The organism is Marinomonas sp. S3726, assembly GCF_000967665.1.
Classification (GTDB): domain Bacteria; phylum Pseudomonadota; class Gammaproteobacteria; order Pseudomonadales; family Marinomonadaceae; genus Marinomonas.
In genome coordinates this window covers 1-230,686 of record NZ_JXYC01000009.1, presented here as the reverse complement: position 1 = coordinate 230,686, position 230,686 = coordinate 1, and the positions used below count along the sequence as shown (strand labels likewise).

The window sequence follows — 230,686 nt, the reverse complement described above, 5'->3', positions numbered from 1 at the left end:
AGTAAGTAAAAAGGCTTCGATACGCTTTAAGAAAGGGTGGTCCGTAAAAAAGATTTCGACTACACCAATTGCTAAATCTTCATGGGTGAAATCGATCGTTAAACTATCACTATGATCAGGTTGAAAGTCCGGTTGAAGTTCAACTAAAGAGCCATCTTTTGCTTTTAAGATACCGACATAAAGGTTGCCTTGGTCTTTAGCGCTAATTGCGACTATGTATTCGTTTTGCATATTCGACTTGATAACCGCATTAATATATTTGCTATCAAGTTGCCAAAAGCCATTTAACAAGGATATTTCGAGCTGTTTTTGAAGTGAGATAATACTTTTTTGATAATGTTCGTATTCCTGCTCTTTTTTCTCTTTGTATAAGAAGAAGCTTGAAGTAGAAAGAATGACGAATAATGTTCCAGTAATCCAAATAATGAGCTTAAAACGAATACTGTTTTTCATAAACTTTTTACTCTTCTTCGCTTTTTCTCATCCACTCTTCAAGCTGTTTTAGCGATAGTGGCTGAGATAAAAAATAGCCTTGATATTCATTACAGCCGTAACTACTCAACTTTTTATGCTGTTCTAGGGTTTCAATGCCCTCAGCTAATACCTGCATCCCCAAATGACTGCCCAGATCTATGATCATCTTGATGATGCTTTTGCCTGATTTTGTGTCTATTTTATTAACAAAAGATCTATCGATTTTTAAACAGTCTGCGTTGAGGTTATCGATAGAAGAGAGATTGGAATAACCTGTGCCAAAATCATCGATGGAAATTGTGATACCTAACATTCTTAGTTTTTGCAATTTGGCTTTAATTTCTTCACTGTCTATCACGCCAACGGATTCAGTGATCTCAATATTGAGATTTTTACCCTCAACACCTTGCTCTTTTAGTGCTGATTCGACAATCTCAATAAAGTTGTCTTGCTCAAATTGGATAGGTGAAACATTAACTCCAACTCTGAAGTGCGGATGTTCTTGGAAGAATTGTTTGGTTTCATTAAGCGCTTTTCTTAGAATCCACTCACCTAGTTTAATGATTAGTCCTGAGTTCTCGGCTAGTTCGATAAAAACTTCGGGAGAAATCATATGACCTGAAGGGTCTTGCCAGCGAATGAGTGACTCCACGCCTATCATGTTGTGTGTATTGATATCCACCTGAGGCTGATAAACAAGAAACAGTTTGTCTTTGAGGAAATCCTGCTGCAAAGATGTAAGCATTTCAGAGCGCTCATGAAGGGCCTTGAGCATGATCTCGCTAAAGGCAACAGCTTCATACGAGTTTGAATCTTTGGCTTTTTTCAAAGCAATTGTTGAGTGGGTAAGGTGCTCAAGGGATGAGGCCCTTGGATTCCAACTAGAGTAACCCGCATGAAACTGGATTTGATGTGCAGTACCATTTACTTCAAGTTCACATTTGAGTTCAACTAGCTTCTCTAATAGCTTTTCTTCTGTAATTTCAAGGAAAAGGGCAAATTGGTCTGCTCCAAGTCTTGCGAGCGAAATAATGGTTAAATTTTCTTTTAATAAAAATGAGAAATTGATAAGAAAGTCGTCGCCATGTTTAGTACCAAAGTGGTCATTGAGTAGGGCGAATTGGTCTATGTTAATTAAAACTAAATAGTTAGATTTTTCGCTATTTATTTCATGCTGATCTATGGATTTTAGAAAACCGTTTCTATTGTAGAGCTTGGTAAGTTCATCGTGAAATGCTAACTTTTCTAGTTTCTCAAGCTGATGATGACTTCTTAGGGCTGTCATGAGACAGCCATAAAGTCTTTCTCTGGTAAGTTCTGTTTTTACCCTGTAATCATTAATATCATACTGTTCTATGGTTTCTAGTTCGGGAGCGTATCCTGCTTGTCCTGTGCGCAGAATAATTCTTACTTTATCAAAAAAGAGCTCATTACGTATTTTTCGGACTAGTTCTAAACCAGCAAACTCACTTTCCATGACCACATCGAGTAAAATGACAGCAATATCACTTTGCTCTTGTAGTGTTTTATAGGCCTCTATTCCTGAGTAGGCGTGAATAACTTCTAAGTGATATTTTTCAAATGATAGGCCCTTTAGAGCCAATTTTGTCATGGCATGTATGCCGTCATCATCATCAACAATCAGCACTTTTCGTTTTGTTTTTTCTATATGGGGTACAAACTCTCCATGGTCTTCTTCCATAAAAACGAGTAAATCATCTGACATGGTATTTTCCTGATGAGAAAGTCAATTTATTCATCTTTAGTTTAGATGAGATGTGGCTTTTTTATGGGTTTGATAGTTTGAGTTTGTTTACGTTTTGTTGGCTTATGTGTTTTTAAACAATGTCTAAGTTAGGTGTGTTTTCTACTTAAAGTAGCTGTTAAGAGGCTAGCTAATTGATCTAAATAGGCTTTGTGAAATGGTAAGGTGAGTGTGTCAGCGTCTTGTGTTGTTCTTATGTATCTTCATTTTCAATAGTATTAAAAATTAAATGCTTGATAACTAAGTGTTTTGTTTTCTTGTTGTTAGCTTAGGAGCGGCTTGATTGAACTAGATAATTTAAAAGTGAGTGGATAGTTAAAAAAATATTTATGATAATGATTCTCATTTGTGTTTTAGTTTGATATTATCTCCAACATCAACTCATTAGTAATGGTTAAAGAGAAACATGTCTAATTACGCCGCCTCTATTCCTGAGAACAAGTTAGCTTTACGCTCATGTTTGTTGTCTTTGCTGCAGGGCGTAAATGATCTCGATGAGCAAGAGAATCTGGTTTATTACGGTTTGGGCTCTTTGCAAATTATGAATTTAAGTATCTATTGGCGAAATGCAGGCTTAGCCGTTAATTTCATCGATTTAGTGAAAACGCCCACATTAGCTGCTTGGTGGCAATTGATCGAAGAAAAGCATTAACCCAATTTTGTTTTTGTCAGGCCCCCTGTGTTCTATCTGCCGATAGGGGGGCGTGGCACTTTTAATGATATTTCCAATAGCGTTTTAATCTTCTGTCTTTTATCTCTTTATCTTAGATCTTGCTTTTAAATCCTTGCTTGGATTGTGTATCTGCTCAAGATCAGCGAAAATAGCGCCCATTCAAATTTAATGCTCAGAAGGCTTACTTAATCCAGCCTTCTTGAAACCAAAGAAGATACTTATTCATGTCTAATGCCGAGTTTATAAAGGAAGTCGATCAAAGACGTACCTTTGCGATTATTTCTCACCCTGATGCGGGTAAAACCACCATTACTGAAAAGCTGTTGTTACTGGGTCAATTGATTCAAACAGCAGGTAGTGTGAAAGGCCGTAAGGGCGATAAACATGCAACCTCAGACTGGATGACAATGGAGCAACAGCGTGGTATTTCAATTACCTCATCTGTGATGCAGTTCCCTTATCGTGATCGCATGGTTAACCTTTTGGATACCCCTGGACACGAAGATTTCTCGGAAGATACGTATCGTACTTTGACTGCTGTTGACTCGGTATTGATGGTGATTGACGGCGCGAAAGGTGTCGAGGATCGTACCATCAAGTTAATGGAAGTGTGTCGTTTACGTGATACACCAATTCTAACTTTCATCAACAAAATGGACCGAGATATCCGTGATCCAATTGAGCTTTTGGATGAAGTGGAAGAAGTGCTAAAAATTAAGGCTGCACCTGTTACTTGGCCAATTGGTATGAGTACCTTCTTTAAAGGGGTTTATAATTTATATACTGACACCATTCATGTATATGAAGGTGGTCGTGGCCATAAATTAACGGATGATGTACAAATTCAAGGTATCGAGTCTGATGAAGCGAAAGCACATCTAGGTGATTTGTATGATGACTTCTTAGATGAAATTGAACTGGTTCGTGGTGCGAGCCATGAATTTGATCATGATGAATACCTTGCTGGCCGTATTACTCCTGTTTTCTTTGGTACTGCATTGTCTAACTTTGGTGTACGCGAAATGCTGGATGGCTTTGTTAAATGGGCGCCAGCGCCTAGCCATCGTGCCGCTAAAACACGTGATGTCGATGCTCGTGAAGAGAAATTCTCTGGTTTTGTCTTTAAGATTCAAGCGAATATGGACCCGAAACACAGAGACCGTGTTGCCTTTATGCGTATCTGTTCTGGTACCTATAATCGTGGCATGAAGATGAAGCACTGTCGTTTAGGGAAAGATGTTAAGGTAACGGATGCCGTATCTTTCACAGCTGGCGATAGGGAAGGGGTAGAAGAAGCTTTCTCGGGCGATATTATCGGTTTACATAACCATGGTACGATTCAGATAGGTGATACCTTTACTTCGGGTGAAGAGCTTAAGTTTACGGGCATTCCTCATTTTGCCCCTGAACTATTTCGCCGAGTGCGTTTGAAAGACCCTCTTAAGATGAAGGCCTTGCAAAAAGGTTTGCAGCAGTTATCAGAAGAAGGTTCAACCCAGTTATTTATGCCGCAAATGAATAATGACCTTATTGTTGGTGCCGTGGGTCAGTTACAGTATGAAGTTGTTGCTTACCGTCTTAAAGATGAGTACAAGGTAGAGTGTTTGTACGAACCTGTAAATGTGGCAACAGCCCGTTGGGTTGACTGTGAAGATGATAAGATCTTTGAAGAGTTTAAACGCAAAAATGTGGCTAACCTAGCGATTGATGGTGGCGGGCATTTAACTTATATTGCACCTACTAGAGTTAATCTTATGATGGCCGAAGAGAAATGGCCTGACGTGCGTTTTAGATCGACACGTGAACATTAAATGAAGTGATTAGTCTAGTTGGCTAATTGAAGCGCTTCACTGGAGTAGTAATGACAGTACAATCTGTAGAACCCTTTGAGTTTACTCATGCAGCAGCAAGTAAACTTAAAAACCTAATTGAAGAAGAAGAGAATAATCGTTTGATGTTACGTGTTTATGTAACGGGTGGTGGCTGTTCTGGATTTCAGTATGGTTTTACCTTTGATGAAGAGTTTCAAGAAGATGATACGACTGTTGAGCGTGAAGGCGTAAAAATGGTGGTTGACCCTTTAAGTTTCCAATACCTTGTTGGTTCTGAAGTGGATTATCAAGAAGGGCTTGAAGGGTCTCGCTTCACGGTGAAAAATCCGAATGCTAGCTCAACTTGTGGTTGTGGTTCGTCTTTTAGTATTTAGCTTAATAGACCGAAATTGTGACCTAGAAAAGCCGTATTTTATGACGGCTTTTTTTGTTTTTAAACCTGTAAAAAAGGCTGTTTAGGGAGGGTGAGATGAATGTTGGAGAAAGGCTTTATCAGCTAAGAAAAAATAAAAAAATATCTCAGCGTGAACTCGCTAAACGAGCAGGCATGACTAATAGTGCCATCTCTATGATAGAGACGAATAAAGTGAGTCCGAGTATTAGTTCTCTTGAAAAGGTATTAGCGGCATTAGCCGTGCCTTTATCCAGCTTTTTTGATACTTCACAAGCGGACGAGTTAGATTATCAGGTGGTATATAAAGAAGATGATTTGCTAGATGTCAGCCATGATCAAGTGAGTAAACAGCTTGTAGGTAAACACTTCATAAAAGAACGGGCTATGTGTGCGACAGTCCAGCGTTATCCTGCTGGTGCTATCAGCGATGTGGAAGAAAACGCCAAGTTAGCAGAAAAGACAGGCTACCTGATAAAGGGTAAATTGGTTTTAGATATAAAAGGAAAAAAGCACTCACTGGAGGTGGGCGATAGTTTTTATTTTGAGTCTCACTTGCCCCACAAAATTATTAATCATACTTATACAGAAGCTTTAATGTTTTGTGTGGCTGCAACTGCAAAAAGCTAACGTTACTTTCTAGTTAAAGCAATATTAGTTTTACGTTTTGATATTGGCGATATAGACAGCGCCTAGACCGGCTTCGCCTAATAGAATTATTTTGATTAAGTCATTGTTGCAGCGCCAAACCCTTAAACCACTAAAAAAGTGATTTTCTGGTAAGTTCTTAAATTTAGTTTTATCCCGCATGTTATTTAAAATTGGTAGAGTTTGATTCTCGTCCCCATCTTGATCAAGAAAATAATGGTTATCAGTATTGACGCTCTCTAGGAAGCGACCATTGTATGGGCTAGGAATAACCTCTAGCTGAATGGGTTCTATCTCAGGTAAAGGCCAATGGTTGGCTGCTTGGGTAAACCTAGCCACTCTTAACTCCAAGTAAAACTTAAATTGTCTTCCTGCTGTGCTGGTAACAGGCATGACAAACTTATAGTTAAGTATGTCTGTAGGGCAGGGTTTTACGCCAAGTCCATAGTGGTTTTTGTGGCGTGGAACTGTGTTTGGCGGTTGCTGTAGTGCTAAATGCCACTTGTTGTGGCCAAGATCTAATTCATCGAGCGAATAAATCGGCACTAGAGTTTTATTTAGGTGTTGGATTGCTGCTTGTAACAAGCTGGCTTCAATGCTCATGTTAGCATCAAGCTTAGTGTAAGCCTCGCTTGTAAGATTAACTTCAACAGCATGGTTTGCTGCGTCACTTAAAAAAACGCTATCAGCATCTGGTTTTGTGGCATGCTGGTTTGAACGGGCTCTAATTTTAACCTTGTCATTTGCTTTTGCATGCATTTTTTCAAGGGCTTGAATAAATATCACGACATTAATCCTAATAAAAAGCTAATGGGTAATATTGTTATCGGCACTTGTTGATTAAAGTTTAATCAGTCGGTATGGGGTAGGAGAAGAAGACTGGTGAAGGTATCACCAGTCTTACTAAAAACTAGCGTAGTAGATTTGAAAGCTTAGGGTTTGGTTCTAATGCTTTGCGGTAAAAAAGGGCTACTTTACCAATAGTTTGTACAACTTCACATTTCATGATTTTGCTTGTTTCTGCAATAAGATCACTGCGAACTTCACGGTCCATGATGCTAAAACGTACTTTAATGAGTTCGTGATCTTCAAGAGCGCGATCAACTTCAGTTAATACGGCTTCTGTTAAACCATTACCTGCAATCATAACAACAGGGTTTAATGCGTGACCAATAAGTCTATATTGCTTTTTTTGAACGTTGGATATGCTCATATTTTAATTTTCTCATGTTTAGTTACTCCTCTTTGATGGAGGCTTTAGAGGTTAAGATATATTATAACGGAATATTGTTGAATTTAGGTATGAAGAAACCGTGGCAAGATCAAAAAGTAGTGAAAGCTGGATGAAAGAGCATTTTGATGACGTTTATGTAAGGCGTTCTCAGCAAGATGGCTATCGTTCACGTGCTAGTTATAAATTAATTGAGATAAATGATAAGGATAAGTTGCTTAAATCTGGCATGAAGGTGGTAGATTTAGGTGCAGCGCCAGGTGGTTGGTCTCAAATCGCGGGGAGATTGATTGGAGACAAGGGTAAAGTTGTTGCGTCAGATATTTTAGAAATGGCACCTTTGCCAGGTGTAACCTTTGTTCAAGGGGACTTCACAGAGGATGATGTTTATCAAGAAATCCTAAAAGCGATAGGAGATGAGCATGCAGATCTTGTAATTTCAGATATGGCCCCCAATATGAGTGGTAATAGCGCTGTTGATCAGCCGCAATCCATGTATTTGGTGGAATTGGCTTTAGATATGGCCTCACAAGTTTTACGACCTGGCGGAAATTTTTTAGTAAAAGTTTTCCAAGGAGAGGGCTTTGATGAGTATTTAAAGGCAATGCGCGGCATGTTTGCTAGTGTTGTAACACGTAAACCTGATGCTTCTCGTGCGAGAAGTAGAGAAGTTTATTTGTTAGGTAGACAATTTAAAGGGTAAATTAGGGATGGGCTTAGAGCTGGTATATACTTGCTGAAGGTCATTTATTCAAACGTTAAGAGGTGTGCTCTTGAACGATATGCTTAAAAATATTCTGTTGTGGTTAGTAATCGCAGCCGTTTTATTAACTGTATTCAAAAATTTTAATACCACGACTGAAACAAGCCGTATGACTTATTCGTCATTCGTAAACTCAGTGCAGGACGGCAATATTGCGCGTGTTGTAATTGATGGTTATACCATCAGTGGTTCCGACAAAAATGGTGTGCCGTTTGAAACTGTACGCCCAGCAGCAGCTGATCCAAAAATTATGGATGATCTGTTGAGTAATAATGTGGTTGTTGAAGGGCGTATGCCTGAGCAGCAAAGCATTTGGACTCAACTGCTTGTTGCGAGTTTCCCTATTTTGCTTATTTTGGCCATTTTTATGTTCTTCATGCGCCAAATGCAAGGTGGCGGTGGCGGCAAAGGCGGCCCTATGGCATTTGGTAAGTCTAAGGCGAGATTGTTGCCTGAAGATCAGATCAAAACCACCTTTGCTGATGTTGCTGGTTGTGATGAAGCAAAAGAAGATACTAAAGAGTTGGTCGACTTCTTGCGCGAGCCAAGCAAATTCCAACGCCTTGGCGGTAAAATTCCTCGTGGTATCTTGATGTGTGGACCGCCAGGTACAGGTAAAACCTTGCTAGCGAAAGCGATTGCAGGTGAAGCCAAAGTGCCTTTCTTTACCATTTCCGGTTCAGACTTTGTTGAAATGTTTGTTGGTGTCGGTGCTTCTCGTGTTCGTGATATGTTCGAACAAGCTAAGAAACACGCTCCTTGCATTATCTTTATTGATGAAATTGATGCTGTTGGCCGTAACCGTGGCTCAGGCATGGGTGGCGGTAATGATGAACGTGAACAAACATTGAACCAATTATTGGTTGAAATGGATGGCTTTGAAGGTAACGAAGGTATTATCGTTATTGCTGCTACTAACCGTCCTGATGTATTGGACCCTGCTTTGTTACGTCCTGGTCGTTTTGACCGTCAAGTTCAGGTTGGTCTGCCAGATATTCGTGGCCGTGAACAGATTCTTAAAGTGCATTTGCGTAAAGTGCCTTGTGATGAAGATGTGAATCCAAAAAATATTGCTCGTGGTACACCAGGTTTCTCTGGTGCTGATCTTGCGAACTTGGTTAACGAAGCGGCACTGTTTGCTGCACGATCTAACCGTCGTTTGGTTAATATGGAGCAGTTAGAACTAGCTAAAGATAAAATCCTCATGGGTGCTGAACGTAAGACCATGGTGATGAAAGAAGATGAGAAGCTAAACACGGCTTATCATGAAGCTGGTCACGCTATCATTGGTTATTTGATGCCTGAGCACGATCCTGTGTATAAGGTAACGATTATTCCTCGTGGACGTGCTTTAGGTGTGACCATGTATCTTCCAGAAGAAGATAAGTACAGCATCAGTAAACGTGGTTTAGAATCACAAATTTGTAGCTTGTATGGTGGACGAATTGCCGAAGAAATGATTCACGGGTTTGATGGTGTATCAACAGGTGCCTCTAATGATATTGAGCGAGCAACAAGTATTGCCCGTAATATGGTTACTAAGTGGGGTTTATCTGCTGAACTGGGTCCATTTGCTTATGAAGAAGATGATAATAACGGTGGTTTTATCGCAACTTCAACTGGCAGTAAAGCTAACTACTTCTCACCTGAAACAGGTATGCGCATTGATGCAGAAGTAAAAGATATTATTAGTACTTGCTACCAGAAAGCGACACAAATCCTAGAGGACAACCGTTCTAAGCTGGATGTGATGGCTGATGCTTTGATGCAATATGAAACTATTGATGCTAAGCAAATTAAAGAGATTATGGATGGTAATAAGCCATCTGCGCCAGAAGGTTGGTCTGACTCTAATGGTGATGAGCCAACTGCTGGCGGTAATGCACCAAAAGAGACTGTTGATCTAAATACTGGTGAAATTAAAGATGAAAATGGTTTTACGGATGCGCCTGATGCGGCAAATCCTAAAACTAGCGGAGAGAGCTAAGCGCTCTCTTTGCTTATCTGTTTAAACTGGTTTTTATTTAAGAGAGATAGGGAGCCTGATGGCTGTTACTATTTTTGGGGATAAGTCACTCGACTTATCCCGTCCTCAGATCATGGGTATCTTAAATGTTACCCCTGATTCCTTTTCCGATGGCGGATCATTCTCCAACCTTGATGATGCTCTTTTTCAGACCCAGAAAATGCTGTCTGAAGGTGCCTCAATTATTGATGTTGGTGGTGAGTCGACAAGACCTGGCGCATCTCCTGTTTCATTAGAAGAAGAGTTGGGCCGGGTAATACCTGTTGTTGCAGCTATTAAATCTCGCTTTGATGTTGTTGTATCTGTAGATACTAGCTCAGCTCAGGTAATGACTGAGGGTGCAAAGCAAGGAGCTGGACTAATTAATGATGTACGTGCTTTAACGCGTGATGGTGCATTGGACGCTGCTGTGGAGACAGGTTTGCCCGTATGTTTAATGCATATGCAAGGTAGCCCTGAATCAATGCAGATGAATCCAAACTATTCTGCAGTTTATAACGAAGTTATTAGCTTCTTGTTAGAGAGGGCGAGGGTTTGTCAGGCATTAGGAATGAAGCCTGAGCAGATACTGTTGGATCCAGGTATCGGTTTTGGTAAAACCTTAGAGCATAATCTTGAGCTGTTAAATAATATCGACCAAATTTTAAGTCATGATTTTGATGTGCTGATTGGTGCTTCACGAAAAAGCATGATAGGTCAGGTGTTGAATGCAGACGTTCAAGATAGATTGTTTGGCACTTTAGGTGCCCATGCTGCGGCTTTTTCAAAGGGCGCAAGTATTTTTAGGGTGCATGATGTGAAACCTCACCATGACATGCTAGAACTCATGTATCGAATTAAGAGAGAAGAATAAATGCGTAAATATTTTGGCACAGATGGTATTCGCGGCAGAGTCGGTGAAGGTGCGATTACTCCTGAATTTATGTTGAAACTTGGCTGGGCAGCAGGGCAAGTATTTAAAGAGTATGGTAAAAAAGTTGTAATCGGTAAGGATACTCGTATTTCTGGTTATATGTTTGAGTCTGCTTTAGAGGCTGGTTTGGTTGCAGCTGGTGTTGATGTGCGTTTAGTTGGACCTATGCCGACACCTGCTATTGCTTATCTTACACGTACTTTTCGTGCAAGTGCGGGTATTGTAATTAGCGCATCTCACAACCCTTATACAGATAATGGTATTAAGTTCTTTTCTGCTGAAGGCACAAAATTGTCTGATGAGATAGAAGAGAAGATAGAATATTACGTGGATCAGCCTTTAGTTGTTGTGCCATCTGATCAGATAGGGCGTGCTAAGCGTATTGATGATGCAGCTGGTCGTTATATTGAATATTGTAAAGGTACTTTCCCAATTGGGTTGCAGCTTAATGGTCTTAAAATAGTGGTTGATTGCGCTGATGGTGCAACTTATCACATTGCGCCGAGAGTGTTTACTGAGCTTGGTGCTGATGTCATTGTTCTTGGTGATAAGCCTGACGGTCTAAATATTAATGAGAATAGTGGTGCAACCAAGCCGGAGTTAATGCGTGAGAAGGTATTAGAGGAAAAAGCTGATATTGGGATTGCGTTAGATGGCGATGGCGATCGTTTGATCATGGTTGATGCCGATGGTGAAGTGCGTGACGGTGATGATGTACTGTACGTTATTGCAAACCATTTAAGAAATATTGGTAAGTTCAGTGGTGGCGTAGTTGGTACTCTGATGAGTAATTTTGGTCTGGAGCTAGCTTTTTCAGAACAGGGGATAGGTTTTGGGCGTGCTTCTGTTGGCGATAGGTTTGTGAATGAAAAATTAACTCAGCTTGGCTGGGTGTTGGGTGGTGAACCTTCTGGCCACATTGTCTGTCGTTCAATTACAACTACTGGTGACGGTATAGTTGCTGCTCTGCAAGTTTTGCAAGCAATGGTTGAAGAAGAGAAAACTTTGACAGAGCTCTTGCAAGGCTTTAGTAAATTCCCTCAAAGGCTAAAGAATATCCGTGTAAAAACACGCTTTTCACCTGCAGAAGTGCCTCAATTGCAGCAAGCAATTGCTCTGGCCAATGAAAAGTTAAATGGTTCGGGAAGAGTCTTGTTGAGGGCTTCAGGAACCGAACCTTTGGTTCGCGTTATGGTTGAAGGTGATGATTCAGCCTTGGTTGATGAGTTGGTTGAATCTTTAGCGAATGAAGTAGAGGCGTACTCAAAAGCGCTTTAATTTCTTAATTTGCTGAGACTTCTTGGTTAAAAAATAAATCATATTAAACAAATACTTGAAAACAAGGCGGCATTTCATTAGAATTGCCGCCTCAAAATAAGAGGTGCAAGAATGGCTCGCCAAAAAATTGTTGCAGGAAATTGGAAGATGAATGGTTCTTCGGAATCAATTAATCAGCTTGTTGTTGGCTTAAACGCTGCAATAGAAAATGCTCCTGTGGAAGTTGTGGTTGCTCCATCTTTCCCTTATTTAGCGCAAGTGGATAACTTGTTAGAGAAAAGCTCTATCAAAATGGCTTCTCAAAACGTATCCGAGCAAGGCTCTGGTGCATTTACTGGTGAAGTAAGTATCTCAATGTTGCAAGATTTTGCAGTAGATTATGTTTTGATTGGGCATTCTGAGCGTCGCTCGATTTATGGTGAAACAGATCAGGTGATTGCTGAAAAAGCGAAAGCGCTTTTAGCAACTGAGCTGACTCCAGTTCTCTGTATTGGAGAAAGCCTTGAGCAGCGTGAGCAAAACATTACTTTAGATGTGTGTTTTTCTCAAATTGACGCTGTGCTAAACCTTGTTGGTGTTAATGCGTTTGAACAAGTCGTCATTGCATATGAGCCAGTTTGGGCAATAGGTACAGGACTTTCTGCTTCTGCTGAGCAGGCTCAAGAAGTGCATAAAGCAATTCGTGAGCACATTGCTAAATCTGATGAAGTAGTTAGCGAAAAAGTAAGAATTATTTATGGTGGTAGCGTAAAAGCGAGCTCAAGCTCTGACTTGTTCGCTATGCCAGATATAGATGGAGCCCTTGTTGGGGGTGCATCTTTAAAAGTTGAAGAATTTATTGGTATTGTGAAATCTGCAGGTTAAATGATGGAAGCTTTGGTTTTAGTTGTACACGTGTTAGCTGCTATTGCGATTATTGGTTTGGTGTTACTGCAGCAAGGTAAAGGTGCTGATGCCGGAGCTTCTTTCGGTGGTGGTGCTTCGCAAACTGTGTTTGGTAGTCAAGGTGGCGGTAGCTTCTTTGGTAAGCTGACAGCTTTATTTGCATTAGTATTTTTCTTAACAAGTTTTGGTCTTGCTTATGTGGCAAGTCAGCAAGCTAAGCAAGTTTCTGGTCAATTAGACTTTGTGCCTGCTGTTGAAGAAATTCAAGATACAGTAACTGTTCCTGATTTGGCTGAGCCTCAAGCTGGCAATTCAGATGTTCCTGTAGTTGAGTAAACTTACCTTTTAATAGGTTAAGTTTTGGTATGCCGATGTGGTGGAATTGGTAGACACGCCACCTTGAGGGGGTGGTGGCCTAAGGCTGTGCCGGTTCGAGTCCGGCCATCGGTACCAATGTTGATTTGTAGTGATTATGTGTGTATGATGTGCACACTTTGACGCGGGGTGGAGCAGTTTGGTAGCTCGTCGGGCTCATAACCCGAAGGCCGTAGGTTCGAATCCTGCCCCCGCAACCATTGTGTATTGATCTTTCTAAAGGGGTCTGTTTACACAAAAGAATTCCAACTTGCTTGATGCTAAATCTCAAGTAAGACAATGAGTTAGATTATTCTGATTCATTTGAAGAACCCCTTTATGGGGTTTTTTGTTATCTGGATATAATAAAATGGGCCTAGAGCCCGTTTTTTGTTTCTGAACTTTGACATTTGTTAAATCGGAGAAAGTGATTGTCTAGCAAAGATACTATATTAGAGGGCTTTATTCGTCCTGTAGTAGAAGGACTTGGCTACCGTTTTTGGGGGTTGGAATATATCTCTCAAGGTAAAGATTCGGTGTTAAGAGTGTTTATAGAGAGTGACTCTGAAAATGGCACTGATATCGAGGATTGTGCCAAAGTTAGTCGACAAGTGAGTTCTATCTTGGATGTTGAGGACCCAATTACTGGTGAGTATAGCCTTGAGGTTTCATCACCTGGTCTTGATCGTCCATTATTTGATTTGACTCAATTTGAGGAATACATCGGAGCGATAGTGTCGCTGCGTTTACGTGTGCCATTTGATGGGCGACGTAAGTTCAAAGGTCAGTTGACAGCCGTTGAAGGGGAAGACGTTGTATTGCGTGTAGATCAAGAAGAGTACCTGTTACCAATTGATCTAATTGATAAAGCCAACGTTGTTCCAGTATTTTAATTTACCCTTTAAAGAGAGGCTAAAAGGATGAGCAAAGATATTCTTTTGGTAGTGGAAGCAGTTTCCAACGAAAAAGACGTACCAAAACAAGTTATTTTTGAAGCAGTTGAAATTGCTTTAGCAAGTGCCGCTAAACGCCGTTTTGAAGAAGAAGCAAAAATTCGAGTTGCAATTGACCAGCGTACAGGTGATTACACCACGTACCGTCAGTGGGATATTGTTGCAGACGAAGATTATGCTCAACCTGCCCATGAACTTACCATCGATGACTCAGTAGAGCAGAACCTAGGTTTGGCTATTGGTGAAATCTTCGAAGAAGAAGTTGAATCAGAAGCATTTGGTCGTATTGCAGCGCAAACGGCTAAGCAAGTGATTGTACAAAAAGTTCGTGAAGCTGAACGTGCAAAAGTTGTTGCTCGCTATAGCGAAAAAGTTGGCAAGCCGGTTCACGGTCAAGTTAAAAAAGTAACACGTGATAGCTTAATCGTAGATTTAGGTGAGAATGCAGAAGCTGTATTGCCAAAAGATCAGCTGATTTCACGCGAAACTTTCCGCATGAACGATAGAATTCGTGCTTTGTTGCTTGAAATTCGTGATGACAGTCGTGGCGCTCAATTAATTCTATCTCGTAACGATCCTGCTTTCATGGTTGAACTTTTCCGCCTTGAAGTGCCAGAAATTGCTGAAGAGATGATTGAAATTCGTGGTGCTGCTCGTGACCCAGGTCTACGTGCAAAAATTGCGGTTAAAACAAATGATCGTCGTATTGACCCTATTGGTGCTTGTGTTGGTATGCGTGGTGCACGTGTACAAGCTGTTTCTAATGAATTAAACGGTGAGCGTGTTGATATTGTGCTTTGGGATGATAATCCAGCTCAGTTAGTTATCAATGCAATGTCGCCTGCTGAAGTTGATTCGATTGTTATTGATGAAGACACTCACTCAATGCAAGTGGCTGTTAGTGCCGATAACCTAGCTCAAGCAATTGGTCGTAACGGTCAGAATGTTCGTTTGGCTTCTAACCTAACAGGTTGGCAGTTAAATGTAATGACAAGCGATGATGCTGTCGCAAAACAGCAAGAAGAATCCGATAAGCTTATTAATCTTTTTGTGAATAACCTTGATATTGATGATGACCTAGCTGGTCAGCTTGTCGATGAAGGCTTTGCCACATTAGAAGAAATTGCTTATGTGCCAATGGAAGAAATGCTTGATATCGATGATTTTGATGAAGATCTGGTTAACGAACTTCGTTCAAGAGCAAAAGAAGCCTTATTAAACTTAGCGCTACAAGCTGAAGAGCAGTTGGAAGAGGCTGCACCGGCTGAAGATTTGCTGACAATGGAAGGTATGGATAACCATCTGGCATTGGTATTAGCGTCTAAAGGCATCTGTACAATGGAAGATTTGGCTGAGCAGTCTGTTGATGACTTAGTTGATATTGAAGAAATCAATGAAGAACGCGCAGCGTCACTAATCATGACAGCCCGTGCACCTTGGTTCGCTGAATCTGAATAAATCTGAGTAGAATAAAGGGGGAACTTAATGACAGTTCAAACCGTAAAAACACTATCCGAGCTGGTGAATACACCAGTAGAGAAGCTGCTGACTCAGATGAAGGAAGCAGGGTTGCCACAATCAAGTGAAAGCCAAGAAGTTTCAGACGCAGAGAAACAAGTGCTATTGAAACACCTTCAACGTGCGCATGGTGGTGATGAGTCTGGTGATAAATCGTCTCAACGTATTACTTTGCAACGCAAAAAAACCTCTACCTTGAAAGGTGGCGATAATAAAACGGTAAACGTAGAAGTGCGCAAAAAACGCACCTATGTGAAGCGTAATGATATTGAAGATGAGGCTGCTAAGCAGCAAGAGCTGTTGGCGCAGCGTCAAGCTGAAGAGCTGGCAAAGCAAGCTGCTGAAGAAAAAGCTAAGTTAGCAGCAGAAGAAAAAGCACGCCAAGAAGCAGAAAGAAAAGTAGCAGAAGAAAAAGCGGCTGCTGAAGCTGCTGAGGCTGAGCTAAAAGCGAAACAAGAAGCTCAAGCTGCTGCTAAGAACTCATCGGACGGTAAGAATTCCAACGTAGGAGCGAAAGAGTCCTTGGAACCTGTAAAACAAGCTAAACCAGCACCGAAGAAAAACCATCATATGACTGCTGATAAAGAACCTTCAAAAGGTAAAAAAGCAGCGCCGCAAAAACAAGACGGTAAAGGTAAAAACCGTTTCGGTGCTGATAAAAAGCGTGGTAATAAAAATATCATGGGTGACGATGAGTTCGGTCGTCGCAATAAGCTTGGTAAGAAAAACCGTAAAGCGGCTCCTCAAGAGCACGGTTTCCAAAAACCAACTGCACCAATTGTGCATGAAGTTGCCTTGCCAGAAAGCATTACTGTTGCTGACTTAGCTGAGAAAATGTCAGTTAAAGCAGCTGCTGTTATCAAAATTATGTTCAAAATGGGTGCTATGGCGACCATTAATGAAGTAATTGACCGTGATACAGCAACCTTGGTTGTCGAAGAGATGGGTCACACTGTTAAGTTCCTTGATGAGAACGCAGTAGAGAATGACATCATCGAAGCGATTGACTACAAAGGTGAAGAAATTAAGCGTGCACCAGTTGTAACTGTAATGGGTCACGTTGACCATGGTAAAACATCGCTACTTGACTACATTCGTACGACACGAGTAGCAGCGGGTGAGTCTGGTGGTATTACACAGCACATTGGTGCTTACCATGTAGAAACGCCTCATGGCATGATCAGCTTCTTGGATACTCCTGGACACGCGGCGTTTACTTCTATGCGTGCTCGTGGTGCGAAAGCGACAGATATCGTTATCCTAGTATGTGCTGCGGATGATGGTGTGATGCCACAAACAATTGAAGCAATTCAACATGCTCGTGCTGCTGAAGTGCCTATGGTTGTTGCTATTACTAAGATTGATAAAGACGGTGCAGACCTTGATCGTGTTAAAAACGAGCTAGTTGCACAAGAAGTTGTACCTGAAGAATGGGGTGGCGATGTTCAGTTCGTTGGTGTATCTGCTAAGTCTGGTGAAGGTATTGAAGAGCTTCTAGAGGCGCTATTGCTTCAGTCTGAAGTACTAGAGCTAACGGCTGTACCAAGTGCTCCTGGTAAAGGTGTTGTGGTTGAAGCGCGTCTAGATCGTGGTCGTGGTTCAGTTGCTACCTTGCTTGTACAAAATGGTACCTTGAAGAAAGGTGACATTGTATTGGCGGGTCTTCAAATGGGTCGTGTACGTGCTCTTCTGGATGAAAATGGTAAGCCAATTGAAAGTGCTGGCCCTTCTATTCCAGTTGAGATCTTGGGTCTTGATGGTACACCTGATGCTGGTGAAGAGTTCTTGGTTGTATCTGACGAGCGCAAAGCACGTGAAGTTGCTAACTTCCGTCAAGGTAAATACCGTGAAGTACGCTTTGCTCGTCAATACTCAGCTAAGCTAGAAAACCTATTCTCTGAAATGGGTAAAGACGAAGTTCGTACATTGAACGTTGTTTTAAAAGCTGATGTTCGTGGTTCTCTTGAAGCCTTGAATAAGTCTTTACTTGACCTAAACACTGATGAAGTACGTGTAAATATTATTTCAAGCGGTGTAGGTGGTATCACTGAAACAGACGCAACACTAGCTTTGGCTTCTGATGCGGTAATCTTTGGTTTCAACGTACGTGCTGATGCATCAGCTAAAATCTTCATCGAACGTGAGTCAGTTGATCTAAGATACTACAGCGTAATCTATAACATCATTGATGATGTTAAGCAGGCGCTATCTGGTATGTTGTCTCCTGATCTTCGTGAAGATATTAAGGGTACTGCTGAAGTTCGTGACATCTTCCGTTCACCTAAATTCGGTCTTATTGCCGGTTGTATGGTTGTTGAAGGGACGGTTTACCGTAACAAGCAAATCCGTGTATTGCGTGATGATGTTGTTATTTATGAAGGCGAACTTGAGTCACTACGTCGCTTCAAAGATGCAACTAATGAGGTTAGCAAAGGCATGGAATGTGGTATCGGTGTGAAGAACTATACCGATGTTAAAGTTGGCGATAAGATCGAAGTCTTTGAGACTGTCGAAGTCGCTCGTTCTTTGTAAGAGGCTAAAATGGCAAGCGAATTTAGTCGTACTAGTCGCATAGGAGACCAGCTTCAAAAAGAGCTGGCTTCTATTATACAGTTTGAAGTGAAAGATCCTCGTTTAGGGATAATCACTATTAATGAAGTCAGAGTAGCTAAGGATCTTGGTTACGCTGACATTTATTACACTGTGTTAGGAATGGATGATAAGCCAGAAAAGCTGGCAGACAGCCAAACCGCACTAGACAGTGCTAGTAATTTTTTACGCCGCCGTGCATCACAGGAAATTAAACTTCGTGTGATGCCTCAGTTACGTTTTCATTATGATGATAGCGTAGTGAATGGTGCAAAAATGTCTGCCTTAATTGATGAAGCAATTAAAGCAGATGCTAAGCATAATCCAGAAAATGACAGTGAATAAACTGCTTAAGATCTAGGTTAGAAGTAAAATGGTAAAACGTACATGGCGACCAGTACATGGGGTCGTCTTACTGAATAAACCTTTAGGCTTAAGCTCAAATCAGGCTTTGCAAAAAGTTAGACGTTTATTTCAAGCTGAGAAAGCGGGGCACACTGGAGCCCTTGACCCTTTGGCAACAGGTATGTTGCCATTGTGTTTTGGTGAAGCCACTAAATTTTCTCAGTTCTTATTAGATGCTGATAAACGTTATATTACTAAGGTGTCGCTTGGGGTAAGAACAACCACAGGTGATGCTGAAGGTGATGTGTTAACAACAGAGCCTGTGCCTGATTTAACGGATGAAGCATTGGAAACCATACTAGATCGTTTTCGTGGCGATATAGAGCAGATTCCTCCTATGTATTCAGCGTTAAAGCATGAAGGTAAACCTCTTTATGAGTATGCTCGACAAGGTATTGTTATTGAGCGTAAACGTAGAGCGGTTACTATTTCTGATCTTACTGTTTTAGAAAGGTCGGAAAATAGTTTAACCCTAGATATTTCTTGCTCGAAAGGAACCTATATTCGCACTATTGGTGAGGATGTGGGTGAAGCATTAGGTTGTGGTGCACATTTATCAGCATTACACCGAGTTTCATCAGCAGGTTATGATCCACAAGATATGCTTACCTTGGAAGAGTTTGAGGCAATGGCTGAAGCTGGTTATCCTGAATTGGATAAACATTTATTGCCAATGGACTCTGCCGTTATGCATCTTAATAGGGTAGAATTGTCCGCGGCTGATGCTAGGGACATTCTTTTTGGTCGTGCATTGGCCAATGACACTGAGTTTGAAGAAGAAAGTTTAGTGCGTTTATTCGCGCAAGCTGATCAAAGGTTCTTTGGCTTAGGGCAAATTCGAGGTGAATTTATTAAACCTCACAGATTAATAAATACGAGTGAAGAACAGGGCTAATTCCGTTTTTTACTGTATCTAGGGTGCCTGAAAATATGCTCGGCCATCCTATATTTTTAATAGCATATTATATCGGAGATAAGATAATGGCATTAACTGCAGAATCAAAAGCAGCATTGGTAAAAGAGTTTCAAGTAGCTGAAGGCGATACAGGTTCACCTGAAGTTCAAGTTGCTTTGTTGACTAAGAATATCGAAGGTCTACAAGGTCACTTTAAAGCTCATATCCATGACCATCATTCTCGTCGCGGTCTTATTCGCATGGTAAACCAACGTCGTAAGTTGTTGGACTACCTTAAGCGTAAAGACGCAGCACGTTACACTGGCTTGATCAAAAAGCTAGGTCTACGTCGCTAAGACTGAAGAAAGGCCATAGTTTACTATGGCCTTTTTTTTAGCCTAAATTAGATAGTTTCATCCCCAAGGGACAGCCTGTACTTCAAATTATTTTTTGCAAAAATTAAATTTAACCCTAGATTTGATTGAGAAATAATCTGAGTACTGGCTCTAAAAGAATGTCTTTGGGTGAAAACAGTTTTTAAATTTAATAAGGAATACTTGTGAGTATTACGACTAAAACTTTTCAGTTCGGTAAAGATACCGTAACACTAGAAACAGGCCGCGTTGCACGTCAAGCAACAGGTTCTGTACTTTGTACAATTGGTGATGTGCAAGTTCTTGCGACCGTTGTAGGTGCTAAAAGTGCACAAGCTGGTCAAAGCTTCTTCCCACTTTCAGTTCATTACCAAGAGCGTGCTTACGCTGTTGGTAAAATTCCTGGTGGCTTTCTTAAGCGTGAAGGTCGTCCATCAGAAAAAGAAACACTAACTTCTCGTCTTATTGACCGTCCTATTCGTCCTTTGTTCCCTAAAGGGTTCATGAACGAAGTGCAGGTTGTTATTACTGTTATGTCTACAAACACAGACACTGACGCTGATATTGCTGGCATGCTAGCGACTTCTGCAGCGCTTTCAGTTTCTGGTATTCCATTCAATGGTCCTATCGGTGCTGCTCGTGTTGGATTCAATGATGATGATGGCTATGTACTAAACCCTTCTTACTCAGAGCTAGATGGTTCTTTGTTGGACATGGTTGTTGCTGGTACTAAAGACGCAGTTCTAATGGTTGAGTCTGAAGCACAAGAGTTGACAGAAGACGAAATGCTTGGTGCTGTATTGTTCGCACATAAAGAATTGCAAGCAGCTGTTACTGCTATCACCGAGTTTGCTGCTGAAGCTGGCAAGCCTCGTTGGGAGTGGTCTGCTGAACCAGAAAACGAAACACTTAAAGCGGCTATCACTGAAGGTTTTGCTGATCAAGTTGAAGCAGCATACGGCATTAGTGAAAAAATGGCACGTTACAGCAAGCTAGACGAAGTTCGTACAGCGGCAGTTGAAGCGCTAGTTTCTGAAGAAGCTGGTGTTGAAGAAGTTGATGTAACGAAAGCATTCGCGAAACTTGAGAAAAACACAGTTCGTCGTCGTGTAATCGAAAGCAAGCCTCGTATTGATGGTCGTGACAACAAAACAGTTCGTCCAATCGAAGTTGAAGTTGGTCTTCTAAGCAAAACTCACGGTTCTTCTTTGTTTACACGTGGTGAAACTCAAGCAATTGCAACTTGTACATTAGGCACTAGCCGTGATGCACAGATGAGCGATGGCCTTGCTGGTGAAAATAAAGATAGCTTCATGCTGCACTATAACTTCCCTCCTTACTCTGTAGGTGAATGTGGTCGTATGGGTGGTGTTGGTCGTCGTGAGATTGGTCATGGTCGTTTAGCGCGTCGTGGTGTTCAAGCGGTATTGCCTTCAGAAGAGGAATTCCCATACACAATCCGTATCGTATCTGAGATCACTGAATCTAACGGTTCAAGCTCAATGGCTTCTGTATGTGGTGCTAGCTTGTCTATGATGGATGCTGGTGTTCCTCTTAAAGCACCTGTTGCTGGTATTGCAATGGGTCTTGTGAAAGAAGATGACGGTTTTGCCGTTCTTACTGACATCTTGGGTGACGAAGATCACCTAGGTGATATGGACTTTAAAGTAGCGGGTACTGAAGAAGGTATTACTGCTCTTCAAATGGATATCAAAATTGAAGGTATCAACGAAGAGATCATGGATATCGCTTTGAGCCAAGCGCTTGAAGCTCGTACTCATATCCTACGTGAAATGTCTAAAGTGATTGGTTATGCTCGTCCTGAAGTATCACCAAATGCACCTTCTATGGCTTCTATCAAAATTGATCCTGAGAAGATTCGTGACGTTATCGGTAAAGGTGGTGCAACTATCCGCTCAATTACTGAACAAACAGGTGCTTCTATCGATCTTGATGATGATGGTACTGTTCGTATCTACGCTGCAGATAAGGCGTCATCTGATGCTGCTTTGGTTCGTATCTATGAAATCACTGCTGAAGCTGAAGTAGACAAGATCTATAAAGGTACTGTAGCTCGTCTAGCTGAGTTTGGTGCATTTGTTACTATCTTGCCTGGTAAAGATGGTCTAGTTCACATTTCTCAGATTGCTGAAGAGCGTATCCGTGCTGTATCTGACTTCCTAGAAGAAGGCCAAGAAGTTTTGGTTAAGGTACTAGATGTTGATGCTCGTGGTCGTATCAAGCTTTCTATGAAAGATGTATCAGAAGAAGAAAAAGCGGCTTTTACTGAATAAGTAAAGACTCAGCTTCTGATATAAAAAAAGGGAGAGCATATGCTCTCCCTTTTTTGTTCTTGCCTGATAGCTTTATTACTTTTAATATTCGGTAAGACTAAACTAATTATTTGAGCTATAAAATATATATAAGGTCAGTGCTGACGCTTATTAATAGGGAGATCTTATGAAATATCGCTTACTTGGAACCTTAATGGCTTCCGCATTTCTAGTTGCTTGTGGTTCATCACCTGAAAAGACAGAAACTCAAGCTGTTGCAGCTCCAGTTGCTTCTTGCTTGTTTGCTGATGGCTCTGGTGGCGCTGCCCCTGATTGGGTTTGTGGTGCACCTATGCCTGGTTATGATTTGTCTGCTGTAGGTTATAGTGATAAGTCTGGTGCTGGTCCTAACTTTATGAAGCAGATGGCTGCAACGGCTGCTCGTGTAGAATTAGCTCAAGTGCTTAGTCTAGATATTCAGAATATGATTAAGCAATATGCTGAAACAACAGGTGCAGGTGATGCTGAAACCGTTGATCGTGTAAATACATCTGTGACTAAGCAGATTACAGATCAAACTCTAGTGGGCTCTAAGATTATTCGCCAAATGCCAACGCCAACAGGCGGTATTGTTGTGCTAGTTGCTTTAGATCCTTCTGGTGTTGAGCAGGTCACTAAAGATTTATTGAAAACATCAATGAATAATGACCAAGCTTTATATCAACAGTTTAAAGCGGGTAAAAGCTTTGATGAGTTAGCAGAAGAAATTGCTAAGTCTCGTAAGTAGTATCCCCTGTAAATAGAGAAGCGAGCCCTTGGGTTCGCTTTTTTTATGCTTAAATTAAGCTGTTCGCTTTGTTAGAGAGTTAAGAATGAAGCGACTAAGCTTATAAAGTTTTGTTAAAGTGGGTTGGGAAGTGGTCTTGACGTTTTTCTATTTCAGGAAGTTGAAAGTAAGTTGGTTAGTGATCACAGCTTGTTGCCTCTCCTTGGTTGGGTGTCAGGGATCAAGTGACATTTCTGATAGCCTTAAAGCCTATGTAAAGGATTTAAATCGTTACGAACAACTAACTATCGAAGAGCCGGCTAAAAGGTTTCCTGCTTATTCTTTACCGTCATACAAGCTTAAACAGCAGAGTCTAACTCAGTTTGATATTGGGCTTATTGATTTTTTGTCGCTACAGCATTGTGATTTAGGGTTTTTAGTTGGGGAGAAAAACAGTGTTTTAGGTAAGGTTATGCCTAATAGTCAGCAGCTACTGTATGAAGTGAGGGTGATTAAAGCGTTAAATGAGTGTGATGCTGCTTCGTCATCGCTGCAAGATAAACTTAGTTTGGTTGCTAGAGTAAAACGGCAAGAGCTAAATAAGGTGTATGCAAACGCTGTTTTTAACTCTAAAGAAACTGATGTGTTCTATAGTTTTTCCAATGGTTACCTACCGCTTTCTGAGAACCAATCCAGCTTTCAGGCTTTACGAATTTCGTTAGATAAATTGGCGAGATTAGGGGAGATGATTGAGGCAGAACAAAGTGCAGAGTCAATTTTAAAGTCTGGTTTATTGGATGACTTTGAAAGTCACTTTAAAGTTATTCATGATAGTGAATACGCGGGGAGACTCATACTAAGCTTGCTTCTATTGACGGATTACTTGGCAAAAGTAGCAGACCATCTATCTGTATTAGAGACTGATTCTGCTTTTTGTCGAGGGCCAATGGTATTTTTAAAACAGCAATTCAAAACACATTATTTGGAGCGCATCCAGCCCTATATGGCTCGTATAAATCGTACCGCTTATGAGGTTCTGACAAGCTTGTCTGTCATTGAGCTTAATGCTGCACCTTCTGGTGCTGAATTAGCTTCATTTCTTCAGCAGTTTTCTATGAAAAATGAATCTGAAATATGGCGTCTTTATCAAATGAGTACGCAGCAACATGCTACTCAATGGAATCGCTTATTAAGAGGTTGTCACCTGTTTTAATTAAGCGCTAGCAATGAGTGTGCTGACACTTTCAAGGGCGTCGTAAGGGGTAGAGTTGGCTTCGATTAGAGGTTCTGACCCTAATGCTTTTAATAATGCGATATTTGCTTGAGGATTAGTGTGTATGGCCTGCTTAAAGCTAATAGGGCGGTTAACTGCATGGTAGCTGTGTTGATTCAGACTATCCTCATCGTTATAGATAGCCGGTCCTGGTTGAGTAAATAAACTCATTAAAAGCGCAAACTGAGCGTTATTAGAGACACTGCTGCCTGCATGTGTACGCTGGGTAATCTGGCTTTCAACAATATTGATTATATTCATCTAGACACAACTTTTTATCTTTCCTTAACTATCGAACAAATAACAGAAAGCTTTAACTTTTTTGTCATATCTTTATCGCATAAATTGTATTTATTTACTTTAAAGACAAGTATTTGCAGAAAGTAAGTTTATTAATTTTAGGCTAGATATATACTAGGGTGATAAGGGATCTTGTTTTCAATTGAGATATTAGTTAACAAGAGTTTGCCTATGAGGGAATGAATCCCGTTTGATAAATGATTCAAGGTAATCTTTATAGTGTTTTGAAGTGGCGTGATTAATTACTGGTAGCCTATATGCATGATATTAACCAACTGATAGAAAATGTAAGAGAAAACGAGCAAATAGCTCGTAAGTTCTTTGAAATAGAGCGCTGCATTCTATCGATTGGCCGTTGTGACCAGTTTGTTTCGACATTAACTAAAGAGGTGCAGAAACAGTTTAATGTGCCTTATGTGTGGGTTAACCTGATTAATGAAGCGCCGCTTTCCCATCTTATGGAAAGCTTAGAAAAAACGCCTAATTTACGTGATAGAGTGATGTTTTCACGCCGTAGCCATATGGTTGATGTTATTAAATCATCGGCCAAAACTATCTTGGTAAATGATGATGTTGCTAAATGCCAAGCTATCATTCCTACTGTGTATCAAGGGGTGGTGCACTCTCTTGCTATTTCTCCTTTAACAATTGATGGTGCTCTTGTGGGGTTGTTTTGTCAGGCCGATGCAACTCAGGAGCGTTATGACCCTAGGTTAAAAGACACATTTCTGTTAGATCAGCTAGCCATTAAAATCTCCATTTGCCTGAGTAATGTGACGGCTCGTGAAAAACTTGAATACCTAGCAACTAGAGATTCGTTGACTGGATTATTAAATCGTCGTCAGTTGGAATTAATGCTAGATAGAGAGTTTCAGAGAGCTAAGCATGAGCAGAGAGATTTAACGGTCGCCTTTTTGGATTGTGATGCGTTTAAATCAATTAATGATACCTTGGGACACAACTGTGGTGATGAGGTGCTCGAATATATTGCTAAGCGGCTTTTAAAGCATGTGCATAAGCAGGGGCTTGCCTTTCGATTTGCTGGTGATGAGTTTGTTTTTGTTTTACCTGGTAAGTCTTTGGATCATGGTCTGCAGATTGCTGAGTCTTTACATGAATACTTGCAATCGAACCCTTTGCATTACAAATCCAATCTTGTACCTATTACGATTAGCTATGGTGGTGCGAGCGTTGAGACTGATAGGGTAGGCAACTATAAACAACTGTTAAAATTGGCGGATGAGCGTCTGTACGATTATAAAAATAATCGTAAGCGATCTGTACCAACTAAAGTCTTTAAGTTTTTAAATCGTTTGAAATAATTGTAATTTTATTACAATAATCTTGTTTGAAATCCACTTTCCGTATGTTTTTTAGTGAAATTATGTAGTAAAATTTCATTAAATTTAGATCGAGTCTAGTTATGTCCTATGCACTTATTGCTGATTTGGGTGGCACAAATGCGCGTTTTGCATTGTCTCCAATTGGCAGCACTCAAGTCCAAGAAATTAAAGTGCTACCTTGTGAAGAGTTCGATACTCTTTTTTTAGCGCTAAACGAATACCTTTCCCAATCCAGTGTTTCAATTGAGTCTATTTCTGCTGTCGTATTAGCGATTGCAGGGCCTATTAATCAGCCTTTGATTCGTTTCTCAAATAATAATTGGCAGTTTACTCGTGATGATCTAGTTGCTTACTTTGGTCCAGAGAAAAAACTCGCTTTGTTGAATGACTTTGATGCGATTGGCCACTCACTAGATGTACTTGAAGAAAAAGATCTTGTAGCCGTTGGTGATGGCACGGTTGATTCATCTCAACCTGCATGGGTTGTGGGGCCTGGAACAGGTTTAGGTGTTGCTTGCGTTATCCCTCAGGCAGATATCGGTTATGTATTGCCCGGAGAAGGTGGTCACGTAGATTTAACAAGCTGTACCGAGCAAGAGGACTATATTTTATCTTACTTGCGTGAGCGGCATCACAGAGTCTCTGCTGAACGTGTGCTTTCTGGGATGGGGATGGAAAATATTTATGCTGCACTGGCTCATAAGCAAGGCTTGGATCAAAGTTTAACTGCGCCAGAAATAGGCAAGGCTTTCAAAGAAAATGACCCTTTAGCTGTCGCTTGTATGTCACAGTTCTTTGTTTATTTAGGGCGTGTCATTGGTGATTTAATTTTAAATGTTGAAGCTCGAGGTGGTGTTTATATCGCAGGCGGCATAGTGCCTAGATATTTAACTGAATTTATTGAAAGTGGCTTTAGGCAAGCATTAGAAGAAAAAGGGCGTATGCGACATTTAGTGAGTGCTATCCCTACTTTTGTTGTAACGGCAGAGCACCCAGGTTTAATTGGTTGTGCTAAATATGCTTCATATCTAGTAAAAGCGTCAAATAATGGAGAGAGTAATGAGTAATTCCCGTTTAAAAGATTGTGATGTTGTAATTTTCGGCGGAGGTGGTGACCTTGCCATGCGTAAATTACTACCCGCTCTCTATCACTTAGATATGGATGGTCTATTAACCTCAACAACTCGTGTTATTGGTGCGTCTCGCCGAGATATGACGGCACAGGAGTATCAGGCTAAGGTCAGAGAAGCCTTAGATGAGTTTGTGCCTTCAAGTATTGACGATAATGAAACTTGGCCTAGATTTAAAGAGCGTTTAAGTTATGTGTCTGTTAACGCCCAAGAGCCTGCTGATTTTTCTCGCTTTAATGAGCACGGTGTAGGTGAAAACAATAAAGATGTTGTTTTCTATCTGGCAACGTCTCCTGATTTATTTGGCCCTATATCTTCTTCTTTGGCTGCTGTAGGTTTGAGTGAAGATCGTATGCGAGTGGTGCTAGAAAAGCCGCTTGGGCGTGATCTTGTTTCCTCAAGAGCAATTAATACTGAGGTGAAATTAAACTTCAATGAAAGCCAAGTCTTCCGTATTGATCACTACCTAGGGAAAGAGACTGTTCAAAACCTGCTAGCGATTCGTTTTGGTAATACTTTGTTTGAGCCGCTTTGGAATAGTGCGCACATAGACAATGTGCAAATTACTGTGTCTGAAACGGTAGGTGTTGAGGGGCGTTGGGGCTATTACGATAAGGCCGGTGCGCTGCGCGATATGGTACAAAACCACCTGGTTCAGCTTTTGTGTCTAGTGGCTATGGAGCCGCCAGGCAGAATGGATGCAAGCTCTGTACGGGATGAAAAAATTAAAGTGCTTAAAGCGTTACGCCCAATTACTGGTGCTAATGCTTATACCAAAACAGTGCGCGGGCAATATGCAAAAGGTGTGGTAAATGGCAATTCTGTACAAGGGTATTTTGATGAGGAAGGTAGTAACCCTGACTCTCGAACTGAAACCTTTGTGTCTCTAAGGGCTGATATTGATAACTGGCGTTGGGCTGGTGTTCCTTTCTACCTTCGTACGGGTAAGCGTTTAGGTGAGCGTTACTCTGAAATTGTCATCCAATATAAAGCGGTTCCTCATAGTATTTTTAGTGATGAAAGCAATCGCCAAATGCAGCGTAACCAGCTCATTATTCGTCTTCAGCCAGAAGAGAAGATTTCTTTGACTGTAATGAATAAAGTGCCTGGAGCAAGCGAAGGTATGAACCTTCAGCCCGTTGATCTTAACTTGAGTTTAACTGAAGCTTTCCATAATAAGCGTAGCCCAGAAGCTTATGAGCGTTTATTGCTTGATGTTATGCGCAATGATGCAACCTTATTCATGCGCTACGACGAGGTTGAAGCGGCTTGGAAGTGGGTTGATGGTATTATGGAGGCCTGGAGCCAGACAAGTGAGCGACCAAAAGAATATGCGTCAGGTTCTTGGGGGCCTGCTGCATCTATGGCACTGCCTATTCGTGATGGCCGTAATTGGCACGACTACTAATCCTTGTTGTAAACAACGACTTTTGATTTTTTAACAAACAAATTTATAGAGGATAGGAATAATGGCGAGTCAATTAACAGCTAGAGAAGTGATGACTTCAACACCAGTTGTGCCTGTAATTGTGGTTGAGAATGTTGAGCAAGCAATTAACTTAGGTAAAGCACTTGTTGCTGGCGGTGTACCTGTACTTGAAGTGACTTTAAGAACTGAGGCTGCATTGGATGCCATTGCAGCATTGAGAGAGCAGGTCCCAGAAGCGATTGTGGGTGCAGGTACAGTTTGTACGCGTGAGCAATATGTGAAAGCGGTTGAGGCTGGTTCTCAGTTTATTATTAGTCCAGGTATGACACCAGATCTATTGGCGGTAGGTAAAGAATATGATGTGCCTTACCTGCCTGCTGTAGCAACTATTTCTGATATTCTTTTGGGTATGGAATATGGCTACGATCATTTCAAATTCTTTCCTGCAGAAGTGAATGGTGGTGTGAAGGCGCTAAAAGCTTTCGCGGGTCCATTGGCAGATATTAATTTTTGTCCAACAGGTGGTGTGAGCCCTGCTAACTATAAAGACTATTTGGCTTTGCCAAATGTGCTTTGTGTTGGTGGATCTTGGATAGTGCCTAAAGATCTGATTGAAGCGGGTAAGTGGGATGAGATTACTGCATTGGCTAAACAGCTCTAGTGTTAGTTGATGCACTAAAAAAGGGAAGCCATTGATTGGCTTCCCTTTTTTGTTTTAAGCGTTTATTAAAGTTAGTTAAAGGTTCTCTTCTGCAAACTCTGCTAGTCGGCTTCTTTCTATGCCGTTTACATGCATTACGCTGGCATAGTTAAAGTGTTTACACTTTTCTACTAGGTAAGTTAAGCCTGAAGTAAGTGGAGTAATGTATTTATTATCAATTTGTGCCAAGTTGCCAAGGACAATGATGCGTGAATTGCTACCAATACGAGTCACAATGGATTTTAGTTGGAATTGAGTGAGTCCCTGTGCTTCATCTACTATGATAAGTGCGTTATTGAAGGATCTACCACGCATAAAGTTAAGAGATTTGAATTGTATGTTTGCCTTCTGTTTAACATAGTCAATACTACTGATGGAGTGTTCATCAGCCCCGTGTAATATTTCTAAATTATCATCAAATGCGGCTAGCCAAGGAGCCATTTTCTCTTCTTCTGTGCCGGGTAAAAAACCTATGTCTTCTGCCATAGGTGGGGTTGAGCGGGCTACAATAATTTTGTTGAAACGTTTTTCTTCCATACTTACTTGTAGTGCATAAGCGAGAGCGAGTAAGGTTTTGCCTGAGCCAGCTGGTCCTGTCATTATCATGAGATCTGAGTTTTCATGGCGTAATAAGTAAAAAGCCATGGCTTGCTCTAAGTTTCTTGGGTTTATACCCCAGAAGCTCTGATGCATTAAAGCTGCTCGATTTAAATCAAGTAGGTAAATGTAGTTGTCGTCTAGGTTGCAAACAAAGCCAACGAATTCTGAATCGTCTGTGATAAACATGTTAGTAAAAGCTTGTTCGATAGCATCTCTTGGTAGGAGGTGCACAGTATGCCTGCCGTGATTTTCTGTTTTGACTTTATCTATGGTGTCCCAAAATTGTCCTTCATAATGGACATAGCCTTTACTTAATAAATCTACATCATCAAGTACTTTGTCTTTTTTATAATCCTCAACTCTTTCAAGACCCGAACCTTTGGCCTTGATGCGCATATTAATGTCTTTGGTAACAAGGCAGACTCTGTCTCTTGGGTTGGTGGCTTGAAGGCTAAGGGCGACATTGATAATGCGATTATCGTTGGCGTGAGCGTGATTACCGTTTAAAAATGGAATGTTATCTTGTTGTTTGATTTGTTGGTCTGGAAAAATGGCTAAACAACCAGAAAACTTTGAATTGTCGGCGGAAGTGGTTTGAATGGATACGCCAGCTTGTAGCTCTTTAGGTGAGGCGTCACCTACGATTTTGTCAATTGTATTTATAGCCAGTCTGGCTTCTCGGCTGACGTCTTTGTCGCGCCTATCTTTAATGATGTCCAGTTCTTCAAGAACTGTCATGGGGATAACTACCTTGTGCTCTGCAAAGGCGTATATTGCGAGTGGATCATGGAGTAGAACGTTAGTGTCTAAGACAAATACTTTTTCCATATGCATGACTCCTGTTGGATCATTATTTAAAGATATCGATTTTGTTAACGCTTCCTTGGGATTAAGTTTGTGTTTCAATTAACGTATGACTAAATTATTTCTCTACACTTAAAAGCTTATATGGTCTTGATATTAAAGACTAATTCACTTTGTGCATAATTATGTTTTAGCGTTAATCCTAATTCATTATGTTTTAAGTTTAAGACAAAATTGTGACAAATGCCCAGCTTTATATGCTAAAAATTAGATATAAAAAACCGCAGACAAGCTGCGGTTTTTTTTAAACAATAGAAAAATCTATTCGTCTAGGAAGCTGCGCAAATGTTCTGAGCGGCTTGGGTGACGTAGTTTTCTAAGGGCTTTCGCTTCAATCTGACGAATACGCTCACGTGTTACATCAAACTGTTTACCCACTTCTTCAAGTGTGTGGTCAGTGTTCATATCAATACCAAAACGCATACGTAAAACTTTTGCTTCACGTGCTGTTAGGCCAGATAAAACACTTGTTGTTGCTTCTCTTAAACCTTCGATTGTTGCTGTATCAATAGGTGATTCAGCGCCATCATCTTCAATAAAGTCTCCAAGATGAGAGTCTTCATCATCACCAATTGGCGTTTCCATAGAGATAGGTTCTTTCGCAATTTTAAGTACTTTGCGGATCTTGTCTTCAGGCATATCCATGCGAACAGCAAGTTCTTCTGGTGTTGCTTCACGACCCATTTCTTGTAGCATTTGGCGAGAAATACGGTTCAGTTTGTTGATTGTTTCAATCATGTGTACTGGAATACGTATTGTTCTTGCTTGGTCTGCAATAGAGCGGGTAATTGCCTGTCTAATCCACCAAGTAGCATAAGTAGAGAACTTATAACCACGACGATATTCAAACTTATCAACCGCTTTCATTAGGCCAATATTACCTTCTTGGATAAGGTCCAAGAATTGTAGGCCGCGGTTTGTGTATTTTTTCGCAATAGAGATTACAAGACGTAAGTTTGCTTCAACCATTTCTTTCTTGGCGCGACGAGCGCGTGTTTCACCAATTGAAATGCGGCGGTTGATCTCTTTAAGTTCAACAATGCTAAGACCAGTATCTTTCGAAATATTACGAAGTTTACGTTGGCTACGCATAAATTCAGCTTCATTTTCTTGTAATGCTGCTGCATATCCTGCGCCTGATGCAACTTGATCAGGGAACCACTGGATATTGGTTTCATTATTCGGGAAACGTTTTAAGAACTCTGTACGTGGCATGCCAGCTTTGCGAACACAAACTTGCATTATAATACGTTCTTGTTCGCGTACTTTGTCCATACGACTACGAACGCGATCAACTAGGTCGTCAAAAATCTTTGGAACCAGTTTAATCGGTGCAAAGCAAACGCTAAGTTCTTCTTGTTTTTCTTTAACAATAGAATCTTGGCGTGAGTGTGTTTCAAGTAATTTCAATAACTCTGTGTGATGACGCTCAATTTCACCGAAACGACGGGCAGTTTCTTCTGGATCTGGGCCGTTATCTGTTTCTTCTTCGTCTTCGTCGTCGTCACTTTCTTCGGTTGATTCATCAAGCTCTTCTTCAGAAATCTCTTCAACTAAAGGGGCGTCTTCGAAAACAGGCTCTTCGCCGTCACCATCAATAAAGCCGCTAAAGATATCGCTTAAGCGACCTTCTTCTTCTTTCGTTTTTTCGTATGCGTCAAGTAGTGTTTGTACTGCACCAGGATAGTAAGATACAGCGGCCATTACTTCGCGAGTACCTTCTTCAATGCGTTTAGCGATAGCAATCTCGCCAGCACGAGTAAGTAGCTCTACGGTACCCATTTCACGCATATACATGCGGACAGGGTCAGTAGTACGAGCAACATCGCCTTCAACGGCAGCTAGGGCTGCGGCAGCTTCTTCAGCAGCAGCTTCATCAGTAGAGTCGCCTTCTTCCATGAGAAGGTTTTCTTTATCTGGAGCATACTCACCAACCACTATCCCCATGTCGTTAATCATGGCGATGATTTGTTCGACCTGTTCTGGATCTGAAAGGTCATCAGGGAGGTGGTCGTTAACTTCGGCAAAGGTCAAATAACCTTGCTCTTTACCTTTTGCGATCAGCTCTTTGAGGCGTGATTGTTGATTGTCTGACATTAGACGACCTATGTTAGAATGCGTTAGAGAGAATTAGCCGTAAAGTTTAGCAAAATCAATGAGATTTATCTAGATTTATAGTGCTTTTGGCGAGGAAAAGTTAAGCTTAGCCTACTTCTTCTTGCGAATTTGCTCCATAAGTCTTCTTAATTCTTCACGGCTGTTATTATCCTTTATGGTTTCATTACCCTTACTTTTCAAGCGTGTAATTGCGTTATTTAATCCTAAGCTTTCTTCCTTGCTTGTGATCATGTCCTTAACCTCTTGTTTTGCATCGACTAATTTGGATTTAGTGTGGGCGTCTTGATGATTCAAAAGATGATAAATTTTTTCTGTTTGTTCTGTATTGTGCCAAGAACCGAGTAAATGTCCCAAGTTTTTGTCTGGGTGTTTACAGAAATAGCGCCAGACCTTGCTGAAAATCTGTGTGTCTAAATCTGGTTGTCTAAGCAGGGGGTCGCTCACTTCTATCTCGTTAGCGATATGTGGATGTAGTAACAGGCATAAAATGGCATGTTCTGTTTGATTAAGTGCTATTGCCATTGGAGGAGGGAGTTCTTCCTCATCTTGCCATTTACCTTTACCAAACTGTTTTTTGTTGAATGGTTTTTTGCTTTTCTTTTTTGGACCTGGGTAGCCTTGTTCAACTGGTGCGCCAGAATCTGAGTAAGCATAGTGTGAGTCGTCGTGATCATAGGCTAGGTGATCAGGTAGAGGGATGTCGTCATACTCAGCGTATTGGGCGCTTTCATAATCTTGTGTTTGAGTGTTGGGCTCGGGGCTTCTTTGATATTTAGGTTTTTGTGCAGATAGTTTGCTGGTATCAATGCCAGCTTGCTCTTCCAGTTGTTTGAGTAAAACAGATTTATAGGTGATGTCTGGCAAGGCTTGAATCTGAGACATGACATTCTGGGCGAACTGAGCCTCACCTTCTTCATCGGCAAGGGTAACTTGATTGCGTGCATGTTCAAAAAGGACATGAGACAGTGAGCTGGAGTCTTCTAATTGGTTTTCAAACCCTTCTTTGCCTATCTCTCTTACTAGTGAATCAGGGTCTTCACCTTCTGGTAAAAATAAGAAGCGAACTTGCTTTCCGTCTTGCATCACAGGTAATGTTGCTTCTAGACCGCGAATGGCTGCGGCGCGGCCAGCTCTGTCGCCATCAAAGCACAAGGTAACTTTGCTAACGAGTTTAAATAATTTACGAATATGATTGCTATTAACAGAGGTTCCGAGAGTAGCTACAGCATTTGTAATGCCGTATTGTGCGAGTACTATAACGTCCATGTAGCCTTCAACAATGAGGATGTGATCTAACTGTTGAGTGTTTTGTTTGGCTTCATATAAGCCGTATAATTCTTGGCTTTTCTGAAAGACTGGGGTTTCTGGTGAGTTTAGGTATTTAGGCTTTTCGTCGCCAAAAGCTCGACCCCCAAAGGCAATGACTCGTCCACGAGAGTCCCGAATAGGGAACATGATGCGGTCACGAAACCTGTCATAATAGTGACCTTCTTGATCTTTCTTTTCGATCAGCATGCCAGCTAATAAAAGTTGCTCTTTTTGCTCTATTTTTTTGCCGAGTGACTGTAGTAGGTTATCCCAACCAGGAGGAGCAAACCCTAGTCCGAATACCTTGGCAATTTGTCCTGAAAGTCCGCGCTCTTGTGCTAGATATTGGGTAGCTTTAGACTTTTGTTCATGCTCAATTAGCTGTCTTTGATAGAAGGTAGCGCTTTGAGTAAGTTGATTAAGGAGGTCTGCGTTTTGCTCGTATCTATCTGGCGCTCCCTGTTCTCTAGGGACTTCCATGCCTGCATCTTTAGCCAGTAATTCAATTGCTTCAACAAAATCAAGGTGATCATTCTCCATTACAAATGAAATGGCATTTCCACCTGCACCACAACCAAAGCAGTAATAAAATTGTTTGGCGGGATTGACGCTAAAAGAAGGGCTCTTTTCGTTGTGAAAAGGGCAAAGAGCAGTGTAGTTTTGACCTGTTTTTTTCAGAGTGAGGCGTGATGCGACAATATCTGTGATATCAACACGAGCGAGTAGCTCATCAATAAACTGATCTGGAATACGTCCTGCCATAAAACAAAGCTCACTCTAAGTTGCTGACCCCAAAATAGTATAAATCAAACTAATTTGGGGTGAAGGCTTAAGGGGTGGATTATCCTAAAATGGATTTAACTAGTTTGCTAGCTTGGCCCATGTCACCACGACCTTGAACCTGAGGTTTTACGATAGCCATGACGCTACCCATTTCTTGCATTGAGCTTGCGCCTGTTTCGGCAACCGCTTTCTCAATAATGTCTTTGATTTCGTCTTCTGTAAGTGGTTGTGGCAGAAACTCTTGAATGACACTGATTTCAGCCGTTTCAACATCGGCAAGGTCTTGACGACCACCGTCAGTGAACTGTTTAACTGAGTCTTTACGCTGCTTAACCATCTTATCAAGAATTGCCAGTACTCGTGCATCATCAAGCTCAATGCGCTCATCAACTTCAACTTTTTTACATTCAGCTAGCATGGTGCGAATTAAGGTGACGCGAGCTTTTTCTTTAGCGCGCATTGCAACTTTAAGTTGAGCTGAAATTTCTTGTTTAAGTGCTGACATTGTTTGGCTCCATAAGGTGTCTATAAATAAAATGGAAAAAAAAACGGCTAGTATGAACTAGCCGTTTTCTTGCTATAAGTAGAAACAAGTTCTTCTTATAGATCAACATTTGTTTTGTAAGTAAGACTTACAAATAAGGCAAAGGCCTAGTACAAACGTTGGAATTTTTTCTGCTCACGAGAAACTTTTTTCGCGTGACGCTTAACTGCAGCAGCAGCAGCACGTTTGCGAAGAGTTGTTGGTTTTTCGTAGCATTCACGACGACGAACTTCTGCAAGAACACCTGCTTTTTCACAAGAGCGTTTGAAGCGACGTAGAGCGATGTCAAATGGTTCGTTATCTTTTACTTTTACAGCTGGCATGTATTTACCTATATTAAAAATGTTTTAAATTTGTTCACAAAAAACGCGCAGATAATACTCTCATTTTTGTAAGCTTTCAAAAAAAAGAATGCTTAATCTTTAAAAGAGTATAAAACTCATTAAAAACGTTCTGTGAAGACATAATGATTGGTCTCTATCTTAATAGTTAGACCTAACTTCATCTCTTTTATCTACCTGTTAAGGTATAGCACTAATTCAAAGCGCTTATATAAAATATTTGACCTAATAAAGAGTGCTTGGCTAAGCCAAAGCGAAGAAAATCACCTGCCTTTTAATTTAATCTATTTAAAACGGAGCGCATTTTAGGCGCTTTGATGTTCAAAGTCCAGTTGTTATGGGGTTAACAAACTAATTTGACTGGATAAAGTGAAATTTTGTCTTGCACTAACCTTTCTACCTGTATGAGATCAGGTACAATGCTTGGCAAATCTATATCGAATTTATAAAGAGAATAAGCCGTAATGAAAGTGCTAGGTCTTGAAACCTCTTGTGATGAAACGGGTATTGCTATTTATGATACTCAAGCTGGCTTGCTAGCGCATAAAATTTATTCACAAATTGAACAGCATGCTGAGTATGGTGGTGTAGTGCCTGAATTGGCATCTAGAGACCATGTACGTAAAACTATTCCTCTGATTGAAGAGGTGTTAGCGGAAGCTGGTTTGAATAAAAAGCAGTTAGATGGCATTGCTTTTACTACAGGGCCGGGCCTTGCGGGCGCTTTAATGGCAGGAGCAACTATTGGCCGTGCATTAGGGTTTGCGTTAGATATACCAGCCATAGGTGTACACCATATGGAAGGGCATTTACTGGCACCTATGCTTGAAGAAAAACAGCCTAAAATGCCATTTGTGGCTTTATTGGTTTCGGGTGGTCATACCCAATTGGTAAGAGTTGATGGTATTGGGGAATACAAGTTGCTAGGCCAGTCTCTTGATGATGCTGCTGGTGAAGCGTTCGATAAGGCTGCAAAAATGATTGCTCTACCTTATCCCGGCGGTCCACAGATAGCAGCGCTAGCGGCAAAAGGTAAGGCAAGAGATGGTCTGAAATTTCCTCGTCCTATGACTGATAGACCCGGATTAGATTTTAGCTTTAGTGGTTTAAAGACAGCCTTTTTAACATCTGTTCATAAAGCCATGGATGAAGGTGAAATGAATGATGAGTTTAAAGCTGATGTTGCGTTAGCTTTTGAAGAGGCTGTGGTGGATACTCTCGTGATTAAGTGTAAGCGAGCACTAGAGCAAGAGGGTTTGAAGCAGCTCGTTATTGCCGGTGGGGTAAGTGCTAATAAAAGGCTTCAAGCTAGTCTTCAGGCTAAGCTAGCTAAAATACGCGCTAGCGTATTCAATGCCAGACCAGAATTTTGTACTGATAATGGTGCCATGATTGCCTATGCAGGTGCTCAGCGATTATTGGATGGTCAGGAATCAGGTTTGTCCCTGGATATTAGGGCAAGGTGGCCTTTGGCTGATCTGCCGGCATTAACGACGAAAAGAAATTAAAGGTTAAATATGACAGATACTGTTTTCATTGAAGGTCTTCAAACAGAGGCCGTCATAGGGGTTTATGATTGGGAAAAAAAGATCAAGCAAGAGCTGATCTTTGATCTAGTGATGAGTCATGACAACCGTGTGCCAGCTGCCACTGACGACCTATCTAAAACATTGGATTATGAAGCTATTTCAAACTACATAACGGCTTATTGCCAAGAGCATGTGTTTGAATTAATTGAAACACTGGCTGAGCGTTTACTTGAATCCTTGATGGTGAAGTTTGCCCTAACTGAGGTTGAGTTAACACTGAGAAAGCCAGGAGCAGTGCCTACAGCAAGAACGGTTGGTGTAAAAATTAAACGTAGTCTTAATTAAATAGCTGCTTAGTTAAGATCAAAAAAATGCCCAAGTTTTACTTGGGCATTTTTGTTTGTGTTAGTTTATTTTAACTGCTTTTACTAAAGGGTTAAGGCTGTTTTCAAGTTTTGTTATTCGTGCCTGTTTGATGGCTTGCCCTAACTCTGCCCCTTTATGTCCCTGTTTCATCATATCTTTTGCGCTAATGCTGGCGATACGTGACCTAAGGTCATACCAGTCATTTTTGTCGGTATTTGTTAGTAGGCTTAAAAGTTTGGCAAACTCATTAAACACCTGAGGCTTTTTTATCGCCGTAAATGATGTTAACCATTGATCCCATTCTTCCGCTTTCATAGGTAGTTTTGCGTTATGCATAAACTCGCTAACAAGGTTGGCATAATGCTTAAATTGATTGGGGCAGGTTAATTTATCAAGTGCGGGTGCCAAATTATTTGGTAGGGTTTTATGGCAAATATAGGCCCATACTAAATGTTTGTTATCAAGAGAAGATAATAAATTTTGATCTGCTTGCTTTAGTAGGGTAGCAATCGCAGACCACTCAAAATCTGCTAAAACATGATCAAGCGCTTGGCAGCTATCTAATACGTTAAAGAAACTTTCAGGATTTGGGTAGCTAAGAGATTTCTCTAGCTCGCGCCAAATACGCTCCTGGTTTAGGCTTTCTAACTCGCCTGATAGGCTTATCTGAGTCATTAGTGCCAATGTTTCTGGAGCTATGCTAAACCCAAACTGTTCAAAGCGAGCGCTAAAGCGAGCGACTCGTATGACTCTTAAGGGATCCTCAATAAAGGCGTCGGAAACATGGCGAAAAATGCGTTTATCTAAATCTTTTTTACCTTGATAAGGGTCGATGAGCGTACCGTCTTTATCCTTAGCAATCGCATTGATGGTAAGGTCTCGACGAGCTAAATCTTCTTCAAGACTTATAGTGGGTGAAAAATCACAAATAAACCCAGTATAGCCTTGTCCTTTTTTAACTTCAGTTCGAGCTAAAGCATACTCTTCTTTTGTTTTTGGGTGCAAAAATACAGGGAATAATTTACCTACTTGTTGGAAACTGTGGGAGAGTAGGTCATCAGGTGTTGCACCCGTAACGACCCAATCTCTATCCTTAATAGGCAAATTTAATAACTCATCTCTCACAGCGCCACCCACTAAATAGTGGGTAAAAGGAAGGTCTGTTTTAGTCATTTAGGATTCAGACTCACAGCGCTCTGGGTGTAGCGCTTGCCACTGGGTAAAGCCACCATTAAGTGAATATACGTCTTTAAAGCCTTGGGCAGCTAGGTATTCTGCCGCGCCTTTACTGCTATTGCCATGGTAGCAACAGACAATTAGAGGTGTTTCAAAGTCATTGTTGTTCACAAAAGCTTCAAGGTTATCATTGCTTAGATGAACTGCATTTTGCATGTGACCGTTTTGAAAGCTTATTAGGTCGCGTATATCTGCAATGTTAGCTTTTATATCGATAATAGGTAGGGCGTCTTGTATGTCTATGCATTTAAATGTCATGTTATTGGCCTAATCATGGGGCATGGGGTGCTATGGGTCTGCCAATCATCTAGACATAAGGCAGTTAAGCTGCCTCCCCAAACACATCCTGTATCGAGTGCATGCACTCGCTTCTTTTTAACTTTGCCTTCAAGTGATGCCCAATGTCCAAATATAATTTGGCAATCCTTGGGAAGCTGAGAAGGAAATTTGAACCACTTTTTAAAGTCTTTATTGCCTGACTTGTTAGTGGCTTCTTTTGATTTAAGGTCTAGTTTGCCCTTTTTATCGCAAAAGCGCATGCGGGTAAGATAATTGATAATGGCTCTAATTCGATCAAAGCCAATAAGTTCTGGGTCCCACTTGTTAGGCTTGTTGCCATACATGACGTTAAAGAAGTCGTTAGCATACTCAGATTGCAATAAGTTGCTTGCCTCTTGAGCATAAGAAAGCGTTTCTTCTAGGTTCCAGCAAGGAGGGACTCCAGCATGGGACATAATCGCATTAAGTTCAGGATCGTAATGACACAATGGTTGAGCTTGGAGCCAATCAAGTAAAGTGTCTCTATCCGGAGCGTTTAGTATTTCTGTCAGGGTGTCGCTGCGTTTCAGGTTAGCTTGGCCTCTTGCTATAGCCAATAAGTGTAGATCATGGTTACCCAGTACAACTTTAATATTATCTTTAATAGAGTAAAGATACCTCAAGGTTTCTAGGCTCTCTGGACCGCGGTTAACTAAGTCTCCCGCTATCCATAGGGTGTCTTTTTTAGGATCAAATGATATCTGTTTTAACAGACTAAGCAGTGGCTGAAGGCAGCCTTGAATATCGCCTATTGCGTAGGTTGCCATAGCTTTTCCTAGTGAACCATATTTGGCACAGCAAGTTTAAAAATAGGTATTTCTACATCAAAATGCTCGCCATTTTCACCTAGCATTTGATAGCTGCCTTGCATCACACCTACTTGGGTATCTAAGACGGCACCACTTGAATATTCAAAGTGACTACCGCTTTCAATTTGTGGCTGTAAACCAATAACTCCCGCGCCTTTTACTTCCTGTACATTGTCATTCCCATCAGTAATTATCCAATGACGAGAGATAAGCTGAGCTTTACTTTTCCCCTCATTAATAATTTTAACATGATAAGCAAAAACAAATCGTGAAGCTTCTGGAGTTGACTGGTCAGCAAGGTAGTCAGTACTTACTTCTATTCTAATGTCTTGGTTAGGCACTAGTGGCTTCCTTGTTATCAAGGTAATTTGCTATCTTGACGTAATCTGGCACATCAAGTCTTTCTGGTCTTAAACCAGGGTCTATTTCGAGCGCTTCAAAATCTTCATTGTTTAGGATGCCCTTATAGTTGTTTCGCAACGTCTTGCGTCTTTGCTGAAAACCTAGTCGTACAGTACGCTCTAGGGTTTCCAGGCTATTGGCAAAATGTGGCTTCTCTCTATAAGGCGTCATACGAACTATTGCTGAATCTACCTTTGGTGCTGGGTCAAAAGATTCTGGACCAACAACAAATAAAGATTCTACCTGACAGTAGTATTGAGTCATGACGCTTAGGCGACCATAAAGATTGTCTCCAGGTCTTGCTGCTAAGCGGTCAACAACTTCTTTTTGTAACATGAAATGCATGTTATCTATGATGTCAGCTTGGCTTAGTAGGTGAAAAATAAGTGGTGTCGAAATGTTATAAGGCAAGTTGCCAACAACACGAATGTTTCCTTCTGTTGCAAGTTGCGAAAAATCAAATTTCATCGCATCAGCTTCATGGATTCTAAGATCAGGGTAGCGGAAAAGATTTACTTTTAGGATAGGGATTAAGTCTCTATCTAGCTCTACAACATCCATGGACTCTGTTGCAGCAATAATGCCTTGAGTTAAAGCGCCTTTACCCGGGCCAATCTCAACAATACGTTGACCTTTTTTCGGGGCAATACAGGCAACGATATTTCGGATTACGCCATGATCATGAAGGAAGTTTTGTCCAAAGCGTTTTCTCGCCTTGTGGGGTTGTGTTTTGCTCATTTAGGAAACTTTTTTCGCATTATTAGCCATTTCAATGGCGTGGTTGATCGCAATTATTAAACTGCCCTCGTTGGCTTCGCCTGTACCTGCAAGTTCAAGTGCTGTGCCGTGATCAACTGAGGTTCTTATAATAGGTAAACCAAGAGTGATGTTTACGGCATTGCCAAAGCCTTTGTATTTTAACACAGGTAAACCTTGATCGTGATACATAGCAAGAACACAGTCGCAGTTTTCTAAATTTTTCGGAGAAAAAAGTGTATCAGCAGGTAATGGGCCAATTAGTGACATGCCTTTTGCGTTTAACGTCTTTAAAACAGGAATGATGGTATCTATTTCTTCCATACCAAGGTGGCCATCTTCTCCGGCATGGGGGTTTAAACCACAAACGAGAATTCTTGGTCGCTCAAGGCCAAAACGAGTAATTAAGTCTTGATTTAAGGCTTCAATTACTTGGGTCAGAGACTCTTTAGTAATAGCGTCACTGATATCTTTCAAGGGGAGGTGAGTTGTTGCCAGAGCGACTTTTAAGCCTTCTGTTGCCAACATCATAACAACTTGATCAGAATGGCATCTTTGTTGGAAGTATTCTGTATGGCCGCTAAAGTGATTGCCTGTATCGCATAATATGCCTTTATGAACAGGTGGCGTAACTATGGCGTCAAATTCATTGTTAAGGCAGCCATCAGCAGCAAGTTCTAAAGACTTAATAACAAATTCAGCGTTACTAACATCTAGTTTACCTGGCGTGACCTCGCATGTCTGTGGGATGTTGATTACATCAAGTTGACCTGCTGAGTGAGTCAGAACACTTTCACTGGATTGATGATTTTTTATCTTAACATCAATGCCTAACTGCTTTGCTCTTTGCTCCAGAATAGTTGAAGAGCTTAATACAAGAATTTTTGCGTTAAACGGCTGCTGTAGCGCTTTTAAAATGATATCTGGTGCAATACCTGCTGGCTCGCCACTGGTAATACAAATAGTTGGTACGGATGATGTATTCACTGATCTACTACCTAAATTTATGTGCTGTCTAAATTAAAGAGCTAGCTAAATAAAGAGTGCCTACGAAGAGTAGGCACTTGATTCGGGTATAACTAAATTGATCAGACCTATTTAAGAGTCTGTCTTAATATCAATAAAGGCTTTGCTCTTAAGTTCGTCAAGCCATTGGCTTAAAACTAAATCTTGTTTTTGAGCGATAAGGGCTTGTTTGGCATTCGCTTCTTTTATCTTATCGCTAATATCTTGGCTACGACGTCCCTCTACTTTAAGTACATGCCAGCCATATTGAGACTTAAATGGCTTACTGACGCCGCCGACACTTGTTTCGTTCATTACGGCTTCAAATTCAGGTACCATGGTGCCCTGTACTGTCCAGTCTAAATCACCGCCTTTAAGAGCAGAGCCCTTGTCTTCACTAAACTCTTTCGCAAGGCTAGCAAAGTCTTCACCTTTTAGAATTCGCTGGTAAATAGCTTCCAGGGCTTCTTGTGTTTGCTTTTGGTTTCTAATGGCATTGGCTGAAAGCAAAATATGGCGAGCTTTAGTCTGCTGTTGAAGAGCTGTTTGTGATGATTTCTTATCAATTAACCATAATAAATGTTGCCCTGCGCTACTTTCAATTGGTCCGTAAAGTGGCCCTTTGCCGGAGTTCAAAGATTTAATGAAAAGTAGTGGAAGTTGGTTCATTGGGCGCCAACCTAGATTACCACCCTCTAATGCAGCTTGGCCGCTTGAGTGTGAAATAGCTTGATCGGCGAAGTCTTGCTCTGTTTGTATTTTATCTTTGATCAGCATGACTTGCTCTAAACTTGTGCTTTCAGCTTTATCTCGAACCAGAATATGTCTTAAGTGAACTTGATCTTTGTTGTTAGATAGAGCTTCGTCAGAGTTTAAAAAATCATTGATTTCTTGTTCACTGATAATGATGCGTTGGCGAATAACTTGGCTTTTCACCTTGCCTAATAAAATCTCATTTTTAATCTGGTTTCTATAAATTGTATAGTCAATATCTTGCTGTGCTAAAGATCGCTTTAAACCATTGAGGTCTAGCTTCATTTTTGCTGCCACATTTAAGATGGCTTGGTTGACTTCTTGATCACTAATACGAATGCCAAGTCGATTAGCATAGTTGGCTTGCAATGTTTCATTGATCATCTGAGAGAGTATTTGGCGACGGATATTATCTGTCATTTGCCCATTTGGTACTCTGTCTTTAATGATGTTGAAGCGAGTTGAAATATCGCTTTCTAAAATGGCTTTAGAATCCACAATGGCTGAAATACCATCAATTTTTGTTGCTGCAAAACTGAAACTGCTTGCCATGACTAGGCTAGTGCAAATTAAAGTAACTAGTTTGTTCATTATTCGTATCCAACTTTTCCTGAGTTCCAGTATGTATCGCCTATGCTGCTAACACCATTGTCTTGGCCAATGGTGCTTAAGCTGCGTAAAATAAATTTAAGGTAGATTCCTTTTTGAAATACCTCATCATCATCGCGCCAATGTTGATAACTTAATTGCGCTTTTACACAGCAATTTTCATATCCAACAGCCGCTGTTCTTTTGCTTCTAATGTGATCAATGTAGTCATAGTCTTCCTGGTACATGAAAGTCCAGTTTTGATTAAGAGGTACTATGGTACCAAAGGTGCTTTGCTTGGTATCTGTCACTCTTGTATCTTCATCTATGCTATATAGATAACTTGCATTTAGCCTGATGCCGTTATTTGGAGCAAAGCTGGTAGATATTTTACCAAGTTCTAAATCGTCATCTGAGGTGTCATAATTAAGAGCTAAGGAAGCATGAAAAAGTTCACTATGCTTATAGCTAATTTCACTCAAAAGCGGACTCTCTTTAGATCTATCTGTGCTAATTTCATAGCTATCGTCAGAGTCGTTACTTGTAACACCAGGGTTGATGTCGATTTTTCTATCAGACAGATAAAAAATTTGACCTAATTTGAAGGCCCAACGCTCATTGTTATTTGGGTCATATAAACGACTTTCAACACCTAAAGTGACTTGTTCTGTATCACCAATCCAATCATTGCCACTAAATCGAGTGTGGCTAAAAGCTTGTGAATAGGTCAGAGACTTCTCGCTCGTATCAAAATAAGGGATATCACTTTGATCTTTAAACGGCGAGTTCAGGTAGCTGACTTTAGGTTCGAGTGTTTGTCGCCAAGCTTGTGAGTTTATGTTTAACGTTCTTTCAAACTCGATACTTGAATCCAGGTAGTAGCTAACGTGATTTATGCTTGCGTTATAGTTTGAGTTATTTGTATAACTATGAAGATCGTACTCTCTGTACTGATGCAATATGCCTGGTGTGATAGAGCCCCAACTATTTGCTATATCAAAGTTGATGTCTTGGTTTACCACTGTACGGCTACCGTCTGTTACTTCTTCGTCAGGGTCTTCAAAGTTTGTTAATTGAAGCTCTGGGCGATAATTTAGCCAATCATTGTAATAAAAGTAAGATGCATCGAACCTAGGGTTCCATTCAAACGGGCTATCGTTTGTGCTAAGTGGTGTTTGGTAGCGTTTTATTGCTGCTGAAGAGGATAGATTGCCTTCTTGATAGTTAAAGGTGAGACTTCGCTCGTAACTATCTTCTTCTTTTAAGCTAATTGAATTAACTTCAGGGACTTTATTGGCCGTTGGATTGTCTTCAAACAATGCATGAGCACTAATGTTTTCTGTAATTGTTTGCTTAGATTCTAACTTTCTGAGTGTTTGTTGCTTCTCTGTATCATGGTAAAAGCTTGATTCTTCAAAAGTAGTTAGCCCTCTTTCATTTAAGTATCTCATTTCAAAATCATAGCCAATACCTTGATGCTCAACGAAGTTTGGTGTGATCGTCGCATCAAGTTGTGGTGCAAGGTTGAGATAAAAGGGGGTTGATAGGCTGACACCATCATCGCTTGAGTAACCAAATGAAGGAAATAGAAAGCCTGTTTTGCGGCGTTGATCTAATGGAAAAGAAATCCAAGGGAAGTAAAAAACGGGGAAGCCTGCCACTCTAATTTGAATGTGTTTTGCGGTGCCAAAGCCTATGTTTGGGTCTAAGACAATTGAGCTGCCGTACATCTGCCAGCCGCCAGAGCCGGGTTCACAAGTTGTATAGAAGCCTTCTTCGATGAAAACAACACCGTTTTTTGCTTTGCCAATGGACCCTGCTTCGCCTCTTATACCTGTATCATGGAAGACAAATTGAGCGTCTTCAAAGAGAACTTCACTGCCTTCTTCAGAATTACTTACTTCAGCGTTAGAGGCTTTAATTAGTTGTCCTTGTCTGCGACTGACGACATTGCCTGAAAGTTGAAGATGTTTATCTAATTCACCATTAATTTCATCTGCAGCGAAAGACTGAGTTGGTTGGAGAATTTCAGCGCCACCTTGAAGTCGCATTTTGCCTTCATTAGTGCGAACAATGACATCAGCTAAAACTCGGGTATTTGGATCTGTGCTGGCTTGCCATTGGTCTAGGTAAGCGCCTTGGCAGAACTGCCTAACCGAAGATAGCTGCTCTTGGGTCAAAGCTTCTTTCGGATACCAGTCTAATTCTGCAGCTGAAACAGTGGAAATAAAGAAAATACTGTGTAAAAAAATGAACTTGATACGAATCTTGTTGGTCATGCGATGTATACTGGTTGCTTTAAACAAATTGTGCATAGCAAGGTAGAAATCCCTGTTAGGGTAATAAGTTGGGCTAGATGATAATCTAACCTGTGCTATTTGGGCTACTGATTCTGGAGAAAAGTTCACATGTGGAAGCTGGTTGCGGCTGTTTTGGGTTATTTGCTAATGGGCCCATTGGGTATTTTGCTCGGTTTGGTTGTTGGTCACATTATTGATGCTGGGAAGGCGAACTTAGCTGGCCTCAATATTAAGCGTGGATCAGTACGTCAACAACAAGCTGCTTTCTTTCAAACCTTGTTCCTTTTGATGGGGCGTTTGGCAAAAGCGGATGGTGTTGTATCAACCGAAGAAATTAAACTTGCCTCAGATGTTATGGATCGAATGGGGCTTAAAGGTGATGCAAAAAAACAAGCAATAGAGCTTTTTAACCAAGGTAAAGCGGCTTCTTTTGATTTGGCTGAAGTCTTGGCTAATTTTCAAAGTGTGGTCGGTGAAAGAAGTATTCTTACTCGTACTTTAATTGAAATTTTATTGGTATCAGCCTACGCCGATGGTGATTTCAGTCTGCAAGAAAAGTCTTTAGTTTCACAAGTGTGTGCTCATTTGGGAATCAGTGTTGCGGAATTTGAACAGCTGCATTTACAAATTAAGCAACAGGCTCAATTTAGACAAAATGGTGGCGCGGCTAATCACTTAAATGATAAAGAAATGTTGCAAGCTGCCTATGATGCAATCGGTGTTAATGCATCTATGACAGATGCAGAGATCAAAAAAGCTTACCGTAAGCTGATGAGTCAAAATCACCCTGATAAGATGATGGCGAAAGGGTTACCAGAAGAGATGGTATTAATCGCCAAAGAGCGGACGCAAGAAATTCAATCCGCTTATGACCTGATTAAGAAAACGCGTAAAGCCTCTGCTTAAGGTGATTGATAAAACAGTGATTTACTGAACTCAGGGAGCGTTTTTAATTGTTCCCTTTGCTGAGTGTTTTGTTTTAAAAAGCCTCTAATACGTTGTACTAGCTGTTTTTGGTCGATCGAAAACTGACTGTTACTGGTTACTTTGATTTGCGTATAGTTTGGTGTTTGACTTTCTCTTTGTAGCATAGCGATACGGCGAGCTTGAGCATAGTGTTTATCAAATTGGTTTGGGCGGATGTAATAGTCAAGTACAGGTTGTGCGCTTCCCTTTAGTAGCTCGGCAAAAGGGAAGTAAGCTAGCTGATTTGGCACGCTCGCGGAAATTAAAATAAGAGCGCCTGTATTTAGTTGCTTGCTAGCACTGTATTTAAGTGCGTAGGTCGCACTTGTACCGTAGCCTAATAAACTAATATTAGAAATTCCTTTCTCATTCGCAAAATCAATGCTGGCATCTATTCGGCCAAAAACCACTTCTTCGTGTGTTAAGAGGGTCTTGTCCTCTGTTTGTTCACTTTCTTCTTGGGGAGTAAAGCTAAGAGCTTCTTTTTTTAGGCTATCCGGCACCTCAATAGATATTGTGCACCAACTGCTTTTAGTAAGTTCTGATCTAACTGGACTGATGACATTCGGCCAATCAGGGTGTTCATTGTTACCATGAAGCAAAATGATGCATCCCTGGGGATCGTTGGTTTGTGCAGCCTTATGCAAGACTAAAAATGGGTCACCTTGAAAGCTTAAATTTTCTATTTCATTAGCGGCATTCATTTCGAGTTGGTGGGTTAATGCTTCTATGCGTTTTACTTGCGATGGTGTGAAGCTTCTTTCCTGAAGTGGTTTGCTGGCAGTTTTATTATCTGTCTCGATTGCGTCTTCATTAGTCTGTGTTTCATCACCTGTCGCCTCATCCGCTGCGAATGCAGAAAAAGAGAAGAGAAATAGAAGAAGGATGAATCCCTTTATCTTATTTTTATGTCTCATAAATACTTATCTTTCAAGCCTTGTTAGAATAAGCCAAATTTTACTCTGGAATTAGCGATATGAATGATTTTGTAATAGCTCCATCAATTCTTGCAGCCGACTTTGCGCGTTTAGGTGAAGAGGTCGACTCTGTTCTTAATGCTGGTGCAGATATTATTCACTTTGATGTAATGGATAATCATTATGTGCCTAATCTAACGATAGGGCCAATGGTATGTAAAGCTTTGCGTGATTATGGCGTTACGGCTGAAATTGATGTGCACCTTATGGTTAAACCTGTTGATAGTATGATAGAGGACTTCCTAAAAGCGGGAGCTAGTTATATTACTTTTCACCCAGAGGCAACTGAGCATATTGATCGTTCATTGCAAATGATTAAAGAGGCTGGCTGTAAAGCTGGCTTAGTATTTAATCCTGCTACGCCTTTACATCATATGAAACATGTTATGGATAAATTGGACATGGTTATGTTGATGTCTGTTAACCCAGGATTTGGCGGCCAAAAGTTTATTCCTGCAACTTTAGACAAACTGAGAGAGGCGAGAGCCTTGATTGATGCTAGTGGCTACAATATTCGTCTTGAAGTTGACGGTGGTGTTAGCGAAAAAAATATCGCTGAAATAGCTGCTGCAGGGGCTGATACCTTTGTTGCAGGCTCGGCAATTTTTGGTAAGCAAGACTATAAAGCTGCGATTGATGCAATGCGATCAGAGCTGGCGAAAGTGGAGCGCTAATGAGAACTCCTAAGCATTTTAAAAAATGGTTCGAAGCTTGGCCTCAGTTAGTGTGCTTTGATTTAGATGGTACCTTGGTTGATAGTGTGCCTGATATTGCTTTAGCGGTGGACAGCTTTCTTGTTGAGCAAGGTCAGGCGCCGGTAGGTGAAGATCAGGTGCGTCAATGGGTAGGGCAAGGTGCTTCGAGTCTTGTAAAAAAAGCAATGTCAGATGCGGGTCTTGATGACGCACTTTATGAAGATTGCTACCGTAGTTTTTTACTTGCTTATAAAAGTAACTTGACGCAAAAAACACGTCTGTATGCAAATGTTCTGGACTTACTGAAAGCATTAAAAGCGAATCATGTGCCTATGGCTTTGATTACCAATAAGCCAAGTGCGTTTGTTAAGCCAATACTTGATCACTTTGAGATCAGTGACTACTTTTCTTGGATCTTAGGCGCGGACACCTTGGAAGAGAAGAAGCCTTCTCCTTTGCCTTTGTTGTTCTGTGCTGAAGCTATTGAAGCACAGAAGGATCAATGTGTCATGATAGGCGATTCTCAGACAGACAGTCGAGCGGCTATTTCAGCAGGTTTTAAAAATGTTTTGGTGACTTATGGTTATCATCAGAATGTTGATTTGAAATCTTTAGAAGCGGATTTACTCATAGATGATCTAGTTGAGTTGCTTCTTTAAAGTAAGTGTTTTGTCTTTAAAAGGCCGCCAAATTTTGTTTGGCGGCCTTTTTTATGGCTCTGGTTGAATGTTTTGCTCTGTTTGGATTTTCAACGTTTGAGTAGGGAAAGCCAGCTCTGCGTTATGGTGAGCAATGATGTCGATAATTTTGAGTAAAATGTCTTGTTTTACTTCATGAAAACGAATCCAGTTTGTCGTTTTAGTAAATGTGTAGACGAAAAAGTCTAAGGATGAAGGGCCAAATTCATTGAAATTAACTATCATTGTTTGGCTGCTATCTATGTCTTGGTGCGTTTTAAGCATGGCTTTAATATCATCCATTATGCTTGCTAAAGCATCAACATCATCGTATCGAATGCCTATTTTTTCATAGATTCTACGATGTGACATACGAGAAGGGTTTTCCACAGAAATAAGTGAAAAAGTGGCATTTGGTACATATAAAGGGCGTTTGTCAAAAGTTCTTATCCGAGTTTGACGCCAGCCTATGTGTTCTACAGTTCCTTCGATTTCTTTGTCAGGAGATCTAACCCAATCACCTACTGAAAAAGGGCGATCGAGGTAAATCATCAAGCCACCAAAAAAGTTTGCAAGTAAATCTTTTGCGGCAAAACCTACCGCAATACCACCGATACCACCAAAGGCCAATATCCCTGAAATACTAACCCCTATGGTTTGTAGGACTACGAGTGCTGAGATAATAAGTAGGCTTGCTTTAATGAGCTTACCAACGGCAGATACCGTCGTTAAGTCCATCGGGTGTTTCATTTTTACTGGGGAAATGAGTATTTGTTCACAGCGTTTTACTAAACGTGAAATAAACCATGTAATGAGAGCAATAAGGCCTATTTTACGAAGTGCATCTATGCTGGTTTGAGAGAATGCGCCTGTTTCATTGTTTGAGGTTTGAGAAATGATTAATAACCCTAGGCCCCAAATAAAGTACTTAATAGGTTGTCTTGCTGCTATTAGAAGTGCTTTGTCCCAAGGGTTTTTGGTGACTTTTAGTTGTAACAGTATGCGAGAAATAAGTTTGGAAATAATGAGATGAATAAAGAGGGTTATGATTAATATAAACGCAATTTTAACTAGCCAATGCATTTGAGGCTGTCCAAGCCCCACATAGTTAATTAAGGTATCCCAATTCATTGTGTCTTTCTCGTCTTATGCTTAGATAAAGTGTGTGCGAATATTTCTTAATAGTATGAATGCTGAATAAGTGTCATGTCATTTTAATTAGCTTTCAGGAATAAATATCTAAATTCTTATTTTCTGCAAATAAATGTCCTCTAATTGGCATTATGTGAAATATACCTGCTTAATGTCACGTTTTTTTAAGAAACTATGATTAAATAGCTCTTTTACGAATTTTTTTTTGAATTACACGCTTTCTACACAATGATTCAATAAGATAAAAAGTATCTAATTAATCCAATTTTAATATAAGTAATTGGTTTGAATATCGGTATTTTTTGTTTTATGTGTGCTCGATAGATTGATCTATCCTTGATAAGAGACGAAATTGCTAGTGGGTTTGTTTATCGATTATGCATGGAGATAATTGAATAATGAAAATTTTTATTGAGATTCACCTCAGGTTTGTAGCAACTGTTTGGCTGATTCTTATGGCTGTTTTGAGCCTACTTTACCTCATTAACTACATGAAATTTGATAGCTTGATGTCCAGTGTTGTTTCATCAAAGTTAGAGGTGATTTCCTCGTCATTAGAGTCCTCCATCTTAAAGGCGGAGCGCTTAGGTATACATCTTAAATCAGCAAATAACCTACCAGACTTAATGGAGAGGGCGAAATCTAGAGACGTTAATGTGAAGTTAATACACATTATTGGCGATGATGGGGTCATCATTTTCTCGACTGACTCTCAGCTTGTAGGGCAGGCCGTTGAAGAAAGCTTAAGTAAAAGAGCGCTTCGCTCTACCGAGGCTAATTGGATGTTGGCAACAGATAAGGATCTTTATAGCGGTTTGCAATTAAAAGACAGCTTCGATGAGCTAATAGGCAGTGTCGTAATCCAGTACGACAAGTCCTCTTTTTCAGGAACTTATGCCCAAGTTAGGTTGCATTTGCTCGAAATGACAGTGGGTATTTTCTTAATATTTTCATTGATTGTCTTCTTGGTCATTAGGTTGTGCTTTGGTGATATTAGTGGGGTTATTCACCTGATTGAGCAATATACGGGCGGAGAGAAAGTGACTAAAACATTTGACGCACCAGAAGGCTCGCTAGCGTTTAAATTAGCAGAGCAAATGAAACAGGGTGAGCAAATGAAAGCTCAAGTAACGAGTGAGTTGGATGCCATTCAAACTCTTAAGGAACAACAAAAGACTGAGGGTTTGTCTAAATGAATGAAGTGAAGAGTATGTCCGGCTTTATTAATAGCCGCTTAATCTTAGTAACGGTATTAAGTGCATTATTTGCCTCAGTCTTGAGTACTTTATATACCTTGATTGAATTTGATTTTGCGCTTGAACCCGAGCTTCTTAAGAAGGCTAACGCTGTTGCAGAGGTTATTCATGATGATGTGCAATTAGCAACAAGTGTTGGGATTCCTTTTGATCAAATTGAAGGCATGGATTCATATCTCTCAGACACACTTTATAAGTACCCTGAGCTAACGTTTGTTGCCATAGTATCTGAGAAAAACAGCCTACTTTACAGTGCTGGTACAACACCTAATTTGAGCCGAATTAAGCCTGAATCATTTAATATTGAGCACCCGAACTTTTTACAAGAAAACATTGTTGAGCGTTTAATCCAGGGGTCGAAAGAGTTATATGGGATCTTCTTTGGTGATGCCTCTGCCAATCATGATAGAGATCTTTTTAAATTGGAAATGACCCTTGAAGATGAAACGCTTGGGTATGTACTTGTTGGATTGGATTCTGGTTTTATTCAATCTCAGCTAACCGACGTGTTTTTTGATGTTGTGATCGTTTTGGTTGCTGTATTACTTGTTTGTTTTGAAGTTGTCATGGTTGTGGTGATGTTTTATGTATCAGAACCACTTAAAGAGTCCGAAAGTTTATTGCAACGACAAGCAGAAGGTGACTTTTCGGTTAATGAAAAGGTCATTACAAAAGGGGTTTTTGGAAACTTTATCGGAAAACTCAATCAAGATTCCAAGGATTTACAGGCACAATTTCAATCGGCAGTACAAATTGTTGAGCAAGAAAATGTGCAAAAAGCCGAAGTGTCGGCTAAATCTCATTTGCAAAAAATTGCTGAGAAGTTTCGTCTACAAAATGTACTTAATGTAAAAAGTGGCGATATTGTAGACGCGCGTATTCCTTTATTTGTTTTCTCGTTAGCAGAAGAATTACAGAAATCCTTTATGCCTTTATTTGTGGCCGAGCTCTATGAAGCTGATTCTTGGATCTCGAAAGATGTGATGCTGGGCTTGCCGATTTCTATTTTCATGCTTGTCATTGCATTAGCTACGCCATTTGCTGCTGGTTGGGTGGATAGATGGGGGCAGAAACCATTGTTTTTAATTGGTTTAATACCTGCCATTCTAGGATATTTAGGCTGCTATTTTGCACAAGATGCCATGGATATCGTGATTGCTCGTGGGGTGACTGCGTTAGGATATGCTGTCATCACGATCAGCTGTCAGAGCTATATTGCAGCGGTTGTTTCGTCAGAAAACAGAGCTAAAGGTATGGCGATATTTGTTGGTGTTCTAATGACTGCGACCATGTGTGGTACAGCTTTAGGAGCGATTATCGCCGATAGAATTGGTTATCAACCAGTGTTCTTGCTTTCAGCAATTTTATCGAGTTTCGCTGGCGTGTTAGCTTGGAGAATGTTCTCAGGTAAGGTGAGCACAGCATCATCTGCGGCAAGTCAAAAAGCTAAGGGCGGCCTTCTGTTATTAGCTCGTAATGTTAAATTTGTCTGCATTATTATCTTTTGTGCGATTCCGACTAAGATTATTTTGACTGGCTTCTTGTACTTTATGGTGCCTCTATATTTGGTATCACTCGATGCAAGTCAATCAGAAATTGGCCGTGTCATGATGGTTTATTCTTTAATTATTATTCCTTTGAGTCCATTAGCGTCTGGTATTGCAGATAAATCAGGCAAGATGAAAGAGCTAGTATTGCTGGGTACAGTCTTATCTGGCGGCATTTTGATTTCTCTTTATGGTGAAGCTTCCTTCTATAAACTTTTGCTGGCAGTTGCTTTGATGGGTGTTGCTCACTCTATTTTAAAGGCGCCACTTATTGCTTCTGCACTTGAAGCCGCTGAGGCTACGCCTGAAGTTGGGCGAACTAAGGTGTTAGGTATTTTAAGAACAGCAGAGCGTATTGGTAGTGTATTAGGTCCTGTATTGGTAGCGACTCTTCTCACTCTATATGATTTTGGTGAAGCCATGGCCATTGTAGGTACAGGTGTCTTGGTATCGGCCCTATGTATGTTTATTTTCCTTCGTGTGCCAGATGCAAAGCAGGATGCAGGAGCTGAATCATGAAACTCTTTATCACACTAATACTCTTGTTCACTCCATTTGTAGTGTCTGCGGCTAAAGTTTTTGATGCCGCTAATCCTGCCACAATTTATATGGTGGTTTGGCGTGGCTGTGAGGATGCTTGTCTAGGGTTTAAGAGTTATCTCAAAAATAATGATTTACCTGTTAATTTAATTGTGCGAGATGTGGCAAGAGATAAAACACGTATTGCTGAGTATCTTGCTGAAGCAAAAGAATTAAAGCCTGACCTTGTAGTGACTTGGGGAACGAGTGTATCAAAGGGCATGATAGGTACTATGGGGGAGTATGGATCTCTGACCAAGCTTGGGGATATTCCTGTCATGTTTATGATAGTTGCTGATCCTTTAGGAGCAGGGATTATCTCGTCTTATAAAGAAAGTGGACGTACTAACGTGACCGGTATTCGTAATCGTATTTCGGAAGATGTGCAAATTAGAGCAATGAGAGAATACTTTCCCTTAACTCGTATGGGGGTTATTTACTCTGAAGGTGAGCTTAACTCGGTATTAAATACCAAGAAATTACATGCTTTATCTATCGATATGGGGTTTGATTTAATCGAAAAAACTTATCAATTAGATGATAACAACACGCCTTTGCCGGGCCAGTTCGATCAAGTTATGGCTGACATGGCAAAGGAGAATGTCGATGTTGTTTATGTTGGTTCAAGTTCATACAACTTAGAGAATAAAGATGAGTTTACGCGAGCTGCAGTAAAGTATTCCTTGCCTGTTGCCAGTGCTTACGATGTGATGGTTACTGAATCTAATGGTTTAATTGCTGTTGCTAACAAATATTATAATGTTGGGCGTTTGGCTGGGAATCAGGCAAATAAAGTCTTGTTTGAACAGTCAACTCCGGGCGCTTTGCCTATTGCCGAACTGAGTCGCTTCTCTATGTTTATCAACATGGATGTGGCGCGAAACTTATCCTTGTATCCCCCTATTCAGTTATTACGATTTGCTGAATTGATTAATCCTGACTCACATATTGAAGATTAGACTATGGATGAATTATTAGAACCGCAAAGTAGTAATTTGGTAATTGCCAATAGCAGTGGTGATGAATTTGTTGTGACTAGTATGTCAGTAACAGAAGGGCTATCAGAGCTTTCTGTGATAGAGGTTGACGTGCTTTGTCAGGATGTTTCTCCTGAGGACTGGGTAGGTGATCAAGTTACCTGCTCACTTTATTCTGCTCCTGGTGATAGCCGTAGCTCAGTACGAGAGTACTCTGGTTATGTTGTTGCCGTAAATGGCCTGACACAGAGTGTGCAATCTCGTAGTCGTGGTATGCGACTGACAATCAAGCCTTGGTTGGCATTGCTAGCCTATAGCGGCAGTTGTCGTGTATTCCAAGAGGTTTCAACACAAGATATTGTGACTTCTATCTTTGATGAGCTTGGTTTTAGCGGCTGTTATACAGTAAATAGTATGCCGTCGACAACGAGAGCTTATTGTTTGCAGTATAACGAATCGGATTTAGATTTTGTAACTCGCTTGCTGGCAGAAGAAGGTGTTCATTTTTACTTTGATGCTGATGCTAATTCGGCCAAGATGATACTTCAAGATGCTTCAAAGCCCTTCTCTAAAGATGGTAAGGCTACCTTGGATCATGTGGCAAAGCCGAGTGGCGAGAATGATCTAGCGACACTTTGGGAACCACAAAACCAAATGCACAGCGCTAGTATTGAATTAGCTTCTTATGACTATAACCAGTCCAAATTGATTACTAGTAAAGCGCAATCGTCTAAATACAGCTTGTCTGGGAATACAAAGTTAACTCAATATCGTTATCCCGCTTCTAGTATAACGGGGTTAATGGATGACTATTCTAGCCCTTTAGCTGTGACAGAAAGAGCCCAGCTTGATTCACACTACACCAGTATTAAAGCCAGAACAGATACTATTTCTATTTCAGCTGGACGTTATCTTGATATGAACTCGCACCCAAGTAGTGATCAAGAAGGTAGTTATTTGGTCACCCGTTCTGCTTATCAATTTGATGCAAATGGAAGCTCGGCATTTGATAAAGAAGCTGAATTTATTTGCGTGCCTGAAGATCATTTATATTATCCGGATATCGTTGAAAAGCCTGTTATTCATGGTTTACAGACGGCTGTAGTCGCTGGAACTACAGATGATGAACCTGCAGCAGATGAGCTGGGCCGAGTACGCATTAAATTTCACTGGGATTCAGAGACGGGTGACAAGACAAGTTGTTGGGTGCGTGTTGCTCAACCCATGGCTGGCAATGGTTATGGCTTTCAGTTTTTGCCAAGGGCGGGTCATGAGGTCTTGGTAAGCTTTATTAATGGCGATCCAGATCAGCCTGTGGTGGTTTCTAGTGTTTATAACAGTACTCATAAGCCGCCTTATCCAACGCTAAACACCACTGAATCAGGGATTAAAACTCAGCAGAAGGGTGAATCGAACGAAATTCGCTTTGACGATAAGGCTGATGAAGAGGCTTTTTATACCCATGCAGCGAAAGATTATACCAATGAAGTTGTGAATGATTCATTTGAAATTGTGGGTAATGAAAAGTCCGTGGCTGTGACGCAAAGTATTACCCAAACGGCAGATGTGAACTTTTCTGTGACTGCGAAAGAGAATATCGCTCTAGCGGCTGAAAAAGCTTATACCTTGAGTGCAACAGATTCTATTTCAGAAGACAGTAAAGAGATCACCTTGACTGCATCTGACACCCTTAAGTTAGTTGTTGGAGACAGTGAAATTGTAATGTCGAGCTCATCAATTGATATCAGTAGTGGTAGCGTAACGATTTCAGGCAGTTCAAGTATTTCGATAGAAGGAGGAAGTTTGTCCCAATCAGGTACCTCTGTCTCCATTGACTCGGATGCTTCTATGGATTTAAGTGCGGGAGCTAGCCTGACAGCCAAAGCTACGGCAACTCTAACTGCTCAAGGGTTGAATGCTACTTTGCAAGGTGATGTTGGTGCGACTGTAACAGGTAGTGCGACAGCCGAAATTTCGGCAGATGGTATGACAACCGTTAAAGGCGGTATAGTGATGGTGAATTAGATGCTAAAGAAAATACCCTTAACATCATGTGAAAAAGTGTGGGAAAGGTTTAAATCTTCAGATGAAGCAAATGAGATAGTCGATCTAAGTTCTGAACCGAGAGTTATTATTGACAGTCTACTTGAGGCTGGCTTATATCAAGATTTGGTGCATTTCTATTGTCATGCTTTGCCAATGCGAGAAACTATTTGGTGGAGTATCTGTGTGCTTGAGTTAAGGCAGGACGTGCTAACAAAAGCTGAGCAATCTTTATTTAATGCTTGTAAGGATTGGGTGAGAGAGCCGCAAGAACCAAAACGGCGTTATATTGAGAAGCAAATGCAGCAACTTAAGAATGAGAGTTTTATTCGATGGTTGGCCCAAGGGGTTTTTTGGAATGGTAGCGGCAGTATTGCTGAAATTAGTTTGCCAGTTGTTATGCCTGCCGAATTTTTATACTCCAAAGCCATTGCGGGGGCGATTAATACCGCAGCTGTTTTGCCTGAGTGGAAAGGACGAGATAAATTCTATAAACAAGCTTTTGCCAGTGCGTTTGATATCGCACAAGGTGGCAAAGGGCTGATTGAATAGGAGGTTAGTATGGGGTTAGCTGCAAGGTTAACAGATACACATGTGTGCCCTATGGTGACAGGTGTAGTTCCTCATGTCGGTGGAATAATTTCAGGCCCAGGGCAACCCACGGTTTTAATAGGAAGTTTGCCTGCTGTGTGTTTAGGAGATATGGCAATTTGTGTTGGACCACCGGATACCATAGTTATGGGCAGTGCCACTGTTCTTATTGGCAGTGTTCCTGCTGCTAGAATGGGAGATACAACATCCCATGGTGGCTCTATCGTTCTTGGTTGTGCCACCGTTATGATTGGTGGGTAAAGTGAGCCCGTGCGCTCCTAGAAATGAATAATAATTAAATATAATTGAGATGATATTTTATGGCGCAATTATTGGAAGCAATTTCTGCGGATGCACCTTGTGGTGAATATTTAAAAGATAATCGCACCCTGTTTCGAGGTTTGCGAAACTACTTTAACCAAGCTCAATCCTCTTATCGTCAGCTAATGGAATCTCCCGATGCCATGCATGATGAAGAGTTACTGACACAGAATGCAGCAAATTGGAATGAACTCTCTAATCAGTGTGAAAAAACCATTGAGACAGTCTCTAAAGATGTTGAGGTTATGTGTTGGTTGAGCGCTGCTCAGCCTTTTTCGCATCAGCCCTTGGAAAATTTAGCCAGTGTATTGACAAGTTTTACACAACTGATTGATACCTATTGGGATGACTTACACCCAAAGCCGCCAATCAAAAAACTGAAATCTGAAGATGATGCTGGTAGAGCTCGCGAGTGGGCTGAATTTAGAGTTAAGCCATTTTTGCAGTTGGTAGGAGAAAGGGATGGCACTGGTCTTTTATCTATGCCATTACAGAGTATAGGTCTGATTGGTGCTATTGATTATAGTCGTTACTATTCGGCCGAAAGAGATGGGCAGTTAGATGCATTAAAAGCGGAAGCATCTCAGTATATTTCAAGTAATAAAGAGCAAGTAAAAGAAACCATTTTATCCCTTGGGGCGATTAAGCAACAGTTACTTGCACTTGAAGCTAGTGTCGTTGAAAAATGCCGTGGTGTTGGTGCTCAGCCTGTCAGCTTCCGATTTATTAACCAAACCGTTGATCGACTCATTAATGCTAGTCATTATTTGGTGGGTAACCTCATTGTGCCCTGGCCTTTGGATGCTCAAGAGCCTGAACCAACTGATGTATCTAATGCAGATGAATCTGTCCCTGTCATGAGCGAAACACCTACACAAGCCCCTATAGCTGGAGAGATGACTATGTCTAATAAAGTGACTAATGAGGTTGTTTCCTTACAAGGTAAAGCGGGTGAGGAAATTTATACTCGTGACCAGGCTTTCCAGCAGCTTAGACATATTTCCGATTACTTTAGTCGTACTGAACCGCACAGCCCTGTTTACATGTTGTTAGAAAGGGCGATTAGGTGGGGTTATATGTCTTTGCCGGATCTTTTAAATGAGATGGTGGGGGAAGATGACAAGATGATGGGGCGTATGTATCAATTGGCGGGCTTAGAAAGTGTTGATAAAACCGTGATTCCTGACCCAACAATATCTGCTGCAGAGTTATCTCATAAGCAACAAGCTGCACCAGTTAAATATAATGCGCCACCTGTATCTGTTCCAAAAAATGAAAAAGTGGAGCCCGCAGCGGCGACAGAGCCAGTCAAAAAAGAAGAAACTGTGCAGGATAATTCAGCAAGCTCAGGAAATTTATCTTCATTTGAATGGTAGAGTTGTTTTTCTAATTAATTGTTTTTTAAGAAAAATACTGTAGTGTTTAAATCGTGGCTTTAGACTGTAAGTTATTTTCTTCTGTCTAGTTTAGTATCAAGAATAAATGAAATATGAAGAAGTGGTGGATCTTTAGTCGCTTAAATTTACAGTTAATGGATATAGCAGTAATCTATTTATCAACAGAGTAAATATTACGAAAGAAGAACGAGAAACTATTTTAGTATCAATTAAATACTTGCTAGTTGATCTACAACTTTCATTGAATTGTCGCGAGACAGGTCTATTGTTAATTGCTTAGTAATTATTGGAATGAGTGATAGAGAATTGAACGACTCATTTACAGGCTAGGTTATCGTTTGAATAAAATTGAAAAAACAAAATTTAAATAGAGGAAATAAAACATGGCTACTATTTACATGCGTATTGACGGTGTTGACACAATCAATGGTGCTGCGACTATTGGTGAAGTTGGTGGTAAGAAAGGATTCTTCGCAATTGACTCTCTATCATGGGGTGCTGTGCGCGGTGTTACTGTTGATGTGGGTAATGCAAACAACGCTGACCAAGGTATGGTTGGTTTAGGTGAATTGAGTATTTCTCGTCAATCTGATGGCGCAAGCCCATTGCTAACAACTTTCTTATTCTCACCAGGTGCTGAAGGTAAAACATGTGAAATCATGATTACTAAACCATCTCGTGAAGGTAACGGTGCTGATCCATACCTAGTCATCACAGTTGAAAAATCTCGTATTGCTAGCTACAACGTAGGTTGTGGTGACGGCTCTTTGCCAAGCGAATCTTTTGCACTAGCTTATGCAACTATGAGCTTAACTTACTACTATGAAGATGACGCTGGCAAAATCCAGAAAGGTGATGTTATTAAATATGACGTACCTACAGCGACATTAGCTTCTAAAGCGGCTTTATAAGCGGCTTATAAAATAGAGTTAATCATTAAGCTTGTTGACCCAGTGTTTGCAAGCTTAATTGCTGTTAACTCAATATCAGATTTGTTTGTTGTTACTTGAAGGTTTGGCTATTAAAACAATTGGTTAGTAACATTAAGGCAAGCGTTTTGATTGTATTCAAATTGTAATGACTAACTTAGTAATGCTAATTACTAGTGTGTACAAATAACGGAGAAAGATTATGGCGTTAAACTCGCAGCATAAACGGGTCAGTAAAAACCGTGTCAGCATTACTTATGATGTTGAGACGAATGGCGCGGTAGAAAACAAAGAACTGCCATTTGTTATTGGCGTAATCGGTGATTTTTCAGCACATAATGATGACAGAGAAGATTTAGAAGATCGCACTTTCTATCAAATTGATAAAGACAATTTTGATACTGTAATGAAGCGTGTTGGCCCAGAATTAAAACTTAAAGTTGATAACACACTTTCTGATGATGATAGTCAGTTTGAAGCTGAGCTTAAGTTTAATTCAATGAAAGACTTCGAACCAGATTCTTTAATTGAACAAGTAGAGCCGCTTAGTAAATTAGCTGAAACAAGACAGCAGCTTAAAACCTTATTATCTAAAGCCGATCGCTCTAGAGACTTAGAGAAGCTATTAAAAGAAGTGCTTCAAAGTGCAGATACAATTAACGCTCTATCAAGCGAATTAGGTATTGAACCGAATGGGGGAGAAGAATGAGTACTGAATTAGAAAATCAAGCTGGTGCTGAAGGCGCTGAAGGCTCTTTAAGCTTTCTTGATCGTGCTATTGCTGCAACCACTCAGACCCCAGAAGATACAACAAAAGAGCTTTTCTCTGTTTTAGCTGAACAAGCATTAGACGGTACTGTTGTTTGGGATAAAAACTTAACAAAGACAATCGAGAATGCGATTGCTGAAATTGATAAGCAAATGTCTCGTCAGTTATCAGAAATCATGCAACAAGATGACTTTCAGCGTTTAGAGGGTTCTTGGCGTGGTCTAGGCAAACTGGTTCGTGAAAGTGAAACAGGTCAAAGCCTAAAAATTAAACTAGTTGATTTCCAAAAAGACGAATTGTTAGAGCAATTTGAAGATGCGCCAGCGGTAGATCGTAGCCCGTTATTTGATGCTCTATACCAAAAAGAATTTGGTACAGCTGGTGGTGAACCTTACGGTTTATTACTTGGTGATTTTAACTTCTCTCATAAAGATGAAGATGTTTCTCTATTGCGTTATATGGGTGAAACGGCGGCGGCAAGTCATGCACCATTTATCGCTGCAGCTAACCCTGAAATGTTTGAAATTGATTCATTCACAACCTTCGATGAAGGTAAGCCGGTTGCCGCTGGATTCGATTCCCCAACCTATGCTGCGTGGAACGCCTTTAGAGAAAGTGATGATGCACGTTATGTAAGCTTAACTCTGCCACAAACTTTGGCTCGTCTTCCATATGGTGAGAAAGGTTTGTCTACAGATTCATTTAATTATGAAGAGCTAGGAACAGATGCAGAAGGTAACCCTTTACCAAAAGATAACGATCAACTTGTTTGGTCTAATGCTGCTTTTGAACTAGGTCTGAAAATGAGTCAATCTCATACGGCGTTTGGCTGGTGTACAGCGATTCGTGGATTAGAGAATGGCGGTAAAGTTGAAAACTTACCTAACCTAACTTATCTGTCTGATGCGGGTGATATCCAGCAGCAGTGTCCGATTGAAGTGAACTTAACGGATGAGCGTGAGAAAGAGCTAAGTGATCTTGGTTTCTTACCACTTGTTCATTATAAAAATACTAACTTTGGTGTTTTCATTGGTGGTCAAACAACACAAAAACCAAAAGTGTTTGTTGATCCTGATGCAACAAGTAATGCTGCAATCTCTGCGCGCCTTCCTTACATCATGGCAAGTAGTCGTATTGCGCACTATCTGAAAGTGATGGGTCGTGACATGTTGGGTTCTAACTTAGAAGCTTCTGACATTCAGAAAGATCTACAAACTTGGATTGACCAGTATACAAACTCTGGTGCAGTGGGTAATGAAGAAAGATCTAAGACACCTTTGTGTGAGTCTCGTATCCAAGTGGTAGAGCAGCCTGGTCGTCCTGGTTCTTATTCTGCAGTCGCTCACTTACGTCCTTGGTTACAACTAGAAGAGCTTACTACGTCTGTTCGAATGGTAACTAAAATACCTGGTTAAGCTTTTTAAGTGGTAGTCGATGATGTTGCAGAATGATTTTCAGGATGATTTGAATCGACTTGATGCAAAGGACGATGATTTTTTAAGGGAAGCGTTAGCTTTACTTGTTCAACTAGATGAACAAATCTTATCGAATCCTAGTGTGTTAAGAGCGACAATTCAGCGCCTTATTACTGAAATTGACGCTAAGTTGTCCGAACAACTTTCTGCCATTATGCACCATGAAGATTTTAAGCAATTAGAGTCTTCATGGCGCAGCATTGACTCCCTTGTTCAGTTGCCAATTAATAAGCAAAAAACAAAAGTCAGAATTATTGATATTTCATGGAATGAGCTATCTCATGATGTGAATTCATCTGTCTCATTAAAACGCAGTCACCTATATAACTTGTTAGGGAACAAAGAGCTTAATACCTCTGGTGGTCAGCCGTTTGGCATGATAGTCGTTGATCATTTTGTGTCGATTGATTTTGACCAAGATTATGATGATGTATACACCTTAGAGTTACTGGCCAGTTTAGGTGAGTCATGTTTATGTCCTTTTGTTTTATCACCTTCAGATAACTTTTTTGGCGGTGGTGATGCTGATTGGCTATCAGACACGGATCGAATTGAAAAAATTCTATATGGTCCTGAGTTTGATGCTTGGCAAAGGCTGAGGAAAATACCAGCCTCTCGCTTTTTAGGTTTGGCTATGCCTAAAGTTAAGCTAAGAAATAGCTATCAAAACTTTTGCTCTAACTTTGTTTTTAACGAAACCTACCAAAAAGAAAATGGCCTATGGGGCAGTGCCGCTTTTATGTTGGCGTCGGTAGCAATGCGTGAATTTAACCGCATTAGCTGGTTTGGTTTTATGAAGTCCCGTTGGCAAGATCAGTATTATGGTGCACTTGTTAATGTTCCTCCCACTGGTGCAGGTTCTTTTTGTACTAAAAAGCCAATTACTCAAGTGAATGTTATTACGGGTATGGGGGCTTTTTATGCAGATCAAGGTTTTGTCCCGATTTGTCATAGTTTAATGACTGATAAGTATTATTTACGTGGTAATAATTCTATTTGGGACAGTGGTACCAATGAAACAGATAAGGTAATGGGGCAGTTACAAACTACTTTGATGGTGTGCCGTATTTCCCATTATTTGAAAGTACAAATTCGTAGCATGATAGGTAACTTTCAAACTGCACAAGAGTGTGAAGTTTATCTAAATAACTGGCTCGATAAATATTCAAGTAACCTTTTTAATGCAGATGAAAAAACCTTAGCCAAATTTCCATTAAGTAAAGGCAAGGTGACAGTCCGTGAAGTTGCTGGCCACCAAGGTCGATATGTATGTGATGTTTTAGTTCAACCTCAATACCAATTCGATCATGTATGTGGGGAAGTTCTATTGTCGACCGATATAGGGCCAGAAGATGTATCTTCTAGAGGAGTTTTATCATGATTTTTTGGAAAACCTTTTTGCAAGAAGATGGCATATCACATCACGATGAAACCCTAGAGGCGATTCGTTATCAGCTGACAGTGTTATTAAACTCAGAAGCCCCAATGTTGAGTTTACCAAAAAACTTAAAGCAGGTAGAAAAGTCTACTGTTAGGTTTGGATTAGACAGTATTTATAGTATTAGCAGTCAAATGGATAATGATCAGTTTTCTCGCTCAATGGAAGGTTGGATTAGAGATTTCGAGCCAAGACTAACCGATGTTCATGTTGAGATTGAAGAAGCGGAAACCCATAAGAATATTATTAGCTTTTCTTTAATGGCTCGAGTAACAACCGAAACTGGCAACCATGCCTTAATGTTTGATTCTAATATTTGTTTAGCCAATCAAACAGTTAGTTTAGAGGGGCAGGAAGTTGTCTGATCAATTAATGCGTTATTACGAACGTGAGCTCGCTTATGTTCGAAAATCCTTAGATGAATTTGTTAATCAATTTCCAGAACAAGCAGGTACGCTAAGGCTTAACCAAAGTGCTAATGAAGACCCTAATATCAGTCGCTTGATTGATGCAATGGCACTATTAACAGCAAAAACTGAAAAGCGTATAGATGAGCAATTTCCTGAGTTAGTACAAGGGTTATTCTCCTTGCTTTACCCAGGTTATCTACAAGTCTCACCTAGTTATACTGTGCTGGAGTTAGAAGCTGACCCAGACAAATTAAGTGATATTGTCTTTTTACCAAATGGCAGTCCTTTAACTTTACCTGTTAAGTCGGGCCACGAGTGTGAATTCACCACGGTAAGTGATTTACAGATCCTGCCTTTAGAAATCACCCAAGTAAAAGCGCAAGCAGCACCTTTTAACTTTATTACCCCATCTCAACTCAAGCACTCTGATTCTGTCATACAAATCGAGCTTTCAGCGCTTGAGAATATGTTTAGTCAAATTGCTTTTAATGATTTTAATTTTTATATCCGAGGCTTTGAGAACAACTCTGCCAGCGTGATTGACCTTTTGTTACTGCAAACAGAAGTGATTAGTGTATTTCATGGAGATCAACAAAAAGTCATTGAAGTTGATCGTTTAGTCTCTCGTATTGCTGATGAGGATTTTCAGTGGTTACCAAAATACGCAAGCCACTTTAAAGGTTATGACTTACTGAGAGATTATTTTACCTATCCTGATAAATCCGCCTTTTTTAGTATTAAGAGCCTAGGACGAGAGTTATCAGAGTTCTCTACTGATAAAGTCACCATCAACTTCTTTGTTAAGCAGTTACCTGCTGAGTTTTTACGCCTTTTTGATAAGAGCGTATTTGCCTTAAATGCTGTACCTAGTATCAATTTGTTTGAAACGAGAGGCGAGCCTCTCAATTACGATTTTTCTAAGTTAGCTTTGCCTGTTGTTGCTGATGTGAATGCAGGAGAGCAACTGGAAATCGTTTCAGTTGAAAGTGTTAGTGAAGTTTTACCGACGGGTGAAATAGCCCTAAGCCCTGTGTATGAATCTGGTTACTGGCATGATGATAAGTCTCCTCAGTGGCAGGCCAAGCAATATTGGAATGAACAGGGTAAACGACATATAGATTTATCCATCAGCTATCCATATAGCCAACCAAGTGACTCAATCGTCTTGTCTATGATGTTGAAGGTTTGTAATGGCCGTACCCCATGTTTAGTGCCAGCGGGAACAGAAGCAGACTCTCTAGCCGCAATTGACTTACCTGGTGTTTTAAAAACTTTATCAGCACCGACAGCACCTCATTACCCAGATTTAGATAATCGTATGAATTGGCGTTTTATCGCCCTATTAAATTCAAACTTTTCATCTTTGCTGCAAGCTGATGACCCTGTGAAAGCCTTGCAACACGCATTACGCTTATGTTGTCCACAAACTTTATGTCCTCAGGCAGATGCGATTAAAAATGTTGAATATCAGCATCTAGTGTCACCTATGACCATTATGCAGCAAACCATTTTTGCTTCAGGTACTGAGGTCACTATTACATTAGATGATGAGCTAATTGCCAATCAGGTGGCAGTTTTTGCCCATGTGCTAAACCATTTTTATCAACAGTTTTGTAGTTTTGATCGTTTCATACAATTAAAAATTAAACGCTTTGGTAACAGCCAATCGAGTATTGATTTCCCTAAAGTACATGGGAGTCAGGTGTGTCTTTAGTCACCTCGGTTCTAGCTAACCCTAGACGCTATGACTTTATTCAAGTCATCAGGTTGCTGCGAATGGCTGCTAAAGAGAAGCAGCTAAGGTTTATTCCTGAGCCTATGCCAGAGGGTGATAGTGAAGAAGTCATCGCTATAGAGCTAGGGGTAACCAGATGCAAAGTGACTTTAGGTATCACTGCTTTGTCTGGTTGTAGAGGCGTTATTCCTGATTATCTTTATCAAGAGTTATTGAATGCGTTACATCAGGAAGAGTTTTCATTACAGACCTTTTTAGATGTTTTTAACCATAGGTATTACCAGTTATTTGCCGACTCAGTTACCAGTAATTTGCTACTAAAAGAAGAGCAAGAGGTGATGCAGTCATCAAACTCAAATAGTCTGAAGCAAAAAGATGCGTTGGCTCAGTTGTCTGCATTACCGCAAAGCCTGACAGAGGGCTCAACGACTAGTCTGTTAAGATTTAGCGTGTTGATTGGCTTAAAAACGAGAAATTTAAAGACGCTAAAACAATTGCTCAGTGCTTACTTTGACTTAGATATTTCGGCCAAGGTAGCAGAAAAAACAATTTACAGAGTGCCATCAGATTGTCTGACTAAGCTTGGACAGCAGCAAGGGCAAAACCAACAACTGGGCCGTGGCTTTTTATTAGGTAAGCAAGCGAGCCAGTATTTTCAATCATTAGAGATTTTAGTAAAGCCAAGAAGTCATCGTGAATTTTTAGGCTTACATGCAAATTGGCATTTTGCTCGCAGTTTAAGAGCCTTGGTGTCTGTTTATTTGAGAGAACTCACGGATGTGAAAGTTTATTTATACGTTAAACGCGCTTATATAAATGAGCCTAAATTATCCGCATTGAATGGTGGTGTTCGACTGGGCGAGGCAAATTGTTTATTGCCAAAACACGCACCGGATGAATATCGAAAAATCCTTCTACAACCAGAGAGATAAATTATGTCCCACGTAAAACTAGGAAATTTAGTTAGTAAATTAGAGCCAGAATTACGAAGTGCTTTAGAACAAGCCGCTGGTGTAGCAATGAAACAAAAAGTTGCCGCGATTGAAGTAGAGCATTGGTTAGTGCAAGTACTTGCGGTAAGAGATCAGGCTTTTGAAACCTTTTTGAAAGTACAAAATGTTGACTCTACAGCCTTGATGAGCGAACTGACATCACGCCTAGATCGAATCCCTAAAGGTGCCGAAGGCCAGCCTACAGTTAGTGCAGGTTTAAGTGAATTGATAGAAGCAGCTTGGATGCAAGCTTCTGTTAACTTCGGACATGGTCAGGTGAATGCTTTTCACCTATTACTTGTGATGGTTCAGGCTGACGCGTTTGGCATGAAGAAAGTCAACTTGCCTAGTTTATCAACTGTTTCAGTTGAAGCTTTGCAGTCTAAAATTAGTAAATTACAGACCGTTGCCAGCCTAAGTACTGCGGCCGCGGGGGAAGCGGGTGCCCCTGCTCAAGGTGGCGAAGGTGGTGCACTTGATAAATACACTATTAACCTGACTCAACAAGCGCGTGATGGCAAGATTGATCCTATTTCAGGCCGTAATGCTGAAGTACGTTTGGCAATAGACATTCTTTGTCGTAAACGTCAAAACAACCCTATTTTAGTTGGTGAGCCAGGTGTGGGTAAAACTGCTGTTGTAGAAGGTTTAGCGTTGCGTATTGTGAGTGGTGAAGTACCTCCTGTGATTCAAGGGGTTGAACTACATACTTTGGATTTAGGTTTGCTTCAAGCGGGTGCTAGCATTAAGGGGGAATTTGAAAACCGCCTTAAAGATGTTATCAACGAAGTGAAGAACTCTGAAACCCCTATTATTGTTTTCATTGATGAAGCGCATACGCTTATTGGTGCAGGTGGCGCGGCAGGACAAAACGATGCTGCAAACTTGCTAAAACCTGCTCTTGCTCGTGGTGAGTTTAGATCATTAGCTGCGACAACTTGGGCTGAGTATAAGAAGTACTTTGAAAAAGACCCTGCATTAACACGTCGTTTCCAAGTCGTAAAAGTAGAAGAGCCAAATGCGGTTGATGCTTTGCAAATGCTACGTGGTGTTGCTAAGTCTTTAAAAGCACACCATGGCGTCTTTATTAAAGAAGATGCATTAGATGCAGCAGTTAATCTCTCTATTCGTTACCTACCAGCGCGTCAATTACCAGATAAAGCTATTAGCTTGTTAGATACTGCCTGTGCACGTATTGCTTTAACTCAAGGTGCCAAGCCTGAGCGTATTGAAAGTTTAGAGCAAAAGATTCGCTACTTTAATAGTGAGCTTTCTGCATTAAACGTAGAAGATGCTGTTTTTACGGAAGCTGCGGAAGACAGACAAGCCCTAGCTGATCAAGTTGTTGAAATGGAAGCTGAGTTAGCTGGTTTAAATGATAAGTGGAACAAAGAGCTGGATCTTGTTCAGCAAATTATTAGTTTAAGTGACACCATTCAAACGCAATACAAAGATGATGCATTGGATGCGGAAGAGCAAGATGCTTTGCAAGACTTATTGAGCCAGTTAGAAGAGGCCCAAGGTGACGAGCCTTTGGTTTTCTCTATGGTTGATTCAGGTGTGATCGCAGAAGTAATCTCAAGCTGGACCGGTATTCCAGCTGGCAGCATGGTGAAAGATGAAGTTGCGAAACTTCTGAATCTCGAAAATGCTTTGCATGAGAGAGTAATTGGCCAAGACGCTGCGATAGGTGAGCTGGCTAAGAGTATTCGTATTTCCCGTGCAGGATTAACCGATAATCGCAAGCCTGTTGGTGTTTTCCTCATGTGTGGACCAAGTGGTGTGGGTAAAACTGAAACTGCGATGGCACTGGCTGATCAAGTATTTGGTGGTGGGGATAACCTAACGGTTATTAACATGACTGAATTTAAAGAAGAGCATAAAATCTCCATGTTACTTGGCTCTCCTGCAGGTTACGTTGGTTTTGGTGAAGGTGGTGTTTTAACAGAAGCAATTCGCCGTAATCCATACTCTGTTTTGTTATTGGACGAAATGGAAAAAGCGCATCCAGGCGTACATGACCTTTTCTATCAAATTTTTGATAAAGGCCACATCAAGGATAGTGAAGGTCGTAATGTCGACTTTAAAAACACCATTATCATAATGACATCTAATGCCGCAGACCAAGCTATCTGTGATATTTGTGATGAACAAGAAGAGCGTCCATCGACAACAGATTTGGTTGAGCAAATCCGCCCAGATCTACAAACTTTCTTTAAACCTGCTTTCTTAGGTAGGGCGACTATCGTGCCTTATTATCCTCTGAATACAGAAGAGCTAACTAAGATTACCGAAATCAGCTTAAAACGTATTCAGAATAAATTGGATGAGCAATATAAAGCGACATTCGAATGGGATCAAAGTTTTATTGATTTCGTGGTTTCGCGTAATATTGACCCGACAACTGGCGGTCGTGCTATTGAGCAAATTATTAATCGCTCTCTAATGCCTAGACTAGCCGAAGAATGCATTCAAAGGTTGAGTGAAGGTTTAGCAATCACAAGTGTTAAAGTGAGTGTCGAAGCTAGCTCGGGTGATTTAGCTCTAACCATAGATTAATAAAAAGAGGATAACCGTGCAGATTGCTAGAACAGGGTATCATCATACTAAGTGGGTTCTCAGTCTTGTATTGTTTTTACTAAGTGGTTCAGTCTTTGCGCTGGACCGCTTGTACTTAGCAACGCAGGAATGGCCACCATATCAAACGGTAGATCGTGGAGAAATTGGCGGTGTTGCTGTTGAGCGCGTGCAATGCACTTTGCGCCATATGGGGCAGCCTTATGAAATTACCATGATGCGTTGGGATAAAGCGCAACTATTAGTTGAAGCAAATAAAATGCACGGTTACTTTTCAGGTTCGCGTAGTGCGTCAAGAGAGCTGTATTCTGATGCCTCAGACCCTTTAATTTCAGAAGAATTGTCTTGGTTTATTTCACCTAATGTAAGTCTGGATTTAGATGATGAAAGCGCCAAATATAAAGCGCGTTTCAGCGCTAAATTTAATACGAATAAATGGCTTAATTTAAAAGAAGAAGGTTATAACGTGGTGAAAAAGCCACGTGATTCTGACTCTTTGTTACAAATGTTATGGCAAGGAGATATAGATGTTGCTTTAGAATACCGTTTGGTATTTGAGCATTCTATGGCTCAGGAGAATATCCCACTAGATTACTTCCGTCGTGTTCCTTATGGCACACAGGATTTAATGGTGCATTTCTCAAAAGAATTTTTACGTAAAAACCCTGTTTTCTTAGGCAATTTTAATAAAGCCCTAAAGCAGTGTCTTTAATAGCGGACTTGTAAAAGAGCAAATTTATGTCGATAAGTTTACAGCTCGTTGAGCTACCAGAAAATGAACAAGTCAATAGTAGGCAGCTTTCTTTACCTGATACAGGAGGAACAATCGGGCGCTCTTTCGATTGTACGATCCAATTACCTGATTTTAATCGTACTTTATCTCGTGTCCATGCAGAGATAGTGAAACACCCTAAAGGCTCTTATCAAATTATAGATCGGAGTGTGAATGGTGTTTTTGTTAATGGCCAATTATTGGGAAAAGGGCTACGCCACTTTTTAGCTGATGGCGATACGATTGTGATGGGGGCCTATACCTTACTTATTAGTGATATGGAGTCCTTGTTTGCCGCCGAAGAAGAGCCGCCGGTTTTAGATGATGTCTATTCCGAAGAACTAGACTCTAAAAGCTTTTCAATTGATAGCTTAGACATAGGGGAAAAGAGCAAAGTACAGGATAGCCCTCAGAGTCTAGGGGATTACTTTGATAATAAAGATGATGACTTTTCAGAGGAAGCAAACTTGTTCTCCAAGAAAAATGTATTAGCTGATGATGAGTTTGGGTTTGATCCATTTGAAGAGTCTCCAGCGGATTCCGAGTTTGAGATTAATGAAGAAAATATTGAAGAAGTAAGCTCACATGATGAAGAGATCGTCATGTTAGAAGAACCAAATGTGAGCCTGCAAACAACTCAATCATCAAACTTGTTAGACGAACATCAGATGTTGAGCGATAGCATCATGGCCTTAAGCCAGATGGTCGATCAGCAAAAGTTGGGACTTAATAGTGCGATTGCTCATGAAAGGTTAATGGAATGCATTGATAAAGCCGTTGATCGTTTTTTGGAAGATTTAGAACCTGATCATATGGAAGATGTATTTAACGATTATTTAACAGGCTGGGGCAACAGAGATAAAAAGTATTGGAAGTTGTACCGTAAAAACTTTATTCGCAAACAGGAAAGAAGAGAGTTTCATCGTTCTTTCTCCGCGTTATTTTTAGAAGAATTAAGAGGCAATAAGTGAGGCTTTTGAACCTACCCGCCATTTTGTGTGTGGCTTTATTAATGTTAGTGACTGGCTGTAGTAGCAATAGTGCTACAAGTGTCAATACAAAAGCATTCATTGCACCTTATCAAGTTGAGTTTAACGTTGAGACCCTAGACGATATTAATGCTTATGGTGATCAACAGGCTCGACCTATTGTTATTCGTATTTATCAACTCAGTGAATTTGGTGTGTTTAATAGCGCTGAATTTTTAGACTTATATTCAAAAGATAGAGAAACATTAGCTGATTCGTTAATTGATGTGACATCACTGGCGCCAATGCTACCGGGTAAAAATCAAAAAATAACCTTAGATGTACAGCAAGAGTCTCGTTATATCGCTGTGCTAGGTGAGTTTGCAGATTATGCTAATGCCGAAGTTAAAGCTTATGTTGCTTTAGCGGAAACCCCTGAACAATACCCTGTTTATATTCGAGTTAGTGGTAAGAAAATAGCGATATCACAGCCCGTTGATGAATCTTGGTGGAAAGTATTTTAAGGAGTCTGATTTGAGACGTCATCGCAAGGTAGTTTGGAGTGAGGGTATGTTTATTGCCCCTCAACATTTCCAACAACAAGAGCGTTATAACCACCACTATTTAGAGCAGTATATCGCTTTGACTCAAGGTGGTCAGCGTTATGGTTTATCGACGCTTGAGATTGATCAGCATAGATTACAAATTGGCAAAATTGCTGTTACTCAGTGTCGCGGTCTATTTCCTGATGGTACCTATTTTGAAAGTACACGTGAGCTTCTGCTAGATGTTAAGCAAGGCGCACTAGAAAAGACTGTTTACCTCGCTTTACCAATGAAGATCGAAGGCGAAAATGAATACGGTCTAAGAGAAGAAAATAAACGATATCTAAAAGAAACTGTAAACTTATTTGATGCCAGTGACTCAGGCCAAAACTCAGTTGAAACGACGGTGGCAGAACCTAATGTTAGGCTGTTATTAGAAGGCGATGAGATGACAGGGATGACAATCATCCCGATCGCTAAAATTCTGGAAAGTCGCGAGAGTGGGCAGCTAGTTTTAGATCAAAGTTTTATTCCTGCTTGCTTACAATACGGTGCTTCGAGCTTATTAAGAGAAAGAGTAAAAGAGTTATTAGTACTGACTCAAACCCGTGCTAATTCTGTTGTACAGCGTATTGGTGCTGGTCAAAACCGTAAAAGCGAGCAAAGTCTGATGCGAGAGTATCTATGGCTGCAAACTTTGAATCGCTGGTTGCCTTGGCTGCACTTAACTGCAAATAATACAGAGCTTAGTTTAGATGAGTTTTACGATGGTTTAGTGCGCTTCTCTTCAGAGCTAGCCAGCTTTAAACCAAGTGTTGCCGAAGCGCCAGACTTACTAGTAAGAGATGATTTACAGCATGTGTTAGGTAAACTATTTACCCGCCTACGTGACCAGCTGTCTATGGTACAAAGTGATAATGTTGTTGAGTTTGCTTGGGATACCAAGTTATTTGAACGCCGTCGTTTATTAAGAACCTCGGTTAAAGATATTCACTTAATGGAAAACCGTCGTTTTGTTTTGGCTGTAGAGTCAAGCATAGGAACATCGGCATTAGCACAGATCTTTCCAACAGCATGTACCTTGTGTGGTTTGGGGCAAGTCGCAGAACTTGTGCGTAATGGCCTTTCTGGCATTAGTTTAAATGTATTACCAGTTGCCCCAAACGAGCTAAAACCTAGGGCAGACATTTGTTATGTCGAAATCGACACACGCCATATTTACTGGCAAGAGATAAAGGAAAAGCGTGAAGCCTTAGCTATTCACGTTGATAGCCGTATCCCTGATTTGCACCTGCAACTCTATGTCTTAGGTTGAGTTATTTATGAATAATTATCTTGATGAAGCGACAATTGCTGTCGCTCCAGCATCCTCTGCTGCAACTGCATCTCATTTTAAAGACGCCGTTTTTTTAGAAAGTGCGAGCGCCTTAAAAAATCAGGCGAAAGATGCGGTTGATCTGCAAAACTATCTGCATTTTGATAATGCCATTATGAGTGCCAGTGCCGAGTTATTAGCCCTAACTGTTACTGTTGCACGTATGCAGAAACCGGATGATCTCTTTCTATTTAAGAAAGGCATCAAGCGAATTATTTCAGACTTAAAACATAAAATCGCTGCTTTAGATTATCCGCCATCTGTGGCGGATAAAACCTGCTTCTTATTTTGTATTGTGATTGATGAGCAGATTCTCCATAGCGCTTGGGGCGAAGAGTCCAGTTGGGAAAACCAAACTCTGGTGAGTGAGCTGTTTGGCATGCGTAATGGAGGAGAGCAATTTTATACGGTAGCAGAGAGAGCATTATCTCAACCTGCTATGTTAATTGATCTACTAGAACTGATTTATGTTTTCTTAAAAATTGGCTTTCGTGGTCAATACCGAGTGCATGGTAGTGATAAATTAGAAGAACTACTTAAGCGTTTAGAAAAAAATATCTTTGAAAATAGAGATAAACCAGAGTTGAAGCTTTTTAATGGTGAGAGTGATACTAATGCTTCATTTTTCCATAAAGCTAAAAAGCCGCAAAGGCCCGCTAAATTCTGGCGTCAAGGGCTGCTATGTGCAGCTTCAATTGCCTTGGTTTTTGCGGGTATTTCCTATTGGTATCAAACCACTTTGCCGCAAAAAGCGAGAAGTTTTATTCAATTAAGTGAGTTTACCCAAGCATACTTTAATGAAGTTGATGGAAAAGACATTGAGTACACTTATGTCAGCACCGATGAAGAAATGCTTAATCCAGCCAATGCTAAAAAGAGTGTTAATCCAGTAACACCGACAGCGGTGAAAACGAAAAGTCAGAATACTTGGCGATTACAGCTAGCTACTTTATCGAGCGAGAAGTCTGCTCAATCCTTTATTCAAGAGTTAGCCTTTTATAAAGGCACTGCTGAAATAGTTAAATGGCGTAGTAAGTTTCGTGTAGTTATTAATTTTAGCGATAAAAATACGGCGTATGGTGCGCTGGACAAAATACGTAAGAACGGCATTCCTGATGCCTTTATAGTCACCCTAAAATAAGTCGCTAAAACGCTATAAGGTAGGTTGTTTAAATGATGAAGAATAAAAAAGCTATTTGGTCTTTTATCGGGCTATTATTTTTATTCGGTACGTTACAGGCTTCATTTGCGTGGGGATTTGGCCTTTTGGCTATGACACCTTGGTGGCAGGGTGCTTTGGCTGTTGCCACGATTCTTTTCACTTCTATTGTGTCTAGCTTCTTAGTTGTTAAAAGTTTATTTAAAGTTAAAGACCCTAAAAAAGAAGAGTCAAAACTTCAAGCCAGTTTTTACCGTGCTTATTTTAAGAAAAGCTTTGATGCGCTGTGGCGTATACAGGCAAAAACATCGACAAACCCTTATCACACACCATGGTATTTATATTTTAATGAAAACTATGATGATGATAGGGAACTGATTCAACAAATGGGCTATGAGCCTATAGAGTTAGAAGAAAAATATAATAACGAAAACGCACCTATTAGTTTTTGGTTGAATGAAAATAGTGTGCTTGTATGTATCCATCAGAAAAGCCCTGCTGAGAAACTAAAACAAGCGACCGAGTTACTGACCAAACATTTGCTGAAAAAGCGCCCAAGACAAGCTGTAAACGGCATTATTCTTGGGGTGAGTATCCGTGAGCTGCTAGCCAATGACAGCGGTGCAATTTCAAATAAAGGCAAACAAGATAGAAACTTAATTCGCCACTTCAATCATGCATTTGGTTTGAATCTACCTATCTATTCTATTTTTACTCATATGTCTGAACTAAGAGATTTTTGTGAGATTTTCTCTACCTTAGATGAAAGACAAAGAGATCAGGCTTTTGGCGCCTTAGTTCCTGATATTGCTCAATTAGAGTTTAATAAAACTTGGTTTGATGAGTCATACGATAGCTTGCAAAAAAGTATTTCCGATAGTTTGAGTAATGCCCTAAGAAGCCAACTTAATACAGATTATCGTGATGCGATTGTCGCCGGTACTTTCCAGTTTTCTATGTTGAAATCGACCATAGAAAACTACTTTAATAGTCTCTTTATCGATCATCAGTTTGAAGGTGAAGCTCTCTATTTTCGCGGCTATTTCTTTGTTAATGCGGGTGGTGAAGCAAGGCCTATTGACCCTTTGACCATGATGCAAGCATCGGATTTGGGTTATGAGCAGCTTGCTAAACAAGAGCTAGTTAAGAAAAACCTTAGCTTGTTTGGTAAGCGCTTAATGCGCTCTATTCTTGTAAAAGAAGCGCCAATTGTTGGGGTTCAGACCCGTCGAGAGTTTACTTATCGTGTGACGAGAGTTGCGGTGACAGGCGGACTTCTACTCATCTTTGCTGGTTTCTTATGGATTTTAAAGTCGAGTTTTGATTACCAGCAAGCAATCGATCAACAAGCAATCGTGCAACTGGATCGCTACGAAGAAAACTTAGAGTCTAATCAGTCAATTTCTGATGATTTATCATCACCTATTTTTAGCTTGTCTGAAATTCGTGATATCTATTTGTTATATCGCGTTGAAAAGCCTTGGTTTATGTTCTCATGGTTACCTGATTCAAGTATTCAAGTTGAAGTAGATAAAGCTTACTTTAGAGAGCTAGAGGAAGTTCTTCTTGTACGAATGAGAGATTACCTTCTTAAGGATCTATTTGTTTATAACAAGCTAGGTGACAAGGTAAAAACCTTAGAACTCTTTAACTTACAGCAAATTTTGTATAACCCAGTCAGAGAGAATAGCGAAGTTCTGGTTGAGTATTATGTCAGCGCGCTAAAAGAAGAGGGTGAAGGTGATAGTGTGATTCTTGAAAGGTTTAGGGAGTTATCTCACGACCTTTTGGCAACCACGGCTATTCCGCAACAGGATAATCAAGAGTTGGTTGATCTAGTTAAAACCTCACTCTCTACAGAAGATGTGAGTGAGCTTTTATATCAGCATATTTTACAAGAAGAGAGCTTAGCTCAGCGAATTGATCTAAGAGAAAAGCTGGGTCAGTCCTATAAGAAAATCTTTGATTTCAAACCTGGCTTTAATCAATACGTTGTTCCTTTCATCTTTACCCGAGATGGCTTCCAAGAGTTGATGGCAAGTACAGGCTTTGAATTAGCTGATGATGCGATTAAAGGTTACGAAGGTGTGATGGGGAGAGTGAGCGAAGCAGAGCTTAACCGAATCAACCGACAATTACGTCAACGTTATATCGATGACTACATCAATTTTTGGCAAAACTTTGTTTCTAATATTGAGTGGGTAGAAAGTACTGGTTGGGCGGATACAAAGCAGCAACTGGCGATAGGTTCAGATCCTATTTTCTCACCGCTTGTCAGGCTTTATAACCTGATTGGTAGTCATACTAATATTAGTGCTTTGTTTAACTTTAAAGCGGCACCTAAGGAAGGAGAAGCAGAAGCTGATAACAAGCCAACTGAAATGGTTACCAAGATAGCCAATGCCATCGAATTACCTTTTGTTAGTTATCATAAGTTAATTGAACTGGATGATGCTGGACAAAGCCGTTTGGATATTGCCTTGGGACAAATGGCGAACACTCTAAGTTGGGTGCAGCAATCTGATGAAAGCCAATCACGCGAACGCTTTTTCTTAGATCAAGTCTTCAAGCTAGATACGATTAGCCCTATTGCACAAATGGCTACCTTGAGTCACAGCTATACAGATCCAATTTTACCTAATCTATTAAAAGGCGTGGCTACTACGTTTAACCAGTTAGCTCTGGTTGATATAAGAGCGCTTATCAATAGTGATTGGTCTCAGGTGAGTGACTTTTATCAGGCAAGGTTAAGTAAAAAGTATCCTTATACAAAGACAGCATCAGATGATGTGAGCTTACAAGATTTCCAGACATTTTATGGTCCAGAAGGGAAAGTCGCCGCCTTCGTTAATGTGTACGGCAAATATTTCACCAAAGGTAATGATGGCCGCATGATGATGCGAAGTTTCTTATCGAATCGACATTTGATTTTGAACTCTGCCTATGCGACCTCTGTTGATGATGTTTCAAATATAAGAGATGTATTCTTTAATGATAAGGCGATTCAAATTCCTTTCTTAGTGAAAGCTCAGTCTATGACACCAACCCTAACTGAGTTTACGATTCGTGATGATGGTTTATTATTCTCTTATCGAAATGGACCTACCTTATGGCAAAACTTAACTTGGCCTATGTTGGAAAACCAATCTTTTAATCTCGACCTACAAATTAAAAATGTTGATGGTGTTGTAAATCGCCAGCGTTTTGAAGGTTTCTGGAATTGGTTTAGGTTAGCTGACTCTCTTGATGGTTCTTTAATTACAGGCACGAAAGACGTTTCACTCTTATATGCAGATAAAGACAATCAAGTGAGGTTTATTTTGCGAGTTGAAAATGGTGTGAACCCTTTCACTGCAAACTTCTTCGCAGGTACCAGAGTGCCTGCGTCTTTATAATGTTTGACCTTAATGACTGGCTTATTCGTCAGTCAGTTTATGATGAGCAAGTACAGAATTTAGATAAAAACCTTGTACTTGTTCATCATAAAGAGCGAGATGTTTGGCATAAAATTAAGGTGGCTGTTGAAGCTTCTGAGCGTTATTTGATTTCACAAGAAACACTTTGGTTAAGACGTAGCTCACAGTGTCAGCCAATAAGGTGTTATGCATCCGAAGCGAATGATGATTATCAAATTATCATTATGGATTACCTTGAGGGAAGGAGTTTATCTGATCAAATCAGAGAGACTAAAAACAACAAGGTTTCAAACGCTACCCTGCTATCTTTATTTAATAATATTAATAAGTTGCATGAAGAAGGTATTATTCATAATGATATCAAGCCTAATAATATTATTATTCAAAATGAGCAGGCTTATCTAATCGATTTTGCAAGTTGTGGTTGGTTAAATCAAAGTTATACTTCGAAAAAATATCAATCATATACGCCGGCCTACACACTTGCTGAGCCGTATGCCCTAACAGAATTTCGACCCCTTTCTGATTGGTATGCCTACCTTTTGTTGTTAGACCTTATTCTAAATGAGTCTGTTTTAATCTTGTCGAGTGATAATTTGGCGGCTTTTACTCAGCATCAATTTAATGTCATTCGTACTTATCAATTTCCAGAAAAAATTGAGGCTTTTCTGATTTCTCAGTTAAATACAATTATTTAACTTTTTGATTTGTTTTACTAATAATAAAAGCAGTTTCACACTTAGTTTTAATATTGTGGAGATGTGGTGAATTTTAATTAATAAGTATCTGAATAGGTGGAGGCTAAATTTTTGAAAACATATAATGCATGGATGGCTTTAACAGTATTTCAAAAACTCATGCTTACCTTGTTAGGTCTCACAGCCGTTATTTTAATAGCGACTTTAGGTCTGGCAAGATGGAGCTTCGAGAGAGGTTTCTTAGACTATGCGAATGCATTGGAACAAACTCGTCTCGAAGTTGTATCAAACAATCTTACGGAGCTTTACTTTGAAGCAGGTGGAGATTGGAAAAAAATCCCTAAAGAAAGTTTAGAGAGCCACCTTTATTTATTGCCTAAGCGTAACGGTAGCGGTTCAGAAAAACCTCTTCCTCCAGGTATTCATAAAAGACAGTTTGATAGTAAGCATCACAATACAGCGTCTCACTCTGAGAAACTGATACCTCTAACCTCTTCTGATACGGAATATGGGGGCACTCGGGCTAATGGTAACTTAGACGTCAGACCCTTAAATGCCGACATAGGTACTCCTCCTGCTGGTCGCATTGGCATTAATAGAGATAAAGCCGCGCCCTTTACTGCGCTTTATGATGAAAATCATAGCTTTGTAGCGGGTGATTGGATGGATGATGCGGAGAACTTAAGTATTGCTATCCCTATCATCGCAATGGGTAAGCAAATAGGAGAGTTGCACAGTATACCGCCACGCTTTTTTCAAAGCCCCCTTGAGACAGAGTTCTCCAAGCAGCAGTTAATGCGAAGCATTGTGATTGGAACCGTGGCTTTGATATCTGCCGCTTTGTTATCTTGGATGCTTGCCACCTTATTTTTAAATCGTCATCGCTATGTCTTAAAAGCAATTAAGTCTCTGACACGTGGAGATTATTCACCGAAAAAACTGCTATCAGGGCGTGATGAAGTGGGCTTGTTAATGGAAGACATTAATTATCTGGCCAAGACTCTAGAAGAAAACCGAGATTCAAGAAGGCGCTGGCTGGCGGATATATCCCATGAATTACGAACGCCGTTAACGATTTTAACTGGTGAAATTCAGTCACTCAAAGACGGTATTCGAGAATTTGATTATGCGCAGATTTGCTCCTTAGAGCAGGAGATTAACTTTATGCGCAAATTAACAGACGATTTATATGAGCTGTCTGTTTCTGATATTGGTGGTCTTAACTATGAATTTAAAAAGATTGATTTAGAAACAGTATTAACCACAACGTGTGCCAGTTATAAAAATAGAGCGCTAGCTAACGACATTAAATTTGATGTGTCTTCCATGCCTCAAGTCTTTAGTGGTGACTCAGCACGTTTGGCTCAATTATTTAAGAATATGCTGTCTAACTCACTGGCTTATACTGATAGTCCTGGTGTAATAGAAATTAGAATGATTTCAGAGGACAATCTGGTCACCATCATTTTTGAAGACAGTGCTCCAGGTGTTAAGCCAGATGACTGTGAGCGTTTATTTAATCCACTGCACAGGCAGGATGAATCAAGGACTCGACGTCGTGATGGTTCAGGTTTAGGATTAGCGATAAGCCGTAATATTGTTGAGGCGCATCGTGGAAAAATATTAGCATCCCCTTCTAAGCTAGGAGGATTAAAAATAACAATTACTTTCCCTATTATAAATGGATATAGAAGATGAGTGCCGGGCTAATTTATATAGTTGAAGATGAAGTTAAAATCGCACAGATCCTTGTCGATTATCTTGTTAAAGATAATTATGACGTGAAGGTTCTGTACCGTGGAGATGAAGCGGTAGAGCGTATTATGGAAAGCAAGCCAGATCTTGTGATCCTAGATGTTATGTTACCAGGTAAAAGTGGTATCAATATTTGTAAGGAACTTAGAGAGCATTCTAACGTACCTATTATGATGTTGACGGCACGTATTGATGAAATGGACCGTCTAGTAGGTCTCAAAGTTGGGGCTGATGATTATGTCTGTAAGCCTTTCTTACCAAGAGAGGTTGTTGCTAGGGTTAATGCTATCTTACGTCGTGTGAACCGCATTGACGACGAAGAAGAGAAATCAACCGAGTTGGTATATCGTTCAATCACATTGGACCTTGAGTGTTTTAAATGCCACGCCAATGGTCAATATGTGGAACTCACACCTGTTGAGTATCGTTTGTTGCAAATTATGGTTTCCCGCCCTAAACGTGTTTTCTCTCGCGAAAGCCTGATGCAAAAATGCTACAAGGATGATCGTATTGTCAGTGACAGAACCATTGATAGTCATGTGAAAAACTTACGTAAAAAACTTGCTGCCGCTGATCCTAGTGAAGAAATTATCCACTCTATCTACGGCGTTGGTTACAAGGTCGAGTAAGCCTTTAGAGCAAAGTCACCTCTCTTCTTTTTTAGGGCCATAATTTAAGTATTATGGCCCTTTTTATCTTTTGTTAGCCTGTAATACTTATGCCATGATGAAAGAGCTGGTTTAAATTTCGGTTCATGCGGTAAAAGCAGATGATGGACGAAAGGTTGGCTTAAAAGTATCAGGGTCACGGTCTGTAGAGCATGGAATGTTACCCTTGGTTTAACCCTAGAAGAGGCCAAAAAAACTAATGTCAGATTTGGAAAAGGCCATTGAGTTTAAAGAAAGCTTTGAAGGTGAGGATAAAAGCCTTTAGGCGATGATTAATTGCTTCAAACTGAAGCAGTATGAACTGATTGATGGTTTAACAAAGTACTGAAAGTATCTTTAGTAGAGAATTTGATAGCTGCGAGAAGCGGCTATCAAATACAGGGTTTTATAAATTAGAGCAGTACTGAATACCAAAAAACGCGACCGATGACTCTGACGTCTAAGGCACTCTCTCCACTAAGCTCTTCATCATGATGGTCTGGGTTAGCTGAGCGAATTCTTAAACCATTAAAAGGTAATCGATATAGGTATTTTACCCTTAGCATGCCGCCATGCTCGATAGCGTACATTTTTCCGTCTTGAATCTTGGTTTGGCTGGTATCTAGGCCAACAGTTGAACCGTTAGGTAGTATTGGCTCCATGCTATCGCCATTCACTTTACAGCAAGCCACTGTCTCACTTGAAACACCTGCTTTATTAAGGGTTGAGACATTAAATCTAAGTTTTTGGGTGGCAATATCTAGCACGTTGTTAAATCCGTTTCCTGCTGACAACTCAATTTCACTGAAAAAAGGTATTTCTACCTCGTTTGGGTTTAAAGGGGTATCACTGTCCCAAGCATCGATATGCCCTAAGTTAAGATGGCTATCTCGCTTGTTGTCCTCTTGAGTTTGAGTTGCCTGCATTTCTCCCGTGCCATATTCAAGCCATTCTGTTCTAACGCCTGTGGCGACAGAAATGGTTTGTACTTTTTCGCGGCGTGGTTGAGATTCACCATTAAGCCATTTATTTGCTGCCTTAACGGTAGTACCGGTTTGTTTTGCTAGCCAAGCCCCAGCGCCATGACGCTGTATGCCTGCTTTTTGCAGTGCTATGAGAAGCCGATCTGAAAAAGACAAAGTGATTACCTTAAATTTATGAACCAAGAGTTCAATTATGATTCATTGTTGCGGAACTTTCAGTTCATATGTATTATGTACTAAAAGTTCACTTAATGTTTTAAAAATGTACTAAATCATTAATATGAATTGATAGGTGACCTTAAGTTCACATAGTTTGATCAAATGCAATAAAGGTATGGCAGAAGCCTGCTGCTGGAGGAAGGAAGATGACAGCTCACGCTCTTCACGTTAACTATCCAAAAACACTCTTATTTTCTTTTACGACAAGTGAAAGGAATCTTTTGAAGGAAATAGCAGGGCATTGGATGAAGATGTATGCCTGTCATGAGATTGATCGTGGTAATTTGGTTGGATTTCATTTTTTAACCGTATGGGACCCTTTAGTCACCTTAGAAAAAATTAGGCTTCAGCCTTGCTTTAAAACTGATGCAATCAGAAGAGGTGGCTATGAATTTGATATTGGTCGTCAGCGAGATGTCCCTCTATGTGTCTACGAAGTGCAGATGCTGTGTGAAATGGTGAAAGCCGCTGTGGAATGTCGCTTAAATCGATTTTTGTTAATAGATAAAGGTTCGATGGCAGATGTTGTGGGAAGACGCTTAACCTGGTCTTGGATGAATAGTCAGGTCACCATTTCCTTATCTCAAAAGCTGGATCTATTAGATCAGGTTGCAGGGCTTTTTTATGGACACAGTGCTTATCAATCTAGTTGTTTAGCAATTGAGACATTAGCAGGTGTTGAGTATGCCTAAGCAAATACCTTTAACTCCATCCAGATCAAACGCGACAAATGAATGCTTTAAGTGGCGTCGCTCTTTATTAAGTTCGCTGCATCCAGATGACGCAAAATTACTTGGTGCTAGGCTATCGGAGAAAGATCAGGCTTTCGGCTATATTGCTGCTAATACTTGGCTAAGAAAGGTGATAGGTCGCTATCAGCTGTTAGCTAAGCTTTCTACGCTTAGGCCAGTGGTTGCTAAGGAAGCGAATCGTTTGGCGCATTACCTTGATGAAGCAAGTGCCTATGCTTGGTTGAAAAGTGTCGTTCAGCGTTTGCAATATTGTGACACCTTAATTACCGATTTAAGTGGCGATACGTTAGCGGCTTGGGCTTGGCAAAAAAGTCATGGCTTTGAAGTCGAATTGGTAAAAATAGGTACTCGATCCAATGCTGAAGCGGTGAAAGCTTATATAGAGCTTCATTTGCGACAAGCTGACGTTGATTTTCACAACTGGCAAGATAATGACAAGGTTGCAGGTCTTGCTGCTCGCATGATTACCGCTAAATGGTGGGTGAGACAAGCGAGAAGGCAATGGATCAAGGTTGAGCAGGTATTAAGAGAGTGTGGTCAGGTTCACAAATATGCTTCACCTTATGTATCCCACTGGTCTCTGAAAAAAGAACAACAAAAGCAGGCGAATCAAATGGCTTTTCTAGAAGGCTGGGAAGCCATAAATGATCAAGGCCAAGCTTATAGTTTGGCGCAACTTGCTGAGTTAGGTGTGGCTAGCCCTGACAAGCGTTTTGCTGAGCTTATGGTCCGAAGCCGAGGCTTGGAAGAGGTCGCGCAAGAGCAGGATCATGATGCTTGGTTTATTACCCTGACTTGTCCTTCAAAATATCATCCTATCTCGCAAGGTAGGCGTAACCATAAATATCGATTGGCAAAAAGTCCAACCGTGCAAGAGGCTCATGCTTATCTAAATCATGTGTGGCAATGCTTTAGGGCCTGGTGTCATCGTCACGGCATTGCATTTTATGGTGTTAGAACGGTGGAGCCTCATCATGATGGTACACCTCACTGGCATCTAATTGTGTACCTAGATAAAGCGCAATCCGATCTCTTTTTAGCTGCATTTAAACGTTACGCGCTAGCGGAAGATGGTCAAGAAGCGGGTGCTGAAAAATACCGATTTAAAGTGCTTAAAATAGTGCCTGAAAAGGGAACCGCGACCGCTTATATCACAAAACACATTTCAAAAAATATCCATGGTAAACACCTTGATACAGACCATGCAACAGGCCGTTCTGGGGTAGATGCTGCTAAGCGTATTGTGGCTTGGGCAAGATTAAATCGAATCAAACAATTTCAATTTATCGGTGGTGCTTCTGTCACTGTATGGCGCGAATTAAGGCGACTACAGATTAAGGCTGCTCCTCGTGCATTTGCGGCCATTTATCATGCTGCAAATAGAGCGGATTATGCAGCTTTTATCAAACTTATGGGCGGTGTTTTTGCTGGGCGTAAACAAACACTGGTTACGCATTATAGTGATCCAGAAGAGAACCAATATGGCGAAATGGTGAAAAGCATTAAAGGTGTGGCAAATGGCATAGAGGTTGTTATTACGCGTCTTTATGAATGGCGAGTACAGCGTAAGCAGTTGGGGTCTATCGAAGAAACAGTCTCTGAACTTACTTGGACTAGTGTCAATAACTGTACGCCAAGCCGATTACTCAAGCATGCTCACATAACGAATCAAACTCAAGCAAATTAATTTAAACAAACTAAGGAGAGTTCCATGGCATTTCGTATTGAATGTCCTAATTGCCAATCTAAGGCCGTCATTTCTAACAGTAATAATATCGCTAAAGATATTGACCAGGTCTTTATGAAAGAGCTGTATTGCCGCTGTTTGAATATAGAAACCTGTGGTTGTACCTTTGTGGTCTCGGCCTCATTCTCCCATTACCTGAACCCACCGCAACAAGATATTGTGGCTATGGCCAAGGAGATTCTAAAGAAAGAGCAACAGCTTAAGCTGGAAGAAGGGAGGTGTTAAACTCTCATTTAATTTGATGTGAATCGGTTAAGTTTATTGAATAAGCATGAGAACTAGATTTAATGGCAAACTTTGATAAAGCGTTTAATTTACGAAGGCGGCATCCAACTGGCATGTTGCATATGCTTGCTAATGAAGTGCAAAGCAGACTTACCCGGTTAAGCTATCGTGCAAGCTTAGATGTGAGCTATGGACCAAGCCCTGGTGAAAAACTGGATATCTTTCCTGCGGCGAAGGCGAATGCTCCTGTGTTTATTTTTATTCACGGCGGTTACTTTAGGGCGTTAGACAAAGCTCAATATAGTTATTTGGCACAAGCTTTTGTGAAAGCTGATTGTACCTTGGTATTGGTTAATTATGACTTAGCGCCAAAAGTGACGGTTAAAGAAATAGTTGATCAAAACGTAAAAGCCTTTGCTTGGGTGCATAAGAATATACATAAGTGGCAAGGAAACCCTGAACACCTTGTTGTTGGTGGTCATTCAGTGGGTGGTTTTTTAACCGCTAAAATCCTTGCTCATGATTGGCCTCAAGAAATAAAACAGAGTATCAAGGGGGCTGTTATGCTAAGTGGGCTTTATGACCTTAAACAAATGCAGCAGTCCTTTTTAAATAAAGTGTTAAACCTGAGTGATCAGGAGGTGGCTGAATTAAGCCCTATTTTGGAAACAGGTGTATTTAACTTTGTTCCTCACATCATTATGGCAGTGGGAAATGATGAAACGAACGAGTTCATTCGACAAACCCAGGTTTATAGTGAGAAGCTAAAAAAAGAGAATTGTCGTTTGGACTGCTTATTTTTAGAGGGCAAAAATCACTACACAGTATCGCGCTTATTAAGTCATAAAGAGAATACCTTAATGGAGAAAATATTCACTTTGTTGGTTTGATCCTAAGTTATTCACTCAGTGTTTTTTGAAGATGGATTGCAAAAAGGATGTTGATATTTTGAAGTTGGTTTTATCTATTTTACTGCTTTGTACTTCGCTACAAATACAAGGGAAAGAAGCTATGTCTCAGGAAAACGTACCTCAGGAAAAGGTGTCAAAGGAAAGTGACTTGAAAGCAGCCATATTCATGGAGAGCATGCCAACAGGCTTTGTTGTTCCACCTGCAGAAACACAGCAAGATAGTCTGATATTAGAGCAAATTAAAAAAGTGGGTTGGTACAACCTGCATATAGGGCAAGAGGATAATCAAGCTGCTTTCTCATTTAGCATTGGTCATTTTCAACAACATAATCACCCTGAGTTAATTCTAGTTGGCTTGCCTGCCGAAGTCGCAAATCAGTTATTAAATATTGCGGTTGTTAAAATTGTCGGTGCAAAAGAAAGGCTTGAGCCTTATAAAAAATATGATGACTTTACTGAAGGCCTTGCTGTGGCTTTTATTCCTGTTGAGTTAGACTTTTATCGAGATTATCTAGGCTACGCAAACTGGTATTATGGTGGCTTACCAAAACCTTACCCTGTCTTGCAAATGGTGTGGCCTGACCGAGAGGGTTATTTTCCTTGGGAGGCAGAATTTGATACGAGTTTTAAACAAGCTCAGCCGCTATTAGGTTTCGGGCCAAACAAACCCTAATTAAGTTAGGATTAGTCTGTATTAAGACTAATCCTATGGCTTCTTCTTATTATCTTTCTACCTAATTATCCAGCGTATTAACCGCATTTTCTAAGTTAGTTTCTAATATGTCAGTATTTGACCCAATTTCTTGAGCTAACGCTTCTAATGCCTGATTAAGCTCTGTTATTGCGGTATTAATATCTCTTTCAAATCCTGTCACAGCCGCTTTCGTTTCCTGCTCAAAGCTAATTGCAGCGTTCTCAATACTTGTTACAAGTACAAGCTTGTTGCTTAAATCATTTGATAGGCTTTTTAATAAGCTATCAATTGTTGTTGATAAACTATTTACTTGTCCCTCTAGCTGATTACTTAAGTCATGAATAGCGTTTTCAGATTGATTTGAAAAATTTGTTGCTTGATATTTAACTTGGTCGATTAGCTCATCGTATTCAGAAATAAAGTCATCTATGTCTGATTCCACGTCTTCAAAGGCATGATTAATATCTTCTTGAATGGCGTCTTTTTCTGCTTCATAGTCATTGATGACATCTTCTGTATCTATGCCCTCTTCAAGAACTTGAACAAGATCATCTCCTAGTAAGTTTTCGACATTGCGCTCTATGGCAAACTTAAGTTTGTCATCGGCAAATTGACTGATAAGCGAGCCAACACATTCGTCCTTAATTAAGCTTTGCAAACTAAAGGACGTTGCCATTTGTTTGTGGGCTAAATACATTTGGCTTAAATTGTTTACTTCAGTGCTGACTGTGTTTGTAAGATAAACCACTTGTTCATCTAATACGCTTTCTAAGCTTTTTAATTGGCTACTAAAGCCAGTGGCAAACTGTGTGAGATCATCAGCAATGGGAAGCAAGATAAGGTTTTTAATTTCAGTAAGCTTAGTTTCATAGTCATTAAGCTTAGTTGTCAGGCTCGTTTGATAGGCTAGTAGCTGAGTTTCTGTACTGCTTATGTTTTCCATAAGGTTTTCTTGATACTCATCTAGACTCGCTTTATAGCTTGCTAGACTTAAACCGAGTTCTTCTTCATATTTGGCTGTGCTAACGGCAATGCTGGCTTCATATGCATTCACTTCATCTTGATACTTGTCTAAACGGCTATCTAGATTTTCCAAATATTCATCTTTACTTTTTTCGACTTGCGTTTGGAAATCTTCTAAGCTTTTTACCTGGTTTTCCTGATAGCTAGTTAAGCTTTCTGCTACCGTTTTCTCGAACTGAGTTAAATCATTCTTAACGGTATCGAGTGTCTTCTCAACATCTTCAATCTCTTTTTCAAGTCGGCTTAACTCGGTTTCCAGTGTTTTAAGGTCAGTTTTCAGTTCATTAACTTCGTTATTAAGGCCATCTTCTAGATGAGTTAGTTCGGCTTCAAGGCTATCTATATTTTGCTCTAAAAAATCTAAGCCTTGTTCGAAATTAATCATAAGATCATAAGTGGCATTTAAGTTTGAGTCTGCAACCCCTGCTAAGGTGCCTGCAAGGCTATTAATGTTAGTGCAGGATGTTGGCAGTTCAGTGAGATAAGAGTCGACTTCTTTAATCGCTGCTGCAACTTGCATATCTTCTAGAAAGCTTGAGATTCTAGCCTCAAGGTGAAGCTGTAGTTTGACAACACCTATTTGATAATTTTCTAAACTTAATTCCGCCTTACCTAAGTCTCCTGAATAACTTGCATTCAGATTAGGCTGTAACGATTGTGAAATCTGGCCTAATACATTTTGTATTTTTGTTTCTACTTGTTCTGCTTTTTCTTTTACTTTGGCACTAATTGCCGTGGTACTGCTTTTAAAATTAGCCCCTTGTTCAAAGGCGTTAAAAATATCCTTATTAAAATTAAGACCCATGTCTTTTTTCCTTTTTCATGTATGTGTTGCTAGCTGTTTGGTTGCTTATTTAGCCATGCTTTATGCGCTGACAAGGGCATATTACCTATCAAAAAACGTATAAATAACGCTTTTTAGGACAGTGTTTTGTGATACCTGAAAAATCGCAATTTAGTGGATTTTAGTCGCTGGAAGCCAGTCTCTGGCTGGCTTATTCTGCACCTATCGACAAGGCAAGGATGTCTTAAGGGGCCAATAGGATGGCCCAGGGAAGCAAGGATCTTCTCGTCGATCACTCTTAGGAGTAAGAGGGCAAAAGCCCAATCTATAAAGCAGTAAAAGAGAAGCGAGTTTATGGAAAAGCTTGAAGCACTAAAAAGTTACTTGATTGCAAAATCAAACTTATCGGCAGGCGCTATCAGTGCACAAGTGCAAAGCATGGTGCTAAAGCCAAAAGGTGTGGATGAAGGGAATCAAGTCTTGCTGCATAACCTGAGCTACCGCGCAGTCATTAACCTAATTGGCTTCCCTTATCAGGTGCAAAAGATTGCTAGCTTTAATGCTCATCTGATGACCTGGCTGGCAGACAATGATGACAGGGAAGAGTTGGAAGACGCTTACCCAAGTATCTCAGTCGATCTGCAAGATGCTCAAACCGCTAATTTAGCAGTGAGTTTAGGGTTTGAAGAGCCAGTGTATATCTCTTCAAGTCTTGATGGTGAGATTGAGTTTGCCGATCAAACTTGGGTCTTGGGTAGCGCAGAAATAGATTGGGCTTTGAGTGCTGAGGTAACAGGGAATCTAGTGAACTTAGCAAATTAAAGGAATAAGAGGTTAGGTCAGGAAGACCAATATCCAGCATGTTATCTGCTTATTTAAGGATAAATAGACAGAGGCAATGTGGATAGAAGGAGAAATGAAAGGGCCCAAGGATGATGGCCTGACATTTCTAAAGCGTCAGCGCTAGGGCAGGAGTAGCCCTAGCGTTATGACTAAAAAGTTAAACAAAACAGGAAGTTAAAATGGCTTTAGGACAAGTTAGCGTAAGTGACGTAGATTCAGGGCAGGGAGACTTTTCCTCTCCAGAGCGTCAGTTCTTATTTATTGGTAAGGCAAGCGCGAATCTAGATAGCATTCTGTATCTAGATCAAAGCTCAGATTTAGATGTGCTTTTGGGCGCATCGGCAAGTGGCTTAAAAACAAGCTTAGCGGCCGCTAAGGCAAATGCTTCAGCAAATTGGACCGCCGTTGTGATGCCAAGAACCAATGAAGGTGAATGGCAAACAGCATTTGATATTGCCATGGGGCAAAACATTGTATGTGAAGCCGTTGTGGTGGCTGATGCGATTACGATTCAAAGTGAGTTAGATCTTATTGCGACTGCGATTGCGGATACTGAAAACAACTATGGTCGTTCTCTTTTCTTTGTGGCAGCGACAGCAGCACCAGCGGCTTCAGACAAATGGGATGCTTTCATTAGTGCCTTTGATACTTTGCAAGATGGTGTGGCGTCAACTGGCATTATGCTGATTCCAGAAGTGTTTGCGGGTTGGATGGGGACAGTCTGTGGCCGTCTATGTAATGAGGCTGTGACTATTGCTGATACACCCATGCGTACTCAAACCGGTGCCATTGTTGGCTTATCAACACTTCCCTCTGATGTGGATGGTACGGTTTTCAATATGGCTCATGCCAAAGCGCTGAATGATGCCAGAGGGACAGTGCCGCAAGTTTATCCTGATTATGACGGCATTTATTGCAGTGATGGTATGACACTTGCGCCAGAGGCCAGTGATTATGCTGTGATTGAAAACCTGCGTGTCGTGAATAAGGCCAAGCGTCAGGTGCGTATTCTGGGCATTAAAAAAGTCGGTAACCGTGAGCTAAACAGCACTCCTTTGTCGATTTCCGCCCATGAAACTTACTTCATGCGTCCGATCATAGATATGAGTAAGAGCTTAACCTCCAATGGCATTTATAAGCCAGGTGAAGTGAAACCACCTCTAGATGGGGATATCACAATTAGTTGGGCATCACGAACCAAGGTGCAAATCGCACTTTTAGTTCGTCCTTACAACTGCCCTAAAGCGATTCAAGCTTATATCGCCCTTAATCTAACTAGCGAGGTTTAGCATGCAACATATTTCGGGATCAGATATCAATATTTCCATTGGTACTCAGATTATTAACGTTAAGCAATACACCTTAAATGTGGAAGACGGCATTAAGCCAACCACGACTCGCGGTGTGCCTGATGGCTTTGTGCGTGGTGCTGTCTCTGCCAGCGGTGAAATCACATTGGATACTCAAAGTTATAACAAGCTGGTGGAAGCGGCTAGAACGGCAGGCTCATGGCAGCAACTTGGCGTGTTCGACATTGTTGGTTTGGGTAAAACCCTAGATCAAGAGTTTAAAACGGCGGCTTATGGTTGCAAGTTGCGCCTGAGTAAGGTGCTAGATGCCAGTGGTGAAGGTGGTGACAAGCTGGAGCATACCATTGCTTATGATGTGACTGATAGCCGTTTTATCGAAATCAATGGCGTGCCTTATTTGGATAAAAGTTTCATTGAGACTCTAGGCTAATGGAGCAAATAGATTACCTAGTGGTGCACTGCTCAGATACACCTAACGGCCGAGAAACTCACGCTCAAGACATCCATAGATGGCATTTAGAACAGGGCTGGGACGGCATAGGTTATCACGCAGTAATCACCTTAAAAGGCGAGGTGCAATGGGGCCGGCCAAGGTATTGGCAAGGTGCTCATGCTGACCCTTTTAATGCTAAGTCTTTAGGTATCTGTCTTATTGGAAGGGATGAATTTACTAACGCACAGATGAGAGCGCTAGAGGGGCTTTTACTGTCGCTTAAGTTGGATTATCCCAAGGCAAATGTGGTGGGACATAGGGATCTGAACTCTCATAAAACCTGTCCAAATTTTGATGTCAAAACCTGGTGGTCAGGTGTTGAACAAAAAGGGATAGATTAAATGTTGGGATTAATCACTGGCCTGCAAAGTCTTTTGGGTGCCTTAGCGGCACCCATTTCTAAGGCTTATCAGGCAAAGCAGACAAGGAAAGCAGCGGCAGAATCTGCACAAGCCAAACTTAAGCTGGTGGGCCAAGAAAAGCGTTTTGATTTGGACTTAAAGGAAGCCGAATGGGAAGCGTTGGCCAAGCAGCAAGAGTCTGCTTCTTGGAAAGATGAATACGTGACTTTGATTATTACTTCGCCTTTCGTGCTGCTCTTTCTTGCTGCTATGGCCAGTGGTTATAGCGGGGACATGCGCTATCTAGATGCAGTCAATCTGGGTTTAGAAAGTTTGAAGTCCTTAGGGGTTGAGTTAGGCGAGTTATTAAAAATAGTCGTACTGGCGGCTGTCAGTATTAAGGGCATGGGATTGTTAAGGAAATAGGGAGGCACACATGGAGAAATCCACAGTAGCCACCGCATATGGGGCGTCGATAACTACGACGCTTGCAGGTTTTTCAATGAATGAATGGGTTGCCATGGGTGGCTTGATCATTGGTATCGCAACATTTTTAACCAATTTTTGGTTTAAACGAGAGCACTTAAAACTGGCTCAGAAACAAGTACAAGGAGAGTAACAATGGCACAACTAATTGAGATCACCATAGGTGATACAGATTTCGAATTTAAGGTAACAGACAAAGAGTACAACAAGTTTGTTGATGCCATGGCCAAAGGTCAAACAGTCTTACCTGCATACAACTTTTTGTCGTCAACGGTTAAAAGTGAGCAGCATGCAAGCTTGAAAGCCTTGATGGTGAATGAAGATTCACAGCCAAAAGCTAAATTGGTTATGGATGTGATGGGGATTCTAACGGACGAGTTTTCGAGTGATTTACCTACGGTGGTAAAGCTGCGCAGGCGTTCCGGGACAGCATCGACAAAAATGGCTTCGAGCAACTCGTAACCTTGAGGATGCGCTGGCTTCCTCATGAAGATGATGAACCGGAAAGCCTAGGACGGGCGCTTTGGTTAGAAGAAAGAGAAATAAACAGGGAAACGGCAGCCATTGCCAATGGTATTGCCAAGGCCTTTGCAGGGAAGTAGCTAGGGGCAAAAAATGGAAACACTGGAAAAATTACAGCTGAGCCTTGGCAAGCTAAATCAGTTTACGAATGCTTTTGATGGGATGCAAAACAGCGTTCAAAAGCTGGCAAATGCTATGAAGAGTGCTTTTGAAGCGCCATTAAAGGCCGTTTCAAGTTTACAGGCAAGTTTGCCAAAGGTTACCCAAGCTGTTGTAGATATTAAGACTGCCTCAGCAGGCAATATGCTTCTAGACCCAACCCAAGGGGTGGGAGCAAATGCGAACCTAACTGCTGTGTCCAATAGCCCAGCAGAAGAGGTTGTTATGGATGTGGCGGAGCCAGTTTCTAGGTTGCAGCTTTTGCACGACTCATTAGGGAAAGTGAAGGGGCAAGTTGCCAGTTTAAAAACCTTAAGTGGCGATAACATCATGGGGCGTGTGTTTGGGGATGCCAATATCTCTGCCTACACGGATTCTTTTGCCACATTGAAACAAGGTTTGAATGAGCAACTAGCGCTTTGGCCTGCATTGAATACCAAGATTCAGGCGCTTTCTGGCAACCTAATGTCGCAGCTCTCACCCATGTTAGGTCCTTATATTGATGAGGTAAAAGCCATGGGGAAAAGCCTAGATAACTGGACTGAGAAGTATCCAAATCTTGCAAATGCGGTTAATACGGCAGAGCAAGCTTTAGGGTCCATGATGGAAGTGATCAATATGGTGGGTGTCGCTCAGGAAATGCTGAACTTGGCCAAAAGCCATGCCATAACGCTTTCGCAAAATTGGTTAGTAAAGAATTTGGTTATTACGCCTCTGCTCAAATTACAGGCAGCGGCAGTTTGGATATTAAATGGCGCAATGAAAGCCATGGTAGCAACAGGGCCTTTGTTGATGGGGGTATTTACCTCTCTAAAAGCCGGTGTACTCACAAGCTTGCCAGCTATTTGGAGTTTTACTGCGGCTTTATTGGCAAATCCGATTACTTGGATTGTGGTGGGTATCACGGCCTTGATCGGTGCCCTTGTCGCCATGGTGGTTTACTGGGATGAGGTGAGTGCCGCTATAGGCCGCTTTACGGATTGGGTCTTCTCTTCGTTAAGCCAGGGCTTTAGCTTTATCAAGGACTTGTTCGCTGACAATGAGTGGCTCAAATTAGCCTTCTTTCCTCTCTATGCTGTGATTGAAACAGTCGATTTATTGATGGGTACATTTGAGCAAATTCCCCAGTGGTGGGGAGAGTTTCAAGTCTGGCTGGGTGAGCTATCCCTTATGCCTAACATGAGCTTTGATTTTGCCTTTATTGAAACCATCAAAGTTGCTTGGAGTGAACTAAAAAACTGGCTTGCGAGTTTGAATCCTTTTGCTTTTGTCGGAGAGTCGGCTGACTGGATTAAAAGTAAATTGAGCTGGCTGCCGGGTATGGATGCGAGCTCAGATATCAAAGCAAATCAGGGCTTGTCACAAAAAGTTGCTGAGCAAGGTATGGCGCAAGGTGCAAACCTCACCTTGCCAGGAGCAGAGGCATCTCAGACTGGTGAGCAAGGCGGCTTATTTCAGACCTTCAGTAATTTATTTGCCAGTACCAGTAAGCAAAGCCATGTGGAAAAAATTGAAGTGAATAATTATGGCCAAGGGGTACGCGGTGATGAATTGGCCCATGAAATGGAAATGCAGGTGGGCTAATGGACAGCATAGATTTAAGCATCATAGATGATGACTTGGTATTAAACCAATTGGGAGAGCCTGAGCTTAGGGCAGAGGCAGATTGTATTGCACAAGACCTAAGACACATGCTTAGAGAAAAAGGTTATGCCTTTAGCATGATAGGTGAGAGGAGTCAGGTAAAACTGGCCACTCTCACCACTCAGGTAGAAATCGAAATGGAAAACGATACACGTATTTACCCAGGGACGGCCAAGGTGGCGCTAATAGGGGAAGCACTTAACTGTAGTGCACGTACGTTAAATAACGAAACGATAGAGGTAACCCTATGAAGGAATTTGAAAGCCTATTAAAGGATGAAGGTGTACCCATTACCGAAGCTGAGATTAAGGTGGCATTTAAGCAAACCGTGACCGATTCTGGCTCTAAAATCAGTAATGATTCTGCCTATAGCCCATTTTGGCGCTTGATCTCAGCGGTCGCGGTTCAACCTGTGATCTGGCTGGTGAATGCTCTGGTGCAAAGTGTTATGCCACAGTTTTTCTTAAAGACAGTTGGAGAGGGTTTTATTGACCTTTGGGGTAACAACTATGGGGTAGAGCGAAAAAAAGCTCAACGGTTAGAAGGTCGGCTGCAATTTACTCGAGCAGATCAAGAAGGGGATATTGAGATTCCACTTGGTACACGGATTCGTACCGAGCCCTTGAATGACATTGTCTATGAATTGGAAACAACTTATCCAATCGTGCTGGGTAAAGATGATAACTCGATTAGTGTGCCAGTTCGCGCTGTGGCGGAGGGCAAGGCTTATAACTTGGAAACGGGCCAGTATGTGAACTGTGATATCCAGGGTGTCACTGTGACGAACCCTGATGCTTGGATTCAAGTAGTCGGGGACGATGATGAAGACATTGAAGCTTATCGCCTGCGTATTCGTAATGCTTTTAACTCCTTAAGTCATTATCACACGGATGGGGTATATCGACATTTGATTGCGAAGTTTGCTGGTGTTTCCACTGACATGATTTGGTTTGAACATGGTGTGAAAAGAGGTGGAACTAGTGTGATACCAGGCGCGGCTGATGCTTATGTTTTGTTCGAGCTTGATGCCCCCGCAGATAGTTATCTAGAGATTATTAATCGCATGATAAGGGATGAAGGCTACCACGGGCATGGCGATGACCTACTGGTTAAAAAAGTGCCCGATTTACTGGTAGATATGAATGTGTCGGTTTACTTTCCTGTGGCATTAACGGCGGAAGAAAAGGCAGCTAGTTTGGCAGGCATTGAGCAGGCGATTGAAGCGGCTTTTAGGTCAAATTCGGCTTATGTGATGACACAAACTCAGCCCTATTCGCGCTTTTCATTTACTCGGTTAGCCAGTGAGGTTTATCAAAACTTTCCTGAGATAGAGAGTATTGATTTTAAGGCCATTACTGATGGGGAAGAGGTGATTGGAAGCCACATAAATGCTGAACTTGAAATCCCTCGTTTGGCCTCACTCAGTGTGCAAGAGGGTTAGTTATGGTTGCTAAATTTGAGTTGCCTGTATGGGTTCGAGAAGGCAAAGAAATTAACAAGCTAGCGGATGCTTTTGCGACCTTTTGGGATAAAACGGAAGATTGGATAAAAACACCACTTAACCAGCTAGATGCCGAAACTTGCCATGTCTATGTGCTAAAGCTTTTGGCGTATCAAAATGATATTGACCGATTCGCTGATGAGCCAGATGAGCTCTTTCGAAAACGGGTAAAACACGGGGTAAAAAATGCCATAGATGCGGGCAGTAAAGGCGGCTTTAAAGAGGTTCTAGCTCGCTTTGATGTGCCCTTGTATGGGCAGATAGAAAGAGACAGTGAAAGCGACTGGGATGTTATTACCCTTTGGTTAGCTGACTCTAGTTTGACCCAAAATCCAGAGCTTGCTCACCATATTATTCGCCAATACGGCCGAACCTGTCGCCGTTATGAATTTTTGATGGTGGATGCTATTGAGTCCATCGCCGTAGAGGGATTTAGCTTTGGTATTGATAGAGGGGTAGAGCAAATAAATGGACGAACGGAATATGTATTTGCTGATACGACAGAGCCTGCTAAGGCAAGTATCGCTCAGCATTTTATTGAACGAAGCGAAGATAGGATAAATGCAATTTAAGGACGAATGATGACAGATATAGTAAGTGGAACAGTAACAGATGCAGGGGCGCGCTACATTGCCCAAAAAGCAGCGAGTTTAGAGCCTGTGGTGGTCACCCACTTTATCTTGGCTAATGTACCTGGAGCGGATGAAACGACACCAGCAGACCCGAGTATGGGGATACCGGTTGATAGCCAGTTAGTTGGTGGCGAAATAACAGCACAAGACCCCCATTATAACGATGACAATGCCGTGACTTATTCACTGGTATTAGGAAGTGATGTTGGCAGTGAAGTTGGCGGAAATGGAACGCCATTTGATTTTAATTTTTACGGCATAGTCACTGACACAGAAGAGTTATTAGCCTACTCATACATTCCGTTGAATAAAAAACGAAAAGGCATAGGTCAGGTGATTAACCGTAATCTAGTTGTGCCTTTTAGTAATGCTAAACAACTCACGGGTGCAGATCTGCCATTGGAATCTTGGCAGTTTGATTACGAAGCAGAAATGCTCGCTATGCAAACCAGCATAATGCAAAACAGCGCCGCAACTATCTCAGCTTTAAGCAGTGCCATTAAGAATCATGAAAGATTATTAACTCTGGAAGGGAAACTATGAGTGAATTAAGTACAGCGACGGCAGCGTTAACGCTAGCTGCGTCTGAAATGAAAGATACTAAGGAATCATTTGAGTCAATTAGGGTTGATGCAGATGTTGCTATTAATGAGGTAAATACTAACTTTGCTGAAAAAGCGGCTTCATTAACGATTATGGCCACAGATGGATACCGTAAAGCCATTGAAGATGCCAGCGGCGGCCGTAATACGGTCATTTATGATGCGCAAGGTAACCCCAATATTATGGTGGTGATTCCCCGTTTTAACTGTGAAGACATCAACGATGCCGTGTTTGCTAAAACAGGCGTTGATATGCGGTTAGGCACAGGTACACATCCAGCATTTAAGACTAATGGTGTGGACCGAGGGGAAATATTAATAGGTAAATATTTAGCCTCTGAGGGAGCTAACGGGGGGTGCTCTGTCATTGGTGGCGTGCAACCAAAAACAAGCGTTGATTATGATACGGCCAAATCTCTTTGTACAAATAAGGGTGAAGGTTGGCACATGATGTCTATTCATGAGTGGGCAGCTATTGCGCTTTGGTCCCTAGCGAATGAAACAGTTCCTCGTGGTAATACGAATTATGGTCGTGCTCATGATGCCAAGTGGGAAGCTGCATTACGTTCAGATGGTGGCTTGCCTGGAGATATTTCAGGAACTGCACGAAGCGATACAGGTTCAGGACCAGATACATGGGCACACGATCACGGCGCTTTCGGAGTTCAAGATCTGGTTGGAAATGTGTGGGAACGGGTGGATCAAATGAAATTAGAAGATGGACAGATTATCACTTCACTTGATAATGATCCTTCCCTCACAGAAGAGAATTGGCATCGTTACTCAGCATATTTTGACTCAACATTAAATACCACCTCAGGGGAAGCTGGATCTCCTGTGTTAAGCAGTGGTATTACAAATCGTAATGGGCCTATTGGTGACCTTAGTAACGGAGCTTATATGTATAACGGTGTAATTTCATCAATCACGAAAGGTGCTGGTTATATAGAACGTGAAGAGTTGCGCCGACTTCTTATAGAGTTTGAAGGAGCGTCGAAGTTAGACGGATCGCTCTACGTCCGCAACTATGGTGAACGAATCCCTTTACGCGGTGGAAGTTGGGTGAACGGTGGAGATGTTGGAATAGGTGCATTACATTTGACTATTTCTCGTTTACATAAAGACGGATATGTCGGCTTTCGCCCAGCTTATTTTGTTTAAAAGGAGTTTGAATGAATACATACATTTTTAATGGTCAAACCCAAACTGATTTTACCAATGAATACATGCTTACTTTAGGTATGAACAACGAGCAAATAGAGTCAGTTCTAAATCAAAAAGCCTTTGAGTTGTCACAAAACTTAGATAAGCGAAAACGAGCTTATAAAGCTGAATCAGACCCTCTTTATATGGAATGGCAGTTTGATCAGGCCCCAGAGTCCGAACAAGCATGGAGAAACAAGGTTGCAGAAATAAAAGCGAGATATCCGTTAACGGATAATTAGTGATGAAATATAGCTTAAATAGAGTGAAGGTTAAAAGGAATTTAACATGAGTGATTTTACAGATTCTTTAGTTGCGATGAAGGAAGCAACTGAAGAGCTAGTACAAACGAAGGAAATGTTTGAGACTATTTTTGATGGGTATCAGGGGACTCTAGCCGCATCAATTCAGGCTTTGCATGACTTAAAAGATTACGCAGAGGCGAATGGTAAAAACCAGCTATCCGTGATTTCTCCAGCTATAGTGACAGAATTATTAGCCGGCGATGAAGTACGTATTCTTATTTCAGAAACAAATGATATTGGTTCAATGACTCTTGATGTGAATGGTCAAGGAACCAAAAATATCATGAATGTCACAGCTGCAAATCAATTGCTTGCAGGGGCATTGGTAACGCTTAGATACGACGGCTCAGTTTTTTATGTTGTTGATCAAGTGAATCCTAAGACAGGCAATGCTATTTCAGATATTGGTAAGCTAGTAACAGATACCACAGATGTACTTAGCATAGGTGAAGTAGCGTTAAATGGTGCTGAAATTAGTCGAGAAGAATATTCGATTGCCTGGGCCAAAATTAAAAATACCTCAAATTTAATTGATCAAGCGTCAAAAGATGCTGACCCAATAACCTATGGTGGTTTCTGGGGAGAAGGTGATGGTTCAACTACTTTTACTTTGCCTATAGTGGGTGGCGAATTTATCCGCATGTTTGACGATGGACGAGGTGTCGATACTGGACGTGGTTTTGCTAGTTGGAAAGATTGTGAAATCGCAGGTCATGAGCATGATGTGGGAATTGGTAGTATTTCACAATATGGTTTAGCAATGATTCCTTATGTCTATTCACAAGGTCAGAATACAACCATAAGTGCTTATAGGTATGGTGACAATACTGGTTTTGCGTTACCTGATGATGAGGATACAGCAAAAGCATTGGCAAACGCGAACGATGAAACCCGCCCTCGCTCTATCGCTTATTACGGTAAAACCCGCTTATAAAACATTATAAGTTTCTATTACATACACCTAGGCCTTTTTGAGCCTAGGTTAATTCAAGGATGAATTATTATGAGTGAAATACTCGATGCCATTAATGCATTAGGCGAAGCCACGCAAGATATGACGATAGCAAAAGAGTCGTTTGAGGCTTTGCGACAAGATACTGACCAGGCGATATCTGACCATTTAGCAAAAGATGATGCACATAGTCAGTACCTTAAAACAGAAGACTTTAACGAAGCTGAGTTAGAGCGAAATATAGTATTAAAAAAGTTGCCAATATACCCTGAAGTTTTAACTGATGATAATCGTCTGGAAGTGACTATCAACAGTTCTTCGGTTTCTGTTGCCGATGGCCAGAGCTTCATTTTCTATGGCTGGCTAGAAGTGAATACGTCTGATTATGCTGTTAAGTCTTTTTCATTTGATAGTGCTAAAACTTACCATTTAAGGTTTAACTTAACAGAAGGTTTTTATTTTAAAGACCTTGCTGATCTAACTTATAACTCTAATTCGTTAGAAGACCATGATATAGCCTTTGATACGGGTTATGACGATATGTTAGTGGCAGAGGTCAAGAACGGTGTTTTGAAGGTCTATAAAAATGTGTCTGATATACCGAAAGGTGTATTTGCAGCTATTGAGACTATGGACTCGACTCAAATGAGTGGCACTAAAGACCTTATGGTGCTTTCCTTGGATCATGGTTTTGCTAGGGCTCAAAAAGTTCGTATAAAAACAAGTTTCCTTCATTCATCTGTAACTCTTGGTTATGGATTTTCACGTTTAACTTTAAATGAAGACGTTATTTATTCCACGGGTAGATATCATGTTGGAGATGATGGTACTGGATATCAGTATCAGGCAGTAAATTCGGGTGAATATGAGTTTGTATTAGAACGAAGGCACATAGACTCAATTCTTAGTTCTACATTAGAGACTGGCACTTTATATTTTAATTGCAACTGGTATGCAGGCTGGTCTCACCTGAATGCCGTCTCATACTTAAAAGCGGAGGTTATCTAATGTTTGCAATTCTTAATAATGACCTAGTTGTAGGCCGTACTACTCAAGCTCAAACTCATAATATTGAGTTGGCAAGTTCTGTTGATATTACCAAACTGCGCTTTGATGGTGTGAAGTATCTTGATATGACAATAGAAGAAAGGACGTCTTTCTTTATTGATGAATACGGTAGAAAGCATATTGTGCTGAATGAAAGCTGGCAGGCATTAGAATGTCATTTCAACGATGCTTTAGTGAAGGATAATGATGTTTGGCGTGTTCGAAAGGCTGAAGATGATTACCAAGATGCTTATCAAGCTGTTGATGATGCAAGACAAGCGGCTTATACCGCCAGAGTACGTCCGCTTCTTGAGGAGGCAGAGATTAAAGCGCATCTTGGTGAGACTGATGAATATGCTCGTTTGATGGACCTTGCCGTGGTTGAGCGAGAGAGCATTCAAGCAGAGCTCCCTTGGCCAGAAGCATTGGTAAATTTGGCTGCTGAGGTGCTAGTGGATGAGTCCCCATGATTACCCTCATTCTCAACAACACTAAAATCTCTGGCTATGGGGTGAAGGTGACGTGTGAGTTGGCTTTGCCGGAGGAGGATCTGTCTGGTCAAAGTTCTTCTTCGGCCACAGCTGAGAAGGGCTTTAAACCTAAGCGTCTTCGTGTGGCGATGAAGGTGAAATATGACGATGCGACTGAGCTTGCCAATATTGTGAGTTTGAGTACGGCTTTGGATGAAGATAAAGGTACTCGTTTGATTTACAACATAGAAAACCAAACGGCGAGAGCCTTTGCGGTTCGACAAGTACGCTTTAGCGACAAGGTGTCGGCGCAAGAGTTGGATGATGATCAAGCCTGGTCTGTGTCTTTTGTCTTGGTCGAACACCTTTCTATCCCTGAAAAAGTGGAAGCCATGAAGCTTAAGCAAAATGAGCCTAAGGTGGCGACAGCGGATACCAGTGTTGCCTCTGAAGCTGAGAGTGGCGAAACCAGTAACTGGCTGGATAATGTGCTTAAGTACTTGGATTCTGCCCTAGCCGATGAGGGGACAAGGAATGAAATATAACTTTGTACTCAAGGTAAACGGCGAGCAAGTGAACCTGGTTTCTCATGATGTTGCATTGGATGCGATGGCCGCTGGCCGTGCATCCTTTGTGGTGCAGTCTGAGAAAGCCTTAACAGGGTCTGTCTATTTCAGTTTTGGGATTAATAACGGACAAGAGCATGGCCATTTTTATGGCTATATAGAGCGTTCGACGCCTGCTTCAAATCAGTCTCAAACCCTATTTTGTCGAGAAAAGTCTAATGTGTTGAGCATGCGTGTGCCCTTGGCATTACGCAATAAAACACTTAAGGATTTACTGACAGAGGTGAAAGCGATAACGGGCTGTGGTTTTAGCTTACCTCAGTCTAGCTATGCTTCTACACCTGTGCCTTATTTTGTTAATACGGGTTCTGGCTTTCATCTGCTAAATAAAATCGCCCAAGTATTTGGCATAGAAGATTTTACTTGGCAGCAAAAGCGAGACGGTCTTATTTATATTGGCGCTTGGCCTGATAGTCATTGGGTTGACGTTCCCGTAGAGGTGCCAACAGCTGTGCTGGATAAACAGTTATCAACTCAAAGCGCTGAATTAATGGCGATTCCGGGTTTAAGGCCGGGTTACCTGCTTAATGGGAATCGTCTTTATAGCGTGAGATTGCAGGAAGCAAAAATGGTGGTGTCATGGAAAAAGCCTTAACGCGATTAATGCAAAAGAAATATCCCGAGTTAGCCTCAGGTTGGCATTTGCCTATGTGGGCGAAAGTAACGGATATTTTAACCCCTTTGGCAGGTGAGGTTGTGACAGAAGAAGCTCCTGTTTATTCTGTTTCAGTACAGCTTTTAGATGTAAATGGTGAGGAAGATACTGAGTTGCCGATTCTGGAGGATGTGCTTTTACCTGTGAATGCAGGTGGAGAACAAAGAGGGTTTTGGTCAAAGCCGAGTCTTGGTACCTTGGTTGAAATTGCTTTTATGTATGGCTCCCCCGCCCATCCTTTTATACGCTCAGTTTTTCCCCATGGTTTGAAATTGCCTAATATGGCGGAGACAGATCAAAGGTGGCAGCAGTCTGAGCAGGCTTATATTCAAGTCAATCAAGATAATGAGTGGGAAGCGAAAGGCAAAAGTAGCAAGCTCACCATAGAGGAAGACTTAACTGAGCAAATTGGCAAGCTACGCGAAATTATTGCGGCTAAGCATCATGTGGGAGATGAGTCGACAAATATCTATAGTCTGCTGCATGATTTAATGAATACAGTGGCTGATCTTGCGAATGTGGCAAGCTCTCATAATCATTCGTATTCATGGAGTGATCCAGGTGGTGCAGGGACAACTTCCCCGCCGATGCAATCCTCAAGTTACAGCCAAGCAAGTACTCAAGCCAGTGAGCAAGCGGGCAAACTCGCTCCGCTGCTAAAGTAAGGTGGGTAGGTTAAATTGGAACTAAAGCGAACTTATTTCGCTTTAGTTCTTATGACAAAGTATGTGTCCTAATGCTACATTGCAGAAAGTCAGATCCTAAAGAGTACTCACCTTATGAAAAGGCTAGATATTAACCAGTTAGCCACCTTTGTCACGATAGTCGATGCAGGTAACATTACTAAAGCGGCTATTGCTTTACATCGCACTCAAGCAGCAGTGAGTATTCAATTAAAGAAGTTGGAAGAAGTGGCCGGCAAGTCGCTGTTAAATCGAGGTTATAACCAATTTACCTTAACCCGTGAAGGGGAAGTATTACTCTCCTATGCTCGTAAAATTCTAAGCTTATCCGAAGAAGCACTTAATTCAATTAATGATGATGACCTAGAGGGTGTCGTCCGCTTTGGTATTCCAGATGGCTATGCTAGAGCTTTTATTCAGCGTCCATTACGTCAGTTCATTGATCGCTTTCCTAAAGTGAAAATTCAAATCAAAAACGATAACAGCCATAACCTTTATAAGAGTTTACATGCCGGCGAACTAGACTTGATTCTCGTTACTCATGATCCGTTAGAATCCGGTGGTGATTTGATTCGACGAGAAAACATCTGTTGGGTAAAAGCCAAAGACTTAACGCTAGATATGAGTAAACCTTTACCGCTTGCCCTGTATGAACAAGGTTGCTCATACCGCAAAGGGATTATTGATGCACTCAACCATGTGGCGCTAGATTGGTTTGTCTCGTTTGAATGCCAAGGGGTGACGGGGTTTGATATTGCAATATCAAACGGGCTGGCTATTTCTGCCTTAGCGGAATCTTTGGTAAAAGAGGAGTGGAGTATAATTAAACCCGCTTCGAATTTACCGGATTTGGGCCAAGTAGAAATTGCACTACATACTCGCCCCGGAGAAATTGATGAGGCCATTCGTTGCTTTGCCGAAGAGGTAAAACAACAGACTCGAAACCTTTAAAAGGCTTTTCTAAATAAGGCTTTTCTAAATAATGCGCGTCTAAATGATTCACATATGGCTCGATAAGTGACTTAGTTGCTATTAATCGACCTAGCTAAACATCCTCATAGATATCGAAAAAATCGATATTCACCATCTGAATAATTCGTTATTCAACTGCCTCTAAATTGACTAAATTGTCTGACATGGCCTTAGGCCAAGTCTTAAAAATATGTTTAATATTAGGTGCGAATATGTCTAAAGTTGTTATTGATCAAGCCGCTGTTAGCAAAGAAAACATGAGTGTGGAGGCATCTTTCGCACCATCAAACAAGCCCTCTTTAGAAGCCTTTATCGATCTGGAACAGTACCCAATTCATGATCTAACCTCTCCTAAGCGACACGCTTTAGTTGAGAGATGTAAAGAGGAATTAGACAGGTTAGGCTGTTGCCATATTCCAGATATGATTCGTCCAGAATCAATTGAACGTATGCGTCAGGAAGTAGAGCGTTTACGTGATCAAATCTATCGTTCTCAAAACAGTCATAACCCTTATATGACGAAAGAAAACACGGCTTTACCAGAGACTCATCCAGCCAGATTCTTTGAGAAACGATCTAGCGGTTTTGTTAACTCAGATATCCTTGAAGAAAGCTCTGATCTAAGAGCGATTTATGATCATGATGTGGTTGTGCAATTTGTTTCAGATTGCTTAGGAGTTGGGCCTATTTACCGTTGGGCTGATCCATTAGGAAGAAACCCCTACAGTGTTATGGATGAAGGTGATTACTTTCCTTGGCACTTTGATGGTAACGAATTTACCGTCAGTATCTTGGTGCAAGAGCCAATAAAAGGTGGGGAATTCCAATACTATCCTGATTTACGTTCACCTGAAGAAGAGAATCTTGAAGAAGTCTCTAAGGTACTAGGAGGTGACTTATCCAAGGTACATTCTTTGGTGCTAAGGCCTGGCGATATGCAAATATTTAAAGGGCGTTTTTCTATGCACCGTGTTACTCGAGTGGAGGGAGGCCAATCTCGTTATATTGCTTTACCTACTTACATGCGTGATCCAGATACGGTTAATCGCCCCGAACATGCTCGCCAATTTTATGGTCGTGCTTTACCTATTCACTTTGAGCGTGAAGCCAATCGTCCCGATGACCTACTGGACTAATCTTTAAAAGATTGTGTTGTGCTTCACTTTAGGGTGTTCTCAATTTGAGAGCACCTTTTTTTATGCTGCAAAAAAACATATCTAGAAACGACGAACTAGGTTTAAGTTGTTGATCAAAAAATCGAATATAACTAACTTTAGTAGAAGAATAGTAAATGGCTGGATGATATGAATATCAATCACATGAGAGCTTTTTTAGAAGTTGCGCGAAATGGCAGCTTTCAATTAGCCGCTGAAAATCTTTTTATTACCCAATCAACTGTGAGTGCTCGTATTAAAGTGCTCGAAGATCAGCTTAATACGCGGCTTTTTAACCGTAAACGTGATGGTTCGGAACTCACGCCAGCGGGACGTAATTTTATTCGCTATGCAACCAAGGTAGTCAAAGCATGGGAACAAGCGAAACAGGAAATCGCTTTACCCCAAGATATGGAAGGCTTGGTCGCTTTAGGTGTGCAGTTAAACCTTTGGCAGCAAATTACCCCGGCTTGGATTGAGCAGATGCAGAACAGCTCACCAGAAGTCGGCACACGTGTTGTGATGGATTACTCGGATAGCCTGTTAAGCCAATTAGTCGAAGGGGAGTTAGATCTTGTTCTGACTTATGTAAATAGACAAAATGCTGAGTTACGGACTGAATTGCTGATGGAAGATATCTTGGTGTTAGTCGCATCTGAACCGCGCAAAGTTCGAACAGACTGGGTAAAAAATTATGTGTTTGTTGACTGGGGTGATGAATTTCGTGAGGCTCATACCTTGGCCTACCCTGATGCTCAAGCACCTAGGTTATCTGTAGGCTTAGGTATGGTTGGCTTAGACTATATCCTTAATTATGGCGGCGCAGGTTATTTTCCAGAGCGTATGGTGAATGAATTAATTGCCAGCCAGCGCTTATTTTATGTTGAGGATGCGCCTAAGTTTAAGCGCCCTGTTTTTCTGTCTTATTCTAAGGACCCTATTAACCCTGAGCTGGTATCTATGGCGAGAGAGACTTTGCAGTCTGTGCTCTAGGGCTTTAAGTTAAGGGCTCTAGATTAGGGTTTTAAGCTAGGACTCTAAGTTAGGTAAGAATCATTGAGTAGCTCATCTTCAAACGGGAAGTCTGTTAAGGGAGTAATGCCCTTTGATGTGACGCGAACCATCTCTTCAAGCTTAACGCCGACACTGCCTCCTTTAATACCAGAGTAGCTTTCAACACATAAAACCATGTTCTCTTGGACTAGGCCATCATAGCCACTGCGTGCCCAATCTTCTTGATAATAGATTTTAGGGTATTCGTCACTGAGGCCGGCCCCATGAAAGGCGCAAACATAACGATTGTCTCTATATTCTGTTTTACGAATAAAAGCCTGCTCACTTAACTCTCTAAAACTGATGCCGGGTTTAATCAGTTGCATATTATGATGTACTTCGTCATAGGCATGACGATAAGCATCTCGTTGAGCTTGATTCCCCTTGCCGCCTCCGCATACCCAAGAACGAGAGATATCGGCAATATAACCTAATGGCCCTATCATATCTGTATCAAAAGCGACCATGTCGCCTTTTTCAATAATGCGATGACTCGCTTCCTGTAGCCAAGGGTTTGTTCTTGGTCCAGATGCCAACATATTCCCTTCAATCCAGTCTCCTCCATGTGCAGCATTGACCTGATGCATAATCGACCAAAGTTGGTTTTCTGTGATACCTGGTCGTAAGGCTTGGTACATCAACTGCATTCCGTATTGAGCAACTTGAATACTATGTTTTAAACAATCTATTTCTAACTCACATTTGATCAGTTTGGCCTGTTCAATAATGGGCTCTGCATCATAAACTTGGATAGCCTTATCTGTTAAGCGTTGGCTAATTAGAGGAGACATACGTTCTAGTCCCACAGACTCAATGGGTTCATTAAGTTGCTGGGAAAATGCCTGTAGATGACTGATTAAGTGCTGTGTATTCGTCGATAAGTCTAACCCGCCATCAAAAGGGGTGAGAAAATCTGAGCTTTGATAGTGAGTGACATTAGGGAAGTTTCTCCATGTCGCCCCATGTAATTGAGTCGGACCTTCGAGTGATAAAAATAAATAACAAGTCGGTATATGTGATTGAAAAAGCTGATATTCATCAAAATTTACCGCATAACGTAAGCTAACAGGGCTGGTCAGAATTAAGACAGACACTTGCTTAAGACGCATGACTTCGCGAATACGGCTAAGCCTATAACTGAAGAGTTTATTCAGTGATTCATCACTCAAATGAAGGGGTGGAATAATATCAATCACGTAAGACTCCTATGTTTATTTCGCATCATAGGTGGCTGATGATAGGGCAACAAATCGATTGTTTAATGTCATCCATTGAATAATTTAATACAAGTATTAAAAGCGTCCTTCATGTTAGTAAGAAACGTCTTTTTCCTCTGTAATATAACTGTTTAGCGGTATAAAAATAATTTAATAAGGACTTAAAAATTATAAAATATTTTTTAAGTCTGGCTCTCTCTAAAATTGGTTTATGTTCTGCTCCTAATATAGAGATAAACCAAATGAAAATAATAAATGTACAGACTCAAAAGGTTCTCGTCCCTCTAAAGAAGCCTTTAATTACAGCCATTCATAAAACAGATTCTGTGGGTGTTGTGATCGTTAAAATAGAGACGGATACAGGGCTGGTGGGTGAGAATTATGTGTTTGCCTTAAATAAAGATAGGTTAGATGTATTTGATGCCATGATCAAAAGCCTCACGCAATTTTTGATCGGTAATAATCCTGTTTATGTTGAAAAAATGTGGCAACAAATGTGGCAAGACTGTAACCCTGTTGGGCAAAAAGGGATTGCCATTTCGGCTATCTCTGCCATAGATACCGCGCTTTGGGATCTCATTGGTAAGCAAGCAAATATGCCACTGTATCAAGTATTTGGTGCCTGTCGTGACAAAGTAAAAACCTATGCAAGCAGCGGCCTTTGGCTTTCTTCAAGCGTAGATGAATTGATCGAAGAAGCCCATGGCTTTATTGATCAGGGTTTCAGATCTATGAAGCTGAGGTTAGGAAAATCTGACTTAAAAGAAGATGTAGAGCGTGCGCGTGCGCTAAGGGCGTCTGTTGGTGATGAGATTGAGATTTTAACCGATGCAAATCAGTCATTAACGCCAAGGCAGGCGATTGCCTTGGGTCGTCAATTAGAAGACTTCAATATCGCTTGGTTAGAGGAGCCTGTTCCTGCCCATGACCTAACTGGCCATAATCGGGTGCTAGAAGCCATAAATATACCTGTGGCAAGTGGTGAAACCGATTACACACGCTTTGGTATGAAAGATATGTTGGATCATAAGGCCGTGGATATTCTCATGCCTGATTTACAGCGTATAGGAGGCCTAACTGAGTTTCGTAAGGCTGCCGCGCTCTCATCGGCTTATCATATACCTGTATCTAGCCATATTTTTACAGAGCAAAGTTTGAGTATTGCTGGGTCTGCTGATAATTGTATTTCAGTTGAGCATGTAGACTGGTTTGCACCGCTTTATCAGGAAAAAATAGTGATTAATGATGGCTTTATCGATATGCCAAAGGGAGCTGGGATCGGTTTTAATTTTGACTATGACTTTATCGATCAAAACCTAATTTAAGTTTAAAAAGTAGATAGATGAAAAGGGCTTGAGTGCGCTAGTCACTGAAGTCTTGATTCAGTGATTTTCCTTGAAATTTGGCATCTACTTTAAACCTGCTGCTAAATAGTGTCATCTTAAGAGGGAGGTTTTTAAGAAAGGCTTTTAAGTGTGTGATCTTGAATAAAGCGGGTGGCTTTCAATCCCTCTATGGCAGCAATAATGGCTGGGTCTTGTTTCTTATTATCCAAGACGGCCAAATGAATTGTGATGGCAAATTCTTTTGCACCTTCTACACGAAATAACTTTCCATCCTTGATAAAAGGTTCGGCTGTTGAAGAGGCTAGATAAGCCGAGCCGCCACGTTCGATGATTTGCACGAGTGCCTGAGACTCTAAAGCGAGTGTAATTCGGTGATGGGGAACATTGGGGTACTCCCTATTATGTTGTTCTTGAAACTGATGCCCCCAATCAATATAGATATAGCCTTGTGTTTGACCGTCATTCACATGCCTTGCTTCGTTAGAAACCATGATGAGCTGCTCTGAAAATAGCGGCTCGAAATGAAGGCCTGGCGTTAGTTCTGGGTAGAAAACTAAAGCTAGATCCAATAAGCCTTCTCTTAGTTCATGCAGTAAAAAAATTGAATAATCAGATTGAATGCGGGTCGCTGTTCCTGGCGCATTTTCATTCATCCAATTAAGCCAGTCTGAATAGAGTTTATTCCAATAATGAACCGGTATGCCTAGGCTCACGATATTATCTATATCAGGTGGCAGGGAGACTTCCTGCTGTGCTTGTTGCCATGTTTTTACAACTGACAGGGCGTATGGGTAGAAAGCTTTACCGCCATTCGTTAAAGCAACGCCATCTCGCTTTCGAGTAAAAAGTTCTCGATTGAGCCTGTCTTCCAGTGCTTTTATTCGAGCGCTTACTGAGGATTGAGTTATATGCAGACTTTCAGAGGCTTTTTGAAAGCTACCTGTCGCTGTTACTTCTAGAAATGCACGTAAATTTTCGATATTCATATTATAGGCATCAGTAATTATTGCGATTCTAATCTGTTGAATAATAAAGCATATATCAAATGCTATCGAAAGCACCTCGTGTTTAAACCAGGTGCTTTGCTTTAGCTTAGACGTTAAACCGTTTCTTTTGATAGCCCTTTATAGAGGCTAAAGCACATAAATAATAAGACGATAGCAAAAGGGAAGCCTGTTGAGACCGTGGCGGCTTGAAGTGAGCCAAGACCACCGCCTAACAGAAGTGCGATTGCCACAAGCCCTTCAAACGTACACCAGAAAACACGTTGTGGTACTGGCGGGTTAAGTACTCCACCTGCCGTGATGGTATCAATGACTAATGAGCCACTATCAGATGATGTCACAAAGAAGATGACAATCAGAATAAGTGAAATAAATGACACTATGAAGCTCATAGGTAAACCATCTAATAGACGATATAGTGCAAGTTCAGGGGTCCAGTTGTTCACTACGTCTCTGACGCCATCATAACCAGATGCCATTTGTTCGATGGCGGTGCCACCAAATACGACCATCCATAATAAGCAGAAAAGTGTCGGTGCAATGAGAACACAAAGAATGAACTCTCGAACGGTACGACCTTTACTGATACGCGCGATAAACATGCCAACAAATGGAGACCAAGCTATCCACCAAGCCCAGTAAAATGTTGTCCAACCATGGTAGAAACCAGTGTCTTCACGGCCAACCGGATTAGACAAAGGCACACTGTAGTAGAGGTAATCGCCAAGGCCGACAACGAATTTACTTAATGTATCTAACGTAGGGCCAGCGAACAGTACGAATAGCAATAGCAGTACTGCCATAATCATATTGATCTCACTAAGGCGTTTAACCCCTTTATCAAGACCGGCGACAACTGAGCAAATAGCAATGGCTGTGATGATTAGAATAAGAACTACTTTTACAATCGCTGTCGGCTCAATGTTAAAGAGCTCATTAAGACCCGCTGCTACTTGTTCAGCGCCATAGCCTAACGAGGTAGCAAGGCCAAATACGGTTGCAAATACGGCAAGAATATCAATGATATGGCCAGATACTCCCCAAACTCTATCGCCTAATAGAGGATAAAACGCCGAACGTAAAGTTAAGGGTAAGCCATGGTTGAAGCTAAAATATGCTAAGGCAAGGCCAACGACGGCATATACTGCCCACGCACTTAGTCCCCAGTGGAAAGTGGCGGCGGCAATACCAAGTCTGGCGGCTTCTTCACTTTCAGCAATCACTCCAAGAGGCGGGCTTAGCATATGAGAGACAGGTTCTAATACACCAAAGAACATCAAGCCAATACCTATCCCAGCGGAGAAGAGCATGGCTAGCCAGCCAGGGAAACTAAATTCGGGTTTAGCATCTGCGCCACCGATTCTGACTCTGCCCATTTTAGAGCCAGCAAGAAAAAGGCAAAAGAGTACAAAGAAGTTCACGCTGATGACAAAGAACCAATCTAATTGAGAGGTAAGCCAAGGTCTTAGCTCATTGAATAGTGTCCCCGCTTCTTCAGAAAAAATGAGTGTGAAAGCGACAAATAAGATAATACTCAGTGCTGAAACAGGGAAAACCAAGTTATGGATATCCATACCAAATGGTTGAATATTATCCTGTCCTACCTTATAGCTTGTGCTAGAGGATAAAGGAGCTGAATTTGCACCTATATTATTTGGGGCAGTGTTACTGCCTGAATTTTTCATTATAAGAACCCTCGATCGTGTTTATTGTTTTTTAGTATAAAGGTTTCGCTATGCCTGCAATGCATGGCATAGCTTGTATTCTTGCGGGTGAGAAGATGAAGACTAGCTACGGAGTAACTGGCCTGTTTGTTCTTCTATTAGCTTAAGTACACTTAAATGGGGTACTTCTGGGCCGTATTTCTCAGTGGCCATTTGATAGGTGTGATAGACCTGATTGCCTAACTGCATATCTATGCCTAAATGACTGCCCAGTTCGGTAATCAAACGCATGTCCTTTGTTGCTAAACCCAAGGCAAAAGATTGGTCATAACTGCCGTCTAGTACTTTGGGAATATAGCTATCTACGACGTAACTTTGAGCACAGCTGTTTTGTAAAATCTTATGTAATACATCAAGATTTAATTCGGCTTTTGCTCCCATCATTAAGGCTTCGCCTATGCCTTGGGCAACCAAGTAATTTAAGTGAAGTTGAGCAAGTTTGGTCACATAGCCCGCGCCAGAAGGCCCCATACGTATCGCATTTTTTGTGAATGCACTCAGCATGGGAGAAAATTTTGTGAGTGTGTGCTCATCAATGCCTAATAGCATGGTGAGAGTCCCAGCTGTCGCTCCTTCCGCACCACCTGTGACAGGTGCATCAATTAAAGACAGATGAGAAGGCGCTATGACTTTAACCTTCTCCCATTCAGATAGCTCGTTAGTACTGGTTTCGAACCAAGTGGTACCAGCTTGGGCGTTCTCTAAGATACCAGCTTCACCAAATGCAATATGGTTTACTTGAACAGAGCTTGGCAATGAGGTGAAAATGACGTTACATTCTTGTGCGATATGTTTGACTGAGTCTGCTTTTTTAGCCCCTTTATCAACAAACTGGCTAACCACTTTTTGATTAAGATCTAATACAAGTAACTCGTTATTATTTGCCTTACAATATCTAAGCAGGTTTGCAGCCATGCCTGATCCCATATTACCTAGGCCAATAAAACCGATTTTCATGAGTGTGTCTCCTATCACTAGGGTTAGAATTTGTAAGAAGGATCAAGCCGATCGCACTTGCGTAATAGACCGGGCCACTCATATAGACCGGGAGAAAAGGCTTCGTATTGCTTGGATGCTAGTTTCCATAGTTCTGGGTCACCATGTTCAAGTTCGTATCCAGAGGCTGTTGCTTGTAAGGCAACTTCACAGGTACGAATCAAGTAGTACATGTTCATAAAGCATTCACCTGCTGTTTCGCCTACGGTCAAGAAACCATGGTTTCGCATAATTAGGCAGCTGTTATCTCCCATATTCTCTGCGATACGATGACGTTCATCAGGATCAACAGATAAGCCTTCCCAATCGTGGAATCCTACCTTCCCGTAAAGCATTGATGAGTCTTGAACTAAAAATGGCAGCTCTTTAAAAGCGGTGGCTGCTGTACAGGACTTTGGATGAGCGTGAAATACAAACTTGTTATTGCGGTGGCTATCACTCAGGTGAATTGCTCCATGAATGATAAAACCTGCTGTATTTACATCACTTGGCCCTTCTAAGACGCGGCCTTCCTCGTCAACCTTGATTAGATTTGATGCTGTTACTTCTTCGTAATTAAGACCAAACCTATGCATATAAAAGTGATGATCCGAACCTGGCACTCGGGCTGTTATATGATTCCAAATGGTATCGTCCCAACCAAACATATTGGTAAGGCGAAACATGGCCGCTAGGTCAATACGAACCTGCTCTTGTTGTTTCTCAAGTGAGAGTTCTTGCGCTGTGATTGTCATGGTTTTCTCCTGCCATTGTGACTATATGATCTAGAACCTAGCCAGTTAATTGGTGAGTTCGAGAAGGGTGTTGGTGCAAAGGAAAAGCGTGTTCGCCATTTTCAATGCGCTGGATATTGGTAGCGATTAGTTTTGCTGCCGAGCGAGCGTAGGTTGCGCCAGATATATGAGGGGTCAATGTTACTTTTGGGTGATGCCAATAGGGTGAATCTTTAGGTAAGGGCTCCACGTTAAATGTGTCTAATACAGCATGGCTAAGGTGCTCAGTGTCGAGTGCTTCAATTAAAGCCCTATCATCAATAATATCGCCTCGACTAATATTGATAAGCATGGCAGCGGGTGAGAGCTGTTCTAATAAGGCTCTATTAATAAAGTGGGTGGTAGACGCGTTAAGTGGTAGACAATTAACTAAAACATGCGTTTTATTAAGCGCCTCGGTAAGCTGAGTTTTACTGGAAAAACTGTTAATTCCTTCAAGTTCTTGCGGGAAAGCATCCCAGCCAGCAACATTAAACCCATTGCGTTTTAGGCATGTTACAACCTCTTTTCCAACAGCACCTAGCCCTAATATTGTTATATTAAAATCTATCGCTTGAGGTGAGTTGTGGCGTTGCCAATGTTGCGCTAATTGTTGCAGGCGATAAGTATCATATTGACGATGTTGATTCATGACCCAATATAGGGTGTAAAGCCCCATGTCTTTTAATACTTCAGGATCAATGAGTCTGATAATAGGAACGTTAGGAACGGCACTTGCCGCATCAATATGCTCTGTGCCAGCGCCTAAAAGAAGTATCCCTTTTAAGTTTTTGTAATTTAAAAGGTCCTCTACGGGATGGTTCCAAATCACAGCATATTCAATATCATCTCGAATCAAATCGATATCGTTAGTTTGTTTGTAGATATGAATGTGCTTTTGTGGAAAGTGTCTGGATAACTCCTGAAACCAAGAAGAGTCATCATAACCGTGATTATTTAATAGAATGGACATGACCTGACTCCGCTTTAACTGTTTTGGTGCTAACTTGATGAAGGCCAAACACTCCAATTAATATCAATGAAATGAAGACGAACTTTGCCAGTGAGAACTGCTCTGCAAACCAAATAGTGCCAATAAACGTAATGATGACGATGCCAGCGCCGGACCAAACGGCGTAGGCTGTACTTATGTCTAGGGTTTTAACGCTGAGGTTTATCATGGTTAAAGCAAGGGCAAAAAAGCAAAAGCTGAGTATGGACGGCACTAAATGATGGAAACCATGGGATAGCTTTAGACACAGAGAGCCTACTACCTCAAAACAAATTCCTATGATTAAAAGTGTCCAACCAGACATTAAACTGCTCCAAAATAAATGAACTTTATTTAATATCCTCGCAGTCGTGAGAGCTGTAAAACGGAAAAAATAGATGGGGGTTATCGAATAATTTTGTGTCTTTAACTGTAGTTGTTCCAAGTTCTTGAACACTCGGCATTAAAATCTGAGCTTAGGTGTTTTTTGAGGTAAGTATTCAAAGAGGGAAGCACTTCAAAATGGCGTTTATTCTGTTCAAATTTTTGGGAAAGGACTTTAGCAAAACTTAAGTTATAGAAAGCACTGCTATACAGGTGTTGTTGGATTTTTTGATAAATGAATGTCGTTTTAAAAGAGGGAGTTTATTTTAGTCTTAGCGGCTATATTGAAATACAAATCTAGTGTTAGAGTTACAGTGATAAATAAGATAAAATCCGCGCCAATACGTCATTATTTATCTGTATTCAAGTGTTTGAAAGGGGTGATAATAGGGGTAATTCAAACATATTATTTAAATAAAACCTTTAGTTTCAATGGCTTGAAATATTTATGTTACTAATGATCGATAATTACGATTCCTTTACTTATAACCTAGTACAATACTTTAGAGAACTAGGTGCTGAGGTAGAAGTTTATCGTAATGATGAAATTACCTTAGAGAAAATTGAAGCACTAAATCCCTCTCATTTAGTGATTTCCCCCGGACCTTGCACACCGAATGAAGCCGGTGTGTCATTGGCTGCGATTGAATACTTTGCTGGGAAAATACCTATTTTAGGTATTTGTTTGGGACATCAGAGCATTGGACAAGTGTTTGGTGGTAAAGTAGTTCGTGCCAAACAAGTAATGCATGGAAAAATATCATCGGTACATCATACGGATTCGTCATTGTTCCAATCGTTACCTAATCCTCAACTTGTTACCCGTTATCATTCTTTAGTGGTAGAGCAAGATTCGTTGCCTGCGTGTTTAGAAGTGACCGCATGGACTGAAGGATGTGAGGGTGAGCTAGATGAAATTATGGGACTCAAACATAAAACCCTTCCGATTGAAGGCGTTCAGTTCCATCCAGAATCAATATTAACGGAAGCAGGTCATGATCTGCTTGCTAACTTTTTAAAGCGATAGGAGACATAATGGATATTCAAAGCGCCATTGCCACTGTCATTGAGCAGCAGCATTTAAGTGCAGAAGAAATGCATGAAGTCATGCATTCAATTATGACTGGAGAAGCGACACCATCACAAATTGGTGGCTTTTTGGTAGGCCTTCGCATGAAAGGTGAAACAGTTGCTGAAATTGCCGCTGCTGCAAGTGTAATGCGTGAGCTGTCTTCTAAAGTCGAATTATCAAATATTGATAATATTATCGATACCTGTGGTACAGGTGGCGATGGTGGAAAGCTATTTAATGTTTCTACCGCATCATCTTTTGTTGTTGCCGCAGCAGGCGGCAAGGTTGCTAAGCATGGTAACCGTTCGGTTTCGTCAAAATCGGGTAGTGCTGACTTATTAGAAAAAGCGGGTGTAAACCTAGCATTGTCTGCTGAGCAGGTAAAAACCTGTGTTGAAGAAGTGGGTTTAGGCTTTATGTTCGCCCCCAATCATCACTCTGCAATGAAGCACGCTATAGTACCTCGTAAGGAAATGGCTGTTCGTACTATTTTCAACCTGCTTGGGCCACTGACAAACCCTGCTGGTACAAAACGCCAAGTAATGGGAGTGTTTGATAAAAAGTGGGTTCGTCCTATGGCGGAAGTGTTGCAGCGTCTAGGTAGCGAACACGTAATGGTGGTTCACTCTCAGGATGGTTTAGATGAAATCAGTTTAGCTGCACCCACTTTTGTTGCTGAACTGAAAGACAATGAGATTCGTGAATATAGTATTCAACCAGAAGATTTTAATATCGAAACTCAATCAATCGCGCCACTTCAGGCAGAAAATGTAGAAGAAAGCTTAGAGCTTGTGCATAGTGCGCTAGAAGGCAAAGGTGTGGTGAATCCTGCTCGTGATATTGTTGCTCTAAACGCGGGTGCAGCAATTTATGTCGCTGGCATTGCTGATAACCTTGCTGAAGGTGTTGCTATTGCTGAAGATGTGATTGGCGGTGGCTTAGCGCGAGTGAAACTAACTGAACTAGCAGCATTTACGCAATGCTATCTAGATAACTAAATTTTAGGAATTGTGGTTAATATGCAAATTGAAACGCCAACAATATTAAAGAAGATTGTTGCTAGAAAGCATGAAGAAATTACTGAACGAAAAAATCATACTCCTTTAGAAAAGTTGAAAGTGGCAGTTATCGCGGCGAACTCACATAACCGTGTTCGTGGTTTTGCTGCTTCTTTAAAGGCGAAAGTTGCTCAAGGTGATTCAGCCGTTATTGCTGAGATAAAAAAGGCATCACCGAGTAAAGGTGTATTGAGAGAGATTTTTGTTCCAGCCGAAATTGCTAAGTCTTATGAGAAAGGCGGGGCAGCTTGTCTGTCTGTTTTGACCGATAGAGATTTCTTTCAAGGCCATGAGGACTATTTGGAAGAAGCTAGAAATGCCTGCTCCTTACCTGTGATTCGCAAAGACTTTATCGTCGATGAGTTTCAAGTTTATGAAGCAAGAGCGATTGGTGCAGACTGTATTCTTCTGATTGCGGCTTGCTTGTCTGGAGATAAGTTAAGAGAGCTCGACCAATTAGCTCGTGAACTTGGTATGGATGTATTGGTTGAAGTACATAATAAAGCAGAGCTAGATCTAGCTTTAGAGTTTACTGAAACAGAGTTGTTAGGTATCAATAACCGAGATTTACATACCTTTGAGTTGAGCTTAGAAAATACATTCGAACTCTTACCTTATATACCGACAGATCGCTTTATCGTGACCGAAAGCGGAATTCACACGAGTGATGATGTGGCAGCGATGAGAGAAAAAGATATTAATGCCTTTTTAGTAGGGGAAGCCTTTATGAAGGCGAATGAACCTGGGGCAAAATTAGCAGAATTATTTGAAGGGTAGACAATGAAAACGACGGTTGAGTGGAATCAAGACGTACATTTTACAGCTAAAACTGGCTCTGGCTTTACTATTGAAATGGATGGTAGCCAAGAAAAAGGCTCAAGACCAATGGAGCTATTGTTAGCCGGTCTTGGTGGATGTACTTCTTATGATGTAGTCAATATTCTTAAGAAAGCACGTCAAGATGTTGTCTCTTGTGTTGCCGAAATTGATGCAGATAGAGCTGATACAGTGCCATCTGTTTTTACTGAGATTCGCGTTAAATTTATTGTGACAGGCAGTAAGCTAAAAGAATCTGCTGTGGCTAAAGCGGTAAAACTATCTGCAGAGCAGTATTGCTCTGCTTCTTTGATGCTAGAAAAAGGTGGCGTTAAGATAGTACATAGCTTTGAGATTAAAGAAGCTTAATAAGCCGTTTTAATCATGCTAATAAAAAAAGGCCATTAGGCCTTTTTTTATGTCTTAAATTTATTCAGCAATCTTTCTTCTAAAAGTTTGTTCTTAACATCATGCTGTTTCTGACATCAGACTAATTCTGTCCAAGCTAATAGAGGAAGTTTGAGCATTCTGTTCGCAAGGAGAGCCGTCAATATAGTGAAAGCTACTGCTAAATTCTTGAATGGACATATGGCTAAAACTAACTGTGCAAGCATCTTCTCTATGCATACATACAGACCATTTCGACTTTTCTGGGTAATGGGAAGCATGATATGACTTTAGTTGATCAATACAGGCCGTTCTACCTTGAAAATATTGTCTAAAGGTTTCTTGCCTTGCTTGCGACACTTGAGGGAATTCCACACCAGACGAGGTGTAAGGGGATTCAATAATAAGGTCAGTTAATTGAATGCCATCCCAGCACACACTAATAGGATGAGCTTGGTCTGGTATAAAGATGACTAAAGTGAAAGGGGCATAATGCTGGCAGTTTAAATGTTTTATATGATCTAACACCTTATCAGCCTTACTAAGCGCTAAAAGATCTTTAACTAACAAGCCACGACTTATTAGTTCTGTCTTAGGTGTAATACCTTGATAGAAGTTTAATAAGCATATTCCAACACCAGAATCTGTTACACCTATCCAGCTACCACCGGAATTACGATCGGTTGGCATAATATACTGGTTACCAGAAGCGGTTTTATAGCGCTCAGGTAGCGAAGCAATTAATCGTGTTCTTTGTTCATCACGATTAAAAAAGACTTCGTATCCAGTATTGGTTTTAAGCCAGCTAAGTGTGCACATTGAGTTATCCTGAAGTTATTGGTCTTGTTGACGTAAAAAGGTTGCTGTTGCAGGTGCTAAACCATAATGTTCAGGCACTTCTATTTCTTGCAAACGCATATTCATACTAATAATGGCAATATGATGAATGCTGTGGCTTGCCACAAAAATTAGCTCTCTATGTAAATTAGATTGAGCAAAATCCGATTTCGTTTCAGCTAAGCAAACTTCAGACACTAGACTGAGCTTTTGCTCAATATCCTTCTCATCTAGATTGATGAGCCAGTTGCTAAGCTCGTCTAATTCTGCAAGAGCTGTTTGTCTTGATTGCTCTACAAGAGCGCCTCTACGTCGCCAATTATAGTCAATGTGACTATTCTCTAAGCCTTGAATCAAAGTAAAGTAGTTATCAATAATATGTCTTAAGTGCTGACCTATGCTGCTTTGTAAATAGGGTGTATACACTTGGGTATAGGCGCTATCAGATAAGCGTTCAACGATTTCTTTGGCTTGTTTAAGGCCTTCTAGATTACCTTTAATAACTGGAAGCATCTGATCTACTCGCTTTTCTCGTAATGACATAAATAACGTTTTGCTTGTTCATTGCCCATGTATTTGCCCAACATGCGTTCAGGCACGTCCGGTAAATTTACTAGAATTAATCCATCAACCGTTTGATTGAAGTCTGGATCAACATTGAAACTGACGAATCGTCCTTTTAAAGCAAGGTATTGTCTGATTAAAACGGGGAGACCTTTACCTTTTTCCAAGCGAGAGACAAGGTTGGACAGTAATTGCAAATCGCCTAAGCCACTAAGCAAACTTAGGGACCAGAAAGGCTTTTTACTAGGTAATAGAGGGTTCGTTGCTTTGACTAAATTTGCCGATTCGGAATCGTAATAATGTGCTGTTAAACATTGCACAATAAGCTGATGCGTAAGGGTTTGGTATTCACCGCTGATGCTAACTGGGCCAAATAGAGTCTGATAGCTAGGGTTCCTGGCAACAAAGGTGCCTATACCTTTCCATAAGAGTAATAAGGCCGACAGGCTGCGTTGATAAGGAGCGTCAATGACTGATCGGCCCATCTCAATCGACTTGCCTTGTAAGTTAAGGAAGTTGTCATCAAAGTCGAATAAAGTACGGCTATAAAGCCCTTTAATTCCTTTTTTATCTAGTATTTGATCAACTAAGCCTAAGCGATATGCACCAGCGATGACTTTCTCGTCTGTATCCCAAATGAAGAGGTGCATGTAATCTTGATCGAACTCATCAAGGTCAATCGATTTGCCAGTGCCTTCTCCCACTACCCGGAAATTACGCTCACGCATAATACCAATTTGTTGCAGTATCGGACCCATATGCTCAGAGCTACTGATGAAAACACTAAACTGTTTTTGTTCAAGTAGCAGGCTGTCTTCAGGTAGTGCTGTAATGGCCTCTTGTAATACATCAGCACCAATATCTGCTTCGATTTCTAATGGATTCTCAAGTGCGTTTAGTGGGCTGTTTTCACTAAGATTACTTTGCTCAATAACATAAGTGTTAAGGCGAAGGTAGTTGGTGATGTCATCCACATTATTGAGTTTTGAAAACTCAGAGTTAGGGATAAGGTTCCCCCCGTAAATAGGGATCTCTTTGCCTTTTTTATTGAGTAACTCACGTCCTAAAAGCAGGGTACGTAAACGTGGGTGTACTTTTCCTGCTAGGTAAAATGCCTTGGAGTTTTGACCGCCAATAAATACAGGAAGACAAGCCGCTTTATGCTTTTGAGCTAGCTTACCGACAAGCCTATTCCACTCTTTATCTTGCAGTTGGTTTGTCTCATTATCATAAGTAGATACCTCACCTGCAGGGAAAATTAACAATGCACCTTGGTTAGCTAGGTGTTTATGGGCCTGCTTAATCGCCTTTAAGTTAGCTTTCATTGCTTCTGGGCCTTCAAATACATCAACGCCAATAAACAAGGAAGAAAGCTCTGGAATGCGTTTTAGGAAGTGATTAGCCATTACCAGTAGATCTGATCGATAAGCGAGTAAGATCTTAGCCAGAATAACACCTTCAACTCCACCAAGAGGGTGGTTCGCGACGATCAATAGAGGGCCAGAAGCTGGGATGTTATCCTGATCAAGCCTGTGGGTCTGATAGCTAATACCTAGTGCATCTAGAGTATGAGTTAAAAAAGACTCTGTACTGGCGTTAGAAGGACGATCCAAATAGTGTTTATGTAAGCTTTTTAAGCCTGTCATGCTTTCTATTGCTGGGGCGAACCATTTTAAGGTTTTCGACCTAGGTAGCAAAAATGGGCTTGTTTCAATCTCAGTATTCATTTCGTTGCTAGTTGCCATACATGTATCTCAAATTAATTGTGCAGCTAAGTATCTTGCTTATGTTACTTTTCATTTGGTTAGTCGGTTGAAGGATAGTCCTTAACCCAACGTTTTTCTTCTTGCCAAGCCTTATAAAGCTGTAAAAGAGAAGGAGGCTTATGTCCTTCTTTTCGTTGTAAATAACCAATTTTAAATAGAATTTGATATTGCTTTAATAAGGTTTTGAAGGCTTCTGCAAGGCTTGTTCGACTGTCCCAAATATGAGTTGCTTCACTACTTGCACCATTCATTTCTAAGATCTGGTAGTTTTTACCAGCCATAAGATCATCAATATTTTTAAATTTGAGATCTAAGCGTCCAAAGTGATAGCCAGGAACGCCATCAAAGAAAGTATCTAAAGATTGTGTCAAAGCATCGGTTATATATTCATTACCGTTGCGAAAAATACTGCCGCGACTATGGCTACCTGCAAAAGCAAGGCGGAAGGCTTCATCTTTGGCTAATACTGTCTCTAGCTTGTCTGCATGACGATCTAGATAGATATGAGATAGCTTTCCTGCTCTTTTATCTGCCATGATTAATTGCTTTAAGGTACTTACGCCATCACCGATTACCCAAGGCGTATATTTCAAGGTGATAGAAATAATCTTGCCTTGTTTTTGACCTGGGTAACGAATATAAAAAATACCCGCTTCAGCTTGGTATTGTGATCTCTCTTGTAAGAGTAGCTTAGCTCCCAGTGGAAAAGCCTTAAGATAATCCACTAGTTGTACTTCTTGGTTAATTAGCCTTACGCCAGCACCACGACACCCTAAGTCTGGTTTGGCAACCAGAGGAAGGGAAAGGCCTTTTTGGTAGTATTTATCTAAAGCTTGATTCGCATCAGCTTCAGCCGTCTCTGCCTCACCTCTATGATAGGTGGTGAATTGGCAAATAGACTTTGAAGAGGCGTCCGATGCTAGATCTAAAATATCCGACTTTGATTCACCAACCATGCCTGATAGAGGAATACTTGGGTTGGCAATCAGTGGAAGACTTAAGCTTCTGTATCTCGCGCTTAATAATAGCCATTGGATAATCACGGGGGTGTACATGGCCCATGCAGGCCAAAACTCAAAAAATGAGGTGATGTTATCGCTCACCTCAAGAGGAGGCATACCTTCATTAATACCTTTTGGTAATGGGATGCTGTGTGTTTTCAAACTGAAGGCTCCTTAGTGATGGCCTGGCTAACTTGTCTATTAGCAAAATAAATAATTAAAAGTAGAACTGGGGCAAGCGCCCAACGCCAAGCTGAATCAGTTAGCCATAGGGCATCACCAATGAAGAAGATGGCGCTGTAGATAAAGATACACCATAGCGCAGTGGCACTCATGACAGAAAGGAAAAAGACTTTCAGGTCGACTTTTAATGCACCACAGGCTAAGTAGCTAATACTTCTTAACCCTGGAATGAAACGAATGATGAAGATTGACCAAAAAGCAGTCTTTTGTAATCGTTTACTAATCTCGATACCTGTCTTTGATTCCAGTCGTTTTTTAGCCCACTGAATTCTGTGGCTTGATTTGCCTAAGTAGTAAAGAATTAAGTCACCACTGGCGATACCAATAAAAATAGATATTAGACCTGCTGTGTATGAGAGGCTGCCTTCAACCCCTAAAAGAGCAGCGCTAATAATCGCAGCATCTTCTAGAAGATATGACATCAAAATGATGCCTATAAAGAGCAAAGCTGGGTTTTGAGTCCAGTTAATGAGCATTTCTATCATTAGCTTGTCCAGGGATATTAAATAACTTCAGTTAGGACATTCTGGTATATAAAAAGTTCAGTTGATTGTAAAGAAAGTGAAAGGATTAGATTTAAATTAGGAATAACGAAAGGGGGATGGTGTCCTCACCAGGACTCGAACCTGGAATAGCCGCTTAGGAGGCGGCAGGTATATCCTGTTTACCTATGAGGACTTAGTATGTGTGCGATTTTATACCTTAATTTTGTGCTTATTTCAATTATTAGTCATTGATTATAAACAGTTAATTAGGCACTTCCGATAATGTGTTTACTGCTGATAGGTCGACTATCTCCCGTAGCAGTGTAAACCCTGTGTTTCTTGTTTTGGCCTTTAAGGATTTCTAGCATAGCTTGATTGCGGCGGCGAACAGAACTTAATACTCTTTCGTTAGCAAAATTTTTGCCTTTGCATTGAACCAGTAACTCTTCACACTCTTCAACTAGTAGTCGGGTTTCATCATCGGGCGACTGTTGAGATAGCCAGTTTTTAAATGCACCTGGCTCAGGCTTTCTAGGGTTGATAACCCCAAATTTGCAGAGGATCTTGTGTTGCTTCTCTCCAAGTGAGTCTAATTCGTCAATGGCAGACTGTTTAGCATCAGATATTTCTTGGATACGAGTAGTATTTAAAGAGCCAAAAGCAGCTCTTTCTTGCGTCAGAAGATCAAGAAGAATATTTAATAATTCTATATTTCGCTTAAGGACAGGGATGAGAGGCAGCATGGCAATAAGTGTGTCTTAGGCCTAAAACATTGAGTCCATAGCAACCATATTGCTCGCCAATTTCTCTGAGTCAACTTTATATTGACCAGATGAGATAGCAAGCTTAATTTGCTCGACCTTAGCCATATCCATATCTGGCATGCTATTGATCTTGCTTTGATGGCTTTGCATCGATTGAGCTGCACCACTTAGCTTTACTGTGTCGTCAGTAAGTGTGCCACTTTTTTCTGCTTGAACAGATTTACTTGACTCTTGTTCGTCGTTAGATTTTTGTAATCTATCGTTCTTTGTTACGCTGGGTTGATTGCCATACCCATTGATATTAAATGCCATTTTGTTTCGCCTCTAAGTTTTTGCCTAAAACTTTTTACCTGCCTAACATTTTAATCGGCATATTGACCTATAACTTTAGGTATTTAATGAATAAATACAAAGTTATTTTAATCTCTTCACTGATTTCCTAATAGTTTACTCGAATCTCGGCTTCAGAAACAACTTTACCGTACACAAAACGACCAGAACTTACATTTTTAACTTTAATTTGTTGTCCGAGTGTACCGTCTTCGGCCGCAACCCCATTCATTTTGACGTTAATTAAGCCGCTTTGAGCTGAAATGAGTACGTTTTGACCTCGTTTAACAATAATTGGAAGTTCAGTTAATTCTTTGGTTATAAAGGTATTTATATTTATGTTACGTTTTGCAATGAGGCCGTAAGGCGGTGAAGAGGGCGAGTAAACTTGCCCTCTAACTTGCGTTAAATCAACCTTATCTAACACAGTATTGCTTGCGTCAATTGTTTGTTTTCTTCTGATTGGAGCGATTGCTTTTATTGCTTCAACAAGAATTTTTTGGGATACGGGAATAAAAGATTTCCACTCAGGTTGTTGGCAAGATATTGCGTAAGTTGTTCTTTTCTTTGAGTTTACTCTTTGGTTTTCGACTGATATCGCCTGATCACATGCCGGAAGGTAATTTAACCCACCTCTATTTTCTAAGCTGATAATAATTTCTGCATTGGGGTAACTAGAAGCGAGTCTAGGTAGTTCAATGTTTTTAATAAAATAGTTAATTTGTTCTTCTGTTGTTGCTGCAAAAACATTGTTGCACAACAACGCAAATATGATTGAAATTAACTTGTATTGCTTCATAGAGCAGTTATTTCCATAAAAAATTAAAAGTGGGCGTTAAAGGGATTAGTAAAATAACAGAATTCACTCTATCATTGGACGATATATTCTATTTAAGAGTTTAATCTCAAATCGTGTCATCACAAGTAGGAGGCATTTATGGCCGGAGTTCTCGAAAGCGTTAATCAGCGTACCCAATTAGTTGGGGAGAACCGCCTTGAGTTATTGCTATTTCGCTTGAATGGAAAGCAAGTGTATGGAATCAATGTTTTTAAAGTTAAGGAAGTTTTACAGTGCCCTAAGTTAACAAGCATGCCTCACAGTAGCCCTGTTGTTCGTGGTGTAGCGCATATTCGAGGTGGAACTATTCCCATTCTTGATCTCGGCTTGGCGACTGGAGACAGTCCAATTGAAAATATTGATCAATGCTTTGTCATTATTACTGAATATAATCGCAGAATTCAGGGCTTTTTGGTTAAAGGTGTTGAGCGTATTGTTAATATGAACTGGAGCGATATTCAGCCACCACCAAAAGGACTTTCAAACGATAACTACCTAACAGCCGTGTGTCAGGTAGAAAAAGAAATGGTCGAAATTATTGATGTTGAACAAATTCTTTCTGAAGTTGCTCCAACTAAACAAAATATTTCGACTGGTATTGTCAGTGAAGAGTTCCAAACAGAAGCGGTTAAACACCACATCTTAATTGTTGACGATTCCAGCGTGGCCCGTAAACAGATTAAGCGTTGTATGGAAGATGTTGGTTTTGCCACAACCGTTTTATGTGACGGTCGTGAGGCAATCGACTTCTTGAGAAATATGGCGGATGACGGTGGTGATGTTACTAAAGAATTCTCCATGATTATTTCTGATATTGAGATGCCTGAAATGGATGGCTATACCCTCACAACTGAAATCAGGAACGATAGTCGACTACAAGAACTTTTCATCCTATTACATACTTCATTAAGTGGTGTATTTAATGAGGCCATGGTTAAGAAAGTAGGCGCAGATGGATTCTTGGCAAAATTCCAACCGGATGAATTAGCTAAAATTGCGATCGAGGCAATTGAAAAGCAAGTTGAAGCAAGTTAATGCTCAAAGAGTTAATCTTTGGTGCTATTAACTGCATTGGAAAGACATGGTGTCGGGGGCTAGATGCTGAGTAGTACAAATGCCATAACTCCTCAGGGGTATGAACATTTTCGCAATTACCTAGAACAAGCCTGTGGCATTTTGCTTAGTGATAATAAGCAATATCTTGTTGCGAGCCGTTTGGGGAAATTGTTGGAGCGAGAGGGCTTTACTAAGCTCGAACAATTGGTTGAGGCATTAAAGAAGTTCGGAAGTGCTAAATTAAAAGAAGAAGTAATAAATGCGATGACAACAAATGAAACCTTATGGTTTCGTGATGCTCATCCATTTAATATTTTGAAAGATAGAATACTTCCTGAAAAGGGCAAGTCTGCCTTGAGGATTTGGTCAGCAGCAGCATCAACAGGGCAAGAAGCATACTCTATTAGTATGGTTATTGATGAGTTTAAAGCCTCAAACCCTGGTGTTTTAAGAGCTGGCGAGAAAATTATAGCGACAGATATTTGTACTAATATATTAGCTCACGCAAAGCAGGCTGAATATGACCATCTTGCTATTGCTCGTGGACTCGCTGTAGATAGGCAAAAAAAGTATTTTGATAAACAAGAGAATGGATCTTGGAAAATCAAATCAGCAATAAGTAGTCGAGTTGACTTTAGATACTTAAATTTAATCGAAAGCTATACAGCGTTAGGTAAGTTTGATGTGATCTTTTGTCGAAATGTATTGATCTATTTTTCTGCGGATTTGAAGTTGGATATCTTAACGAGAATGCATAAGGCGCTTAACCCTGGAGGTTATTTATTTTTAGGGGGCTCTGAAGCGTTAAGTGGTTTGTCGGATATGTTTGAAATAGTCCAATGTCACCCGGGTATTGTTTATCGTGCTAAATAGTTTCACCTGAATTAGGTGACGCTAAAAAATTTAAAAAGTCAGCTATCTAGGTAGCTGGCTTTTTTATTGCCTGTTTTTTGCCAATGGCAGCAGGCTTGTCTCCTATTTTTGTTTGCCGCATGCCTTCCTTCACTTTGTTGCCGCTTTTTGCCGTTCAAGCTCAAAACTAATTTGAGTTAATGCGTTTCTATTAGCTTTGCGGGCTTATTTAAATTGGCATCATAATTGCTTTATCAAGAGACCCAATGAATTGAATGAAGAAAAGAGGCTTAATAAATGGCAATTTCGTTTGATAGTGCTTTTGCAGGTCATGATAAGTTTTTAAAATTTCGAAGTGATCGTGCGGCTGTTCTTGCGAATAATATTGCTAATGCAGACACCCCAAACTTTAAAGCGCGTGATATTAGCTTTTCATCTGCTATGTCTAGGGCTCAGGGTGATGCTTTAAAAATGCGTTCAACCAATTCTAAGCATTTTGATTTAGCTTCTAGTTCAATTCGTGAAGATGAAGATTTATCGTACCGTGTGGCCTCCCAGCCTTCTTTGGATGGGAATACCGTAGATTTGCAAAGAGAGCAAGCTGAATTTGCTCAGAACTCTTTGCAGTTTGATACCAGCTTTATGTTTCTTGATCGAAAAATCAGTTCGATGAAGAAAGCTCTTAATGGAGGCTCATAAGAATGTCGCTTAATAATATCTTTGCTATTTCCGGTTCAGCGATGAGTGCTCAAACAGTACGTTTGAATACGGTTGCAAGTAACATTGCTAATGCTGAAACGGTTGCAAGTTCTGAAGATCAAACCTACCGAGCTCGTAAGCCTGTCTTTTCGACCATGATGCAAGAGTCTATGCGTGGTTATGGGTGGAATGAGGTTTCAAATGATGAGTTTGGAGCAGGTGTTGGTGTTGAGGTAAAAGGTATTGTTGAATCTGATGCACCTTTGCAGCCAAGGTATGAACCTGATCATCCAATGGCAAATGAGACTGGCTATGTCTACTATTCTAATGTGAACCCAGTAGAAGAAATGGCCGATATGATGTCCGCGTCAAGGTCATTTCAAACCAACGTTGAAGTGATGAATTCTGCTAAGAGTATGATGCAGAAAATGCTAACTCTTGGGCAAGCGTAGAGGTAGTTTATGGCAGATTTTGATGCTAGCTTAAGTGGGCTAATTTCTCAGTATGGTACGGATAATGCCAAGGTTAAGGCTGGAGTTGATGTTGAAGCAACTGAAGACTCCAAAGCGTTAACGGATACTGATGTTTTTATGACGCTTTATATTGAGCAACTAAAAGCGCAAGACCCCACAGCGCCCCAAGATACTAATAAGATGGTTTCTCAAATTGCTGAGATGAGTTCTCTTGAAGAGCTGTCAACTATTTCGACTCAACTGGAGTCTATGACGAGTGCATTAACCTCTAGTCAGGCTATTTCTGCATCGACACTCGTTGGTCAAAAAATCATGGCGAATACCAATGTTGCTACCTTAGATGAGGGTGGTGATGTGCCGGTTAAAATGAATATTCCTGAAGTGTCTTTGTCGACAACATTAGAAATACGTAATGCAGATGGGCAGCTTGTGCGTGATATGAATGTGCATGAAGAGTCATTTGTATGGGATGGCAAAGATAATGAAGGTAATGCATTAGCAGCCGGAGAATATAATTTTAAGGCTCTTTCTATTGATGGAGAGGGTGTAAAGACATCTTTAATGACTCGGCTTCCTGCCAAGATTGAAGGTGTAACGATTAGTGGCCCGAATGGTACAGAGTTGAATGTATCAGGGGTGGGCAAAATTGGATTAACTGAAGAGCTTGATATAGTTGGCTAAGTGAGAGGGTTATGGGTTTCAATACAGCATTATCTGGTATTAAAGCGTCTGCCGATGCATTAAGTGTAACGGGTGACAATATTGCCAACTCGGATACAACGGGTTTTAAGCAGTCTAGAATAGAGTTTGGTGATTTATATAATACCAGTGTTGTTGGTGCTGGTAGTAATAATACTATTGGTTCGGGTGTGAGTGTAAATAACATCGCGCAGGCTTTCTCTGCGGGTAATATTGCTTACACAGATAACAACCTTGATTTGGCTGTTGATGGCACAGGTTTCTTTGTTTTAAATCTAGGTGGAACACAAGCCTATACTCGTGCTGGTGATTTCAAATTAGATGCTGAGGGTTATCTTGTAACCAATGATGGTGCTAACGTAGAAGGTTATAATGCAGTTGATGGTATAGTGGGTGGTAACTTGGAAAACCTTCAAGTACCTACCGATAGAATTTCGCCACAAGCAACTGCAAATATCGAAATTCAGGTTAACCTTGATTCTGAGTCGAAGGATGTTCCGCCTTATATTGAGGCTGATTTTGATCCTAATGATCCTGAGACTTATGACTTTACCCAAACTCAGACGATAACTGATGCTGCTGGTGCTAATCATATTATTACTTATTATTATGCTAAGTCTGAGTTGCCAAATACTTATCAGGTGCATGCCAGTGTTGATGGTGCTGCGACAGATGATACAGGTGCTGCTTGGATGGTTGATCAATATGCCACCTTTAATGGTCCAGAAGAAGGTAAAGATCTTAATGGTGATGGTGTTAATGAAGAGCCGTTCCAGCTTCTATATATGGGAGCGGGTCAGCCAGATACGGCCAGTGTAACTAGCTTGGCGCAAACGCCTTTTGCTATTACGGGTACGTTAAATGGTGTGGCTATTGCTGATACCATGCTGGCAGCTAATGTTGTTCCGCCAATTAGTGTTGCGCGAGAAGCCTTTGATCCATCTGATCCAACCACATATACCTATGGTAATACTAAGACACTGTATGATGGTCTAGGTGAAGAGCATACCCTTGGTTATTACTTTATTAAGCAGGGTGAAAATAACACCTATGAAATGGTGGTAACGGTTGATGGTAAAACCCAATATGAAGACCCAGTAACAGGAGAGCCGACCTCTTATATTCCTGAAGATGTGGTTGTGACCTTTGATACGGCAGGTAATATCTCTGGTGTGGCACAAGGTTTTCCGCCTTTTGCCGTGACCCAGCCTATTACGCTGGAAATTTCTGGTTTTGATCCAACCAATAGATCGGCGAAAATTCCTTTAGATTTGAATGGCTCGACTCAATTTGCCTTAAATAGTAGTGATGTTTTCGTGCAAGATGGTTTCACCGCGGGTGAACTGCAAGGTGTTTCGTTTGATGAAGAAGGCTACTTGATTGCAACTTATACTAACCAGCAAACGTCTGTGTTAGGTCAAATTGCCTTGGCTACTTTTGATAATACAGATGGTTTAACGCCTTCTGGTGATACCTCTTGGGTGGCTAGCTCTGACTCAGGTCAAGCGAACGTAGGTAAGCCAAATACGGGGACTTTAGGTAGTATTCAAGGTGGAGCGTTAGAGGAATCAAACGTGGATTTGACCTCTGAATTGGTTGCTTTAATTGAGGCGCAGCGAAACTATCAGGCGAACTCGAAAACCTTAGAAACAGAAAATACGGTGACTCAGACAATTATTAACCTGAGATAATTACCTGATTAAAATTATCTGACACCCTCTGTCAGATAATCTCCAAATAAAGGGGCTGACTATACTTGGCATGATGTTTGAATGCTAAGTGTAGTCTTTTTATTTGGAGTGCATAGAATGGATAGAGCCCTGTATCTAGCAATGAGTGGTGGTAAGCAAATCATGCAAGCCCAAACCATTCGCGCCAACAACCTTGCAAACGTTAATACAACAGGTTTTAGAGCTGATTTCGAGCAAGCTCGTGCTATGCCTGTGTATGGTGATCACTATGCAAGCCGTGTTTATTCTATGACAGAAAACCCAGCTACTCGTTATGAGTCTGGTGCCTTAATTCAAACAGACAGATCTCTTGATATTGCTATGAAAGATAGCGGCTTTATTGCTGTGCTTGATGCGCAGGGAAGCGAAGCTTATACACGTTCTGGTGATTTGCAGATTACTGCTAATGGGCAGTTAGTGAATGGCAGTGGTTTGCCTATTATGGGAGCGAGAGGGCCAATCTTTTTGCCGCCTATTGATAAAATATCCATTGGTGAAGACGGTACTATATCAATTATCCCAGAAGGTGGAACTGCCTCAGAAGTGGCGACTATTGGCCAGATCAAATTAGTTAACCCAGACACTCAATTAATTGAAAAAGGGCCTGATGGCTTGTTAAGAGCGAGAAGCGGTGCGCTGTTGGAGCAAGACTTTAATACAGAGCTTAAGTCTGGTTTTCTTGAAAGTAGTAATGTTAGTGCGGTGGAAGAGTTGACCAAGATTATGGGGCTTTCTCGCCAATTTGAAATGAATATTAAAGTAATGGATACGGTGCGAAACAATGGTAATGCATCGGCGCGTATTTTGCAGAGAAACGCATAATAGTATTTTTATAATAAGTATCGAATTTTTTAAGAGAGTTTAATATGCATCCAGCATTATGGGTAAGTAAGACAGGTCTTTCTGCAATGGATAAGCAGTTGTCTGTTATTTCAAACAACTTAGCAAACGTCTCTACTACAGGTTTTAAGAAAGATAGAGCAGTATTTGAAGATTTGCTTTATCACACAGTGCAGCAGCCAGGTGGTTTGCAATCTCAAAATACCCAGCTGCCTTCGGGTCTTCAAATGGGGGCTGGTGTAAGGGTGTCAGCAACGCAAAAGAACTTTGCTGAAGGTGACTATAATGTCACAGACAGAGACTTGGATGTTGCTATTCAAGGGCAAGGCTTTTTTCAGATCTTAATGCCAGATGGCAATATGGGTTATACCCGAGATGGTCAATTTCAGTTGAATTCAGAAGGTAGCTTAGTGACTTCCTCTGGTTTTTTGGTTGAGCCACAGATAACTATCCCTCAAGATGCTTCCTCAGTGACTATTGGTGACGATGGTACTGTTTCTATCGTAAGACAGGGTTCTGCAGATAGTGAAGGTGTGGGGCAGCTAACCCTAGCTGGTTTTATTAACCCTGAAGGTCTGTCTTCAATTGGTCAAAACCTTTTTGTTGAAACAGCAGCCAGCGGAGCACCTATTGTTGATGTACCTGGGACATCTGCTTTGGGTAATGTTAGACAAAATATGGTGGAAACATCGAACGTTAACTCAGTTGAGGAATTGGTTAATCTGATTACCGCTCAACGTGGTTACGAAATGAACTCAAAAGTTGTCTCAGCAGCAGATGGCATGATGAGTTTCGTTATTCAGCAGCTTTAGGTTTATTGATATGGCTATGGTCCGGTTTACGCTTTTATTGGCTCTGTTTCTTACTGGTTGTGCTTCATGGGAGCCGGAAGAAACAGCAGAAGAGGTTGTTGAAGAGCCTGCTGTTGAGGAAGTGGTAGAAGAGGAAGCACCTGTAGAAGAGGTGATTGAAGGGGAACCTGAGAAAGTCTTCGAACCTGCGCCTGAGCATGCTTATGTGCCTGAAGAAAGCGACCCTTTTAATGCGCCAGATATGAACTATGGACCAAGATCTGATGATCCCTATTATGCGCCTGTTATTAAATATGAAGCTCAGCCTTCACAAAATGTGAATGGTGGTATCTATAAAGTAGGGATGGGTGATGTCTTCTTTGGTAGTCAAACTGCCTCTCGTGTTGGCGATATTTTAACGATTAACTTGAGTGAAACAACCAGCTCTAGTAAATCTAATGATGCCTCTTTGACTAAGTCATCATCTGCTCAAGTTCAAAACCCTAGGGTTGTTGGTACTGAGGTGAATATTGATTCAGTCTTGCCGGATGGTGGGACCAACTTTGCCGGTAGTGCTGGTGCTAATCAGAGTAATAGTTTAAATGGCACTATCACTGTGACCGTGTATGATGTTTATCCAAATGGTGTGTTGGCGGTTCGAGGTGAGAAGTGGGTGACCTTGAATCGAGGTGATGAATATATACGATTAACAGGTATTATTCGTAAACAAGATATTAAGCCAAATAATACAATCGACTCTGCTCGTGTTGCTGATGCTCGTATTACTTATTCAGGTTCTGGTGAAATTGCCTCTGGTAGTGAGCAAGGTTGGGTAACTCGTCTATTGAATCGTGGTGTTGTACCGAATTAATTTGAAACCTGTTGGATTGATGACAATGAAATATTGCTTATTAATATGTGCTTTTTTTATCTCGATGATGGCGAATGCCGATCGACTAAAAGATATTTCATCTGTTGAGGGCGTGCGAGATAACCAATTGTTTGGTTATGGTTTGGTTATTGGGCTAAATGGAACAGGCGATAATAGTAACTTTACGGATCAAAGTTTCACAGGTATGTTGGCTCAGTTTGGTATTGTTATGCCGGAAGGGATTAACGCTAATTCTCAGAATGTTGCTGCCGTGTCTTTAACGGCAACCTTGCCTCCTTTCTCTAAGCCCGGTCAAAAAATTGATATCACAGCTTCCTCTATTGGTAGTGCCAGTAGTCTTCAAGGTGGAACTTTATTGTTATCTACTCTGAAAGGTGCTGATGGCCAAGTTTATGCGATAGCACAAGGTAATTTGGTTGTTGGTGGTCTGGGGAGTCAAGGTAATGATGGCTCAAGAACCTCTTTAAATATTCCAACCGTGGGGCGTATTCCCAATGGTGCCAGTGTTGAAAGGACTGTGCCTAATAGTTTTAATCGTGGTGATACGCTGACATTTAATTTGAATCGACCCGATTTCACAACAGCGAAACAAGTTTCGGATAGTATTAATGCCTTGCTAGGTCCAGGTGTTGCAAAAACACTAGATGCAACATCGATTCGTGTGTCAGCGCCAAGAGATCCAAGCCAAAGAGTTACCTTTCTATCTATTTTAGAGAATTTAGAAGTTGAGCTAGGTGAGGAGAGAGCCAAAATTGTTATTAACTCTCGAACGGGTACGATTATTATCGGTCAGCATGTGAAGGTTTCTCCTGCTGCTGTTACTCATGGCAGCCTAACAGTAACGATAAAAGCTCAAGCGGCTCCTGCTGTTCAAGGCGAGCCACTTACGGGTGGTGAAACTATTTATGCGCCACGACAAGAGATTGCGGTGAATGAAGATAGTGGGCATATGTTTTTATTTGGCCCTGGTGCTTCATTGAATGATATTGTGCGTGCGGTTAATCAGGTTGGGGCGGCGCCTGGTGATGTGATGGCTATTCTTGAAGGCTTAAAGCAAGCTGGCGCAATTAATGCTGATTTGGTGGTTATCTAAGGCTAAAAAATTATTTATGATAGAATCATAATTATGCTGTTTGCTTGGATCTTGATATGAATAACGTTAGTTCAAATGAGTTTTATGCCGATTTTAATGCTTTGGCAAAATTGAAAACGAGTGCGAAACAAGATCCGGAAGCCGCATTAAAGAAAGTTGCTCAAGAATTTGAGTCTATTTTTATTAATATGATGCTTAAGAATATGCGTCAAGCCAATGAAACCATTGGTTCTGATTTATTCTCTAGTAATGAGTCAAAGCAATATCAAGAAATGCTTGATTCCCAGATGGCTCAGTCTTTGTCTAAAGCTGGCGGTATGGGGATAGCAGATGCTCTTATTCGACAGTTTCAAGGACAAGGCGCTGCAACAGGCGCTAAACCTGGCTCCGAAACTGCTTTTTTAAATCAAGTCGCCACTCAAGACCTTGCACGTATTCAAGTGCTTGCTAAAAACGCTTCTCAAGATCTTATTTCTCAAGCTCAATCGGTTGCTGCGGATGAAGATATCGACCTCGCTAAAATAGTTGAGACTCTACAGTTAGATTTAAATACGAAGCAAACAGGTCAAACTGCTGAGCAAGTGGCTTTCAAATCACCTGAAGAGTTTATTCAAACGCTTTGGCCTCATGCTAAAGCCGCTGCTGAAAAGTTGGGGGTGAACCCTAAGGCAATTTTAGCGCAAGCAGCTTTAGAGACTGGTTGGGGTAAATATCCAATTGCTAAGCAAGATGGAAGTGCAAGCTATAACCTTTTTGGTATTAAAGCAGATGCAAGATGGCAAGGAGAAAGAGCTGTCGTGACTACGCTAGAATATGAGAATGGTGTTGCTAAAAAGCAAGTCGCTCCTTTTAGAGCTTATCAGTCATTTGCTCATAGCTTTGATGATTACGCTGATTTTTTAACGTCAAGTGATAGGTACAAAGGTGCCCTTTCTGCCGGAGATGATGTGGCAAGCTTTGCCGCAAATTTACAGCAAGGGGGTTATGCGACAGATCCTAAGTACAGTGAGAAAATACAAGGTATCGCTAAAAGCGAGTGGTTAGAGTCCCTCTAGCGCTTTTTTTCTCATATCTTCAAATTTGGTCAAGTTTTTGCATCCTAAGTCGATATATTAAATAAATGAAGGCTTTTTAGCTTTCGTATTGTTCTGACTTAGGGGTATTAAAATGGCTGGCGACCTTTATTCGATTGGCTTATCTGGTGTGTTGGCAAGCTCTGCCCAGATTGTGACAACCGGTCAAAACACTGCCAACGTCAATACAGAAGGTTATAACCGACAAACCACGAGTTTATCGACTCAGCAAAATGGTGGTGTTGAAGTTGGTTCGACTAAGCGAGTTGTTGACGAATTTGTTAATACCCAGTTAAGAAGCGATACCTCAAACTACAATTATTTCGATAGCTATTATCAGCAAGGTGCAATTGCTGATGAGATCTTTTCTGATAAAGCGACCTCTCTTAATACCTATTTAAACAATGCATTTGACTCTTTGCAGTCAGTTAATAGTGACCCTACCAATACGGGTACTCGAAAAATTGCTTATACAGATTTGAAGAACCTTGTTAGCCACTTCAATGAGCTGGCAAGCTTTTCTCAAGATCAAACGTCATTGGTGAACGAGCAGCTTACCTCGAATATCGATATTATTAATGAATATGCTAATCAGATTGCTGACCTTAATGGCAAGATCCTTGTACAAGAAACGGTTGGTGGATCTAAAGCAAATGAACTTAGGGATACTCAAGAAGATATCGCTCGTCAAATTAGTGAATATCTCGATATTAAAATTAGTTTTGATGAAAATGATTTGATGGAGTTGCAGCTTGGAGGCGGGCAGCCTTTGGTGCTGCAAACCAGTGTCAATAAACTTAGCCTCTCTCCAAGTGAGTATGATTCTACTACTTATGAATTAGTTTTGGACTTTGAGGATTATGAGTTAGGGATAGATACAACCGATTTAGGCGGCTCAATTGGTGGCTTGATGAATTACCGCGCTGACTTTCTTGAAGAGTTAGATAGGCAGTTAGGTCAGCAGGCGATTGTTATTTCTGACAGTGTTAATCAGCAAAACCGTTTAGGCCTAGATGCTAATGGTGATTATGGTAAGCGCATATTTGATCTTGCTGATATTACTGTCAGCCAAAGTGGAAAGAACTCAAGTTTGATTCATGAAGTTGATGTTAGGGTTGAAGAAGGTAAAGCATCAGAGCTTTCAACGGATACTTATGAACTTATCATGACATCAAATAATGCTTTTGAATTAAGAAGCTTTGGTGTCTCTGGTGAATCGACTGCGCCAGCAAGGTTTTTCGATTTAGATCAAATGGAAAAGACACCTGACGGGTATTTTTCGATTCCTGGAATAGGGATAGAGTTAAAATTAGAAGAAGATGTCAAAGTAGGTTTCAGGCCTGGTGATACCTTTCAGTTTGCACCAACAAGCTTAGCTGCCGCTAATATCTCTTTGGCATCAACTAGTGGTGATGATTTGGCAATGAATGCGCCGATACAGGTAGAGAGAAGTGCTGATAACTTATCTGATGCCAAAATTTCTATTTCGTCTGTATCTAATACAGATGCCGATACCTCTGCTTTTAGTGCTGATGGTGATTTGTATCGGTTTGCACCACAAGGCATTCGATTTACCAGTGAAACCAGCTTTGATGTCTTGGATCAGGATGGTCTGATTCTAGCTCAGGTTGCAGATGCTAAAAACTATACAGACTTGTTAGCTCAGGCCGGATTAGATGAGTCGGGCTATGATGTCTCCTTATCTAGTAAGCCTACCGCGGGTGATGTCTTTAATATCTCTTTCAACCAATCTGGTCGACATGATAACTATAATGGGCGCGCCATAGCTGACTTACAAAATAAAGCCCTGGTTGGTGGTAGCCAAAGTTTTGCCGATGCCTACACTTCAACCGTGGCAAGGGTAGGTAATTTAACCAATACAGCTAAGACAAATATGGAATCAAGTGAAGTCATGATGGAGCAAAGTATCGCACGTCGTGACGAAGTCTCTGCCGTAAGTTTAGATGAGGAGGCAGTGAACTTGATTCGTTATCAAAACTCATATGCAGCTTCTTCTCAGGTAATCTCGGCGGCTGAAAAAAGTTTCCAAACCCTTTTAAATTCGATTAGGTAATTGATATGCGAGTTTCAAATAATTTTATCTATAACCAATCGTTAACTGACTTAACTAAGTCGAATGAAAGGTATTTGCAGACCCAAAGACGTATTTCTGAAAATACCGACATTATGACGGCCAGTGATGACCCTGTGGGTGCTGCTCAAGTCATGCGCTATGAAGCAGTGAACTTATTATTGGATCAGTACTCTGAAAATGCCGTAATGGCAAAAAACAGCCTTGAATATGAAGAGGTTGTACTGGACGGTCTGACTGACCTCTTTAACCGTGCCAATATACTTTTGATTCAAGCTGAGAATGGCGCATACGGGGATCAAGATTTAGGTGCGATTTCTGAAGAGTTACAAATGCTGACTTTAGCCGCAGCAGATTTAATGAACTCAACAGATTCAGATGGCAATCATATCTTTTCAGGGCATGAATCAACACGTTCTGCTTTTGAGTTAAAGCCAGATGGTCGCTATGAATTTGAAGGTGATGAAGGCCGTAAAAAATTACAGATCTCAGATAATGTGACAGTGACTGGGGCTGATTCAGGTAAAACCGTTTTCGAAGATGTTTGGACGCGAAATAATTTTACTTATACCCAATTAGCGGGTGAAACGAGTGTAAGAACAGAGATAAAAGATCAAAGTGTTTACGATGATTTTTTGCAAAAAAATTACAGTGCGATTGACGCAACGCAAAATGTTTTTGTCTTCGCTACTGTGCCAGGCGCTGGAGCAGGTATTGGGGATACATTCACTCTAACTAACTCTGTTGGTGAGGTTGTTGCCAGTGGTGCATTTGAATCTGGGCGCCCTATTAATGTATTTGGAATGGAGCTAACTCTAGAGGGTGCAGCTGGTACAACTGGGGTGGTGACTTTTGATAAGCCTGAGCGTGACAATATACTTAATGAGATGAATAAAACACTTAAGGTTTTATTGGACCCAGATACAGATTTTTATCAAAGAAAAAGTGCTTTACGTGATGCAACAGTAAGTCTGCGAAATACTATGAACTCTGTAGATACTGCGCGCTCTGAGGTTGGTGCTAACTTAAACACCATTGCCCAAGTCGGCTCCTACGGGGAAATGAAGTCAATTTCTAATCGTGTTGCCCAAGATGAGATTGCTGGTTTAGATATTGCGGAAGCTGCATCTGAGCTGGCACAAGAAGAGGCTGCCATAAGCTCTTCTCAGAAACTCTTTAACCGATTATCTAACTTATCTTTGTTTGACACCATGTAAGAAAGAAATAGTGCCTTATGAAAAAATTTGATGTTGAACGCTTATTTGGCGTAGATATTAGCTTTAGCTACTTTGATATCGATAAAATTATCGAGGTGTTAGGGCTTAAAACGGAAGTAAGTTATTCATCAAAAGTTAAGAAAATTGCTAAACAACAAGGGAGTAAACATAGGATCGTTGCCATTGTTAAGAGGCAGATGGTTCTCGATTTTGTTAAGCCGGCTCTTGCTTCCGGACTGCTTCCTTATGATCCCTACTTTTACGATAAGAATATTATCGCTAATCCAAAAGATCGACTCTATGACGCCCAGGAAAGGTTGTTGGAAGTCTGCTTATCTGTTGCTGTTGGCAAATCTGTAAAAAGTTTACGTAAGCTTGATGGTCGTTATGACTCTCGCGATGTTAGAACCCGCTATGAAAAAGGTCAAAGCGCCTTTAAATACTTCCGTAATATTCTTAATGACTATACCCGAGACTATATTTTAGATTTTAAAGAGGGGCGCTTGGGGGAGAATGGCGAAGAGTCTGAGGCAGCTAAGCCAATCAAAGAAACAGAAAGTGATATGCCTGCTTATAATGAAGAGGCTGTCGTCTCTGAAAAGAAACCAGAAGCTACCTTGTCGTTAAGACAAAGATCGCTTATGGCAAGGGCTGTTAAAAAGACTAAGACTGTGAGTGTGGCGGATGAGATTAAAGATGCCTTGCCTTTATATGAGGAGGCTATGGCAATCGTATTATCTCAAGAGGCGCCATTCAAACAAGGAAAAGCCTTTGATGAGAAGGTTTTAGTTGAGTTAATCGATAAGCTAATTGCTTCTTACGATAGAAATCCGAGCGCACTCTTGTGTGTGAGGTTTGTGCGTTCACCTGATACTTACCTGGTGAAGCACCTAATAGGGTGTTGTATTCTGGCAATACACTTTGCTAAAAGTTTAAAGATGTCTGATGCCTATGTTAAAGCCATTGCGCTTGGCGGTTTGTTATTTGATTATGGTCGCTTTAAATTGCCAGAGCCTATGGTGAATAAGGCGGGTAAGCTTTCTGAGTCAGAGTTTGAGATGTTTAAAAAGCATATCAGCTTTGGCTTACGGGCAGTTAAGGCGTCAGATTGGTTAGTGAAAATAGTTTATCAAATGCTTGAAGATCATCATGAAAAAATTGATGGTACTGGTTACCCTGAGGGCAAAATTGGTGAGGAAATCTCTGTCTATGGCAAAATGGCCGCCATTATCGATGCCTATGATGCGATGACATCGACCCAGTCCCATAAAAGCCCTATGAGTCCAGCGCAAGCTTGCAAAAGAATCACGGATGAAGCGGGTCTAGCCTTTGATGCTGATTTAACTAAGCGCTTTGTTCAATGCGTTGGTCGTATTCCAATTGGTACCTGTGTTGAATTGTCGAACGGACGAATTGGTTTTGTTTTGACGTTGAATAAGGCGTTAACACCAAAACTGGTTAGACAAATCTATTTGGCTAAACAAAAAACAAGTATGGCACCTCAAGATATTGATTTAGAAGTCACGGCAGGTGATGTATCTATTAAAAGAATTGTTGATGCGCAATTAATTAATATAAAAATGGAAGATTATCTATTTGTATAATCTTCTCTAATTCTCTAATTCTCTAATTCTCTAATTCTCTAATTCTCTAATTCTTTTCTTTTTTATTTAAATGAGTGGTTGTTAATATAATGTTTGATTCTTGCTTTTTATAAGTTTGAGTCGTGATGCAAAAAAATAAATTGATTATAAGTAATTGATTTTATTTGATTTGATTGTTTTTATTGAAAATATTTAATAAAAAATTAAAGGTTTTCTATATTCGATCGATAAGTTATATCCTCAAAATAAATTAAAAGATCAAAATAAAAAAAGTTATAAAAAAAATTAAAGTAAGTTTTCATGTCGTCGATAACTATTGTATCAAGCAAACAACCAAATAATTAAATAACACTAATGGTTGTTGAGTGAAAATCTTGTTTTAGGAGAGAAAACAATGGCACTTTATGTAAATACTAATACAACGTCATTATACGCTCAGCGTCAATTAGGTAATTCTGGTGACGTGTTAGATAAATCTTTCGAGCGTTTGGCTTCTGGTCAACGAATTAACAGCGCAGCAGATGATGCAGCGGGTCTTCAAATCTCGAACCGTTTGACATCTCAGACAAATGGTCTAAACCAGGCGATGCGAAATGCAAACGATGGTATTTCCCTAGCGCAAACTGCTGAAGGTGCGATGGACGAAACAACTAACATGTTGCAACGTATGCGTACTCTCGCTATCCAATCTGCCAACGGTTCCAATACAGATGATGACCGTTTGGCTATTCAGCAAGAGATTGCTCAGCTAGCAACAGAGATTGACCGTGTTGCTGATACGACTACCTTCGGTGGACAAAACTTGCTTGATGGAACATATGCATCGGGTAGTTTCCAAGTAGGTGCTGATGCAAGTCAGACAATTAGTTTCTCTCTTGCAAGTGGTGGTACTAACAATAGTGTTGATATTTCTGCTGCAGGTGGTTTTAACGTACAGGGTTTATCGACTGCTGCTGGTACAACCATTATTACTTCATTAACAGCATCTGTGTCTTCTGTTGCGAATGCGCAAAGTATGATTGAAATGCTGGGTAGCATGATTGCTGCGGTTGATACTAAGCGTGCGGAGCTTGGTGCGGTACAAAACCGATTCTCTTCTACCATTAGTAACTTGGGTAACATCAAAGAGAATGTTGAAGGCGCACGTTCACGAATTCGTGATGCGGACTTCGCGGAAGAAACTGCGACCATGACAAGTAATCAAATTCTGCAACAAGCTAGTACAACTATCTTGTCGCAAGCAAACCAAAGACCACAATCAGCGATGTCCCTACTAGGGGGTTAATAAATCGCGGTCACAAGATCACGTTTAAAATTTAGTTAGGCTGCTCTGCGAAGGGCTTATCAACTAGAGGTTAATTGGTGAAGGTTGATAAGTAAGCGAAATTGCTTTTAGCTTTTTGGCGAAAGTTAAAGGGATTTACTAAAGGCTTCTTTTGAAGAAGTGATTGGCAAGCCATTAGTTTTCTAATGGCATAAAAAAAGCGGCTGATCAGGCCGCTCTACGAAGGACTTTCAAATGCCGGAGGCAAGAGGTTTGGCGATGGCACTTGAAAATTTCGCTTCTCTCTCCTAGAAGTGATTTCAGCCAAACATTCGAAGTGTTTGGCTTTTTTTTTGTGAGATTGGCAGTCCCACAACATATCTATAGCAATACCTGTGCCAACCTTTCTGTTCGATTAATAAAGTATAAAAAAGCACCAGATTTGAAAAAAATGGACAAATCCTCCTATATAAAAAATATTTTCTTTATTTTTTATCATTAAAAATCTATCTAACTTGTTGAAATAACAAGTGAATAAGGATTTTTATTGCCGCTTTCTATGCCTTTTTTTTCCGCCTTAAGGAAAAAAGTATCTTTTTTATCTAAAGCTTTTGTTTTTTGGGCCGAAAACAAATTTAAGAGGTTTTACGATTATTGGAATCGTGTTTGGCGACACGCATTCAATATCGGAAAAAAGCGTTTACCTGGCAGGTAAACAATTAGGCGAAACTAGGAGGCTATAATGTCTGTATATGTAAATACAAATACGACTTCTTTGTATGCTCAGCGTCAGTTATCCACTTCAGGTAATAACTTGGATACAACTTTTGAACGTTTAGCATCTGGTAAGCGTATCAATAGTGCGGCAGACGATGCTGCTGGCTTGCAAATCTCTAACCGTTTGACTTCTCAGACAAATGGTTTGAACCAATCTATTCGAAATGCTAACGATGGTATTTCTTTGGCGCAAACTGCTGAAGGCGCGATGGACGAAACAACAAACATGTTGCAACGTATGCGTACCTTGGCAATTCAGTCAGCAAACGGTTCTAACACCGATGATGACCGATTAGCGCTACAACAAGAGATCTCTGCACTAACAACTGAGATTGACCGTGTTGCTTCTGATACTACCTTCGGTGGTCAGAACTTACTTGACGGTTCTTATTCATCAGGTGTTTTCCAGGTTGGTGCTGATTCACAGCAAACAATCAGTTTCTCCCTAGCTACTGCTGGTGTAAGCAACAGTGTTGATGTTTCTGGTCTTGGTGGATTTAGTGTACAAGGTCTTTCATCTGCAGCGGGTACAACCGTTGTTACTTCTGCTACTGCATCTATTTCATCTGTTGCCAATGCGCAAAGTATGATTGAAATGCTAGGTAGTATGATTGCTGCTGTCGATACTAAGCGTGCGGAGCTTGGTGCGGTTCAAAACCGTTTCAGTTCTACTATTAGTAACTTGGGTAACATCAAAGAGAATGTTGAAGGCGCGAAATCACGTATTGCTGATGCCGACTTCGCTAAAGAAACTGCTGAATTGACAAGTAATCAAATTTTGCAACAAGCAAGTACGACTATTCTGTCTCAAGCAAACCAAAGACCGCAAACTGCATTATCGCTTTTAGGCTAATTCAGTGCGTGATAAAAGCTGGGGGCTACCTCAGCTTTTTGGGTTTTGGAGGGTGCTATCATGGCAATAGGTTCGAGTGATTTATTAAAAAGCTCAATGGATCTTGGTGTTGGCCAACAGCTTCAACACTCGAGGACAGAGAGTTTTGCGCAAGAAAAAACGCGAGAAACGAAAACTGTAACATCTCTTCGTGAAGGCCAGAACGTTCAAGCTGATGCTAGATACATGCAAAGGGACGTAAACGAAAAAAAGGAAAAAGTAGACTTTCAGCAGCTAATGGACTCAACTAAGAGTATGGCGCAGTTAAATATTAAGCTTTCTTTTGATGTTTCAAGTGCAAACAAAGATAATGTTGTTAAAGTGCTTGATCAAGAAACGGGAGAGGTCGTCAGACAAATACCGACAGAAGAGTTTGTTGAAATGTCTGAACGTATTCAAGCGTTATTAAGTGAATTGGGTGATATCAAAGGCGCGTTAGTGAATCGAGAGGTTTAGCAACTTTGACTTAAATTTAGGGGCAGTATATGAGTGTGGGAGCCTTAGGAACAGGTTCTGGTATGGATTTGGAATCTCTTGTGAGTGGCTTAGTTAGTTCTCAAAGAGATTCTAAAATTGCAGCTTATGAGCAAAAAATATCAGATTTGTCGGTTGAGCTTTCTGCTGTTGGTTCAGCGGAGTCAGTGGCGTTTTCCTTTCATGAAGCCGTTAAAAAAGTTAATGACCCTCGTTTATTTAATAGCCGTATTGCCGATATTGAGCAACCAAGTACGGGCGATGCTGTTGCAATAGAAGCAAGTGGTCGAGCTCGAAATGGTCAATACAATGTTGGTGTAAATCAGGTCGCATCCGGAAGTCGGATGGAGTTGTTACCTAATGTGTTTGAATCTCCCGATGAAGTTTTAACTGCATTAGGTGGTACTATGACATTTGCTGCAGGTAATGAGTCTTTTACCATCAACCTAGAAGGTGGTACGACACTGGCAGAATTGTCAGGCATCATTGCTCAAGCTGAAAAGAACTTTGGTGTTTCCGCTAGTATTATTGATACTGGTGAGGGTGATGTTCGCCTTATTATCGAATCTGATAAGACGGGGGATGGTAACGACCTTACTATTTCAAGTTACGAAAAAACTTTAGTCGATATCATGGGGACAGATACCCGCTATGATTTCGCGACACTTCCGCAAAAATACACAGACTTGCTTAAATCAACTAAGAATAATTTAAGCATGGTTCCTGATAACCTTATTTCAACTCAGTTCTCTCAAAACGGCATCATTAATGTTGATGGTGTTGAAATACAGGGTGAAAACAATACTTTTGATAAAGCCGTTCAAGGCCTAGAAATTGAAGCCTTGAATAAAACAGAGGGGCAGGTCGCAGCATCTATCTCGACCGACTCTGAAACCATCAAAGAATCGATTAGAACCTTAACCGATTCCTATAATAAGATGGTATCCACCTTTAATGATCTTACGCAAATGGGCGGAACATTACAGGGGAATAGTCTACTCCGAAATCTTGAGTCTTCTTTAGTTACTACCTTAGGTAGAACTTTTGAAGGTGATGGTGAATTTAGAACTATGTTCGATTTAGGCCTAGAAGTTGAAAGAAATGGCTTAATTAAAGTCGATAGTTATAAATTAGATAACGCAATTAGTTCAGGTTTTAGAAATTTTGCCGATATGTTTACTGGAGAGCGTGGAATTGCAAAAGCTTTTGATGAGCTGATGCAACCTTATATGGGCGCAAGTGGACTATTTCGCAGTACTGAAGACTCTATCCAGTCTCAAATTACCTCTAATGATGAATCTAGAGAGGCATTTGATCTTAGGATGGAGCAATATGAAAAAACATTGCGTAAACAATATTCTTCACTTGATAGCTCGATCGCTGAAATGAATGCCAGTGGCGCCTACTTACGTAGTCAGCTGGCGGGATTAGAATAGAAGACTAGAAGAATTGGAGTTAATGTATGTACGTAAACAAGGGTATTCAGGCTTATAAAAAAGATTCTTTAAAGTCTGACCTTGCCGGAGCCGACCCGCACCGTATTATACAGCTGTTGATGCAGGGGGCGCTTGAAAGGCTTGCCCTTGCTAAAGGTTGTATTGAAAGACGCGACTTGGAAGGAAAGGCAAACGTATTAACTCGCGCGATTGAAATTATTAACGCCCTCAAAGACTCTCTTGATCGCTCATATAACCCTGAGCTTGCAGATAACCTTGATTCCCTCTATGACTACATGACATTCAGAATTACTGAAGCAAGCTCTAAGCTTGATAACAGTATTATTGATGAAGTTATGGGTTTGATGCTTCAAATTAAAGGTGCTTGGGATCAAATCTCAGAATTAGATAAGCAAGAAGCTTATATGGAAAAAGAGAATGAGCGATTAGGTAACGGTTAAACTATGGAATACCATCAAGCATTAGAGGATATTACCCTACAAATCAATGCTGCTATCGAGCAGTCTGATATTCCTTTAGTGCTTTCTCTATGCCAACAAGGCGTAAAGCTAGTTAAAGATAATGAACCTGCGAAACCAGAAGACCTGGATGTATTAAACGCATTTCAACAAAGTCATACCAAGGCTCAATTACTTGTTACTAAAGCACGTGACAAGCTTAAAGGTGCCCTTAGCAAATCCAAACACGCTCGAAAAAGTATCAAACAATACAAAGGAATCTCCTCAAATGTCTAATGATATCAATGACTCTATAGCCTCTGTTGAAGCAAGACTTAAACAGAAACAAGAGAGATTGGAATCACTTAGACAAAAGGATGCTATTTTTACCGAGAAATTTCAGAAAAATATGCAGGCTTTAGAAGAAATGATGCCTCATATTTTTGAAAGTTTTCAGTCATTTAGACCGCAAAACCAAGAAATATTCTTGGATGAGTTTGGTGATCTAAATATCGATCTGGCGCCAGATAATCCTTTGTATCAAGGTCCCGTAAAAAGTAAAGCAGCAGCAAAAATTGACAAGGTGATAAACGAGCCAAATAAAACGGCGTTAGATATCACTCGTACTAAAGATCATCCATCTCGACATGTTTATTTTAATAACCTTATCCAAGATGTGATAGATCAAGGTGCAGAGGGACTAACGCCTCTGACAGAAATACCCGATTTTGCTGGATCAGTATTTTTTTTCGGCATAGAACTTGGTTATCAGTTAGAGGCATTTCTAGCCCGTAAAGAAGTTAAACACCTTTACCTTTATGAAGCTAACCCAGATTTATTTTATTACTCTCTGTTTGCCATAGATTGGCGTCCAATTCTTGAAAAATTCAATCAAGATGGCAAAACCATTCACATTATTATTGGTTTGAGTCCTAAAGAGCTAAGTCAAAAATATGCTTTACAGCTAACCGAAAATGGCTTTTTTATGGCAGGTATGACGTATTTGCATGTGGCCTATCTTAGCCCTGAAATACAGGCTGCACTGGATTACTTTGTAAAACATTATAGTACTCAAATAATGGGATGGGGTTTTTTTGATGACGCTTTAATGGGGGTAGCACACGGATTGAAGTCTCTACCTAAATCTAAGCTAGCGAGAGTGACGCGAAATGACGCGGGTGCTCCCAACTCTTTACCTAACTGGATGAAAGATATTCCTGTCTTTATTTTAGGTAACGGACCTTCCTTAGATAATTCGATTGAGCTAATCAAAGAAGTTAAAGATAAAGCCCTATTTATTTGTTGTGGTACGACGATCAACACTTTAAGCCGACTAGGTATTAAGCCTGATATGCATGTTGATGTTGAGCGTATGATTCATACCGCCCAAAAGTTTGAGTTCTTAGAGGCTGACTATCTTGAAGATATTTTGGCTTTAAGTGTTGATGTTATGCACCCTGACTTCTTCAAGTATTTTAAACGTAGCGGCATGGGGATGAAGCCGGGTGAAGCAATTACGTCCCTTATTCTGTCTAAAGCAAGAGCGGCGGGTGATAGTACTGAATATGTACAAATGAATCACTCAGGCCCTATCGTTGCTAACTTAGCTTTATCCTTTGTGCATTTATTTGGCTTTAAAAACGTCTACTTTGCTGGCGTTGATAACGGCTTTAAAGATATGACTGTGCACCACTCCAAGCACAGTGGTTATTATGGTAAAGACGGTAAAGAAACAGGTTTTCAGACTTTTGTTGAAGAAAAACTGGTTGTTAGGCCAGGTAACTTTGGTGGTGAAGTTCATACCACAAGTATTATGGACTCATCTCGTGTGCAACTTGAGTTAATGCTTAAACAACTACATAAAGAAAGAAGCTTTTCATGTTTTAATTTGTCTGATGGCGCCAAAATTGAGGGCAGTATTCCTGTTCAGCCTGAAGATGCCATGATATTTGATCCAGATATTAATAAACAAAAAGTGATTGAGGTTTTATACGAAACTTTCTTTGATAATGCACCTGAGCAAGTGATGTCCATGGATACCAAGGAGCTTATCTCTCAAACAGCGTTTGATGAAGTGGTTGAATTCTTGCAACAAGGCTGGGATGACAAAATTCAAACCCGAGAAGATGTCACTAACTTGTTATGGCATCAATATAGAACCTTATTCTTATTAAAGACCACAATACATACTCATCTATATGATATTTTTGCTGGCTCTTTTACCTATTCTGCTTTCGCCATTATTAAATCGGTTTATGCTTACCGTGAAGAGCATGAAGCCGTATTACACGCTAAAAAAATCTTTAATATATGGTGTGATTTTTTACAAGAAATGCCAATTATGGCAGACGATGTGAGCCAGTTTGTTGATGGTGGCTCGGATAAAATGCGTTTGTTATACAATGGCTAATTAACTTATTTAAGGTTGATTCAATGCCGCAATCCCCTTTTATTATTGCTGAGTTATCAGGCAATCATAATCAAGACTTTTCTTTGGCTAAAGCCATGATAGAAGCCGCTGCTAAAACCGGTGTCGATGCAATAAAGCTACAAACCTACACTGCAGACTCCATGACGTTAGATGTAAGAAATGAAGAGTTTATGGTATCTGCTCAGGGGAGTTTGTGGGAAGGTGACAATTTATATGACCTTTATGCAAAAGCCTCTACTCCTTATGAGTGGCATAAACCTTTATTTGATTATGCTAAATCACTCGGTCTTATCGCTTTTAGTTCACCCTTTGATATTGCAGCAGTCAACTTCTTAGAAGAGCTTGATGTGCCATTATATAAAATTGCTTCGTTTGAATTAACTGATTTGCCTCTAATATCAGCTGTCGCAAAAACGGGTAAGCCGATGATTATGTCTACCGGTATGGCAACCAAAGCTGAAATTGAAGAAGCGGTGAGCCTTGTTAGATCAATCAGTGATAATGACATCACCTTGCTCAAATGTACCAGTACTTATCCTGCGAAAATTGAAGATTCTAATTTAGCAACACTTGCAGATTTAGCCAAAACATTTGATTGTCAGGTCGGTTTATCTGATCACACTCAAGGTTTTGCTGCAGCAGTTGCTGCTACGGCGTTAGGTGCCAGTGTTATAGAAAAACACTTTGTCTTGGATCGAAGTGCAGGTGGGGTTGATGCTGCTTTCTCCATGGAGCCGGATGAATTAGCTCAATTAGTCTCTGCCTGTCGACAGGCGAAAGCTGCGCTTGGTGAAGTGACTTATGGTGGTACCAAAGCAGAACAAGATTATAGAAAATATCGTCGCTCAATTTATATCTCAAAAGATAGTAAGAAAGGCGATAAATTGTCTGACTCTAATATGCAAATTATCAGGCCTTCACTAGGACTTGCGCCAAAGCATTGGCCTGATGTCTTGGGTAAAACCTTGAACGTTGATGTGAAAAAAGGGGAAGCACTGGATTTTTCCATGTTAGAAGAGCAAATTCTTTAGTGCTAAATGTGGCCAATATACAACTACTTATCCGAGCGGATGCTTCTCAAGAAATCGGTATGGGGCACAGAGTAAGGTGTCAAATTTTGGCAGACTTATTTTGCGAGAAAGGTTGGCAAGTATCTTTTGTTTGTCATGTTAGTTGTTGTCAAATGAGTACTGATGAGGATATTTTTATTAGTCATGAGGACGCTTTTTTAGAGATGGCTGCACAGGCAGACCTCGTCATACTGGATCACTATCAATATGATTCAAAGATGATTGAGGCTTTGTATAAAGCCCAGCCTAAGCTCTTTTTGATCGATGATATGAATGATAGGGGGGCTTTATATTGTCGTTGGCTGCTAAACCCTATCTCTTTGGATTACCAAGTTAATCTTGCTAACTTAAAACGAAGCTATCAGGAAGCACCAGACCTGTTTCTTGGTTTAGATTATGCTTTGTTAAGACCCCAATTTAGGCGCAAACCACATGGTTCCTCTGATAAACTATTTATCACTTTAGGAGGAACAGACTCTCTTTCTTTAACTCTGCCTATCCTTACATGTTTAAACTCATTAGGTTTTCGTTCTGAAAATATGATGGTTATGCTTGGTCAGAATGCAAAGGGAGCAGATCAAGTCATTGCTTTTTGTCAGCAGCATAATATTGAGTATCAACAGAGTGTAAGAGATGTTGCTGGGTTGATGAGTCAAGCTAAAATGGCTATTTCAGCAGGTGGAAGCACCTTGTTTGAGCTAGCTGCCATGGGTGTACCAAGTAGTTTTTTACAGGTAGCGGATAATCAAACCGAGCTGCTAAAAGAGCATGAAAGCTATGGGTGGTGCAGAGTGTATCGAATGCATGATAAAGGAAAAGATGTTAGGGCACTGATGGTGGCCAAGATATGCGAGCAAATCATGGTGGATTGGGATGACACTGATTATCTCAGTCAGTGTCAATCTCGTATTCCTCACTCACAGCACTCAGGGTTAGATCAGATACTCGAAAAAATAGAATCGACATTTTAGATAGTTAATCGGAATGCAATTCTAATAATTGCTTTAGCACTTCGAAGTCTTCTGCTGTATCTAAATCTTGTACTAAACATCGAGGGAGCATAACTGGCTTTGACTCAGGACCAAAAAACTCTGGGCCTTCTACTAAGTCTTTCGCTCTAGCCCAATAGAATTGTCCTGCATCATGAATAGCTTCAATAAGATCTTGAGACCTATGCTGTATAAACTCAGGGTACATAGGAGCAACATGTCCTGAACTGGTTTGCTTTAGCGCCCTTTGTACCGGAAAAGCAAAACTGGTGGCAGCAAAGCTAAATTTAGCTTGAGTTAACTTCTCATAGCCTTGAATTAAGTACTCAGGCTTTAGCAGAGGGCAGGTAGCATAAATCATGCAGGCTTTATCAACCTTTTCTCCTGAAGATACTAACCAGCTGACGGCATGCTGAAAGACAGCTGTCGTCGTACTGTAATGATCAGAGAGCTCTGCCGGTCTAGTAAAAGGGGTTTCTGCGCCAAATAACCTAGCCACTGAAGCAATTTCCTCGCAATCCGTCGAGACAATAATGCGATCAAACAGCTTTGTTTTCATTGCCGTTTCAATGGAATAGGCAATGAGTGGCTTGCCATGTAGTTCAATAATGTTTTTTTTGGATAGACGTTGTGAACCGCCTCTAGCAGGGATAATGGCAACGTTAATCATATTGCCCCCTTAGACTCACTATCTACCTGCTCTAAAATTTGCTCAAGTATCTGAGTGATATGAGTTTGTTGGTGCAAGGTTAGATCTGAATACATAGGTAAAGAGATACTGCTTTGATAATAACTTTCAGCAATGGGGAAGTCTCCCCATTTAAAGCCAAGGGCTTGATAATAGGGCTGAGTATGAATAGGGATATAGTGTGTTTGGACTCCAATTCCTAATCGCCTTAAAGTGGAAAAAATCCACTTTTTATAAGGAACAAGTCGTTTTGAGAGACGAATAGGGTATAAGTGAACAGATGAATAAGAGTTGTCAAAAATATGAGGAAGGTGAATGTCTAAGTCTTTTAAGAGATAGTTATACTGCTCAAATAGTTGGTGTCTCTTTTTAACAAATGAGGTGACTTTCTCTAGTTGGGATAACCCCAGCGCAGCTTGTAATTCAGTCATTCTGTAATTAAAACCGAGTGCTTGTTGCTCGTAATACCACTCACCTTGCTCTTGATCTATGAGATCCTCGGTTGCTCTTTCTATTGCATGACATGCAAATGAACGCATTGCTTTATCTAACTCAGGGCGGTTAGTCAGCGCTAAGCCACCTTCTCCAGACGTGATGATTTTCACTGGGTGGAAGCTAAAAATACAGATATCAGAGAATTCACAAGACCCAATTAGTTGATCTTGGTATTGAGCGCCAACGGCATGTGAGGCATCTTCGATGATAGCAAAATCATAAATCTTAGATAGTTCAAATATTCTTGCCATATCGCAGGGTTGGCCTGCAAAATGCACAGGAATGACGACCTTGGGAAGTTTGCCATCTATTTTGGCTTTGATTAACTTTTGTTCTAACTTAACAGGGCATAGGTTGTAGCTAGTTTCATCAATATCGACAAAATCTACATCAGCACCACAAAAGCGTGCGCAGTTTGCAGAAGCAATAAAAGAGTTTGGCGAAGTCCAGACTATATCACCGCTTGTGACTTTTAAGGCTAGACAAGCAACATGTAGTGCGGCCGTGGCGTTACAAACAGCAAGGCTAAATTTAGCGCCTGTGTACTCACAAAAAGACTCTTCAAAGCGCTTGATGACAGGCCCTTGAGTTAAAAAATCCGATTTCAAAACGCCTATGACTGCTTCAATATCCTTGTCATCGATACTTTGCTTACCATAAGGTATGAACTCATTATTTTGATCATTAAAATGATGCTTTTTGGCCATTTTATTACTGCTTAATTGCTTATAAGGGGAGCTTTAAAAATTGAATATTTACACAAAATTAGTGTTTAAAAGAAAAATGCTCATAAACTGATATCGGCAAAAATGGCGAAAACATTAGCATTAATAGTGTGTCTCTTCATGTCTTATTTTAAGTACGAAAACTGCACGCTAAAATATGGTCGTTCACCATGCCGGTTGCTTGCATAAAAGCATAGCAGGTTGTTGGGCCAAAGAACTTAAAGCCTCTTTTTTTCAAGTCCTTAGCTATGGTGTGTGAGAGCTCAGTACTGGCTGGTACTTGGCTAATATCTTCCGGTTTATTATCTATGACTTTATGATCACTAAAGGCCCAGAAATAAGTGCTGAAGCTGCCATGCTCTTTGATAATCTCTTGAAACTGCTTTGCATTATTTATGGTGGCTTGTATCTTTCCTTTATGGCGAACAATTTCTGGATTAAGTAATAAGGCCTCTTGTTCGGTGTCTGTCATATTTGCCACTTTATCGATATCAAACTGATGGAAGGCTTTACGGTAGCCTTCACGCTTATTAAGTATAGTGATCCAGCTTAATCCAGCTTGCGCACTTTCCAATACTAGGTACTCAAAAAGTGTTTGGTCATCATAAATAGGTTTGCCCCAATCTTTATCGTGATAATCCATATAGGAATCAGAAGCAAGGCACCAAGAGCAGCGTAAAAGTGACATAATAAAAGGCCTGATAACGTATAAAAAAGTCTAGTTTGCCTGACTTTTAAGGTGAGTTACATTTAATTGCGGCAGTCGTTGTAAATTTTACTAAGGTCACAAGAAGCCTAACATGAATATTTCCAGTAATTTACTTGCTTTAGGGCAGGTATGGTTTTTTAACTTATTATTAATTCCACTCTTATTTTTGATGATTAAGCGGCTTGATTGGAAGACGTTGATTAATGATAAGGTGCTACAGCATAGATTTTTTGCGGCAACCATAGTCCTGCTTATTATCTGGCAGGTGAATATCAGTATTAGTTTAGATGTTGCTATTCACTTTTTGGGTATTACTACTTTATGCCTAATGTTCGGTTGGAGCTTAGCTTTACTCGGATCACTAATTGCACAAGCGGGGTTTTTAATACTTGGCCAAGGGCAATGGGAAAGTTTTGCCCTTAACTATTTTATCAATGCTGTCATCCCTGTTGCTTTTACTTGGCAACTTCATCTCTGGATTGAATCAAAGAAGCCTCAAAACCCTTTTGTTTTCATCATGGGGGCTGGCTTTTTAAGTTGTTTGCTCTCCTCTATTTTAGTGGCCACGTTAGCTGGTGTTATGCTGTTTCTAGGTGGGCAATTTAAGTTTAACCTTGGCGTTTTAGATTACATCAGCTATTTGCCACTATTTATTTTCCCAGAAGCGGTTGTGAATGGCATGTTCATCTCTGGGTTTAGTATATTGCACCCACATTGGATGCAGGCATTTAATGATGAGCGCTATTTCCAAAAGCCAGCACCGAGTCAGAAGGTTGAGCAAGATAAGGTGCCAGATGCATTAAATTTAGATGCACAAGAAATGCAAATGGATAAAGAAGATAAGGAAGAGCCTGAATCGTTAGATACAGAAAATTTTGATAAATATCGACCACCAGAAGGCTGGCGTAACAAAGCTTTAGATAACAAAGATAATGATAACTCACTGAATGAAAAGGATAATAAAAAGCATGACTAAGTTTACCCAGAAGGATGTTGAGGTTCAAAAAGAAGAGATTCTTTATGAAGGCTTCTTTACCATGAAAAAGGTCACGCTTAAACACAGATTGTTTGATGGTGGGTGGAGTAAAGAAATAAGCCGAGAAATGCTGGTGCGTGATGATGCTGTCTGTGTCCTTTTATACGACCCAGTCGCTGATAAAGTGCTTCTTATTGAGCAATTTAGACCTTGTGCCGTGAAACATGAAAGCCCTTGGTTGCTGGAGTTAGTTGCGGGTATGGTTGAAGAAGGCGAACAAGATGAGGAGGTTGCTAGACGTGAATCACTTGAAGAAGCGGGAGTCGAAGTAAAGCGTTTAGAATACATGTTTAAATTTGTGCCTTCTCCCGGTGGACTGGTGGAATATTTGCGAATGTATGCGGGTGAGTTTGATGCCAGCAAGGTTGATGTTAAGCGCAGCTTTGGCTTACCAGAAGAAGGAGAAGACATACGTTTGCACTTAATGTTGGCGGAAAATGCCATTGATTTATTGAAAACGGATATAGACAATGCAAGTACTATAATGGGACTGCAATGGTTAGCGTTAAATCGAGCTGAATTAAGGCAAAAATGGACTCAAAATTAAGTCTTTCATGACGACCTTGTACCCATAGAATCAAGTTATGAAATAGTGGGTGAACAAGTTTAATGTTAAAAGCTTTAATGCAAGTCATCGCGCCCTTTAGACCTTTATTGGGCGTTTTATCTTTCTTACATATTTGTCTCGTTACCTTAGGGTTAGCCTCGCTATTACACCTAGCGGCACTTTATTATTTTTTATGGCGACCCCAAGACGAACAAAGGTCTCAAAGTATTTATCATCAGTTATATGAAACTTGGTTTGCCGCTATAAACTTTTGGTTACGCAAAGTATTAGGTGTCAATTGGGCACTAGATAAAGAACAAAAAAAGCAGGCTGATACTTGGCAATTTGTTATTGCAAACCATCAATCTTGGGTCGATATCTTTGTTGTTTTCGCTCAAATACAAGGACGAATGCCTCTCCCAAAAGTTTTTATGAAACATAACCTTATCTGGATTCCTCTGGTAGGTACTGCGACATATTTAATGGGTTTTCCATTTATGCGTCGCTACAGTAAAGCTTTTCTTGCTAAACACCCTCATTTGAAAGGAAAGGATATAGAGACTACACGTCGATCATGCCGACGTTTTATGCAAGCTCCTAATACAGTGCTAAGCTTTGTGGAAGGAACGCGCTGGAGTCAGATGAAACATGACCAGCAAGACTCTCCTTATCAATATCTATTAAAACCCAAAACGGGTGGTGTTGCGTTTGTATTGCAAGCCATGCCTGACAAATTTCAAGCCATTGTGGATATGAGTGTTATTTATCCACAAGAAAATATTTCATTTTGGGATTTGCTCTGTGGGCGTTTAAAATCTGCTAAGGTAGTTGTACGAAACATTCCGTTTCCAGATAAAGTGCTAAGCTCGACAGATTTTCAACCTGCCGGAATACATAGGTTGGAGTTTAATGATTGTTTTAATCAATTTTGGGCTGAAAAAGATAAGCGCATAGGCCACTATAAAGCGGCTTTAGAACAAGAGGCAAATATGCCAAAACAAGGTGCAATCAAAAGTAGTTAGAATATGATTAAAGATGCTTATATCCCCGACTTAAACAGCTTACAAATGCTTGGCGAACTTAATTATCGTCGCATTGCGCGTATTATGCGCAGTAAAGAAGCTGAAGCCGAATGGCATTTTTTGATTCACAGTATGGGTGGACAAGAAAGCCGCCTCAGCCTTGTTTTAACCCAAGAAAGCCAATATACCAGCCAGTTTAAGTTGACCTTTGGCCAGCAAAAGCGAACAGATTTGTTGTTTGACCATGGCGTAAATATGACGGTTCGCTTATATCATGATGTTAAAATTGCTGAAATTACCGATGGTCATAGGCAGTACCAAGGGGCTTACCCTTATCCGAATGATGCCATGTTGCATAAAGACGAAAAAATGCGATTGAATCAACAGCTCGCAGACCTTCTAGAACTGTGTTTAAAACATGGTTATCGACTTAACCAAGATGATCTCGTGGCATTTGCCTGATAGGTTAAAACGCTTACCCATTATTCTATTCCCTTCTATTTATTCGAGTAATTCTAGATGCCTTGTTTGATATACCTTCATGGTTTTAATAGTTCTGAGAATGCCAAAAAAGCGAGTTTATTAAAGCAGCATTGCGCAGAGATAGGTTTGTCCGACTCACTTATTGTGCCTAGGTTAGATTGGGAACCCACCAAAGCCATTGGCGCTTTAGAGGCTTTGATAGAGGCAAATTTAGATCGAGGAGTGTGTTTATTTGGCAGTTCACTCGGTGGCTTTTATGGTACTTATCTCGCGCATAAATACGGTGTTAAATGTGTCGTGTTAAACCCTGCTGTGGGTGCACCTTTATTACTTCAACGCCACTTAGGCCCGCAAAAGAATTATCACACTGAGGAAGAGTATGTCCTCACACAAGAGCATATAAAACAATTGCAGAAGTTTGATGTGCCTTTAACCAAACCTAATTTGTTTTGGTTAATGTTACAGAAAGGAGATGAAACCTTAGATTATCGCCATGCTTTGAATTATTACCAAGGGGTTGATACTAGCTTGGAAGAGGGTGGTGATCATGGCTTTGTAGGCTTTGAACGTTATCTGGACCAAGTACTTTGTTTTGCTAATCTTGTTTAGAGAAGCAAAGGATAAGCCCTCTACTTCATCATGTTGACAAAAGTATTTAGACTAATTCTATTTCAATTCTAGTTTTTTTATCGACTGTAAACTCATGCAGGGCAGTGTTAGACTGATGCCCAATAATGTTTAGTAATCCACTTACCTTCTTGTCTTACCAGCACAAAAAGCGGATGAAGAATACAATCTAATACAGAAGTTGGAAAAAGAATGTCTGCCAATCAATATAATGCGGATTCTATTGAAGTCCTAAGTGGCTTAGAGCCAGTACAAAAACGTCCTGGTATGTATACGGATACCGCCCGACCTAACCATCTTGCCCAAGAAGTTATTGATAACTCAGTCGATGAGGCATTAGCAAAGCATGCTGATAGGGTTGAAGTGACTCTACATAAAGATGGTACATTAAGTGTTGAAGATAATGGCCGTGGTATGCCTGTCGATATTCACCCTGAAGAAGGTGTATCAGGCGTAGAGCTTATCTTAACTAAGCTACATGCTGGTGGTAAGTTCTCCGGTGATAACTATCAGTTCTCTGGTGGCTTGCACGGTGTTGGTGTGTCTGTCGTAAATGCCTTGTCTACACAGCTTGATGTTTGGGTAAAACGAAATGGGATCCAATACCATATTGCCTTTGCTGATGGTTTAAAAACACAAGATCTGACCGAAATCGGTACCTGTGGTAAAAAGAATACGGGTACAAAAGTTAGCTTTAAAGCTGACCCTAAGTACTTTGACTCTGCAAAATTCTCTGTCTCTAGGCTTAAGCACCTCTTAAAAGCGAAAGCTGTTCTATGCTCTGGCTTGCATATGATCTTTATTAACGAGTCAGGCTCAGAAGTCGAAAAGGAAGAGTGGTTCTTCCAAGATGGTTTAAAAGATTACCTTGCTCAAGCAAATGCTGGCTTTGAATTACTGCCTGAAACTCCGTTTGTTGGTGGTGTCACCGAAATAACCCAAGGGGTTGATTGGGCCGTTCAGTGGTTGCCAGAAGGCGGTGAGTTAGTCACAGAAAGTTATGTTAACTTGATCCCAACAACGCAAGGCGGTACCCATGTAAACGGGTTAAGAACAGGCCTTCTTGAAGCCATAAAGGAGTTTTGTGACTTCAGAAACCTGTTACCAAGAGGGGTCAAACTAACAGCAGAAGATGTTTGGGAAAGATGTAGCTATGTACTGTCTGCTAAGTTGCAAGAACCGCAATTCTCGGGGCAAACCAAAGAGCGTTTATCTTCTCGTCAAATTGTGGCTTTTATTTCTGCCACAGTAAAAGATGCCTTCAGTTTATGGTTAAACAAGCATGTTGATGATGGGCAAAAAATTGCTGATATCGTTATTTCTAGTGCGCAAAAACGGATGCGAGCTAGTAAGAAAGTCGTGCGTAAAAAGATTACGCAAGGCCCTGCTTTACCCGGAAAACTGGCAGATTGTGCTGGACAAGATACCGCACGAAGTGAGCTTTTCTTGGTGGAGGGTGATTCGGCTGGTGGATCAGCTAAGCAAGCCAGAGATAAAGAGTTCCAAGCGATCATGCCCTTAAGAGGTAAGATCTTGAACTCATGGGAAGTGGATTCGTCTGAGGTACTTGCTTCACAAGAAATTCATGACATTTCTGTTGCACTAGGGGTTGACCCGGCTGATGATAACTTGTCTCAGCTTAGATATGGCAAAGTCTGTATTCTCGCGGATGCTGACTCGGATGGACTCCATATTGCGACCTTATTGTGTGCCTTGTTTGTGCGTCATTTCCCTGCATTGGTTAAAGCTGGCCATATATTTGTTGCTATGCCTCCTCTGTATCGTATTGATGTGGCAAAAGAAGTGCATTACGCCCTAGATGATGAAGAGAAAGACATCATCTTGCATAAGCTTGCAGCAGAGCATAAGCGTTCTACGCCAAACGTTCAGCGATTCAAAGGACTTGGTGAGATGAACCCATCTCAATTAAGAGAAACTACCATGGCGCCAGATACTAGACGTTTGATTCAGTTGACCATGGAAGATGTGGAAACAACGGGTGAGGCTTTAGATCGTCTTTTATCTAAAAAACGTTCAGGGGACCGTAAAATTTGGCTAGAAACCTATGGTAATCTTGCCACCATTGACTAGCGTGTTAATTTCATTCTTAGGTTTAGTTAAGGAACCTACGATTAAGCTACCTCTTCTCAGTCTTATCAGAAAAAGTGACAAACAAGGCGTCACTTTGATGTAATGTAGGTACCTTTCAAGAAGGGACAACACAGAGTGTCATTTTTTCTGAAAGACCCGAAGGGCGTGGTCTAAAAGCCCTATATTTAAGTTGAGAGCCTTATCAATAGAGCAACTATTAAGTTGTGGCCCTCGCCATAAACCTAGGTGCTTTTATCTACATGCTGAGGCGGGAGGGCTTATTCGCAGGTTCCTTAATACTGTCCATTTGTGAAGTATTGACTGAACCTAGTGACATTCCTTTTGTCCTAATCTATATATTCATTTCAATGGCATAAAGTGCCGCTAAGACTTACATATCATAGGTGTTTTTATGAGTTTACTGAGGAAGGTAAATCAATGGGTCTCTGGTTCTGCAGATAATTCGATTGATAATATAAGCGACTCTCATTTCACCAGCTTATTATCTAGTTTAATGACCATGGCTTGGTTTGTAGAGGCAAGAGACCCTTATACGGGTGGGCATTTGTGGCGTGTGTCTAAATTCTCTGAGTTGGTTGCTCTCAAAGCTGGCTTATCAAAAGATGATGCTGCGCGCATTAGTCTAGGTGGCTTTTTACATGACTTAGGTAAAGTGGGTATTCCTGATGCTATTTTGCGTAAGACAGATAAATTAACGGATGCTGAGTACGAGATTATCAAAACCCACCCTGATATCGGCTTTCGTATGTTATCTGGACACCCGTTAGCTGATTTAGTTAAAGATGCAGTCTTATTACATCATGAAAGGCCCGACGGCCGTGGTTATCCACAAGGTCTAAGCGCAGAAGACATTAGTGATATGGCCAAGATTGTAGGTTTATGTGATGCTTTTGATGCAATGACAAGCTCTCGCCCTTATCGTGCTGGTATGCCTCAAGAAAAAGCACTTTCCATTATTGCTGCTAATAAAGGAACACAGTTTGATGCAGGTTTTGCTGATGCCATCATAGCTTTAGGTGAGGCTGGTGAGCTGGCTCATATAATAGGTCATAGTGATGAAGGCATACCGCTTCAATCTTGTCCTGCTTGTGGTCCAACCATAGTGGTCCAAAGAGAAAGCCAAACGGGGGATCATTTACATTGCCCAAGTTGTACTGGCAGTTTTGCACTTGAGAAAGAGGCTAATGAATTCCATATAACACCGCTTAATCAGGCTGCGAGCGCAAAAGACTTGGAACCTAAATTGGATACAGGGCTAATTAATCGTCAGCTTGATCATGCCATTACAGGCTTGAGTCAACAAACGATTGTTAAGCATCTTACTTAGTTGGCTAGGGTTTGGAAAAGCTTGGTATCTTGGTATCAGGCTTAAGTCGTGCGCGTTTATCAAGATATAAGCAGAGAAGCGCCGCTGGAATACCGCTTAACACACCGATTAAATGAACATTCTTAGCGATAATTATGCCTTGGTCAGCAACGAAGTGAGTAGTCTCAAACCAAGGTTGTAGTTGTAGCATTAAAACTAAAATCACCAGATTACAGATCAGTCTATTTGAGCGCCAATAACGAATTGAGCCAAATGCAAAAAGACCATAAAGAATGCCAGAGAAGCCAGCATAAGTATTTAGTTTATAACAAGTAATTAAATAGCTATCTATCACAGCAAGTATAAAAATGAGACTAAATACTTGCTCGTAAAATGACCTACGCGATTTCATATCATCCATGAATAACCAAGAGTAAATGATTAAACCAGACATATTCATGATCAGATGGTTGATGTTCCAATGGGTGAAGTGAGCAGTGACATAACGCCAAACATCTTGTTGCCAATCACAGGTAGTCAGCCATAAATTAGTCCAAGACTCGCTGTAAGGGGCAAAGAAAATCATCAAGATGAATATACTGAGAAAAAAACCTTTTAAGGGTCGGCTCAATACATTAGGTGTATCTGTCTTAATTAATTGAAGTATTTGCATAATGGTGCCACTGGCTACTCAATGGTCCATGAGATATATCATGGACACTTACACAATATTACATTAAAACAGTCGTTTTATGGCTATTTTTTGTAAAAAAAATGTCTATATCTTAATAAAATTGTCTAAAAAGTATTTTAAATGCTTTTCTATCTCATAGATTTAACAAGATATTTTTCAAATATACTGATTTATGTAATTAATTTTCAATCAGTGGTTAGTTTAATTGATGCTTACATCTCTTTGTCTTTTTAGAGGCATAAACCTAATTCGTTTGCTTTGTCCTGATATTGTTATAAAGGCGTTAAATAAGACTAAATTTTCGTTAGAAAATGAAATGCTAAAGCAAGATGAGAGTTTTCACGTTAAAATATAGGTATAGCTTTGTTTTAAATGTAGGTTTTTATGTTGTGTGCCTACTAAGGAATCATTATGACAGAAGAGCAAAATCAAGAAACAATTGATGAAGACGCTCTTTATAATCGTCTTGATCATTATCTTTCCAGTTACGGTTGTGAACGCTCGCTAATGTGTGTCTCAGAACTCGATGGCTACTTTACTGCCCTTGGATGTACTAAAGATAGTCTTGAGCCTGATGCTTGGATTTCAGGTATTTGGGGAGTGGATGAAGACCAGCCTGTATGGGCTTCTCCTGAGGAAGAAGAAGAGTTTTTAAGTCTCGTATTGCTAATGTATGTTAATACCATGGACTGCCTTGTAAAAGGAGAGTTACACCCTGTATACCTTCAGGTTGAAGTGGACGGGGATCAAGAAATTGTGATTGATGAATGGTGTGTTGGCTTCATGCGCGGAGCCCGTTTAACCGGCCTAACACGAAAAGGCGATAAGAGCTTTTTAGATGAAGTGCTGGCTTCGGTACGCTTGTTTGGCACAGAGGCCGGCTGGAGTAAACTGGATAATATGAGCCGAGAAGAGATTATTTTTTGGCAAGAGTTGATTGAGCCTTCTATTATGCGTTTAGCTCAGTTTAACCATCCAGAGATAAACTTGGCCGAATCCAAGAATCCACCTGTCTTGCATTAAAATCTCTTAAACCCAGCGCATAAAAAAGGGAAGCTATCATGCTTCCCTTTTTAGTGTCTTTAATTGCTGTAAAAACAATTAACCAACAACAGTCGCGATAGACTCAGCTAGGTACTCAAGATTGTCATCTGTAATACCTGCTACATTCATACGGCCAGTATCAGCAATATAGATGGAGAACTCATTACGCAATCTAAGTACTTGCTCAAGCGTAAGGCCAGAATAAGAGAACATACCTCTTTGATCTTTAATAAAGCTAAAGTCTTTAGTACAGGATGTTTTTTCTAGGCTTTCAACCAACTTGTGACGCAAGTCGTTAATACGATCACGCATAGTCGCAACTTCAGCTTCCCATTCAGCATGCAATGCTTTGTCTTGCATTATGGTGTAAACCACAGAGGCTCCATGAGCAGGTGGCATAGAATAGTTTGCACGAATTGCCATTCCAACAATAGAAAATGCATTGCTTGCTTCTTCAGTAGTTTCAGCAATGATGCTCATGCCACCGCAACGTTCGCGATAAATACCAAAGTTCTTAGAGAATGAGTTAGCAATTAGCATGCTAGGCACACGCTCAGCCATATATCTTAGGCCAGCCATATCTTCATCAAGACCATCGCCGAAGCCTTGGTAAGCAGCGTCAACTAACGGAAGCAAACCTTTCTCAAGCACGAGATCTGTAAAAGCATGCCAGTGTTCGATTTTCAGATCGATACCCGTTGGGTTATGGCAGCAAGCGTGAAGTAAAATAGCATCACCTGCTTTTACTTCTGCTTTAAGCGCTGCCATCATGTCATCAAAACGAAGACCGTTCGTTTCTGCGTCATAATAAGGGTATGCTGCGATCTCAATGCCAGAGCTTTTGAAAATAGGTAGGTGGTTACCCCAAGTCGGATCACTGACCCAAATTTTTGGGTTAGCTAGGTTGGCACCAATAAAATCAGCTGCGACTTTTAGTGCACCAGTACCGCCAGGTGTTTGTGCAGAGAAAATACGCTTGTCAGCAATGATCTTGCTGTTTTCACCTAAAAGTAATGTTTGTACCACAGGTGCAAACTCAGGAGCGCCATTAATGCCTATATAGCTTTTAGAGTCTTCTTGCTCCAATAAAATTGCTTCGGCTTTTTTAACACTATTTAAAATCGGCGTATGGCCAGAATTATCTTTATAAACACCGACACCCAAATCAATCTTTTTAGGATTTGGATCGTTACGGTGAGCTATGATGAGCGCTAATAAAGGATCGCCTGGAACCGCTTTTAAATGCTTAAACATGGTGCTTGAGTCCTATTTTTCAGAGGGGTCGTAAAGCTTGCTACTAATTAGTATTAATCTAGTAGAGCAAGTAAAAAAATCGTCTTTTATTCTGCCGTATTTGCATTTAATTACAATCATTAAATGGGGAATTTTATCGACAATAATTTCTTTGCCTGTAAAGAAATCGATACAGAATATAAATAGGGAAATAGGCTTTAAGTCGAGGAATAGACTCTTAAAGAAATTGCTAGAAAGTGGCTTAGTTTTAAAGGAAGGAGCAAGCAGACCTCGCTCCTTCTTCTATGGATTACTCTAGACCTTTAATAATGCCATTCTCTAAAAGCTCAATATTGTTTGCAGCAGGTTTCTTAGGTAAGCCTGGCATACGCATAATATTGCCTGTCAGCACCACTAAAAAGCCGGCTCCTGCATTGATCTGTATTGCTCTTACTGTCACTTCAAAATCTCTGGGCCTGCCATGAAGTGTCGGATCATCAGATAAAGAGCTAGGTGCTTTGGCAATGCAAACAGGTAAATGTGTGAGTTCGAGTTGCTCAACATGCTTTAAGTCTTTCTCTGCTTCTTTAGAGAAAGCCACATCAAATGCCCCATACATGGCTTTACAAACAGCTTTCACCTTTTCAATGACAGGTAGGTCTAATTGATACAAGGGTTGAAAAGGGCGATTCTTGCTGACAGATTCCATCACCACCTTAGCTAATTCAATGGCTCCTTTACCTCCATCAGCATGATGGTTTGTTTCTGCAAAAGACACATTATGTTGAGCACATCTAGCCCGTATCAAAGCTATTTCTTCGTCTGTGTCTGTTGCAAAACGATTTAGTGCAACCACAGGGTGTTTATTAAATAGCTCAACACTTTCAATGTGTTTATCAAGGTTCTCTAAGCCTTTTTTAACGGCTTCTAGATCTTGTTTTACCAAGTCGTCCTTGGCTTTACCTCCATGCATTTTGAGCGCTCTGACAGTCGTTACAAGTACCACAGCATCAGGGTCAAGTTCGGCAATACGGCATTTGATATCAAAGAATTTTTCTGCGCCAAGGTCAAACCCAAAGCCTGCTTCAGTAATGGCCCAATCCGCGTGATGCATGGCCATGCGAGTGGCAATAATACTATTACAACCATGGGCAATGTTGGCAAAAGGGCCCCCATGAACAAAGGCAGGAGTACCTTCAAAACTCTGCACTAGGTTAGGCTGGAGAGCATCTTTAAGTAAGGCCATCATAGCGCCTGTTATTTCAAGCTGTTTTGCTTGTACTGGCAGGCCGTCAAAAGTGTAACCAATTAAGGTGCGATCAAGGCGTTTTTTTAAGTCACCGGCATCCGTGGCTAAGCAGAGCATGGCCATAACTTCGGATGCTGCGGTAATATCAAATCCTCCTTCACGAGGTATACCTTGCATCTTTCCACCTAAGCCGAGAACAATATTTCTAAGGCTTCGGTCGTTCATATCCATGACTCGACGCCAGACAATTTGTCTAGGGTCTATCTTTAGTTGGTTGCCTTGATAGATATGGTTATCAATGGCTGCCGATAATAAGTTGTTGGCACTGGTGATAGCGTGAAAGTCCCCAGTGAAATGCAGGTTAATTCTATCCCCTGGCATAATTTGACTATAACCACCGCCTGTCGCACCACCCTTCATGCCAAGACATGGCCCTAAAGAAGGCTCTCTTAAGGCTAAGCACACCGATTCGCCTAATTGCGTAAAAGCTTGTCCTAAGCCTATGGTTGTGGTGGTTTTACCTTCACCAGAAGGTGTTGGCGTTGTCGCTGAGACTAGAATCAGTCTGCCTTGTTTGTTACTTGAAGTTTTTAGTGCGGCCAGATCTACTTTGGCAATATCTTTGCCGTAGGGTAAAAGGTGGGCGGGATCAATACCTAAACTGTCGCTGATTTGCGTAATCGGCTTGGGGCTAAATTGCTGTGCGATTTCAACGTCTGTTGCCATGATTGGCTCCTTGGTGATAATTAACACGCTTTCAAAGTTTGGGATTTTTTCATCGAAGAAGGCAAATAATGACTTCCTCTCATATCTATAATTTAACCTGTTATTAATCTTGAAAATTTGACCTAAAAGGCCTTGAGGAACATTGTGCTTGTGAGAAACGCATAGTGCGACAAGCCGTTAGGTAATACCCAAATATGAAAGTTTGCTTACGCACCTTATTAAGCTACAACTCAAGACTGAGCTTGTCAAAAACATAAAGGTTGGAAGTGCAATAAGGCAGAACTTACTTTTTCTGCCTTATTGTGAATAAGTTACGAGAGGAGTTAACCAACTTGCTCTGATAAAACAGGCCAACTGGCGGTGATCTTACCAGCCTCATAAAGAGAAATATTACCGAACTGTAAAAAGACAAACTCACTTTGCGTCGGCCTTAAAAATATCCAATCATCTACTTTTAGTTGAATATTATCAGAGCCATTTAACATTTCTTGATTGGTCGAGTGTCCCCACACAGGGTTAATACTGAGGCCCTTAGGTGAGATAGGGTTAGCTTTCCAGTTACCGCCATAGGTATAAAAAGTTTTACTACGGTTAGGGTTCCAAAATGACATCAGTCGACCTAAGCCATCAACCCCAGGAATTTGAGTCTCTTGCATTACTTTTAGTACTGGCGTGGCGATAAAAGCGGCTGCGACATGGTCAGACAGGGTATCTAAATCAAAATCACTTGGTTTAACCAAACAAGAGCCCGCCGCGACTTCATTGTGAGGATAATCACCTTCGTCATAATACTGATAAGTAGGGCTACCTGCTGAATTTAGAGTGAGTTCATCAGCACTTTTTCCGGAAACTCTAAGTGCGATTGCCAGCTTATCTCGATAGCTTTGCATAGCCGCGTCTCTCAAAGCTATTTTCCGCCCCGGTACTTTTGCTACATGGGGCTCATAGCCCATGAGTCCAGCAAAACTTAATGCGGGGTCAGAGTCGATTTGTTTAAGCATTTTTTCGAAGATAAGGTCATCGGCAACACCGCCACGATGAAACCCCACATCGAGCTCGATATTGATCCTCATTTTAACCTTAAGACTATGGGCCAAGGCTTGATATTGGTTGAGTCGTTCTGGGGAATCGATCAACCATTGTAGTTGGGTTTCATGATCAAATTCTGGCGTTTGATTAGCTGCATAAAGGCGATAAAAATTGGCCGCTGCAGTAACTGGCATAGGCTTTCCTAGCAGCACATCCGAATCAGGTAAAGCTTGAGCAACCTGATTCAAAAAAGGCTGGTGGAATAGCATAAGTTTGTTGGTTTGTGACTGCTCCATAATTAAACGCAGTAGCGGAATCGAAGGTAAAGATTTTGCGACAATACGGTAATCAAAACGTCCAGCTAAATGTGTTTTAAGTACCTTAATATTGTCTATTAATAGGTTTTTATCTATTACCAAGTTAGGCTTGGAAAGGGCTTTATTATCTAGGGCTAAGCTTAGCTGATTAAAATAGTGATTATGGTTCTCACCAATATCATTGGGTTTGGCAATACCAAGACCTGCAAAGGCAGCTAGGCCAATCCCTCCAAGGATAAAGCGACGACGTGAAGGTGTGACTTGATCAGACATGTTGCGCTCCTATGCAATATCAAACAGGCTTTTTAAGTAAGGGTTTAAAAACTTACCTTCTGGGTCCAATGACTGCCTGATGTCTTTAAAATTTTGCCAATTAGAATAATGCGCAGCAAACTCCTGGCTTTGCATACTATTGAGTTTGCCCCAGTGTGGGCGGCCATGATATTTCTTGAAAATAGGCTCAACCGCTTTGAACATGGCTTGATAGTCTTCGTTATAGAATCTATGGACAGCAATAGAGCAGGTTTCGCGACCGTTAAAAGGGCTTAACCAAATATCATCGCTTTTAACGAAGCGGAATTCGAACGGGAAGAAAACCTCATCAAAATGCTTCTCGACAGTGTCTCTAATTTCTCTAAAAGCTTGAACGGCATATTCCCTAGGTAAGTGATATTCCATCTCATTAAATCTAACATTGCGCTCTTGCGCATAGTTTTGCCAAGAGTTGGCTATGGTCACCTCTTTTTCAATTTTTTGCATTTCATGACTTAAAATATATTCCCTAATTCTAGGGGACCAAGCTAGCCAATCCCTTAATTGTTTGAGGGTTTCAGTACCATCATTTTGGTCTATCTTATCTGTGACAGAGGGGGCTTCATCTGTGATGTTGTGGGTATCCATCAAGCCATAGCCAGAAAATGGGATATAGTAGAATTCGAAATTACGATTTGCCTTAGCAATCTCTTCGGCATTATCGAGAATATCATCAATAGCGACACAGCTTGTTTCGCGTCTAAGGCGATACTTGGGCATATTTTGTAGACGAATTTGAGTGACAATTCCTAATGCGCCAAGGTTAACTCTGGCTGCTTGGAAAATATCTGAGTTTGTCTGTCTATCACAGGACAAAACCTCTCCATTGGCCGTAACTAATTCTAAGCCTTCAACAAAGTCCGATAAGCAACCTAGGCTAGCCCCTGTGCCGTGAGTGGCAGTACCAAGGGCGCCTGCCAATGTTTGCTCGTCAATATCAGGCATATTTATCATAGCTTGGCCTCGTTCAGCTAAAGGCTTACCTATGTCTCCCAAACGAGTACCCGCCATAATGACGGCTTGATTCGTGGTTTCATTATGGGAGATAACCCCTGTCATACGACTAAGCGACAATATTGTGTCTTGAGTAGGCACAAGGGGGCTAAAGGAATGGCCTGCACCAACCGGACGAATATGGCCTTTTGCCTGAGTAATAACTTGCTGCAGCTCTGTAAGACTTTTTGGCGCAATACGTGACTGAGGGAAGCACTCTTGAGAGCCTGACCAGTTTCGCCAAGGAAGGCTTTTTCGAGCGACTTTCTCCAAGGTCTTTTCAGACGACATAGTGCCTGTTTCTTGTGCCAAGCTGATGGTTGGGCTTAAGCTTGCCCCGACTGCGGTACCAATTAATGAGCCTAATAAGTTACGTCGACTAATCATATTCTGTGTCCTTATTCCTGTTCTTAGAAAGCAATTGAAAAGTAAGTAAAAACTTGCCTGACAGTGGTTTAGTGACTATTTGCTTTGCGCCATAAATTGAATGAGTTGCTCAAATTCTTCTTCACTGCAATCCATGCACATGCCAAATGGCGGCATGCCACCAAAACCATTCACCACATGAGTTAGTAAGGTTTCCATGCCTTTGTCTATTCTTGGCTGCCAAGCAACGAGATCTCCTGTAAGAGGGGCTTGTGTGTCAGGGTTAGCATGACAAGCGACGCAACTACGTTGGTAAATGCCATTTAAATCTTGGTTAGAAGGTGTAAGTGACCTTGCTTGTTCAAGTCTTATTGCATCATCTTGTACCTGTTCACAGCCTGTAAGGAAAAGGGAGATAAAGCCGCTCGCTAGCAGTAAAAAGTAGGGTTTAAGCATGGTTTTTTTACCTTTCAAATACGGATATTAAGGAAAATAAAACTCGCTTATTGCCTGAGCAAAAGAGTGTCTAGCTAGGTTAGTAATATGCGTCTGAGTAATTATTTTCTATTTTTGTTGTCAATTACTGAATATCGGATTTAAATGGTAGGTAGTTTTTACAGCAAGAAAAACCACATATGAGGCCAGACCCTGACAATCTCGGCCAATCATAAAAAATAAAAATAATGAAAAAATCTTATGAATCACACATTGCGTTCACCTTTGGCGCCCTTTGCTCGACAAGATTGCGCTATCCCAACTTATTTGTTTCACCTGCTAACGAGCCTTTTTTATCAAAGAGGCTTAAATACGGCCGCTTTGACTCAAGATGCTGGTATTAAAGAAGGGGAGTTGACCCAAGAAGGTACCTTGATCTCTTTCGACCAAAGTATGGTGATTATTGATAATGCGCTAACACTCAGTGGTGATTCTGCACTTGGCTTGGCAGTAGGTAGCCAAGAGAGTTTGAGTGATTTAGGCATGTTGGGTTATGCGATTGCTAGTTGTAAAAATGGTTGGGATGCACTTCGCATTTCAGAAAGTTACTTTCAAACCACAACTAACCTTACTCATGTTGAGATGAGTTTTGGTGAAAATGAATGCCGTCGATTCTCTCGTCCTACCCATCAAGTTTCTGATCACTTATTTAGGTTTTTGGTAGATGAGGATTTATCAGGTCATGTGAAGTTAACCCGTGATTTTCTAGACGATACTTATACGCCACTTGCTGTGCATTTCGCCTATCCAGAGCCTGATAATTTGAGCTTATACCAAACCTTTTTTCGTTGTCCTTTAGTTTTTGATGCACCTGTAAGTCAGGTCGTGATTCAACAAGAAGATTTAGAGCGCACGAATCAGTCTTATAACCCTGTGACTGAAAGTCTAGCGATTAAACTGTGTGATGACATGTTACTGCAGCAAGACTCTAATCGTAGCCTTGTTGGTAAGGTGCATTTAGCGCTATTAAGAACCCCCGAAAAATATCCCTCTATTCAAGAAGTGGCCGAACAACTTGCTATGAGTGAACGTAGTTTGAGACGACGACTTACGGAACTAAATACCTCCTATAAAGAAATTTTTAATGCGGTTCGCCAAGAGCTCGCCTTACGCTATTTAAAGGACTCAAACCTTGCGATGGAGGATATTGCACAACTTGTCGGCTTTAGTGATAGCACCAGTTTTTATCGTTCGTTTAAGAAGTGGACAGGCAAAGCTCCCTCCAGTTATCGCAGTAAAGCTTACTCTGATTCTAAGCCCAAAATGAATTAGTCCGATTTTGTCAGGATATGGCCGAGCTGGTTATTCTTGCCTCCAAAAAAATCATGATAGTCTGAAAATCAATGCTTTTAACCACATTTAGCCTGAATTTCGATGCTTAAAGTGACTTTCTAAGATGCTTGTTTTAGCGCTCTAACTCTAGGAAAGTTCCTCGAAAAGCGGTGATTTCTCTAATAACGCTTAGGAGCATGCAAAACAATAATAAAAAATTAGGGACTATCCATGAATAAATTCAACATGCCGCTTGTGTGCTTAGCGCTCTTGGCTCCTTTCTCAGTAAGTGCTGCCGTTTATGAATTCACGCCTTATGATTTAAGCTTGGTTTACAGTGATAAAGAAAAGGTCAATCTTGCTTATTCAAGTTATCGTTATAATTTTAACGGAGATTACTCGACAAGCTTAGGCGGAGGGAAAACCGGAGAATCTTTTGATGATACTAAGGTATATACCTTAGGCTTGCATAAGCAACTCACAGATAAGATCGATGTCGGCGCACAATTGTATGATCCCTATAATCTAAATGTTTCCCATCAAGAAGGCTTTTACGCGGGTACCAAAGCCTTAATCGAAACTCAGAGTTTAGCGTTAACCTTCAAATATCAATTTAACGAAAGTTATTCTCTAATAGCTGGGCCTACCATTAATAAAACATCAGGCAATATGACGATAAATAGTAATATTGCCTCAGTATCCGCTAACCAAGCACCGGGAAGTGTCCCCAGTATTGAAGCGGATTTTGGCTCGGATACAGCACTTGGTTATATTGCGGGTGCTTCTTTTGAGATCCCTGACATCGCATTGCGAGCCAGCCTCGTCTTTCAAAGCAAGGTCGACCATAGTTTTGATGTAACAGAGACAAGCGACATCATTTTATCGAATACTGGCGGTGCAACTGATACAGCTAAAAGTGGCAGTGATTTTAGCTTACCCCAAGCCATCATCTTTGATTTTCAAACCGGTATAGCAGAAGGAACATTGCTAACCTTTAGTGCCCAGTGGCGTGAGTGGAGTGATCAAGTGATTAGCTCATCTGTCGCGGGAGAGCTGGCAACCTATGAAAAGGATGCTATGACTTATAAGTTAGGGTTAGCCAAACAGTTTAATGATGAGGCTGGTGTTTATATTCAATATATTCATGAAGAGCCATTAGAAGAAAAAGTAAACCCGTTAGCCCCAAATGACGGTTACCGAGGTATCTTTTTAGCGGGTTCATATCTTGTAGATGATATTAATTTAATTGCCGCTTATGAATATGCTGTCGCTAAAGATGTGGAAGATGATATGGGGACAAAGTTTGAAGATAATGTCATCCAAGGTATTACTTTTATGGCGGAATATTATTTTTAATTACTTGGCTCCAGCGTTTTATTTTTGTTCCTTTTAACTAAGGCTCTCTTTATTAATCCCCTTTTTAAAGAGAGCGACATCTCCAAAATTCTGAGTCTCAGCCATTAAACTGATAGAATGCTGTTTTTTGGTTTGATTGGGGAGTGGCTTTGCAGCCTTTAGCAAGAGACAAACAGGTTTTTAATTCAAGCCGTCAAAACTTACTGTCTGACAACCTAGACCAAGAGGTTATTCGCCATTGGTTAAAACAAGGCTTTCAATTAGAAAAAGTAAGCCTTGGACAAAGGGTTCAAAGTTTGTGGTCTGGTTATGGTGAAATCGTTAAGTTCGAGCTCACCCCATCTTTATCTCAAGCTTCATCTTCATTTTCACCTAATGCAAAGCTACCCACCTCAGTGGTCGTGAAATGGGTTAATCCGCCAGAGAGGGTTGTTCACCCAAGAGGCTGGCAAAGTGATATTGCTCATCAAAGAAAACTATCTTCTTATCAGGTCGAAATGAATGCCTATCGGCTTTTTAACCAAACAAGAAAGCTGGAAAATTGGCCTAGTAACTTAAATATCCCTTATTGCCATCAGGCTTATTATGATCAAAAAAGTTGCCAGCAAGTTCTTCTCCTTGAAGACTTAGATGCTTCAGGCTTCCCATTAAGGTATGACAGCTTAACTGAGACTCAAATCTTGCCTTGTATTGACTGGCTGGCAAGCTTTCACGCCTTTTTCCTTCAGGACTTTGCTAAACCAGATGATAGGCGTATGCCGAGTCACTTACCGCAAGGTTTTGAAAATAAAGTGGATAACTTTGCTACTTGTTCACAAGGTTTGCCTAAGCCTTTTGGATTATGGCCAATAGGTAGCTATTGGCATTTGGCCACAAGACCAGATGAATGGCAGAAAATGCCAGAATCAAAGCTAAAACAAAAAGCCGCCGCCTTAGATAAAAAGCTCAATAACTTAAGGTTTAAAACCCTGATCCACGGGGATGCCAAGGTCGCTAATTTTTGTTTTTCAAAAAAGAGTCAGACCGATGGAATGAAAGTCGCCGCTTTAGACTTTCAATACACGGGTATTGGCTGTGGCATGAAAGATTTCATTTATCTGCTTGGTAGTTGTTTGCCTGAATCAGAGTGCCAAACCCATTGGGGTCAGTTACTGGATGCTTATTTCGTTAAGCTAAAAATGCGTTTAGTCGAGTTAAATTCTGAGTTAGACATCAAAGCTTTAGAGCAAGAGTGGCGTTTTGCTTTTGAGTTGGCTTGGGCTGACTTTCAGCGCTTTTTAGAAGGCTGGTCTCCTACTCATAAGAAAAACACGAGCTATAGTCGTGCATTAACCGCCAGTGCTTTGAGCAAGCTTTAAAGCTTGCTCTTTCTTTAATGAGCTTGCTCTTTTTTGAATAAGTTTGCTAGGAATCTCGGCTTAACGCTTTTTTGGTTTTGGCTGAGGCAATGGCTTCTAAAGGATTGTCAGGCCAAGGGTGCTTTGGATACCGACCTCGCATCTCTTTTTTCACTTCATGGTAGGCGTTTTGCCAAAAGTGCTCTAGGTCCTGAGTGATGGCCAGAGGTTTTTGAGCCGGTGATAAAAGCTCAATTTTTACCTTGGTGCCTGCAATTTCAGGTGTTTTCAATGTGCCAAACATCTCTTGTAATTTGACTTTTAAGCTAGGGGGAAAGGCTTGATAATCTAATCGAATCTGGTTTCCAGATGCGACTTTCAAACTCTCTGGCGCAAGCTTTGCCAAGGCTTGTTGCTGGCTCCATTCCAATTGGTTTAGCAAAATATCAGCAAGAGATAGCTGGCTTAATTTAGCATGAGTGCTGACATTCGCTAGGTAGGGAGCCAACCATGTCTCTAGGCTGTCCAGTAGACTAGCATCATCCACTTTGGGCCATTGGAACTGTGTCATCTGAGCAGGTAAGTTGGGCTGATCTGATTCAGTCATTTGGTGAATAAAGGCAAGTCTATGTCTTACTCGTAGGGCGGCTTTATCCCAGTTTAAAAGGTGTAATCCTAAGCTTCTTATATGTTGGCAAACTGCATGTGTTTGAGCCTCTTCAGAAATCTGAGAAAGCTTTTTTGAGGCAATACACAATCCACCAATCATGGTATCTTGACTAGAAAGTAACCGCTCACTATTTTTAGGCCAACTCACCTTTTGAACGACTCTGGTGAGTTCATGAAGCGCATCTTCAAAGAGGTGAGGATTTAAAGGGCTTGCTAGGAAAATCTGATCCTTATTAAACTTACTGTTACCGCCGGTTTCTAAGGCAATGATAAAACCTGCTTTTGCAACGGCGTGGCTTTTATGTAGCTGTGCTAAACGGCCATTGGCTAACTTATAATCTTGCCACTGGTTGCTGTTATCTAGCGTTTGCTGTTTGGCAATACGATCTGGATAAGCGCAAGCAAGTAGGTAGCTTATTTTGTCCTCTTGTGTGAATGCCGCTAGATCAGATGCCGTAAGATGGCTTGAGGTTAGCTCAATTTTCTTCACTAATCCCTGTGCTAGTTTATTCATTTGTTGTAACAACTGTTGCTGGGTTTTAGTGACCTTTTGGTTTGCCTTAGTGTGAAAACCTAGTGCTTGTTCACTCAAATCCATTTGCTGAGTTTGGCCGCTATTGCCTTCCATAATAAGCGCACCTAAAAGTGTGCTTAATTTGCTTTCTTTAATCGCGATTCCTGCAAGGATTAATCGACCAATACGGGCTGAGGCAGAGAATTGAGACATGGCTTCACCTAACGCGGTTAGCTTTAAATTGTCTTGTTTCTCTAAAGCGCCTAGGTGTTGTAGAAGCCCAACAGCTTGTTGCCAATGACCTTCTGGAACTGGGGTTAACCAGGTCAAATCTTGGTGGTGGCTAGCTCCCCATTTGGCTAGCTCTAAAGCAAGGTTGCTAAGGTCTGCTGTGATGATTTGAGGTGGAGCTTGTTCCATGAGGCGGCTTTGCGCGTCTTCGCTCCACCACCGATAACAGACACCTTCTGAGGTACGACCGGCACGGCCAGTTCGTTGAATACTTTCAGCTTGGCTTGCCTTTCTGGTATGAAGGCGAGTCAGGCCTGTATTTGCATCAAACCTTGCTTCTCGGCTTAAGCCAGAATCAATCACGACCTTAACGCTGGGAATGGTTAAGCTGGTCTGTGCGATCGCAGTGGCAAGTATAACTCGTCTCTTATTTGCTTTCTTTGAGGCATTATCTGAGTGCTTGTTAAGTGCCAATACCGCTTGCTGAGCTTTAAAGTCTAATTTGCCGTAGAGAGGAAGCACCTCGCAATGATCCGCCAGCTGATCTTGCAGGCTCGATTCTAGTCGGTTGATTTCACTTTGACCGGGTAAGAAAACAAGAATATCACCTTCATCATGGCTTAGTGCATGACACACAGTACGACTAAGGTGAGGCAGTATCTCATCTTGTTTTAGGTTTAAGTTTTGATAATTGACACTGACAGGAAAGCTACGGCCCGGACAAAATAAACGACGACAACCTAAGGCTTTTTCTAAAGAAGCTTGCTCTAAGGTCGCCGACATGATGAGCAACTTAAGCGGTTCTTCTTCACGGAGAAAATCACGGCTTTCAAGACACAGGGCTAAAGCCAAGTCTGAATCTAGATTACGTTCATGAAACTCATCAAAAATGATTAAACCTATGCCTTCAAGGCTAGGGTCATCTTGTAATAATCGAACTAAGATTCCTTCGGTAATGACTTCAATACGAGTATCTTGGCTGACTTTTTGTTCGTGGCGAATGCGGTAGCCCACAGTTTTACCTAGGGGTTCTTTGAGTAGCTCTGCCATCCTAGCTGCGGCATGTTTAGCGGCTAGTCTTCTTGGTTCAAGTACGAGTATTTTCTGCTGTTTTAGCCAAGGTTGATCTAACAAAGCTAAAGGCACTAGCGTGGTTTTACCGGCTCCAGGCTCTGCTTCTAAAATAGCTTCATCATGCTGGTTAAGCTGTTGACGAAGAGGCTCAATAATTTGAGTGATTGGCAGATCTAGTGCAGTAAAATCAAAGGGCATGGAGATAAATCAAATCAGTTGAAGATAGCTTTATCTTAACCGATTTAGTGTGACGGGGCTAAGTTCTGAACTTGTCTTAAGGCCTAGTTCGTTTTTGTCTTGGTGCTGGTGGCTCGTCAATTTCGATGTCAGTTTTACAGTGTGCAATACAGGGCAGAATATAACCTTGTTCTAGTTCTTTCTGGTTCAAGCCAAAAGGTTCTCGTAAACCATAGTTTACCTCACCTTCATAGAGCTTGGTTAAACACACGCCACAAACACCGTTATCACAGGCTTTTCTTACTTCTCTACCTTGTCTCTCTAAGCTTTCAATAATGTTTTCTTCTGGGGCTGCCTGGTAGCTCATCCTTTGGTCGGATTGACTCAGGGTGATCTTAAGGGTTTTATCTTTCATTATCTTTTCTTGCATATGCTGTAATTAGCCCTTGATCAAAACGTGTCTGGCTTGCGGTTATTTCACATTAACTTTAGCATGCGCATCTGCAAAACCCATGCTTTTAATAAAGAGACGTTATCAGCATGGGAAAACGCTTCACTTCTACACTTTAAGGAATGGCAATGGAACAGTCCGAATTATTATCACGTACTTTTGATACGGTATTTCCTTTGGTATTTGTGGTGCTAGTTGGCTTTGTATACGCTCGCTGGCGATCGACAGATATGACGATTGCTAACCGCATCAATATGGATGTATTTGTACCTGCTTTAATTTTTTCTGTCATGGCTTCAGGTAGCTTCCATGTGATGCAGTATAAAGGCTTGATTCTCGGGGCTGCTGTGATTGTGGTTGGTTCCGGGTTATTAGCCTGGCCTGTTGCCAAGTTTATGGGGGTTTCAACTAAAACTCTGTTGCCACCTATGATGTTTAATAACAGTGGTAACCTAGGTATTCCCTTGATGCTACTGGCGTTTGGTGAATCTGTTTTACCTATTGCAGTGGTACTTTTTCTGACAGAGAATCTGCTTCACTTCACCTTAGGCATGTACCTCATCAACCCTAAAACCAAGCTGAAAAGCATACTCACTATGCCTATGGTGCTGGCCACTATATTTGGTTTACTGTTTAGTTTTTCTGGTTGGAGTATGCCCACCTCCTTATCTGTCCCGATTGATATGTTAGGACAAATTTCTATCCCATTAATGCTATTTGCTTTGGGAGTGAGAATGAATGATGTGGACTTAACCAACTGGCGTTTAGGTTTATTGGCAGGTATTTTATGTCCGTTAACAGGCTTGATAGCTGCCTTTGTCTGGCAGCAGGTCTGGCCAGTAAAAGAAGAGTATTTTGCTTACCTTTTAGTGTTTGCCTGTCTGCCACCTGCGGTATTGAATTATATTGTGTCTGAGCTATTTCAGCAGGAACCAAACAAGGTGGCTTCAATGGTGCTAATAGGCAACCTGATTAGTCTGGTCACCATACCTAGCATCTTGTTATATGTGCTTTAAGCTTAGGGAACCTAAGTTTGATTAAGCACATTGTGGACAGCTTTATGGTCTTCGAAAACAAGCTTTTCAAAGGCCTTGGCATTTAAGGGTTTGGAGAAGTAAAAACCTTGGTAAAATTCACAGCCTAGCTCAAGTAAGGCAGCCATCTCTTCTTGATTTTCTACCCCTTCTGCGACGACCTTCATTTTTAATCTTTGTGCTAAGGATAAGATACTGTCGGTAATATCTTTATCCACCTCATTTTTATGAAGGTCACGAATCAAAGACTGATCAATCTTGATCACATTTAGGGTCAGCTCTCGTAAGTGGCGTAAAGATGAATAACCAGTACCAAAGTCATCTAAGGAAAGCGTCATGCCCATTTCTTTAATTTGCTCTAACTTCTGCTTGGCAAGATGTTCATCTTTAAACAAACAGCTCTCAGTTATCTCTAGCTCAATTAGTTGAGGTGGGCACTTACATTCAACTAAGAGTTCTTGTACGCGTTCCACAAAGTTTGGATCTTGGAATTGGATTGGGCTGATATTAATCGCAAGGCGGCTGAAGTTATGCGGCAAGCCTTGATGTAGCCATTGGGTGATCTGTAGAAACGCTGTTTTTAATACCCAATCACCTAATTGATAAATTTGGCGTGTTTCTTCACTAATAGGAATGAAGTCAGCAGGGGAAATTTCGCCTAAAATAGGATGCTTCCAGCGGGCTAAACATTCAGCCCCAATGATGTCGCCATCTTTATTGCACTGAGGCTGAAAAGCCAAATAAAATTCATTGTTTTCGATGGCGCTGTGAAGCCCTTGTTCAATGCTCAGACGTTGTTCCGCTTGGATATGCAGCTGGTTTTCATAGAAATGATAAGTATTGCCACCTTCAGCTTTAGCCTTATACAAGGCGATATCTGCATGGCGAAGAATATCTTGGCCTGTGTTGGAGTCTTGTCGAATAATAGAAATACCGATACTGGCTGAGGTATGTAATAAATGGCCAATCAAGGTATGTGGTTCTGCAATAGAAGTCAGGATTCTATTGGCAAGTCGAGTCGCTTCTTTATGCGCTTCTTCTTCGGTTTTCGCAATATTAGGGATTAGGATGACAAATTCATCGCCACCTAGTCTGGCCACACTGGTTTCGTCGTTTTTAAATTCGCTTAAACGCTTACCTATAGTAACCAGTAAGGCATCACCCACCGCGTGCCCTAGTGAATCATTGATATGCTTAAACCTATCAAGGTCCATATAAAAGAGTGCCCCAATACTGGGTTGGTGCTGAATCTTGATGATGGCGTTATGCAGAATGTCAGAAAGGTGTCGACGGTTTGATAAGCCAGTTAGTAGATCGAAATAAGCATATTCTCTTAATTGCGCTTCGGCGCTTTCTCTTTCTTTCCACAGGGCAACAAACTGTTTAATCAGTAGGCCAAACTCATCTTTTTTTATCTTCAACGGCGGGTTATCTACCGCTTTATTGTCATACTTAATAGAGCTGATCCAAAGGGTTAGCTTGGTCAAAGGGTGAGTGAGCACCATATAGAAGAAGGCTAAAAGAATCAGAGATAGAATTAAGTTTTTGATTAAGCTTAATAAAAATACATTGGTCGCCCTTGCGATAAAGCTTTTTGCGACAGCTTGAGAATCTAAGCTAATACTCAGCGAGCCAACATTAATGTCTTTGGGAGAGAAGGTAAGCGGGATTTCCAGATGTTCTTGCTCACTAAAGAGATAGGTGGCAATGATTTTTGTGAGCTGGTTTTCATCACTAGGTTGAGCCGTATCACTGGCGAGCTGACTATTAAAGTCATCCATGATTTCGGCTTTAATAATATCAGGGTGAGAGAGCAGACCTTTAATTACCTGCTTTGCCAGTGGCGAGTTTAACTGGTAGGCGGCTTGAGCAGCTGGGTCATGTGATAGCAAAAGAATGCTACTGAAGCGCTGCTGGATTTGCTTCTTCTCACTTTCGAGGTCTAAAAAGGCCTGCAAAATCCCAAACATCAAACTCAAAATTAATGAGGCAGCAATGATTGTTTGCGCATGTTTTACCGATGCTCTGTCTTTTATACGAATAGCCACTATAAAGTCTTTCCTTTGACGCTACATATCTAAATACTAAATATTTACCAACAGATTAATAAGATGCGATCCATGAGAACAGATATTCCAACTATTTAGACGTCCGTTAGGCGTCTTATTAAAGCATGTTATGTTAGCGTTTTCGAATGTTCGTTTTGAGTGAAAACTTAGCCTTTATTAAGGGCGCTAGTTCAAGGATAAAAATTTATCAATCTAGTTAATATAGTTTATGTGGCATACTAATGCCTCTGCTTAACTCACAAGGAGACAAGACGTGCAATCTGATCCTAAGGACTTATTAAAAAAGAACAAAGAATTGATTCACTCTAATGACCTAAAAGTAACATCTCATGTTCAAAGACCACAAGAAAATTGGGTTTTACATACAGTTATGATTGAAGGTTACCAAGTCCCGTTTCGTTTTAAACGCCAAGGCAAATATCAAAGCTTGAAAGGCGCGAGAGTTAATCTTACCTATTACCCGACCACTGAAAGTGTTGCAGGTATTCCCTTGGAAGTGATGAAAGTCGTGAGAATAAAGAGAAGTTAGTACTTACAAACTTTAATTTCATGAAGATTTAAAACTTTCTCGTCACTTGATTGTCTATCAGTAAAGCATTGCTATTTCTTGCGAATATCTTTTTGTTAGATTGTGTAAACAAAGTGAATTAAAAGTAAGTCCTTATAAATCTTGCTGGTCTCTTGAAGTGCTTTGTGTCAGCATTCGCAACAATTTTTTATTAGGTAATAAATATGAACTCAGTGAAACAAGGAATAGTATTCAGCATTTTTGCTGCTTTATTCTTGCTGCAGTCCATCTCTCAATTATTGCCTATGCATGAGTCTTCGACTTCTCATTCTATGTCGACATTTGCAGCTCAGTCTATGCAAGCAAGTGGCCTTAATGGTGTGCAACTCGCCTCTGTTAGCCCTATGCTTGAGCATAATACGATGACGAGCATGTCTGCATCATCTCATTCTGACATGTCAGAAAACTGTGAAATCCATTGTCAGATAATGGGGCAAGATTGCGCTGAAATCATGTGTGCCACTTTAGCTTATGATGCCCTTATCAAACCTTCTTTGCTGGTTCCTTCCATGCAAAGTGTCAACTTCTATTCTCTTTCAGAACATTTTAGCTTTAGGGCTAATTCCCTCTATCGACCTCCGATTAGCACTCTTTCTTAATCATTATTTGTGATGTATTAGTGTAATTGATTTGGCTACAGCCTTGTCTTAGATAGATGACGCTTGTCAAAAATCTCATTGCTCTAATTGATCACATTGTTTTTGGCCTTATTTCGACGAAATAAGCCAAGTTCTACAATGTTTAGAAAGGAGCCTGGTTAATGTATTTAGCTAAGCGTCTGAGTATTCAATTACTCGTTTTAATATCTGTTGTTACTCAGCAAACAACAGCACAGCCTCTATCGAATAAGCGTTTGGAGGTGAGTGAAAAGCATCTTCTAACGGATTTAATTACAGAGGCGATTAGTCGTGATGAATGGATGGATGCTAATCAATTATTTGTCTCTTCTTTACAGGCTGAGTCTATAAAAAGTGGTGAGCTAGATAACCTTAAATTGAGTTTAGGTTTAGCCAACATGCCTATAGACAGTTTGGACTTTAATCAAGAAGCCATGACTCAGCTTAAGTTCTCTGTCAGCCAGATGTTACCAAGGGGCGACAGTCTGGCTCTTAAAAAAGAAACTTGGCAGCAAAAGGGTCAAGTGGCATTAGTCCAGCAATACCAAAGGGCTGCCCAAATTGAGCGGGATGTGTCTTTAACATGGTTGGCCATATTTGAAGCTAAGCAAAGTATCGCCTTGATTGAAGCAAATCGCGGTTTGTTTGAGCAACTGCTGGAGGTGTCTCAAGCGAGTTACTCGTCTGCGTTAGGGCGAACCAGCCAAGGGGATATCATCAAGGCTGAATTAGAATTAATACGCCTTGAAGATAGATTGGCGAGTCTAGCGCTTATTGAGCAAGCCAAGTATGCGCAATTAGGTCATTGGCTAGGTGATCTTGAATCATGGCCAGAACCGAACAGTTTGCCGCAAGTGGCTCTCAAGCAAGCACGTTTTTATCCTGCTGATCCAGTTCACTTTGATGACAAAAGCCACTTAGATAACAAAGGCCACTTAGATGAGAAAACCCAAACGCCTAATCACTCTATTACGGATCAAACTTTGTCTAAGCAGTTTGTTCAGCATCCAAACTTAATTGAATTAGATGAGAAAGCTCAGCTTGCTCAAGTGAGTATGTCATTGGCTAAACAGGCTTATCAGCCACAATGGGGACTCAACGCAAGTTACGGCTATCGAGATGATGCCGAAAATGGCATGCCACGCAGTGACTTTCTCTCTCTTGGTGTCACCTTAGATATGCCTATCTTTTCGAAAACGGCACAAGATGCGGGAGTAAAGTCCAAGCAACTGGCGCTTAATGCTATCGCCTTTGAACAAGCGTTAGCCCTTAAGCAAATGCTGGCAAAATATCGCGTCATTCAGTCTAAGGTCGCCAAGTTAAATCAGCGTCACCACTTGTATCAGTCCTCCTTGATACCTCAACTAAAACAGCAAGAAGACATTTTCTTAGCAGCCTACAAGAGTAATGAAGGGCCGTTTTCTGATGTGATTAAAGCGCGTATTGAAAGCTTAAATGCCAAGATCCAAGCCCTTGTTATCTCTGTTGCCCTACAAAAACAAAAAGTCGAATTCAATTATTTATTTGCCACAAGCAATGACTTTTTACTGGGTGCTGACTTAGTCGCCCCTATGTCTTCTTACTAGGAATTAGCATGAAACCTTTTTTAAAAAACAGCTTAATTATAAGTGTGAGTTTATCCATTGGCGCTGTGTCTGCATTAACCGCTTACGCTTACTTTCAACCCCTTAACGCTATTGATAGTTCTATAGCAGAAACGGCAGTAGACGAGCCCTTGTATTGGGTTGCGCCAATGGACCCGAATTATCGTCGTGATAAACCTGGGCAATCGCCTATGGGAATGGATCTGATACCTGTCTATGCCAATGAGGCCAATCAAGACTCAGGTGCTGGGACAGTGCAGATCTCTCCCGAAGTGGTGAATAGCTTGGGTGTACGCACTGGTGTGGCGAGCCTTAATCAACTCAATTTAAATGTGAATACGGTTGGTTATGTGCAGTATGACCAAGATAAAATTCAGCACCTTCATCCTAGAGTCGAAGGCTGGATAGAAGAAGCTTATATCAAGGCCAGTGGTGAAAGGATTACTCAGGGCCAACCTTTATATCGTCTTTACTCCCCAGCTTTGGTGAATGCCCAAGAAGAGTATCTTTTTGCGTTAGGACGAAAAGATAAGGGCCTGATTAAAGGGGCTAAAGAAAGGCTGTTAGCGCTGAATTTCCCGCCAACAGAAATTAGACGCTTAACGCGAACTTTAAAGGTGCTGCAAAGTGTCACCTTTTACGCACCCAGTGATGGCGTTGCTGACTACTTAAACATGGTTGATGGCATGTTTGTTAAACCCGGAATGGAGCTGTTATCAATTGCTTCACTCGATGAGGTTTGGGTTGAAGCCGAGGTGTTTGAAAAGCAAACCAGCTTAATTAAAGAAGGCCTTGCGGTGCAAATGTCATTGGATTATCTGCCCGGTAAAAACTGGTTAGGTGTGGTGGATTATGTCTATCCAACACTGGATCTTGCTAGTCGAACATTAAGAGTACGCATGCGTTTTGAGAATCAAGACCAAGCGTTAAAACCTAACATGTTTGCCAAAATCAACATTCTTAACGATGAAGCTGCACCAAACTTATTGGTACCTAAAGAAGCCGTTATCAGAGTAGAGCAGTCTAACCGTGTTGTGCTAGCGCTTGGTGAAGGTCGCTTTAAATCTATTAATGTGGAAATAGGTCGTACAGATAAGGATTCTATCGAAATCGTTTCAGGTTTGTTTGAAGGGGATGAAGTTGTCACCTCAGCGCTCTTCTTACTGGATTCTGAATCGAGTAAAAGCTCAGACTTTAAACGCTTTAATTACCCTTCATCGTCTGTCATGGACATGAGTGAAATGGATCATAGCCAAATGGATATGTCTGACATGAATATGCCAATGATGGATATGAGCGAGATGGATCACAGTGGCATGGATCATAGTCAGATGGGTCATGACCAGATGGATCATGGCTCAATGGATCATGGCTCAATGGATCATAGTCAAATGCAAATGACCTCACCTATGAGTATGTCAGAGGAGGGGAATAAACCATGATCAAGTCCATTATCTATTGGTCGATCAGTAATCGATTTATGGTGCTGCTAGCCACCTTATTGTTATTGGTTTTGGGTCTTATCTCCTTAAAAAATACGCCTGTAGATGCGATTCCTGATACCTCAGATGTACAGGTGATTATTAAAACCAGCTTTGCAGGGCAAGCGCCACAAGTGGTGGAAGACCAAGTTACTTATCCACTGACAACCGCCATGCTCTCTGTACCCGGTGCGCAAACTGTCAGGGGTTATTCCTTTTTTGGTGATTCCTATGTGTACGTGATCTTTGATGATGATACGGACATGTACTGGGCCAGAAGTCGGGTATTGGAGTATTTGAGTCAGGTTGCCCCGTCTTTGCCTGCTAATGCCAGATCCCAATTAGGTCCAGATGCTACGGGTGTTGGCTGGATTTATCTTTATGCCTTGGTTGATAAAACAGGCCAGCATGATCTTAGCCAATTAAGAAGCCTGCAAGATTGGTTCTTAAAGTATGAACTGCAAACCGTCCTTGGTGTGTCAGAAGTGGCGACGGTAGGCGGCATGGTGAAGCAGTATCAGGTCAAGGTAGATCCAGATAAGTTAAGGGCCTTTGATATGCCCTTAGCCCATATTCAGCAAGCGATTAAACGAGGTAATCAAGAGGTTGGTGCCTCTGTGATTGAAATGGCTGAAGCAGAATATATGGTTCGCACCTCAGGCTATATTCAAGGGGTTAAGGATTTAGAGCTTTTGCCGCTTGGCGTAAACAAGCAAGGAACACCGCTTTTATTACGTGATGTGGCGGATATTCAGGTCGGGCCGCAAATGCGACGCGGTGTAGCTGAGCTGGATGGTGAAGGTGAAACCGTTGGCGGCGTCATCGTCATGCGCTTTGGTGAGAATGCACAAACCACAATCCAAGGGGTTAAGAGCAAACTCGAGAGTCTCAAGGCAAGTCTCCCTGACGGGGTAGAAGTCGTGACTGTCTATGATAGATCTGGCCTGATCGAAAGTGCGGTGCAAAACCTTTGGGAAAAACTTGCCGAAGAGCTGGCTGTGGTTGCTATTGTTTGCGTCATTTTCTTATTTCATGTGCGCTCTTCTTTAGTGGCTGTGTTTAGTTTGCCCGTGGGTATTTTAGCGGCTTTTATCATCATGAACCTGCAAGGTATTAATGCCAATATCATGTCTCTTGGCGGTATCGCCATTGCCATTGGCGCCATGATAGATGGGGCCATCGTCATGATAGAAAACATGCACAAACACATGGAGAAAACCCCGTTAACGAAAGAGAATCGTTGGCAAATCGTGGCACAATCTGCCAGCGAAGTGGGCCCCGCTCTATTCTTTAGTTTGCTCATTATTACTGTGAGTTTTGTACCGGTTTTCACCCTAGAAGCGCAAGAAGGCAAGATGTTTGCGCCTTTGGCTTATACCAAAACCTATGCCATGGCGGCATCGGCCTTATTAGCTGTGACCCTAGTGCCTGTGCTCATGGGTTACTTTATTCGCGGCAAGATATTACCTGAGCATAAGAATCCGGTTAATCGACTGCTTACCTTTTTATATTTACCCGTGCTTAAGACGGTATTGGCTTACCCTAAATCGACCTTGGCCTTAAGTCTTGTGGTGTTTGCTGTGGGGATCTGGCCCCTAGATAAGTTAGGCAGTGAATTTATTCCTCCTTTGGATGAAGGGGATCTCATGTATATGCCGACCACTTACCCTAGTGTGTCTATTGCTCAAGCGAGACAAATCTTACAGCAGTCAAATAAGTTAATTCGCACAGTGTCAGAGGTTGAAAGAGTGTTTGGTAAGGTAGGCCGCGCGGATACGGCAACAGATCCAGCGCCGCTGACCATGATAGAAACCTTTATTAAGCTCAAGCCTAAATCTGAGTGGCGTGAAGGTATGACTACGCAAAAACTCAAAAAGGAGCTGGATGGACTCATTCAATTTCCGGGTTTAACTAACGCTTGGGTCATGCCTATCAAGACACGTACTGACATGCTAGCAACCGGCATTAAAACCCCTGTAGGGATAAAGATAGCCGGGCCTGAGCTGGCGGTTATCCAAGAGATAGGTCAGAAAATAGAGCGCATCATAAAAGATGTCCCCGGGACAGCATCCGTTTATTCCGAAAGGGTTGCGGGTGGACGTTACATCAAGGTGGATATACGTCGGGAAGACGCTGCGAGATATGGCATGAGTGTGGCTGATATACAGGCAGTCGTTGCGACCGCTGTGGGAGGCATGAATGTGTCTCAAACAGTGGAAGGGCTAGAGCGTTATCCGATTAATGTACGCTACCCGCAAGACTATCGTGACTCACCTGAGCAGCTATCTTTGTTGCCTGTGATTACCTCATCAGGTCAGCGTATTGCCTTAGGAGAGCTAGCCCATGTCTATGTACAAGATGGGCCTCCTGGTATTAAGAGTGAAAATGCGCGCTTAAATGGCTGGGCTTTTATTAATATTGAAGGCATGGATATTGGCCGTTACGTGGAGCAGGCCAAAGGCATTTTGGCTGATGAGCTTAGCTTGCCAGCAGGTTATTCCATTAGCTGGTCAGGTCAGTATGAATATATGCAAAGGGCAAAAGCCAAGCTGACTTATGTGGTGCCTTTAACCTTGCTGATCATAGTCGTGCTGCTCTATTTGAATTTTAAAAACATGGTGGAGGTTGCCATCATAGTGGGCACCTTACCTATGGCGATTATTGGTAGCCTTTGGTTGATGTACCTAGAAGGTTATAACTTTTCAGTTGCTGTGGGAGTCGGTTTTATTGCCTTAGCTGGGGTCGCGGTAGAGATTGGCGTCATCATGCTGGTCTATCTTAATCAAGCCTATCAAGCCATGTTAAGCAAACATGCTGAGCAAAAGCAGAGCCCGAGTGTTATTGCCTTACGCCAAGCCGTGCTTGAAGGCGCGGGTCTCAGAGTCCGTCCTGTGATGATGACGGCAGCTACCATCATTGTTGGCCTACTACCCATCATGTATGGCACAGGTACAGGTTCAGAGGTTATGAGCCGCATCGCAGCCCCCATGGTTGGTGGCATGATCAGCGCGGTTATTCTCACCTTATTAGTCTTGCCTGTTGTTTACTTTTTATGGCGTAAACGCAGCATTCAAAAACTCGAAAAAGCCTAACTCAATCATTTATAAACCTTGGAGAAATATATGAAAAATATCTTATTAGCCCTAGTGATCAATATCTTTATGACAAGCCCATTATGGGCCAATGTTAGCTTGGAGCAGAGCTTTCCTAAAAACGGGGCCATGTTTATGCAATCACCTGACAAGGTGCAGCTTAAGTTTGCCAAAATGGTTAATCTTAAATCAATTCGTCTGTTTGATGCGGCTGGCAATGTGAGTGTATTAGCTGTGGGCGATGGTCGCCATAACACCTTTTTTAGCGCCCCTATGATGCCCTTAAATAAAGGTAATTACCGTGTGGCTTGGAGTGTTGAAAGCCATGATGGCGAAGCAAAAACAGGCACTTTTGATTTTATGGTGCATTAGGCTCAACTTGCTTGAATTCGTTGCAGGCTCCCTAGAATGGCAAATGTATAAAGCCATAAAATCTTATTAAGAAAGGGACAAGAAAAACAAACAAGGGCACCAATAGATGTTCTTGTTTGTTTAGTTCACATTATTTGTTTTCACTCTAATATGGAGGAAATGGTATTTATTAAATTCAAAGTTTGACTTAGGACTTAGTCCAAGCTTTATAGTGATATTAGTTTTTGCTTAATCATGGAGAGCAATGGTGGACAAACTAAGTCAAGATCCAAAAATCATTCAAGAATTTATTATTGAAGGTGCAGGGTGTGCAAGCTGTGTGGGTAAGATAGAAACGGCCATTGCCAAGGTCGCCGATGTGGACTTTGTTGCCATGAACTTTGTCGATAGGAGCGTGTTGGTAAAAGGCAATGCCAAAGGTGATCTTATTGTAAAAGCCGTGGAGGATGCGGGTTATCACGCCAAGTTTTCTAACGCGCAAACAGCACAGGCCAGCCAAGAAGAGAAAGAACAAGCAGAGGCACTTTATTATAAAAAGCTGATGAAGCATTGTTACCTCGCTTTGGCTATAGGCGTGCCATTAATGTTTTATGGTTTGTTTATCGGTGAAATGACAGTGACATCAGGCACAGAGCAAATCGCTTGGCTGCTTGTGGGTTTACTGACGTTAGCTGTGATGCTTACCTCAGGTCGACACTTTTACCTTGGTGCTTATCGCTCTTTTAAAAATCATAATGCCAATATGGATACCTTGATTGCTTTGGGCACAGGGACGGCTTGGCTTTATTCTATGGTGGTTGTATTAGCGCCTGATATTTTGCCTTTAATGGCACGTCATGTGTACTTTGAAGCCAGTATGATGATTATCGGTCTAATTAACCTTGGCTTAGCATTAGAGCTTAAAGCCAGAGGAAAAACCTCAGAAGCCGTGAAGCGTCTAATAGGTTTGCAGGCTAAATCGGCCAGCGTAATTCGTGATAACCAAGAGGTAAAAATAAGCTTAGAAGAAGTCAGGCTAGGTGATAAAGTTAAAATCAGGCCCGGTGAAAAAATCCCTGTGGACGGTATTATCCTTGAAGGCCATTCAAGTCTAGATGAAGCCATGCTAACGGGTGAACCTATGCCTGTGGCAAAAGGTCCGGATGATGAGGTTGCGGCAGGTACCATCAATACCAAGGGCAGCTTTATTTTTAAAGCCACGCGTATTGGTAAAGACACGGCCCTAGCGCAAATCATTCAAATGGTTAAACAGGCTCAAAATGCTAAACCGGCAATTGGTCGATTAGCGGATACGATTTCGGCTTACTTTGTACCAAGTGTGATGATATTAGCGGTAATTACTGGACTTATCTGGCTTAACTTTGGGCCTGATCCAGTGGTGGCCTTCGCCATCGCCAGCGCCTCTACCTTACTTATCATTGCCTGCCCTTGTGCCTTAGGTTTAGCAACGCCCATGTCTGTTATGGTGGGTGTTGGAAAGGCTGCAGAAGCAGGTGTCTTGATACGAAATGGTGAAGCCTTGCAAACCGCGTCTGATTTATCCGTTATGGTATTGGATAAAACTGGCACCATTACCCAAGGTAAGCCTTCAGTCACTGACATTGAATGTTTTGGCGGCTTCACCCAAACAGAAATTTTAAAATTTGCAGCAAGTTTGGAGTTAAATTCTGAGCACCCTTTAGGCATGGCGATTGTTAATTCAGCTCAAGAGAAGTCCATTTCACTTGCTAGTGTGGAGAGCTTTAATGCCATTAGCGGTAAAGGGATAACAGGTTATGTAGAGCAGCATTCGTTAGCATTAGGTAATCAAGGCTTTATGCTAGAGCAAGGTGTCGATATTCGCTCACAGCAAGACTTAGCTAAGGCTTATGCAAGCTCAGCAAAAACGCCTTTGTATTTTGCGATAGATGGCAAGTTAGAGGCCATGATTGCGATTTCTGACCCTATTAAATCTGATTCGATTTCGGCGATAGAAGCGCTACAGGGACAAGGTCTAAGAGTTATCATGCTAACGGGAGATAATACCCATACGGCAGCCGCAGTCGCTAAACATGTGGGTATTGAAGAATACTTTGCCGACGTTTTACCAGCGGATAAAGCGGATATTATTAAAAAGCTACAGGCCCAAGGAGAAACGGTAGCCATGGTCGGGGATGGTATTAATGATGCCCCAGCACTGGCCTTAGCCAATGTCGGTTTTGCCATAGGTACTGGGACAGACGTAGCAATAGAAAGTGCTGATATCACCTTAATGCGAGGTGCGCTAACCAGCGTAGTAGATGCTATTGAGATCAGTAAAGCCACATTGAAAAATATTAAGCAAAATCTATTTGGCGCTTTTATTTATAACCTCATAGGCATTCCATTGGCCGCAGGTGTGCTTTATCCCTTCTTTGGTATTTTACTCAGCCCAGTGATTGCAGGTGCTGCCATGGCCTTATCCTCAGTGACTGTGGTGACTAACGCCAATCGATTACGCTTGCTGAATTCCTCAATAAAAAAACCACTAAAAACCTCGCAGGAAACCTTACAAAGAGGAGAAATAGCATGATACTGGTGAATTTACTTGGACTTCTACTCATTGCATTTATCGTTTGGTGGTTCTGGTTATATCAGCAAAAACCACAAGTGTTTGATGCTGAGCATCAGGTAATTAAAGTCAGCTCTGGTGTTTATCTCCCTTCTAAATTGATGCTCAAGGCGAATCAGGCAGTACAACTTAGGTTCTTAAGAGAAGATGAGGCTGCTTGCTCCCAAACCCTAGTAATACCGGATCTAGGTATCAGTGTTGATTTGTCTTTGGGTAAGGAAACCTTGGTCGACTTACCGGCGTTAGCGAAAGGAGAGTATGCTTTTCATTGTCAGATGCAGATGTATCGTGGGCAATTGCTGGTGGCTTAATCTTACTTTAATTCAGCCTTATTTCTAATTAGCCTAGCTTCTGCCTTTCTTAGCTATTAGGAGGGAGAGTAAAGCGATGACCTCACTCTCCCTCTATTTATTTCGTGACTATCAATTTAGGGGCTAACTAATGTACTCAGAAAAGCGCTTAAACTTAAAATCCCGAAACCAAGATAAATCTCAACTTTTAAAGATGAAGCCATCTTCTCTGTCCCATTCTTTGTTTGAAAATTAGGTACTAGTTTAAATTTATGCCATGCCGCGAGTCCTAAGATAGCCAAGACTAAAACTAGTTTGATAGCCAATGCTGCTCCCCAATTAGAGATTAATAACTCTAATTGAAAATCCGTAATGACATACACAAGAGCGACACCTGCTAACAGCAAGAAGGGCATGATAAAGCTGGCGTAATAGCCAAATTTCTCTAGTACTTCTCCAACGGTTTGTGCTCTTTCTAAGTTAACCAAACACCATAAAGGGTAGAGGCTGCCTAACCAGAGAAAAGCAATGAGGATATGCAAACTCAAGATACCTTTTTCAATCATACCCAGCTCAGCAAGATGGCCTGTAAAAGCAAAAGATAAGCTGATGCTGACTAGCATACATATTAATAAAACTCGGTTTATGAAAAGGTAATATAAAGCCGCAAAAGCACAGGTTAATAACCCATAATTTAACGCCATACCTAAGCCAGAGTCATACAAAATACTTATCATCAGAGGGTCAAATAACCCTGCAAGACCTTCTTCTGCAAAGGCGCCAACCCTCACCCAAAAGAAGCCCAGACTAGTAAAGAATAAAGTGAGTAGGCTAATTAAAAAATAAGACTTTAAGCTTTTGATAAAGTGATTAGATAAGGTCTTTTTGAGCGAACTTGTTTGGCTCAAAAAGAGGCCAAAAGCGGATCCCACAAGACCTGATAACGCGAGATAAAGAGCGAGCCTAAAAACTAAGCTGATGCTTTCCCACATAATCGTCTCCTTTAATATTTTGTGAAGCTCAAGGTGTCACAGATACTGATAAGCTTTCTATCAGTGTTTCAACCATGCAACCTTGAGCGTTAGTAAAGACTATTATTTTTGGTTAAAGCTAATTTTGCTTTTCATTTTATGGCCATCGCTGCCTAGGGTAATCCACTCTAGGCTATATTGGCCTTTCTCTAACATGGGAAGCGGGATCGAGAAATGAGTATTGGCTTTTGCACTGGGTTTAAAGTTAAGGGGAATTTTTTTGCCTTGGTTCTTAAGGGACAACTTAATTAAGCGAGAAGAGTTTTTAAAATTTAACTCAATAGCCGCGAGAGGTGTGTCATAGATAGCATTATTAGCTGGAATGGAAGTGAGTATTTTTGCATGAGCAAATAGATTGCTGCTAAATAAGATGCTAAAGCCAAGGATTAAAGAAATCAGTGTTTTCATAGAGTTTGTCTCGTTTGAATAAAATAAAAAATTTAGGGTTTAAACTTAATAATGAGCTAAACAAGTGAGACTTTTGGTGGGCGTATAAGGCGAGATAAAGGGGTATCAGGCCAATGAATAAAAAGGGCATGACGGTCACCCAAAAAAGGTAAAGCCAAGCTTTTATCTAGATCTAAAATCAGGGCTGAACAGGTGTCAATATGACAGCATTCAAGCTTAGCCGTATTGGTTTGGCTTCTTCTACATTCAGTGTCTAAAAATGCTTGCGAGTGCAAATGATTAAATGTGCGCTCAGGAGAAAGCAGAGCACCTTCTGGATTAAGGGCGTTAGTATGATCAAAAGGTGAGGCTTGGGCACTCAAGGATAATAAGCATAATATCATTAAGCTCAGTACCTTAAACCACATAGACACACCCTCATTTTATAAGGGATTAAATATAACATTTCGACTATTAGATCACTAGCTTTCAGGCACTTTGATAGTGACTGAGTTTGGTTCAGAATATTCAATATAATCTCTTTTCTTTCTGCCTTGAGACTTTTATGATGGCGCAACTTAAAGTCACATGCCTAGCATCTTTTTGATCTAGATGGTTTGAGTAAAATCACATGTGGCCTTTAAATTAGACCTTTATTCTAGACATTAAGAGAGAAGACAATGCAAAAAACTGACTCAAAAAGTTGGTTTAGCCTCATAAAGTTAGTGGAGTCCAGCGCTTGGTTCCAAGGCTTTATCATTAGTATCATCATTATTGCCGCTTTGACCGTTGGCGCTAAAACCTATGTTTTACCCGCAGGGGTTGAAAGCGCTATAAACTACCTTGATAGTTTCATTACTGTTTTCTTCTTGGTTGAAATTATTTTGCGATTCGTGGCTTGTGATAATAAACGGGCATTCTTTAAAGATCCTTGGAATATTTTTGACTCTATTATCGTGATTGGTAGCCTTTTACCCATCTCAGAAAGTGACATGGTATTAGTCGGGCGCTTGTTAAGAGTGTTTCGTGTACTGCGTCTGGTTTCCATCATTCCAGATCTACGTTATTTGATAAATGCCTTATTAAAGGCCATCCCCAAAATGGGCTATATCGCCCTTTTGATGTTTATTATCTTTTACCTATTTGCCGCTGTAGGTGCCATTTTCTTCGAGAATGTTAACCCAACACTTTGGGGTGATATTGCCACTGCCATGCTGACTCTCTTTAGGGTGGCGACCTTTGAAGACTGGACGGATGTCATGTATGAAACCATGGCCGTTTATCCTTTTAGTTGGATTTACTACATCATCTTTATCTTTTTAACCGCCTTTGTTTTCTTAAATATGATGGTAGGTGTGGTACTTGATGTCATGACGCAAGAAACCAATAAGCAGGAGCATGATGCCCAAGAACAAAACCATGCTGAGTTGATGGATCAAATGCAGCAAATGCAGCAACAGATCATCGCTTTAAATGAAAAGCTTGATGACAAAATGAATGAGAAAAGCGATAAAGGCTAGTATTTTACTGACTTTGATTAGTTAAATAAGAAGAGGGCGAAAGCCCTCTTTTTTTATGTTTAGCGTTGCTCATCTAGTTAAGGTGTTCTGCTAAATAACCCTCAAGTAATCGGATCTTAGGCGATAAGTGCCTATTTTGTGGATAAACCGTCCAGATGGCATCGTCTGGAGATCAATAATTATCGATCTGTTCTCATTCTAAAAGCTAAAGCACACTTCTTTTTGGTAGTTACACTTGTTCTATTTGAACTCTTCTTTAATAGAAATACTTTCGTATGGCTTAAATAAAATCCAACTCCCTTACTGTGGCTGACACAAAAACGACACGACCCAACGTTATGGCGTTTAAAACATCAATAAAATAGGGCTGTACTTAAAGCAGGAGTTGGAAGTGAAAATAGTTAATAAACCCTTATTATTTTTTACATTTTGTACCCCTATGGTATTACACGCAGATGAAGAAGAGCGCTTCAATGCATATCTAAATATTGAACAACAAGCGAGTGCAGATATTTCAGGGAGTTCATCCTCATTCAAGCAAAAACGAATACAGATTAACTTGGATAAAGAGCTGTATTTAGATGATATGAACACCATGTCTGTTGGTTTAGGGCTTGAAAGAATTGATATCACAAGCAATGCGTTATTGCCTGGTAGCAATGCAAAAATCCCTAATGAGATTAAGGGAGGCAGAATAAATTTATCTTGGTCGCACGAATTTGAAAGTGGTAAAGAATTCAATTTATCAGGTGCGTTAGGGTCATTGAGTGATAAACCTTTCAAAGGCTCCGATTCACTCTCCAAAGAGTTAGAGGCCAGCTTATTAATGCCCACAGGTGCTGGAAATGCTTGGATAGTCGGGATGGGAGCTAGTGATGATGGGGGGTTAAATGATCTTCCTAGCCTCGCATTTCAATGGAATAAGAGCGAGCGCTTTCAGGCGTTGATTGGCTTACCTTTTATTGAAGTTAATTGGCAGCCTTTTGAGCAAGTCGAATTGACTGCAATCTTAGCTGATAAAGAATCTGAGTTATCAACTAGCTATAACTTTAATGATGACACCGCTATTTCATTATCTCATGGGAAAGGAGGTTGGACTGGAAGGCGGTTTGCACGAAGCGACAAAAAATCTTTTATGAATTATGAAGAAACGCGTACAGCTTTAACCCTAAGTCAAAATTTTGGCCCTGCGGTATTTGGTTTATCTGGTGGTGTTATCACTGATAGAAGTCTGAGTGAAAACAAAGATGGAAGTACACGTAATAGCGATTTAAATATTAAAGATGCTCACTTTATCGCATTAAATTTTGGTATGGAGTTTTAAATATATGAATATGATTTTTAAAAATATATTACTGACTTGTTCGATTGCAATGACAGCATGCAGTACCTTAAACGCAAAGGATAAGCCGTTAAATTTCACTCAGAAAGTAAATGTTTTCGGAGTCACAATTGTTGCAACGGATACAGTGCCCGAAGGTAAATTACTTCATGCCGCGAGTGTAATGGCAGAATACTTAGATAACGACCAAGATGGTAAAGCAGATAATGAATTACTTGTAAAAACGATACGGCTGCAAAAAGCAGTTTTAGTCATGGTTGAGCAAGAAGAGGATATGGAATACTTCAGAGAAAGTATGCTAACTGAACATGGAATCGAAGTTGGCATTGGGCAGGATCTCTATGCAACAGAGACTCATCCAAACGGAGCTGCTAATGGGGTTTTTGATGCAACTCTTGAAGAAGTATTACATTTAATCAGTAATGCTGGTTATGAAAAATTATATCCAAATACGTTTTCAACTAGACCAGGTAGTGCCCAGTCAAATGCTATGGATATCGCGAGAGGAGGTGTGTTTAAGAGCATTCCAAATCACTACCCTAAGCAAGCTTGGTATAGCTACTATGATCCGACCTGTGATTATGAATGCCAAGGTGGTGAATACTTTTATTGGTCTTTAACAACATTGCTCGGCGCTCAAGATTATGGCTGGCGCAAAAAGGCTATTTCTGATGAATGGCGCTTATATACACCTCAAGAATTCATTGAAGGTGATACAGCAATGTATCAGTTACTGTCATCCCCAACCTACAAAATACCGACTGTATTACCTAATGGTAAATATAAGGCAATAAAGTTAGAGATTCTCTCCTTGTAGGTTTTTAAAGCCTCTAGTTAGGTTTTCTAGAGGCTGTTTTTTTAAATTTAATATTATAGATAGTCAGATTTATTTCGTTTTAGCTGTAAAAACTTTTTATATTTTAAATAATATAATAGAGAAGGTTTTATCTTTATATTTTATATCTTGTAAGATCGTGATTTTATTTATTATTGAGTCTTTTAAAAGTAAGCCTTCTAATAACAAGGCTTACGAATTTGGATTTCTTACAAAGTCTTACAAAAATGGTACACGACTCCACGTTATAGGTTTTTCCATACGAATATCATCTATATTTTATAAAGAGTGTTTAGACTGAAGTTAGTGAGATAGTACTGTAGAGGGGCTATCTATTAATTATAAAACTCAACAGTGAATGTTATTTGTTTATTCAACGGGTAGTAAGGAAACTATTTTAAAGGTAAAGGCTCTAAAATCTAACCTAGCATTGATCCTATGAAAAACACTTTAACGCTAAGTACATAACGCATGTTTAGTTTTTTATTGGCTACTTTTAAGGTTATGCAGAGAAGAAAATATAATGAAAACCATAATTTTAGTTGAAGATGATCAAGAGATTGCTCGTCTAGCAATCATGTTTCTTGAGTCAGAAGGTTTTAGGGTTCTCCATATAGATCAGGGCAACCATGCTGTAAACTTTATACTTAATACACCTTCAGATGTCGTCATCTTGGATATCATGTTACCTGGTAAGAATGGTATAGATATTTGTAGAGAAATTAGGCGCTCTTTTCGTGGTGCAATCTTGATGCTAACCGCTTGTGAAGATGACATTAATGAAATATCTGCCTTGAATATGGGTGCAGATGACTACCTAACAAAACCTATTCGACCACATGTATTACTCGCTCATATAAATGCCTTACTTCGAAGAAGTATAGAAACCATCGATAATAAAGCGGTATTTTTTTCATCAGGTATAAAAATAGATATTGTGCGTAGAGAGGTAAGCTATAACCAAAAGAGTGTCGATATTAGTTCGGCAGAGTTTGATTTAATTGCATTACTAATCAAGCATTCTGGAGACATAGTAGATCGCAATACCTGTTATCAAAACTTACGGGGGATTGAATATGATGGTATTGATCGTGCAATAGATATGCGTGTTGCTTCTATACGAAAAAAACTAATGTTAGCAGGCTTTAACTCTATGTTAGTAAAAACAGTAAGAGGCAAAGGCTATATGCTTCTGTTGGATTGAAAATTATCTGATGAAAAAATTATCTTTATTTTGGCGGCTTTATTTAAGTATGTCAGCAGCTATGCTGATTTTGGCGATTATTTTGATTGCCATTATGCAAACCTATTTTGGCTATGATGGTAAACGAGATTTTGTTAATGATGTTTATCAGGAGCTGAAGCCTGTCCTTATTCAATCAAATAAGGGCAAATTCAATCAGCGTACGGTTGAAGCATTTGCTTCTAGTTCACATTTTAGAATTTTCATTGAGCCGAATTTAAAAGCAAAAAAAAACAATAAAAATGAGTACTTAGGTGAGCATCGAAAGACGTCCGTTTTTATATTACCTGATGGGCGTTTACAAGCATGGATCTTTTTACAGAGTTTACCGGGTTATCTAGTTGTAGAAGATTATGCAGAAATAGAAAAAGGATTGTTTTTTAATAAAATGGAAGGACTAACGAGTGAAGATTATCTTGAGAACTATGCCTACGAACTATTAATTCTATTAACTTTAATCGTTATGTCTGTTGTGGTGCTAATGATTGCTAAAGCAATTGAAAAACCGATTGAGGCTTTACAGCAAGCCCAATTGAAATTTTCATCAGGTAAAACTGATATCCGCGCAAATGAGGATGTACCTAGCCCTGTTGATGGATTAGCAAAAAACTTTAATTTGATGGCTGAGAAGATCGAAACTCAAATCAAAGATAATCAAGTCATGACACATGCCATATCTCACGAGCTGAGGACACCGCTCACTCGAATGCAGTTTGCATTAGGTATCTTACAAACTAAAAAAACGGCTTTAACAGAATCTGAGCAAGCTTTGTTAGGAGATCTAGATACCTATATTGAAGATATGGATAAGTTAACTAAAACGATTTTAACATTAGGTAATGTTCAGCATCAGAGACTAAATACTCTATCCTTTGTTGATGCAGATAAGTTTATACAAGAACGTATCTCTAAATTAACTAAGAGGGATAAGAATTTCAGTATTGAGTTACAAAGTGACTCAATGTTGAGCATATTACCAATGCATTTTCAGCTACTAGTGGATAATTTAGTGAACAACGCGCAACAGTATGGAGATAAAATGGTCTCTATTACTTCTTATATCGAAAATGGATATTTCGTATTAACTGTTGCAGATGATGGTTTAGGAATCACTGAGGGTCAAAGTAAAAAGATTTTTAATGCTTTTGCTCGTTTAGACACAAGTCGTAGTCGCGAAACGGGTGGTTTTGGTTTGGGGCTAGCAATTGTTGAAAGTATTGTTCGCCGCTATCAAGGGCATATTAAAGTTGAACCAAGCAGTTTGGGTGGAGCAGGTTTTACTTGTTGGCTCCCTCTGGAAGAGGCTTGAAGGCAAATAAATATGATGTGTAATGCTCTTTGATAAGTGCTAAATAAACAATTATTTCTTTCTACTTAATTGTTAGATTTTAAAATTAGCATAGTTAAAATTAATCTATCTACTAATTCAAAAGAGGGCGTTTGCCCTCTTCTTTATAGCTTTTGTCTAACTAAGATGTTCTGCCAAATAATCCACAAGTAGTCGGATCTTAGGCGATAAGTGTCTATTTTGTGGATAAACCGCCCAGATACCATCGTCAGGGGCTCTATAATTATCGAGTAAGGTGACCAAGTCCCCTTGGGTTAAATGCTGCTTAAGATAATAGTCTGGCAGTTGCACTATCCCTAAGCCTTTTAAGGCCGCATCTACTAGGGCAAAGCCACTGTTATAGCGCAGTCTTCCGGTAACTCGAATATTCTTATCTCTGCCTGAATCTTTAAAGTGCCAATAATCGAGTGTGCCCAACAAGCAACTGTGTTGATTGAGTTCAGCTAGAGATTGAGGTTTGCCTTCTTGCTCAAGGTAAGCGGGAGAGGCGCACAAATAGTGTGTTCTTGTCCCTAGCTTTTTTGCAATCATGCTAGAGTCATTTAGCTTTCCAAGGCGAATCGCAAGGTCATAACCTTCCTCTACTAAATCCATTTGTAAGTTGGTGAGATAAGCCTCAACTTCTATATCCTCATAGCGTTCCATAAAGCTATTCACTAGAGGCAGTATTTGTTGCTCGCCATAGGTAACAGGCGCAGTCAGTCTTATTTTACCTTGTGGTTTTGATTGCAGGTTGGTGATGGCTTGTTCTGCTGCATCCAAGGCATCGAGAGCACCGCGACAATGTTGATAGAAAATATGCCCTTCTTCTGTCAGAGAGACTTTACGAGTCGTACGATAAAACAATTTAATCTTAAGTCGCTTTTCTAATGCACTAATTTGCCGGCTGACTTGCGCGGTTGAAATGATCATTTTCTTTGATGCTTGAGTAAAACTGCCACTTTCAGCAACATAAACAAATTCTCTAATTCCTTCCCATTGCATTTTGTTTACCTATGAATTTTATTGTTACCACTGAGTACAAGTGTTTTACATAATGAGTATATTATCATTCATATAGAAATAAATATAATGGCTGACATTCATAACCGCTCGGTCAAGCTTGTTACAAAATAGATGAACTTTGCTTCTCTCAAGTGCCTTTAGTTTATCGGTTTTACTGATGATCCTGCTTACAGCCTGCGCGGCCATATATGAAGTCCATTTAAAATATTTTTGAATTTAAAAAGAGAAAACTATGACAGATAAATTTATTAAATCGAAGGCGGCTATTGCTTGGGGCCCTAAGCAACCTCTTTCTGTTGAAGAAGTCGATGTGATGCTCCCGAGAAAAGGGGAAGTATTAATCAAAGTTGTTGCTTCTGGTGTATGCCATACGGATGCTTTCACTTTGTCTGGTGAAGATCCAGAAGGCATCTTCCCTGCCATTCTAGGGCATGAAGGTGGTGGCATCGTGGAGCAAGTCGGCGAAGGCGTGACGAGTGTTGAAGTGGGAGACCATGTTATTCCTCTTTATACGCCAGAATGTGGTGTCTGTAAGTTCTGCTTATCTGGTAAAACCAACTTATGCCAGCAGATTCGTGAAACGCAAGGTAAGGGATTGATGCCAGATGGCACCACACGATTTTACAAAAATGGCCAGCCTATCTTCCATTACATGGGATGCTCAACCTTCTCTGAATATACTGTCTTGCCGGAAATCTCTTTGGCAAAAGTAAGCAAAGAAGCGCCGTTAGAAGAGATTTGCCTGTTAGGCTGTGGGGTTACCACAGGCATGGGCGCTGTGATGAATACCGCTAAAGTAGAAGAAGGGGCAAGTGTTGCTATCTTTGGTTTAGGGGGCATTGGCTTATCTGCTGTGATTGGGGCAACCATGGCAAAAGCAGGTCGAATTATTGCGATTGATATTAATGAGAGCAAATTCGAATTGGCTAAAAAGTTAGGCGCTACTGACTTTATTAACCCTAAAGATTACGACAAACCAATTCAAGATGTCATTGTTGAGCTAACAGACGGCGGTGTTGATTATTCTTTTGAATGTATTGGTAATGTAGACCTAATGCGATCAGCATTAGAGTGCTGCCATAAAGGCTGGGGTGAGTCGGTTGTGATAGGTGTAGCGGGTGCTGGGCAAGAGATATCAACGCGACCATTCCAATTGGTAACAGGACGAGTATGGCGTGGTTCTGCTTTCGGTGGCGTTAAAGGCCGTACTGAATTGCCAGATTATGTAGAGCGTTATTTGCAGGGTGAGTTTAAGTTAAGTGACTTTATTACTCATACCATGGGGTTAGAGGATATCAATGAGTCCTTTGAACTTATGCACAAGGGTGAAAGCATACGAAGTGTGATTCATTTTGATAAATAAGACGTATTTCGCTGCCTCTATCTGAGGCAGCGTTTTCGCCTAACAATGAAGCATGTTAGTTTTCATAAGGGTATCTAGCATCCATAAGCGGATAATGTGTCAGTATCTAATTGACAAGTAATTCTCATTTTCATTTACTTCTTAGGGTAAAACATTATTTTTAGCTAGAGACACCCTATGATTGTTCGTAATAAACCCAATGCATTTCGACTTTTCTTTATTATACGAGGCTCAGTGGTTTTACGTGTTTTCCCGCAAATCGCTTTTATAACGCTTCTTGGAGCAGCGGTTGCTCTCTTTCAATATTATTATCCCTTGTTGTTTCCTTCTTTTACTTTGGCGCCATTAGCGCTTCTTGGTGTGGTGCTATCTCTCTTTTTGGGCTTTAGAAATAACGCGAGTTATGACAGATGGTGGGAAGCAAGAAAGCAATGGGGGCAGCTTATCGTTCATTCTAGAAGTTTAGCGAGACAGTCTGTGTCCTATATTCATTGCAATGAAAAAGCAGGTAAAAAAGCGCACCAACGTCTTATCTATCTGACGATTGCCTTTAATCATACCCTTAGGCACCAATTAAGAAAGTCAGACCCATGGGAAGATATCGAGAAGTATTTAAAACAAGATGATCTTTTATCATTACGAAAGTCCCATAATATTCCTGATGCCCTATTAAGGCTAATGGGGAAACAGCTTGCTATCTGTCGAGATAAAAAACTTGTGTCTGAATTTTTAATTCCAAGTTTAGATCAGCATGTGACTAAAATGGCGGAGGTTCAAGCGGCTTGTGAACGTATACAAGGTACACCAATTCCTTTTGCTTATATGTTGTTAGTACAGCGTACGGCTTATCTTTATTGCTTCATTCTTCCTTTTGGGATTGTTGCTTCGCAGGGGCTGGTTACCCCTCTCTTTTGTGCCATAGTGGCTTATACCTTTTTTGGGTTCGATGCCCTAAGTGAAGAACTACAAGAGCCCTTTGGCCTGTCTGCCAATGATTTAGCCTTAAATGCCATGACGCGCACAACGGAAATTAATCTACTTGAAACCTTAGGAGAAACAGATTTTCCTGAGCCCATCGAGGCTAAAAACCATCGCATTGAATAACAGAAAACACTGAATTTAAATTAGTGATTTAAGCTAGGGCTAGAAGAAATAGCTTGTAGAAAGAGACTTGCTATTGATTCACTTTAGGATGCCAAATGCCTTGTTTTTGGACAAAGTCATTTGGCTTGAGTAGCTGGCACTGCTTCATACTTAAACAGCCACAACCGACACAACCCGCTAAATTGTCTTTTAAAAACTGCATGCGTTTCATTTTGTCTTCAAGGTCGGCTTGCCATTTCTTGGCGACCCTTTCCCAATCACGCTTGGTAGGTGTCTTATTCATAGGGAGGCTTTCTAATTCAAGAATAATTTCTTCCAAGGTAAAACCGACGGATTGTGCAACCTGAATTAAAGCAATTCTTCTTAGCATAGAGGAATGATAGCGACGTTGATTACCACTGGTTCTAGTGGAGTGAATTAATCCTTTTTTCTCATAAAAACGCAACGCAGACCCAGCCACACCACTGAATTCAGAGACTTCACTTATCGTTAAATTTTTATTAATTTTCATCATCTTAAGTGACCATAACAAATGATATTTAGAACGTATCTAAATGACTTGACTTAAAGTTAACTTTAACAATTATACTGGCCGAAATTTTGAAAACAATATGAAATAGGTGTGTATTAATGAGCCAATCGAATGACTCTCTTGAGAGCGATTTTTCTAGGTCAGATACTCATATGGAAAAAGAAATATCATCATTGATTTTAGAGGGAGATTTGGTATTTGTATCGGGTCACAATCAGCAGCAAAAAGAGGATACGCAAGGGGGCTTTCGTGATCAGGTAAAGCGTGCAATTGATCACTTGCAAGCCTCCTTAAAGAGCCATCACCTAGCTATGGACAATGTTATTAATATTTCAATACTGGTTGAAGATTGGGACGCCATTAAGCTATGTGTCTGTCATGAGGAAATCAGCAAATACTATGGTCAAAATGGCTTACCAGATATTACTCATATTCCACTGACTCAGGCTAACCTGATAACTGGACCAATTAGTTTAAATGCTATCGCACTAAGGTGATTCATCCCTAAGCCTTGGCTCTAAAGTTCCAATGATCGTTAGGGCCTTGATTATTGATCATCTCTTGAATGGCTTCGTCTATATCTTGGTCATGGGGCTCGTAAAATCGGCACATGGCGAGCGCTTTACGTAAGTTAATATTAGTACCTAAATATTCCATCAATACTCTTGAGCTTGAAGGCATACGCTCATCACTGGCCGATACGCCTAAGCGCAAACCATGTAACCAGCTGATGCGGTTTTTAAAGGTCGGGAACATGATGGTTTGGGTAATTTCATTAAATGTGAGTGATTCATAATCCATCATAAAAATACGATCGGAGAGGTAATACGCTATGCCGAGGTATTTGCAATGGCACACTTCTTTATCCCATTTCTCTTTGCCTTCTATTAGCCTTTCTGTACGTTGAAAAACCACCTTATCTCCTTGTTTCTCGAGACACACGAGAGATCTTAGAATTTTGCCTGGATTGCCCATAGAGTAGTAATACTCAAAGTAATAGCCTAAATACTTATCTAGTTCAGGGCTCGACTTTTGTTGTAGCTGATTGAAGTGTGCTGACTCAATACTGTCAGAGTCATTAGTTGTTTGCCTTGGACTGACTTGTACCAACCTTTCGAACTGGCTATGGGGCAAATGCAGCTCATGTTCGGCCACATCAAAAAACTCACAAATACGACGCAAAGTGTTGGCGGCGGGTTTGTGTTTGCCACTTAAGTAACGATTAAACTGAGGTCGGCTTATTCCTAAACGTTGGGTTACTTCGCTTATGGATTTGTAATAACTACAGAGCAGTCTCAAGTTTTGAGCAAAATCTTCATTCATGATTTACCGACCTAAGCGAATTCAAACATCAAGGTGTGAAATAAGCATAGCAGGGCAAGGAGCGACTAATAAAGACGCACTTTGGAGTACTAGTTGCGCCAAAGTGCGCCAACTAAGGTCAAGGTGTCAAATACCTCAGGTGAAATCCATTTGTTTTACTAAACCTCAGCAGCTGATTTATCTGCCTTTTAAAGGCATAGATAAATGAGCGCCAACTTCCTAAATAAGAAAAAAGATCGAGGAAAAGAGTATGACAAATCAACCAAAACTGAGCTTCTATGGTGGCCCTTGGGCGTCATTTTTACCCATACTAAGCTTTGTCATTGTCGCGATTTATGTCGCAACTGCGTTGGAAGAGGCTACTATACAAGGCATGTGGGTGGGCATTTTAGGCGGACTTTTAGGCACCTTCTTATTAGCAAAAGATAAATCCTTGTATAGCGAAACCATTATGAAAGGCATGGCGAGTAAGGTGGCAATCGCCCCAGTCGCAGCTTGGATTTTCGCAGGCATCTTTGCCACTGTTTTAAGGTCCTCTGGTCTCGTGGATGGCATTTTGTGGGCGGCTTATCACACAGGCGCAACAGGCACTGTTTTTGTAGCAGTCAGCTTTATGGCCAGTGCGCTTTTTGCCACCGCAGCCGGAACTGGTTTTGGCACCATTGCCGCAGGCATGGGTGTCTTGTATCCAGCAGGTGTTTTGTTAGGTGCTGACCCTTTCTTGATGGCTGGTGCTATCGTCGGTGGTGGAGCTTTTGGTGATAACCTTGCGCCTATTTCAGATACCACAATTTCTTCTGCAGCCAGCCAAAATACGGATATCGGCGGCGTTGTTCGTTCTCGTCTTAGATACTCATTAACCGCTGGTGCGATAACTCTAGTCTTGCTTGTTGTCTTTAGTCTATTAAGTAAAGGCTCGTCTGTTGGTGTGCCTTATGAGCAACTGGCGGATCATATGGATCCTAAAGGCTTGATCATGTTGATTCCTGCGCTAGCGGCTATCTATGTGGCGATGAAAAAGGGTGATGTGATCTTTGCCACGACCATAGGTATTTTGCTTGGCATGCTGGTGGCTGTGGTGTCTGGACTTAATACCTTAGAAGCCTTTGTCTCAGTAAAAGACGGAGCCTTAATTAATGGTGTTGCAGGCTGGATGGCAGACTTATCCATCTTAGTCTTACTGCTCGCAGGTGGTATTCGCCTGATGTTAGATGGTGGTGGTAGTGATAGATTAATCAACTTACTAAAAGGCATGGTAAATAGCCCTCGTGGCGCCGAGGCATCATCGGCGGGTTTATCCCTTTTCCTTTCCTCTATGATGAGCATAAACGCCCCAGCTATTCTAGCGGTTGGCCTTTCTTATGCTAAACCTGTGGGTGAAAAATTTGGTCTGCACCCTTATCGTCGTGCCAATATTATCGATAGCATGGCCTGTACTTTGGTTTACTCATTACCTTGGTCAGCAGCCTTATTATTTGCGTCAGGTTTATCTTTTAAAGCGGCGGAATCTTTTGAGGGCGTCCCTGCATTAACACCGATCGAAATGACACCTTGGATCATATATGCCTGGGTGCTATTAGTTGTGATGACTTTCTCCATTATCACAGGTTGGGGGCGTCGTTTTGCGGATGAGAAATCAGACACTGAGCTTGCACTTGAGAAGCAAGCGAATGAAGAGGAAGCAGCTTTAGCTAAGCAATCCTTTGAACAGAATGCCAAGGCGTAAGCATGATGAGAAATAGTAAGAGAGCCAGCTTAGGCATTATCACAGGGTCAGGGCCAGAAGCTGGTTTGGACATGTGGAATAAGGTATTAAAAGCCAACAAAAACTTGATGGGAGAAGCATTTAAAGGGGATTTAGATGCGCCCATGGTGAATATTATCTCAGAGCCGCTATTAGGGCTTTCCATGGAGCTTGAGTTACATGATGACAAGGTATGGAAAACCTTGTCTCAAGTGGCAAATGAAGTGGCGCAACAGGTGGACTACTATGCCATTGCTTGCAATACCCTGAACTATTATCAGCCGCAGTTAGAAGCCTTGGCCTTAAAATCTAAGCTAGTGTCATTTGGGGATGTGGTGAAGCAAAAGCTAGAACAAGAAGGCATCAAAAAGGTTGCGCTATTGGGATCAGATCCTGTGACCGACCTTGGTGATTGGTCTCCTTATCGACAGCTTAAAGAGGTTGCTGAGGTGGAAGTGCCAGACCCTGATCTAGGCTTACATCAACTGATTTATGATGTGAAAACCTATGGTGGTGACATGCCTCTTATCTGTGAATCTTTTACTAAATTGGTAGATTCGTTAGAGGCAGATTTAGTGCTACTTGCTTGTACCGAGCTGCCTTTGATTCCCATTAAAACGCACAAACAACTTATCGATGTGACAGACCTAGTCGCACAAGAACTAGCTAAGTTATCACAAGCACAATAGCCATGTGGCTTTGATGTTAACAGGCTGTCACCCACATGCCTGTTAACATGTTTTGGGGCCTTAACAGGCCTCTTTTTTATGTTCTTCTATCAAGTGACTGCTTAGCCTCGTTAGTGAGTTAAGCGAGAAATATCCTGTTCAAGCTCAGAATAATAAGGGTTCCAAGTGAGACGAGCATGCACTTTTCCAACTTCATGATACCCCCAAGCCGAGAACCAAACTTGCTCCCCTTGAAAGCAAGCTTCAATCTCTTCGGACTCAAAACCATTCTCACATATTCTCATCTCACCCTCTTCGCCATAATAGGTGTTGCTAGGGGCAAAGATGGGGCTCATATGTGAGCCAGTGCTAATCTTATGCTCAGCTAACATCATGGATAAGGCTTTAATTTGTATTGATTGTGCCGTCTCTTTGCCATACCAAATGAGTTGATTTTTAGGGTTGTTGAAACGGGTTTTGAAAAGCCTTTTAACGGCGTTTGCATCAATGATGCTATCTGCTTCACTGATACTAATGAGGGTTGGAATCTTAACCTGAACTTCTTTTAAGCGTTGACGTAAAATACTGGCACTGCGTGAGTAAGCAATTGCGCCATTAAGTGGCGCTGAATTGTAGCGAGTTAAATTGGTTTCCTCGGTTTTATAGCCATCCCAAAAAGCAGCTAAGAGGGGAGTGAACTTTTCTAACTTAGGTGTGACTGATTGAAAACCGGGTGAGAAAAGTAACAAACCTTCAATGTCGCCTTGGTCTAAGGCATGAATAGTCACTAGGTTTCCACCTGTTGAGAAGCCGCCTAACCAAACCTGTCCATACTCTTGTTTTAAAAGGTCTGCATAGTGATCCACAATATTTTGCCAATCTTGGTAGCCGGTTAACATCATGTCATCTGGTTTACTTCCGTGTCCTGGAAGCAAGAGGACTTGTACATAAAAGCCTTGTTTAACTAAGGAGTTTGCTAAATCAGAGAAACTAAAAGGAGAATCGCTTAAACCGTGCACTAATAAAATGGCTTTATCTGTTTGTTGTGTCGGCTTGAGTTCAAAAGGCATGTTCATATCTAGCTCTTTTTGATGATCATCTGAAATGAAGTCTCGATTTTCTGCTAACCAGTCTTGTGTTACCGCTAAATAATCAGCAAAAGTGGGCTGTAAATAGTTGTAGTACTCTTGGGAGAGATGAAGTGTATTAGACTTTGTAGCATTAGTAGCGCAGCCAGATAGGATCAAGGCTAGAAGGGCGAAACCAAAAAAGGAAAAAAGCATTTTCATGAAAGCGGACACCCGAATTTAAGTAATAAATTCATCCTATTATAAATAGCTAGATAGGTGAGCTAACTCGCCAAATGCGCCAATTTATATTCTGATGATGACTTTCTAACCGCTTATTTTACCTTGATGAAAAGCTCAGCTCACTTATCTAATCATTAGTTAACCAATTCAAATATTTTGGATTGGTTTCCTTCATATCCCGATACAACCACACCATGCGATCCACAAACCAAGCTTTGAAAACCATGATCCAGAGATTGCCGAGCATGAGTGCCCAAATATTTAAGCTGTATAAACCATAGAAAAAGAAAGGTAACCCAAGGCCTGATAACACTTGCAGTAAGAGGGCTGGCGTGAGGTGATAATGAGGAATCGCCACCTTGTTTCGTTCTAGATAGATACGTTCACCAAAGGTGCCCATAGAAGCCCAGTTGTTGGTGTTAGTTGGTGCGTTAAATAGCCTTGGGTTCAGCCAAACCCAAATAAAAGAAAGCAATATGGGGATAATGCTGTAATAGCCAATCCACTCTCTAGACCAAAATGCGATAGAGATAAGCGGAAGAATTGAAAACCTTGTATAAACACTCCAAGGGTTTGAATGACGTTTCCAAGTTTCGTCATCCATGCTCATCAAACGTTCGGTTAAGCGGGTTAAATCCATTTTCTCACAGCTCGTCTTGTTAGAAGGGGATAATCAATGTTTTATTTTAAGCGCAATGATCTGCTCTGAAAGCTTTCACCATTTCTGGGAAATTATCATAGTGTGGGTTGTTAATCTCAAAGCCAGAATTAGGTTCAAGTGCTAGACCTTTGTCATAGCTAATAAGGCTCTTGTCATAAAATTCGCAGCCTTGTGTGATCTTATTGGTGGAGATATAAAAATTAGCTAATACAAACTCGGCTTTTGCCACCTGAGTTAAATGCTCAAGCTGAGAAAATAGCTTGATGGAGTGTTCGGCGTGAAAAATGGCTTTACCCTTTTTAGGGTCAAAGTCTGGGGCTACCAAGTGGAAGTTTGGATTAGTAGGGTTCGCATGTTTTTTATATAAGCTAGACAGAAAAATATGAGATTCAGCCATGCCAAATTTATCATTAAGTGCGGTGAAGTCTTCTAATGCTTCTTCACCTAAACGCTGGGCTGAATAGACTCTATCTTGGTTCATTAAATAGTAAGCATAAGAGAGTTTTTGATCTGGGTTATCAGTATAGGGTGTTAATGCACTAGAGCAGCCCACTAAAAAGCTAAAGACGCTGACTAACAGACAGACTCGAACTAACATGCTTTGACTTACCTTATTTTTATTTATGCTAAGTAAAAGACGACATTAGGGGTTTGAGGTTAGACAATCAAGTCTTCGCTTGAGCACCCGTTTAAATGCAATAGGCATGTTGTACTCAGAGAGATATGAGTAAAATGTTGAGTAAGGTTAAATTAACGGTTCAAGAAAGGTTAGCGGGTTGATGACAAAGGTTCTGTGTTTTGGCGATTCAAATACCTGGGGGACAAAACCCGAGGGCGGGCGTTATGCTGATCATGAACGTTGGAGCTTTCTGCTCGGTGTATATTTGAATATGTCATCTCCGGATGACATTAACCAAGAAACTGAGAGTAAATATCTCGTCATGGAGGCAGGCCAACCGAATCGCACCTTGATTAAAAATGCCCCTTTTGATGGGGATAAATCAGGGCTTACTTACCTCAAACCTCTGTTAGCCATCCATGAGCCTGAACTTGTGATTATCATACTGGGCACCAATGATTTAAAAGCTAAGTTTAACTTGTCTCCAGCAGACATTGGCGCAGGCGCAGGTACGCTTATTAAACAGATTCAAGCCTTTAGCCAAGAGGCTATTGCTAGCGTTTCTTCTAGATCTTCTAATATAAAGATCTTATTAGTTTCGCCGCCAGAGATTAAAGAGTGTCCGCCTTATGTTTCTGTTTATGATGGTGGTGCGCAAAAATCTCAATTTTTAGCCCATGAATTTGCAGCTCAAGCAGAGTTGTATCAGTGTAACTTTCTCGATGCTAACCAAGTGATTAAAAGCTCTGATCTGGATGGCATTCATTGGGATGCTCAAGCGCATGAAAGCTTGGCCTTATCCATTGCTGAATATATAAAACAGAGGATACTGTTTAGTCAGTTTTCGAACTAAGTGCTTTTTATAATGCTAGTTGTGTTTAGAGCTAGTCATGTTTAGAAATAGCGTTTGTTAAGTGCTGGCTGTGTTTAAAAAGATATCTGGTGCCAATAAATAATCATTCACCGTCTTAATATTTAAGGCATCATTATTCTGTACCTTAGATAAGGCGGTTTTTTCATCTAAACCTAAATCTAACCAACGCTTGGTTAAGCGCGCAATAAGTGTGCTCTCTTCCACTTCTAAAAAGAGGGATAAATCAAAGTCTGCTTTAAGGTCGCGCCAGCCTTCTTGATCCAAAAGCAGGTAATTCCCTTCGATCAGAATATATTTATCTCGGCTTTCAATTGCGACAGCAGAGCCAATAGACGCATCTAAATCACGATCAAAGCGCGGGGCATAAATGCTTTCCTGAGAATCTGAGCTTGCCTGTTTGATTCTCTTTATCAGGTGTTTTAAACCTGAAAGATCAAAGCTAGCGGGAGAGCCTTTTCGTGAGAGTAGACCTTTGTCAGATAGCGCTTCATTACTTAAGTGAAAACCATCCATCTGTACGATTTTAGCCCCTTCCAAATGTGACAATAATTGCTGGGAGAGGGTCGATTTACCTGCACCAGGGCAAGCTGAAATCGCGATCATAAAGCGTCGCTTATCGGCTGACTTTTCTTTAATAATCTGGACGACTTGATCTAAGTGATTGAGTGAAATAGGCAAGATGAAGGTCTCTTTTTATTAGGTTTGGAATGGCTTTATAGACGTTTAGAAATCACTAAACATCTCAATTAATATCCAAATCATGAGCTATTTTTCTGCATCCAATGCTTTTTGTTAGTTATCTGACTTTTCGATAAAACATGTTTCCGAACTTAGACTCGAAAACATAGTAAAACTTTCTATTACCTCTATATAGAGCAGGATATGGATCTATTAGAGGGTGCTCTCTATCTAAAGCGATTCGATATAGCATCGGTGGGGAGTGTCTATACCATTCAATTTACCCTGAACTGTTTTAACACTTCCATCTTTCAGTTTTTCGTGAAAGAGAAATTCACTTTTTTCTGTTATTTCGAAGGAGAAATGTTCTTTTTGCCAGTCGGCATTTGGACCCGAGTAAAATTCATTATCTATCTCATACAGCCCAATTATTCTGTCTTTCGTAATCGGATAATGAGCATACAAAGTGATACCAATAAAAAATAGGGTAAAGATCCAGACCACAGTAAACTTCTTTAGATGAAGTGACTGCTTTGATCTCACGTAACGCCTAATATATTTTAGCGAAAATAGGCTAACAGCTAAGACAATAAAAATTAAAAAGCCAAAAATCGTCATGCTCTAAGTTCCAGTTAGTAGCTAACAAGGTATTAATTGGAATTACGCTTATTCTTCGCATTGCAATGTGTAATCCAGTTATTGGTTATTTTATTCAATTAAAACAACAAACTACTACCATAATCTATTCATATCAAGAGAATGATCCTGTGAAAAAAGAAGGCCTTACCAATCATCACTTTTATTCTCAACCTCTTGTGCTGCAAGCTCTGCGGGAATCAGAATATAGTTAGGCTCGACCTTCTTTCCTTGTAATAACTGGTAACCAATTTCGACGGCTTTTTTGGCCATCAAGCTAGGTTTTTGCATGGCTGTGGCTGCCCAATTGCTGTTGCCCGATTGAATTAGTTTAACGGCAAAAGGGGCACCGTCCACAGAGGCAAGAATAAAGTCATCACGACCTGCTTGTTTAGCCGCGCGGACTGCGCCTAATGCGGTTGGGTCATTAATACTAAATACACTGTCAATCTTTGGATAAGCTTCCATTAAATAGGTCATGGCTTTCATGCCGCCATCTATGCTGCCTGTGCCATTTAGCTGATCATTTAACAGCACTATCTTTGGATAGGCGTGGATCGCTGATTTACAGCCAGCTACACGCTCAACAACAGAAGAAACGGCAACACCATTAATAATGACCATATTACCTTGGTAGTTCATACGCTTGGCGAGATATTCACAGGCAATGACGCCCGCTTGAATATTATCTGTGGTGATAGTGGCATCAGCACCACGTGCTTTAACGTCTACTGCAATCACCTTGATACCGGCTCTTTGTGCTTTGGCTATGGTGGGGGCTATGCCTTCTTCATCTGCGGCTGTGAGTAGAATCAGGTCGACGTCTTGTTCGATAAAATAATTAAGCTGGGTAATTTGACGTTTTAGGTCGTAAGCGTCTGAGCGAATCAACATTTTTACTGGCTGACCAACAAGGGATTCGGCGCGGCTGGTCGCGGACTCAATCAATTGGACAAAATACGGGTTACCTAAATCCGCCACACTGATGCCGATAGATTGTAATTTGGCTGGGTTGGAGGCGGTTGCTGAAAAACTGGTAAAGCCAAGGGCCATTAAACAAGCAAGGAGAAAGCTACTGATAAGTGTCAGTCTTGTTTTTATCTTACCAGCAAAACTTAGTATTAAGCCTTTGGCATCTGTGTCCAGTCTCATCTTGTTTCTCATACTATTTAAACGAACATCCTGTTTATATTGCAGCAAAATTAGGCCCTGATCTTGTCTCATTAGACGATGAATCAGGGCCTATGCCAAGGTTTCTACTATTTAGCTTTTAGGCGGCTTCAATTTCCATTGCGCCCGTCATAATAGCAACCGCATCAGACATACTATGGCTTTGTGGCGTGACGATACCTGCACACTTGCCAAGACGGTGGATGTGGATACGATCGGCTACTTCAAACACATGGGGCATATTGTGGCTGATAAGTACTATGGGTAAGCCTCTATCACGCACTTCCTTGATTAAATTGAGAACGCGACGAGACTCTTTTACCCCAAGGGCAGCGGTCGGTTCGTCCATGATAACCACCTTACTACCAAAGAGGGCAGAGCGAGCGACGGCGACCCCTTGGCGTTGGCCACCAGAAAGAGACTCAACGGCCTGACTCATATTTTGAATGGTGAGCAAGCCTAGTTCTGTCATCTTGGCTTTGGCATTATGCTCCATGGCTTTTTTATCTAGCATTCTTAGATATTTACCTAAAAAACCGGGCTTGCGAATTTCACGGCCTAAATAGAGGTTATCCGCAATATTTAGGGCAGGAGAGACGGCCAAATTTTGATAGACGGTTTCTATGCCTAATTCACGGGCTTCCATGGGGGTATTAAATGCAACTTTTTGCCCATCTAACCAGACCTCGCCTTCATCAGGCACCAAGGCGCCTGAGAGGGCTTTAATCAAAGAAGATTTGCCTGCACCGTTGTCACCAATGACAGCAAGAATTTCTCCTGGGAAAAGTTCGAAATCCGCATTATCTATGGCGGTCACACTGCCATAACATTTCACTAGACCAGAGGCTTTTAATACAGGTGTTTGTTGATAATCTATGCTCATTATGCCGTTCCTCTTCGAATCCATTGGTCAACGCCAACAGCTAAGATGATTAATATCCCCACGGTAAATTCTTGCCAAAGCACATCGACACCAGCAAGGGCTAATCCATTTCTAAATACACCGACTACTAGGGCGCCAATCAAGGTGCCATAGATTGAACCGCGTCCTCCAAAGAGACTACAGCCACCTATCACCACAGCCGTAATACTGTCTAAGTTAGCGGTATAACCTGCTTGTGGGCTGATCGAGCCAATTCGGCCAATTAACACCCAAGCTCCGACGGCACAGACAATACCTGCAAGCACATAGACTGACATTAGGATGCGATTGGTTTGAATACCGGCTAGGCGCGCTGCATCTGGGTCATCCCCTGTGGCATAAACATGTCGGCCCCAAGAGGTCCAGTTAAGTGCGTACCAGATTAAAAAGAAGAGACCTAACATGAGCAAGGAGCCGTAGGTTAATCTAGCGCCAAAAAAGTTAATGGTTTCTCCTGTCCATTGTAAAAGCGGGGCGATAGAGGAGATGTCTTGCGAGCGAATGGTTTCACTTTTTGAATACCAGAGGTTAATGGCGAAAAAGACATTCCAGGAACCTAGGGTGGCAATAAAAGGTGGGATTTTTAATCGAGTAATGAGCAGACCATTAATAAATCCCGCTAGGGCGCCGACAGAAATACCAAGGGCGAGAGCTAACCAAGCTTCTAGGCCTAAATCTATGGCCATACGGCCCATCACCACAGAGCAGAGCACCATGATAGCGCCGACGGATAAGTCGATACCTGCGGTTAAAATAATCAGGGTTTGGGCGACCCCAATAACACCGATTATGGTTACTTGTTGCAGAATAAGCGACAGGTTAAAAGGGTGTAAAAAGCGGTTACCAATTAACAGGCTAAAGCCAAAAATCGCTAATAATAAAACGATGCTGGGAGCAGCAATAGGGTAAGTGTGAAGAAACTTTTTGAGCCGCAATATAGGGCTTTCTTTCACTGAAAAATTTGCCACATACCCAGCGGTGTTATCCGCCACTTGATCATGTTCAAGTACTGGCGTTGAGGTATTGGGTTTAACAGAACTCATAGATTACTCCGAGCAGTAAAAAGGCCTTTAGTCGAGTATGCATTACCTGACTAAAGGCAAGGAGATGGCTTTCAATTCAAAATGCTATTTGATCTAAGGAAAGTTAACCCCAGCACATAGCAAGGCCAGTGTTTGAGTTAATTGATTGAACACTCTGAGTTGGATTGTCTGTTACGAGCTGTACCCCAGTATCGAAGAAATCTAACCCGTCAGAAGCGCTAGGGCGTGTACCTGTTTTAGCGAACTCAACAATAGAGGTTACCCCTTGTGATGCCATCTCTAATGGGAACTGCATGGAGGTTGCGCCAATCACATGATCACGTACGTTTCGTACACCAGGGCAGCCACCATCGACAGAAACTATAGTGACGTCTTTCTCAAGCCCAAAGGATTTCAAGGCTTCATAAGCGCCTGCAGCGGCAGGTTCATTGATGGTGTAAACCAGATTAATGCCTGGATCTTTTTGTAGAAGGTTTTCCATGGCGCGGCGACCGCCTTCTTCAGAGCCTTGAGTCACATCATTGCCAACAATTCTTGGGTCGGTTTCATCCCCAATACGGCCGGCATTTTTAATGTCGATACCAAAGCCTTTTAAGAAGCCTTGGTCACGGGCAACATCGACGGTAATTTGGCTAGTGCTAAGATCCAGCAGTGCAATACGGGCATCTTTTGCTTTCTCGCCCATACGTGCTTTTGCCCATTGGCCGATCATTTCACCTGCTTTAAAGTTATCTGTGGCAAAGGTCATGTCTGCGGCATTGGCTGGACTTAATGGGGTATCTAGGGCAATAACCAATAGACCTGCATCACGGGCTTTTTGGATGCTAGGTACAATACCAGCAGGGTCACTTGGTGTAATGAGAATGCCTTTTGCGCCAGAGGCAATGAGGTTTTCTATGGCTTGAACTTGTGATTCATTATCGCCGTCATAACGGCCTGCGAAAGTTCTTAACTCAACCCCAAGCTCACTGGCTTTCTGCTGTGCACCTTCTTTCATTTTCACAAAGAAAGGGTTGGTATTGGTTTTGGTGATAAGACCAATAATATCGCTTTCAGCGAGTACGCTGGTGGATAGACTGGTAAGGGCGATAACACCTGCAAGCTTGCGCAAAGAAAATTTCATGATAGTGACTCCAAAATTGTTTTTGTTGTTTTATTTCTGGCAGTGGCTGCCAGTTACAGCCTGTCATTTGGCTGTTTAGTCACTATGCAAAACAAAAACTAATGGCGAATTTCAGCATGAAAGTTTCTTTGTAATAATTGAAATATAAGCTTAACTTAGCTGAAATATTTCCTTTAGTGTATTGATATTAAAGGGCTTTTGAAGGAAGTGGTCTGATGATAATAAATGATACTCTTGCTCTAATTGTGCTTTAGGTAGGCCGGACATTAATAAAATTGGCTTATCTATTTGATGAGCGAGACTGATGCCGTTTATTTCGCCAGCTAAATTGATGTCTGACAAAATAAGATCTGCACTGTCATGCTCTAGCATATCCAATACGTCCTCTGCGCTTTCAAAATGGCTTACTGATAAGCCTAAACTTTGTAATTGATCCGCGAGCACATTGGCGACTTGAAGGTCATCTTCTACAAGCCAGACTCTTTGTCCTACCTGCATTGGGAAAGAAGCTTCTAAAGGCTCTTTTGACATGGCATCAGGGTAATCGTTATTAAACAGATCTGTATTTCTTATTGTCTTGTCTTTAAGAGAAGTGTTTTCACTTAAAGGCTCGGCTTTCATCAAAGGTAAAATAAGACGTACTTTAGTCCATTGATTAGGTTCTGAGATGATCTCTAACTCACCGCCACTTTGTTTTATAAAACCATAAATGGTGCTTAATCCTAGCCCACTGCCTTGACCTATGGGTTTTGTGGTAAAGAAGGGCTCGATAATTCTGGGGATAAGTTCGGGGCTTATCCCAAGCCCTGTATCTTTTATTTCTATCATGATGGCCGTTTGTTGCTTCTGGTTTGTGTCTAGACTCTTATCTGTCTTGACGAGTTGGCACAAGCGAGTTTCAAGGCTAAGTTCTCCGCCGTTAGGCATGGCAGCGCTACTGTTTAAGGCGAGATTTAATAACGCATTTTCAAGTTGGGAGGCATCGATCAAACAATGGGCATTTGGGCAATTAAGTTTAGGTATGACTTTGATGTTTTGCCCTGCACTGTAAGCAATAAGATCTAACATGCCTTCAATCAGAGCATCTATTTGAGTTGCTTCAGGAAAAAGCGGCTGGCGGCGGCTAAAGGCCAGTAATCGTTGCACTAGGTGACGACTTTTCTCCGAGACGGCGATGCTTCTATCTAGATACTTTTGTTGATCGGCATTAAAGTTGCCAGAATCTGCTAGCATCTCAAGGTTGCCCATAATTGCGGCTAAAAGATTATTAAAGTCATGGGCGACACCGCCTGTAAGCTGACCAAGCATGTCCATTTTTTGTGCTTGGTGTAGTTGTTGCTCAACATTCTTTCTTTCGGTGAGATCACTATATAGGGTCACAAAACCGCCTTCTGGCATGGGCTGGCTACGAAACTCAATCACCTTGCCTGAACTAAAATGCTGCTCAAACTGCTTGCTTTTATGGTATCTGTCTTGAGTGAGATCTTGTAATAGAAACTCAGGGTTTGGATCTGTGCTTGGGTTTTGCTGATTTAATAGGTTTTGCACTTGAGATATAGGCATACCCAAATAAAGCTGGTTTGGCTGAAACGAAAATAAGCTTTCGTATCTTGGGTTCCATGCCACTAATAAACCTTGGGAGGAGAATACACTCAAACCATCATTGATATTATTGAAGATGGTTTCTAATAGGTCTTTTTGCTTGGACATTTCTGCTGTCATTTCTTGTCGACGTATTGCATCTTGGCGAAACACATCAAAGGTATCAGCGAGCGTGCCTATCTCATCATTACGTTTAATCTTGGCTTGCTTTGAGTCGATACTGCCTTGTGCTAATAAGGACATTTCGGCTGTTACCACACCAAGGTCATGGGTGATGCCTCGGCTATAAAAATACAAACGCGCTAGGCCTAACAGTAAAAAGATAGAAATGCCTAAAATCCAACTCTGACCATAGCTCACTACATCTGCCACAGACTGTCTTTGCTGGCTCACTTTCTTCTGAAGGCCGCCTACAAAGTGGCTAACATGCTGGCTAAGTTGCTCGGACTTAGCTCTGACAGAAATTAATAGATAGTTCTTTCTTTCCTGTATGGCGGCAAGCCTCATATGGGCTTGGTGCAAGCTTTGGGCGGTTTCGACCACTATGGGTGAGGGATGATTTAAAAGGTTGAGTTCATCAATAATTAAAGAAGGCGTGATTTTAGGTCGTTCGATAAGGTCTAATAACCAACTTAAGCCGACATCCGATTTAATGGCTAACGGCAATTGAGATTTAGCGAGAGCTCGAATCTGAAATTGCAGCGCTAGGCTATCTTCTCGAATAAATAGTTCTTCTTCGACCAAAGAGATGAGCTCAGACAGACTAGTTTGAAGCTCACCAAGGCGAGTGAAAATATCCTCTTTAAAATCTGTGTCAGCCAAGGTTTGGGCCACAGTGCTGAGTTCATAAAAGCGCTGTTCTATTTTCTTTGCTTCACTTTGTAGCTGAAAGGGGCGGCCCGATTCAGCTGTATAAGGGGCAATGGCGGCGAGCTGGGCAACTCCTTCGGCTAAGGTGAGTGCTGTGCTTATTTCGGGTAAGGTTTGTGCTTCAAATTCAGATAAGGTTGCTTCACTTAAACGCATGGCTTGCCAACCAATCGCCACCATAAAAAACGCCACAAGACTGATCGCTAAGACGGCGATTGTGGTTTTATGGCGTAAACTGGTTAGTCGCATTTTTGCCTCTGCTTTAAGTTGAAGAGAGCTAAGTTTGAAAATATCAGCCTGATCATATTGGTTTGTGGTTCAACCCCTATCTTGGGTTAAAACAACTAGGGCCTTATTGGTTCATTCGTTCTTACTGGCCCTTGGAATAAATAGCCTAACCCTCTTTGGGTTTTGATAAATTCTGGGGTTTTAGGATTAGCTTCTATTTTTCGGCGTAGGCGCAGAATCAAGACATCTATAGTGCGATCGAACACTTCGGTTTCTAATCCTCGGCTCATATCTAAAAGCTGCTCACGGGTAAGTATTCTATCAGGGTGCAGCGCAAGGGCTTCTAACAGAGAAAACTCACCTAAAGTCAGTACTACTAAGTTGCCTTTATTGTCCTTCAATTGGCGTGCGGTGAGGTCTAACAACCAAGGGCCAAAGCTTAAGCATTGATGTGCTTCTTCTAACGTATGAGAAAGATGATTAGCTGTTGGTGTTAGCTGAGTAGAGCGCCTTATCAAAGCATGAATACGTGCCATTACTTCACGTATGCTAAAGGGCTTCATCATATAGTCATCTGCGGCCAGTTCTAGCCCGAGAATACGATCTGTTTCATCGCCTATACCGGTTAGCATCATGATGGGAACTTGATGTGTTTCTCTGACTTCACGAGCCAGTTGCAGCCCATCTTCATCCTGTAGATAAAGGTCCATGATGATGAGGGAAACAGGCTCGTCTTCAAGCTGTTGCCACATTTGTTCACCATTCTCTGCCTGCAAAGCAATGTAACCTTTTTGCTGCAGTGCATCAGATAATAAGGTGCGAATATCAGCATCGTCATCCACAAGGAGTACTGTCTTTTTGAGGGTCTCAGACATGCCCAGAGTCTCTTCCTTTTTTATCGTTATTATTAAGTATTTATTATTTAAACATTATCAATTGAGCGTAGGCTCAGTATTTGTTTATTGTCTTATCATTAACATGGTTAAGTTAATGGAAAATGAACAGATGTCTTTAAGTTTATTCAATTTCACACTTTTATGATGAACTTTATTATTGAAATGAGCTTAGCCTTTTAGCTTAAAGGGATTGGTTCTCCGAGCGGAAAATAGAAGGGGCTTGATGAAAGTAACGTGACCAAAGGCGTCTGAACTGACGGCTATCTTCAAACCCGCATTGATTGGCGATATTTTCGATAGGAAGATCTGAGGTTTGTAGTAATTGCTGAGCGAGATTTAATCTCAGTTTGTAGGTGTATTCCTTGGTGGTGACCTTGGCCTCTTTTTTAAAAAGGCGTCCTAGGTGTCTGGTACTACAATGGGCGATTTGAGCCAGTTCATCTAATGACCAATTTCTAGCAGGGTCTGATTGAATGGCATTTTGTACCTGGTGCACTTTTTGATGAAGGTGATTCCTGTGTTCAAGCCATGGAGAGAAGCTAGGATCTTGGCTTCCACGCCTTGAAAATAGCACCATGTATTGGGCAATATCAGCCGCTAATTGTGCCTGATTATCTTCTTGTACCAGATAAAGGGCGAGATCTATCCCTGCGGTGACGCCAGCACTGGTGTAGGTATTATCATCCACCACAAAAAGACGATTTTCCAATACCTGATGAGGGGCTACTAAGCCTCTTAAATCATCAAGATGAAGATGGTGTGTGGTACATTTTTTATCTTTAAGTAGACCTGCCTTTGCCATGACAAGAGAACCCGCACAAACACTGATGTAACGTTCAAACCTATGTTGTTTTAGCCAGTGACAAGCGGTTTGAATGGCGGGTGTTTCCAGTGGGATCTCATCACCGATTAGACCAGCAATAATTAACCATGCATTGGCTTCTATCTTGTCTGGTAAAGGGGCGAGATTAAGAGGTAAGCCTAGTGAGTTGCTCGCATCGCTTTCTGGCCCGACAAAATGCAATTGGTACAGAGCATCGCCGCCACGTTTTTGATGAATACGATTGGCGTATTGAAATACTTCGGCCGGCCCAATCGCATCTAATAAGAGGGTATTGGGTAGCACCAAGACATAAATAGGTGTCATCTTAGTCTAACCCTATTAGGTTACAGGTTTGGTTTTAAGTAAGCTGGCTAAGAGTTTAGCACCAAAGGTATTTACCAACAGGCCTACAACGACCAAGCTAATGCCTATCCACTGGGCTTGGCTAATGCTCTCATTCAAAATTAATGCAGCTGAAGATAAACCAACAACAGGTACGCCTAAGGTTAAAGGGGCAACCTGTGCTGCTGGGTATTTCTTAAGTAGATAACTCCACAAACCATAACCTACCACAGTCGCAAGGACTGACAGATAAATTAGGGCAATGGCTGATTGCAGACCAAAGTTACTTAGGCTATCAATAATCAGGTCTGGGCCTTCGATAAAGTAGCTGGCAATAAAGAAGGGAATAGGAGGAATCCAAGCACTCCAGATAATGAGGTTTACATTAGCCGCATGGCCTTTTTGTGAAATGGCTTTATTGGCAATGTTGCCCATGGCCCAGCTAGCAGCCCCTGCTAAGGTAAGGGCAAAACCTAATACTGTCATGGTTTGCGAGTCGTGGCTTTGGGCAATAAAGATAAGGCCAAGAGCTGCAATGAAGATAGCTAAAATTTGATAACCTTTAATACTCTCTTTGAGGAATAGCATGGCAAAGACCAAGGTAAATAAGGCCTGTGACTGTAAAGCGAGTGATGCAAGGCCGGCTGGCATGCCGTTATCCATGGCGGTGAATAAGAAAGCGAATTGTAAAAAGCTTATTGGTAAGGCATAAGCAAACCACCACTTGATTGGTGTTTTAGGGCGTTTAAAGAAAAAGGAGCCAATTAAAGCTACTAATAAAAATCTGAGACCGCCTAATAAAAGAGGGGGTATACCTTCAATTCCCCATGCAATGACGACAAAGTTAAAGCCCCAAATAAAGATGATGGCGAGGGCAAGTAAGATGTCTTTGCTGGTCATGGCGAGGTCCTTTTGAGTATAAATGACACTTGATTCACTCTATCACAGAGCTTTGTTTTTAAAACCCATGGAACTGACAGAATTTACTGTATGGTCACATCTGTATGGTTTAAAAAATATCTGCTGAATAAGTATTTAGTTTAACTTTTATGAAGGCTTACGATGAGGTAGGTTTAAGCTCAGTAACGGGTCAAAAAGGACATATGTTTTAGGTGTTATGAATAAGAGCCTAGTTTCATTCTAGTATCGTGAGGAAAGGTTTAAAAAACTACCTCTCCCACTGGGTGATCGGTGTGGGAAAGGTAGGCTAAACCGAAATGGGTTTATAAAAAGCTGATTAAGCCTTTTAAGCTGAAAGAGATGATGGTCAAAGTAATTAGGCCTAAAAGATACAGTCTAAGAAACCAAAACCATTGCTTTTGTTGTTTCATACTTAGCTCCTTATCTTGCTAGTCAAAATGTTTCTCATAAGATTAATAACCCTCTTCGTAATCCTCTACCTTGCCGGAAAATACACGGTATCCCCATAAGGTATAAGCACAGATCAAAGGTAAAAAGATGACTATGCCATACACAAGAAAGCTTAAGCTTGAATCTGGTGCGGCGGCTTCCCAAAGTGTCATTTGCCTTGGCACTAGGTAAGGGAATAAGCCTACGACCAAACCTGCAAAACCTAATAAGAACAGGCCTGCACTACACCAAAATGGCCAACTCTCATGCTTGGCTTTATGGTCACTGGCAAAGCAATTCCAAGCAATATAACTTAATACCGCAGAAGCTAAAGGCAGTGGGCTTAACCAAAGGAAGTTAAGGCCATCAAACCAGCGCGCACGGATTTCAGCTTGGTCCAGAATTGTCCAGATACTCACTGCACCCATCGCCAGAATAACGAGTATGAGAAGCAAGCGTCCTTGTTTGGCAACTCTAAGTTGAATCTCGCCACGGCTCTTCATATAGAGGTAGCTGGTGGCGAGAAGTGCATAACCTGCCATTACCGCAAACCCTGTTAATATGGCAAAAGGGGTAAGCCAAATTAAACTATTGGTTTCACTGGCATTGGCAGGAATGCCTTCTACAACAGCCCCTAAGATTAAGCCTTGGCAAAATGCGGCTATGGTTGAGCCACTGCTAAAAGCAAGGTCCCACCACTTTTTAGAAGTATCTGACTTAAAGCGATATTCAAATGCCACGCCCCGAAAGATTAAGGCAAATAACATCAGCATGATGGGCAGATAGAAAGTCGATGTGATAGCGGCATAGGCACTTGGGAAAGCGGCAAATAAAATGACGCCTCCAAAGACTAACCAGGTTTCGTTACCGTCCCACACATGTGAGATAGAACGCATTAAGTGGTCTCTTTCCTCATTGTTATCAAACCAAGGAAAGAGAATACCTATGCCCAGATCAAAGCCATCTAGCAGTGTGTACATAAAGATGGCAAAGCCCAAGATGAGAAAATAGAAAAGTGCGTAATCCATTATTTATCTCCTTGTTCTTGGTGTTTAAGGTTTTTAACCCAAGCTAGCGCATAGCCCGGTGCTTTCATGCCGATGAGTTGTCTTTCTAAGTCGGCCATTTTTGGCGGCCCTTTTTTAATCAGTTTGCCCATAAAGTAAAGATACACACCTAATAACAAACTATAGATGACGACAAACATAACCAGAGAAAAGAAAACCTTTTCAGCAGGTAGTAAGGACGTCACATCCATGGTGCGAACTAGGCCTTGTACAACCCAAGGTTGACGCCCTGTTTCGGCTACATACCAACCTGCGAGCACTGCAATCACGCCCATTGGGGTAAAGGCCGTGGTTAATAATAGGAAGGCTTTGTTCTCGTAGAGCCTATCTTTATGGCGTAGTAATAAGCCGCAGATGGCGATAAAGAGCATGCCAACACCGATTGCGACCATGACTCTGAATGACCAGAAGACAAGTGGTACATAGGGTCTGTCTTCAGGTGGAACAGATTTAAGGCCTTGCACACCGCCATCGAGGCTATGGGTGAGTATGATACTGCCAAGGTGTGGAATCCCAATTTCATAGTCGTTTCTTTCTTCTTCCATGTTTGGCATAGCAAATAATAGCAACGGAACGGGTGCTTCCCACTCAGGCCAGATACCTTCCATTGCCGCCAGTTTGATCGGCTGATGCTTAGCCACATTCAAACCATGTAAATCTCCTACATAAGTTTGCAATGGGGTGAAGATTAGCGCTGACCAAAGTGCCATTGAGAGGCCTTTTTTAGCGAAATTAATATGCTGCTTTTTCAATAAATAATAGGCGCTGATACCTGCGACTAAAAAGCTTGCCGTAATCATGGTTGCTAATAGCATGTGGGCTAATCTGTATGGCATAGACGGGTTGAAGATAACTTCGAACCAACTAGTAACATGAAACTTTCCAGCGACAATTTCGTAACCTGCTGGGGTTTGCATCCAAGAGTTAGCGGCAATAATCCAAAAAGCCGAGATCCAAGTGCCGATCGCAACGATGAGACTGGCACTAAAGTGCATCTTAGGGCTCACCCTTTGCCAACCAAATAGCATGACACCTAAAAAGCCAGCCTCAAGGAAAAAGGCAGTTAATACTTCGTAGGCCATTAGTGGGCCTATAACAGGACCCGCTATGTCGGAGAAGCGAGAGAAGTTGGTGCCGAACTCATAGGAAAGCACTATGCCTGACACGACACCTGTACCAAAGGTAATAGCGAAAGGCTTGATCCAAAATTTAGCTAATTGCAAATAATAGGGGTTATGGGTTTTAAGCCATAGGCCTTCCCAAATCGCAATCAAGGTGGCTAGACCGATTGTGATACTGGGAAAGATAATGTGAAAACTCACAGTAAACGCAAATTGAATCCGTGAGAGTATTGCGACATCAAGTTCCATAAATACCTCAAGTAAAGAGTTAACTAACTTTCTTTATTTTCTGACTTGCTTGTTTCAAAAGGCTTGGCATCAGGGCTAACCCAGTAATAGATAGTAGAGTTATGACTTCGATCAGTAAAAGATTATTATTCATAGCTAATGCCTTATTTGATTAAATTAAATAAAAAATATTTGAGTTGGATCAAGTTTTGCTATTGATTAGCCGTACTTATAGCAATACCAATGCCAAGAAAATATTGAATTTATAAGTGTATGAATTTAAAGGTTTAATTGGTTTTTCTGAGCGCTTTAAAAAAATGACTGTAAACTAGGTTTACAGGTTTAAATTGAAAGATGTTAATCAGGTTGACAGTGTGCCGACATTAAATGTGATTTTTGAAATGGTTATCTTGCTCACCAGTGTCTGTGGTTTGATGGCTGGTTTTTGGCTTTATTGGCGTGCTGCTGGTAAGCGAGACCTAACGGCTTTATCGGCATTTGCCATCATGATGGCCTTGTGGTGTTTTGGCCATTTAGCCATTGCTCACGATATGCAATCTCTTGGTATTTTTCTCATTCTGGCTAACCCTTTGATGCCAACTTTCTTCCTCGATTTTAGTGTGCGCTTTGTTTCCAGTAGCCAGATTCAGGGTGAATATACCCATAAGTTTAAGCCTTGGCTGGCCTTACTCAGTGATAATCTCAACAAGGTTTATTTAGTCAGTTTTCTCGTTTGTATTTCTAGCTGGTGGCTAAGTGGTGCCATCGTCATAGAAAAAGCCGGTCTGTTTCTCTTTGTATTCACAGATTATGGTTGGTTTAATCTGATTTATACCGTCCTGTTAGGCGTACTTGGTCATGCGGTTTTACTTTACGGTTGGCTGATCCATAAGGGTAATAAACGTCGTTCTATCCTTGTGCTCTTTATGGTGAGTGCTTGGGGCTTATTGTTAGCGACTAGTTTTATCTTCCCTTCTGTTGGGGTGGATGCTTTTCCTTATCCCATGATGCTTTTGCCGACTTATATTTTGCTGCTTGTTTATGCTGTGGTGCGCTATCAAATCTTAGCGGTAAATGCGTTCGCCAATCGTGCTCTGCTTTGGTTGGCGATGATGTTGAGTCTCTTAATACTGATTGCTTTTATCAGTGCTACTGCTGCACCTTTAGGGATGCAAGCCTTGGCTGAGGTGCCTGCTTGGCAATTATGGTTATACTCTTTAACCGTTCTTCTATTAAGTGCGCTTATCTATCCTCCTCTTTCTCGGCTAGTGGAGCGTTTGATTTACCCAGGCTCTCGACTTAATGAAGACCTTTTAGATATTTGGAGCCAAGCCCTTAAAGGCGCTAAGGATTGGCCTCAGTTAATTCAGATTGGCGAAACCTTGTTGAAGCAACAGCTTGGGCAGGCGGTGGACGTCTCAATCGAAATTAATAAAGGTCAGATTATTACGCTTGATACGAGCTCAAATGCTAACCAAACAGAGCTTAAAAAAGAAACTCAAGCAGATGAAAATCGAATGCAGCTTTTAGTGCGAAACCTGTATCAAGGTTGGCAGTTTGAGTTGATTGCTTGGCAAGATGTGAGCCCAGGAATGCGCTTGTCAGGCGAGGTGTTTGCCTCTTTGTTTACGACTCGTTGTGGTTTGTTGCAGCAAAGTCTTGAGCTTGCTGAGGCAGAAAGACAAAGGCTAGATGAAAAGCATCTAGTCGAATTAGGGGGGTTATCTGCCGCTATGGCCCATGAGCTACGAAATCCGCTAAATATCATTTCCATGGCGTCCATGAGTACAGATGATACTATCAAGCAACATATACAAACTCAGGTACAAAGAGCGGACAGGTTGATCAGTGACTTACTCTTGTATTCTGGCAGTCTGAAACTGGACTATACCCCTTTATTATTAAAACCCTTGTTATTGAGTTTAGAGCGCCAAGCTGAGCTTGATAATGTACAAGTGAGTTTAGACATGCCAGATGAACTCACTTTAGAGGTTGATGTACAAAGAATTCAGCAGGTGTTTATTAACCTAATGGATAATGCGGCGGCATTTTTACGTAACCAGCCAGATGCCAAGCTTAGAATAGAAGCGAGACGTTATGATGCCAGTAATCTAGTGCAAGTTCGGGTGCATAATAATGGGCCTGAAATTGCTGCTAATATGGATGCTCAAAGCTTGTTTCAACCCTTTGTAAGTAAACGTTCTGGTGGCCATGGCTTAGGTTTGGCGATAGTTAAACGCATTATTGATGCGCATCAGGGGGAAATACGTTGTCGTAGTGATCTCAATTGGCCTGTCAGTTTTGAAATAGATCTGCCATTACATGCAAATAAAAGTCAAAAGCAATTATCAAATCAAACCTTCATGCCTGATCAATAAGGGCTCTAGAAGGCATTTTGCTAGTAAAATGCTAAGTTAAAAAAATTAAGTAAAAGGTAAAGAAATGGATACTGGGGCAAAGATTTTATTAGTGGATGATGAACCTGCGTTTTGCCAGCTGGCACAAATTTGGCTAGAAGGTTCGGGTTATCAAGTAAAAACAGCTGCTGATCTTGCTTCGGCGAAAGCCTGTTTGGCTAGCTTTGATGCTGATCTTATCTTGCTAGATTTAGCTATGCCGCCTCATTTCGACCCTCACCAAACTTTGGCAGCCATTCCTGATCTTATTTCGCGCCCTGTTATCGTTATTACGGGGAATGCTGAGCGAGACCTTGCGCTTAAAGCGATCGAAAATGGCGCTTGGGATTTTATTGCCAAACCTTTAGACCCTGAAATGCTGGCGATTGTTGTAAAACGAGCCTTGACTAAACATGGGCTGGATAAAGAAGTTCGAAACCTTAAGCAGTTGAAACTAGATGGACAGGTGAAAAGTGCAGCTGAATCTTATATTGGAGTATCGACTTCAGCGATTAATATTCGCGCCTTGATTGAGCGTATTGCGCCAACTGAAGTTCGCGTATTAGTGACTGGCCCTTCTGGTACGGGTAAAGAAGTGGTATCGAAAGCAATCCATGATATGAGCTTGCGCAAAGATAAAGCCTTTATTTCAGTACATTGTGGGGCTATTCCTGCGGACCTTCTAGAAAGTGAGTTATTTGGTTATCAAAAGGGGGCTTTTACGGGCGCTGATAAGGATAAGGTGGGGCTTTTATCCCTAGCTGATGGCGGTACTCTCTTTCTGGATGAAATTGGTGAAATGCCTGCGCCTATGCAAATTAAGTTATTAAGAGTGCTGCAAGAAGGGACTTTCTTTCCTGTGGGTGGAAGAGTGCAACAGTCCATCGATGTACGAGTGGTGTCTGCAACCAATGCTGATTTGATGGAGAAAGTGAAAGAGGGTGAGTTTAGGGAAGACCTTTATTATCGAATTAAAGGCATCACACTTGAAACTCAGGCTTTGGATCAACACAGGGAGGATATTCCTCTGTTAATGCAGACGTTTCTAGCGCAAAAAGATACGACTCATACTGATTTAAAAACAGGCTCTCAATTATCGCCAGAGGCTTTGACTTGGTTTGTGGCGCAGACTTGGCCTGGTAATGTGCGAGAGCTTAAAAATGCTTTAGAAAGCGTTGCCTCTATTGCTCAAAATACTGAGATTAAGATGGAAGACATTGCTTTGCTATTCCCTATGGGACAAACAGAAAGTGCGCCTGTTTCTAACCCTCTGATCTCTTTGGATACCAGTCTGGATGAACAGGTCAAACAACTGGAAATTGCTTTAATCAAATTAGCCTTACAAGAAAGTTTAGGGAATCGAAGCCAAGCGGCAAGGCAGCTTGGGATTTCAAGACAAGGTTTATTGAAAAAAATTGAAAGGTATCAGTTAGGCTAAAAACATTAACTGAAAAAGTGTTAATTGTATTTCTCATAAGAAGAACGCTAAAAAGAGACTCTCCTTTCTCTTAGCGTTCTCCTCGTTAGCGCTTTTTATTTATTGCTTTTCTTCTTACTGATAACTTCGCAATTTAACTCGCCATCTTCGACTCTTACTTTTAGCTTTTCGCCTTTTTTCGTTTGGCTGATGTTTTTTATAACGCCTTCTTCATTGCTGGCAATCGCATAACCTCGAGACAGGATTTGCAACGGGCTGACAAGGTTGAGCTTTTCAACTAACGAAGCAAAGGTTTGCGTCTTTTGCTCTAGGTTTTGTTTTAAGGCTTGAGACAATCTACGTTGGTAGTCTTCTAGTTGCTGATTTTTAAGCTTGAGGGTTTGTGCTGGGCTTGCATTACTCAAACGAGTATCTGAATGGGCCAGTGTTACTTTATGGTTATTGAGTAAGGCTTGCATGCTTTGTTGCAGGCGTCTTTCAAGTTGGCTTAATTTATCTTGTTGTAACTGGATACGCTCACTAGGGTGACGCATTCTTTGAATCAAATGGTCTAGTTTTTGTTGTTGAGTTTGCAGTTGGCGTTCAAAAGATAAAGCCAGTCTATCTTCACGAGATTGAATTTGCCTAATCAAGTGCTCTGAATCTGGACTTAAAAGTTCTGCAGCGGCGGTCGGGGTTGCTGCTCGTACATCGGCAACAAAATCGGCAATGGTGAAATCGACCTCATGACCGACGGCAGAAATAATGGGCGTTTTAGCATTAAAAATGGTTCTAGCTAAGGTTTCATCGTTAAAGCTATAAAGGTCTTCCAGTGAACCACCTCCACGTCCGATAATGATGGCATCGAAATGATCGCTAGCATCCATTCTAATCAATTGTTTGGTGAGGTTTTGTGCTGCGCCTTGCCCTTGAACCAAAGATGGAATAATAGTGAGCTCAGTTAAAGGGAAGCGGCGTTTAAAGGCGCTAATCATATCTCGTACGGCAGCACCAATGGGAGAAGTGATAATGGCCACACGCTCTGGTGTTGTTGGTAAAGGTTTTTTATGCTCTTGTTTGAATAGACCTTCGGCTTCTAATTGCGCTTTTAACCTTTCATAGGCCTGTTGCAGCGCTCCTTCACCGCCAGATTCCATAGACTCAACGGTTAATTGGCAATCTCCCCTTGGTCCGTAAAAAGTGACTTTTGCCCTGAGCTTAACGAGATCCCCATCTTTGGGTTTAAATCTAACGGCGTTATTACGATTTTTAAACATAGCGCAGCGAATTTGTGCCTTACTATCTTTAAGTGAAAAGTACCAATGACCAGAGCCTGGGCGGGCTAGGTTAGATATTTCTCCTTCTACTAAAACCCAAGGTAAACTGGCTTCTAGTAGGGTTTGTATTTGACGATTTAATTGAGAGACACTGAAGGCGACCTCATTTTGTTTCTCGGCTGTAAAAAAATTCATCAATCTCTCATTGTTTTGATTTACCACAGGGGGATTCTCAGTTAGAATTACTTGCCATCTAAATCTACCCCAGTTGGCATTGGAACCCCTCCCATTATGTTACGAATCGCACAAGAAGCTCTAACGTTTGATGACGTATTGCTTATCCCAGGCTATTCCGAAGTTCTACCAAAGGATGTTAGCCTTAAAACCCGCATAACAAAAGACATTGAATTGAATTTACCGCTTGTTTCTGCGGCGATGGATACGGTAACTGAACACCGTATGGCTATCGCATTAGCGCAAGAAGGTGGTATTGCGATTGTTCATAAAAACCTTTCTGTTGAAGAGCAGGCTGCTGAAGTACGTCGCGTTAAGAAGTACGAAAGCGGTATTGTTCGTGACCCTGTAACCATTAACCCTGAAGCCAGTGTTCGTGAATTGGTAGCATTAACTGCCAGTCATAACATTTCCGGCGTACCTGTTGTTCAAGGCGATGATCTAGTAGGCATAGTGACTAGCCGTGACGTACGTTTCGTGAAAGATTTCGAACAATCTGTTGCTGATATCATGACGCCAAAAGAGCGCTTGGTAACAGTCGAAGAGGGTGCTTCTGCTGGTCAAGTTCGTAAACTTTTACACGAACACCGTATCGAAAAAGTATTGATGGTTAATGCTGATTTTGAATTACGTGGCATGATCACAGTAACGGATATCGATAAAGCAACAGCTTATCCTAATGCATGTAAAGATGACCAAGGCCGTTTGCGTGTTGGTGCTGCGGTTGGTACTGGTGCTGATACATCTGATCGAGTTACTGCTTTGGTTGAAGCGGGTGTTGATGTGATTGTTGTTGATACAGCACATGGACATTCTAAGGGTGTAATCGATCGTGTTCGTTGGGTGAAGGAAAACTTCCCTCAAGTACAAGTGATCGGTGGCAACATTGCTACAGCAGAAGCTGCTATTGCTTTGGCAAAAGCGGGTGCTGATGGCGTTAAAGTGGGTATCGGCCCTGGTTCTATTTGTACAACACGTATTATCTCAGGTGTTGGTGTTCCTCAGATTTCTGCTGTTGCCAATGTTGCAGCGGCTATGGCTGAGTATGATGTGCCTGTTATTGCTGATGGTGGTGTACGTTTCTCTGGTGATATTGCTAAAGCGATCGCAGCGGGTGCAAGCGTTATCATGGTTGGCGGTTTACTTGCTGGTACTGATGAAGCGCCAGGTGAAGTTGTGTTATATCAAGGCCGCTCATTCAAGTCTTACCGTGGCATGGGCTCTTTAGGTGCTATGGCACAATCTCAAGGCTCAAGTGACCGTTACTTCCAAGATGCGAAAGACGGTGTTGAGAAACTAGTACCGGAAGGTATTGAAGGTCGTGTTCCTTGTAAAGGTCCTATGGTTGCGGTTGTACACCAAATGATGGGCGGACTGCGCTCTTCAATGGGTTATACAGGTTCAGCTGATATCGAAGAAATGCGCACTAAAACGCAATTCTCTCGTATCACAGGTGCGGGTATTCGTGAAAGTCATGTACATGATGTGACTATCACTAAAGAAGCGCCGAACTATCACGCCGGCTAAGCGTGAAAGAAAGTTAAACTGAGATGGGGCGAATTAATCGCCCCATCTTTATTTTAAGATGCTTAGGTTTTTATCAAAAACTTATTTAAAGGCCTAGCTCAAAGACCCTAATGTCTATTAAAGAGTTAAAAAATTATGTCGCAAAATATCCACGCTCATAAAATTCTTATTCTTGATTTTGGTTCTCAATATACTCAATTGATCGCGCGTCGTGTGCGTGAAATTGGTGTTTATTGTGAAGTCCGTGCTTTTGATATGGAAGATCAAGAAATTATCGAATTCGCTCCAAAAGGCATTATCCTAGCGGGTGGCCCTGAATCTGTTACTGAAGCAGGCTCTCCTCGTGCGCCAGAATCTGTATTCACTTTGGGTGTTCCAGTTCTAGGTATTTGTTACGGCATGCAAACCATGTCTGAACAACTAGGTGGTAAGGTTGAAAGTTCAGAGTTGCGTGAATTTGGTTACGCTCAAATTCGTACCCATGGTGACACTGATTTGTTAACTGATATTGTTGATCATGTTGCTAACAATGGTGTACATCTTCTTGATGTGTGGATGAGTCATGGCGATAAAGTGACTGAAATGCCTGAAGATTTTGCTTTGATGGCATCTACAGAAAGTTGCCCAATCGCTGGTATGGCAAATGAAGCGAAAAAATTCTATGGCTTACAGTTCCACCCAGAAGTAACACACACTAAACAAGGTGGCGCTTTATTGTCTCGCTTTGTAGTTGATATCTGTGAGTGTGAGACACTTTGGACACCAGATAACATTGCTACCGATGCAATCGAACGTATGCGTGAGCAAGTTGGTGACAAACAAGTGCTACTAGCCCTTTCTGGTGGTGTTGATTCTTCTGTTGTTGCTGCGCTTCTACATAAAGCCATTGGTGATCAGCTAACATGTGTGTTTGTTGATAACGGCCTTTTGCGTTTAAATGAAGGCGATCAAGTAATGGCTATGTTTGCAGAAAATATGGGTGTTAAAGTGATCCGTGTTGATGCTGAAGATCTTTTCTTATCTCGTCTTAAGGATGAAGCTGATCCAGAAGCGAAGCGTAAGATTATCGGTAATAGTTTCATTGAGATTTTTGATGAAGAATCATCAAAGCTAAATGAAATTGAATTCCTTGCTCAAGGTACTATTTACCCTGATGTCATCGAGTCTGCTGCGTCTAAAACAGGTAAAGCCCATGTCATTAAATCGCACCACAATGTGGGTGGATTACCTGATGATATGAAAATGGAATTGGTTGAACCACTACGTGAATTGTTTAAAGACGAAGTACGTAAACTTGGTTTAGCCTTAGGCCTACCTTATGACATGGTTTATCGTCACCCTTTCCCAGGGCCTGGTCTAGGTGTACGTATTCTTGGTGAAGTGAAAAAAGAATATGCTGATATTCTTCGTCGTGCCGATGCTATCTTCATTGAAGAGCTACGCCGTTCGGGTTGGTATGATAAAACAAGCCAAGCATTCGCAGTATTCTTGCCTGTTAAGTCTGTAGGTGTAGTGGGTGATGGTCGTCGTTATGAGTATGTTGTTGCACTTCGTGCGGTTGAAACTATCGACTTTATGACAGCTCGTTGGGCGCACCTTCCTTATGAACTTTTAGAAACAGTTTCTGGTCGCATTATTAATGAGATTGAACACATTTCTCGTGTTACTTATGATGTTTCTTCTAAGCCACCTGCAACAATCGAATGGGAATAGTTTCCAAACGATTGATGTAAAAGCTTAAATAAAAACGGCTCCCTTCTAATCAAAGGGGGCCGTTTTTATTTAGAATTTGGTAAACAGTTAACAAGAAGGTATTTATGAAATTCCCTAATCCTTTAATCGAAGCAAAACTGATAAAACGATATAAGCGTTTTCTAACCGATGTTATTTTGCCTGATGGCAGTAAGATAACGGTTCATTGTCCGAATACAGGCTCAATGAAACGTTGTATGCCTGATAATGCCCGTATTTGGATTTCAGATAGTCAGAATGAAAAGCGTAAATATCGCCATACTTGGGAACTGGTTGAAATTGATAATCAACATCTTGCCTGCATTAATACAGGTTTACCAAATAAATTAGTGAAAGAAGCGATAGATAATGGCGTGATTGAAGAGCTTCAGGGTTATCAAAATATCAAAGCCGAAGTGAAATACGGTGAAGGGAGTCGTATCGATTGGCTGCTATCCAATAATGAGGGGGAAGCACTTTGTTATGTAGAAGTGAAAAATGCCACCTTGTTAGAAGAGGGTGAGTTAGGGGAAGGGGGGCATGGCTATTTTCCCGATGCAGTAACTGAGCGTGGTCGTAAGCATCTTTATGAATTAGCCAATATGGTAAAACAAGGTCACAGAGCAGTACTTTGTTTTTGTGTGAGCCATACTGGTATCAAAAAAGTGTCCCCTGCAGCGCATATTGATGAGAAATATACTCAAGCTTTGAAAGAAGTTATGGCTCAAGGGGTGGAGGTGATTGCTTATCGTGCAGAAATTACCCCAGAAGAGATTGAATTAACTCAAAAAGTGCCTGTAATTGTTTAAAAAATATACAAAAATAGATTTAAATGCATTTATTTGGCTAATCGGTCAAAAAGCGCTTGCCATAAAATCTGAGATGTATATTATACGCATCCACTGACACGGGGTAGCAAACAAAGCTTACACCGACAGCTTACTAAGTAAGCGACTACAAACAGAACATTGTTTAGTAAGTCA

General features: G+C 41.0%; 215 protein-coding genes and 3 tRNA genes (1 of these 218 cut by a window edge). 147 read left to right on the top strand and 71 right to left on the bottom strand.

All coding sequences use genetic code 11. The features are described 5' to 3' along the window. On the bottom strand, positions 1 to 453 hold the beginning of the coding sequence (locus tag TW85_RS25415) for a HAMP domain-containing sensor histidine kinase (protein WP_052702033.1). It extends 1,116 nt beyond the left edge of the window; 453 of the gene's 1,569 nt are visible here — the first part of the coding sequence; its start codon is at positions 451 to 453; the stop codon falls past the left edge of the window. Positions 454 to 460: 7 nt separating this feature from the next. Beyond that, positions 461 to 2,200, bottom strand: a complete 1,740-nt coding sequence (locus tag TW85_RS08620; protein WP_046016694.1) for a GGDEF and EAL domain-containing protein — start codon at positions 2,198 to 2,200, stop codon at positions 461 to 463. 445 nt (positions 2,201 to 2,645) lie between these two features. On the opposite strand from TW85_RS08620, the gene TW85_RS08615 reads away from it, so the two are divergent. The 4 genes from TW85_RS08615 to TW85_RS08600 all read left to right on the top strand — a co-directional run bounded on the left by TW85_RS08615 (position 2,646) and on the right by TW85_RS08600 (position 5,765). After that, positions 2,646 to 2,891: a hypothetical protein gene (locus tag TW85_RS08615; protein WP_046016693.1), complete on the top strand. Its 246-nt coding sequence runs from the start codon at positions 2,646 to 2,648 to the stop codon at positions 2,889 to 2,891. 245 nt (positions 2,892 to 3,136) lie between these two features. After that, complete coding sequence (locus tag TW85_RS08610; protein WP_046016692.1) at positions 3,137 to 4,723, top strand: peptide chain release factor 3; 1,587 nt, start codon at positions 3,137 to 3,139, stop codon at positions 4,721 to 4,723. A gap of 50 nt (positions 4,724 to 4,773) precedes the next feature. After that, on the top strand, positions 4,774 to 5,118 hold the full coding sequence (gene erpA / locus TW85_RS08605; RefSeq protein ID WP_046016691.1) for an iron-sulfur cluster insertion protein ErpA: 345 nt from the start codon (positions 4,774 to 4,776) through the stop codon (positions 5,116 to 5,118). Between the two features lie 95 nt (positions 5,119 to 5,213). Then, on the top strand, positions 5,214 to 5,765 hold the full coding sequence (locus tag TW85_RS08600) for a helix-turn-helix domain-containing protein (protein WP_052702032.1): 552 nt from the start codon (positions 5,214 to 5,216) through the stop codon (positions 5,763 to 5,765). A 30-nt stretch (positions 5,766 to 5,795) separates the two neighbouring features. Here TW85_RS08600 and TW85_RS08595 read toward each other — a convergent pair whose 3' ends face one another. Further along, a complete protein-coding gene (locus tag TW85_RS08595) occupies positions 5,796 to 6,569 on the bottom strand; it encodes a hypothetical protein (RefSeq protein WP_046016690.1) in 774 nt (257 codons plus the stop codon). Positions 6,570 to 6,693: 124 nt separating this feature from the next. Further along, positions 6,694 to 6,996 (bottom strand): YhbY family RNA-binding protein, encoded by a 303-nt coding sequence (locus TW85_RS08590; protein WP_046016689.1) that lies wholly within the window; start codon positions 6,994 to 6,996, stop codon positions 6,694 to 6,696. Positions 6,997 to 7,096: 100 nt separating this feature from the next. Between TW85_RS08590 and rlmE the strand changes: the two genes are divergently transcribed. From rlmE to TW85_RS08505, 17 genes are all read left to right on the top strand, one after another. Beyond that, entirely contained in the window at positions 7,097 to 7,717 is a 621-nt protein-coding gene (rlmE, locus tag TW85_RS08585) for a 23S rRNA (uridine(2552)-2'-O)-methyltransferase RlmE (protein WP_046016688.1), read from the top strand. A 70-nt stretch (positions 7,718 to 7,787) separates the two neighbouring features. Then, a complete protein-coding gene (ftsH, locus tag TW85_RS08580; protein WP_046016687.1) occupies positions 7,788 to 9,764 on the top strand; it encodes an ATP-dependent zinc metalloprotease FtsH in 1,977 nt (658 codons plus the stop codon). A gap of 58 nt (positions 9,765 to 9,822) precedes the next feature. Next, positions 9,823 to 10,656: a dihydropteroate synthase gene (folP, locus tag TW85_RS08575; protein WP_046016686.1), complete on the top strand. Its 834-nt coding sequence runs from the start codon at positions 9,823 to 9,825 to the stop codon at positions 10,654 to 10,656. Beyond that, positions 10,657 to 11,994 carry a phosphoglucosamine mutase gene (gene glmM / locus TW85_RS08570; protein ID WP_046016685.1) on the top strand — a complete coding sequence of 446 codons (1,338 nt, stop codon included), beginning with the start codon at positions 10,657 to 10,659 and terminating at the stop codon, positions 11,992 to 11,994. Positions 11,995 to 12,105: 111 nt separating this feature from the next. Continuing rightward, positions 12,106 to 12,858: a triose-phosphate isomerase gene (tpiA, locus tag TW85_RS08565; RefSeq protein ID WP_046016684.1), complete on the top strand. Its 753-nt coding sequence runs from the start codon at positions 12,106 to 12,108 to the stop codon at positions 12,856 to 12,858. Between the two features lie 3 nt (positions 12,859 to 12,861). After that, entirely contained in the window at positions 12,862 to 13,215 is a 354-nt protein-coding gene (gene secG / locus TW85_RS08560) for a preprotein translocase subunit SecG (protein ID WP_157196909.1), read from the top strand. A gap of 31 nt (positions 13,216 to 13,246) precedes the next feature. Continuing rightward, positions 13,247 to 13,332: transfer RNA gene (locus TW85_RS08555), tRNA-Leu, on the top strand. 45 nt (positions 13,333 to 13,377) lie between these two features. Beyond that, positions 13,378 to 13,454: transfer RNA gene (locus TW85_RS08550), tRNA-Met, on the top strand. A gap of 210 nt (positions 13,455 to 13,664) precedes the next feature. Continuing rightward, positions 13,665 to 14,126: a ribosome maturation factor RimP gene (gene rimP, locus TW85_RS08545; RefSeq protein ID WP_046016682.1), complete on the top strand. Its 462-nt coding sequence runs from the start codon at positions 13,665 to 13,667 to the stop codon at positions 14,124 to 14,126. Positions 14,127 to 14,153: 27 nt separating this feature from the next. Beyond that, a complete protein-coding gene (gene nusA / locus TW85_RS08540; protein ID WP_046016681.1) occupies positions 14,154 to 15,644 on the top strand; it encodes a transcription termination factor NusA in 1,491 nt (496 codons plus the stop codon). Between the two features lie 27 nt (positions 15,645 to 15,671). After that, on the top strand, positions 15,672 to 18,236 hold the full coding sequence (gene infB / locus TW85_RS08535; RefSeq protein WP_046016680.1) for a translation initiation factor IF-2: 2,565 nt from the start codon (positions 15,672 to 15,674) through the stop codon (positions 18,234 to 18,236). Between the two features lie 9 nt (positions 18,237 to 18,245). Then, positions 18,246 to 18,638, top strand: coding sequence for a 30S ribosome-binding factor RbfA (gene rbfA, locus TW85_RS08530; RefSeq protein WP_046016679.1), 393 nt, complete (start codon positions 18,246 to 18,248; stop codon positions 18,636 to 18,638). A 28-nt stretch (positions 18,639 to 18,666) separates the two neighbouring features. After that, positions 18,667 to 19,593: a tRNA pseudouridine(55) synthase TruB gene (truB, locus tag TW85_RS08525; RefSeq protein ID WP_046016678.1), complete on the top strand. Its 927-nt coding sequence runs from the start codon at positions 18,667 to 18,669 to the stop codon at positions 19,591 to 19,593. An 86-nt stretch (positions 19,594 to 19,679) separates the two neighbouring features. Further along, on the top strand, positions 19,680 to 19,949 hold the full coding sequence (gene rpsO / locus TW85_RS08520; RefSeq protein ID WP_009835750.1) for a 30S ribosomal protein S15: 270 nt from the start codon (positions 19,680 to 19,682) through the stop codon (positions 19,947 to 19,949). A gap of 203 nt (positions 19,950 to 20,152) precedes the next feature. Then, the gene (gene pnp, locus TW85_RS08515) at positions 20,153 to 22,261 is read left to right on the top strand and encodes a polyribonucleotide nucleotidyltransferase (protein WP_046016677.1); all 2,109 of its coding nucleotides are present in this window, start codon (positions 20,153 to 20,155) and stop codon (positions 22,259 to 22,261) included. A 166-nt stretch (positions 22,262 to 22,427) separates the two neighbouring features. After that, on the top strand, positions 22,428 to 23,027 hold the full coding sequence (locus tag TW85_RS08510; protein ID WP_046016676.1) for an LPP20 family lipoprotein: 600 nt from the start codon (positions 22,428 to 22,430) through the stop codon (positions 23,025 to 23,027). A gap of 136 nt (positions 23,028 to 23,163) precedes the next feature. Then, a complete protein-coding gene (locus TW85_RS08505; protein WP_162197497.1) occupies positions 23,164 to 24,219 on the top strand; it encodes a DUF3080 family protein in 1,056 nt (351 codons plus the stop codon). Here TW85_RS08505 and TW85_RS08500 read toward each other — a convergent pair whose 3' ends face one another. Beyond that, positions 24,220 to 24,540 (bottom strand): hypothetical protein, encoded by a 321-nt coding sequence (locus TW85_RS08500; RefSeq protein WP_046016675.1) that lies wholly within the window; start codon positions 24,538 to 24,540, stop codon positions 24,220 to 24,222. It lies immediately after the preceding gene. Between the two features lie 296 nt (positions 24,541 to 24,836). On the opposite strand from TW85_RS08500, the gene TW85_RS08495 reads away from it, so the two are divergent. From TW85_RS08495 to TW85_RS08480, 4 genes are all read left to right on the top strand, one after another. Continuing rightward, positions 24,837 to 25,901, top strand: coding sequence for a GGDEF domain-containing protein (locus tag TW85_RS08495; RefSeq protein ID WP_046016674.1), 1,065 nt, complete (start codon positions 24,837 to 24,839; stop codon positions 25,899 to 25,901). Between the two features lie 101 nt (positions 25,902 to 26,002). Beyond that, positions 26,003 to 26,989: a glucokinase gene (glk, locus tag TW85_RS08490; protein WP_046016673.1), complete on the top strand. Its 987-nt coding sequence runs from the start codon at positions 26,003 to 26,005 to the stop codon at positions 26,987 to 26,989. Further along, complete coding sequence (zwf, locus tag TW85_RS08485) at positions 26,982 to 28,460, top strand: glucose-6-phosphate dehydrogenase (protein ID WP_046016672.1); 1,479 nt, start codon at positions 26,982 to 26,984, stop codon at positions 28,458 to 28,460. The genes glk and zwf overlap by 8 nt, the downstream gene beginning before the upstream one ends. Before the next feature lie 61 nt (positions 28,461 to 28,521). Further along, positions 28,522 to 29,142, top strand: a complete 621-nt coding sequence (locus tag TW85_RS08480; RefSeq protein WP_046016671.1) for a bifunctional 4-hydroxy-2-oxoglutarate aldolase/2-dehydro-3-deoxy-phosphogluconate aldolase — start codon at positions 28,522 to 28,524, stop codon at positions 29,140 to 29,142. 75 nt (positions 29,143 to 29,217) lie between these two features. Here TW85_RS08480 and TW85_RS08475 read toward each other — a convergent pair whose 3' ends face one another. The 5 genes from TW85_RS08475 to rpsU all read right to left on the bottom strand — a co-directional run bounded on the left by TW85_RS08475 (position 29,218) and on the right by rpsU (position 35,721). After that, positions 29,218 to 30,609 carry a PhoH family protein gene (locus TW85_RS08475; RefSeq protein ID WP_046016670.1) on the bottom strand — a complete coding sequence of 464 codons (1,392 nt, stop codon included), beginning with the start codon at positions 30,607 to 30,609 and terminating at the stop codon, positions 29,218 to 29,220. 297 nt (positions 30,610 to 30,906) lie between these two features. Then, on the bottom strand, positions 30,907 to 32,742 hold the full coding sequence (gene rpoD, locus TW85_RS08470) for an RNA polymerase sigma factor RpoD (protein ID WP_046016669.1): 1,836 nt from the start codon (positions 32,740 to 32,742) through the stop codon (positions 30,907 to 30,909). Positions 32,743 to 32,853: 111 nt separating this feature from the next. Next, the gene (dnaG, locus tag TW85_RS08465) at positions 32,854 to 34,833 is read right to left on the bottom strand and encodes a DNA primase (protein ID WP_046016668.1); all 1,980 of its coding nucleotides are present in this window, start codon (positions 34,831 to 34,833) and stop codon (positions 32,854 to 32,856) included. A gap of 79 nt (positions 34,834 to 34,912) precedes the next feature. Beyond that, on the bottom strand, positions 34,913 to 35,359 hold the full coding sequence (locus TW85_RS08460; protein ID WP_046016667.1) for a GatB/YqeY domain-containing protein: 447 nt from the start codon (positions 35,357 to 35,359) through the stop codon (positions 34,913 to 34,915). Between the two features lie 146 nt (positions 35,360 to 35,505). After that, a complete protein-coding gene (gene rpsU / locus TW85_RS08455; protein ID WP_009835737.1) occupies positions 35,506 to 35,721 on the bottom strand; it encodes a 30S ribosomal protein S21 in 216 nt (71 codons plus the stop codon). Positions 35,722 to 36,203: 482 nt separating this feature from the next. On the opposite strand from rpsU, the gene tsaD reads away from it, so the two are divergent. Then, positions 36,204 to 37,247: a tRNA (adenosine(37)-N6)-threonylcarbamoyltransferase complex transferase subunit TsaD gene (gene tsaD / locus TW85_RS08450; RefSeq protein ID WP_046016666.1), complete on the top strand. Its 1,044-nt coding sequence runs from the start codon at positions 36,204 to 36,206 to the stop codon at positions 37,245 to 37,247. Between the two features lie 9 nt (positions 37,248 to 37,256). Then, complete coding sequence (gene folB, locus TW85_RS08445; protein ID WP_046016665.1) at positions 37,257 to 37,613, top strand: dihydroneopterin aldolase; 357 nt, start codon at positions 37,257 to 37,259, stop codon at positions 37,611 to 37,613. Between the two features lie 60 nt (positions 37,614 to 37,673). On the opposite strand, the gene TW85_RS08440 is transcribed toward folB, so the two are convergent. The 8 genes from TW85_RS08440 to lptD all read right to left on the bottom strand — a co-directional run bounded on the left by TW85_RS08440 (position 37,674) and on the right by lptD (position 45,816). After that, positions 37,674 to 38,807 carry a tRNA nucleotidyltransferase gene (locus TW85_RS08440; protein WP_046016664.1) on the bottom strand — a complete coding sequence of 378 codons (1,134 nt, stop codon included), beginning with the start codon at positions 38,805 to 38,807 and terminating at the stop codon, positions 37,674 to 37,676. Next, on the bottom strand, positions 38,808 to 39,128 hold the full coding sequence (gene glpE / locus TW85_RS08435) for a thiosulfate sulfurtransferase GlpE (RefSeq protein WP_046016663.1): 321 nt from the start codon (positions 39,126 to 39,128) through the stop codon (positions 38,808 to 38,810). It lies immediately after the preceding gene. Continuing rightward, entirely contained in the window at positions 39,125 to 39,955 is an 831-nt protein-coding gene (locus TW85_RS08430) for a symmetrical bis(5'-nucleosyl)-tetraphosphatase (protein WP_046016662.1), read from the bottom strand. Before TW85_RS08430 ends, glpE begins: the two co-directional genes overlap by 4 nt. A gap of 8 nt (positions 39,956 to 39,963) precedes the next feature. Beyond that, positions 39,964 to 40,338, bottom strand: a complete 375-nt coding sequence (apaG, locus tag TW85_RS08425; protein ID WP_046016661.1) for a Co2+/Mg2+ efflux protein ApaG — start codon at positions 40,336 to 40,338, stop codon at positions 39,964 to 39,966. Continuing rightward, the gene (rsmA, locus tag TW85_RS08420; RefSeq protein WP_046016660.1) at positions 40,331 to 41,137 is read right to left on the bottom strand and encodes a 16S rRNA (adenine(1518)-N(6)/adenine(1519)-N(6))-dimethyltransferase RsmA; all 807 of its coding nucleotides are present in this window, start codon (positions 41,135 to 41,137) and stop codon (positions 40,331 to 40,333) included. The genes apaG and rsmA overlap by 8 nt, the downstream gene beginning before the upstream one ends. Beyond that, positions 41,138 to 42,142 carry a 4-hydroxythreonine-4-phosphate dehydrogenase PdxA gene (gene pdxA / locus TW85_RS08415; protein ID WP_046016659.1) on the bottom strand — a complete coding sequence of 335 codons (1,005 nt, stop codon included), beginning with the start codon at positions 42,140 to 42,142 and terminating at the stop codon, positions 41,138 to 41,140. Between the two features lie 111 nt (positions 42,143 to 42,253). Beyond that, a complete protein-coding gene (locus tag TW85_RS08410) occupies positions 42,254 to 43,504 on the bottom strand; it encodes a peptidylprolyl isomerase (protein ID WP_046016658.1) in 1,251 nt (416 codons plus the stop codon). Next, positions 43,504 to 45,816 (bottom strand): LPS assembly protein LptD, encoded by a 2,313-nt coding sequence (gene lptD, locus TW85_RS08405; RefSeq protein WP_046016657.1) that lies wholly within the window; start codon positions 45,814 to 45,816, stop codon positions 43,504 to 43,506. Before lptD ends, TW85_RS08410 begins: the two co-directional genes overlap by 1 nt. A 93-nt stretch (positions 45,817 to 45,909) precedes the next feature. On the opposite strand from lptD, the gene djlA reads away from it, so the two are divergent. Next, positions 45,910 to 46,707: a co-chaperone DjlA gene (gene djlA, locus TW85_RS08400; RefSeq protein ID WP_046016656.1), complete on the top strand. Its 798-nt coding sequence runs from the start codon at positions 45,910 to 45,912 to the stop codon at positions 46,705 to 46,707. Here the strand turns inward: djlA and TW85_RS08395 are convergent. Further along, positions 46,704 to 47,684, bottom strand: coding sequence for a DUF3530 family protein (locus TW85_RS08395; RefSeq protein ID WP_052702027.1), 981 nt, complete (start codon positions 47,682 to 47,684; stop codon positions 46,704 to 46,706). The genes djlA and TW85_RS08395 overlap by 4 nt on opposite strands. Positions 47,685 to 47,743: 59 nt before the next feature. On the opposite strand from TW85_RS08395, the gene rpe reads away from it, so the two are divergent. Next, on the top strand, positions 47,744 to 48,418 hold the full coding sequence (gene rpe / locus TW85_RS08390) for a ribulose-phosphate 3-epimerase (RefSeq protein WP_046016655.1): 675 nt from the start codon (positions 47,744 to 47,746) through the stop codon (positions 48,416 to 48,418). Next, entirely contained in the window at positions 48,418 to 49,098 is a 681-nt protein-coding gene (locus TW85_RS08385) for a phosphoglycolate phosphatase (protein ID WP_046016654.1), read from the top strand. Before rpe ends, TW85_RS08385 begins: the two co-directional genes overlap by 1 nt. A gap of 51 nt (positions 49,099 to 49,149) precedes the next feature. On the opposite strand, the gene TW85_RS08380 is transcribed toward TW85_RS08385, so the two are convergent. Further along, positions 49,150 to 50,247 carry a mechanosensitive ion channel family protein gene (locus tag TW85_RS08380; protein ID WP_046016653.1) on the bottom strand — a complete coding sequence of 366 codons (1,098 nt, stop codon included), beginning with the start codon at positions 50,245 to 50,247 and terminating at the stop codon, positions 49,150 to 49,152. 419 nt (positions 50,248 to 50,666) lie between these two features. Here TW85_RS08380 and TW85_RS08375 point away from each other — a divergent pair, with 419 nt between their 5' ends. The 24 genes from TW85_RS08375 to TW85_RS08260 all read left to right on the top strand — a co-directional run bounded on the left by TW85_RS08375 (position 50,667) and on the right by TW85_RS08260 (position 80,621). Beyond that, entirely contained in the window at positions 50,667 to 51,464 is a 798-nt protein-coding gene (locus TW85_RS08375; protein WP_046016652.1) for a hypothetical protein, read from the top strand. Further along, positions 51,461 to 53,590: an MFS transporter gene (locus tag TW85_RS08370; protein ID WP_046016651.1), complete on the top strand. Its 2,130-nt coding sequence runs from the start codon at positions 51,461 to 51,463 to the stop codon at positions 53,588 to 53,590. The genes TW85_RS08375 and TW85_RS08370 overlap by 4 nt, the downstream gene beginning before the upstream one ends. Further along, entirely contained in the window at positions 53,587 to 54,609 is a 1,023-nt protein-coding gene (locus tag TW85_RS08365; protein ID WP_046016650.1) for an ABC transporter substrate-binding protein, read from the top strand. The genes TW85_RS08370 and TW85_RS08365 overlap by 4 nt, the downstream gene beginning before the upstream one ends. A gap of 3 nt (positions 54,610 to 54,612) precedes the next feature. Continuing rightward, the gene (gene tssI / locus TW85_RS08360; protein WP_046016649.1) at positions 54,613 to 56,652 is read left to right on the top strand and encodes a type VI secretion system tip protein TssI/VgrG; all 2,040 of its coding nucleotides are present in this window, start codon (positions 54,613 to 54,615) and stop codon (positions 56,650 to 56,652) included. Continuing rightward, positions 56,653 to 57,222, top strand: coding sequence for a hypothetical protein (locus TW85_RS08355; protein ID WP_046016648.1), 570 nt, complete (start codon positions 56,653 to 56,655; stop codon positions 57,220 to 57,222). It begins immediately after the preceding gene. Between the two features lie 9 nt (positions 57,223 to 57,231). Next, the gene (locus TW85_RS08350) at positions 57,232 to 57,522 is read left to right on the top strand and encodes a PAAR domain-containing protein (RefSeq protein ID WP_046016647.1); all 291 of its coding nucleotides are present in this window, start codon (positions 57,232 to 57,234) and stop codon (positions 57,520 to 57,522) included. 59 nt (positions 57,523 to 57,581) lie between these two features. After that, positions 57,582 to 58,958, top strand: coding sequence for a type VI secretion system ImpA family N-terminal domain-containing protein (locus tag TW85_RS08345; RefSeq protein WP_046016646.1), 1,377 nt, complete (start codon positions 57,582 to 57,584; stop codon positions 58,956 to 58,958). 404 nt (positions 58,959 to 59,362) lie between these two features. Further along, the gene (locus TW85_RS08340) at positions 59,363 to 59,890 is read left to right on the top strand and encodes a type VI secretion system tube protein Hcp (RefSeq protein WP_046016645.1); all 528 of its coding nucleotides are present in this window, start codon (positions 59,363 to 59,365) and stop codon (positions 59,888 to 59,890) included. A 220-nt stretch (positions 59,891 to 60,110) separates the two neighbouring features. Next, complete coding sequence (tssB, locus tag TW85_RS08335) at positions 60,111 to 60,617, top strand: type VI secretion system contractile sheath small subunit (RefSeq protein WP_046016644.1); 507 nt, start codon at positions 60,111 to 60,113, stop codon at positions 60,615 to 60,617. After that, positions 60,614 to 62,092, top strand: coding sequence for a type VI secretion system contractile sheath large subunit (gene tssC / locus TW85_RS08330; protein ID WP_046016643.1), 1,479 nt, complete (start codon positions 60,614 to 60,616; stop codon positions 62,090 to 62,092). The genes tssB and tssC overlap by 4 nt, the downstream gene beginning before the upstream one ends. Positions 62,093 to 62,111: 19 nt before the next feature. Beyond that, positions 62,112 to 63,533 carry a type VI secretion system contractile sheath large subunit gene (locus tag TW85_RS08325; protein ID WP_238326189.1) on the top strand — a complete coding sequence of 474 codons (1,422 nt, stop codon included), beginning with the start codon at positions 62,112 to 62,114 and terminating at the stop codon, positions 63,531 to 63,533. Next, positions 63,530 to 63,955 carry a type VI secretion system baseplate subunit TssE gene (gene tssE / locus TW85_RS08320; RefSeq protein ID WP_046016642.1) on the top strand — a complete coding sequence of 142 codons (426 nt, stop codon included), beginning with the start codon at positions 63,530 to 63,532 and terminating at the stop codon, positions 63,953 to 63,955. Before TW85_RS08325 ends, tssE begins: the two co-directional genes overlap by 4 nt. Further along, positions 63,948 to 65,714, top strand: coding sequence for a type VI secretion system baseplate subunit TssF (gene tssF / locus TW85_RS08315; RefSeq protein ID WP_046016641.1), 1,767 nt, complete (start codon positions 63,948 to 63,950; stop codon positions 65,712 to 65,714). Before tssE ends, tssF begins: the two co-directional genes overlap by 8 nt. Next, a complete protein-coding gene (locus TW85_RS08310) occupies positions 65,705 to 66,667 on the top strand; it encodes a type VI secretion system baseplate subunit TssG (protein ID WP_046016640.1) in 963 nt (320 codons plus the stop codon). The genes tssF and TW85_RS08310 overlap by 10 nt, the downstream gene beginning before the upstream one ends. 3 nt (positions 66,668 to 66,670) lie before the next feature. Next, positions 66,671 to 69,286, top strand: coding sequence for a type VI secretion system ATPase TssH (gene tssH / locus TW85_RS08305; protein ID WP_046016639.1), 2,616 nt, complete (start codon positions 66,671 to 66,673; stop codon positions 69,284 to 69,286). A gap of 16 nt (positions 69,287 to 69,302) precedes the next feature. Next, positions 69,303 to 70,016 carry a transporter substrate-binding domain-containing protein gene (locus TW85_RS08300; protein ID WP_046016638.1) on the top strand — a complete coding sequence of 238 codons (714 nt, stop codon included), beginning with the start codon at positions 69,303 to 69,305 and terminating at the stop codon, positions 70,014 to 70,016. A gap of 26 nt (positions 70,017 to 70,042) precedes the next feature. After that, positions 70,043 to 71,047, top strand: coding sequence for an FHA domain-containing protein (locus TW85_RS08295; RefSeq protein WP_046016637.1), 1,005 nt, complete (start codon positions 70,043 to 70,045; stop codon positions 71,045 to 71,047). Continuing rightward, entirely contained in the window at positions 71,044 to 71,568 is a 525-nt protein-coding gene (gene tssJ, locus TW85_RS08290) for a type VI secretion system lipoprotein TssJ (RefSeq protein WP_052702025.1), read from the top strand. Before TW85_RS08295 ends, tssJ begins: the two co-directional genes overlap by 4 nt. 10 nt (positions 71,569 to 71,578) lie before the next feature. Beyond that, on the top strand, positions 71,579 to 72,904 hold the full coding sequence (gene tssK, locus TW85_RS08285) for a type VI secretion system baseplate subunit TssK (RefSeq protein ID WP_238326188.1): 1,326 nt from the start codon (positions 71,579 to 71,581) through the stop codon (positions 72,902 to 72,904). A gap of 7 nt (positions 72,905 to 72,911) precedes the next feature. Continuing rightward, entirely contained in the window at positions 72,912 to 74,105 is a 1,194-nt protein-coding gene (gene icmH / locus TW85_RS08280) for a type IVB secretion system protein IcmH/DotU (protein ID WP_046016635.1), read from the top strand. A gap of 32 nt (positions 74,106 to 74,137) precedes the next feature. Further along, on the top strand, positions 74,138 to 77,518 hold the full coding sequence (locus TW85_RS08275) for a type VI secretion protein IcmF/TssM N-terminal domain-containing protein (RefSeq protein ID WP_046016634.1): 3,381 nt from the start codon (positions 74,138 to 74,140) through the stop codon (positions 77,516 to 77,518). After that, positions 77,518 to 78,237, top strand: coding sequence for a protein kinase (locus TW85_RS08270; protein ID WP_046016633.1), 720 nt, complete (start codon positions 77,518 to 77,520; stop codon positions 78,235 to 78,237). The genes TW85_RS08275 and TW85_RS08270 overlap by 1 nt, the downstream gene beginning before the upstream one ends. 111 nt (positions 78,238 to 78,348) lie before the next feature. Beyond that, positions 78,349 to 79,935: an ATP-binding protein gene (locus tag TW85_RS08265; protein WP_157196908.1), complete on the top strand. Its 1,587-nt coding sequence runs from the start codon at positions 78,349 to 78,351 to the stop codon at positions 79,933 to 79,935. Next, positions 79,932 to 80,621 carry a response regulator gene (locus TW85_RS08260; RefSeq protein ID WP_046016632.1) on the top strand — a complete coding sequence of 230 codons (690 nt, stop codon included), beginning with the start codon at positions 79,932 to 79,934 and terminating at the stop codon, positions 80,619 to 80,621. Before TW85_RS08265 ends, TW85_RS08260 begins: the two co-directional genes overlap by 4 nt. A 431-nt stretch (positions 80,622 to 81,052) precedes the next feature. Here the strand turns inward: TW85_RS08260 and TW85_RS08255 are convergent, their stop codons facing one another. Next, on the bottom strand, positions 81,053 to 81,778 hold the full coding sequence (locus TW85_RS08255; protein ID WP_052702021.1) for a S24 family peptidase: 726 nt from the start codon (positions 81,776 to 81,778) through the stop codon (positions 81,053 to 81,055). Between the two features lie 209 nt (positions 81,779 to 81,987). On the opposite strand from TW85_RS08255, the gene TW85_RS08250 reads away from it, so the two are divergent. The 5 genes from TW85_RS08250 to TW85_RS08230 all read left to right on the top strand — a co-directional run bounded on the left by TW85_RS08250 (position 81,988) and on the right by TW85_RS08230 (position 86,149). Next, positions 81,988 to 82,533, top strand: coding sequence for a hypothetical protein (locus TW85_RS08250; RefSeq protein WP_046016631.1), 546 nt, complete (start codon positions 81,988 to 81,990; stop codon positions 82,531 to 82,533). Further along, positions 82,526 to 84,280, top strand: a complete 1,755-nt coding sequence (locus tag TW85_RS25410; protein WP_052702019.1) for a replication endonuclease — start codon at positions 82,526 to 82,528, stop codon at positions 84,278 to 84,280. The genes TW85_RS08250 and TW85_RS25410 overlap by 8 nt, the downstream gene beginning before the upstream one ends. A gap of 24 nt (positions 84,281 to 84,304) precedes the next feature. Further along, entirely contained in the window at positions 84,305 to 84,565 is a 261-nt protein-coding gene (locus TW85_RS08240; protein ID WP_046016630.1) for an ogr/Delta-like zinc finger family protein, read from the top strand. A gap of 62 nt (positions 84,566 to 84,627) precedes the next feature. After that, complete coding sequence (locus TW85_RS08235) at positions 84,628 to 85,455, top strand: alpha/beta hydrolase (protein ID WP_052702018.1); 828 nt, start codon at positions 84,628 to 84,630, stop codon at positions 85,453 to 85,455. 58 nt (positions 85,456 to 85,513) lie between these two features. Continuing rightward, positions 85,514 to 86,149: a DUF4262 domain-containing protein gene (locus tag TW85_RS08230; RefSeq protein WP_238326187.1), complete on the top strand. Its 636-nt coding sequence runs from the start codon at positions 85,514 to 85,516 to the stop codon at positions 86,147 to 86,149. 61 nt (positions 86,150 to 86,210) lie between these two features. Here TW85_RS08230 and TW85_RS08225 read toward each other — a convergent pair whose 3' ends face one another. Next, positions 86,211 to 87,998, bottom strand: a complete 1,788-nt coding sequence (locus tag TW85_RS08225; protein ID WP_046016629.1) for a hypothetical protein — start codon at positions 87,996 to 87,998, stop codon at positions 86,211 to 86,213. Between the two features lie 333 nt (positions 87,999 to 88,331). On the opposite strand from TW85_RS08225, the gene TW85_RS08220 reads away from it, so the two are divergent. From TW85_RS08220 to TW85_RS08110, 24 genes are all read left to right on the top strand, one after another. After that, the gene (locus TW85_RS08220; protein ID WP_046016628.1) at positions 88,332 to 88,799 is read left to right on the top strand and encodes a phage tail protein; all 468 of its coding nucleotides are present in this window, start codon (positions 88,332 to 88,334) and stop codon (positions 88,797 to 88,799) included. 200 nt (positions 88,800 to 88,999) lie between these two features. Next, complete coding sequence (locus TW85_RS08215; RefSeq protein ID WP_046016627.1) at positions 89,000 to 90,109, top strand: DUF2586 domain-containing protein; 1,110 nt, start codon at positions 89,000 to 89,002, stop codon at positions 90,107 to 90,109. A gap of 1 nt (position 90,110) precedes the next feature. Then, a complete protein-coding gene (locus TW85_RS08210; RefSeq protein WP_046016626.1) occupies positions 90,111 to 90,560 on the top strand; it encodes a phage protein in 450 nt (149 codons plus the stop codon). Further along, positions 90,560 to 90,964 (top strand): N-acetylmuramoyl-L-alanine amidase, encoded by a 405-nt coding sequence (locus tag TW85_RS08205; RefSeq protein WP_046016625.1) that lies wholly within the window; start codon positions 90,560 to 90,562, stop codon positions 90,962 to 90,964. Before TW85_RS08210 ends, TW85_RS08205 begins: the two co-directional genes overlap by 1 nt. Next, a complete protein-coding gene (locus TW85_RS08200; RefSeq protein WP_046016624.1) occupies positions 90,965 to 91,390 on the top strand; it encodes a hypothetical protein in 426 nt (141 codons plus the stop codon). 10 nt (positions 91,391 to 91,400) lie between these two features. Next, complete coding sequence (locus tag TW85_RS08195) at positions 91,401 to 91,583, top strand: phage holin (RefSeq protein ID WP_009835684.1); 183 nt, start codon at positions 91,401 to 91,403, stop codon at positions 91,581 to 91,583. 2 nt (positions 91,584 to 91,585) lie between these two features. Then, a complete protein-coding gene (locus tag TW85_RS08190) occupies positions 91,586 to 91,912 on the top strand; it encodes a putative phage tail assembly chaperone (protein WP_046016623.1) in 327 nt (108 codons plus the stop codon). An 8-nt stretch (positions 91,913 to 91,920) separates the two neighbouring features. After that, positions 91,921 to 92,052 carry a hypothetical protein gene (locus TW85_RS26580; RefSeq protein WP_269447910.1) on the top strand — a complete coding sequence of 44 codons (132 nt, stop codon included), beginning with the start codon at positions 91,921 to 91,923 and terminating at the stop codon, positions 92,050 to 92,052. 13 nt (positions 92,053 to 92,065) lie between these two features. Next, positions 92,066 to 93,715, top strand: coding sequence for a hypothetical protein (locus TW85_RS08185; RefSeq protein ID WP_046016622.1), 1,650 nt, complete (start codon positions 92,066 to 92,068; stop codon positions 93,713 to 93,715). Then, positions 93,715 to 94,026, top strand: a complete 312-nt coding sequence (locus tag TW85_RS08180) for a DUF2590 family protein (RefSeq protein WP_046016621.1) — start codon at positions 93,715 to 93,717, stop codon at positions 94,024 to 94,026. The genes TW85_RS08185 and TW85_RS08180 overlap by 1 nt, the downstream gene beginning before the upstream one ends. Further along, positions 94,023 to 95,216, top strand: a complete 1,194-nt coding sequence (locus TW85_RS08175) for a baseplate J/gp47 family protein (protein ID WP_046016620.1) — start codon at positions 94,023 to 94,025, stop codon at positions 95,214 to 95,216. The genes TW85_RS08180 and TW85_RS08175 overlap by 4 nt, the downstream gene beginning before the upstream one ends. A 2-nt stretch (positions 95,217 to 95,218) precedes the next feature. Beyond that, positions 95,219 to 95,848, top strand: a complete 630-nt coding sequence (locus TW85_RS08170) for a phage tail protein (RefSeq protein ID WP_046016619.1) — start codon at positions 95,219 to 95,221, stop codon at positions 95,846 to 95,848. Positions 95,849 to 95,857: 9 nt separating this feature from the next. After that, the gene (locus TW85_RS08165; protein WP_046016618.1) at positions 95,858 to 96,451 is read left to right on the top strand and encodes a phage tail protein; all 594 of its coding nucleotides are present in this window, start codon (positions 95,858 to 95,860) and stop codon (positions 96,449 to 96,451) included. Further along, the gene (locus TW85_RS08160; protein ID WP_202904843.1) at positions 96,448 to 97,671 is read left to right on the top strand and encodes an SUMF1/EgtB/PvdO family nonheme iron enzyme; all 1,224 of its coding nucleotides are present in this window, start codon (positions 96,448 to 96,450) and stop codon (positions 97,669 to 97,671) included. The genes TW85_RS08165 and TW85_RS08160 overlap by 4 nt, the downstream gene beginning before the upstream one ends. A gap of 11 nt (positions 97,672 to 97,682) precedes the next feature. Continuing rightward, the gene (locus TW85_RS08155; RefSeq protein WP_046016616.1) at positions 97,683 to 97,955 is read left to right on the top strand and encodes a hypothetical protein; all 273 of its coding nucleotides are present in this window, start codon (positions 97,683 to 97,685) and stop codon (positions 97,953 to 97,955) included. A gap of 46 nt (positions 97,956 to 98,001) precedes the next feature. Continuing rightward, on the top strand, positions 98,002 to 98,952 hold the full coding sequence (locus TW85_RS25405) for a hypothetical protein (RefSeq protein WP_052702015.1): 951 nt from the start codon (positions 98,002 to 98,004) through the stop codon (positions 98,950 to 98,952). Positions 98,953 to 99,021: 69 nt separating this feature from the next. Beyond that, on the top strand, positions 99,022 to 99,978 hold the full coding sequence (locus TW85_RS08145) for a hypothetical protein (RefSeq protein WP_046016615.1): 957 nt from the start codon (positions 99,022 to 99,024) through the stop codon (positions 99,976 to 99,978). Then, positions 99,978 to 100,487, top strand: a complete 510-nt coding sequence (locus TW85_RS08140; protein WP_046016614.1) for a hypothetical protein — start codon at positions 99,978 to 99,980, stop codon at positions 100,485 to 100,487. Before TW85_RS08145 ends, TW85_RS08140 begins: the two co-directional genes overlap by 1 nt. Beyond that, positions 100,484 to 101,032 carry a hypothetical protein gene (locus tag TW85_RS08135; RefSeq protein WP_052702013.1) on the top strand — a complete coding sequence of 183 codons (549 nt, stop codon included), beginning with the start codon at positions 100,484 to 100,486 and terminating at the stop codon, positions 101,030 to 101,032. The genes TW85_RS08140 and TW85_RS08135 overlap by 4 nt, the downstream gene beginning before the upstream one ends. Next, on the top strand, positions 101,022 to 101,708 hold the full coding sequence (locus TW85_RS08130) for a hypothetical protein (RefSeq protein WP_046016613.1): 687 nt from the start codon (positions 101,022 to 101,024) through the stop codon (positions 101,706 to 101,708). Before TW85_RS08135 ends, TW85_RS08130 begins: the two co-directional genes overlap by 11 nt. Beyond that, entirely contained in the window at positions 101,693 to 102,433 is a 741-nt protein-coding gene (locus TW85_RS25400; protein WP_052702011.1) for a hypothetical protein, read from the top strand. Before TW85_RS08130 ends, TW85_RS25400 begins: the two co-directional genes overlap by 16 nt. A 114-nt stretch (positions 102,434 to 102,547) precedes the next feature. After that, a complete protein-coding gene (locus TW85_RS08120) occupies positions 102,548 to 103,402 on the top strand; it encodes a LysR family transcriptional regulator (protein ID WP_046016612.1) in 855 nt (284 codons plus the stop codon). A 233-nt stretch (positions 103,403 to 103,635) separates the two neighbouring features. Then, complete coding sequence (locus TW85_RS08115) at positions 103,636 to 104,559, top strand: hypothetical protein (RefSeq protein ID WP_238326186.1); 924 nt, start codon at positions 103,636 to 103,638, stop codon at positions 104,557 to 104,559. 168 nt (positions 104,560 to 104,727) lie between these two features. After that, positions 104,728 to 105,570: a LysR family transcriptional regulator gene (locus tag TW85_RS08110; RefSeq protein WP_046016611.1), complete on the top strand. Its 843-nt coding sequence runs from the start codon at positions 104,728 to 104,730 to the stop codon at positions 105,568 to 105,570. A 44-nt stretch (positions 105,571 to 105,614) separates the two neighbouring features. Here the strand turns inward: TW85_RS08110 and TW85_RS08105 are convergent, their stop codons facing one another. Then, a complete protein-coding gene (locus TW85_RS08105) occupies positions 105,615 to 106,826 on the bottom strand; it encodes a Xaa-Pro peptidase family protein (RefSeq protein WP_046016610.1) in 1,212 nt (403 codons plus the stop codon). A gap of 263 nt (positions 106,827 to 107,089) precedes the next feature. Here TW85_RS08105 and TW85_RS08100 point away from each other — a divergent pair, with 263 nt between their 5' ends. Further along, positions 107,090 to 108,172 (top strand): mandelate racemase/muconate lactonizing enzyme family protein, encoded by a 1,083-nt coding sequence (locus tag TW85_RS08100; protein WP_046016609.1) that lies wholly within the window; start codon positions 107,090 to 107,092, stop codon positions 108,170 to 108,172. Positions 108,173 to 108,303: 131 nt separating this feature from the next. On the opposite strand, the gene TW85_RS08095 is transcribed toward TW85_RS08100, so the two are convergent. From TW85_RS08095 to TW85_RS08070, 6 genes are all read right to left on the bottom strand, one after another. Next, positions 108,304 to 109,179 (bottom strand): LysR family transcriptional regulator, encoded by an 876-nt coding sequence (locus TW85_RS08095; RefSeq protein WP_046016608.1) that lies wholly within the window; start codon positions 109,177 to 109,179, stop codon positions 108,304 to 108,306. Positions 109,180 to 109,292: 113 nt separating this feature from the next. Continuing rightward, positions 109,293 to 110,882 (bottom strand): BCCT family transporter, encoded by a 1,590-nt coding sequence (locus tag TW85_RS08090; protein ID WP_202904842.1) that lies wholly within the window; start codon positions 110,880 to 110,882, stop codon positions 109,293 to 109,295. Between the two features lie 102 nt (positions 110,883 to 110,984). Beyond that, positions 110,985 to 111,878 carry an NAD(P)-dependent oxidoreductase gene (locus TW85_RS08085; protein WP_046016607.1) on the bottom strand — a complete coding sequence of 298 codons (894 nt, stop codon included), beginning with the start codon at positions 111,876 to 111,878 and terminating at the stop codon, positions 110,985 to 110,987. A gap of 23 nt (positions 111,879 to 111,901) precedes the next feature. Continuing rightward, complete coding sequence (locus tag TW85_RS08080; protein ID WP_046016606.1) at positions 111,902 to 112,651, bottom strand: class II aldolase/adducin family protein; 750 nt, start codon at positions 112,649 to 112,651, stop codon at positions 111,902 to 111,904. A 37-nt stretch (positions 112,652 to 112,688) separates the two neighbouring features. Then, positions 112,689 to 113,642, bottom strand: a complete 954-nt coding sequence (locus TW85_RS08075; RefSeq protein WP_052702009.1) for a glyoxylate/hydroxypyruvate reductase A — start codon at positions 113,640 to 113,642, stop codon at positions 112,689 to 112,691. After that, positions 113,623 to 113,985, bottom strand: coding sequence for a multidrug efflux SMR transporter (locus TW85_RS08070; protein WP_046016605.1), 363 nt, complete (start codon positions 113,983 to 113,985; stop codon positions 113,623 to 113,625). The genes TW85_RS08075 and TW85_RS08070 overlap by 20 nt, the downstream gene beginning before the upstream one ends. 507 nt (positions 113,986 to 114,492) lie before the next feature. Between TW85_RS08070 and TW85_RS08065 the strand changes: the two genes are divergently transcribed. Genes TW85_RS08065 through TW85_RS08050 form a run of 4 tightly spaced genes read left to right on the top strand, consistent with a single transcriptional unit; the run spans position 114,493 to position 117,359 of the window. Further along, positions 114,493 to 115,071 (top strand): aminodeoxychorismate/anthranilate synthase component II, encoded by a 579-nt coding sequence (locus TW85_RS08065; RefSeq protein ID WP_046016604.1) that lies wholly within the window; start codon positions 114,493 to 114,495, stop codon positions 115,069 to 115,071. Between the two features lie 8 nt (positions 115,072 to 115,079). Then, positions 115,080 to 116,114, top strand: a complete 1,035-nt coding sequence (trpD, locus tag TW85_RS08060) for an anthranilate phosphoribosyltransferase (protein ID WP_046016603.1) — start codon at positions 115,080 to 115,082, stop codon at positions 116,112 to 116,114. Positions 116,115 to 116,135: 21 nt separating this feature from the next. Next, complete coding sequence (trpC, locus tag TW85_RS08055; RefSeq protein ID WP_046016602.1) at positions 116,136 to 116,951, top strand: indole-3-glycerol phosphate synthase TrpC; 816 nt, start codon at positions 116,136 to 116,138, stop codon at positions 116,949 to 116,951. Between the two features lie 3 nt (positions 116,952 to 116,954). Beyond that, a complete protein-coding gene (locus TW85_RS08050) occupies positions 116,955 to 117,359 on the top strand; it encodes an OsmC family protein (RefSeq protein ID WP_046016601.1) in 405 nt (134 codons plus the stop codon). Between the two features lie 99 nt (positions 117,360 to 117,458). Here TW85_RS08050 and TW85_RS08045 read toward each other — a convergent pair whose 3' ends face one another. The 9 genes from TW85_RS08045 to flgA all read right to left on the bottom strand — a co-directional run bounded on the left by TW85_RS08045 (position 117,459) and on the right by flgA (position 124,166). After that, a complete protein-coding gene (locus TW85_RS08045; protein ID WP_046016600.1) occupies positions 117,459 to 118,196 on the bottom strand; it encodes an NRDE family protein in 738 nt (245 codons plus the stop codon). Positions 118,197 to 118,211: 15 nt separating this feature from the next. Continuing rightward, complete coding sequence (locus TW85_RS08040) at positions 118,212 to 118,757, bottom strand: DinB family protein (protein WP_046016599.1); 546 nt, start codon at positions 118,755 to 118,757, stop codon at positions 118,212 to 118,214. Then, positions 118,733 to 120,523, bottom strand: a complete 1,791-nt coding sequence (locus TW85_RS08035) for a GNAT family N-acyltransferase (protein ID WP_202904841.1) — start codon at positions 120,521 to 120,523, stop codon at positions 118,733 to 118,735. The genes TW85_RS08040 and TW85_RS08035 overlap by 25 nt, the downstream gene beginning before the upstream one ends. A gap of 59 nt (positions 120,524 to 120,582) precedes the next feature. Continuing rightward, entirely contained in the window at positions 120,583 to 121,707 is a 1,125-nt protein-coding gene (locus tag TW85_RS08030; protein ID WP_084616192.1) for a D-alanine--D-alanine ligase, read from the bottom strand. After that, positions 121,704 to 122,273 carry a VTT domain-containing protein gene (locus TW85_RS08025; protein ID WP_046016598.1) on the bottom strand — a complete coding sequence of 190 codons (570 nt, stop codon included), beginning with the start codon at positions 122,271 to 122,273 and terminating at the stop codon, positions 121,704 to 121,706. The genes TW85_RS08030 and TW85_RS08025 overlap by 4 nt, the downstream gene beginning before the upstream one ends. Positions 122,274 to 122,390: 117 nt before the next feature. After that, a tRNA-Arg gene (locus TW85_RS08020) sits at positions 122,391 to 122,466 on the bottom strand. 73 nt (positions 122,467 to 122,539) lie between these two features. Then, positions 122,540 to 123,016 (bottom strand): flagellar export chaperone FlgN, encoded by a 477-nt coding sequence (flgN, locus tag TW85_RS08015; protein WP_046016597.1) that lies wholly within the window; start codon positions 123,014 to 123,016, stop codon positions 122,540 to 122,542. Positions 123,017 to 123,037: 21 nt separating this feature from the next. Then, positions 123,038 to 123,349: a flagellar biosynthesis anti-sigma factor FlgM gene (flgM, locus tag TW85_RS08010; RefSeq protein ID WP_046016596.1), complete on the bottom strand. Its 312-nt coding sequence runs from the start codon at positions 123,347 to 123,349 to the stop codon at positions 123,038 to 123,040. 127 nt (positions 123,350 to 123,476) lie between these two features. Further along, positions 123,477 to 124,166 (bottom strand): flagellar basal body P-ring formation chaperone FlgA, encoded by a 690-nt coding sequence (gene flgA, locus TW85_RS08005; RefSeq protein WP_046016595.1) that lies wholly within the window; start codon positions 124,164 to 124,166, stop codon positions 123,477 to 123,479. 138 nt (positions 124,167 to 124,304) lie between these two features. Between flgA and TW85_RS08000 the strand changes: the two genes are divergently transcribed. From TW85_RS08000 to pseG, 23 genes are all read left to right on the top strand, one after another. Then, on the top strand, positions 124,305 to 125,240 hold the full coding sequence (locus tag TW85_RS08000; RefSeq protein ID WP_046016594.1) for a chemotaxis protein CheV: 936 nt from the start codon (positions 124,305 to 124,307) through the stop codon (positions 125,238 to 125,240). Positions 125,241 to 125,303: 63 nt separating this feature from the next. Beyond that, complete coding sequence (locus TW85_RS07995; RefSeq protein ID WP_046016593.1) at positions 125,304 to 126,134, top strand: protein-glutamate O-methyltransferase CheR; 831 nt, start codon at positions 125,304 to 125,306, stop codon at positions 126,132 to 126,134. Between the two features lie 276 nt (positions 126,135 to 126,410). Further along, complete coding sequence (gene flgB / locus TW85_RS07990) at positions 126,411 to 126,812, top strand: flagellar basal body rod protein FlgB (protein ID WP_046016592.1); 402 nt, start codon at positions 126,411 to 126,413, stop codon at positions 126,810 to 126,812. 2 nt (positions 126,813 to 126,814) lie between these two features. Further along, positions 126,815 to 127,264 carry a flagellar basal body rod protein FlgC gene (gene flgC / locus TW85_RS07985; RefSeq protein WP_046016591.1) on the top strand — a complete coding sequence of 150 codons (450 nt, stop codon included), beginning with the start codon at positions 126,815 to 126,817 and terminating at the stop codon, positions 127,262 to 127,264. 9 nt (positions 127,265 to 127,273) lie between these two features. Next, positions 127,274 to 127,966, top strand: a complete 693-nt coding sequence (locus TW85_RS07980; protein ID WP_046016590.1) for a flagellar hook capping FlgD N-terminal domain-containing protein — start codon at positions 127,274 to 127,276, stop codon at positions 127,964 to 127,966. Between the two features lie 11 nt (positions 127,967 to 127,977). Then, the gene (locus TW85_RS07975) at positions 127,978 to 129,675 is read left to right on the top strand and encodes a flagellar hook-basal body complex protein (RefSeq protein ID WP_046016589.1); all 1,698 of its coding nucleotides are present in this window, start codon (positions 127,978 to 127,980) and stop codon (positions 129,673 to 129,675) included. 117 nt (positions 129,676 to 129,792) lie between these two features. Beyond that, entirely contained in the window at positions 129,793 to 130,536 is a 744-nt protein-coding gene (locus TW85_RS07970; protein WP_046016588.1) for a flagellar basal body rod protein FlgF, read from the top strand. 44 nt (positions 130,537 to 130,580) lie between these two features. Next, the gene (gene flgG / locus TW85_RS07965; protein WP_046016587.1) at positions 130,581 to 131,366 is read left to right on the top strand and encodes a flagellar basal-body rod protein FlgG; all 786 of its coding nucleotides are present in this window, start codon (positions 130,581 to 130,583) and stop codon (positions 131,364 to 131,366) included. Between the two features lie 10 nt (positions 131,367 to 131,376). After that, positions 131,377 to 132,216, top strand: coding sequence for a flagellar basal body L-ring protein FlgH (locus tag TW85_RS07960; protein WP_052702007.1), 840 nt, complete (start codon positions 131,377 to 131,379; stop codon positions 132,214 to 132,216). Between the two features lie 25 nt (positions 132,217 to 132,241). Further along, positions 132,242 to 133,330 (top strand): flagellar basal body P-ring protein FlgI, encoded by a 1,089-nt coding sequence (locus tag TW85_RS07955; protein WP_046016586.1) that lies wholly within the window; start codon positions 132,242 to 132,244, stop codon positions 133,328 to 133,330. A gap of 56 nt (positions 133,331 to 133,386) precedes the next feature. After that, positions 133,387 to 134,385, top strand: a complete 999-nt coding sequence (gene flgJ / locus TW85_RS07950; protein ID WP_046016585.1) for a flagellar assembly peptidoglycan hydrolase FlgJ — start codon at positions 133,387 to 133,389, stop codon at positions 134,383 to 134,385. A 112-nt stretch (positions 134,386 to 134,497) separates the two neighbouring features. Further along, entirely contained in the window at positions 134,498 to 136,477 is a 1,980-nt protein-coding gene (flgK, locus tag TW85_RS07945; RefSeq protein ID WP_046016584.1) for a flagellar hook-associated protein FlgK, read from the top strand. 5 nt (positions 136,478 to 136,482) lie between these two features. Further along, positions 136,483 to 137,712, top strand: coding sequence for a flagellar hook-associated protein FlgL (flgL, locus tag TW85_RS07940; protein WP_046016583.1), 1,230 nt, complete (start codon positions 136,483 to 136,485; stop codon positions 137,710 to 137,712). 17 nt (positions 137,713 to 137,729) lie between these two features. Continuing rightward, complete coding sequence (locus TW85_RS07935) at positions 137,730 to 139,316, top strand: HD domain-containing phosphohydrolase (RefSeq protein ID WP_046016582.1); 1,587 nt, start codon at positions 137,730 to 137,732, stop codon at positions 139,314 to 139,316. 394 nt (positions 139,317 to 139,710) lie between these two features. Next, complete coding sequence (locus tag TW85_RS07930) at positions 139,711 to 140,601, top strand: flagellin (RefSeq protein WP_046016581.1); 891 nt, start codon at positions 139,711 to 139,713, stop codon at positions 140,599 to 140,601. 721 nt (positions 140,602 to 141,322) lie between these two features. Beyond that, positions 141,323 to 142,210 (top strand): flagellin, encoded by an 888-nt coding sequence (locus tag TW85_RS07925; protein ID WP_046016580.1) that lies wholly within the window; start codon positions 141,323 to 141,325, stop codon positions 142,208 to 142,210. Between the two features lie 60 nt (positions 142,211 to 142,270). After that, a complete protein-coding gene (locus TW85_RS07920; RefSeq protein ID WP_046016579.1) occupies positions 142,271 to 142,705 on the top strand; it encodes a flagellar protein FlaG in 435 nt (144 codons plus the stop codon). 29 nt (positions 142,706 to 142,734) lie between these two features. Next, a complete protein-coding gene (gene fliD, locus TW85_RS07915) occupies positions 142,735 to 144,159 on the top strand; it encodes a flagellar filament capping protein FliD (RefSeq protein WP_046016578.1) in 1,425 nt (474 codons plus the stop codon). Positions 144,160 to 144,185: 26 nt separating this feature from the next. Then, positions 144,186 to 144,620, top strand: a complete 435-nt coding sequence (gene fliS, locus TW85_RS07910) for a flagellar export chaperone FliS (protein WP_046016577.1) — start codon at positions 144,186 to 144,188, stop codon at positions 144,618 to 144,620. Between the two features lie 3 nt (positions 144,621 to 144,623). After that, entirely contained in the window at positions 144,624 to 144,914 is a 291-nt protein-coding gene (locus tag TW85_RS07905; protein WP_046016576.1) for a hypothetical protein, read from the top strand. After that, positions 144,907 to 147,027: a 6-hydroxymethylpterin diphosphokinase MptE-like protein gene (locus tag TW85_RS07900; RefSeq protein WP_046016575.1), complete on the top strand. Its 2,121-nt coding sequence runs from the start codon at positions 144,907 to 144,909 to the stop codon at positions 147,025 to 147,027. Before TW85_RS07905 ends, TW85_RS07900 begins: the two co-directional genes overlap by 8 nt. 23 nt (positions 147,028 to 147,050) lie before the next feature. After that, on the top strand, positions 147,051 to 148,079 hold the full coding sequence (gene pseI, locus TW85_RS07895) for a pseudaminic acid synthase (protein WP_046016574.1): 1,029 nt from the start codon (positions 147,051 to 147,053) through the stop codon (positions 148,077 to 148,079). Positions 148,080 to 148,087: 8 nt separating this feature from the next. Then, a complete protein-coding gene (pseG, locus tag TW85_RS07890; protein WP_157196907.1) occupies positions 148,088 to 149,089 on the top strand; it encodes a UDP-2,4-diacetamido-2,4,6-trideoxy-beta-L-altropyranose hydrolase in 1,002 nt (333 codons plus the stop codon). Between the two features lie 4 nt (positions 149,090 to 149,093). On the opposite strand, the gene pseF is transcribed toward pseG, so the two are convergent. The 3 genes from pseF to TW85_RS07875 form a co-directional block, all read right to left on the bottom strand. Next, the gene (gene pseF, locus TW85_RS07885) at positions 149,094 to 149,777 is read right to left on the bottom strand and encodes a pseudaminic acid cytidylyltransferase (RefSeq protein ID WP_046016573.1); all 684 of its coding nucleotides are present in this window, start codon (positions 149,775 to 149,777) and stop codon (positions 149,094 to 149,096) included. Next, a complete protein-coding gene (gene pseC / locus TW85_RS07880) occupies positions 149,774 to 150,997 on the bottom strand; it encodes a UDP-4-amino-4,6-dideoxy-N-acetyl-beta-L-altrosamine transaminase (protein WP_046016572.1) in 1,224 nt (407 codons plus the stop codon). Before pseC ends, pseF begins: the two co-directional genes overlap by 4 nt. A gap of 148 nt (positions 150,998 to 151,145) precedes the next feature. After that, positions 151,146 to 151,703 (bottom strand): DNA-3-methyladenine glycosylase I, encoded by a 558-nt coding sequence (locus TW85_RS07875; RefSeq protein WP_046016571.1) that lies wholly within the window; start codon positions 151,701 to 151,703, stop codon positions 151,146 to 151,148. 112 nt (positions 151,704 to 151,815) lie between these two features. Between TW85_RS07875 and TW85_RS07870 the strand changes: the two genes are divergently transcribed. The 7 genes from TW85_RS07870 to TW85_RS07840 all read left to right on the top strand — a co-directional run bounded on the left by TW85_RS07870 (position 151,816) and on the right by TW85_RS07840 (position 158,878). After that, positions 151,816 to 152,700, top strand: coding sequence for an energy-coupling factor ABC transporter permease (locus tag TW85_RS07870; protein WP_046016570.1), 885 nt, complete (start codon positions 151,816 to 151,818; stop codon positions 152,698 to 152,700). Beyond that, on the top strand, positions 152,693 to 153,307 hold the full coding sequence (locus TW85_RS07865) for an NUDIX domain-containing protein (protein ID WP_052702003.1): 615 nt from the start codon (positions 152,693 to 152,695) through the stop codon (positions 153,305 to 153,307). The genes TW85_RS07870 and TW85_RS07865 overlap by 8 nt, the downstream gene beginning before the upstream one ends. Before the next feature lie 62 nt (positions 153,308 to 153,369). After that, a complete protein-coding gene (locus TW85_RS07860; RefSeq protein ID WP_046016568.1) occupies positions 153,370 to 154,329 on the top strand; it encodes an acetyltransferase in 960 nt (319 codons plus the stop codon). Positions 154,330 to 154,332: 3 nt separating this feature from the next. After that, on the top strand, positions 154,333 to 154,791 hold the full coding sequence (locus TW85_RS07855; RefSeq protein WP_046016567.1) for a DUF1249 domain-containing protein: 459 nt from the start codon (positions 154,333 to 154,335) through the stop codon (positions 154,789 to 154,791). Positions 154,792 to 154,848: 57 nt separating this feature from the next. Continuing rightward, positions 154,849 to 155,421 carry a YqiA/YcfP family alpha/beta fold hydrolase gene (locus TW85_RS07850; protein ID WP_046016566.1) on the top strand — a complete coding sequence of 191 codons (573 nt, stop codon included), beginning with the start codon at positions 154,849 to 154,851 and terminating at the stop codon, positions 155,419 to 155,421. 210 nt (positions 155,422 to 155,631) lie between these two features. Beyond that, positions 155,632 to 157,530 carry a DNA topoisomerase IV subunit B gene (gene parE, locus TW85_RS07845; protein ID WP_046016565.1) on the top strand — a complete coding sequence of 633 codons (1,899 nt, stop codon included), beginning with the start codon at positions 155,632 to 155,634 and terminating at the stop codon, positions 157,528 to 157,530. 412 nt (positions 157,531 to 157,942) lie between these two features. Continuing rightward, complete coding sequence (locus TW85_RS07840) at positions 157,943 to 158,878, top strand: HD-GYP domain-containing protein (RefSeq protein WP_046016564.1); 936 nt, start codon at positions 157,943 to 157,945, stop codon at positions 158,876 to 158,878. Positions 158,879 to 158,882: 4 nt separating this feature from the next. Here TW85_RS07840 and rrtA read toward each other — a convergent pair whose 3' ends face one another. Continuing rightward, positions 158,883 to 159,530, bottom strand: a complete 648-nt coding sequence (gene rrtA / locus TW85_RS07835; protein ID WP_046016563.1) for a rhombosortase — start codon at positions 159,528 to 159,530, stop codon at positions 158,883 to 158,885. Between the two features lie 432 nt (positions 159,531 to 159,962). Here rrtA and TW85_RS07830 point away from each other — a divergent pair, with 432 nt between their 5' ends. After that, the gene (locus tag TW85_RS07830) at positions 159,963 to 160,574 is read left to right on the top strand and encodes a UPF0149 family protein (protein WP_046016562.1); all 612 of its coding nucleotides are present in this window, start codon (positions 159,963 to 159,965) and stop codon (positions 160,572 to 160,574) included. Between the two features lie 78 nt (positions 160,575 to 160,652). Here TW85_RS07830 and TW85_RS07825 read toward each other — a convergent pair whose 3' ends face one another. The 5 genes from TW85_RS07825 to TW85_RS07800 form a co-directional block, all read right to left on the bottom strand. After that, a complete protein-coding gene (locus TW85_RS07825) occupies positions 160,653 to 161,849 on the bottom strand; it encodes an amino acid aminotransferase (protein ID WP_046016561.1) in 1,197 nt (398 codons plus the stop codon). 289 nt (positions 161,850 to 162,138) lie between these two features. Further along, positions 162,139 to 163,803 carry a formate--tetrahydrofolate ligase gene (locus tag TW85_RS07815; RefSeq protein ID WP_046016559.1) on the bottom strand — a complete coding sequence of 555 codons (1,665 nt, stop codon included), beginning with the start codon at positions 163,801 to 163,803 and terminating at the stop codon, positions 162,139 to 162,141. Between the two features lie 323 nt (positions 163,804 to 164,126). Then, positions 164,127 to 165,422, bottom strand: coding sequence for a DSD1 family PLP-dependent enzyme (locus tag TW85_RS07810; protein WP_046016558.1), 1,296 nt, complete (start codon positions 165,420 to 165,422; stop codon positions 164,127 to 164,129). 9 nt (positions 165,423 to 165,431) lie between these two features. Next, a complete protein-coding gene (locus tag TW85_RS07805; RefSeq protein ID WP_046016557.1) occupies positions 165,432 to 166,841 on the bottom strand; it encodes a D-arabinono-1,4-lactone oxidase in 1,410 nt (469 codons plus the stop codon). 75 nt (positions 166,842 to 166,916) lie between these two features. After that, positions 166,917 to 167,276 carry a c-type cytochrome gene (locus TW85_RS07800; protein WP_063338900.1) on the bottom strand — a complete coding sequence of 120 codons (360 nt, stop codon included), beginning with the start codon at positions 167,274 to 167,276 and terminating at the stop codon, positions 166,917 to 166,919. Positions 167,277 to 167,516: 240 nt separating this feature from the next. On the opposite strand from TW85_RS07800, the gene TW85_RS07795 reads away from it, so the two are divergent. The 3 genes from TW85_RS07795 (at position 167,517) to TW85_RS07785 (ending at position 171,301) form a co-directional block, all read left to right on the top strand. Then, a complete protein-coding gene (locus TW85_RS07795) occupies positions 167,517 to 168,587 on the top strand; it encodes an AraC family transcriptional regulator (RefSeq protein WP_046016556.1) in 1,071 nt (356 codons plus the stop codon). A gap of 231 nt (positions 168,588 to 168,818) precedes the next feature. Next, positions 168,819 to 169,943, top strand: coding sequence for an outer membrane protein transport protein (locus tag TW85_RS07790; protein WP_046016555.1), 1,125 nt, complete (start codon positions 168,819 to 168,821; stop codon positions 169,941 to 169,943). Positions 169,944 to 170,092: 149 nt separating this feature from the next. Beyond that, positions 170,093 to 171,301, top strand: a complete 1,209-nt coding sequence (locus tag TW85_RS07785) for an oxidoreductase family protein (protein ID WP_052702001.1) — start codon at positions 170,093 to 170,095, stop codon at positions 171,299 to 171,301. A 46-nt stretch (positions 171,302 to 171,347) separates the two neighbouring features. On the opposite strand, the gene hrpB is transcribed toward TW85_RS07785, so the two are convergent. Next, positions 171,348 to 173,966 carry an ATP-dependent helicase HrpB gene (gene hrpB, locus TW85_RS07780; RefSeq protein ID WP_046016554.1) on the bottom strand — a complete coding sequence of 873 codons (2,619 nt, stop codon included), beginning with the start codon at positions 173,964 to 173,966 and terminating at the stop codon, positions 171,348 to 171,350. Between the two features lie 76 nt (positions 173,967 to 174,042). Beyond that, a complete protein-coding gene (locus TW85_RS07775) occupies positions 174,043 to 174,360 on the bottom strand; it encodes a 2Fe-2S iron-sulfur cluster-binding protein (protein WP_046016553.1) in 318 nt (105 codons plus the stop codon). 164 nt (positions 174,361 to 174,524) lie between these two features. Here TW85_RS07775 and TW85_RS07770 point away from each other — a divergent pair, with 164 nt between their 5' ends. Next, on the top strand, positions 174,525 to 175,412 hold the full coding sequence (locus TW85_RS07770; protein WP_046016552.1) for an AEC family transporter: 888 nt from the start codon (positions 174,525 to 174,527) through the stop codon (positions 175,410 to 175,412). Between the two features lie 11 nt (positions 175,413 to 175,423). On the opposite strand, the gene TW85_RS07765 is transcribed toward TW85_RS07770, so the two are convergent. Continuing rightward, positions 175,424 to 177,478 (bottom strand): EAL domain-containing protein, encoded by a 2,055-nt coding sequence (locus TW85_RS07765; protein WP_084616191.1) that lies wholly within the window; start codon positions 177,476 to 177,478, stop codon positions 175,424 to 175,426. Positions 177,479 to 177,752: 274 nt separating this feature from the next. On the opposite strand from TW85_RS07765, the gene TW85_RS07760 reads away from it, so the two are divergent. The 8 genes from TW85_RS07760 (at position 177,753) to TW85_RS07725 (ending at position 188,134) form a co-directional block, all read left to right on the top strand. Next, positions 177,753 to 178,028: a hypothetical protein gene (locus TW85_RS07760; RefSeq protein WP_046016550.1), complete on the top strand. Its 276-nt coding sequence runs from the start codon at positions 177,753 to 177,755 to the stop codon at positions 178,026 to 178,028. Between the two features lie 203 nt (positions 178,029 to 178,231). Next, positions 178,232 to 178,666 (top strand): hypothetical protein, encoded by a 435-nt coding sequence (locus TW85_RS07755; RefSeq protein WP_046016549.1) that lies wholly within the window; start codon positions 178,232 to 178,234, stop codon positions 178,664 to 178,666. Between the two features lie 161 nt (positions 178,667 to 178,827). Beyond that, entirely contained in the window at positions 178,828 to 180,270 is a 1,443-nt protein-coding gene (locus tag TW85_RS07750; RefSeq protein WP_046016548.1) for a TolC family protein, read from the top strand. A gap of 8 nt (positions 180,271 to 180,278) precedes the next feature. Beyond that, complete coding sequence (locus TW85_RS07745) at positions 180,279 to 181,730, top strand: efflux RND transporter periplasmic adaptor subunit (protein ID WP_046016547.1); 1,452 nt, start codon at positions 180,279 to 180,281, stop codon at positions 181,728 to 181,730. Continuing rightward, positions 181,727 to 184,861: a CusA/CzcA family heavy metal efflux RND transporter gene (locus TW85_RS07740; protein ID WP_046016546.1), complete on the top strand. Its 3,135-nt coding sequence runs from the start codon at positions 181,727 to 181,729 to the stop codon at positions 184,859 to 184,861. Before TW85_RS07745 ends, TW85_RS07740 begins: the two co-directional genes overlap by 4 nt. Positions 184,862 to 184,891: 30 nt before the next feature. Continuing rightward, the gene (locus TW85_RS07735) at positions 184,892 to 185,233 is read left to right on the top strand and encodes a copper resistance CopC family protein (protein ID WP_046016545.1); all 342 of its coding nucleotides are present in this window, start codon (positions 184,892 to 184,894) and stop codon (positions 185,231 to 185,233) included. Positions 185,234 to 185,480: 247 nt separating this feature from the next. Next, a complete protein-coding gene (locus TW85_RS07730; RefSeq protein WP_046016724.1) occupies positions 185,481 to 187,784 on the top strand; it encodes a heavy metal translocating P-type ATPase in 2,304 nt (767 codons plus the stop codon). Further along, complete coding sequence (locus TW85_RS07725; RefSeq protein WP_046016544.1) at positions 187,781 to 188,134, top strand: cupredoxin domain-containing protein; 354 nt, start codon at positions 187,781 to 187,783, stop codon at positions 188,132 to 188,134. The genes TW85_RS07730 and TW85_RS07725 overlap by 4 nt, the downstream gene beginning before the upstream one ends. A 116-nt stretch (positions 188,135 to 188,250) precedes the next feature. Here TW85_RS07725 and TW85_RS07720 read toward each other — a convergent pair whose 3' ends face one another. From TW85_RS07720 to TW85_RS07710, 3 genes are all read right to left on the bottom strand, one after another. Beyond that, the gene (locus TW85_RS07720) at positions 188,251 to 189,105 is read right to left on the bottom strand and encodes a CopD family protein (RefSeq protein WP_046016543.1); all 855 of its coding nucleotides are present in this window, start codon (positions 189,103 to 189,105) and stop codon (positions 188,251 to 188,253) included. Positions 189,106 to 189,207: 102 nt separating this feature from the next. Continuing rightward, positions 189,208 to 189,552 carry a copper resistance protein CopC gene (locus TW85_RS07715; RefSeq protein WP_046016542.1) on the bottom strand — a complete coding sequence of 115 codons (345 nt, stop codon included), beginning with the start codon at positions 189,550 to 189,552 and terminating at the stop codon, positions 189,208 to 189,210. A 56-nt stretch (positions 189,553 to 189,608) separates the two neighbouring features. After that, positions 189,609 to 189,959, bottom strand: a complete 351-nt coding sequence (locus TW85_RS07710; RefSeq protein ID WP_046016541.1) for a hypothetical protein — start codon at positions 189,957 to 189,959, stop codon at positions 189,609 to 189,611. 252 nt (positions 189,960 to 190,211) lie between these two features. Between TW85_RS07710 and TW85_RS07705 the strand changes: the two genes are divergently transcribed. The 5 genes from TW85_RS07705 to TW85_RS07685 all read left to right on the top strand — a co-directional run bounded on the left by TW85_RS07705 (position 190,212) and on the right by TW85_RS07685 (position 195,780). After that, positions 190,212 to 191,051, top strand: coding sequence for an ion transporter (locus TW85_RS07705; RefSeq protein WP_046016540.1), 840 nt, complete (start codon positions 190,212 to 190,214; stop codon positions 191,049 to 191,051). A gap of 391 nt (positions 191,052 to 191,442) precedes the next feature. After that, positions 191,443 to 192,375, top strand: a complete 933-nt coding sequence (locus TW85_RS07700; protein ID WP_046016539.1) for a hypothetical protein — start codon at positions 191,443 to 191,445, stop codon at positions 192,373 to 192,375. Positions 192,376 to 192,379: 4 nt separating this feature from the next. After that, positions 192,380 to 193,210, top strand: a complete 831-nt coding sequence (locus TW85_RS07695; protein WP_046016538.1) for a hypothetical protein — start codon at positions 192,380 to 192,382, stop codon at positions 193,208 to 193,210. A gap of 541 nt (positions 193,211 to 193,751) precedes the next feature. Then, positions 193,752 to 194,432 carry a response regulator transcription factor gene (locus TW85_RS07690; protein ID WP_046016537.1) on the top strand — a complete coding sequence of 227 codons (681 nt, stop codon included), beginning with the start codon at positions 193,752 to 193,754 and terminating at the stop codon, positions 194,430 to 194,432. Positions 194,433 to 194,442: 10 nt separating this feature from the next. Further along, positions 194,443 to 195,780, top strand: a complete 1,338-nt coding sequence (locus TW85_RS07685) for an ATP-binding protein (protein ID WP_046016536.1) — start codon at positions 194,443 to 194,445, stop codon at positions 195,778 to 195,780. Between the two features lie 156 nt (positions 195,781 to 195,936). Here the strand turns inward: TW85_RS07685 and TW85_RS07680 are convergent, their stop codons facing one another. Then, entirely contained in the window at positions 195,937 to 196,803 is an 867-nt protein-coding gene (locus TW85_RS07680) for a LysR substrate-binding domain-containing protein (RefSeq protein WP_046016535.1), read from the bottom strand. Between the two features lie 253 nt (positions 196,804 to 197,056). Between TW85_RS07680 and TW85_RS07675 the strand changes: the two genes are divergently transcribed. Beyond that, entirely contained in the window at positions 197,057 to 198,187 is a 1,131-nt protein-coding gene (locus TW85_RS07675; protein WP_046016534.1) for an S-(hydroxymethyl)glutathione dehydrogenase/class III alcohol dehydrogenase, read from the top strand. 177 nt (positions 198,188 to 198,364) lie between these two features. Next, positions 198,365 to 199,291 carry a bestrophin family ion channel gene (locus TW85_RS07670; RefSeq protein ID WP_046016533.1) on the top strand — a complete coding sequence of 309 codons (927 nt, stop codon included), beginning with the start codon at positions 198,365 to 198,367 and terminating at the stop codon, positions 199,289 to 199,291. 70 nt (positions 199,292 to 199,361) lie between these two features. Here the strand turns inward: TW85_RS07670 and soxR are convergent, their stop codons facing one another. Continuing rightward, positions 199,362 to 199,805: a redox-sensitive transcriptional activator SoxR gene (soxR, locus tag TW85_RS07665; RefSeq protein WP_202904839.1), complete on the bottom strand. Its 444-nt coding sequence runs from the start codon at positions 199,803 to 199,805 to the stop codon at positions 199,362 to 199,364. 116 nt (positions 199,806 to 199,921) lie between these two features. Between soxR and TW85_RS07660 the strand changes: the two genes are divergently transcribed. After that, positions 199,922 to 200,320 carry a RidA family protein gene (locus TW85_RS07660; RefSeq protein WP_046016532.1) on the top strand — a complete coding sequence of 133 codons (399 nt, stop codon included), beginning with the start codon at positions 199,922 to 199,924 and terminating at the stop codon, positions 200,318 to 200,320. A 7-nt stretch (positions 200,321 to 200,327) separates the two neighbouring features. On the opposite strand, the gene TW85_RS07655 is transcribed toward TW85_RS07660, so the two are convergent. Beyond that, on the bottom strand, positions 200,328 to 201,146 hold the full coding sequence (locus tag TW85_RS07655; protein ID WP_046016531.1) for a helix-turn-helix transcriptional regulator: 819 nt from the start codon (positions 201,144 to 201,146) through the stop codon (positions 200,328 to 200,330). Positions 201,147 to 201,396: 250 nt separating this feature from the next. On the opposite strand from TW85_RS07655, the gene TW85_RS07650 reads away from it, so the two are divergent. Together TW85_RS07650 and TW85_RS07645 are read left to right on the top strand one after the other, a co-directional pair. Then, complete coding sequence (locus TW85_RS07650; protein ID WP_046016530.1) at positions 201,397 to 202,872, top strand: Na+/H+ antiporter NhaC family protein; 1,476 nt, start codon at positions 201,397 to 201,399, stop codon at positions 202,870 to 202,872. Positions 202,873 to 202,877: 5 nt separating this feature from the next. Then, the gene (locus TW85_RS07645) at positions 202,878 to 203,579 is read left to right on the top strand and encodes an aspartate/glutamate racemase family protein (RefSeq protein ID WP_202904838.1); all 702 of its coding nucleotides are present in this window, start codon (positions 202,878 to 202,880) and stop codon (positions 203,577 to 203,579) included. Between the two features lie 110 nt (positions 203,580 to 203,689). Here TW85_RS07645 and TW85_RS07640 read toward each other — a convergent pair whose 3' ends face one another. From TW85_RS07640 to TW85_RS07630, 3 genes are all read right to left on the bottom strand, one after another. Next, the gene (locus TW85_RS07640; RefSeq protein ID WP_046016528.1) at positions 203,690 to 204,847 is read right to left on the bottom strand and encodes an alpha/beta fold hydrolase; all 1,158 of its coding nucleotides are present in this window, start codon (positions 204,845 to 204,847) and stop codon (positions 203,690 to 203,692) included. A gap of 148 nt (positions 204,848 to 204,995) precedes the next feature. Next, complete coding sequence (locus TW85_RS07635; protein WP_046016527.1) at positions 204,996 to 205,508, bottom strand: DUF6653 family protein; 513 nt, start codon at positions 205,506 to 205,508, stop codon at positions 204,996 to 204,998. Between the two features lie 46 nt (positions 205,509 to 205,554). Beyond that, positions 205,555 to 206,127 carry a hypothetical protein gene (locus TW85_RS07630; RefSeq protein WP_046016526.1) on the bottom strand — a complete coding sequence of 191 codons (573 nt, stop codon included), beginning with the start codon at positions 206,125 to 206,127 and terminating at the stop codon, positions 205,555 to 205,557. Positions 206,128 to 206,308: 181 nt separating this feature from the next. Between TW85_RS07630 and TW85_RS07625 the strand changes: the two genes are divergently transcribed. Then, the gene (locus TW85_RS07625; protein WP_046016525.1) at positions 206,309 to 207,001 is read left to right on the top strand and encodes an SGNH/GDSL hydrolase family protein; all 693 of its coding nucleotides are present in this window, start codon (positions 206,309 to 206,311) and stop codon (positions 206,999 to 207,001) included. A 57-nt stretch (positions 207,002 to 207,058) separates the two neighbouring features. Here the strand turns inward: TW85_RS07625 and TW85_RS07620 are convergent, their stop codons facing one another. The 11 genes from TW85_RS07620 to TW85_RS07565 form a co-directional block, all read right to left on the bottom strand. Continuing rightward, positions 207,059 to 207,700 carry a hypothetical protein gene (locus TW85_RS07620; protein WP_052701999.1) on the bottom strand — a complete coding sequence of 214 codons (642 nt, stop codon included), beginning with the start codon at positions 207,698 to 207,700 and terminating at the stop codon, positions 207,059 to 207,061. A 783-nt stretch (positions 207,701 to 208,483) separates the two neighbouring features. Beyond that, positions 208,484 to 209,488, bottom strand: coding sequence for an ABC transporter substrate-binding protein (locus TW85_RS07610; protein ID WP_052701997.1), 1,005 nt, complete (start codon positions 209,486 to 209,488; stop codon positions 208,484 to 208,486). A gap of 118 nt (positions 209,489 to 209,606) precedes the next feature. Next, on the bottom strand, positions 209,607 to 210,389 hold the full coding sequence (locus tag TW85_RS07605; protein WP_046016523.1) for an ATP-binding cassette domain-containing protein: 783 nt from the start codon (positions 210,387 to 210,389) through the stop codon (positions 209,607 to 209,609). Then, on the bottom strand, positions 210,389 to 211,471 hold the full coding sequence (locus TW85_RS07600) for an ABC transporter permease (RefSeq protein ID WP_046016522.1): 1,083 nt from the start codon (positions 211,469 to 211,471) through the stop codon (positions 210,389 to 210,391). Before TW85_RS07600 ends, TW85_RS07605 begins: the two co-directional genes overlap by 1 nt. A gap of 103 nt (positions 211,472 to 211,574) precedes the next feature. After that, positions 211,575 to 212,594 (bottom strand): sugar ABC transporter substrate-binding protein, encoded by a 1,020-nt coding sequence (locus TW85_RS07595; protein WP_046016521.1) that lies wholly within the window; start codon positions 212,592 to 212,594, stop codon positions 211,575 to 211,577. A 150-nt stretch (positions 212,595 to 212,744) separates the two neighbouring features. Next, positions 212,745 to 215,315 (bottom strand): PAS-domain containing protein, encoded by a 2,571-nt coding sequence (locus TW85_RS07590; protein WP_046016520.1) that lies wholly within the window; start codon positions 215,313 to 215,315, stop codon positions 212,745 to 212,747. Positions 215,316 to 215,410: 95 nt separating this feature from the next. Next, entirely contained in the window at positions 215,411 to 216,169 is a 759-nt protein-coding gene (locus tag TW85_RS07585) for a response regulator (protein ID WP_046016519.1), read from the bottom strand. 202 nt (positions 216,170 to 216,371) lie between these two features. Beyond that, positions 216,372 to 217,337 (bottom strand): helix-turn-helix domain-containing protein, encoded by a 966-nt coding sequence (locus tag TW85_RS07580; RefSeq protein WP_046016518.1) that lies wholly within the window; start codon positions 217,335 to 217,337, stop codon positions 216,372 to 216,374. Between the two features lie 15 nt (positions 217,338 to 217,352). Next, positions 217,353 to 218,255, bottom strand: coding sequence for an EamA family transporter (locus tag TW85_RS07575; RefSeq protein WP_046016517.1), 903 nt, complete (start codon positions 218,253 to 218,255; stop codon positions 217,353 to 217,355). 473 nt (positions 218,256 to 218,728) lie between these two features. After that, a complete protein-coding gene (cydB, locus tag TW85_RS07570; protein WP_046016516.1) occupies positions 218,729 to 219,733 on the bottom strand; it encodes a cytochrome d ubiquinol oxidase subunit II in 1,005 nt (334 codons plus the stop codon). Beyond that, positions 219,733 to 221,142, bottom strand: coding sequence for a cytochrome ubiquinol oxidase subunit I (locus TW85_RS07565; RefSeq protein WP_046016515.1), 1,410 nt, complete (start codon positions 221,140 to 221,142; stop codon positions 219,733 to 219,735). The genes cydB and TW85_RS07565 overlap by 1 nt, the downstream gene beginning before the upstream one ends. A 353-nt stretch (positions 221,143 to 221,495) precedes the next feature. Between TW85_RS07565 and TW85_RS07560 the strand changes: the two genes are divergently transcribed. Continuing rightward, positions 221,496 to 223,499 carry a sensor histidine kinase gene (locus TW85_RS07560; protein ID WP_238326185.1) on the top strand — a complete coding sequence of 668 codons (2,004 nt, stop codon included), beginning with the start codon at positions 221,496 to 221,498 and terminating at the stop codon, positions 223,497 to 223,499. 64 nt (positions 223,500 to 223,563) lie between these two features. Further along, complete coding sequence (locus TW85_RS07555; RefSeq protein ID WP_046016514.1) at positions 223,564 to 224,955, top strand: sigma-54 dependent transcriptional regulator; 1,392 nt, start codon at positions 223,564 to 223,566, stop codon at positions 224,953 to 224,955. 95 nt (positions 224,956 to 225,050) lie between these two features. Here TW85_RS07555 and xseA read toward each other — a convergent pair whose 3' ends face one another. Next, positions 225,051 to 226,406, bottom strand: a complete 1,356-nt coding sequence (gene xseA / locus TW85_RS07550; protein WP_046016513.1) for an exodeoxyribonuclease VII large subunit — start codon at positions 226,404 to 226,406, stop codon at positions 225,051 to 225,053. 96 nt (positions 226,407 to 226,502) lie between these two features. Here xseA and guaB point away from each other — a divergent pair, with 96 nt between their 5' ends. The 3 genes from guaB to sfsA all read left to right on the top strand — a co-directional run bounded on the left by guaB (position 226,503) and on the right by sfsA (position 230,512). Next, complete coding sequence (guaB, locus tag TW85_RS07545; protein ID WP_046016512.1) at positions 226,503 to 227,972, top strand: IMP dehydrogenase; 1,470 nt, start codon at positions 226,503 to 226,505, stop codon at positions 227,970 to 227,972. A gap of 135 nt (positions 227,973 to 228,107) precedes the next feature. Continuing rightward, positions 228,108 to 229,685, top strand: coding sequence for a glutamine-hydrolyzing GMP synthase (guaA, locus tag TW85_RS07540; RefSeq protein ID WP_046016511.1), 1,578 nt, complete (start codon positions 228,108 to 228,110; stop codon positions 229,683 to 229,685). A gap of 104 nt (positions 229,686 to 229,789) precedes the next feature. Further along, positions 229,790 to 230,512, top strand: a complete 723-nt coding sequence (gene sfsA, locus TW85_RS07535; protein WP_046016510.1) for a DNA/RNA nuclease SfsA — start codon at positions 229,790 to 229,792, stop codon at positions 230,510 to 230,512. Positions 230,513 to 230,686 lie beyond the last annotated feature (174 nt).

Excerpts from the sequence above, each read along its gene's own strand:
- TW85_RS07755 (WP_046016549.1), top strand. The coding sequence starts at position 178,232 with ATGAACTCAGTGAAACAAGGAATAGTATTCAGCATTTTTGCTGCTTTA.
- flgJ (WP_046016585.1), top strand. The coding sequence starts at position 133,387 with ATGAATAACGTTAGTTCAAATGAGTTTTATGCCGATTTTAATGCTTTG.
- TW85_RS07995 (WP_046016593.1), top strand. The coding sequence starts at position 125,304 with ATGCTGAGTAGTACAAATGCCATAACTCCTCAGGGGTATGAACATTTT.
- TW85_RS07815 (WP_046016559.1), bottom strand. The coding sequence starts at position 163,803 with ATGGCAACAGACGTTGAAATCGCACAGCAATTTAGCCCCAAGCCGATT.
- rbfA (WP_046016679.1), top strand. The coding sequence starts at position 18,246 with ATGGCAAGCGAATTTAGTCGTACTAGTCGCATAGGAGACCAGCTTCAA.
- TW85_RS07875 (WP_046016571.1), bottom strand. The coding sequence starts at position 151,703 with ATGTCACTTTTACGCTGCTCTTGGTGCCTTGCTTCTGATTCCTATATG.
- TW85_RS08185 (WP_046016622.1), top strand. The coding sequence starts at position 92,066 with ATGGAAACACTGGAAAAATTACAGCTGAGCCTTGGCAAGCTAAATCAG.
- TW85_RS08080 (WP_046016606.1), bottom strand. The coding sequence starts at position 112,651 with ATGACAATCACAGCGCAAGAACTCTCACTTGAGAAACAACAAGAGCAG.
- TW85_RS07625 (WP_046016525.1), top strand. The coding sequence starts at position 206,309 with ATGACAAAGGTTCTGTGTTTTGGCGATTCAAATACCTGGGGGACAAAA.
- zwf (WP_046016672.1), top strand. The coding sequence starts at position 26,982 with ATGAGTAATTCCCGTTTAAAAGATTGTGATGTTGTAATTTTCGGCGGA.
- TW85_RS07925 (WP_046016580.1), top strand. The coding sequence starts at position 141,323 with ATGTCTGTATATGTAAATACAAATACGACTTCTTTGTATGCTCAGCGT.
- TW85_RS08355 (WP_046016648.1), top strand. The coding sequence starts at position 56,653 with ATGCTAAAGAAAATACCCTTAACATCATGTGAAAAAGTGTGGGAAAGG.
- TW85_RS08160 (WP_202904843.1), top strand. The coding sequence starts at position 96,448 with ATGAGTGAATTAAGTACAGCGACGGCAGCGTTAACGCTAGCTGCGTCT.
- TW85_RS08045 (WP_046016600.1), bottom strand. The coding sequence starts at position 118,196 with ATGTGCACACTTAGCTGGCTTAAAACCAATACTGGATACGAAGTCTTT.
- glpE (WP_046016663.1), bottom strand. The coding sequence starts at position 39,128 with ATGACATTTAAATGCATAGACATACAAGACGCCCTACCTATTATCGAT.
- tssE (WP_046016642.1), top strand. The coding sequence starts at position 63,530 with ATGATTTTTTGGAAAACCTTTTTGCAAGAAGATGGCATATCACATCAC.
- TW85_RS07605 (WP_046016523.1), bottom strand. The coding sequence starts at position 210,389 with ATGAGCATAGATTATCAACAAACACCTGTATTAAAAGCCTCTGGTCTA.
- TW85_RS07575 (WP_046016517.1), bottom strand. The coding sequence starts at position 218,255 with ATGACCAGCAAAGACATCTTACTTGCCCTCGCCATCATCTTTATTTGG.
- flgK (WP_046016584.1), top strand. The coding sequence starts at position 134,498 with ATGGCTGGCGACCTTTATTCGATTGGCTTATCTGGTGTGTTGGCAAGC.
- TW85_RS08235 (WP_052702018.1), top strand. The coding sequence starts at position 84,628 with ATGGCAAACTTTGATAAAGCGTTTAATTTACGAAGGCGGCATCCAACT.
- glk (WP_046016673.1), top strand. The coding sequence starts at position 26,003 with ATGTCCTATGCACTTATTGCTGATTTGGGTGGCACAAATGCGCGTTTT.
- TW85_RS08510 (WP_046016676.1), top strand. The coding sequence starts at position 22,428 with ATGAAATATCGCTTACTTGGAACCTTAATGGCTTCCGCATTTCTAGTT.
- TW85_RS08035 (WP_202904841.1), bottom strand. The coding sequence starts at position 120,523 with ATGGCAACTAGCAACGAAATGAATACTGAGATTGAAACAAGCCCATTT.
- TW85_RS07630 (WP_046016526.1), bottom strand. The coding sequence starts at position 206,127 with ATGTTAGTTCGAGTCTGTCTGTTAGTCAGCGTCTTTAGCTTTTTAGTG.
- TW85_RS08090 (WP_202904842.1), bottom strand. The coding sequence starts at position 110,882 with ATGAAAAATTCAGGCAGTAACACTGCCCCAAATAATATAGGTGCAAAT.
- TW85_RS07865 (WP_052702003.1), top strand. The coding sequence starts at position 152,693 with ATGACTAAGTTTACCCAGAAGGATGTTGAGGTTCAAAAAGAAGAGATT.
- tpiA (WP_046016684.1), top strand. The coding sequence starts at position 12,106 with ATGGCTCGCCAAAAAATTGTTGCAGGAAATTGGAAGATGAATGGTTCT.
- pseI (WP_046016574.1), top strand. The coding sequence starts at position 147,051 with ATGCCGCAATCCCCTTTTATTATTGCTGAGTTATCAGGCAATCATAAT.
- TW85_RS07745 (WP_046016547.1), top strand. The coding sequence starts at position 180,279 with ATGAAACCTTTTTTAAAAAACAGCTTAATTATAAGTGTGAGTTTATCC.
- guaA (WP_046016511.1), top strand. The coding sequence starts at position 228,108 with ATGTCGCAAAATATCCACGCTCATAAAATTCTTATTCTTGATTTTGGT.
- TW85_RS07580 (WP_046016518.1), bottom strand. The coding sequence starts at position 217,337 with ATGACACCTATTTATGTCTTGGTGCTACCCAATACCCTCTTATTAGAT.
- TW85_RS08120 (WP_046016612.1), top strand. The coding sequence starts at position 102,548 with ATGAAAAGGCTAGATATTAACCAGTTAGCCACCTTTGTCACGATAGTC.
- TW85_RS07715 (WP_046016542.1), bottom strand. The coding sequence starts at position 189,552 with ATGAAAACACTGATTTCTTTAATCCTTGGCTTTAGCATCTTATTTAGC.
- secG (WP_157196909.1), top strand. The coding sequence starts at position 12,862 with ATGGAAGCTTTGGTTTTAGTTGTACACGTGTTAGCTGCTATTGCGATT.
- tssH (WP_046016639.1), top strand. The coding sequence starts at position 66,671 with ATGTCCCACGTAAAACTAGGAAATTTAGTTAGTAAATTAGAGCCAGAA.
- rpsU (WP_009835737.1), bottom strand. The coding sequence starts at position 35,721 with ATGCCAGCTGTAAAAGTAAAAGATAACGAACCATTTGACATCGCTCTA.
- parE (WP_046016565.1), top strand. The coding sequence starts at position 155,632 with ATGTCTGCCAATCAATATAATGCGGATTCTATTGAAGTCCTAAGTGGC.
- TW85_RS08155 (WP_046016616.1), top strand. The coding sequence starts at position 97,683 with ATGAATACATACATTTTTAATGGTCAAACCCAAACTGATTTTACCAAT.
- TW85_RS08040 (WP_046016599.1), bottom strand. The coding sequence starts at position 118,757 with ATGTCATTACGAGAAAAGCGAGTAGATCAGATGCTTCCAGTTATTAAA.
- TW85_RS07600 (WP_046016522.1), bottom strand. The coding sequence starts at position 211,471 with ATGAGTTCTGTTAAACCCAATACCTCAACGCCAGTACTTGAACATGAT.
- TW85_RS08270 (WP_046016633.1), top strand. The coding sequence starts at position 77,518 with ATGTTTGACCTTAATGACTGGCTTATTCGTCAGTCAGTTTATGATGAG.
- tssB (WP_046016644.1), top strand. The coding sequence starts at position 60,111 with ATGGCGTTAAACTCGCAGCATAAACGGGTCAGTAAAAACCGTGTCAGC.
- TW85_RS07860 (WP_046016568.1), top strand. The coding sequence starts at position 153,370 with ATGTTAAAAGCTTTAATGCAAGTCATCGCGCCCTTTAGACCTTTATTG.
- TW85_RS07705 (WP_046016540.1), top strand. The coding sequence starts at position 190,212 with ATGCAAAAAACTGACTCAAAAAGTTGGTTTAGCCTCATAAAGTTAGTG.
- TW85_RS08075 (WP_052702009.1), bottom strand. The coding sequence starts at position 113,642 with ATGTCCATTCTATTAAATAATCACGGTTATGATGACTCTTCTTGGTTT.
- TW85_RS08260 (WP_046016632.1), top strand. The coding sequence starts at position 79,932 with ATGAGTGCCGGGCTAATTTATATAGTTGAAGATGAAGTTAAAATCGCA.
- TW85_RS07655 (WP_046016531.1), bottom strand. The coding sequence starts at position 201,146 with ATGAATGAAGATTTTGCTCAAAACTTGAGACTGCTCTGTAGTTATTAC.
- TW85_RS26580 (WP_269447910.1), top strand. The coding sequence starts at position 91,921 with ATGCGCTGGCTTCCTCATGAAGATGATGAACCGGAAAGCCTAGGACGG.
- TW85_RS08480 (WP_046016671.1), top strand. The coding sequence starts at position 28,522 with ATGGCGAGTCAATTAACAGCTAGAGAAGTGATGACTTCAACACCAGTT.
- TW85_RS07810 (WP_046016558.1), bottom strand. The coding sequence starts at position 165,422 with ATGTCTGATCAAGTCACACCTTCACGTCGTCGCTTTATCCTTGGAGGG.
- flgN (WP_046016597.1), bottom strand. The coding sequence starts at position 123,016 with ATGCTGCCTCTCATCCCTGTCCTTAAGCGAAATATAGAATTATTAAAT.
- TW85_RS08180 (WP_046016621.1), top strand. The coding sequence starts at position 93,715 with ATGGACAGCATAGATTTAAGCATCATAGATGATGACTTGGTATTAAAC.
- TW85_RS07980 (WP_046016590.1), top strand. The coding sequence starts at position 127,274 with ATGGCAGATTTTGATGCTAGCTTAAGTGGGCTAATTTCTCAGTATGGT.
- TW85_RS08410 (WP_046016658.1), bottom strand. The coding sequence starts at position 43,504 with ATGAACAAACTAGTTACTTTAATTTGCACTAGCCTAGTCATGGCAAGC.
- TW85_RS07970 (WP_046016588.1), top strand. The coding sequence starts at position 129,793 with ATGGATAGAGCCCTGTATCTAGCAATGAGTGGTGGTAAGCAAATCATG.
- TW85_RS07735 (WP_046016545.1), top strand. The coding sequence starts at position 184,892 with ATGAAAAATATCTTATTAGCCCTAGTGATCAATATCTTTATGACAAGC.
- TW85_RS07930 (WP_046016581.1), top strand. The coding sequence starts at position 139,711 with ATGGCACTTTATGTAAATACTAATACAACGTCATTATACGCTCAGCGT.
- TW85_RS08215 (WP_046016627.1), top strand. The coding sequence starts at position 89,000 with ATGGCTTTAGGACAAGTTAGCGTAAGTGACGTAGATTCAGGGCAGGGA.
- TW85_RS07740 (WP_046016546.1), top strand. The coding sequence starts at position 181,727 with ATGATCAAGTCCATTATCTATTGGTCGATCAGTAATCGATTTATGGTG.
- TW85_RS08025 (WP_046016598.1), bottom strand. The coding sequence starts at position 122,273 with ATGATAGAAATGCTCATTAACTGGACTCAAAACCCAGCTTTGCTCTTT.
- TW85_RS07855 (WP_046016567.1), top strand. The coding sequence starts at position 154,333 with ATGATTAAAGATGCTTATATCCCCGACTTAAACAGCTTACAAATGCTT.
- TW85_RS07900 (WP_046016575.1), top strand. The coding sequence starts at position 144,907 with ATGTCTAATGATATCAATGACTCTATAGCCTCTGTTGAAGCAAGACTT.
- TW85_RS08380 (WP_046016653.1), bottom strand. The coding sequence starts at position 50,247 with ATGAATTGGGATACCTTAATTAACTATGTGGGGCTTGGACAGCCTCAA.
- TW85_RS08070 (WP_046016605.1), bottom strand. The coding sequence starts at position 113,985 with ATGTCTGGTTGGACACTTTTAATCATAGGAATTTGTTTTGAGGTAGTA.
- rrtA (WP_046016563.1), bottom strand. The coding sequence starts at position 159,530 with ATGCAAATACTTCAATTAATTAAGACAGATACACCTAATGTATTGAGC.
- TW85_RS07720 (WP_046016543.1), bottom strand. The coding sequence starts at position 189,105 with ATGTGGGAAAGCATCAGCTTAGTTTTTAGGCTCGCTCTTTATCTCGCG.
- pseF (WP_046016573.1), bottom strand. The coding sequence starts at position 149,777 with ATGATTAACGTTGCCATTATCCCTGCTAGAGGCGGTTCACAACGTCTA.
- TW85_RS07840 (WP_046016564.1), top strand. The coding sequence starts at position 157,943 with ATGAGTTTACTGAGGAAGGTAAATCAATGGGTCTCTGGTTCTGCAGAT.
- TW85_RS08195 (WP_009835684.1), top strand. The coding sequence starts at position 91,401 with ATGGAGAAATCCACAGTAGCCACCGCATATGGGGCGTCGATAACTACG.
- folB (WP_046016665.1), top strand. The coding sequence starts at position 37,257 with ATGACAGATACTGTTTTCATTGAAGGTCTTCAAACAGAGGCCGTCATA.
- TW85_RS08000 (WP_046016594.1), top strand. The coding sequence starts at position 124,305 with ATGGCCGGAGTTCTCGAAAGCGTTAATCAGCGTACCCAATTAGTTGGG.
- dnaG (WP_046016668.1), bottom strand. The coding sequence starts at position 34,833 with ATGGCAGGACGTATTCCAGATCAGTTTATTGATGAGCTACTCGCTCGT.
- TW85_RS07975 (WP_046016589.1), top strand. The coding sequence starts at position 127,978 with ATGGGTTTCAATACAGCATTATCTGGTATTAAAGCGTCTGCCGATGCA.
- TW85_RS25400 (WP_052702011.1), top strand. The coding sequence starts at position 101,693 with ATGGAAAAAGCCTTAACGCGATTAATGCAAAAGAAATATCCCGAGTTA.
- TW85_RS08240 (WP_046016630.1), top strand. The coding sequence starts at position 84,305 with ATGGCATTTCGTATTGAATGTCCTAATTGCCAATCTAAGGCCGTCATT.
- TW85_RS08500 (WP_046016675.1), bottom strand. The coding sequence starts at position 24,540 with ATGAATATAATCAATATTGTTGAAAGCCAGATTACCCAGCGTACACAT.
- TW85_RS08200 (WP_046016624.1), top strand. The coding sequence starts at position 90,965 with ATGTTGGGATTAATCACTGGCCTGCAAAGTCTTTTGGGTGCCTTAGCG.
- trpC (WP_046016602.1), top strand. The coding sequence starts at position 116,136 with ATGCAAATTGAAACGCCAACAATATTAAAGAAGATTGTTGCTAGAAAG.
- TW85_RS08440 (WP_046016664.1), bottom strand. The coding sequence starts at position 38,807 with ATGACTAAAACAGACCTTCCTTTTACCCACTATTTAGTGGGTGGCGCT.
- TW85_RS08365 (WP_046016650.1), top strand. The coding sequence starts at position 53,587 with ATGAAACTCTTTATCACACTAATACTCTTGTTCACTCCATTTGTAGTG.
- TW85_RS07935 (WP_046016582.1), top strand. The coding sequence starts at position 137,730 with ATGAAAAAATTTGATGTTGAACGCTTATTTGGCGTAGATATTAGCTTT.
- TW85_RS07555 (WP_046016514.1), top strand. The coding sequence starts at position 223,564 with ATGGATACTGGGGCAAAGATTTTATTAGTGGATGATGAACCTGCGTTT.
- flgM (WP_046016596.1), bottom strand. The coding sequence starts at position 123,349 with ATGGCATTTAATATCAATGGGTATGGCAATCAACCCAGCGTAACAAAG.
- TW85_RS08325 (WP_238326189.1), top strand. The coding sequence starts at position 62,112 with ATGATGTTGCAGAATGATTTTCAGGATGATTTGAATCGACTTGATGCA.
- TW85_RS08345 (WP_046016646.1), top strand. The coding sequence starts at position 57,582 with ATGGCGCAATTATTGGAAGCAATTTCTGCGGATGCACCTTGTGGTGAA.
- TW85_RS07795 (WP_046016556.1), top strand. The coding sequence starts at position 167,517 with ATGAATCACACATTGCGTTCACCTTTGGCGCCCTTTGCTCGACAAGAT.
- TW85_RS08375 (WP_046016652.1), top strand. The coding sequence starts at position 50,667 with ATGAAAATTTTTATTGAGATTCACCTCAGGTTTGTAGCAACTGTTTGG.
- icmH (WP_046016635.1), top strand. The coding sequence starts at position 72,912 with ATGAATAATTATCTTGATGAAGCGACAATTGCTGTCGCTCCAGCATCC.
- rpoD (WP_046016669.1), bottom strand. The coding sequence starts at position 32,742 with ATGTCAGACAATCAACAATCACGCCTCAAAGAGCTGATCGCAAAAGGT.
- nusA (WP_046016681.1), top strand. The coding sequence starts at position 14,154 with ATGAGCAAAGATATTCTTTTGGTAGTGGAAGCAGTTTCCAACGAAAAA.
- TW85_RS08140 (WP_046016614.1), top strand. The coding sequence starts at position 99,978 with ATGTTTGCAATTCTTAATAATGACCTAGTTGTAGGCCGTACTACTCAA.
- TW85_RS07695 (WP_046016538.1), top strand. The coding sequence starts at position 192,380 with ATGAATATGATTTTTAAAAATATATTACTGACTTGTTCGATTGCAATG.
- djlA (WP_046016656.1), top strand. The coding sequence starts at position 45,910 with ATGTGGAAGCTGGTTGCGGCTGTTTTGGGTTATTTGCTAATGGGCCCA.
- TW85_RS08115 (WP_238326186.1), top strand. The coding sequence starts at position 103,636 with ATGTCTAAAGTTGTTATTGATCAAGCCGCTGTTAGCAAAGAAAACATG.
- flgL (WP_046016583.1), top strand. The coding sequence starts at position 136,483 with ATGCGAGTTTCAAATAATTTTATCTATAACCAATCGTTAACTGACTTA.
- TW85_RS08430 (WP_046016662.1), bottom strand. The coding sequence starts at position 39,955 with ATGGCAACCTACGCAATAGGCGATATTCAAGGCTGCCTTCAGCCACTG.
- TW85_RS08095 (WP_046016608.1), bottom strand. The coding sequence starts at position 109,179 with ATGAATATCGAAAATTTACGTGCATTTCTAGAAGTAACAGCGACAGGT.
- cydB (WP_046016516.1), bottom strand. The coding sequence starts at position 219,733 with ATGGATTACGCACTTTTCTATTTTCTCATCTTGGGCTTTGCCATCTTT.
- TW85_RS08475 (WP_046016670.1), bottom strand. The coding sequence starts at position 30,609 with ATGGAAAAAGTATTTGTCTTAGACACTAACGTTCTACTCCATGATCCA.
- TW85_RS08610 (WP_046016692.1), top strand. The coding sequence starts at position 3,137 with ATGTCTAATGCCGAGTTTATAAAGGAAGTCGATCAAAGACGTACCTTT.
- TW85_RS07825 (WP_046016561.1), bottom strand. The coding sequence starts at position 161,849 with ATGTTTAAGCATTTAAAAGCGGTTCCAGGCGATCCTTTATTAGCGCTC.
- TW85_RS08065 (WP_046016604.1), top strand. The coding sequence starts at position 114,493 with ATGTTACTAATGATCGATAATTACGATTCCTTTACTTATAACCTAGTA.
- tsaD (WP_046016666.1), top strand. The coding sequence starts at position 36,204 with ATGAAAGTGCTAGGTCTTGAAACCTCTTGTGATGAAACGGGTATTGCT.
- sfsA (WP_046016510.1), top strand. The coding sequence starts at position 229,790 with ATGAAATTCCCTAATCCTTTAATCGAAGCAAAACTGATAAAACGATAT.
- TW85_RS07565 (WP_046016515.1), bottom strand. The coding sequence starts at position 221,142 with ATGGAACTTGATGTCGCAATACTCTCACGGATTCAATTTGCGTTTACT.
- TW85_RS07585 (WP_046016519.1), bottom strand. The coding sequence starts at position 216,169 with ATGTCTGAGACCCTCAAAAAGACAGTACTCCTTGTGGATGACGATGCT.
- TW85_RS08050 (WP_046016601.1), top strand. The coding sequence starts at position 116,955 with ATGAAAACGACGGTTGAGTGGAATCAAGACGTACATTTTACAGCTAAA.
- TW85_RS07790 (WP_046016555.1), top strand. The coding sequence starts at position 168,819 with ATGAATAAATTCAACATGCCGCTTGTGTGCTTAGCGCTCTTGGCTCCT.
- lptD (WP_046016657.1), bottom strand. The coding sequence starts at position 45,816 with ATGCACAATTTGTTTAAAGCAACCAGTATACATCGCATGACCAACAAG.
- TW85_RS07640 (WP_046016528.1), bottom strand. The coding sequence starts at position 204,847 with ATGAAAATGCTTTTTTCCTTTTTTGGTTTCGCCCTTCTAGCCTTGATC.
- TW85_RS08135 (WP_052702013.1), top strand. The coding sequence starts at position 100,484 with ATGATTACCCTCATTCTCAACAACACTAAAATCTCTGGCTATGGGGTG.
- TW85_RS08110 (WP_046016611.1), top strand. The coding sequence starts at position 104,728 with ATGAATATCAATCACATGAGAGCTTTTTTAGAAGTTGCGCGAAATGGC.
- TW85_RS07920 (WP_046016579.1), top strand. The coding sequence starts at position 142,271 with ATGGCAATAGGTTCGAGTGATTTATTAAAAAGCTCAATGGATCTTGGT.
- xseA (WP_046016513.1), bottom strand. The coding sequence starts at position 226,406 with ATGAATTTTTTTACAGCCGAGAAACAAAATGAGGTCGCCTTCAGTGTC.
- TW85_RS08170 (WP_046016619.1), top strand. The coding sequence starts at position 95,219 with ATGGTTGCTAAATTTGAGTTGCCTGTATGGGTTCGAGAAGGCAAAGAA.
- TW85_RS08175 (WP_046016620.1), top strand. The coding sequence starts at position 94,023 with ATGAAGGAATTTGAAAGCCTATTAAAGGATGAAGGTGTACCCATTACC.
- TW85_RS07595 (WP_046016521.1), bottom strand. The coding sequence starts at position 212,594 with ATGAAATTTTCTTTGCGCAAGCTTGCAGGTGTTATCGCCCTTACCAGT.
- flgG (WP_046016587.1), top strand. The coding sequence starts at position 130,581 with ATGCATCCAGCATTATGGGTAAGTAAGACAGGTCTTTCTGCAATGGAT.
- TW85_RS07690 (WP_046016537.1), top strand. The coding sequence starts at position 193,752 with ATGAAAACCATAATTTTAGTTGAAGATGATCAAGAGATTGCTCGTCTA.
- TW85_RS08295 (WP_046016637.1), top strand. The coding sequence starts at position 70,043 with ATGTCGATAAGTTTACAGCTCGTTGAGCTACCAGAAAATGAACAAGTC.
- fliS (WP_046016577.1), top strand. The coding sequence starts at position 144,186 with ATGTACGTAAACAAGGGTATTCAGGCTTATAAAAAAGATTCTTTAAAG.
- fliD (WP_046016578.1), top strand. The coding sequence starts at position 142,735 with ATGAGTGTGGGAGCCTTAGGAACAGGTTCTGGTATGGATTTGGAATCT.
- TW85_RS07680 (WP_046016535.1), bottom strand. The coding sequence starts at position 196,803 with ATGCAATGGGAAGGAATTAGAGAATTTGTTTATGTTGCTGAAAGTGGC.
- TW85_RS07870 (WP_046016570.1), top strand. The coding sequence starts at position 151,816 with ATGAATATTTCCAGTAATTTACTTGCTTTAGGGCAGGTATGGTTTTTT.
- TW85_RS08370 (WP_046016651.1), top strand. The coding sequence starts at position 51,461 with ATGAATGAAGTGAAGAGTATGTCCGGCTTTATTAATAGCCGCTTAATC.
- TW85_RS07685 (WP_046016536.1), top strand. The coding sequence starts at position 194,443 with ATGAAAAAATTATCTTTATTTTGGCGGCTTTATTTAAGTATGTCAGCA.
- flgA (WP_046016595.1), bottom strand. The coding sequence starts at position 124,166 with ATGAAGCAATACAAGTTAATTTCAATCATATTTGCGTTGTTGTGCAAC.
- hrpB (WP_046016554.1), bottom strand. The coding sequence starts at position 173,966 with ATGCCCTTTGATTTTACTGCACTAGATCTGCCAATCACTCAAATTATT.
- TW85_RS08340 (WP_046016645.1), top strand. The coding sequence starts at position 59,363 with ATGGCTACTATTTACATGCGTATTGACGGTGTTGACACAATCAATGGT.
- truB (WP_046016678.1), top strand. The coding sequence starts at position 18,667 with ATGGTAAAACGTACATGGCGACCAGTACATGGGGTCGTCTTACTGAAT.
- erpA (WP_046016691.1), top strand. The coding sequence starts at position 4,774 with ATGACAGTACAATCTGTAGAACCCTTTGAGTTTACTCATGCAGCAGCA.
- TW85_RS07660 (WP_046016532.1), top strand. The coding sequence starts at position 199,922 with ATGAGCCAATCGAATGACTCTCTTGAGAGCGATTTTTCTAGGTCAGAT.
- TW85_RS07805 (WP_046016557.1), bottom strand. The coding sequence starts at position 166,841 with ATGATTAGTCGACGTAACTTATTAGGCTCATTAATTGGTACCGCAGTC.
- TW85_RS08225 (WP_046016629.1), bottom strand. The coding sequence starts at position 87,998 with ATGGGTCTTAATTTTAATAAGGATATTTTTAACGCCTTTGAACAAGGG.
- tssI (WP_046016649.1), top strand. The coding sequence starts at position 54,613 with ATGGATGAATTATTAGAACCGCAAAGTAGTAATTTGGTAATTGCCAAT.
- TW85_RS08275 (WP_046016634.1), top strand. The coding sequence starts at position 74,138 with ATGATGAAGAATAAAAAAGCTATTTGGTCTTTTATCGGGCTATTATTT.
- TW85_RS08085 (WP_046016607.1), bottom strand. The coding sequence starts at position 111,878 with ATGAAAATCGGTTTTATTGGCCTAGGTAATATGGGATCAGGCATGGCT.
- soxR (WP_202904839.1), bottom strand. The coding sequence starts at position 199,805 with ATGATGAAAATTAATAAAAATTTAACGATAAGTGAAGTCTCTGAATTC.
- TW85_RS07800 (WP_063338900.1), bottom strand. The coding sequence starts at position 167,276 with ATGCTTAAACCCTACTTTTTACTGCTAGCGAGCGGCTTTATCTCCCTT.
- TW85_RS07960 (WP_052702007.1), top strand. The coding sequence starts at position 131,377 with ATGGCTATGGTCCGGTTTACGCTTTTATTGGCTCTGTTTCTTACTGGT.
- TW85_RS07645 (WP_202904838.1), top strand. The coding sequence starts at position 202,878 with ATGAGAAATAGTAAGAGAGCCAGCTTAGGCATTATCACAGGGTCAGGG.
- rsmA (WP_046016660.1), bottom strand. The coding sequence starts at position 41,137 with ATGAGCAAAACACAACCCCACAAGGCGAGAAAACGCTTTGGACAAAAC.
- TW85_RS08220 (WP_046016628.1), top strand. The coding sequence starts at position 88,332 with ATGGAAAAGCTTGAAGCACTAAAAAGTTACTTGATTGCAAAATCAAAC.
- flgB (WP_046016592.1), top strand. The coding sequence starts at position 126,411 with ATGGCAATTTCGTTTGATAGTGCTTTTGCAGGTCATGATAAGTTTTTA.
- flgC (WP_046016591.1), top strand. The coding sequence starts at position 126,815 with ATGTCGCTTAATAATATCTTTGCTATTTCCGGTTCAGCGATGAGTGCT.
- TW85_RS08495 (WP_046016674.1), top strand. The coding sequence starts at position 24,837 with ATGCATGATATTAACCAACTGATAGAAAATGTAAGAGAAAACGAGCAA.
- TW85_RS07775 (WP_046016553.1), bottom strand. The coding sequence starts at position 174,360 with ATGAAAGATAAAACCCTTAAGATCACCCTGAGTCAATCCGACCAAAGG.
- TW85_RS08615 (WP_046016693.1), top strand. The coding sequence starts at position 2,646 with ATGTCTAATTACGCCGCCTCTATTCCTGAGAACAAGTTAGCTTTACGC.
- glmM (WP_046016685.1), top strand. The coding sequence starts at position 10,657 with ATGCGTAAATATTTTGGCACAGATGGTATTCGCGGCAGAGTCGGTGAA.
- TW85_RS08395 (WP_052702027.1), bottom strand. The coding sequence starts at position 47,684 with ATGAGACATAAAAATAAGATAAAGGGATTCATCCTTCTTCTATTTCTC.
- TW85_RS07710 (WP_046016541.1), bottom strand. The coding sequence starts at position 189,959 with ATGTGGTTTAAGGTACTGAGCTTAATGATATTATGCTTATTATCCTTG.
- TW85_RS08130 (WP_046016613.1), top strand. The coding sequence starts at position 101,022 with ATGAAATATAACTTTGTACTCAAGGTAAACGGCGAGCAAGTGAACCTG.
- infB (WP_046016680.1), top strand. The coding sequence starts at position 15,672 with ATGACAGTTCAAACCGTAAAAACACTATCCGAGCTGGTGAATACACCA.
- TW85_RS08190 (WP_046016623.1), top strand. The coding sequence starts at position 91,586 with ATGGCACAACTAATTGAGATCACCATAGGTGATACAGATTTCGAATTT.
- TW85_RS07670 (WP_046016533.1), top strand. The coding sequence starts at position 198,365 with ATGATTGTTCGTAATAAACCCAATGCATTTCGACTTTTCTTTATTATA.
- trpD (WP_046016603.1), top strand. The coding sequence starts at position 115,080 with ATGGATATTCAAAGCGCCATTGCCACTGTCATTGAGCAGCAGCATTTA.
- tssC (WP_046016643.1), top strand. The coding sequence starts at position 60,614 with ATGAGTACTGAATTAGAAAATCAAGCTGGTGCTGAAGGCGCTGAAGGC.
- TW85_RS07635 (WP_046016527.1), bottom strand. The coding sequence starts at position 205,508 with ATGGATTTAACCCGCTTAACCGAACGTTTGATGAGCATGGATGACGAA.
- TW85_RS08210 (WP_046016626.1), top strand. The coding sequence starts at position 90,111 with ATGCAACATATTTCGGGATCAGATATCAATATTTCCATTGGTACTCAG.
- TW85_RS08145 (WP_046016615.1), top strand. The coding sequence starts at position 99,022 with ATGAGTGAAATACTCGATGCCATTAATGCATTAGGCGAAGCCACGCAA.
- TW85_RS07905 (WP_046016576.1), top strand. The coding sequence starts at position 144,624 with ATGGAATACCATCAAGCATTAGAGGATATTACCCTACAAATCAATGCT.
- TW85_RS07725 (WP_046016544.1), top strand. The coding sequence starts at position 187,781 with ATGATACTGGTGAATTTACTTGGACTTCTACTCATTGCATTTATCGTT.
- TW85_RS25410 (WP_052702019.1), top strand. The coding sequence starts at position 82,526 with ATGCCTAAGCAAATACCTTTAACTCCATCCAGATCAAACGCGACAAAT.
- TW85_RS07750 (WP_046016548.1), top strand. The coding sequence starts at position 178,828 with ATGTATTTAGCTAAGCGTCTGAGTATTCAATTACTCGTTTTAATATCT.
- TW85_RS08350 (WP_046016647.1), top strand. The coding sequence starts at position 57,232 with ATGGGGTTAGCTGCAAGGTTAACAGATACACATGTGTGCCCTATGGTG.
- folP (WP_046016686.1), top strand. The coding sequence starts at position 9,823 with ATGGCTGTTACTATTTTTGGGGATAAGTCACTCGACTTATCCCGTCCT.
- TW85_RS07675 (WP_046016534.1), top strand. The coding sequence starts at position 197,057 with ATGACAGATAAATTTATTAAATCGAAGGCGGCTATTGCTTGGGGCCCT.
- rpsO (WP_009835750.1), top strand. The coding sequence starts at position 19,680 with ATGGCATTAACTGCAGAATCAAAAGCAGCATTGGTAAAAGAGTTTCAA.
- TW85_RS08205 (WP_046016625.1), top strand. The coding sequence starts at position 90,560 with ATGGAGCAAATAGATTACCTAGTGGTGCACTGCTCAGATACACCTAAC.
- TW85_RS08385 (WP_046016654.1), top strand. The coding sequence starts at position 48,418 with ATGAGAACTCCTAAGCATTTTAAAAAATGGTTCGAAGCTTGGCCTCAG.
- TW85_RS08590 (WP_046016689.1), bottom strand. The coding sequence starts at position 6,996 with ATGAGCATATCCAACGTTCAAAAAAAGCAATATAGACTTATTGGTCAC.
- TW85_RS07850 (WP_046016566.1), top strand. The coding sequence starts at position 154,849 with ATGCCTTGTTTGATATACCTTCATGGTTTTAATAGTTCTGAGAATGCC.
- TW85_RS07770 (WP_046016552.1), top strand. The coding sequence starts at position 174,525 with ATGGAACAGTCCGAATTATTATCACGTACTTTTGATACGGTATTTCCT.
- TW85_RS08600 (WP_052702032.1), top strand. The coding sequence starts at position 5,214 with ATGAATGTTGGAGAAAGGCTTTATCAGCTAAGAAAAAATAAAAAAATA.
- guaB (WP_046016512.1), top strand. The coding sequence starts at position 226,503 with ATGTTACGAATCGCACAAGAAGCTCTAACGTTTGATGACGTATTGCTT.
- TW85_RS08620 (WP_046016694.1), bottom strand. The coding sequence starts at position 2,200 with ATGTCAGATGATTTACTCGTTTTTATGGAAGAAGACCATGGAGAGTTT.
- TW85_RS08250 (WP_046016631.1), top strand. The coding sequence starts at position 81,988 with ATGACAGCTCACGCTCTTCACGTTAACTATCCAAAAACACTCTTATTT.
- pseC (WP_046016572.1), bottom strand. The coding sequence starts at position 150,997 with ATGGCCAAAAAGCATCATTTTAATGATCAAAATAATGAGTTCATACCT.
- TW85_RS08100 (WP_046016609.1), top strand. The coding sequence starts at position 107,090 with ATGAAAATAATAAATGTACAGACTCAAAAGGTTCTCGTCCCTCTAAAG.
- rpe (WP_046016655.1), top strand. The coding sequence starts at position 47,744 with ATGAATGATTTTGTAATAGCTCCATCAATTCTTGCAGCCGACTTTGCG.
- TW85_RS08460 (WP_046016667.1), bottom strand. The coding sequence starts at position 35,359 with ATGTCAGCACTTAAACAAGAAATTTCAGCTCAACTTAAAGTTGCAATG.
- TW85_RS07590 (WP_046016520.1), bottom strand. The coding sequence starts at position 215,315 with ATGCGACTAACCAGTTTACGCCATAAAACCACAATCGCCGTCTTAGCG.
- TW85_RS07830 (WP_046016562.1), top strand. The coding sequence starts at position 159,963 with ATGACAGAAGAGCAAAATCAAGAAACAATTGATGAAGACGCTCTTTAT.
- TW85_RS25405 (WP_052702015.1), top strand. The coding sequence starts at position 98,002 with ATGAGTGATTTTACAGATTCTTTAGTTGCGATGAAGGAAGCAACTGAA.
- TW85_RS07610 (WP_052701997.1), bottom strand. The coding sequence starts at position 209,488 with ATGAGACTGGACACAGATGCCAAAGGCTTAATACTAAGTTTTGCTGGT.
- TW85_RS07650 (WP_046016530.1), top strand. The coding sequence starts at position 201,397 with ATGACAAATCAACCAAAACTGAGCTTCTATGGTGGCCCTTGGGCGTCA.
- TW85_RS08165 (WP_046016618.1), top strand. The coding sequence starts at position 95,858 with ATGACAGATATAGTAAGTGGAACAGTAACAGATGCAGGGGCGCGCTAC.
- TW85_RS07955 (WP_046016586.1), top strand. The coding sequence starts at position 132,242 with ATGAAATATTGCTTATTAATATGTGCTTTTTTTATCTCGATGATGGCG.